180 protein-coding genes, 4 tRNA genes, 1 pseudogene and 1 riboswitch (2 of these 186 only partly in view) are annotated in these 175,553 nt (G+C 47.3%); of the genes and pseudogenes, 112 read left to right on the top strand and 73 right to left on the bottom strand.

Annotation, left to right across the window (positions count from 1 at the left end; genetic code table 11):
* The 5 genes from ACH32G_RS04835 to thiC form a co-directional block, all read left to right on the top strand.
* Window positions 1-11 (top strand) — tRNA-Cys (locus ACH32G_RS04835); it begins 60 nt to the left of the window's first position.
* Between the two features lie 7 nt (window positions 12-18).
* Window positions 19-107: transfer RNA gene (locus tag ACH32G_RS04830), tRNA-Leu, on the top strand.
* Between the two features lie 245 nt (window positions 108-352).
* A tRNA-Leu gene (locus ACH32G_RS04825) sits at window positions 353-434 on the top strand.
* Window positions 435-581: 147 nt separating this feature from the next.
* The gene (locus ACH32G_RS04820) at window positions 582-1,280 is read left to right on the top strand and encodes a Type 1 glutamine amidotransferase-like domain-containing protein (protein WP_448814052.1); all 699 of its coding nucleotides are present in this window, start codon (window positions 582-584) and stop codon (window positions 1,278-1,280) included.
* Window positions 1,281-1,329: 49 nt separating this feature from the next.
* Window positions 1,330-1,440: riboswitch (TPP riboswitch) on the top strand.
* A gap of 122 nt (window positions 1,441-1,562) precedes the next feature.
* Window positions 1,563-3,335 (top strand): phosphomethylpyrimidine synthase ThiC, encoded by a 1,773-nt coding sequence (gene thiC, locus ACH32G_RS04815; protein ID WP_448814051.1) that lies wholly within the window; start codon window positions 1,563-1,565, stop codon window positions 3,333-3,335.
* 43 nt (window positions 3,336-3,378) lie between these two features.
* Here the strand turns inward: thiC and ACH32G_RS04810 are convergent, their stop codons facing one another.
* Window positions 3,379-4,734: an FAD-binding oxidoreductase gene (locus ACH32G_RS04810; RefSeq protein WP_049628147.1), complete on the bottom strand. Its 1,356-nt coding sequence runs from the start codon at window positions 4,732-4,734 to the stop codon at window positions 3,379-3,381.
* Window positions 4,735-4,987: 253 nt separating this feature from the next.
* Between ACH32G_RS04810 and ACH32G_RS04805 the strand changes: the two genes are divergently transcribed.
* From ACH32G_RS04805 to ACH32G_RS04780, 6 genes are all read left to right on the top strand, one after another.
* Window positions 4,988-5,173, top strand: a complete 186-nt coding sequence (locus ACH32G_RS04805; protein ID WP_016938456.1) for an FbpB family small basic protein — start codon at window positions 4,988-4,990, stop codon at window positions 5,171-5,173.
* Window positions 5,170-6,897 (top strand): ABC transporter substrate-binding protein, encoded by a 1,728-nt coding sequence (locus ACH32G_RS04800; protein WP_448814050.1) that lies wholly within the window; start codon window positions 5,170-5,172, stop codon window positions 6,895-6,897. Before ACH32G_RS04805 ends, ACH32G_RS04800 begins: the two co-directional genes overlap by 4 nt.
* Window positions 6,898-6,961: 64 nt before the next feature.
* On the top strand, window positions 6,962-7,918 hold the full coding sequence (locus tag ACH32G_RS04795; RefSeq protein ID WP_016938454.1) for an ABC transporter permease: 957 nt from the start codon (window positions 6,962-6,964) through the stop codon (window positions 7,916-7,918).
* 12 nt (window positions 7,919-7,930) lie between these two features.
* On the top strand, window positions 7,931-8,836 hold the full coding sequence (gene opp4C, locus ACH32G_RS04790) for an oligopeptide ABC transporter permease (protein WP_016938453.1): 906 nt from the start codon (window positions 7,931-7,933) through the stop codon (window positions 8,834-8,836).
* Window positions 8,833-9,819: an ABC transporter ATP-binding protein gene (locus ACH32G_RS04785; protein ID WP_045925638.1), complete on the top strand. Its 987-nt coding sequence runs from the start codon at window positions 8,833-8,835 to the stop codon at window positions 9,817-9,819. Before opp4C ends, ACH32G_RS04785 begins: the two co-directional genes overlap by 4 nt.
* Window positions 9,812-10,777 carry an ABC transporter ATP-binding protein gene (locus ACH32G_RS04780; RefSeq protein WP_448814049.1) on the top strand — a complete coding sequence of 322 codons (966 nt, stop codon included), beginning with the start codon at window positions 9,812-9,814 and terminating at the stop codon, window positions 10,775-10,777. Before ACH32G_RS04785 ends, ACH32G_RS04780 begins: the two co-directional genes overlap by 8 nt.
* 71 nt (window positions 10,778-10,848) lie before the next feature.
* Here the strand turns inward: ACH32G_RS04780 and katA are convergent, their stop codons facing one another.
* Window positions 10,849-12,294 (bottom strand): catalase KatA, encoded by a 1,446-nt coding sequence (gene katA / locus ACH32G_RS04775; RefSeq protein ID WP_016938450.1) that lies wholly within the window; start codon window positions 12,292-12,294, stop codon window positions 10,849-10,851.
* Window positions 12,295-12,549: 255 nt separating this feature from the next.
* On the opposite strand from katA, the gene ACH32G_RS04770 reads away from it, so the two are divergent.
* The 6 genes from ACH32G_RS04770 to rpsN all read left to right on the top strand — a co-directional run bounded on the left by ACH32G_RS04770 (window position 12,550) and on the right by rpsN (window position 17,934).
* Entirely contained in the window at window positions 12,550-13,479 is a 930-nt protein-coding gene (locus tag ACH32G_RS04770) for an amidohydrolase family protein (protein ID WP_099743960.1), read from the top strand.
* 224 nt (window positions 13,480-13,703) lie between these two features.
* Window positions 13,704-14,471 carry an ABC transporter ATP-binding protein gene (locus tag ACH32G_RS04765; protein WP_448814048.1) on the top strand — a complete coding sequence of 256 codons (768 nt, stop codon included), beginning with the start codon at window positions 13,704-13,706 and terminating at the stop codon, window positions 14,469-14,471.
* 15 nt (window positions 14,472-14,486) lie between these two features.
* Window positions 14,487-15,476, top strand: coding sequence for an aliphatic sulfonate ABC transporter substrate-binding protein (locus ACH32G_RS04760; RefSeq protein WP_049628155.1), 990 nt, complete (start codon window positions 14,487-14,489; stop codon window positions 15,474-15,476).
* On the top strand, window positions 15,473-16,309 hold the full coding sequence (locus ACH32G_RS04755) for an ABC transporter permease (protein ID WP_188154195.1): 837 nt from the start codon (window positions 15,473-15,475) through the stop codon (window positions 16,307-16,309). The genes ACH32G_RS04760 and ACH32G_RS04755 overlap by 4 nt, the downstream gene beginning before the upstream one ends.
* Window positions 16,310-16,334: 25 nt before the next feature.
* Window positions 16,335-17,471: an FMNH2-dependent alkanesulfonate monooxygenase gene (gene ssuD, locus ACH32G_RS04750; RefSeq protein WP_064778289.1), complete on the top strand. Its 1,137-nt coding sequence runs from the start codon at window positions 16,335-16,337 to the stop codon at window positions 17,469-17,471.
* 193 nt (window positions 17,472-17,664) lie between these two features.
* Entirely contained in the window at window positions 17,665-17,934 is a 270-nt protein-coding gene (rpsN, locus tag ACH32G_RS04745; RefSeq protein WP_014417259.1) for a 30S ribosomal protein S14, read from the top strand.
* 20 nt (window positions 17,935-17,954) lie between these two features.
* On the opposite strand, the gene ACH32G_RS04740 is transcribed toward rpsN, so the two are convergent.
* Both ACH32G_RS04740 and ACH32G_RS04735 read right to left on the bottom strand, forming a co-directional pair.
* Entirely contained in the window at window positions 17,955-18,422 is a 468-nt protein-coding gene (locus ACH32G_RS04740; RefSeq protein WP_448814047.1) for a hypothetical protein, read from the bottom strand.
* Window positions 18,419-18,622: a helix-turn-helix transcriptional regulator gene (locus tag ACH32G_RS04735; RefSeq protein WP_003155407.1), complete on the bottom strand. Its 204-nt coding sequence runs from the start codon at window positions 18,620-18,622 to the stop codon at window positions 18,419-18,421. Before ACH32G_RS04735 ends, ACH32G_RS04740 begins: the two co-directional genes overlap by 4 nt.
* 190 nt (window positions 18,623-18,812) lie before the next feature.
* Between ACH32G_RS04735 and ACH32G_RS04730 the strand changes: the two genes are divergently transcribed.
* Window positions 18,813-18,886 (top strand) — tRNA-Gly (locus tag ACH32G_RS04730).
* 90 nt (window positions 18,887-18,976) lie between these two features.
* Here the strand turns inward: ACH32G_RS04730 and ACH32G_RS04725 are convergent.
* Window positions 18,977-19,600, bottom strand: coding sequence for a hypothetical protein (locus tag ACH32G_RS04725; RefSeq protein ID WP_016938441.1), 624 nt, complete (start codon window positions 19,598-19,600; stop codon window positions 18,977-18,979).
* Between the two features lie 84 nt (window positions 19,601-19,684).
* Here ACH32G_RS04725 and queG point away from each other — a divergent pair, with 84 nt between their 5' ends.
* From queG to ACH32G_RS04635, 18 genes are all read left to right on the top strand, one after another.
* A complete protein-coding gene (queG, locus tag ACH32G_RS04720; RefSeq protein ID WP_016938440.1) occupies window positions 19,685-20,845 on the top strand; it encodes a tRNA epoxyqueuosine(34) reductase QueG in 1,161 nt (386 codons plus the stop codon).
* 76 nt (window positions 20,846-20,921) lie between these two features.
* The gene (locus ACH32G_RS04715; RefSeq protein ID WP_448814046.1) at window positions 20,922-21,833 is read left to right on the top strand and encodes an amidase domain-containing protein; all 912 of its coding nucleotides are present in this window, start codon (window positions 20,922-20,924) and stop codon (window positions 21,831-21,833) included.
* A gap of 36 nt (window positions 21,834-21,869) precedes the next feature.
* On the top strand, window positions 21,870-22,352 hold the full coding sequence (gene trmL / locus ACH32G_RS04710; protein ID WP_101605566.1) for a tRNA (uridine(34)/cytosine(34)/5-carboxymethylaminomethyluridine(34)-2'-O)-methyltransferase TrmL: 483 nt from the start codon (window positions 21,870-21,872) through the stop codon (window positions 22,350-22,352).
* A 128-nt stretch (window positions 22,353-22,480) separates the two neighbouring features.
* Window positions 22,481-23,113 (top strand): YhbD family protein, encoded by a 633-nt coding sequence (locus tag ACH32G_RS04705; protein ID WP_064778305.1) that lies wholly within the window; start codon window positions 22,481-22,483, stop codon window positions 23,111-23,113.
* On the top strand, window positions 23,104-23,817 hold the full coding sequence (locus ACH32G_RS04700) for a polymer-forming cytoskeletal protein (protein WP_064778287.1): 714 nt from the start codon (window positions 23,104-23,106) through the stop codon (window positions 23,815-23,817). The genes ACH32G_RS04705 and ACH32G_RS04700 overlap by 10 nt, the downstream gene beginning before the upstream one ends.
* Window positions 23,818-23,828: 11 nt before the next feature.
* The gene (locus tag ACH32G_RS04695; RefSeq protein WP_448814045.1) at window positions 23,829-24,539 is read left to right on the top strand and encodes a hypothetical protein; all 711 of its coding nucleotides are present in this window, start codon (window positions 23,829-23,831) and stop codon (window positions 24,537-24,539) included.
* A gap of 359 nt (window positions 24,540-24,898) precedes the next feature.
* A complete protein-coding gene (gene prkA / locus ACH32G_RS04690; protein ID WP_016938434.1) occupies window positions 24,899-26,794 on the top strand; it encodes a serine/threonine protein kinase PrkA in 1,896 nt (631 codons plus the stop codon).
* Between the two features lie 188 nt (window positions 26,795-26,982).
* On the top strand, window positions 26,983-28,155 hold the full coding sequence (gene yhbH / locus ACH32G_RS04685) for a sporulation protein YhbH (protein WP_016938433.1): 1,173 nt from the start codon (window positions 26,983-26,985) through the stop codon (window positions 28,153-28,155).
* Between the two features lie 193 nt (window positions 28,156-28,348).
* Window positions 28,349-28,813 (top strand): MarR family transcriptional regulator, encoded by a 465-nt coding sequence (locus ACH32G_RS04680; protein ID WP_016938432.1) that lies wholly within the window; start codon window positions 28,349-28,351, stop codon window positions 28,811-28,813.
* Window positions 28,814-28,849: 36 nt separating this feature from the next.
* Window positions 28,850-29,515: an HlyD family secretion protein gene (locus ACH32G_RS04675; RefSeq protein WP_007610259.1), complete on the top strand. Its 666-nt coding sequence runs from the start codon at window positions 28,850-28,852 to the stop codon at window positions 29,513-29,515.
* A 40-nt stretch (window positions 29,516-29,555) separates the two neighbouring features.
* Entirely contained in the window at window positions 29,556-31,151 is a 1,596-nt protein-coding gene (locus ACH32G_RS04670) for an MFS transporter (protein WP_016938431.1), read from the top strand.
* A gap of 24 nt (window positions 31,152-31,175) precedes the next feature.
* Window positions 31,176-31,709, top strand: coding sequence for an NAD(P)H-dependent oxidoreductase (locus ACH32G_RS04665; RefSeq protein ID WP_016938430.1), 534 nt, complete (start codon window positions 31,176-31,178; stop codon window positions 31,707-31,709).
* A gap of 12 nt (window positions 31,710-31,721) precedes the next feature.
* Window positions 31,722-32,093 (top strand): hypothetical protein, encoded by a 372-nt coding sequence (locus ACH32G_RS04660; RefSeq protein WP_016938429.1) that lies wholly within the window; start codon window positions 31,722-31,724, stop codon window positions 32,091-32,093.
* A 119-nt stretch (window positions 32,094-32,212) separates the two neighbouring features.
* Window positions 32,213-32,980 (top strand): hypothetical protein, encoded by a 768-nt coding sequence (locus tag ACH32G_RS04655; protein ID WP_095241024.1) that lies wholly within the window; start codon window positions 32,213-32,215, stop codon window positions 32,978-32,980.
* 2 nt (window positions 32,981-32,982) lie between these two features.
* Window positions 32,983-33,360: a GntR family transcriptional regulator gene (locus tag ACH32G_RS04650; protein WP_049628808.1), complete on the top strand. Its 378-nt coding sequence runs from the start codon at window positions 32,983-32,985 to the stop codon at window positions 33,358-33,360.
* The gene (locus ACH32G_RS04645) at window positions 33,350-34,066 is read left to right on the top strand and encodes an ABC transporter ATP-binding protein (RefSeq protein ID WP_064778281.1); all 717 of its coding nucleotides are present in this window, start codon (window positions 33,350-33,352) and stop codon (window positions 34,064-34,066) included. Before ACH32G_RS04650 ends, ACH32G_RS04645 begins: the two co-directional genes overlap by 11 nt.
* Complete coding sequence (locus ACH32G_RS04640) at window positions 34,067-34,984, top strand: ABC transporter ATP-binding protein (RefSeq protein ID WP_327813782.1); 918 nt, start codon at window positions 34,067-34,069, stop codon at window positions 34,982-34,984.
* Window positions 34,977-35,924 (top strand): ABC transporter permease, encoded by a 948-nt coding sequence (locus tag ACH32G_RS04635; protein ID WP_264819899.1) that lies wholly within the window; start codon window positions 34,977-34,979, stop codon window positions 35,922-35,924. Before ACH32G_RS04640 ends, ACH32G_RS04635 begins: the two co-directional genes overlap by 8 nt.
* A gap of 86 nt (window positions 35,925-36,010) precedes the next feature.
* Here the strand turns inward: ACH32G_RS04635 and cspB are convergent, their stop codons facing one another.
* Window positions 36,011-36,211, bottom strand: a complete 201-nt coding sequence (cspB, locus tag ACH32G_RS04630) for a cold shock-like protein CspB (RefSeq protein ID WP_003155376.1) — start codon at window positions 36,209-36,211, stop codon at window positions 36,011-36,013.
* Between the two features lie 973 nt (window positions 36,212-37,184).
* Window positions 37,185-38,264: a GGDEF domain-containing protein gene (locus ACH32G_RS04625; RefSeq protein ID WP_045927058.1), complete on the bottom strand. Its 1,080-nt coding sequence runs from the start codon at window positions 38,262-38,264 to the stop codon at window positions 37,185-37,187.
* Window positions 38,265-38,415: 151 nt separating this feature from the next.
* On the opposite strand from ACH32G_RS04625, the gene ACH32G_RS04620 reads away from it, so the two are divergent.
* A complete protein-coding gene (locus ACH32G_RS04620; protein WP_016938422.1) occupies window positions 38,416-39,807 on the top strand; it encodes an L-cystine transporter in 1,392 nt (463 codons plus the stop codon).
* Between the two features lie 208 nt (window positions 39,808-40,015).
* Here the strand turns inward: ACH32G_RS04620 and ACH32G_RS04615 are convergent, their stop codons facing one another.
* A complete protein-coding gene (locus ACH32G_RS04615) occupies window positions 40,016-40,615 on the bottom strand; it encodes a hypothetical protein (protein WP_366969632.1) in 600 nt (199 codons plus the stop codon).
* Window positions 40,616-40,759: 144 nt separating this feature from the next.
* Between ACH32G_RS04615 and ACH32G_RS04610 the strand changes: the two genes are divergently transcribed.
* Window positions 40,760-41,302 carry a YhcN/YlaJ family sporulation lipoprotein gene (locus ACH32G_RS04610; protein WP_016938420.1) on the top strand — a complete coding sequence of 181 codons (543 nt, stop codon included), beginning with the start codon at window positions 40,760-40,762 and terminating at the stop codon, window positions 41,300-41,302.
* A 124-nt stretch (window positions 41,303-41,426) separates the two neighbouring features.
* Window positions 41,427-42,329 (top strand): hypothetical protein, encoded by a 903-nt coding sequence (locus ACH32G_RS04605; protein ID WP_029575337.1) that lies wholly within the window; start codon window positions 41,427-41,429, stop codon window positions 42,327-42,329.
* Here ACH32G_RS04605 and ACH32G_RS04600 read toward each other — a convergent pair whose 3' ends face one another.
* Entirely contained in the window at window positions 42,330-42,992 is a 663-nt protein-coding gene (locus tag ACH32G_RS04600) for a spore coat protein (RefSeq protein WP_448814044.1), read from the bottom strand.
* A gap of 194 nt (window positions 42,993-43,186) precedes the next feature.
* Here ACH32G_RS04600 and ACH32G_RS04595 point away from each other — a divergent pair, with 194 nt between their 5' ends.
* Both ACH32G_RS04595 and ACH32G_RS04590 read left to right on the top strand, forming a co-directional pair.
* Window positions 43,187-45,220 carry a 5'-nucleotidase C-terminal domain-containing protein gene (locus ACH32G_RS04595; RefSeq protein WP_448814043.1) on the top strand — a complete coding sequence of 678 codons (2,034 nt, stop codon included), beginning with the start codon at window positions 43,187-43,189 and terminating at the stop codon, window positions 45,218-45,220.
* Window positions 45,217-45,813 (top strand): class D sortase, encoded by a 597-nt coding sequence (locus tag ACH32G_RS04590; RefSeq protein WP_448814042.1) that lies wholly within the window; start codon window positions 45,217-45,219, stop codon window positions 45,811-45,813. Before ACH32G_RS04595 ends, ACH32G_RS04590 begins: the two co-directional genes overlap by 4 nt.
* Here the strand turns inward: ACH32G_RS04590 and ACH32G_RS04585 are convergent.
* On the bottom strand, window positions 45,810-46,718 hold the full coding sequence (locus ACH32G_RS04585) for an RluA family pseudouridine synthase (RefSeq protein ID WP_448814041.1): 909 nt from the start codon (window positions 46,716-46,718) through the stop codon (window positions 45,810-45,812). The genes ACH32G_RS04590 and ACH32G_RS04585 overlap by 4 nt on opposite strands.
* A 110-nt stretch (window positions 46,719-46,828) precedes the next feature.
* Here ACH32G_RS04585 and ACH32G_RS04580 point away from each other — a divergent pair, with 110 nt between their 5' ends.
* The 13 genes from ACH32G_RS04580 (at window position 46,829) to ACH32G_RS04520 (ending at window position 60,952) form a co-directional block, all read left to right on the top strand.
* Window positions 46,829-47,224 carry a DUF5365 family protein gene (locus tag ACH32G_RS04580; RefSeq protein ID WP_016938415.1) on the top strand — a complete coding sequence of 132 codons (396 nt, stop codon included), beginning with the start codon at window positions 46,829-46,831 and terminating at the stop codon, window positions 47,222-47,224.
* A gap of 130 nt (window positions 47,225-47,354) precedes the next feature.
* Window positions 47,355-47,777 (top strand): CBS domain-containing protein, encoded by a 423-nt coding sequence (locus ACH32G_RS04575; RefSeq protein WP_016938414.1) that lies wholly within the window; start codon window positions 47,355-47,357, stop codon window positions 47,775-47,777.
* A gap of 128 nt (window positions 47,778-47,905) precedes the next feature.
* The gene (locus ACH32G_RS04570; RefSeq protein WP_016938413.1) at window positions 47,906-48,595 is read left to right on the top strand and encodes an HAD family hydrolase; all 690 of its coding nucleotides are present in this window, start codon (window positions 47,906-47,908) and stop codon (window positions 48,593-48,595) included.
* Window positions 48,588-50,126, top strand: a complete 1,539-nt coding sequence (locus ACH32G_RS04565; protein ID WP_016938412.1) for a bifunctional GNAT family N-acetyltransferase/carbon-nitrogen hydrolase family protein — start codon at window positions 48,588-48,590, stop codon at window positions 50,124-50,126. The genes ACH32G_RS04570 and ACH32G_RS04565 overlap by 8 nt, the downstream gene beginning before the upstream one ends.
* A 243-nt stretch (window positions 50,127-50,369) precedes the next feature.
* Window positions 50,370-51,722: an aminotransferase gene (locus tag ACH32G_RS04560; RefSeq protein ID WP_448814040.1), complete on the top strand. Its 1,353-nt coding sequence runs from the start codon at window positions 50,370-50,372 to the stop codon at window positions 51,720-51,722.
* A gap of 16 nt (window positions 51,723-51,738) precedes the next feature.
* Complete coding sequence (locus ACH32G_RS04555; RefSeq protein WP_016938410.1) at window positions 51,739-52,314, top strand: glycerol-3-phosphate responsive antiterminator; 576 nt, start codon at window positions 51,739-51,741, stop codon at window positions 52,312-52,314.
* A 172-nt stretch (window positions 52,315-52,486) separates the two neighbouring features.
* Window positions 52,487-53,314, top strand: a complete 828-nt coding sequence (locus tag ACH32G_RS04550) for an MIP/aquaporin family protein (protein WP_016938409.1) — start codon at window positions 52,487-52,489, stop codon at window positions 53,312-53,314.
* 16 nt (window positions 53,315-53,330) lie between these two features.
* Window positions 53,331-54,821 (top strand): glycerol kinase GlpK, encoded by a 1,491-nt coding sequence (gene glpK / locus ACH32G_RS04545; protein WP_016938408.1) that lies wholly within the window; start codon window positions 53,331-53,333, stop codon window positions 54,819-54,821.
* Between the two features lie 138 nt (window positions 54,822-54,959).
* Entirely contained in the window at window positions 54,960-56,627 is a 1,668-nt protein-coding gene (gene glpD, locus ACH32G_RS04540; protein WP_448814039.1) for a glycerol-3-phosphate dehydrogenase, read from the top strand.
* A gap of 132 nt (window positions 56,628-56,759) precedes the next feature.
* Entirely contained in the window at window positions 56,760-58,502 is a 1,743-nt protein-coding gene (locus ACH32G_RS04535; protein ID WP_448814038.1) for a phospho-sugar mutase, read from the top strand.
* 142 nt (window positions 58,503-58,644) lie between these two features.
* Window positions 58,645-59,802, top strand: coding sequence for a GAF domain-containing sensor histidine kinase (locus ACH32G_RS04530; RefSeq protein WP_448814037.1), 1,158 nt, complete (start codon window positions 58,645-58,647; stop codon window positions 59,800-59,802).
* Complete coding sequence (locus ACH32G_RS04525; RefSeq protein ID WP_049628180.1) at window positions 59,783-60,427, top strand: response regulator; 645 nt, start codon at window positions 59,783-59,785, stop codon at window positions 60,425-60,427. Before ACH32G_RS04530 ends, ACH32G_RS04525 begins: the two co-directional genes overlap by 20 nt.
* Window positions 60,428-60,952, top strand: coding sequence for an NADPH-dependent FMN reductase (locus ACH32G_RS04520; protein WP_045927071.1), 525 nt, complete (start codon window positions 60,428-60,430; stop codon window positions 60,950-60,952). It abuts the gene before it with no gap.
* 13 nt (window positions 60,953-60,965) lie between these two features.
* Here the strand turns inward: ACH32G_RS04520 and ACH32G_RS04515 are convergent, their stop codons facing one another.
* Window positions 60,966-61,208, bottom strand: coding sequence for a YhdB family protein (locus tag ACH32G_RS04515; RefSeq protein WP_016938402.1), 243 nt, complete (start codon window positions 61,206-61,208; stop codon window positions 60,966-60,968).
* Window positions 61,209-61,398: 190 nt separating this feature from the next.
* On the opposite strand from ACH32G_RS04515, the gene ACH32G_RS04510 reads away from it, so the two are divergent.
* The gene (locus ACH32G_RS04510; RefSeq protein ID WP_045927072.1) at window positions 61,399-61,722 is read left to right on the top strand and encodes a DUF3889 domain-containing protein; all 324 of its coding nucleotides are present in this window, start codon (window positions 61,399-61,401) and stop codon (window positions 61,720-61,722) included.
* Between the two features lie 41 nt (window positions 61,723-61,763).
* Here ACH32G_RS04510 and ACH32G_RS04505 read toward each other — a convergent pair whose 3' ends face one another.
* The 3 genes from ACH32G_RS04505 to ACH32G_RS04495 form a co-directional block, all read right to left on the bottom strand.
* Window positions 61,764-63,227 carry a C40 family peptidase gene (locus ACH32G_RS04505; protein WP_366969622.1) on the bottom strand — a complete coding sequence of 488 codons (1,464 nt, stop codon included), beginning with the start codon at window positions 63,225-63,227 and terminating at the stop codon, window positions 61,764-61,766.
* Window positions 63,228-63,405: 178 nt separating this feature from the next.
* A complete protein-coding gene (nsrR, locus tag ACH32G_RS04500; RefSeq protein WP_016938399.1) occupies window positions 63,406-63,840 on the bottom strand; it encodes a nitric oxide-sensing transcriptional repressor NsrR in 435 nt (144 codons plus the stop codon).
* A gap of 135 nt (window positions 63,841-63,975) precedes the next feature.
* Window positions 63,976-65,490, bottom strand: coding sequence for a mechanosensitive ion channel (locus ACH32G_RS04495; protein ID WP_064778267.1), 1,515 nt, complete (start codon window positions 65,488-65,490; stop codon window positions 63,976-63,978).
* A 173-nt stretch (window positions 65,491-65,663) separates the two neighbouring features.
* Between ACH32G_RS04495 and ACH32G_RS04490 the strand changes: the two genes are divergently transcribed.
* Window positions 65,664-67,070: a SpoVR family protein gene (locus ACH32G_RS04490; protein WP_016938397.1), complete on the top strand. Its 1,407-nt coding sequence runs from the start codon at window positions 65,664-65,666 to the stop codon at window positions 67,068-67,070.
* Window positions 67,071-67,105: 35 nt separating this feature from the next.
* On the opposite strand, the gene ACH32G_RS04485 is transcribed toward ACH32G_RS04490, so the two are convergent.
* Window positions 67,106-68,485 (bottom strand): alkaline phosphatase, encoded by a 1,380-nt coding sequence (locus ACH32G_RS04485; protein WP_342007523.1) that lies wholly within the window; start codon window positions 68,483-68,485, stop codon window positions 67,106-67,108.
* A gap of 460 nt (window positions 68,486-68,945) precedes the next feature.
* On the opposite strand from ACH32G_RS04485, the gene ACH32G_RS04480 reads away from it, so the two are divergent.
* The gene (locus tag ACH32G_RS04480; RefSeq protein ID WP_269775464.1) at window positions 68,946-69,770 is read left to right on the top strand and encodes a C40 family peptidase; all 825 of its coding nucleotides are present in this window, start codon (window positions 68,946-68,948) and stop codon (window positions 69,768-69,770) included.
* 68 nt (window positions 69,771-69,838) lie between these two features.
* On the opposite strand, the gene ACH32G_RS04475 is transcribed toward ACH32G_RS04480, so the two are convergent.
* Window positions 69,839-70,714, bottom strand: a complete 876-nt coding sequence (locus ACH32G_RS04475; RefSeq protein ID WP_448814036.1) for a LysR family transcriptional regulator — start codon at window positions 70,712-70,714, stop codon at window positions 69,839-69,841.
* Between the two features lie 109 nt (window positions 70,715-70,823).
* Here ACH32G_RS04475 and ACH32G_RS04470 point away from each other — a divergent pair, with 109 nt between their 5' ends.
* The 4 genes from ACH32G_RS04470 to ACH32G_RS04455 all read left to right on the top strand — a co-directional run bounded on the left by ACH32G_RS04470 (window position 70,824) and on the right by ACH32G_RS04455 (window position 76,102).
* On the top strand, window positions 70,824-71,927 hold the full coding sequence (locus ACH32G_RS04470) for a citrate synthase/methylcitrate synthase (RefSeq protein WP_448814035.1): 1,104 nt from the start codon (window positions 70,824-70,826) through the stop codon (window positions 71,925-71,927).
* A gap of 79 nt (window positions 71,928-72,006) precedes the next feature.
* The gene (locus ACH32G_RS04465) at window positions 72,007-72,876 is read left to right on the top strand and encodes an SDR family oxidoreductase (RefSeq protein WP_448814034.1); all 870 of its coding nucleotides are present in this window, start codon (window positions 72,007-72,009) and stop codon (window positions 72,874-72,876) included.
* A gap of 348 nt (window positions 72,877-73,224) precedes the next feature.
* Window positions 73,225-74,622: an amino acid permease gene (locus ACH32G_RS04460; RefSeq protein WP_448814033.1), complete on the top strand. Its 1,398-nt coding sequence runs from the start codon at window positions 73,225-73,227 to the stop codon at window positions 74,620-74,622.
* A 124-nt stretch (window positions 74,623-74,746) separates the two neighbouring features.
* Window positions 74,747-76,102, top strand: a complete 1,356-nt coding sequence (locus ACH32G_RS04455) for a sodium-dependent transporter (protein ID WP_095241034.1) — start codon at window positions 74,747-74,749, stop codon at window positions 76,100-76,102.
* A gap of 35 nt (window positions 76,103-76,137) precedes the next feature.
* Here ACH32G_RS04455 and ACH32G_RS04450 read toward each other — a convergent pair whose 3' ends face one another.
* From ACH32G_RS04450 to sigM, 3 genes are read right to left on the bottom strand one after another with little or no spacing between them, the layout of a single operon-like run.
* Window positions 76,138-76,428 (bottom strand): anti-sigma-M factor, encoded by a 291-nt coding sequence (locus ACH32G_RS04450; protein ID WP_003155315.1) that lies wholly within the window; start codon window positions 76,426-76,428, stop codon window positions 76,138-76,140.
* Window positions 76,416-77,489, bottom strand: coding sequence for an anti-sigma factor (locus tag ACH32G_RS04445; protein ID WP_016938389.1), 1,074 nt, complete (start codon window positions 77,487-77,489; stop codon window positions 76,416-76,418). Before ACH32G_RS04445 ends, ACH32G_RS04450 begins: the two co-directional genes overlap by 13 nt.
* Window positions 77,482-77,973: an RNA polymerase sigma factor SigM gene (gene sigM, locus ACH32G_RS04440; RefSeq protein ID WP_003155312.1), complete on the bottom strand. Its 492-nt coding sequence runs from the start codon at window positions 77,971-77,973 to the stop codon at window positions 77,482-77,484. Before sigM ends, ACH32G_RS04445 begins: the two co-directional genes overlap by 8 nt.
* A 238-nt stretch (window positions 77,974-78,211) precedes the next feature.
* Between sigM and ACH32G_RS04435 the strand changes: the two genes are divergently transcribed.
* Complete coding sequence (locus tag ACH32G_RS04435) at window positions 78,212-78,811, top strand: lysophospholipid acyltransferase family protein (protein ID WP_045927079.1); 600 nt, start codon at window positions 78,212-78,214, stop codon at window positions 78,809-78,811.
* Window positions 78,812-78,856: 45 nt separating this feature from the next.
* On the opposite strand, the gene ACH32G_RS04430 is transcribed toward ACH32G_RS04435, so the two are convergent.
* Both ACH32G_RS04430 and ACH32G_RS04425 read right to left on the bottom strand, forming a co-directional pair.
* Window positions 78,857-80,191: a hemolysin family protein gene (locus tag ACH32G_RS04430; protein WP_016938387.1), complete on the bottom strand. Its 1,335-nt coding sequence runs from the start codon at window positions 80,189-80,191 to the stop codon at window positions 78,857-78,859.
* Between the two features lie 61 nt (window positions 80,192-80,252).
* Complete coding sequence (locus ACH32G_RS04425) at window positions 80,253-80,678, bottom strand: MerR family transcriptional regulator (RefSeq protein WP_016938386.1); 426 nt, start codon at window positions 80,676-80,678, stop codon at window positions 80,253-80,255.
* Window positions 80,679-80,856: 178 nt separating this feature from the next.
* On the opposite strand from ACH32G_RS04425, the gene ACH32G_RS04420 reads away from it, so the two are divergent.
* The 3 genes from ACH32G_RS04420 (at window position 80,857) to ACH32G_RS04410 (ending at window position 84,938) form a co-directional block, all read left to right on the top strand.
* Entirely contained in the window at window positions 80,857-82,041 is a 1,185-nt protein-coding gene (locus tag ACH32G_RS04420) for a pyridoxal phosphate-dependent aminotransferase (protein ID WP_342007527.1), read from the top strand.
* A gap of 32 nt (window positions 82,042-82,073) precedes the next feature.
* Complete coding sequence (locus tag ACH32G_RS04415) at window positions 82,074-83,318, top strand: beta-ketoacyl synthase N-terminal-like domain-containing protein (RefSeq protein WP_448814032.1); 1,245 nt, start codon at window positions 82,074-82,076, stop codon at window positions 83,316-83,318.
* Window positions 83,319-83,549: 231 nt separating this feature from the next.
* Window positions 83,550-84,938, top strand: a complete 1,389-nt coding sequence (locus ACH32G_RS04410; RefSeq protein ID WP_366969611.1) for a hemolysin family protein — start codon at window positions 83,550-83,552, stop codon at window positions 84,936-84,938.
* 13 nt (window positions 84,939-84,951) lie between these two features.
* On the opposite strand, the gene crcB is transcribed toward ACH32G_RS04410, so the two are convergent.
* The 3 genes from crcB to ACH32G_RS04395 are packed head-to-tail and all read right to left on the bottom strand — an operon-like array spanning window position 84,952 to window position 86,415.
* Window positions 84,952-85,311, bottom strand: coding sequence for a fluoride efflux transporter CrcB (crcB, locus tag ACH32G_RS04405; protein ID WP_095241010.1), 360 nt, complete (start codon window positions 85,309-85,311; stop codon window positions 84,952-84,954).
* Window positions 85,308-85,703: a fluoride efflux transporter FluC gene (locus ACH32G_RS04400; RefSeq protein WP_047476669.1), complete on the bottom strand. Its 396-nt coding sequence runs from the start codon at window positions 85,701-85,703 to the stop codon at window positions 85,308-85,310. The genes crcB and ACH32G_RS04400 overlap by 4 nt, the downstream gene beginning before the upstream one ends.
* A gap of 1 nt (window position 85,704) precedes the next feature.
* Window positions 85,705-86,415, bottom strand: a complete 711-nt coding sequence (locus ACH32G_RS04395; RefSeq protein ID WP_095241009.1) for a glycerophosphodiester phosphodiesterase — start codon at window positions 86,413-86,415, stop codon at window positions 85,705-85,707.
* Between the two features lie 169 nt (window positions 86,416-86,584).
* Here ACH32G_RS04395 and ACH32G_RS04390 point away from each other — a divergent pair, with 169 nt between their 5' ends.
* From ACH32G_RS04390 to ACH32G_RS04380, 3 genes are all read left to right on the top strand, one after another.
* Window positions 86,585-86,689 (top strand): YhdX family protein, encoded by a 105-nt coding sequence (locus ACH32G_RS04390; protein ID WP_016938379.1) that lies wholly within the window; start codon window positions 86,585-86,587, stop codon window positions 86,687-86,689.
* A 164-nt stretch (window positions 86,690-86,853) separates the two neighbouring features.
* The gene (locus tag ACH32G_RS04385; protein ID WP_448814031.1) at window positions 86,854-87,969 is read left to right on the top strand and encodes a mechanosensitive ion channel family protein; all 1,116 of its coding nucleotides are present in this window, start codon (window positions 86,854-86,856) and stop codon (window positions 87,967-87,969) included.
* A gap of 63 nt (window positions 87,970-88,032) precedes the next feature.
* Window positions 88,033-88,764 (top strand): NAD-dependent protein deacylase, encoded by a 732-nt coding sequence (locus ACH32G_RS04380; protein ID WP_406795070.1) that lies wholly within the window; start codon window positions 88,033-88,035, stop codon window positions 88,762-88,764.
* Window positions 88,765-88,798: 34 nt separating this feature from the next.
* Here ACH32G_RS04380 and ACH32G_RS04375 read toward each other — a convergent pair whose 3' ends face one another.
* Window positions 88,799-89,647, bottom strand: a complete 849-nt coding sequence (locus ACH32G_RS04375; protein WP_016938376.1) for a polysaccharide deacetylase family protein — start codon at window positions 89,645-89,647, stop codon at window positions 88,799-88,801.
* 256 nt (window positions 89,648-89,903) lie between these two features.
* On the opposite strand from ACH32G_RS04375, the gene dat reads away from it, so the two are divergent.
* Complete coding sequence (gene dat, locus ACH32G_RS04370; protein ID WP_099745088.1) at window positions 89,904-90,755, top strand: D-amino-acid transaminase; 852 nt, start codon at window positions 89,904-89,906, stop codon at window positions 90,753-90,755.
* 41 nt (window positions 90,756-90,796) lie between these two features.
* Here dat and ACH32G_RS04365 read toward each other — a convergent pair whose 3' ends face one another.
* Window positions 90,797-91,381 carry a TetR/AcrR family transcriptional regulator gene (locus tag ACH32G_RS04365; protein ID WP_016938374.1) on the bottom strand — a complete coding sequence of 195 codons (585 nt, stop codon included), beginning with the start codon at window positions 91,379-91,381 and terminating at the stop codon, window positions 90,797-90,799.
* 108 nt (window positions 91,382-91,489) lie between these two features.
* On the opposite strand from ACH32G_RS04365, the gene ACH32G_RS04360 reads away from it, so the two are divergent.
* On the top strand, window positions 91,490-92,041 hold the full coding sequence (locus tag ACH32G_RS04360; protein ID WP_448814030.1) for a hypothetical protein: 552 nt from the start codon (window positions 91,490-91,492) through the stop codon (window positions 92,039-92,041).
* 38 nt (window positions 92,042-92,079) lie between these two features.
* On the opposite strand, the gene ACH32G_RS04355 is transcribed toward ACH32G_RS04360, so the two are convergent.
* The gene (locus ACH32G_RS04355; protein ID WP_045927089.1) at window positions 92,080-92,580 is read right to left on the bottom strand and encodes a universal stress protein; all 501 of its coding nucleotides are present in this window, start codon (window positions 92,578-92,580) and stop codon (window positions 92,080-92,082) included.
* A 420-nt stretch (window positions 92,581-93,000) separates the two neighbouring features.
* On the opposite strand from ACH32G_RS04355, the gene ACH32G_RS04350 reads away from it, so the two are divergent.
* Together ACH32G_RS04350 and ACH32G_RS04345 are read left to right on the top strand one after the other, a co-directional pair.
* Window positions 93,001-94,758 carry an ABC transporter ATP-binding protein gene (locus ACH32G_RS04350; protein WP_049628196.1) on the top strand — a complete coding sequence of 586 codons (1,758 nt, stop codon included), beginning with the start codon at window positions 93,001-93,003 and terminating at the stop codon, window positions 94,756-94,758.
* Entirely contained in the window at window positions 94,755-96,776 is a 2,022-nt protein-coding gene (locus ACH32G_RS04345) for an ABC transporter ATP-binding protein (protein ID WP_448814029.1), read from the top strand. The genes ACH32G_RS04350 and ACH32G_RS04345 overlap by 4 nt, the downstream gene beginning before the upstream one ends.
* 40 nt (window positions 96,777-96,816) lie before the next feature.
* Here the strand turns inward: ACH32G_RS04345 and ACH32G_RS04340 are convergent, their stop codons facing one another.
* The 6 genes from ACH32G_RS04340 to ACH32G_RS04315 form a co-directional block, all read right to left on the bottom strand.
* Complete coding sequence (locus ACH32G_RS04340) at window positions 96,817-97,437, bottom strand: NAD(P)-dependent oxidoreductase (protein WP_448814028.1); 621 nt, start codon at window positions 97,435-97,437, stop codon at window positions 96,817-96,819.
* 28 nt (window positions 97,438-97,465) lie between these two features.
* Window positions 97,466-97,591: a hypothetical protein gene (locus tag ACH32G_RS04335; RefSeq protein WP_016938366.1), complete on the bottom strand. Its 126-nt coding sequence runs from the start codon at window positions 97,589-97,591 to the stop codon at window positions 97,466-97,468.
* A gap of 102 nt (window positions 97,592-97,693) precedes the next feature.
* Window positions 97,694-97,900, bottom strand: a complete 207-nt coding sequence (locus tag ACH32G_RS04330; protein ID WP_016938365.1) for an alpha/beta-type small acid-soluble spore protein — start codon at window positions 97,898-97,900, stop codon at window positions 97,694-97,696.
* Between the two features lie 225 nt (window positions 97,901-98,125).
* On the bottom strand, window positions 98,126-98,341 hold the full coding sequence (locus tag ACH32G_RS04325; protein WP_012117190.1) for a YheE family protein: 216 nt from the start codon (window positions 98,339-98,341) through the stop codon (window positions 98,126-98,128).
* 83 nt (window positions 98,342-98,424) lie between these two features.
* Entirely contained in the window at window positions 98,425-99,783 is a 1,359-nt protein-coding gene (locus tag ACH32G_RS04320; protein WP_049628199.1) for a YheC/YheD family endospore coat-associated protein, read from the bottom strand.
* Entirely contained in the window at window positions 99,773-100,864 is a 1,092-nt protein-coding gene (locus tag ACH32G_RS04315) for a YheC/YheD family endospore coat-associated protein (protein ID WP_016938363.1), read from the bottom strand. Before ACH32G_RS04315 ends, ACH32G_RS04320 begins: the two co-directional genes overlap by 11 nt.
* A gap of 237 nt (window positions 100,865-101,101) precedes the next feature.
* Here ACH32G_RS04315 and ACH32G_RS04310 point away from each other — a divergent pair, with 237 nt between their 5' ends.
* Window positions 101,102-102,235, top strand: a complete 1,134-nt coding sequence (locus ACH32G_RS04310; protein WP_016938362.1) for a DUF445 domain-containing protein — start codon at window positions 101,102-101,104, stop codon at window positions 102,233-102,235.
* 85 nt (window positions 102,236-102,320) lie between these two features.
* On the top strand, window positions 102,321-102,671 hold the full coding sequence (locus tag ACH32G_RS04305; RefSeq protein WP_045927096.1) for a YlbF family regulator: 351 nt from the start codon (window positions 102,321-102,323) through the stop codon (window positions 102,669-102,671).
* A gap of 37 nt (window positions 102,672-102,708) precedes the next feature.
* Here the strand turns inward: ACH32G_RS04305 and ACH32G_RS04300 are convergent, their stop codons facing one another.
* Window positions 102,709-103,848: a DNA alkylation repair protein gene (locus tag ACH32G_RS04300; protein ID WP_080752449.1), complete on the bottom strand. Its 1,140-nt coding sequence runs from the start codon at window positions 103,846-103,848 to the stop codon at window positions 102,709-102,711.
* A 369-nt stretch (window positions 103,849-104,217) separates the two neighbouring features.
* Between ACH32G_RS04300 and ACH32G_RS04295 the strand changes: the two genes are divergently transcribed.
* The 3 genes from ACH32G_RS04295 (at window position 104,218) to ACH32G_RS04285 (ending at window position 108,090) form a co-directional block, all read left to right on the top strand.
* Complete coding sequence (locus ACH32G_RS04295) at window positions 104,218-105,084, top strand: Cof-type HAD-IIB family hydrolase (protein ID WP_016938359.1); 867 nt, start codon at window positions 104,218-104,220, stop codon at window positions 105,082-105,084.
* A gap of 112 nt (window positions 105,085-105,196) precedes the next feature.
* On the top strand, window positions 105,197-106,699 hold the full coding sequence (locus ACH32G_RS04290) for a coproporphyrinogen III oxidase (protein WP_448814027.1): 1,503 nt from the start codon (window positions 105,197-105,199) through the stop codon (window positions 106,697-106,699).
* A 101-nt stretch (window positions 106,700-106,800) separates the two neighbouring features.
* Window positions 106,801-108,090: a lysine N(6)-hydroxylase/L-ornithine N(5)-oxygenase family protein gene (locus tag ACH32G_RS04285; RefSeq protein WP_448814026.1), complete on the top strand. Its 1,290-nt coding sequence runs from the start codon at window positions 106,801-106,803 to the stop codon at window positions 108,088-108,090.
* A gap of 25 nt (window positions 108,091-108,115) precedes the next feature.
* On the opposite strand, the gene ACH32G_RS04280 is transcribed toward ACH32G_RS04285, so the two are convergent.
* Genes ACH32G_RS04280 through ACH32G_RS04270 form a run of 3 tightly spaced genes read right to left on the bottom strand, consistent with a single transcriptional unit; the run spans window position 108,116 to window position 110,216 of the window.
* On the bottom strand, window positions 108,116-109,330 hold the full coding sequence (locus ACH32G_RS04280; RefSeq protein WP_016938356.1) for a cation:proton antiporter: 1,215 nt from the start codon (window positions 109,328-109,330) through the stop codon (window positions 108,116-108,118).
* 7 nt (window positions 109,331-109,337) lie between these two features.
* Complete coding sequence (locus ACH32G_RS04275; RefSeq protein ID WP_014469990.1) at window positions 109,338-109,835, bottom strand: cation:proton antiporter regulatory subunit; 498 nt, start codon at window positions 109,833-109,835, stop codon at window positions 109,338-109,340.
* A 27-nt stretch (window positions 109,836-109,862) separates the two neighbouring features.
* Window positions 109,863-110,216 (bottom strand): hypothetical protein, encoded by a 354-nt coding sequence (locus ACH32G_RS04270; protein WP_016938355.1) that lies wholly within the window; start codon window positions 110,214-110,216, stop codon window positions 109,863-109,865.
* 185 nt (window positions 110,217-110,401) lie between these two features.
* Here ACH32G_RS04270 and ACH32G_RS04265 point away from each other — a divergent pair, with 185 nt between their 5' ends.
* Window positions 110,402-111,169, top strand: a complete 768-nt coding sequence (locus tag ACH32G_RS04265; RefSeq protein WP_188153862.1) for an enoyl-CoA hydratase — start codon at window positions 110,402-110,404, stop codon at window positions 111,167-111,169.
* A gap of 24 nt (window positions 111,170-111,193) precedes the next feature.
* Here ACH32G_RS04265 and ACH32G_RS04260 read toward each other — a convergent pair whose 3' ends face one another.
* Window positions 111,194-111,379, bottom strand: coding sequence for a YhzD family protein (locus tag ACH32G_RS04260; RefSeq protein WP_047476685.1), 186 nt, complete (start codon window positions 111,377-111,379; stop codon window positions 111,194-111,196).
* Window positions 111,380-111,484: 105 nt separating this feature from the next.
* Here ACH32G_RS04260 and ACH32G_RS04255 point away from each other — a divergent pair, with 105 nt between their 5' ends.
* The 6 genes from ACH32G_RS04255 to ACH32G_RS04230 all read left to right on the top strand — a co-directional run bounded on the left by ACH32G_RS04255 (window position 111,485) and on the right by ACH32G_RS04230 (window position 119,204).
* Window positions 111,485-112,381: an ABC transporter ATP-binding protein gene (locus ACH32G_RS04255; protein WP_016938352.1), complete on the top strand. Its 897-nt coding sequence runs from the start codon at window positions 111,485-111,487 to the stop codon at window positions 112,379-112,381.
* Window positions 112,374-113,633 (top strand): ABC transporter permease, encoded by a 1,260-nt coding sequence (locus ACH32G_RS04250; protein WP_016938351.1) that lies wholly within the window; start codon window positions 112,374-112,376, stop codon window positions 113,631-113,633. Before ACH32G_RS04255 ends, ACH32G_RS04250 begins: the two co-directional genes overlap by 8 nt.
* Window positions 113,634-113,743: 110 nt before the next feature.
* Window positions 113,744-114,967, top strand: coding sequence for a metallophosphoesterase family protein (locus tag ACH32G_RS04245; RefSeq protein WP_448814025.1), 1,224 nt, complete (start codon window positions 113,744-113,746; stop codon window positions 114,965-114,967).
* Entirely contained in the window at window positions 114,964-117,846 is a 2,883-nt protein-coding gene (locus tag ACH32G_RS04240; RefSeq protein ID WP_448814024.1) for an AAA family ATPase, read from the top strand. Before ACH32G_RS04245 ends, ACH32G_RS04240 begins: the two co-directional genes overlap by 4 nt.
* A 73-nt stretch (window positions 117,847-117,919) precedes the next feature.
* Window positions 117,920-118,864, top strand: coding sequence for a 3'-5' exoribonuclease YhaM (gene yhaM / locus ACH32G_RS04235; protein WP_016938348.1), 945 nt, complete (start codon window positions 117,920-117,922; stop codon window positions 118,862-118,864).
* 112 nt (window positions 118,865-118,976) lie between these two features.
* Window positions 118,977-119,204: a sporulation YhaL family protein gene (locus ACH32G_RS04230; RefSeq protein WP_013351703.1), complete on the top strand. Its 228-nt coding sequence runs from the start codon at window positions 118,977-118,979 to the stop codon at window positions 119,202-119,204.
* Between the two features lie 38 nt (window positions 119,205-119,242).
* Here the strand turns inward: ACH32G_RS04230 and ACH32G_RS04225 are convergent, their stop codons facing one another.
* Complete coding sequence (locus ACH32G_RS04225) at window positions 119,243-120,100, bottom strand: peptidylprolyl isomerase (RefSeq protein ID WP_016938347.1); 858 nt, start codon at window positions 120,098-120,100, stop codon at window positions 119,243-119,245.
* 158 nt (window positions 120,101-120,258) lie between these two features.
* Between ACH32G_RS04225 and ACH32G_RS04220 the strand changes: the two genes are divergently transcribed.
* Both ACH32G_RS04220 and yhzE2 read left to right on the top strand, forming a co-directional pair.
* Entirely contained in the window at window positions 120,259-120,345 is an 87-nt protein-coding gene (locus ACH32G_RS04220) for a YjcZ family sporulation protein (RefSeq protein ID WP_016938346.1), read from the top strand.
* 124 nt (window positions 120,346-120,469) lie between these two features.
* Window positions 120,470-120,556 (top strand): sporulation protein YhzE2, encoded by an 87-nt coding sequence (gene yhzE2 / locus ACH32G_RS04215; RefSeq protein WP_013351705.1) that lies wholly within the window; start codon window positions 120,470-120,472, stop codon window positions 120,554-120,556.
* A 52-nt stretch (window positions 120,557-120,608) separates the two neighbouring features.
* Here yhzE2 and ACH32G_RS04210 read toward each other — a convergent pair whose 3' ends face one another.
* Window positions 120,609-120,827: a hypothetical protein gene (locus tag ACH32G_RS04210; RefSeq protein WP_003155245.1), complete on the bottom strand. Its 219-nt coding sequence runs from the start codon at window positions 120,825-120,827 to the stop codon at window positions 120,609-120,611.
* Window positions 120,828-120,887: 60 nt separating this feature from the next.
* Window positions 120,888-121,418, bottom strand: coding sequence for a DUF3267 domain-containing protein (locus ACH32G_RS04205; RefSeq protein ID WP_415272606.1), 531 nt, complete (start codon window positions 121,416-121,418; stop codon window positions 120,888-120,890).
* Window positions 121,419-121,628: 210 nt separating this feature from the next.
* Here ACH32G_RS04205 and ACH32G_RS04200 point away from each other — a divergent pair, with 210 nt between their 5' ends.
* Window positions 121,629-121,970, top strand: a complete 342-nt coding sequence (locus tag ACH32G_RS04200; RefSeq protein WP_003155243.1) for a YhaI family protein — start codon at window positions 121,629-121,631, stop codon at window positions 121,968-121,970.
* Here ACH32G_RS04200 and ACH32G_RS04195 read toward each other — a convergent pair.
* Both ACH32G_RS04195 and ACH32G_RS04190 read right to left on the bottom strand, forming a co-directional pair.
* Window positions 121,967-122,578 carry an HTH-type transcriptional regulator Hpr gene (locus ACH32G_RS04195; RefSeq protein WP_016938344.1) on the bottom strand — a complete coding sequence of 204 codons (612 nt, stop codon included), beginning with the start codon at window positions 122,576-122,578 and terminating at the stop codon, window positions 121,967-121,969. The two genes, ACH32G_RS04200 and ACH32G_RS04195, sit on opposite strands and share 4 nt — an antisense overlap.
* A 179-nt stretch (window positions 122,579-122,757) precedes the next feature.
* Window positions 122,758-123,114 carry a YtxH domain-containing protein gene (locus ACH32G_RS04190; protein ID WP_007409224.1) on the bottom strand — a complete coding sequence of 119 codons (357 nt, stop codon included), beginning with the start codon at window positions 123,112-123,114 and terminating at the stop codon, window positions 122,758-122,760.
* Between the two features lie 118 nt (window positions 123,115-123,232).
* On the opposite strand from ACH32G_RS04190, the gene ACH32G_RS04185 reads away from it, so the two are divergent.
* Complete coding sequence (locus ACH32G_RS04185) at window positions 123,233-123,424, top strand: hypothetical protein (protein ID WP_007409223.1); 192 nt, start codon at window positions 123,233-123,235, stop codon at window positions 123,422-123,424.
* Window positions 123,425-123,481: 57 nt separating this feature from the next.
* On the opposite strand, the gene ACH32G_RS04180 is transcribed toward ACH32G_RS04185, so the two are convergent.
* The 3 genes from ACH32G_RS04180 to ACH32G_RS04170 form a co-directional block, all read right to left on the bottom strand.
* Window positions 123,482-124,000 (bottom strand): tryptophan transporter, encoded by a 519-nt coding sequence (locus ACH32G_RS04180; protein WP_016938343.1) that lies wholly within the window; start codon window positions 123,998-124,000, stop codon window positions 123,482-123,484.
* Window positions 124,001-124,120: 120 nt separating this feature from the next.
* Window positions 124,121-125,200, bottom strand: a complete 1,080-nt coding sequence (gene serC / locus ACH32G_RS04175) for a 3-phosphoserine/phosphohydroxythreonine transaminase (RefSeq protein ID WP_045925268.1) — start codon at window positions 125,198-125,200, stop codon at window positions 124,121-124,123.
* Between the two features lie 135 nt (window positions 125,201-125,335).
* On the bottom strand, window positions 125,336-125,773 hold the full coding sequence (locus ACH32G_RS04170; RefSeq protein ID WP_007409220.1) for an HIT family protein: 438 nt from the start codon (window positions 125,771-125,773) through the stop codon (window positions 125,336-125,338).
* A 490-nt stretch (window positions 125,774-126,263) separates the two neighbouring features.
* Here ACH32G_RS04170 and ecsA point away from each other — a divergent pair, with 490 nt between their 5' ends.
* From ecsA to ACH32G_RS04155, 3 genes are read left to right on the top strand one after another with little or no spacing between them, the layout of a single operon-like run.
* On the top strand, window positions 126,264-127,007 hold the full coding sequence (gene ecsA, locus ACH32G_RS04165) for an ABC transporter ATP-binding protein EcsA (RefSeq protein ID WP_016938341.1): 744 nt from the start codon (window positions 126,264-126,266) through the stop codon (window positions 127,005-127,007).
* Entirely contained in the window at window positions 127,000-128,226 is a 1,227-nt protein-coding gene (locus ACH32G_RS04160; RefSeq protein ID WP_064778246.1) for an ABC transporter permease, read from the top strand. Before ecsA ends, ACH32G_RS04160 begins: the two co-directional genes overlap by 8 nt.
* A gap of 42 nt (window positions 128,227-128,268) precedes the next feature.
* Window positions 128,269-128,973: an EcsC family protein gene (locus ACH32G_RS04155; protein WP_448814023.1), complete on the top strand. Its 705-nt coding sequence runs from the start codon at window positions 128,269-128,271 to the stop codon at window positions 128,971-128,973.
* 22 nt (window positions 128,974-128,995) lie between these two features.
* Here the strand turns inward: ACH32G_RS04155 and ACH32G_RS04150 are convergent, their stop codons facing one another.
* The 3 genes from ACH32G_RS04150 to hmoB all read right to left on the bottom strand — a co-directional run bounded on the left by ACH32G_RS04150 (window position 128,996) and on the right by hmoB (window position 132,252).
* Complete coding sequence (locus tag ACH32G_RS04150) at window positions 128,996-130,183, bottom strand: M20 family metallopeptidase (protein ID WP_448814022.1); 1,188 nt, start codon at window positions 130,181-130,183, stop codon at window positions 128,996-128,998.
* Between the two features lie 68 nt (window positions 130,184-130,251).
* Window positions 130,252-131,637, bottom strand: coding sequence for a hypothetical protein (locus tag ACH32G_RS04145; RefSeq protein ID WP_448814021.1), 1,386 nt, complete (start codon window positions 131,635-131,637; stop codon window positions 130,252-130,254).
* A 114-nt stretch (window positions 131,638-131,751) separates the two neighbouring features.
* Window positions 131,752-132,252 (bottom strand): heme-degrading oxygenase HmoB, encoded by a 501-nt coding sequence (gene hmoB / locus ACH32G_RS04140; RefSeq protein WP_448814020.1) that lies wholly within the window; start codon window positions 132,250-132,252, stop codon window positions 131,752-131,754.
* A gap of 122 nt (window positions 132,253-132,374) precedes the next feature.
* On the opposite strand from hmoB, the gene ACH32G_RS04135 reads away from it, so the two are divergent.
* From ACH32G_RS04135 to ACH32G_RS04110, 6 genes are all read left to right on the top strand, one after another.
* A complete protein-coding gene (locus tag ACH32G_RS04135) occupies window positions 132,375-134,516 on the top strand; it encodes a transglycosylase domain-containing protein (RefSeq protein WP_016938335.1) in 2,142 nt (713 codons plus the stop codon).
* Between the two features lie 123 nt (window positions 134,517-134,639).
* Window positions 134,640-135,701, top strand: a complete 1,062-nt coding sequence (gene hemE, locus ACH32G_RS04130; protein WP_448814019.1) for a uroporphyrinogen decarboxylase — start codon at window positions 134,640-134,642, stop codon at window positions 135,699-135,701.
* A gap of 75 nt (window positions 135,702-135,776) precedes the next feature.
* Window positions 135,777-136,712 carry a ferrochelatase gene (gene hemH / locus ACH32G_RS04125; protein ID WP_016938333.1) on the top strand — a complete coding sequence of 312 codons (936 nt, stop codon included), beginning with the start codon at window positions 135,777-135,779 and terminating at the stop codon, window positions 136,710-136,712.
* Window positions 136,713-136,739: 27 nt separating this feature from the next.
* The gene (gene hemY, locus ACH32G_RS04120; protein WP_269775495.1) at window positions 136,740-138,173 is read left to right on the top strand and encodes a protoporphyrinogen oxidase; all 1,434 of its coding nucleotides are present in this window, start codon (window positions 136,740-136,742) and stop codon (window positions 138,171-138,173) included.
* Window positions 138,174-138,321: 148 nt separating this feature from the next.
* Window positions 138,322-138,894: a TetR/AcrR family transcriptional regulator gene (locus ACH32G_RS04115; RefSeq protein WP_016938331.1), complete on the top strand. Its 573-nt coding sequence runs from the start codon at window positions 138,322-138,324 to the stop codon at window positions 138,892-138,894.
* A gap of 71 nt (window positions 138,895-138,965) precedes the next feature.
* Window positions 138,966-141,299: a YhgE/Pip family protein gene (locus ACH32G_RS04110; RefSeq protein ID WP_448814018.1), complete on the top strand. Its 2,334-nt coding sequence runs from the start codon at window positions 138,966-138,968 to the stop codon at window positions 141,297-141,299.
* A 61-nt stretch (window positions 141,300-141,360) separates the two neighbouring features.
* Here ACH32G_RS04110 and fabHB read toward each other — a convergent pair whose 3' ends face one another.
* The gene (gene fabHB / locus ACH32G_RS04105) at window positions 141,361-142,338 is read right to left on the bottom strand and encodes a beta-ketoacyl-ACP synthase III FabHB (protein WP_060963148.1); all 978 of its coding nucleotides are present in this window, start codon (window positions 142,336-142,338) and stop codon (window positions 141,361-141,363) included.
* Between the two features lie 135 nt (window positions 142,339-142,473).
* Window positions 142,474-142,695 carry a hypothetical protein gene (locus tag ACH32G_RS04100; protein ID WP_016938328.1) on the bottom strand — a complete coding sequence of 74 codons (222 nt, stop codon included), beginning with the start codon at window positions 142,693-142,695 and terminating at the stop codon, window positions 142,474-142,476.
* 131 nt (window positions 142,696-142,826) lie between these two features.
* On the opposite strand from ACH32G_RS04100, the gene ACH32G_RS04095 reads away from it, so the two are divergent.
* The gene (locus tag ACH32G_RS04095; RefSeq protein ID WP_448814279.1) at window positions 142,827-143,858 is read left to right on the top strand and encodes a M42 family metallopeptidase; all 1,032 of its coding nucleotides are present in this window, start codon (window positions 142,827-142,829) and stop codon (window positions 143,856-143,858) included.
* Between the two features lie 39 nt (window positions 143,859-143,897).
* Here ACH32G_RS04095 and ACH32G_RS04090 read toward each other — a convergent pair whose 3' ends face one another.
* Together ACH32G_RS04090 and yhfH are read right to left on the bottom strand one after the other, a co-directional pair.
* On the bottom strand, window positions 143,898-145,187 hold the full coding sequence (locus ACH32G_RS04090) for a cation:dicarboxylate symporter family transporter (protein WP_016938326.1): 1,290 nt from the start codon (window positions 145,185-145,187) through the stop codon (window positions 143,898-143,900).
* A 233-nt stretch (window positions 145,188-145,420) separates the two neighbouring features.
* Window positions 145,421-145,555, bottom strand: coding sequence for a protein YhfH (gene yhfH, locus ACH32G_RS04085; RefSeq protein WP_016938325.1), 135 nt, complete (start codon window positions 145,553-145,555; stop codon window positions 145,421-145,423).
* 157 nt (window positions 145,556-145,712) lie between these two features.
* Here yhfH and ACH32G_RS04080 point away from each other — a divergent pair, with 157 nt between their 5' ends.
* The 4 genes from ACH32G_RS04080 to ACH32G_RS04065 all read left to right on the top strand — a co-directional run bounded on the left by ACH32G_RS04080 (window position 145,713) and on the right by ACH32G_RS04065 (window position 149,854).
* Complete coding sequence (locus tag ACH32G_RS04080) at window positions 145,713-146,447, top strand: MBL fold metallo-hydrolase (RefSeq protein ID WP_448814017.1); 735 nt, start codon at window positions 145,713-145,715, stop codon at window positions 146,445-146,447.
* A gap of 12 nt (window positions 146,448-146,459) precedes the next feature.
* Complete coding sequence (lplJ, locus tag ACH32G_RS04075) at window positions 146,460-147,455, top strand: lipoate--protein ligase LplJ (RefSeq protein ID WP_049628217.1); 996 nt, start codon at window positions 146,460-146,462, stop codon at window positions 147,453-147,455.
* 81 nt (window positions 147,456-147,536) lie between these two features.
* Window positions 147,537-148,181 (top strand): SDR family oxidoreductase, encoded by a 645-nt coding sequence (locus ACH32G_RS04070; protein WP_099745111.1) that lies wholly within the window; start codon window positions 147,537-147,539, stop codon window positions 148,179-148,181.
* A 131-nt stretch (window positions 148,182-148,312) separates the two neighbouring features.
* A complete protein-coding gene (locus tag ACH32G_RS04065) occupies window positions 148,313-149,854 on the top strand; it encodes a fatty acid--CoA ligase family protein (protein ID WP_448814016.1) in 1,542 nt (513 codons plus the stop codon).
* A gap of 50 nt (window positions 149,855-149,904) precedes the next feature.
* Here the strand turns inward: ACH32G_RS04065 and ACH32G_RS04060 are convergent, their stop codons facing one another.
* Entirely contained in the window at window positions 149,905-150,300 is a 396-nt protein-coding gene (locus ACH32G_RS04060) for a hypothetical protein (protein WP_047476712.1), read from the bottom strand.
* A 154-nt stretch (window positions 150,301-150,454) separates the two neighbouring features.
* On the opposite strand from ACH32G_RS04060, the gene ACH32G_RS04055 reads away from it, so the two are divergent.
* The gene (locus ACH32G_RS04055; protein WP_326351019.1) at window positions 150,455-151,705 is read left to right on the top strand and encodes a M48 family metallopeptidase; all 1,251 of its coding nucleotides are present in this window, start codon (window positions 150,455-150,457) and stop codon (window positions 151,703-151,705) included.
* Window positions 151,706-151,748: 43 nt separating this feature from the next.
* On the opposite strand, the gene ACH32G_RS04050 is transcribed toward ACH32G_RS04055, so the two are convergent.
* Window positions 151,749-152,897, bottom strand: coding sequence for a S8 family peptidase (locus ACH32G_RS04050; protein WP_016938318.1), 1,149 nt, complete (start codon window positions 152,895-152,897; stop codon window positions 151,749-151,751).
* Window positions 152,898-153,384: 487 nt separating this feature from the next.
* Between ACH32G_RS04050 and ACH32G_RS04045 the strand changes: the two genes are divergently transcribed.
* A complete protein-coding gene (locus ACH32G_RS04045) occupies window positions 153,385-154,248 on the top strand; it encodes an ABC transporter substrate-binding protein (protein WP_448814015.1) in 864 nt (287 codons plus the stop codon).
* A 15-nt stretch (window positions 154,249-154,263) separates the two neighbouring features.
* Here the strand turns inward: ACH32G_RS04045 and ACH32G_RS04040 are convergent, their stop codons facing one another.
* The 7 genes and pseudogenes from ACH32G_RS04040 to ACH32G_RS04010 form a co-directional block, all read right to left on the bottom strand.
* Entirely contained in the window at window positions 154,264-154,839 is a 576-nt protein-coding gene (locus ACH32G_RS04040; RefSeq protein WP_198698643.1) for a histidine phosphatase family protein, read from the bottom strand.
* Window positions 154,840-154,889: 50 nt separating this feature from the next.
* Window positions 154,890-155,981, bottom strand: coding sequence for an acetyl-CoA C-acyltransferase (locus tag ACH32G_RS04035; protein ID WP_064778233.1), 1,092 nt, complete (start codon window positions 155,979-155,981; stop codon window positions 154,890-154,892).
* Window positions 155,969-157,405 carry an acyl-CoA synthetase gene (locus tag ACH32G_RS04030; protein WP_448814014.1) on the bottom strand — a complete coding sequence of 479 codons (1,437 nt, stop codon included), beginning with the start codon at window positions 157,403-157,405 and terminating at the stop codon, window positions 155,969-155,971. The genes ACH32G_RS04035 and ACH32G_RS04030 overlap by 13 nt, the downstream gene beginning before the upstream one ends.
* Window positions 157,406-157,416: 11 nt before the next feature.
* Complete coding sequence (locus ACH32G_RS04025) at window positions 157,417-157,974, bottom strand: biotin transporter BioY (RefSeq protein WP_045925283.1); 558 nt, start codon at window positions 157,972-157,974, stop codon at window positions 157,417-157,419.
* Window positions 157,975-158,104: 130 nt separating this feature from the next.
* Window positions 158,105-158,902: a methyl-accepting chemotaxis protein gene (locus tag ACH32G_RS04020; protein ID WP_411810535.1), complete on the bottom strand. Its 798-nt coding sequence runs from the start codon at window positions 158,900-158,902 to the stop codon at window positions 158,105-158,107.
* Window positions 158,903-158,911: 9 nt separating this feature from the next.
* A pseudogene (locus ACH32G_RS04015) lies at window positions 158,912-159,286 on the bottom strand (protoglobin domain-containing protein); the annotation flags it as partial.
* Between the two features lie 231 nt (window positions 159,287-159,517).
* Entirely contained in the window at window positions 159,518-161,041 is a 1,524-nt protein-coding gene (locus ACH32G_RS04010; protein ID WP_099745117.1) for an FAD-dependent oxidoreductase, read from the bottom strand.
* Window positions 161,042-161,164: 123 nt separating this feature from the next.
* On the opposite strand from ACH32G_RS04010, the gene ACH32G_RS04005 reads away from it, so the two are divergent.
* Complete coding sequence (locus ACH32G_RS04005; RefSeq protein WP_007610477.1) at window positions 161,165-162,022, top strand: SDR family oxidoreductase; 858 nt, start codon at window positions 161,165-161,167, stop codon at window positions 162,020-162,022.
* Window positions 162,023-162,051: 29 nt separating this feature from the next.
* Here the strand turns inward: ACH32G_RS04005 and ACH32G_RS04000 are convergent, their stop codons facing one another.
* Window positions 162,052-162,285: an IDEAL domain-containing protein gene (locus ACH32G_RS04000; protein WP_016938310.1), complete on the bottom strand. Its 234-nt coding sequence runs from the start codon at window positions 162,283-162,285 to the stop codon at window positions 162,052-162,054.
* 316 nt (window positions 162,286-162,601) lie between these two features.
* Here ACH32G_RS04000 and ACH32G_RS03995 point away from each other — a divergent pair, with 316 nt between their 5' ends.
* Together ACH32G_RS03995 and ACH32G_RS03990 are read left to right on the top strand one after the other, a co-directional pair.
* Window positions 162,602-163,180, top strand: a complete 579-nt coding sequence (locus ACH32G_RS03995; RefSeq protein WP_188153879.1) for a competence protein ComK — start codon at window positions 162,602-162,604, stop codon at window positions 163,178-163,180.
* Window positions 163,181-163,325: 145 nt separating this feature from the next.
* Complete coding sequence (locus ACH32G_RS03990) at window positions 163,326-163,697, top strand: iron chaperone (RefSeq protein ID WP_047476728.1); 372 nt, start codon at window positions 163,326-163,328, stop codon at window positions 163,695-163,697.
* A gap of 214 nt (window positions 163,698-163,911) precedes the next feature.
* Here ACH32G_RS03990 and ACH32G_RS03985 read toward each other — a convergent pair whose 3' ends face one another.
* Entirely contained in the window at window positions 163,912-164,622 is a 711-nt protein-coding gene (locus ACH32G_RS03985; RefSeq protein ID WP_016938306.1) for a YrpD family protein, read from the bottom strand.
* Window positions 164,623-164,817: 195 nt separating this feature from the next.
* Here ACH32G_RS03985 and ACH32G_RS03980 point away from each other — a divergent pair, with 195 nt between their 5' ends.
* Window positions 164,818-165,087 (top strand): excalibur calcium-binding domain-containing protein, encoded by a 270-nt coding sequence (locus ACH32G_RS03980; protein WP_016938305.1) that lies wholly within the window; start codon window positions 164,818-164,820, stop codon window positions 165,085-165,087.
* Between the two features lie 32 nt (window positions 165,088-165,119).
* On the opposite strand, the gene ACH32G_RS03975 is transcribed toward ACH32G_RS03980, so the two are convergent.
* The 4 genes from ACH32G_RS03975 to ACH32G_RS03960 all read right to left on the bottom strand — a co-directional run bounded on the left by ACH32G_RS03975 (window position 165,120) and on the right by ACH32G_RS03960 (window position 167,623).
* Window positions 165,120-165,437: a YbjQ family protein gene (locus tag ACH32G_RS03975; RefSeq protein WP_016938304.1), complete on the bottom strand. Its 318-nt coding sequence runs from the start codon at window positions 165,435-165,437 to the stop codon at window positions 165,120-165,122.
* A 39-nt stretch (window positions 165,438-165,476) separates the two neighbouring features.
* On the bottom strand, window positions 165,477-166,946 hold the full coding sequence (locus ACH32G_RS03970) for a sodium:solute symporter family protein (RefSeq protein ID WP_049628227.1): 1,470 nt from the start codon (window positions 166,944-166,946) through the stop codon (window positions 165,477-165,479).
* On the bottom strand, window positions 166,943-167,143 hold the full coding sequence (locus tag ACH32G_RS03965) for a DUF3311 domain-containing protein (RefSeq protein WP_003155162.1): 201 nt from the start codon (window positions 167,141-167,143) through the stop codon (window positions 166,943-166,945). The genes ACH32G_RS03970 and ACH32G_RS03965 overlap by 4 nt, the downstream gene beginning before the upstream one ends.
* 120 nt (window positions 167,144-167,263) lie before the next feature.
* Window positions 167,264-167,623, bottom strand: coding sequence for a hypothetical protein (locus ACH32G_RS03960; protein WP_016938302.1), 360 nt, complete (start codon window positions 167,621-167,623; stop codon window positions 167,264-167,266).
* Window positions 167,624-167,773: 150 nt separating this feature from the next.
* Between ACH32G_RS03960 and ACH32G_RS03955 the strand changes: the two genes are divergently transcribed.
* From ACH32G_RS03955 to ACH32G_RS03940, 4 genes are all read left to right on the top strand, one after another.
* Entirely contained in the window at window positions 167,774-168,400 is a 627-nt protein-coding gene (locus ACH32G_RS03955) for a TVP38/TMEM64 family protein (protein ID WP_016938301.1), read from the top strand.
* Window positions 168,397-168,912 (top strand): signal peptidase I, encoded by a 516-nt coding sequence (gene lepB, locus ACH32G_RS03950; RefSeq protein ID WP_016938300.1) that lies wholly within the window; start codon window positions 168,397-168,399, stop codon window positions 168,910-168,912. The genes ACH32G_RS03955 and lepB overlap by 4 nt, the downstream gene beginning before the upstream one ends.
* Before the next feature lie 145 nt (window positions 168,913-169,057).
* Complete coding sequence (locus ACH32G_RS03945; protein ID WP_016938298.1) at window positions 169,058-170,536, top strand: monooxygenase; 1,479 nt, start codon at window positions 169,058-169,060, stop codon at window positions 170,534-170,536.
* A gap of 88 nt (window positions 170,537-170,624) precedes the next feature.
* Complete coding sequence (locus ACH32G_RS03940; protein WP_448814013.1) at window positions 170,625-171,146, top strand: MarR family transcriptional regulator; 522 nt, start codon at window positions 170,625-170,627, stop codon at window positions 171,144-171,146.
* A 37-nt stretch (window positions 171,147-171,183) separates the two neighbouring features.
* Here ACH32G_RS03940 and ACH32G_RS03935 read toward each other — a convergent pair whose 3' ends face one another.
* The 5 genes from ACH32G_RS03935 to ACH32G_RS03915 form a co-directional block, all read right to left on the bottom strand.
* Window positions 171,184-172,341, bottom strand: a complete 1,158-nt coding sequence (locus ACH32G_RS03935) for an AbrB family transcriptional regulator (protein WP_016938296.1) — start codon at window positions 172,339-172,341, stop codon at window positions 171,184-171,186.
* Window positions 172,342-172,506: 165 nt separating this feature from the next.
* Window positions 172,507-173,703 (bottom strand): MFS transporter, encoded by a 1,197-nt coding sequence (locus tag ACH32G_RS03930; protein ID WP_016938295.1) that lies wholly within the window; start codon window positions 173,701-173,703, stop codon window positions 172,507-172,509.
* Window positions 173,704-173,718: 15 nt separating this feature from the next.
* Window positions 173,719-174,342: a TetR/AcrR family transcriptional regulator gene (locus ACH32G_RS03925; protein ID WP_029575330.1), complete on the bottom strand. Its 624-nt coding sequence runs from the start codon at window positions 174,340-174,342 to the stop codon at window positions 173,719-173,721.
* A gap of 208 nt (window positions 174,343-174,550) precedes the next feature.
* Window positions 174,551-175,060 (bottom strand): ferritin-like domain-containing protein, encoded by a 510-nt coding sequence (locus ACH32G_RS03920; RefSeq protein ID WP_016938293.1) that lies wholly within the window; start codon window positions 175,058-175,060, stop codon window positions 174,551-174,553.
* Between the two features lie 68 nt (window positions 175,061-175,128).
* Window positions 175,129-175,553, bottom strand: the 3' portion of a protein-coding gene (locus ACH32G_RS03915; RefSeq protein WP_016938292.1) for a DUF421 domain-containing protein. 289 nt of this gene lie beyond the right edge of the window; the window shows 425 of its 714 coding nt (coding positions 290-714); its start codon lies beyond the right edge, outside the window; its stop codon occupies window positions 175,129-175,131.

Here is a 175,553-nt window from a genome sequence, read left to right as displayed (position 1 = left end):
GGGTGTCGCCTTTCTTTTGCCGGGGTGGTGGAATTGGCAGACACACAGGACTTAAAATCCTGCGGTAGGTGACTACCGTGCCGGTTCAAGTCCGGCCCTCGGCACCAATTTAACTTTGGACGAAACATGTTAAATTGGTCATCAATTTTTACATTACAAAACATATATGAGAGTGATTTGCATATTGCAGATCACTTTTTTTATATAATAAAAGCGTCAAGACTATGAATATAAGTTTCTTGCTTGTATCGTGTATACTGCATTACCATTAAAAAAACTTTACTAAAACCGTTGACACTTTATAAAATGCATGTTATATTTATATACGTCGGTTGAACACGACGTATTACATGCCGGTGTGGCGGAATTGGCAGACGCGCACGACTCAAAATCGTGTTCCTTCTGGAGTGCCGGTTCGACCCCGGCCACCGGTATAAGAAAGCTTCTACATATGTAGAAGCTTTTTTTGTTGTATGAAAATACCCTCTAAGGCTTGTGAAAAATATTAAAAAGGCGGTATCCAAAACGGAATACCGTCTTTTTAATGAGCTGTTATACTTGAGAAAAAAGAGGTGATGACGTTGAAGCAGATTATTGCAATGGGCGGCGGGGGGTTTTCCATGGAGCCGGATCATCTTGTGCTGGATCAATATATTTTAGAGCAATCGGTGCGGTCAAAGCCGAAAGTTTGTTTTTTGCCGACAGCAAGCGGAGATTCGGAGAATTACATCGGCAGGTTTTATCAGGCCTTTCAAAAGCTGGAGTGTCAGCCGGATCACTTGTCGCTGTTTAAACCGCCGTGTTCTGATCTCAGGTCCTTTCTCATGAAGAAAGATATCATATATGTCGGCGGCGGCAATACGCGCAATATGCTTGTCTTATGGAAAGAATGGGGGCTCGGCCTTATTCTGCGTGAGGCTTGGGAGAACGGTGTAATCTTGGCTGGTCTCAGCGCCGGGGCGATTTGCTGGTTTGAAGAAGGAGTGACAGATTCGTCAGGAGATTTGAGAGAGTTGCAAGCTTTAGGGTTTTTGCCTGGAAGCTTTTGTCCTCACTATGACGGAGAAGCGGAGCGCCGGCCGGTGTATCACCGTCTGATTTCAGAAAATAAACTTCAGGAGGGCTATGCCGCTGATGACGGCGCTGCGCTTCATTATAAAAACGATCAGCTGTTCCGGTCTGTCTCTTCCCGGGAAACGGCAAAGGGTTACAGGGTTTTTGATACTGAAGAAGGCGTAAGGGAAACAGAGCTTCCAGTCATTCCGTTATCTGAATTTTGATAATATACTTTTTTTTGTATGCAAATTATGTTACGATGAAACCGAAATGAATAGTTACTGGGGGTGCCCGTCTAAGCGGGCTGAGAGAGAAGCGGCGGCTTCTTAACCCTTTGGACCTGATCTGGTTCGTACCAGCGTGGGGAAGTAAAGGTTTTATTATTGTTGTGGAAAACAATAATAGTTTCTTTCTGACTGCAAAACCGGGTTCTCCAATGAATCCGGTTTTTTTGTGCTGGTGCTGAGCTTGGTTCTGTTATTCAAATGGATAAGGGAGAGATTTGTATGCAAAATCAATCAGTACAGCAAGCGAACATTTCTATTATGTCGAGTTTTTCAGGCAGTAAAAAGGTTTATGTAAAGGGTTCTTCGCCTGACATACGAGTGCCGATGCGGGAAATCAGCCTCAGTCCGACAACGGGGGCGTTCGGGGAAGAGGAGAATCCGCCGGTCCGTGTTTATGATACGAGCGGACCGTATACAGACCCGGATGTACAAATTCAAATTCATGAAGGTCTGAAGCCGCTCCGCACAAAGTGGATTACAAAGCGCGGCGATGTGGAGAAATATAACGGACGGGCCGTGAAACCTGAGGACAACGGCTATAAAAAAGAAGGCCGTGCCGCCGAATATCCCGGTTTACAGCGGAAACCGCTGCGGGCCAAGGCAGGGAAAAACGTTACACAATTGCATTATGCGAGAAAAGGCATCATTACACCGGAAATGGAGTTTATCGCAATTCGCGAGCATGTGTCTCCCGAATTTGTCAGAGACGAGGTAGCCAGCGGCCGGGCGATCATTCCTTCAAATATTAATCATCCTGAAAGTGAACCGATGATTATCGGCCGGAATTTTCATGTGAAGATCAATGCAAATATCGGCAACTCGGCTGTTACATCTTCTATTGAAGAAGAAGTCGAAAAAATGACGTGGGCGATTCGCTGGGGCGCCGATACGATGATGGACTTATCCACCGGGAAAGATATTCATACGACACGTGAATGGATCATCCGCAATTGCCCAGTACCTGTGGGGACGGTGCCGATTTATCAGGCGCTTGAAAAAGTAAACGGCATCGCCGAGGATTTAACGTGGGACATTTATCGAGACACATTGATTGAGCAGGCGGAGCAGGGCGTGGATTATTTCACCATCCATGCCGGCGTATTGCTTCGTTACGTCCCGTTAACGGCCAAACGCACGACGGGAATCGTATCCCGCGGCGGGGCGATTATGGCGCAATGGTGCCTGGCTCACCATCAGGAAAGCTTTCTGTACACGCACTTTGAAGAAATTTGTGAAATTATGAAGACGTATGATATTGCATTTTCTCTTGGAGATGGGTTGCGTCCCGGCTCGATTGCGGATGCTAATGATGAAGCGCAGTTTGCGGAATTGGAGACTCTCGGGGAATTGACGGAAATCGCGTGGAAGCACGATGTGCAAGTGATGATTGAAGGACCGGGTCATGTGCCGATGCATAAAATTAAAGAGAACATGGACAAACAGCTGGAAATTTGTAAAGAGGCGCCTTTTTATACACTGGGCCCATTAACGACTGATATCGCTCCGGGCTATGACCATATTACTTCGGCGATCGGCGCGGCGATGATCGGCTGGTACGGGACAGCGATGCTTTGTTATGTCACGCCGAAGGAGCATTTGGGCCTGCCGAATCGTGATGATGTAAGAGAGGGAGTCATTACGTATAAAATCGCGGCCCATGCGGCAGACCTTGCCAAAGGGCATCCGGGTGCTCAGATCCGTGATGATGCTCTGTCTAAGGCGCGGTTTGAATTCCGGTGGCGCGATCAATTTCATTTGTCGCTTGATCCTGAAAGAGCAATGGAATATCATGATGAAACGCTGCCGACTGAAGGCGCAAAAACGGCTCACTTCTGTTCGATGTGCGGCCCGAAGTTTTGCAGCATGAGAATTTCTCAGGATATTCGCGATTATGCGAAAGAAAACGGTCTGACTGAAGACGAGGCCCTCAATGAAGGATTAAAAGAAAAAGCAAAAGAGTTTGTCGAGAAGGGAAGCCATTTATATCAATAAAAAAGAAAAGATGAGGATGGAGTGTGTCCATCTTCATCTTTTTTTAGAAAAACGGTGACCGGCGAAACGGTGGAATGCTCTGCTCAAAGCGGAATACGTTTTCCGGGTCATACTTCGTTTTGACTTGACGGAGGCGGTCGACATTTCCTCCGTAATATGTTCGCAGCCAGTTTCTAATGTCTATATCAGGCCAATTTACGTAATCCCCCATCGTTTCTCTTGAAAGAGACGTTCTCAGCTCTTCGATCCAGCGGACGTTTTGTCTTTCCTCTTCAGGAGATGTCCAGTTTGTTATATATTCCTGGGCAATGATTGCGTCGCGATAGTAGAATGCCGTTTGATCCGGAGCGATCCGTCCGGCCGCCCCGCCGAGAGATTGCTGCCAGACACTGGCGTTTTTATTCGGAGCGTGCTCCAAGTAGTATTTTAAAGCAGAAATTGCGCGTGTTGACAATGGTTTTTCAATAAAGGATCCTGACCGTTTCATCTTTTGCGGCTCATTGCCTCCCGGGCTGTTAAAAAAGGCTGCCGCTCTAATAAACGGAACTGTCTTGACCATGCCGCTTGTCGGGTTTCCCGCTTTCATTAACGGAGCCAGCAGTTCTTTCAGCTCATTTTTTGTTCCGATAAATTGGCCGAGCGCTTCTATGCGGTTGACTTCTTTAGGCCAAAACTGAATGGATGAAGTAAGACGGTTATCTGTAAATGGAGCCCAGTTCTGCCACGTATTAAATACCTCCTCGAAATCATCCCAGCCCCAAGTGACAGAAAAAATAGTTACGTACGAGATCGGCACGGCTTTAAACACCATAGATGTGACAATGCCGAAGTTGCCGCCGCCTCCGCCCTGAGACGCCCAAAATAAATCAGGATGCTTTGAGCGGTTGACTGTTATCAATTCAGCACCCGCTTTTTCGTCTGCTGTGATCATTTCGAGTTGGAGGAGACGATCGCAAGTCAGGCCGGCAGCCCTTGTTAAATATCCGATTCCTCCTCCGAGCGCCAGCCCCGTGATTCCCACATTTGCAATGGTTCCCGCGGGAAGAGTCAAGCCGTACCGCCAGAGTGTCCGGTACACTTCTCCCAAATCGGCACCCGCTTCAATCGAGACCAGCCGCTTATCTTTATTCACTCTTATTTTCTTCATTTCACTAAGATCAATGACAAGCCCGTCATTTAACAGGGAAAAATTCTCGTAGCTGTGTCTTCCGCCTCTGATGCGGAAAGGCACGTTATTCTCACGCGCCCATCTCAGTGCATTGACGGCATCATGTTTGTTTTGGCAAAACACAATGATGTCCGGATATCTTTGCAGGCTTAAGTTGATATTGGTTCTTGCTTCATTATAGTCCGGGTCATCTTTTCTGACGATGCGCCCGGTCAATGTTGTCTTTTCCACACTATCACTCTCTTTCATCGGGATCTGTTATTTCTTCTAACATATGCGGAAAAATAAGAGAGTGTATGAGGAAAACCCCCGGAATGAAACGATATTTTAAATTATAGTTGACAGGTAGGGATTGTATGAATTAACATAGTCAGTACATATTTCCAAACGTTGGCTGATCGGATCACCGAAGGCTCTTATCTTGTAAACAGATAAGGGCCTTTTTTGCGTGAAAGCCATTGGATGAAAAGCGGAGGGATGAAAAGTGGCGTTAAAAAAGGCATCACATGTGCGCAAAAAAAGTAAAAAGCGAAAAAAGTACAGAAAACACACATTGAATTTCGAACTGCTTGTGGAGAAAAACAAATGGGAGATTATGAGAAGTGAGGAACAGATGGAGCAGATTTATATAAAGATAGATGAAAAGCATGCGGGGGTTCGATCAAAATGAAGGGGAACACTTTGAGGATGAAAACAACGGGCATCATACTCGCGCTGTCGGTATCATTCATGCTATCAGGGTGCGCGTTAGGGAGTGCCGGAGAAGAACCGTCTTCTGCGGCGGATAAAAAACAGGAAACACGTATCGCTCAAGTCAAAACAAAGAAATTTAAAGCTTCTCATCCGGAGGCGCTTCCCGTTAAATCGAAGGCCAGAACGGACACTTTTGTTGCGGGGATTTCCGCGCCGGGGGGAGTGTTTCTGCCGTACTTTTATGAAAACGGCTGGGATGGAAATGCGACAGATCCTATTTTTGAACCGTTAGTCAAGCTGGATAAAACGGGTAAGCCCGCACCGGCTCTTGCTGAAAGCTGGACTGTTTCCAAAGATCAGCTTACCTACACGTTCCGCTTAAGAAAAAATCTCGTTTTCAGTGACGGTTCGCCGCTCACCGCAAAGGATGCCGCATTCACTTTAACACTGCTGCATGATCCCGCTTACGCAGGCTATGAAGATATCACCACGGCCTATATTAAAGGCGGCAAGGCTTATAAAGAAGGAAAAGCAAAGACGATAGAGGGCATTCGCGTCCTTGATGACAGAACCATTAAAATCACGACTGAGAAAGTCAGTGCGAAGTCGCTGCTTCTTTTAGGCGGGCAGGTGCTGTCGGAAGCTTACTACGGAAAGAATTATCGATTCGGCAAACTGGATTATTTAAAAGAGCTTTATGCCAAACCGCTCGGAGCAGGGCCTTATCAATTTACAGAATACCTCCCGGGACAGGAAATACGCTATCAGGCTAATAAACACTATTATTCCGGAAAACCGAAAACAGAAAAGCTGATCTATAAAATTATTGATCCGTCAACTTCTCTTCAGCTGTTTGAAACGGGTGATCTTGATTACGCTTCATTTTCTCCTGATGATGATACGGTTGAGCATTTAAAAAGCCTCGGTTTTGCGAATATAAGCGTCTCGGTCGTGAATGATTACGGGCTTGTGTACGTGAATCATAAGCGTCCGCCTTTTCAAGATAAGAAAGTGTCCCAAGCGCTTATTTACGGGCTGGACCGGCAGAAAATCGTCGATGTCCGCTTTAAACACTACGGAGAAGTCGCAAATGTGCCGGTGTCTCCGGTTTCGTGGGCTTATGATGACAAAGGAGTCAATCCGTACACGTTTAATCCGGAAAAAGCCAAGAAGCTTCTTGATGAAGCAGGCTGGAAAACGGGGAAAGACGGCGTGCGTGAAAAAAACGGCAAAAAGCTTGAAATCAGCTATTACACTTCTAAAGCGGATGATGATTTCATCCCGATCGCGAAAGAAAATTACGCGGACATCGGAATCTCATTAAAACCGGAAGTGATGGATTTTAATACAGAGGTAGCGAAAATAAATGATAAACAGTACGATCTTGCCGCCGTTTCCACCTCGCAGATTCTTGATCCGAATGACACGGTGGAAAAGCTGGCTTCAGGCCATCCCAATAATGTGACGGGGTATTCCAATCCGAAAGCGGACCGGCTGATCGAGAAAGGAGCCGGCACGCTTGATATCAGCAAAAGAAAAGAGATTTATCACCAGCTGTACCGGGAGCTCGGGGAAAACCCGCCTTACATTCTGATTCATTACCGTCAGAGCGCAAGGGCGGTCAGCGGAAAAATAAAAGGGCTTGAGCCTGACAATTATTCGGGAATCAGTTCGAGTCTCTCAAACGTGTCAATTCAGTAGAACAATGGCGCAAAATACCCGGTGTCCAGGGTATTTTGCCCTCAGCGGAAGGGAGAGGCTTTTTGTGAAACGGTATGCCGCAGAACGGTTCATTCAAATGCTTGTGATCTTATTCGGTACGTCCTTTATTATTTTTTTCTTATTCGCGATACTGCCGGGCGATTATATTGATTCCAATGTCAACCTGACCCCGGAAAGGGCGAAGGAGCTAAAAGCGCTTTACGGCCTGGATCAGCCGATTTGGCAGCGTTATGTGACGTGGCTCGGCAATGTGCTCAGCGGAGATTTGGGATTCTCTTTGAAGTATCAGGAAAACGTCCTGTCACTGCTTCAGAAATATGTCTGGAATTCGTTTTTTGTCGCGTTTTTGGCTTTGCTTGTCACATGGTCTGCCGCGATGATAACGGGTGTCATATCCGCTGTCAGGAAATACTCGTGGTTTGACGGGATCGTAACATTTTTTGTGTTTGCTTCCATGGCGTTCCCGTCTTTTTTTATCAGCCTGCTGTTTATTAAATGGTTTGGAGTGGATTTAAAAATATTGCCCGTCGGAGGGATGGTTGATACCGGAAGCACGAGTTCTGGTTTTTCGTACGTGCTTGAAGCCGCCAGACATATGATTCTTCCGGTTGTGATTTTATCTATGCTCGGCATCGGCTCACTGACAAGATATTTCCGCTCCGGGATGCTTGATGTGATCAGGCAGGATTATATCAGAACGGCGAGAGCGAAGGGGTTGAAAGAGCGCACTGTCATTTGGAAACATGCGCTGAAAAATGCGCTCCTTCCGGCGATCACCCTGCTTGCTTTTGAACTGCCGGGTCTGTTTTCCGGGGCTATTATTATTGAACAGATTTTCGGATGGCCGGGTGTCGGCCGTATTCAGCTGGAATCTGTGCATTATCGGGACTATCCGGTTTTGATGGCGTTTACCTTGTTTTTGTCTTGTTTAACGATTGTGGGGAATTTCTTGGCGGATATCGCTTATGCCGCGGTTGATCCGCGAGTCAGGCTGAAATAGGGAGTGTTTTGGGTGAAAAAACAAAAAGGGGCGCCGCCTTCTCTTTGGAAGCAGACGTACCGCCGCCTGCTGCATCATAAGCTGACGGTCATCAGTCTTCTATTCTTATGTTTTATGTTTGTATTGTGTTTTATCGGGCCGTCTTTTTCTCCGTACATAACGGATCGGACGGATATTTCAAATGCCAATCAGCATCCGGGGGTTCATCATTGGCTTGGCACCGACCAGTACGGGAGAGATGTGCTGACGAGGCTGATGCTGGCGGGGCAGATTTCTCTGACTGTGGGGCTTGCTTCGATGGTGCTGTCACTTGTCATCGGTTCACTGCTTGGGGCTGCAGCGGGATTTTATCGGGGCGCCGCTGATATGATCATTATGCGCATCGCTGATATGCTCATGTCCATCCCAGGCCTGCCGCTGCTTTTGATTTTGGCTGCGGTGATGTCGGAGTGGAAAGTGCCTTCTGAATACAGGATGTACCTGATTATGATGATGTTAAGCCTGATCGGATGGCCCGGTTTGGCGCGGCTTGTACGCGGACAGATTTTGTCGCTGAAGGAGCAGCCGTTTATGATGGCTGCGGAAGTTTTGGGGCTCAGTGATAAACGGAAAATCCTCTATCATTTGCTTCCCAATACATTGCCGTTACTCATGGTAGCGGCGACTTTGCATGTGGCGGGGGCGATGCTGAGTGAATCGGCGCTGAGTTTTCTCGGACTCGGGGTTGCTCCGCCGACTCCTTCTTGGGGAAACATGATGGAAGCGGCGAATCATTATATGGATTTTACACTCCGTCCGTGGCTGTGGATACCGCCGGGTACGGCCATTTTTCTGACCGTTGTGGCGATTCATCTGCTTGGAGACGGTTTAAGAGACGCTTTTGATCCTAAGGTAAAACGGCAGGTGAAAGTGAAATGAAAAAACCGCTTTTAGAAGTGAGGCATTTGGAAACGGTTTTTTATACGGAGGAAGGTGCGGTAAAGGCCGTGGACGATGTCAGCTTTACAATTCATGAGGAGGAAACGGTTTGCATTGTAGGGGAATCCGGCTGCGGGAAAAGCATGGCGTCATTGTCCATTATGCAGCTCATTCCCGAGGCGGGAAGAATCGAACGGGGAGCGGTGCATTTTTCAGGAAGGAACCTGTTGAAACTGAAACAAAAAGAAATGCAGAAAATCCGCGGCTGCGAAATCGGGATGATTTTTCAGGAGCCGATGACCTCTTTGAATCCGGTGTTTACAATCGGTGAGCAGCTGACGGAACCGATTCGCGAGCATTTATTGCTGAGTAAGAAAGAGGCATGGAGGAAGGCGGTTGACCTTCTCACGTTAGTGGAGATCCCCCATGCCGGGCAGATGATGCACCGATATCCTCATGAGCTGAGCGGCGGCATGCTGCAGCGCGTTATGACGGCTGTCGCGCTCAGCTGCGATCCGAAACTGATCATTGCCGATGAGCCGACGACGGCACTTGACGTAACGATTCAGGCGCAGATATTGGATTTATTGCGGGATGTGAAAAAGCAATTTCACACGTCTATTTTATTCATTACCCATGACCTTGGCGTGGTTGCCGAAATGGCTGATTATGTGATTGTCATGTATGCGGGAAAAATTGTGGAGGAAGGACCGGTTGCGGAGCTGTTTTCCGATCCGAAGCATCCGTATACGAAAGGGCTGCTCGCGGCAAAACCGGTTATCGGTCAAAGGAGAGAGACGCTGTATACCATCCCGGGGCAGGTTCCCGCGCTTGCAGATCTGTCCGGATCGTCTTGTTATTTTGCGGAGCGGTGTGAACACAGCACGGAGATATGCCGGAGATCGAGCCCGCATTTTACTGAATTCGGGAAAGGGCATCAGGCGGCGTGCTGGCTTTACGGAGAGGAGAAAGCAGATGAGTGATGTGTTGCTGGAGGTCAAAGGGCTGAAAAAATATTATGAGGGGCAGGGGGGGATGAGAAAGGCCCGCAACAATCCCGTAAAAGCGGTGGATGGCGTCAGTTTTACGATAGGAAAGGGAGAAGTGTTCGGTTTAGCGGGTGAATCGGGCAGCGGCAAGTCATCAATCGGAAAAACCATTTTAAGACTTCATGAAAAAACAGAGGGAGAGGTATTTTTTCAGGGGCGAGATGTGTTCCGGATGAACCGGCGTGAGCTAAAAACATTCAGATCGGAAGCGCAGCTTATCTTTCAAGATCCGTTCAGCTCTTTAAATCCCAGACGACGGATCGGAGAAGCCATCGGTGAAGCGATGACCGAGCACCAATTGGCGGTGAAGCGGAACGCGCGTGATAAAGCGGCGGAGGTCCTTGAAGCCTGCGGTCTTTCCGCAAACTTTATCGACCGTTATCCGCATGAATTTTCCGGAGGGCAGCGGCAGCGGATCGTGATTGCAAGAGCGATGGCGCTTAAGCCGCAATTTATCATTATGGATGAACCCGTGGCGGCATTGGATGTCTCCATTCAGGCGCAGATGATCAATTTGTTCAGCAGCCTTCAGCAACGGCACGGGCTGTCATATTTGTTCATTTCTCATGATTTAAGCGTGGTGGAGCACTTATGTACAAAGGTCGCGATTATGTATTTAGGGACGATTGTCGAATACGCGTCAAAGGAGGAGCTTTTTTCACGGCCGCTTCACCCTTATACAAAAGCGCTGTTATCAGCCGTGCCTGTTCCTGATCCCCGAGCGAAAAGGGAGCGGGTGATGTTAAAGGGTGATATTCCAAGTCCCTCTGATCCGCCCTCAGGCTGTAAATTCCGAACGAGATGTCCGGCAGCCGAGAAGATATGTGCTGAGAAAAGTCCGCCGCTGTCGGAGAAGGGGTCTCAGCATTTTGCAGCATGCCATTTTGTATAATTGAGAAAAAGCATTTTTTATTGATAATACACAGGAAAAACCTGCCGGACAGACCGGCAGGTTTTTTGATGTTATTTTGGTAACGGCAATCCGAGTCCTTCGGCAACGCGTCTGCCGTATTCAGGGTCAGCTTTGTAGAAGTGGCCGATCTGGCGCAGCTTAATTTCTTCTTTTTCCACAGGTTTCATCGCACCGACGATATTGGCGACAAGGCGTGCGCGCTCTTCCTCGCTCATCAGGCGGTACAGATCGCCGGCTTGTGTGTAATGATCATGATGATTATAGCTTACACTGTCAGCGAAACCTGATACAGGATATGCCGCCTGTTTATCTTCAGGTGACTCTTTCGGGCCTCCGAAGCTGTTAGGCTCGTAATAGACGGAGCGGCCTCCGTTATCATCAAAACGCATTTGTCCGTCACGCTGATAGTTTTTCACTTCATTGCGGGAACGGTTGATCGGCAGCGCCTGATGGTTCGCGCCGACACGGTAGCGATGGGCGTCATGGTATGCGAACAACCGGCCTTGAAGCATTTTGTCAGGTGAGACGTCGACGCCAGGGACTAATGTTCCGGGAGAGAACGTCGCCTGTTCTACTTCCGCAAAGTAATTTTCAGGATTGCGGTCCAGAACCATGCGGCCGACTTCAATGAGCGGATAGTCTTTTTGTGACCATACTTTTGTGACGTCAAACGGATCAAAGCGGTATGTGTTTGCGTCTTCTAACGGCATGATTTGAACATATAATTTCCATGCGGGGAAATCGCCGTTTTCAATCGCGTTGAATAAATCTTCCGTATGGTAATCAGGATTTTCGCCCGCGAGTTTTGCGGCTGTATTGACATCAAGGTTTTTTACGCCTTGTTCTGTTTTAAAGTGATATTTAATCCAGACACCTTCGCCTTTATCATTTGTCCATTTAAATGTATGGCTTCCGAATCCGTGCATATGGCGAAGTGTTGCCGGAATGCCCCGGTCTGACATCAGTATGGTTACCTGGTGCAGTGATTCCGGTGAAAGAGACCAGAAATCCCAAACGGCCGTCGGGTTTTTCAGATGTGTTCTCGGATCTCTTTTTTGTGTATGGATAAAGTCAGGGAACTTAATGGCATCGCGGATGAAAAACACGGGTGTATTGTTTCCGACGATGTCGTAGTTTCCGTCTTCTGTATAAAACTTAACGGCAAATCCGCGCGGGTCGCGCACTGTGTCACTAGAGCCCAGTTCGCCTGCAACGGTTGAGAAACGGACAAAGAGCGGTGTGCGTTTACCGACTTCTGACAGAAATGCGGCTTTCGTATATTTTGTAACGTCATTTGTGACTTCAAAATAACCGTGTGCGCCCGCGCCTTTTGCGTGAACGACACGCTCGGGAACGCGTTCTCTGTTAAAGTGCGCCAATTTCTCAAGCAGATGGACGTCTTGTATTAAAGCAGGGCCGCGATCTCCGGCCGTCATTGAGTTTTGGTTATCTCCGACAGGAGCGCCCCAGCTGGTTGTCAATTTATTTGAACTCATGTGATCACCTCTTTAGATTTATAAAAACATAATATCACCTATCAGTAAAAAGTCAATATTATTTTATAATGATTATAAAATAATTATTTTTATTATCGGAAAGAGAAGTCGGGTTTGAAAGCTTACTTGACTGACGGGAATAATGGGTTTAAGATGAGAAAAAATAGAAACCGCTGACTTGAACACAAGAGGCTCTTATTCTTCATGGGATAAGGGCCTTTTTTCATTGTCGGCGGTAAGGGAGGCGGCGATTGTATGCTTTTCCGGCAGCATTTTAAACCTGTTGATATTCACGGTCATCTGCCGTACAGCCTTTATTTCGGCAAACATGATAAGACATTTTCCGATTATAATCGGGAGCGGTCAGAAAGAATGAATCTGACTTGGGATTTTCCTGATCCGCATGAGGGTGATGACGGGGAAATCCCTTTGATGACAAAATGGGAGAATGAGTTAGATAAATACGGCATCGGCGTACTGAATTTTTTAACAGCGGAGAGCAATGACCGGATGGCGGCGTTTATTCAAGCCAATCCCGCGAGGTTTACCGGATTTGCATATCATCCTTTGGAGCGGGAGGATGCATATGAAGAGCTGAAAAGAGCCGTAGAAGAGCTCGGTCTGAAAGGGTATAAACTGTTCGGGCCGCTGACAGACATCGAGTTTCATGATCCGTCGCTGAAAAAGCTTTGGACGTATTTAGCTGACAAAAGGCTCCCTGTATTAATCCACTTCGGGCTTTTAGGGAGAGCGGGGGGCATTGTCAGCCACCGCAATATCAATCCCCTCTCCATCTATCGCGTGGCGAGAGAGTATGCTGATATACCATTCATCATCCCGCATTTCGGCGCCGGATATTATCAGGAACTGCTGCAGCTGTGCTGGAGCTGCCCGAATGTGTATATTGACACGTCCGGATCAAACCAGTGGATGAGGTGGATGCCGTACCCGCTTGATTTGGAAATTCTGTTTCGGAAGACATCCGAATTAATCGGTGCTGAACGAATCATCTTTGGGACGGATTCAAACGGATTTCCGAGAGGATACGTATACCGATATCTTCAGGAGCAGGTCCGGACCTGCCGGGAAATCAACATGCGGGAAGAAGACATAGAGAAGATTTTCGGAAACAATGCGCGGACATTGCTGAAAATCGACCAGCCGCAAAAGGAAATAAATACGTGATACAGCTGATGCGCTCTTTGGCAGGTTTATGCCGGAGGGCGCATTTTTAATTCTTACAAAAAACAGTTGACAAGTCGGAATAATTTGAATTAACATGATATTCAAATTTAAAAACAAACGGGCAGCTGATCGGACCGCCGAAGGCTCTCATCTCTACAAGCAACGGAGATGGGGGCCTTTTTGTTTTTCGATCGCATGCGGCAGGAAGAGAGGGGAAAAGACAGATGGCTGTAACCATCAGCATACAAGAAAAAGCGTTTGAGCATGAAGGACGGAAAACACCGGTGCTGAATGATATTGAACTGTCAATTGCATCAGGAGAATTTTTGACTGTCATCGGGCCGAGCGGCTGCGGAAAAAGCACGCTTTTAAAATCGATTGCCGGGCTTGATACCGATTATAAAGGCTCTGTCGCAATAAACGGCCGCCATGTGTCGGGACCGGGCATCCGGCAGGGATTTATCTTTCAGGAGCACCGGCTGTTTCCCTGGCTGACGGTGAAACAAAACATCGCTGCCGATCTCAATATAAACGACCCGGCCGTTCGTCAAAAAGTGGATGATCTGATTGAGGTTGTCAGGCTGCAGGGAGCAGAGGACGCTTATCCGCGCGAATTATCCGGCGGCATGTCGCAGCGGGTCGCCATCGCCAGAGCCCTGTTGCGTGAGCCCGAGGTGCTGCTTTTGGATGAACCGTTCGGAGCGCTTGACGCTTTTACGAGAAAACACTTGCAGGATGTGCTGCTTGATATATGGCGCGAGAAAAAAACGACGATGATTCTGGTTACGCATGATATTGACGAATCTGTCTATTTAGGCGATAAGCTGGCAATTCTCAGGGCAAAGCCCGGCCGGCTGCACAGTCTGGTGCCGATTCAGCTTCCGCATCCGCGCAATCGGACGTCAGCTGATTTTCAGGCCGTCCGGCAGAAGGTGCTTGCTGAATTTGAGAAAACGGAAGATCTCCGGTTTGCGGATGGATCAGGGATATAGAAAGGACGAAGCAAAGTGAAAAAAACCATCATTCTTTTAGCCGCAGCAGTCATGATGTTAGCCGGATGCAGTGCCGACGGAGCAGGCGGGAGCGGGAAAACGGTGAAAGAAATCCGGATCGGCATCCAGCAGAGTTTAAGCCCGCTTCTCATTGCCAAGGAAAAAGGCTGGTTTGAAGAAGCCTTCAAAAAAGACGGAATAAAGGTAAAATGGGTCGAATTCCAAAGCGGTCCCCCGCAGTTCGAAGGTCTTGCCGCCGATAAGCTTGATTTTTCCCAGGTCGGCAATTCACCGGTCATTTCCGGCCAGGCGGCAGGAATTGATTTTAAAGAGATCGGGCTGTCCCAAGACGGGTTAAAGGCAAACGGCATTCTCGTAAACAAGGGCAGCGGAATTAAGAGCCTGAAAGAGTTGAAAGGGAAAAAAATCGCTGTAGCCAAAGGCAGCAGCGGCTTTGATTTTCTTTATAAAGCTTTGGATAAAGCCGGACTTTCCGCCGATGACGTCACCATCATTCAGCTTCAGCCTGATGAGGCGGTTTCCGCTTTTGAAAACAAATCAGTTGATGCATGGTCGATTTGGGAGCCGTATTTGTCGATTGAAACGCTGCAGCACGGGGCGGAAATATTAGCGAACGGAGAGAGCACGGATTTATATTCTCCGGGTTTTACGTTAGTCAGGACTGGATTTTCCAAGGAGCACCCGGATGAGGTTGTCCGTTTTCTGAAAGTGTTCAATAAAGCAGTCACATGGCAAAAGGAACACAAAGAGGAAGCTGTCTCTTTATATGCGAAAATCAAAAATCTTGATCCCTCAGTCGTCAGAAACGTGCTCAACAATACAGAGCCTCTTAATCAACCGATTAATGATGATATTGTCAAAGCCCAGCAGAAAACCGCTGATTTTCAATATCAAACAAAAGCGATTCATAAGAAAATCAATGTAAAAGACGTTGTCGACAATTCATTTATCAAAAAGGCGCTTGAAACGGAGGGCGGCAAATAATGAAAGCAGAAGCATCAACGGCTCCCGGCACATTGAGCCAATCAGAAAAGAAAGATGCGGCAAAGTCCCGGCAGTATTCATACCAATGGATGAAAGGGGTTGTACTCCCGGCTGCGGTTATCGCGGTATGGCAGTTTATCGCAAGTCTGGGCATCGTCTCGGCAACGGTGCTCCCGTCACCCGTCGTCATTTTACAGACTTTTCAGGAACTTCTACTGTCAGGCGAGCTTTGGGGCCATTTAGAGATCAGCTTATATCGGGCGGCTGCCGGATTTCTGCTTGGCGCGGGCCTCGGGCTTGTTTTCGGGCTGCTGGTCGGGTTCTCAAAACGGACGGAAGCGTATATCGATCCGTCTCTGCAAATGCTCAGGACGGTTCCGCACTTGGCGGTGACCCCGCTGTTTATTTTGTGGTTCGGATTTGATGAGACATCAAAAATTCTGCTGATCGCATTGGGGGCTTTTTTCCCTGTATACATTAATACGTTTCTCGGAATCCGCAGCGTGGACGCAAAGCTGTTTGATGTCGCCCGGGTGCTGGAATTTAACTGGTATCAGCAGATGGCGAAATTGATTCTTCCGGCGTCTCTGCCGAATATCCTGCTCGGCATCCGGCTCTCTCTCGGTATTGCGTGGCTCGGCCTTGTGGTGGCGGAACTGATGGGATCGAGCGCGGGCGTCGGCTATATGATTATGGATGCGAGACAATTTTCACAGACAAATAAGGTGTTTGTCGGCATTATCATTTTTGCGGCTGTCGGCAAGCTGACAGATGCATTGGTCAGAATGCTCGAACGGAAACTATTAAAATGGCGGAACAGTTATGAAGGGTAGCCTATTTAAAAAAGGAGAGATTCATATGGAGATTCTTTGGTTTATTCCGACGCATGGAGACGGACGGTATTTAGGGACGCAAACGGGAGGAAGAACCGCCGATCATCTTTATTTTAAGCAAGTGGCACAGGCGGCAGACAGACTCGGGTATACGGGGGTTCTGCTGCCGACGGGGAGATCATGTGAAGACCCATGGCTGACGGCTGCGGCTTTAGCGGGTGAAACGAAAGATTTAAAATTTTTAGTGGCGGTCCGTCCGGGACTGATGCAGCCATCTGTCGCCGCGAGAATGGCATCGACAATGGATCGGCTGTCAGACGGCCGTCTGCTCGTAAATGTCGTAGCGGGCGGAGATCCTTATGAGCTGGCGGGAGACGGGATGTTTATCAGCCACGATGAGCGCTATAAGGCGACTGAAGAATTTTTGACCGTATGGCGCGGACTCATGCGGGGAGAAACGGTGACATATGAAGGGGACCATATCAAAGTGGAAAACAGCAATTTGCTGTTTCCGCCAAAACAGGCTCCGCATCCGCCATTATATTTCGGCGGTTCATCACAGGCGGGAATTGAGGCTGCGGCGAAACATACAGATGTGTATTTAACATGGGGGGAGCCGCCGGAGCAGGTAAAAGAAAAGATTGAAACCGTCAAAAAACAGGCTGCCCAAGAAGGAAGGACAATGCGCTTCGGCATCAGGCTTCACGTGATTGTCCGGGAGACTGAGGAAGAGGCATGGAAAGCGGCAGAACAATTAATCAGCCATTTAGACGAAGAGACGATTGCGAAAGCGCAGGCTGCACTCCGGCGCGCTGATTCTTCAGGACAAAAACGGATGGCCGATCTTCATAACGGCGACCGGACGAAGCTTGAGATCAGCCCGAATCTCTGGGCCGGCATCGGGCTGGTCAGAGGCGGAGCGGGCACGGCGCTTGTCGGTGATCCCCAGACTGTCGCCGATCGAATTTTAGAGTACCGGGCGCTCGGCATTGAGTCGTTTATCTTTTCAGGCTACCCGCATCTTGAAGAAGCATATTATCTGGCTGAACTCGTGTTTCCGCTTTTGCCGTTTCAAAACGAGCGGACGAAAAAGCTTGAGCGCAGACTGGGCGAAGCAATGGGCAACGACCATTTTGCAAGAGGGAACAAAGCGACAGTCTGATGACATCATAAGGCGGATAATTGCCGGCGGGCGCTTTCTGCTGATTCATTTCCGGGGAAATGCCGCTGTCTGATGTGAAACTGGCAAAAAGGAGGCGGGTAAATACCCGCCTTTAATGCGCCTAGCTTGCACGATGATCATATGAATGATACGATATAAAACGTAATTATTACGATTTAAAAGGAGTGCTGGAATGGCTAAAAAATCAAAAGTGATCAAAGAGCTCAAGCGGCAGAAGCTTGTTGAACAATATGCGGACATCAGAAGAGAATTAAAGGCAAAAGGAGACTGGGAAGCGCTGAGCAAACTGCCGCGTGATTCTGCTCCGGCCAGACTTCATAACCGCTGTACAGTGACGGGACGGCCCCGCGGATATATGAGAAAATTTAAACTGTCCAGAATCGCGTTCAGGGAGCTGGCCCATAAAGGCCGGGTTCCCGGAGTGAAAAAAGCGAGCTGGTAACATAAAAAACTCCGGATCTGTCATGAACCGGAGTTTTTGCCGTGCTTATGAAATGTGAAAACATAAGCCAAATGCTGAATCATCATCAGAATGAAAATCAAAAGAATCGGAAAAAAGGGAAGATACGGCTGAATCAGCGGATAAAACAAAAGCAGTACGGCTGCGGCCGGCAATGAGAAGTAAACGGCAATATACGAGGAACGGCAGGCTTTAGCGGTCATCATCCGTTCTCTTTCATCCTGTTCCTCAAATTCATCAGGCACAAGCCTGTGCTTTTTGCCGTTCCGTTTTTTCTTTTCAGTATAGATATATAATACGGCACAAACGGTAAACAGCAGAAACGGCGTGATGTTCAGCTCAAATGAACCGCTCCCCTCCGTCTGGAAAAACTGAGCGATACGCGGCACTGCTTCCATAATGGAAATAAGCGTCCAGCAGGCCAATCCGTAGAGTGCAAGGTGAAAACACGCTTTTCTTTTTAAACTCATTTTTTCTCCTCCTCCAGCCAGAATACTTCCTCCATCGGCAGGGAGAAAGCCCGGCAGATATTAAGCGCCAATAAGAGTGATGGCACATAATCTCCTTTTTCAATCGCCGCAATCGTCTGTCTGGTGGCTCCGGCTTCTTTTCCGAGCGTTTCCTGAGAATAGCCGAATCTGGCTCTCAGCTCTTTTACTTTATTTTTCATCATCAGGCGTACCTCAAGTTTTCTTCTTTTTTATATTGTATGGTATTCTTAACAAAATGTAAACCTAACTTAACATGTGGACAAAAAAAGAATTTTTTTCGACAAATTTTTTAACATTCCCTTGACGAAAAAAAAATATGCATGTAATATTAGAAACATCAAATCGGTGCTGACAAAAAAGCATTTTGATGCGGGTGTAGTTTAGTGGTAAAACCTCAGCCTTCCAAGCTGATGTCGTGAGTTCGATTCTCATCACCCGCTCCATACATACGTTATTAACGCAGTGTTTCGTTTCTCTGATAAACGAAGTATTGCGTTTTTTTATGTGAAAAAAGACACGGAAGGCGTGTCTTTTTATGAAAGCCAAGAGACGGTATGTGTGCCTCCGTGAATTTGTTCAAACATTTTGGTTAAGGATGTTAACAGCTCATCTGCCGCGTCGGCATGAATTGAAGGCGGAAAAAAGATCAGCTGCAGCATGTTCTTTGTGCCGGTTGTTACAGGGCGGGTGTTGATTTGTCCGGTAAGGCCGCCGAAAATGCCGCCAGAGTCGGAGAAAGCCAGTACGTGTTCTTTTTCTCCGATTGTGATTGAAATCGGTTCATCCATCTGTGCGGCGTCATACGCCATGATGGGCAATGAATATTTCAAGGAGAAAAAAAGTATGGTATCATGGGCTGAATTCACACTTTCGATGAATCGTTCCCGGGAAATATCGCCGAGCATAAGCTCCATCGGCGTTTTTTGTCCTGAAAAGGCGGGACTGAGCTGTTCCATCATACGTGCCCATTCTTTCACAAAAGGCTGTTCATCTATGCCGCCGTCAGCATAATCAAAGTAAAGCGATTCTTGAAATAAACGGAGGCGGCCTTTCAGCATTTGCGGGGCAGGCCCGACTTCAATCTGTTCATATAATACGGCTGCCGCTTTGATCCCCGGCACCCGTTCAGCAATAAGAGGATCTAAACTGATGTTCAATTGTGTTCACTCCATTTCGGGATGGTAAAACTCTATTATACCCGTGCGGGAGCCTGATCACAAAGAAAGGAGGCTGTGCAAAAAATGAATATTCATAAACTGAAAGAGGAATTAATCGAATACGCCAAAAGCATCGGAGTCGACAAAATCGGGTTTACGACGGCTGATACGTTCGACAGTCTGCGGGACCGGCTGATTCTTCAGGAATCACTCGGCTATTTATCCGGGTTTGAAGAGCCGGATATTGAAAAACGGGTCACTCCGTCTTTGCTTCTGCCGAAAGCCAAATCGATCGTCGCCATCGCCCTTGCCTATCCTTCCAAAATGAAAGATGCGCCGAGGAGCACGAGGGACGGCCGGCGCGGCATTTTTTGCAGAGCTTCCTGGGGGAAGGATTATCATGACGTGCTGCGCGAAAAGCTTGATCTGCTGGAGAATTTTCTCCAAAGCAAACATGAGGATATCCGCACGAAGTCAATGGTGGATACGGGAGAATTGTCCGACAGGGCCGTGGCGGAACGGGCGGGAATCGGTTTCAGCGCCAAAAACTGCATGATCACCACACCTGAATACGGTTCTTACGTCTATCTCGCTGAAATGATCACCAATCTGCCCTTTGAACCGGATGTGCCGATTGAAGATATGTGCGGATCGTGCACAAAATGTTTAGACGCGTGCCCGACCGGCGCGCTCGTTAATCCCGGGCAGCTTAATGCACAGCGCTGTATTTCATTCCTGACCCAGACAAAGGGGTTTTTGCCGGATGAATTCCGTACGAAAATCGGAAACCGCCTGTACGGCTGCGACACGTGCCAGACGGTCTGCCCGATTAATAAGGGGAAAGATTTTCATCTTCATCCGCAGATGGAGCCCGATCCGGAAATCGCCAAGCCGCTGTTAAAGCCGCTTCTGACCATAAGCAACCGGGAATTCAAAGAAAAATTCGGACATGTATCCGGTTCATGGCGCGGCAAGAAGCCGATTCAGCGAAATGCCATTTTAGCATTGGCTCATTTCAAAGATGCTTCTTCTCTTCCCGAATTGACCGCTTTGATGCACCAAGACCCGCGCCCCGTCATCAGGGGGACGGCCGCCTGGGCCATCGGAAAAATCGGTGATCCGGAATATGCGAAGGAATTAGAAAAAGCGCTTCACAAAGAGCAGGATGAGGAAGCCATACAGGAAATAGAAAAGGGGCTGGAGCTGCTTTCGGTTTCTGATAAGACTAAAACCGGCCGGTCCTGACATATGTATAGAGAAAAAGCACTTGGCGTGAGTTCAAGTGTTTTTTCTTTATAAAACAGTATGGTGGGTGGAGCGCTTGAAGCATATTATTGAAGACTTAGCGGAGGCCCGGCTTCATTATTTAGTCAACGGAACCGAGATGAGGCACAATGGGCAGGCCGGCGATCTTGAGGTCCTGACGAGAAAAAAAGAGCTGTTTGAAAAACGGAAAGTTGACATCGTTAAAGCGAAAGCGAAAGCCGTCATTGTCAAAAGCAGTCTTGAGGATGACGGCACGTTATGCGTCATGTACATCATTCATTTCGAATATTTGTGCAAGGAGCAGGACGGGCATCTTTATTTAGAAGAGCAGGTTGAGGAACGGAATGCTTTTCTCTATGACCAGCTGCTGATTAAAGATCGGGAAATAAAGAAAAAACCGGCCGGATTTTCTGACGGAAACAGCGTAATCGAATATGAGCGGAGTGAACGGGAAGATTTCGGGCGGGCATTTCAATACGACCGTCTGGCTGCCGTTCAGTACGCGGAAAAGTTTTGGAATAAACGAAATCCTGCTTATAAAAATTTCGGCGACAACTGCACAAATTTTATTTCCCAATGTTTACATGCCGGAAAAGCGCCGATGCGGGGGCATCCGAACAGAGGCTCAGGCTGGTGGATGAAGGAAAGCTCATGGAGCTACAGCTGGACGGTCGCGCATTCCATGAAGATGTATCTGGCCCAATCCAAGGCCGGGCTTCGCGCGGTGCAGGTGTCAAGCGCCGAGGAGCTTATGCCCGGAGATGTGATTTGCTATGATTTTGAAGGTGACGGCCGTTTTAACCATACGACGATCGTGGTCGCAAAAGATAAAAGCAATATGCCGCTCGTCAATGCCCAAACATATGACAGCAGAATGAGATATTGGTCATATGAGGATTCAACGGCATATACTCCTTCCATCAGATATGCGTTTTTTCATATTACGGATGATACGACAAAAGAGTAATTAATGATATAATGGTGGGCGGAATAAAAAACAGAGGTGAACATCGTGGCATTACATGTCGTTTTATATCAACCCGAAATCCCGGCCAATACGGGAAATATCGCACGTACTTGTGCGGCAACAGACACAACGCTTCATTTGATCCGCCCGCTCGGATTCTCAACCGATGATAAAATGCTGAAGCGCGCCGGACTCGATTATTGGGAGTTCGTCAACGTCGTTTATCATGATTCATTGGATGAATTATTTGAGGCATATGAGAACGGAAAGTTTTTCTTCATTACAAAATTCGGGCAAAAGCCGCACACATCGTTTGACTACTCAAATACGGAGGAAGACTTTTTCTTCGTATTCGGCAGAGAAACGAGCGGACTTCCGAAAGAATTGATCGAAAACAATATGGACCGCTGCCTGCGTCTTCCGATGACCGAGCATGTGAGATCATTAAACCTGTCCAACACTGCCGCGATTCTTGTATATGAAGCGCTGCGCCAGCAAAATTACAGAGATTTGACATGAGAAAAAACCGCCCGGATTCGGGCGGTTTTTTTATTGAATGCAGCCGGGGTTCATACAATGTTATATTTATAGGCTTAACAAACGTAACAGTGTTATGTTACAATGTGTTCATCGAAGGAGCTGGATTTATGGAGGAACAACTGATTTCTAAAAAAGAATTGCTTGAAGAAACATCAATCTCATACGGACAGCTGTACCGCTGGAAGCGGAAAAATTTAATTCCTGAGGAATGGTTTATCCGAAAATCAACGTTTACAGGCCAGGAAACATTTTTTCCGAGAGCGGAAATCTTAAAACGCATCTCAAAAATACAGAAAATGAAAGAAAATCTGTCTCTGGATGAAATGAGGGAAATGCTGTCTCCGCAAATGGCTGATGTCGATATATCGTCTGCGGAGCTGCTTCAAAAAGGATTGATTTCAAAGGCCGCGCTGCAAGTTTACGGAGAAGAAGGCGGGACATTCACGTCCCGGGCGCTGCTGTCTTTATATGTGCTTGAAAGGCTTTTGCAATCGGGAAATATCAGTCTTGAAGAAGGAAAAATGGCGGCAGAGGTGCTGAAAACGTATGAGGCTTCTGAGCTGAAGGCAAATACAGAGCTCGTCGTGCTCCGGAAACTCGGCGTAACGACGTGCTTCATCGCAGATGCGGAACATATTCTGTTTGAACCGTCTGTCAAAGTGGCTGAACGGGTGGCGCTTGCTGCGGCATCAGAAGAATTAAAAACAAAATGGATGCAGGAGGACCATCAATGGATGTAACAGATAAATTAGTCATTAACGGTTCAGGAAGTTCAAAAGGAGGCCGTTTTCATACGGTGGAGATCAACGGAAGCGGCACGGTGTCAGGTGACGTAGAGTGCACGAGCCTTTTGTTTAACGGCAGCGGTAAAACAGACGGAAATGTCAAAACGCAAACGCTGACGATCAGCGGTTCGGGGAAAATTTCCGGCAGTGCCGAAGCCGAATCCATCCGAATCAACGGAACAGGTGTCATTAAAGGTGATATCAAAACGGAGCGGCTGAACGTCGCGGGATTTTCATCTTTCGGCGGCGGTGTGAAAGCTGATGATATTTTCATATCCGGGAAAGTTGGGATTGAAGAGGATTGCGAGACAGAAACGTTCCGTTCGGAAGGCAAATGCAAGATCGGCGGCCTGCTGAACGCCGATGACGTCAATATGAAGCTGGCGGCGGGCGAGAGCCATGTGAAAGAAATCGGCTGCCGTCAGTTAAAGGTGATGAGCAGAAAAAGCGTGCTCGCGCGGTTTAAGCTGATGCCGGCTCCGGTGCTGACCGCAGAGCTGATTGAAGGTGACATCATTGAATTGGCGGACACGCACGCGAAGACAGTCCGCGGAAATTCTGTGCAGATCGGCGCAGGCTGTATCATTGAGACGGTGGAATACAGCGGAGATTTTACATGTGATCCTTCAGCTTTAGTAAACAAAGCCGTAAAAATATAGGAGGAGCTTCAGTGGAAACAACAAAAAAATTGAGTCATTTAAAAATGTACGGAGCCGGACACGCCGCCGGGGGCTCCTACCAGAATGTAAGCATTAAAGGAGAAGGCATTGTCGGCGAAGGACTTCAAAGCGAGCGCTGCCGGATATTCGGTACGGGGCATTTTCTCGGAGATGCCGAGATCAATCGGCTGAAAATTTTCGGGGAACATGAAACTGATGGAGATTTATCGGCGCGTTCCGCAAATGTGCTCGGCACGCTGAAAATCGGCGGCTCCATGCGTTTCACCACGCTGAGGCTGAAAGGACTTGCCGACATTTCCGGCGGGGCCGCGGGAGAGCAGTGTCATATTAAAGGAAGCCTCACCGTCGGCGGCGATTGCGAGACAGAGCAGCTTCATGTAACAGGCTGTATCAATGTGGCGGGATTGTTAAACGCGGGAGACGTCAATATCCATTTGCGTTATGACCGAAGCAACGTGAAGGAAATCGGCGGTACATCGATCACAGTCAGGCGGAAACCCGGTTTTCTGAAACGGAAAGCCGGCATGCTTTCGGCTGAATTGATCGAGGGAGATACGATTTACCTCGAATACACGGAAGCGGACATCGTCAGAGGAAAGCGTGTGGAAATCGGCCCGGGCTGCAAAATCGGAAAAATCGAGTATCAAACAAGCTGCAAAGCCCATGAAAAATCAACTGTCCAAGAACACCTTCAAATATGAAACATTGTTATGTTGTACAGGAAAGGGTGCTCTTCATAAGGAGCACCCTTTTTGCCGTTATTCGTTTTCAGGTTTGCTGTCGTAACCCGCCGTAAAAATGGATACTAAAAAAGTGAGAATGACCCCCAGTAAGATGATCGTTTTCATCATTTCTCCTCCTCTTTGCTTTTCCATTTGATGTCCGAGTCTGGATGAAACTGTATTTCTTTCATTATGAACGGTGCACCAGACCCTTGTCAATGACCGCCCTTGAGCCGCCTTTATTTTTAGAAACGAAAAGCATGTATTATCACGTCACCGCATAGATTGTAACAAAGTACCTTATTTCTAGTGCATTAACCATGATAGAGGAGGTTCTTATGGATATATTAAAGAAAATTGAAAAGTACAGAGAGGAAGAGCAGCGTCTCAAATGGGAAGGGACGTTCGCTGATTATTTGGAGATCATAAAAGAAAATCCATTGGTCGCGCAGTCTGCTCATTCTCGCGTTTTTAATATGATAAAAGACAGCGGAATCGAGGAGGACGACGGGAAAAAGACGTACAGTTTTTTCTCGCGGGAACTATTCGGCCTTGAAGAATCTCTGGAACGGCTCGTGGAGGAATACTTTCACCCGGCTGCCAAGCGGCTCGATGTAAGAAAACGGATCTTACTATTAATGGGGCCCGTCAGCGGCGGGAAATCGACCCTTGTCACCATGCTGAAAAAAGGGCTTGAAGCCTACTCGTTGACAGACAACGGGGCCGTTTACGCTATCAAAGGCTGCCCGATGCATGAAGATCCTCTCCATCTTATTCCCCATCATCTGCGCGAAGACTTCTACAGAGAATACGGGATCAGAATTGAGGGAAGCCTGTCTCCGCTTAATGTCATGCGGCTTGAAGAAGAATACGGCGGCAGAATTGAGGATGTAAAGGTTGAACGCATTTTCTTCTCGGAGGATAAGCGTACCGGAATCGGAACCTTCAGCCCGTCTGATCCGAAATCACAGGATATCGCCGATTTGACGGGGAGCATTGATTTTTCAACGATTGCCGAATACGGCTCGGAATCAGATCCGCGCGCTTATCGGTTTGACGGTGAATTAAATAAAGCGAACCGCGGAATGATGGAGTTTCAGGAAATGCTGAAATGCGATGAAAAATTTCTCTGGCACCTTCTGTCACTCACGCAGGAAGGGAATTTTAAAGCCGGACGGTTTGCGCTCATCTCAGCCGACGAATTGATTGTTGCGCATACGAACGAAACGGAGTACCGCTCGTTTATTGCCAATAAAAAAAATGAAGCCCTTCACTCCAGAATCATCGTGATGCCTGTTCCTTATAATTTAAAGGTGTCCGAGGAAGAACGGATTTATGAAAAAATGATTTCGGAAAGTGATGTTTCTGACGTACACATCGCCCCCCATACATTAAAAGTGGCCGCGATGTTTTCTATTTTGACCCGGCTGAAGGAACCGAACCGCTCTGATATTGATCTCGTTAAAAAAATGAGGCTCTATGACGGAGAAAGCGTTGAAGGTTACAATTCCGTTGATCTGGAGGATATGAAGAAGGAATTCCATGATGAAGGAATGAGCGGAATTGACCCGCGTTATGTCATCAACCGTATTTCCTCAACGATTATCAGAAAAAATATGGAATCCATCAATTCGCTTGACGTGCTGCGTTCCTTAAAGGAAGGACTCGATCAGCATCCGTCCATTTCCGCTGAGGACAAAGAGCGGTATATGAATTTTATTTCCGCCGCCAGGAAAGAGTACGATGACATCGCCAAAAAAGAGGTGCAGAAGGCGTTTGTTTATTCATATGAAGAATCCGCGAAAACACTCATGGATAATTATTTAGATAATGTGGAAGCGTACTGCAACAAAAATAAGCTCCGCGATCCGCTGACGGGAGAAGAAATGAACCCTGACGAAAAGCTGATGAGATCCATTGAAGAGCAGATCGGCATTTCGGAAAACGCCAAAAAAGCATTCCGTGAAGAAATTTTAATTCGCATATCCGCTTATGCAAGAAAAGGAAAACGCTTCGACTATAACTCACACGAAAGACTCCGCGAAGCGATTCAGAAAAAGCTTTTTGCAGACTTAAAAGATGTAGTGAAAATTACGACCTCAACCAAAACGCCGGATGAGCAGCAGCTTAAAAAGGTTAATGAGGTAGTGGCGCGGTTAATAGATGAACACGGCTATAATTCGACAAGCGCAAATGAACTGCTGAAGTATGTCGGAAGCCTGCTCAACCGCTGATGCTTGATTCATGATAGGCCCGTCCGTACAAGGACGGGTTCTTTTGTCTATATTTCAAAATTGTTTGTCAATTGAAAAGTCCGTCCGGCATAAGATAAGAATAAATCTTTTCGCCGGACTTGTTTCATAAACAGGACCAAGCCGGAATACACATATAAAACGACCATAACGGTTAAGGAGGGGAATTCATGTCCCGTAATGACAGCGGAAATTTTTTGATTTCAGAGGAAGACTGGTCCCTCCATCGCAAAGGCTTTGACGACCAGCAGCGCCACCAAAAGAAAGTACAGGAAGCGATAAAAAACAACCTTCCGGACCTTGTCACTGAGGAAAGCATTATTATGTCCAACGGAAAAGATGTCGTGAAAATCCCGATTCGTTCGCTTGATGAATATAAAATCCGTTATAACTATGATAAAAACAAACATGTCGGCCAAGGTGACGGCGACAGCGAAATCGGCGATGTCGTCGCCAGAGACGGCGCAGATAAAAAGCAGGGGGCCGGAAAAGGCCAGGGAGCCGGCGATCAGGCAGGCGAGGATTATTATGAAGCCGAGGTCTCATTGATGGACCTGGAAGAAGCGCTGTTTCAAGAATTAGAACTGCCGAATCTGCAGCAAAAGGAAAGGGACAATATCGTTCATACCGATATTGAATTCAATGATATCCGGAAAACCGGGCTGACAGGGAATATTGATAAGAAAAGAACGATGCTGTCTGCCTATAAACGAAACGCCATGTCAGGCAAGCCGTCGTTTTATCCGATTTATCCGGAAGATCTGAAATACAAAACATGGAATGATGTGACGAAGCCGGAATCGAAAGCTGTCGTTTTAGCCATGATGGATACAAGCGGTTCGATGGGCGTATGGGAAAAGTATATGGCGAGGAGCTTCTTTTTTTGGATGACACGTTTTTTACGGACAAAGTATGAAACGGTAGATATCGAATTTATCGCCCACCACACGGAAGCGAAGGTGGTGTCGGAAGAAGATTTCTTCTCGAAAGGCGAGAGCGGGGGAACCATCTGCTCCTCCGTCTACCGGAAGTCTCTTGAATTAATTGATGAAAAATATGACCCCGCCCGCTACAACATCTATCCGTTCCATTTCTCAGACGGGGATAATTTAACATCGGATAACGCCCGATGCGTAAAGCTCGTCAATGACATCATGAAAAAATCAAATCTGTTCTGCTACGGTGAGGTCAATCAATATAACAGGCATTCCACCCTCATGTCCGCCTATAAAAACGTCAAAGATGATAAATTTAAATATTACATCTTAAAGCAGAAATCAGACGTATTTCAAGCGCTGAAAAACTTCTTCAAAAAAGAGGAAGCGGGGGTAAGCAAAGCATAAGTATTAAACATAAAGCCGAGTGAAGAATCGTGCGGCCGCGGTTCTTCACTCGGCTTTTTTTAATTAAAAATAAAGAGAAAAAAAGGCATAAAAAAAATCCTTAAAAAATAAAACTTTTCTCTTTACAAATCTTCTTTCATTTATTAATATTTTATCTTGTGAACTATTATTAAGGGAATGAGGTGAAAATACGGTGATTGAATCAGAGCTTGCTTTGCTCAGTTTTGAACAGCTGTTTGATACTTCCAGATCAATTTACAAAAAGCAGAAAATGATCTTGGAGACAGTTCTTGAACCTTTTGATATTACAGTCCTGCAGTATCTGCTGATGTTCAAAATACATAAGAGCAAAAGCACGCAGCTTTCAAGGCTGGCTTTGTCGCTTGATCTGAAACCGGCGTCTGTCACGAGAATGACCGATATTCTGTATAAGCGCCGATTAATGGTTCGGAGCGACTATCACGACGACCGGCGTGTTGTTATGATTCAGTTAACCGAAGAGGGGGAAGAACTTCTAAAGACAGCTGCTGTTCAATACGCCGAAAAAGCGGCGGTCTTATACCGGCAGCTCAATACCGCTGAACTGCAGTACCTGCGCAAGCTGGCGGAAAGTTTAACGAAGCTTGCAAACGGCTGTGCAGTGAAAAACGGAAAATAAAAAAATCCCCACATATTTTTATCATCATTCCACAAAATGATAGAGGAAGAAACGAAAGGAGAAAACAAAATGAACAGAGGACGTTTAATTCTGACCAACATTATCGGTTTGATTGTTGTTCTTGCAATTATAGGCGGAGGTGCTTACTACTATTATCAAAGCACGCACTATGTAAAAACCGATGAAGCAAAAGTTGCCGGCGACATGGCTGCTATCACAGCTCCTGCTGCGGGTAAAGTAACTGACTGGAACCTTGATGAGGGGAAAGAAGTAAGTAAAAACGACGTTGTTGCAAAAATCAAAGGACAGCAAAATGCTGACGTTAAAGCCATCATGGATGGAACAATCGTGAAAAACGAAGTGAAAAACGGCCAAATGGTGCAAGCCGGTACGACAATTGCCCAAGAAATTGACATGAAACACCTTTACATCACTGCAAACATTAAAGAAACTGACATCAGAGACATTGAAGTAGGAAACAAAGTAGACGTCATTGTTGACGGTGACCCTAATACAACATTTGACGGAACTGTAGAAGAAATCGGCTATGCGACAAATTCAACTTTTGATATGCTGCCTTCTTCAAACTCAAGCGGCAACTACACAAAAGTAACGCAAAAAGTTCCTGTTAAAATTTCACTCAGCAACCCATCTGACAAGGTGCTTCCTGGTATGAACGCATCTGTAAAAATCTCTGAATAATACAGATCAGTCATCAAACCATGAAGGGAGGTTGTCTTAGGTGGCTAAATCAGATAATCAAGTAAAAAGTCCTAAAACATTGCTTATTGTGCTTATGGCCGGGTTATTCCTGGCGATCTTGAACCAAACGCTTCTTAACGTGGCGATGCCGCACTTAATGACCGAGTTCGGTGTGAGTGCGACGACGATTCAGTGGCTGACGACCGGATACATGCTGGTCAACGGTGTTTTGATTCCGTTATCGGCCTTCTTAATTACCCGGTTCGGGCAAAGAAGCCTCTTTCTCGTAGCCATGTTCTGTTTTACAGCGGGAACGTTAGTCTGCGGAATCGCGCCTAACTTCTCAACCATGCTGATCGGCCGGTTAATTCAGGCGGTCGGCGGCGGTATCTTGCAGCCGCTGGTCATGACAACCATTCTGCTTATCTTCCCGCCTGAAAGCAGGGGGAAAGGAATGGGGATTTTCGGTCTTGCGATGATGTTTGCTCCGGCGGTCGGACCGACTCTTTCCGGCTGGATCATCGAGCATTACACATGGCGCATTATGTTCTACGGCCTTGTTCCGATCGGGGCGATCGTTATTGTCATAGCGTTTTTCCTCTTTAAGAACTTGGTGGAACCGCAAAAAATCAAACTCGACAGCTTGGGTGCGATTCTGTCCATTGTCGGATTCGCCTCATTGCTTTACGGAGTCAGTGAAGCGGGAAGCGACGGCTGGGGAGACCCGATCGTTCTGTCTACCGTTATTGTCGGTATCATCGCGATTGCCGCGTTTGTCATTCAGCAATTGCGCTCTGAAAAACCGATGCTTGACTTCCGGGTATTTAAATATGATATTTTCTCACTTTCCAGTGTGATTAACATCATTATTACCGTTGCGCTTTACACAGGAATGTTCCTGCTTCCGATTTACCTGCAGAACTTAGTCGGCTTTACGGCGCTGCAATCAGGCCTCTTGCTATTGCCGGGAGCGATTGTCATGCTGATCATGTCGCCGATTTCCGGTATTCTGTTTGACAAAATCGGTCCGAGACCGCTTGCGATCGTCGGGCTGGTCATTACGGTCGCAACGACATTCCAGTATACAAAATTGACAATTGACACACCTTATACGCATATCATGCTTGTCTATGCCATCCGCGCATTCGGTATGTCACTGTTAATGATGCCTGTAATGACAGCCGGAATGAACCAGCTTCCGGCACGGTTGAACAGCCATGGCACGGCGATGAGCAACACGCTCCGCCAGATCAGCGGTTCAATCGGAACAAGTTTGATCACAACGATCTATACGAACCGCACGACGATGCATTATTCGCAGATTGCGGATAAAACAAGCACGGCAGATCCAAGCTTCATGCAGTCGTTCCAAAGCGCGGTTTCGAATTTAATGGTCAACATGAACATGTCGCTTGATGCGGCGAAACAAACCGTTTATGCCTATCTATACAAAACGGCTTCACTTAATTCCAACGTTATGGGAATTAATGACGCGTTTATGTGGGCGACGATCTTTGCGGTTATCGGTGTAGTCTTGAGCCTGTTCTTGCGTGACGTACGGAAAGACAAACAGCGGGCGAAGAAAAAAGAGGAGCTGTCATTGCTTCCCGCCCCTAAAGAAGTGAAGGAATCTTAATCATCTGAATGGGAGGTTTCCTGAATGAAAATTTACGTAGTATACGATAGTGAAGGCGAACACACAAAATACCTTGCCGAAGCCATTGCGGAAGGAGCAAGTGAAAACGCTGATGCTGAAGTCTTGATTGACCATGTCGATCAAGCTGACATCCGCAAGCTGAAAGACATGGATGCGATTATCTGGGGATGCCCTGGACACTTTGGCACCATCAGTTCAGGCTTAAAAGCGTGGATCGACAGACTCGGCTATTTGTGGGCTGAGGGCGAACTGATTGATAAAGTCGGCGCCGTATTCTGTACGACTGCGACAACCCATGGCGGATTAGAAATGACAATGCACAATCTGATCACTCCTATGTTTCACCAAGGCATGATTGTTGTCGGTCTTCCCGGCAACGTTCCTGAAAATGCGCTGTACGGTTCTTACTACGGCGCGGGCGTCACATGCCCGGTTGACAGCGATGTGCTGATGACGGAAGAAGGCCTTCAATTAGGCCGTGCGCTTGGCAGACGTGTCAGCCAGGTCACAGGTAATCTAACTGCCGGACGACAGTAAGGAGAGGGTTATATGGCCATTATTATAGCGGTTATTGCTGCTGTCATTGTGATTGCACTTCTTATCACATTCAATGTCCGCAGCACTTCTGCAGGACAGGATGTCAAAGAAGAAAAGAGAGAAGCGATCGGCACTACAGCCGAACAGCCGGAAAAGCATGATCCGGCCGAGGAACGCTCAGCCGAGCATGTTCCCGTCGTTGTAAAATCTGAATCTCCCCGCGAGAAAAAGAATACAATGGGCGATGATGTGTACCGTCAGGCGCTTCAGAAGTTCAAGACTTCTGAGACGGATCAGGAAACAACAGATCCCGAAAGCGGCGGCAAAATGCAGGATAGCAGCTATCGTGATGCGCTGCTCTCCTTAAAAAACAAAAAGAAGTAACGGAAAAGGCAAATCTGCATAAGGGCGGATTTGTCTTTTTTTTATTGAAGATATTGTAATTTGTGATGATCTAGTGTACTATGTGACTCATACACTGGTCCCGAATGGAGAGAGAAAGAATGACATCGTTTTTAGGTCTGCTGAAAAAAGATGCGAAGGTTTCATGGGTCTGGCTGGCGGTTTGGGTTTGCGGCATGATCTTCTGGGCGGCGGCAGCCCACGTTATTGCTGTCCGTCAGAAAGAACCGCTCGTCATTTTCGGCTTTTTTGCGGCAATGGGGTTTTTTCAATTTCTTGCGGCGCCGCTTTTTATGTACTATCACCTCCACAAAGAAGGGAAAAATCAGCTGTGGCTTTACAATCCGAATGGCGGGTTTTATCTGCTGGCTTCCAAGCTGACGGCCTCACTGCTGTATCAGTTTATCGGGCAGCTGGCGCTGACCGGCTACGGTATTTGGATGTACCGGATGCTTGCTGCAAAAGGAGCGCTGGAACACACCATTCCCCTGGCCGGCACATTAACAGGACTGAATGCTTACCTGCTGATCAGCTCAGCGTACTTATCTGTGATCGTGGCCGTATTTTGGACTGTTTTTCACTCGTTAAAACATTTCCCCGTTCTCCGCTGGGTGATCTGCATCGTGCTTGCGTTTGTCTGGGCCTATATTGACGATAAACTCATTACGCCTTTCACTTCATCTCAACATGATTTATGGCCGGTAAAAGTGTATGCGAATTTTGAAATCCATTATACAAAATTGGCCGGCTGGACGATGGAGCTGAAGGCCGTCCACATCTCGCTTTTCAGCTTCCTGGCTGTGATTGTGCTTGCGGCGCTCTGTCTCGCGCTGGCCTCAATGCTGCTGAATCGCAAGGTTGAGGTGTAATGATGAAGCGTGAATTTCAATCATCAAAGCCGATTTATCTGCAAATTGCCGACCGTGTATATTACCGGCTGATACGAAACGAGCTTTCGCCGGGTGACAAACTGCCGTCCGTAAGAGAGATGGCCGTGCAGATGAAAGTGAATCCGAATACGATACAAAGAACGTACAGTGAAATGGAAAGGCTGGGGATCGTGGAAACGAGAAGAGGACAGGGAACCTTTATAGCTGAAAGACCCGATCTGAAAGAAGAGCTGAAAGACAGGCTGACAAAAGACGTATTCAAACGCTTTATTCAGGAAATGGCGGAGCTTGGGTTATCTCCTGAAGAAATGCTCGACGGGATCAAACAATATGCGGAGGAAGCAGACGATGAATCTTGATTTTGAACACGTTACAAAAAAATACGGCCGCAGGCTCGCGGTCAGCGATGTATCATTTTCATTGTCTCCGGGTAAGATCTACGGAATATTAGGACCGAACGGAAGCGGTAAATCAACAACGCTGAAAATGCTTGCCGGGCTTGCATTTCCCACCTCGGGTGCTGTTCGGATCGGCGGACGTGCCGTAAGCCGGAAGATGCTTTTTCGTACGGCTTATTTAACCGAACATGATACGTTTTTCGCCCGGACGACTGTCGGTGATATGCTCACATTTTATCATTCACAATTCCCGGATTTTCAGCTGGAAAAAGCACGGAATCTATTATCGGAAATGAATCTCTCAGCGGAGCAGAAAATAAAAGAGCTGTCTAAAGGCAGCAGGGGCAGGCTGAAAATCGTCCTGACCCTGTCGAGAAAAGCATCCGTCATTTTGCTGGACGAGCCGTTTTCCGGTCTGGATCCGGCGGTCCGGGAGTCAATCGTCAACAGTCTCGTATCGTATATTGATTTTGACAGTCAGATCGTAGTCATCGCCACACATGAGATCGATGAGATTGAGACGCTTTTGGACGAAGTGATGGTGTTCAGAAAAGGGAAAATCGCTGAACGGCGTGAAGTCGAAGAGCTCAGGGAGCAGGAAGGAATGTCCGTACTGCAATGGTATAAAAGCATTATGCAGGCGTACGAAAAAGAAGGGGGATTCTAATTGGAAACAGTATTGGAATTGCAACAGGTAAAGAAAACGATTAAAGGACGAACGATTATTCATGATCTGAGCTTCTCCGTCCGGGCAGGCGAAGTGTTTGGATTTTTAGGGCCGAACGGAGCGGGGAAAACGACTACGATCAGAATGATGGTCGGATTAATGAAACTGTCTCATGGAGACATCGTAATCTGCGGAGAATCCATTACGAAGAACTATGCAAAAGCGGTCAGGCATATCGGAGCCATCGTGGAAAACCCGGAGCTGTACAAATTCCTGAGCGGCTATAAAAATTTACAGCAGTACGCAAGAATGGTAAAAGGCGTTACGAAAGAAAAGATAGATGAGGTCATCGAGCTCGTCGGATTACAGGACAGAATTCATGACAAAGTAAAGACCTATTCTCTCGGGATGAGACAGCGCCTCGGCCTTGCTCAGAGTCTGCTGCATAACCCGAAGGTGCTGATTCTGGATGAACCGACAAACGGCCTTGATCCCGCCGGTATCAGGGAAATCAGAGACCATCTGAAAAAGCTGACACGGGAAAAAGGAATGGCGGTTATCGTCTCGAGCCATCTGCTGTCCGAAATGGAATTGATGTGCGATCGAATCGGAATTTTGCAAAAAGGAGAGCTTGTTGATATTCAAAAGGTAAGAGATGAAGGAACAGAAGAAAAAGATACATACTTTTTCCATATTGAACAAAGGGAAGAGGCGCTTGCCGTCCTGAGTCAGTTTGACTGTGTGAAGCAAACAAACGGCTTTGAGATCAAGCTGTCAAAACAGGAAGTGCCTGATGTGATTTCACTTCTCGTCCGTGAAAATATCCGCTTATATGAAGTGAAAATCATAACAAAATCTTTAGAAGACCGTTTCCTGGAAATTACCGGCGGGACGAAAGAGGAGGCTCAATATGCTTAAACTGATCTATAATGAATGGATTAAAATCTTCAGCCGTGTCGGCACGTGGGCTATGATTGTGATTTTAGGCCTTGCGATGACCGGCTTTGCACTTCTGTCAAACCATTTCACCTCGAGCGACGCCAATCCGAATTGGAAGCAGGAGCTCCAGGGTGCAAACAAAGAAATGAAACAGCAGATAAAGGAAACCGGAAATCAGACTGTCATTGATAGTCTGAAACAGAATATCGCGATAAATGAATACCGTATGGATCATAATATCCCCGAGGATACAGGGTACACAGTGTGGTCATACGTAGCTGATTCTTCGATGATGACGGTTTTGACCGGCCTGTTCACGATTATCATCGCAGCAGGCATCGTGGCGAATGAATTCAACTGGGGAACCATCAAACTGCTGGCCATCCGTCCGCTCAGCCGTTTTCAAATTTTGCTTTCTAAATATATGACGGTGCTGCTGTTCGGACTGCTGATGCTTGTGATTTTATTTGCGGGTTCCGCTCTGTTGGGATTGCTCTTTTTCGGTACTGGCGGAGATACTGCGGCCAATGTCCAACTCGTATACAAAGACGGCCGTGTTTTTGAACAAAATATCATCGCCTTTCTCGCTAAAACATATATCTATGAATCTGTCTCCGCTTTTATGCTTGCGACGATGGCGTTTATGCTGTCTGCGGTATTCCGGAACAGCTCGTTAGCGGTCGGATTTTCTATTTTTCTATTGGTTATGGGAAACACGGCGACTATATTTCTTGCCACGAAATTTGAATGGACGAAATATATTTTATTTGCGAACACGGATTTGTCGCAATATATGAACGGGACTCCTTTAGAAGAGGGGATGACGATGACATTTTCGGTTGTGATGCTTGTGATTTACTTCATTATTTTTATGGCGCTCGCATTCGGCGTCTTCTTAAAACGGGATATTGCGACCTGATGTAAAAAAGCTGTTTTGCCTAGGCAAAACAGCTTTTAGGTATAAAAAAAACCGCCGGCTTGCACCGGCAGGTTTTTTTAAGACATTTATGCTTTTGTTACGTTAGCAGCTTGTGGTCCGCGGTTTCCTTCAACGATTTCGAAAGAAACAGATTGGCCTTCTTCTAAAGTTTTGAAGCCTTCGCCTTGAATAGCAGAGAAGTGAACGAATACATCGTCTTGACCTTCTACTTCGATGAATCCGAATCCTTTTTCAGAGTTGAACCATTTTACTTTACCTTCTAACATGAAATTTCCTCCTAAAGCGACATAACGCTTAAATTCACTATTCTTGCTCTAAAACAAACTTCCAAGACGAAAACTCTTGCAAAACTTTCTTCTTAAAGATAGTTCGAACAAAAATAATTACCTTTACTCTACCAGTAATCCGGAGAAAAAACAACTGCTAAATGTAACTTTTTTTGAAATAACATTTTTTAAGTCGAAATCGCGCGGATACGGAAGGCTGATCTGAGATTGAACAGCACATTTTGCAGCTCATAAAAGCCGCTCTCTACAACCTTAACTTAATCATGAGCCCGAATGCATGGTGCAGTGCTGCACTGCAAATAAAAATAGGGAGGGAGTAGGTCATCTTGAAGCTGCGGATTATAAAATAGTCTGCTTCTCTTCATTTTGACCATGCCGCTTACTTCATGCCATGCTCCCGCTTGAAATCGAGCCATTACTATCAGAATCAATGTATGTCATCCATTTATCTGGGGATTTGTTGCAAAAAAGTCGGAGAGGAAGGATTGAAACTTTCATTGGTAACATTTCGGATTATGCCCAGGCTGATTTGGCACATTGTCGGCGGGGATTTTGATGCCAATACATTTCAAACCGTTGCTTATTTTAAAAGTTTGCCGACTATTGGAAAAAAGAAGCTGCCCCTTTAGGAACGACGTATGCGGCGTGTATTCGGCATTTATTCCAAGCAGTATAAACGGCTGAAGGATATACCGGACGGAGCGGTGATGATCGTGTCTGATGAAACGGCGGGCTGATTACGTAGAAAAGGCGTGAAGCAGCAGTTTTCACCAAAAAAAGCAGGATTTCATGCGGAAAAGGACGCGCTGATCTGGCCGGCGCAGAAGATAAAGTTGATAAGCGGATGCAAAAACTCCTGTCTTTGTATCGAATATCAGGGCAGCCTGATTCCCGTTTTCCAGGCGGGCGCCGTTGTCACTGAAAAGAAAGAATGATTCCCCCTCTGCGGCGATCATTCTTTTTTTTCAGTGCTGCACACTTGATTGCGTCCTGAGGTTTTCGCTTTGTACAGCATCCGGTCTGCGATCAGAGGCAGGGTCTGCGGATCCGCCGTATTTGTCGGATAGTGCGCGATGCCGATAGAAACGGTCACGAAAATTGTATCTCCGCTCGTCAGCAGAATCGGGTTCCCGTCCATCGTCTGCCTGATTTCTTCTGCGAGGTGAAGCCCTTTTGTATACGTGCAATTCGGTATAAGCACCGCAAATTCTTCGCCGCCGATACGGGCTGACGGATCAGAACTGCTGATTAAGAATCTCAGCCGCGTCCCTAGTTCTTTCAGCACTTGATCACCTTCATAATGGCCGTATTGATCATTGATCTGTTTAAAGTGATCAATATCTAAATAAATAAGCGCAAGCTGAGATGAGGCTGATCGAGATGCCCGGTCGTACAGGAGGCGCGAGATCTCCTCGAACTTTCTCTTATTAAAAATCCCAGTCAGAAAATCATAATTCGCTTGAAACTTGTATTTCTTGAATAAAAGGCGGGCATCGGCTTCGTGTTTGATGATATACAGTGACAGCATTCCGCCCAAAGTGGAAATGAGCCAATAATAAACGAGGGTCCCGGCAGGCTGTTCAGGCACAAGCAACAGCAGCGTCAGGGTGAAAATAACGTTTGAGAAAAGCAGCATAACGAACGCCTTTTTGCGATCCGGCTTTTTTCCTCTGAGGACGGCCACAGAAAGTATGGCAATAATCCCGACTGCTGCAATGGAAAAAATGGCGCTGGCATTGAAATTGATCAGGATACGGCCTGCCACGATAATCGCAAAGGCAACTGCCGTAGACACCCAGCCTCCGTAAAGAGCGGCGATGATAATCGGGATATTTCTGAGGTCAATGATAGAATCAGAGTAAGAAAAGCCGAAAGCAATCAGAAAAACCCCTAAAAGCCCGCAAGCCGCCCCCTTCAGTAATTGAAACATCGGACGGTCTTCTTTATACGACAGCGACTCTTTAAAAAGAAGGGTGAAGAGATAATTAAATGTGATTAAAATCGTCAAATTAAGAAACAGTTCCTTCAGCATAACAATCACCCTTATATAAGTTACTAAAGAAAGGGTGGAAAGAAAAGAGAAAAGTCTATAAAAATACATATATTGTAAAATCATACTTGACCGATCGGAATTCATATAATATAGTGTTTAAGGATAATGAGCAAGGGAGTGTTTACCTGTTTTGGAGAATTTATTTGTAGTCTTACATGTTTTCATTATGCTTTTGCTTATAGCAGGTCTGTTTGTGATGCAAAAAAAACACGTTTCCTTTTCTAAACGTGTCTTTACCGCGCTCGGATTAGGCATTGTATTCGGTTTTGCACTGCAATTGATTTACGGGCCGGCTTCACATATCGTGACACAAACAGCTGATTGGTTTAATATCGCCGGCGGCGGTTATGTCAAGTTGCTTCAGATGATCGTCATGCCGCTTGTCTTTATTTCCATTCTGGGCGCATTTACGAAGCTGAAACTGACCCATAACATCGGAAAAATCAGCGGCCTGATCATCGGAATTTTGATCGCCACGACAGCAATTGCTGCGGCAGTCGGAATTGTTTCGGCGCTTTCCTTTGATCTGAAGGCCGTTCATATCGACCAGGGAAGCACTGAGCTATCAAGAGGCCAGGAGCTTCAGCAAAAATCGGAGGATATGACGGCTAAAACGCTTCCTCAGCAAATCGTTGAGCTTCTGCCGGGAAATCCGTTTCTTGATTTCACCGGGGCCAGACCGACTTCCACCATCGGAGTCGTTATTTTCGCCGCTTTTCTCGGCATCGCTTTCCTTGGCGTGAAACGGAAGCAGCCGGAGCACGCTGCGACATTCAGCGGAATTGTCGATGCGGTTTACGCGATTATTATGCGCGTCGTGACATTAATTTTAAGACTGACGCCTTACGGGGTGTTGGCGATTATGACGAAAACGATCGCGACAAGCGACATCGACAGCATTGTGAAACTGGGGATGTTTGTGATCGCATCATACGCCGCGCTCATCGTCATGTTTATCATTCACTTGCTGCTGATTACGTTCAGCGGTTTAAATCCGATCACATACGTGAAAAAAGCATTTCCGGTCATGGTGTTTGCGTTTACGTCCCGTTCAAGCGCAGGGGCTTTGCCGCTCAATATTAAAACACAAAAAAGCATGGGCGTACCGGAAGGAATTGCGAACTTCGCCGGTTCATTCGGCTTATCGATCGGTCAAAACGGCTGTGCCGGCATTTATCCGGCAATGCTCGCGATGATGATTGCGCCGACAGTGGGGCAAAATCCGTTTGAACCCGGATTTATTATTTCGGTCATCGCGATAGTGGCAATCAGTTCGTTCGGTGTAGCAGGCGTTGGAGGCGGCGCGACTTTTGCAGCTCTTCTCGTCTTATCCGCTTTAAACATGCCTGTTGCGCTTGCCGGGCTGCTCATCTCAATTGAGCCGTTAATTGACATGGGGCGCACTGCCTTAAATGTCAGCGGCAGCATGACCGCGGGACTGTTAACAAGTAAAATGACGAAGGAAACCGATACCTCGGTTTACAATGATTCCTCAATCGTCATTGAAGCTGAAGAAGCTTAATAAAAAGAGGATCATCAGCAAAAACCAGCCATGGCGCATCACTTTGCTGTGAGCCGCACTGCATGGTTAGCAAGTTCTTTCCTCAATCTAAAAAGCCTTAACTTCACCTGAAGTTAAGGCTTTTTTAGCGGGAAGCAACATTATCCGCTCCCCGGCATTGTGATTAAGGGAACTTCTTCAAATCGTTAAAAAACGAATTCGCGTATTTTTAATGATTTCCGGGTTCCAGATCTTCCAGCATATTCATTACGGTGCTGTCATTTAAAACATTTACCGCGCTTTCTTCAAAGTGAATCGGCTCCGTATAGTGAGGCTTTGCCGGAGTCTCTTTTCTGCGGTCTGCCTGTCCGTCCGTATGGCTCCGGCTGTGTTCATGAGACGATGAAGATGAGCCGGAGTGTTGGCGGGAAGTCTGCTCATGCCGCTGTCCGCCGGATTCTCCGCCGAAAGCCTGCTTAATCATCTCGGCAGGCTGCATGGAGCCGTCTTGTGAGTGCCGGGCTTTGTCAGTGTGCCGCTGTCCGCCGGATTCCCCGCCGAAAGCCTGTTTGATCATCTCGGCGGGCTGCATGGACCCGCTTTGTGAATGCCGTGCTTTGTCCGTGTGCTGCTGTCCGCCGGATTCTCCGCCGAAAGCCTGCTTAATCATTTCGGCGGGCTGCATGGAGTGTGCGTCATCTTTATGCTGCGTTCGGCCTGAAACCATTCCGGTGATTTTGCGGCGGATTTCCGGTGATAAAGCTGCAATCAAAAGTGATGAGCCGATCAGCAGCGCTGTCGGGCTGATGCCTCTTTTTTGTCTGAACAAGTTAAATCCCTCCTCATTCTATTGATTACATTTATCTTTTCCTTTCCTTCTGATATTTATCCAAACCGCTCAGAATGCAAACGGCGTGCATAAATCCAGCCGAATAGAAAAACCTATACGTAAAGTGAGAAAGGAGGAATTCACATGATAAAAAAACAAGCAGTTATCTCTGCCCTTCTTCTGCCGATGCTGATTACCGCAGGGTGCAGTATGGGAAACCAGGGAGAAGGAAAACGAAATGACAACCGCACCCAAAATGTAAATTACCGCAACACGCCTAACGACGGTGCGACAAATATGAATACAGGGAACCGTCATAACCAAAACACCGCAGATCACAATAACAACCGTAACCTGAGGGTTGCTGATAAAGCCGCAGACAAGGTGACTGATCTGAAAGAAGTTAAAAATGCAACTGTAATCGTTGCCGGAAACAGCGCTTATGTTGCCGTTGTTTTGACAAACGGGCAAAAAGGCGCCATTGCCAACCATTTGAAAAATAAGATAACCGATAAGGTGAAATCAGCCGATAAACATGTCCGGACAGTATATGTATCAGCGAATCCGGATTTCGTGGAACGTATGCAAGGCTACGGAAAACGAATCAAAAACGGTCACCCGGTATCCGGTCTGTTTGATGAATTCGGCCAAATGGTGCAGCGTGTATTCCCAAACCCCAATAAATAAATGAATGAATGGAAAAGCCGCATTTGCTGCGGCTTTTTTATTTTATCTGCCGTCACGGCCAAACCTTCCGGCGCATAAAGTAAAGAATAAGATGAAAAATTGAAGGATCGGGGAGGGAGCTTGTTTGCGTGACGGCATGGGGAAACGGGCGGCATTCACTCTGATCCTGTGCGGAGTCCTTGTCATATTGGCTGTCAGTTCAGCCGTTTCAGTCAGTTTGATGTACGTCCTGTCAGGCCAAAACAGCCGCTCTGTTCCGACGAAGGAACAAGTGACTGAACACATGAATAAAGAAATTTACAAACATACAGCGATTTACTATACGGCGGATGAAAAACCGCTCTTGGATCTGACCAAGCTTACGTTAGATTACGCAAAGCGTATCAATCAAATCATTGTCGGCTATAAAGGAACAGCGCCTCTTGAACTTATTTTCTTTGCGGATGAAGCTGAAATTGAGCAATATTCCGGCTTGAAAAACGTAGTCGGTTTTTATTCAGAGCAGGAGCAGATGATGGGGCTTTTGCCTGAAGAGAAAAAACAGCTTCTGAAAAAAGATGAGCTGGCCGTTTTTATGTATAAACAATTGATTATACATGAATATACGCACTATGCGTTTCATCAAAAAACGCGGCAAATGGGGACATCTACGTCTGAATTTCCGCTTTGGTTTCATGAGGGGCTGAGCGAATGGGTTGCGCATTATGATGTAGTCATTGATCCGATTGCATTTTCCGTCGTGCCGTTTGATCAATTAACGACCGACCGAAAATGGCAGAAATCGCGGATGGAATATGAGACGGATGTATATTTGCAAAGCTTCTATATGATAAAGGATTTAACCGATACATTCGGAGAAGGCATTATTTTAACCATTATCAACAAAACCGCCGAAACACAGGATTTTGAAAAAGGCTTTGAAGCGGCCACGAAAGAAACCCTGAGACAGTTTGAACGTGATTTCACAAAAACATATGAAAAAAAGAAAACGGCATTGGAGAGTCGGGTATCCAACGCCGTTTCTTAATCAATGCAGGTTTTGCGGCTGTCCCATTTGTCCTTTAATCGGAGGCATTTGCGGCTGTCCCTGAGCCGGGGCAAATGAATTCAGCATCGTCTGCATATCTTGTGCATTAAGCTGAGGAACCTGATAATAACCGTGTTTGTTTTGGTACAAGAAGATTTCAAATGCCATTTCAACATATTGCTGAATTTGGGCGGAGAGCACTCTTCTTGTCACGGGATTGGTCATTTCAAGCGAGCTCATCGTCAAAAGAGAAGCTTGAGCTTTAATCAGGCCGAGCATATGACCGCTTATCCCGAGATCTTTGACATCATTTAATGATTGATTCGGTTTTTTCGGCTGTGTCGGTTTTATGCCGTACACGGCTTGGTTCTGTTCCTTCATCATATATGTCGAAGTTTCCTGAGAAGGCTTTTGGCCGGTCTTAAAGCATTCTGCCGTCAGATTATAAAGTCCGAGAATGAATTGGTATTGGCGGTCAAGAATATCCGCCAGCTGCTGATCCTGTATAAATTGTCTGAGCATCATAAATTGATCCAGGACGCCGACTGTTCCGGCCAGGACTTCATGCATATCGAAAAGCTCATGTCCTCCATGATTCACTTGCGGTGAACCCGGCATCCCCTGATTTACTGGCGGCTGCTGCTGATTCTGCTGCTGTTCCACTGATTGTTTTCCTCCTTCATGTCAAATCATCATTAAGATGTGAAAAAAGCTGATCCGTTATACATACAGACCTATTTCGTTACATGGGGACTATTTACTATTTTGCGCCTGTGAAGACAATCTTTACAAAAAAAGTGGTGTGATTTTTAAGAAAATAAGCTAACGTATTTCTTAGAAGACAAGGGGGGAAATGAATGAAGAAAAAAAGGGGGATGCGTCTTTCGTGCTGTGTGCTGATGGTTTGTTTTATGGTCTCCGGCGTGAAAGATGCGGCAGCAATCGGACAAGCCGGACTGCTGAATGAGAGTGGAACGGATAAGGCGTATGAAGAACAGCAGACTGAAGACACCGGCCGTGTCCCGCTCAGAATCATCAGCATGAATGATCTGCACGGAAAAATTGATCAGCAATATGAGCTTGATCTTAACGGAGATGGTAAACCGGATGGCACGTTCGGCCGAATGGATTACGCTGCGGCGTACATTAAAAAAGCAAAAGCCGAAAAAGAACACGCCTTCGTGGTGCATGCGGGCGATATGATCGGGGGCAGTTCTCCCGTGTCAGCCCTTTTTCAAGATGAACCGACAGTAGAACTGATGGAAGACATCGGGTTTGACGCCGGGACTGTCGGCAATCATGAATTCGATGAAGGAACAAATGAGCTTAAACGGATCATCAATGGAGGAGATCATCCGGACGGAAAGGGGACAAGCGGTTATGACGGCCAAAATTTCCCGCTCGTCTGCGCCAACTGTAAACTGAAATCAGGTGAGTCCTTTCTTCCGCCGTATGAAATCAAATACGTTTCCGGAATTCCGGTTGCATTTATCGGAGTTGTAACCAGATCGGCAGCAGGAATGGTCATTCCGGACGGTATTAAAAACATCACGTTTACGGATGAGGTAAAAGCCGTCAATGACGCCGCCGCTGACCTGAAGAAAAAAGGAATTAAAGCCATCGCCGTGCTCGCCCATATGTCTGCTGAACAAAACGGCAGTGCGATCACGGGAGAAGCCGCAAAGCTTGCCGGCGGGACAGACTCAGAGATTGACGTAATTTTCGCTGCGCACAATCATAAAGTCGTAAACGGAGAAGTCAACGGCAAGCTGATCGTGCAGGCATTTGAATACGGAAAAGCAATCGGAATCGCCGATCTTGAACTTGATAAAGAGTCGAAGGATATCGTGAAAAAATCAGCGGAAATCCAATATATCGACCAAAGTAAAATCAAGCCGGACCCGGATGCGGCAGGCATATTAAGCAAATATGAAGAGAAAGTGAAACCGATTATCAGCGAAACGGTCGGGGAAGCGGCCCATGATATAACGGGCGGCTATTCAAATGACGGCGACACGGCGCTTGGAAATCTGATTGCCGACGGTATGAAAGCGAAGATGAAATCCGATTTTGCGCTAATGAATGGCGGCGGCATCCGGGACGGCATAAAAAAAGGGCCGATTACATGGGGAGACCTTTATAATGTTCAGCCGTTCGGCAATGTGCTGACGAAGCTTGAAATCAAAGGAAAGGATTTGCGGGAGATCATCAATGCGCAAATTTCTCCGGTTTACGGACCGGATTACAGCATCAGCGGATTTTCCTATACATGGAACCCGGAAACCGGAAAAGCGATTGATATGAAAATGGCAGACGGGACAGACATACAGCCCGAGAAAGGATATACATTAACAGTCAATCAATTTATGGCAACGGCAGCGGGGGCAAAATACGGCCCGATCGGGAAACTCGGCAAGAATCCGGTGACGGGGCCTGAGGATTTGGAAGCGACAGTAGACTATGTCAAAAGCTTTTCCGCTCCGATTTCTTATCAAACCGACGGCCGCATCCGCACGGCATCAGCAGCCGAAACACCTGATGACACCGACAGTCAGCCGGGAAAAGGGGAAACACCGGGCGACACCGGACCCGATAAAACAGAAAAACCCCAAGCGGAAAAACCCGCTAAAAACCCGGATGCTGCAAAACAGCCTGACCAAGCCAAAAAGCCAGAGCGTCCCGTTATAAAAGAAACAGCTTCCGAAACCCGTCCGTCATCGGCTGCAAATCCGGAAAAAAGCACAAAACAGACTGAAAGCGGCTCACAAAAAGGCCGCCCGTTGCCTGATACTTCAGCGGGCAGCTATCAGACGGCACTGGCCGGACTGGTGATCACAGGCGCCGGCGTATACTGGCTTTTCAGAAGGAAAAGGAGCAACCGCACACCATGAATAAACTGAAACATATTCCGCTTCTTGTCATCATCATCGGTGTCATCGTCACATGCTATGGAAGCTGGAAGATCGTCGATTCACACATGAAGACAAACCAATCGCTTGAAGAAGCAAAAAAAGCGACCGAACCCGTTTTGGCAAAGAAAGAAACGAATAGAGCCGCTTTGGCGCAGCGCAAAAAAGAATTTCATCCTAAAACAGGTGAAGCAAGCGGTATTTTAGAAATCCCTAAAATCGATGCTGAGCTCCCGATCGTGGAAGGGACTGACGCAGACGATTTAGCAAAAGGCGTCGGCCATTACAAAGACAGCTTTTATCCGGATGAACACGGCCAAATCGTATTATCCGGCCACAGGGACACGGTGTTCCGACGGACCGGCGAACTGAAAAAAGGAGACAGGCTGAACGTGATGCTGTCTTACGGCGCGTTTTCTTATAAAATCAGCCATACAAAAATCGTCAGCCGGGATGATACGTCCGTCATCACCCTTCAGCATGAGCGGGAGGAACTGATTCTGACCACTTGCTATCCGTTTTCTTACATCGGAAATGCACCGAAACGATATATTATATATGCTTACCCGGTTTAAGAAAAGTAGGTGTCGGTAAAGTGTGCCAGATCAGCGGGCATCGGCGCTTCGGCGATGATTTCTTCTCCGGAGACCGGATGGACGACGCTGACCTTTTTGGCGTGAAGCGCCTGTCTGTGAAACAGCGCCCGGCTTCCGCCGTACAGGTCATCTCCCGCTAACGGATGGCCGATGCTTGCCATATGCACTCTGATTTGATGTGTTCTTCCGGTTTCCAATTCAAGTTCGATCAGAGAAAGCCGCGCGCCGGAATGATAGCCTTGTACCTTGTAATGGGTAACGGCGGCTTGTCCGCCGGGTGAGACGCGCCGTCTGACGGAATGTGATCTGTCGCGGCCGATCGGCGAATCAACCGTGCCTTTTTTCGGCGTCACTTTTCCTTCCGCTGCGGCGATATAGGTGCGTTTTAATGTTTTGGTTTCAAGCTGCCGGTCGAGGATGGCATGAGCCAGGCGGTGCTTGGCAAAAACGACCGCACCTGACGTGTCCCGGTCAAGCCGGTGAACGTGGCGGACTTTCGCTTGTTCGCCGTTGATTTGAAAATGGTAAGCGATCAGATTGCTGAGGGTTCCGGTCTGACCCTCTTCATTCGGATGAGTCGGCATTCCCGCCGGCTTATTTGCAATCAGCATATGATTGTCCTCAAATAAGATTTCCGCTTCCCCGTATTCCGGGATCACCGATGACTCCGTTTTTTCCTGAAGATCAATGAACAGGCGGTCTCCGGCTTTCAGGATGATATTGTTTTTGGGAGATGTTCGATTGACCTGAATGCTTTCTTGGTTCATCCATTCGGTTATCACGGGTTTTGATGCCTGAAATTCTGATTTCAGGACTGAAAACAGCCATTGTCCGGCGTGCTTTTCCGTTATCAGAAGTTCCAGCCCGCGGTCATTTTGTTTCATATCATAAAGCTCCTTTTTCAAGCGGAAAGCGGCTGTTTCAATAGGAAACACTTACCTTAGCTTTCGCGTTTTTTTCTGTGCTATTCTTGATAAAGATTAAGGATATTCACATGGCAAGAAAGGTGATTGATGTGAGAATTGTCAACGCAGCGACTGACGGACAAGAGAGCGCGATACAAGAGCTTTCCTCTGAATTGTTCCAAAATGTCTTTCCTCTTTATTTCTCCGAACTGGAAATTCAGCGCTTTAAAAAAAGGGGCGTATTGTCTTTACAAAACCAACTTTACCAAGGAACGTTAAAAGAAGCATTTCAAATTATGGCTTGTCTGCAAACGGTACATATCATGCTGTCAAAGCCGCACGCGGTATATGATGCTAAAGAGCGGGCGCTGTTTGATAAAAATTGCGCTTTGCTGAATGATTGCGGAATGAATTTTCCGTTTACCTATGATGATTTCGAGACAGGAGCCGAATCAGAAGCCTGCGGTCACAGAAGGCTGATCTGATGGATGTAAAGAGCCTTTTTACAGGCTCTTTTTTGCTTCTTTGACATGATACCACAATTTCTTTCCTCTAACTCCCTTTATAATGAGACAAATCCCCGAGCATAATAAATGGCGAAAGGGGTGCTTTACAATGAGTTCAATCAAACAATCAATGACTACCCACGTGGCTACCGTTTCTCCCAATCAAACGATTCAGGAAGCGGCCGCGCTGATGCATCAGCATAATGTCGGAGCGATTCCCGTCGTTGACGGAGGGGAATTAAAAGGAATGCTGACAGACCGTGATATCGCATTGAGAACAACGGCTCAAGGCCGCGACGGCCAAACACCTGTTTCGCACGTGATGTCTTCTAAAGTAGTATCCGGAAACCCGGAGATGAGTCTTGAAGAGGCGTCACACCTGATGGCCCAACACCAAATCCGCCGCCTTCCCATTGTTGATCAAAATCATTTGGTCGGGATCGTTGCGCTTGGAGACTTAGCGGTCGATCAGCGTTCAAACGAGTCTGCGGGAGCAGCTCTTTCTAATATTTCCAGCCAAAACTCACAGTAACGGATCAAGAGAGCTTGCATTCATGCAGGCTCTTCTTTCCGTCCGAATGTTACATTTTGAACGCGGAAGAAATTCACGGTATAGTGTATACATAGGTCACAGTACGTTAACTAAAGGAGCTGTAAGCAGTGATAAAAGCATTAATCTTTGATTTTGACGGGTTAATTTTAGATACAGAAACCCATGAATATGAAGTGCTGCAAGAAATGTTTGAAGAACACGGATCGACATTGCCTTTATCTGTCTGGGGAAAGGTGATCGGAACGGCCGCGGGGTTTAAGCCGTTCGCGTATTTAGAGGAGCAGCTGGGAAGAAAGCTCGATCATGACGAACTGACGGCGATCAGGCGCGCGCGCTTCCAACAGCGGATGAAAACGGAAACGGCGCGTCCCGGAGTGGAGGCTTATTTAGCCGCAGCGAAAGAATTAGGATTGAAGGTGGGGCTTGCTTCAAGCTCAGATTTCAAATGGGTATCGGGCCATCTGAAGGAGTTAGGCCTGTTTGATGAATTTGAAGTGATTCAGACGGCGGATGACGTAGAAGAAGTGAAGCCGAATCCGGAACTCTATTTGAAAGCGGCGGAACATTTAGGCGTCGAACCTTCCGAATGTCTTGCCTTTGAGGATTCCGTCAATGGCTCAATCGCAGCCAAACGTGCCGGCATGAAATGTGTGATCGTACCGAATAAGGTAACAAGCACCCTGTTGTTTGAAGAATACGATCACAGACTCGAATCGATGGCGGAAATGGAACTTGAATTACTTTTACAGCGCTTGAACAATCAAAACGAATCGGCAGGAGGAAGCGGCATTGTCTGAGAAACTTGATCTGACCCGTTTTGAAAAGAAAATGGTCATACGGAACATGGAAGAGAAAGATATCAATAAAATTATTGAGCTGCAAAAGGATTGTTTCCCGGGGATGGAGCCTTGGGAGCCTGAGCATTTAATCAGCCATCTCGCGCATTTTCCGGAAGGTCAGTTTTGCGCCGAGTATGAAGGGGAAATTATCGGATCATGCTCCAGTCTGATCATCAATTTCGATGAATACGATGACCGCCACACATGGCAGGACATTACAGACGACGGTTACATCACGAACCACAATCCGGACGGAATGAACCTGTACGGAATTGAAGTGATGGTGCATCCGGCATACAGACGGATGAAGATCGGACACCGGCTGTATGAAGCGAGAAAAGACCTGGCGAGACGATTAAACCTGAAAAGCATCATTATCGGCGGACGGATTCCGAATTACCATAAATATGCGGAAGAAATGACGGCGAGAGCCTATGTCGAACAGGTGACGCGCCATCAGATTTATGATCCGGTGCTTTCCTTCCAGCTGATGAACGGATTTACGCTCATGCGGATCAATCCGAATTATCTCCCGGATGACACCGCGTCCATAAAATATGCGACATTAATGGAGTGGAACAATGTCGATTACCTGCCGCAGTCGAAGCGCTATTACAAATCGGCATTTCCGGTGCGTATTTGCGTCATTCAGTATGAAATGAAAAAGATTTATTCCTTCGAGGAATTTGCCAATCAGGTTGAATATTATGTGGATGTGGCTTCCGATGCAAGATCTGATTTCGCGGTATTTCCGGAGATTTTCACGACGCAGCTCATGTCCTTCCTCGAGGAGCGTTCTCCGAGCCTTGCCATTCAGAGGATTACCGAATATACAGAGGACTATATCAGCCTCTTTACAGATCTCGCGGTGAAATATAATGTCAACATCATCGGCGGCTCCCATTTCGTTGAAGAAGAAGGGAAAATTTATAACATCGCTTACTTATTCAGACGTGACGGCACGATTGAAAAACAATATAAGCTTCACATTACGCCGAATGAGCGGAAATGGTGGGGCATCAGCGCCGGAGACAGAGTGCGCGTATTTGATACGGACTGCGGAAAGATCGCCATTCAGATCTGCTACGATATTGAATTTCCGGAGCTTGCGAGAATTGCCGCGGATCAAGGGGCGAAAATTATCTTTACACCGTTCTGCACTGAAGACCGCCAAGGCTACTTGCGCGTAAGATACTGCTCTCAGGCGAGAGCGGTTGAAAACCAAATTTACACTGTCATCTCAGGTACGGTCGGGAACCTGCCGCAAACAGAAAATATGGACATTCAATACGCACAGTCAGCCATTTTTGCTCCGTCTGATTTTGAATTTGCCAGAGACGGAATCGTCGGTGAAACGAACCCGAATATCGAAATGGTTGTGATCGGGGACGTTGACCTTGAAATTTTAAGAAGACAGCGTGAAAACGGAACCGTGCGCCAGCTGAAAGACCGGCGTAAAGACATCTACCGGATTACGCATCTTAAATGAAGAAAGCCCGCTCCGGTTTAAGGAGCGGGTTTTTTTATAAAAATACTTGCACCGTCCCCGGTTTCGGGATATGCTCTTGTAGCCCTTTCGCTTTCTTGGAGAAAGCGTTTTTTTAATTGCCGCCGCTTTATTGACTCGCCCATGCCGCGCCTTTATATTCTTATTAAGAGGAAAACTTCACCAAGAGAATCGGCGTCAGAAGCCGGGCAGCTTTCGATACAGTGCAATGATATTGAAAGGGAGATGAGCGGTGTGGAACATGTACAAAAAAATCAGTCACTCAAACAAAAGGATAAAGAGCTGATTTGGCACGCGATGAAAGGGGCGGAGCCGGATGACAGCATAATCGTCCAAAAAGGGGAAGGCGCCTGGGTTACGGACATTGACGGCAGGCGGTATTTGGACGGCATGTCGGGACTGTGGTGCGTCAATATCGGATACGGGAGAAAGGAGCTTGCCGATGCGGCTTACAGCCAATTGAAGGAGCTTCCTTATTATCCGCTGACCCAAAGCCATCAACCTGCGATTGAGCTTGCGGAAAAACTGAATGAATGGCTCGGCGGCGATTATGTAATCTTCTTTTCCAACAGCGGATCGGAAGCAAATGAAACCGCGTTCAAAATTGCCCGCCAATACCACATTGAAAACGGCGATCACAGCCGCTTCAAATTCATCTCCCGGTACAGGGGCTATCACGGCAATACGATGGGGGCGCTCGCCGCTACCGGCCAGGCGCAGAGAAAATACAAATACGAACCGCTCTCCCAAGGATTTTTGCATGCGGCGCCGCCTGATCTCTATCGGAATCCCGCCGATGCTGACACATTGGAAAGCGCACATGAAATCGACCGGATCATGACGTGGGAATTAAGCGAAACGATTGCCGGCGTAATTATGGAACCGATTATTACAGGCGGAGGTATACTGATGCCCCCGGACGGGTATATGGCAAAGGTAGAGGGCATTTGCCGCCGCCACGGCGCGCTGCTTATCAGTGATGAAGTCATCTGCGGTTTCGGCCGCACGGGAGAGCCGTTCGGATTTCAGCATTACGGCGTTTCACCGGACATCGTCACAATGGCAAAAGGCATCACGAGCGCTTACCTGCCGCTGTCGGCGACGGCAGTGAAACGGGAGATTTTTGAAGCGTATTCGGACGGTGAGCCGTACGGCCGTTTCCGGCACGTGAATACATTCGGAGGCAATCCGGCAGCCTGCGCCCTTGCTTTGAAGAACCTGCAATTGATGGAGGACGAAAATCTGATCGCCCGTTCCCGGGAGCTTGGTGAAAGGCTGCTCCGGGAGCTTCAGCCGCTCAGAGAACATCCCGCGGTCGGGGATGTACGGGGAAAGGGCCTTCTTGCCGGCATCGAGCTCGTAAAGGACAAAATCACGAAAGAACCCGCTGATGCCGCCGCTGTCCAGCACGTCATCACCGCCTGTAAGAAAAAAGGCCTGCTCGTCGGGAAAAATGGCGATACCGCAGCGGGATATAATAATGTCATTCAGCTTTCACCGCCTTTCTGCCTTTCTGACGAGGAGCTTTCTTTCATCATTTCGACGGTCAAAGAAAGCGTGCTGAGCATTGATTTTTAATGTAAAGGAGTAAAACATGAGTTTTCACAACCAGCAGATTTTACCGGCTATCCGGAACATGAAGCAATTCGATGCATTTTTAGAAAGTCCGTTCTTATACGGCGTTATTTTAGATATTCACCTCGGTCAATTAAAAGGTGTCGTGAATGAAGCGAAAAAACACGGAAAACACCTGATGGTTCACGTCGATTTAATTCACGGCATTAAGCATGATGAATACGGTGCGGAATTCATTTGTCAGGACATCCGGCCCGCCGGCATCATTTCAACGAGATCGGCCGTCATCGTCAAAGCGAAACAAAAGAAAATATATGCGATCCAGCGTCTGTTTCTCTTGGATACGAGCGCGATGGAAAAGAGCATGGAATTCGTCGGGAAGCATAAGCCTGACTTTATCGAGGTCCTCCCGGGCATCGTTCCGACTTTAATCCGGGAAATTAAAGAGATGACGGGCATTCCGATTTTTGCCGGCGGCTTTATCCGCACGGAGCAGGATGTTGAAAACGCTTTGCAGGCGGGGGCCACGGCGGTGACGACTTCAGACACCGAGCTGTGGGCTAAATATGAACATTCTATGACAAAAAAAGATTGACACCGCTTACACCCGTTGTTACAATAGACCTAGGTTAATACTATGTGATGGAGACCCGGAGACCCACAACAGCTCTTTACGGAAGCAATAAAGCGTAAAGCGGTCTGTTGTGGGTTTTTTATTCTCTATAACTCTGTCAAACCTGCTATTATGTCATTTGGGAGGAATGATGATGACAGCATTTTGGGGAGAAGTAATCGGTACAATGCTGCTTATTATTTTCGGGGGCGGCGTTTGTGCGGGAGTCAATTTAAAGAAATCGCTTTCATACCAATCCGGATGGATTGTTGTTGTATTCGGCTGGGGGCTTGGAGTAGCCATGGCGGCATATGCTGTCGGCGGAATCAGCGGCGCTCACTTGAATCCGGCTTTAACGATAGGCCTTGCGCTTGAAGGCAGTTTTCCTTGGAAAGAAGTCCCTGTCTATATTGCTGGACAGATGATCGGAGCAATGATCGGTGCGGTTATTGTGTATCTTCATTATCTGCCGCATTGGAAGGCGACGGATGATCCGGCGGCTAAGCTGGGCGTTTTCTCGACCGGCCCGAGTATTCCTCATACATTTGGGAATATGATAAGTGAAGTCATTGGGACGTTTGTGCTTGTGCTCGGCATTTTGGCGATCGGAGCGAATGAATTTACAAAAGGGCTGAACCCGCTGATTGTCGGATTCCTCATCGTGGCTATCGGAATTTCTCTCGGAGGAACAACCGGGTATGCGATCAACCCTGCGCGGGATTTGGGGCCGAGAATCGCACACGCCTTTCTGCCGATTCCGAAAAAAGGGCCGTCAAATTGGAAATATGCTTGGATTCCCGTTATCGGTCCGATCATGGGCGGTGCGTTCGGCGGCGTATTTTACAATGCCGCGTTTAAAGGAAATGTGACATCTAGCTTTTGGTTTGTAAGCGTTATAATGGTTGTATTGCTTTTTATACTCTATGTTTATACCAAGAAATCTCAATCACGAAAAACATTATCAAATTCTGAATATATTTAAAAAGGAGAGCGGCATCATGGAGACCTATATTTTATCAATTGACCAAGGCACAACAAGTTCAAGAGCGATTCTTTTTAATAAAGAAGGAAAAATCGTGCATTCCGCTCAAAAGGAATTCACACAGCACTTCCCTCAGCCGGGCTGGGTGGAGCATAATGCGAACGAAATCTGGGGATCGGTGCTCGCCGTTATCGCGACTGTGATCTCTGAGTCCGGAATCAGCGCGGACCAAATTTCCGGCATCGGCATCACGAACCAAAGGGAAACGACGGTCGTATGGGATAAAGATACCGGAAAGCCGGTATACAATGCGATTGTGTGGCAATCGAGACAAACATCCGGCATTTGCGAAGAGCTTCGTGAAAAAGGATATAATGATACATTCAGAGAAAAAACGGGACTTCTGATCGACCCGTATTTCTCAGGAACGAAAGTCAAATGGATTCTTGACAATGTAGAAGGCGCGCGGGAAAAAGCGGAAAACGGAAATCTGCTTTTCGGAACGATTGATTCATGGCTCATCTGGAAAATGTCCGGAGGCGCGGCGCACGTAACGGATTATTCCAACGCTTCAAGAACGCTGATGTTTAATATCCATGAATTAAAATGGGATGACGAGCTGCTGGACATTTTAGGCGTGCCGAAATCAATGCTGCCGGAAGTGAAACCGTCTTCTCATGTGTACGCGAAAACGGTTGATTATCATTTCTTCGGCAAAAATATTCCGATTGCGGGTGCGGCCGGAGACCAGCAGTCAGCGCTGTTCGGTCAGGCGTGCTTTGAAGAAGGCATGGGGAAAAACACATACGGCACAGGCTGCTTTATGCTCATGAATACCGGAGAAAAAGCCATTACTTCAGAGCACGGCCTTCTGACGACGATCGCCTGGGGATTAGACGGAAAAGTCGAGTATGCGCTGGAAGGAAGCATCTTTGTCGCAGGTTCTGCCATCCAATGGCTGAGAGACGGCATGCGGATGTTCCATGATTCGAAAGAAAGCGAGACATACGCAGAGCGTGTGGATTCCGCTGACGGTGTTTATGTCGTGCCCGCTTTCGTCGGACTGGGCACACCGTACTGGGACAGTGACGTGCGCGGCTCAGTTTTCGGCCTGACACGCGGAACGACGAAGGAGCATTTTATCCGGGCCACGCTTGAATCTCTCGCTTATCAGGCGAAAGATGTGCTTGATGCCATGGAAGCTGATTCAGGCATCTCTTTAAAAACTTTGCGTGTAGACGGCGGAGCGGTTAAAAATAATTTCCTTATGCAGTTCCAAAGCGACTTGCTTGATGTGCCGGTCGAACGTCCGGAAATTAATGAAACGACGGCGCTCGGTGCCGCGTATTTGGCCGGAATCGCTGTCGGCTACTGGAAAGACAGCACTGAAATCGCCGATCAGTGGAATCTGGATAAGCAATTCAAACCGGAAATGGAAGATGAAAAACGCGATGAATTGTACGGCGGATGGAAAAAAGCAGTAAATGCAGCTATGGCTTTTAAATAAGATAAAATTATGATATACTGAAAACAAGTTAATAGGAACGGTCCTGAGATGAGGAGAGACCACAGCACCAAAGTGATAACATGCGCTTTGGCTGTTGTGGTCTCTTTTTCTATACAGTGACAACAAGGAGGAAACGTAATGATGAATCACCAATTTTCGAGTTTGGAACGGGATCATATGCTGGAAGACATGACTAAAAAAACATACGATCTGTTTATTATAGGCGGAGGCATTACGGGTGCCGGTACGGCGCTTGACGCTGCTTCAAGGGGAATGAAAGTCGCTTTGAGCGAAATGCAGGACTTCGCGGCCGGCACATCAAGCCGATCCACAAAGCTTGTCCACGGCGGTTTGCGTTATCTGAAACAATTCGAAGTCAAAATGGTGGCTGAAGTCGGTAAAGAACGTGCCATTGTATACGAAAACGGCCCGCACGTCACGACGCCGGAATGGATGCTGCTTCCGTTCCATAAAGGAGGCACATTCGGTTCATTCTCTACTTCCATCGGTCTGCGTGTATATGACTATTTAGCAGGGGTAAAAAAATCAGAGCGCAGAAGCATGCTGTCTGCAAAAGAAACGCTGCAAAAAGAACCGCTCGTCAAAAAAGACGGCTTAAAAGGCGGAGGCTACTATGTAGAGTACCGGACGGACGACGCGAGACTGACGATTGAAGTCATGAAAGAAGCCGTTAAATTCGGTGCGGAGCCTGTCAACTATTCTAAAGTGAAAGAGCTGCTTTATGAAAAAGGAAAAGTCGTCGGCGTTTTAATTGAAGATCTGCTGTCAGGCAAGGAATACAAAGTGTACGCCAAAAAAATCGTCAATGCGACAGGTCCTTGGGTCGACGAGCTGAGAGAAAAAGACCACAGCAAAAGCGGAAAGCATCTCCAGCATACAAAAGGGGTCCATCTCGTATTCGACCAATCCGTATTCCCGCTTAAACAGGCTGTGTACTTTGACACGCCGGACGGACGTATGGTGTTCGCCATTCCGCGTGAAGGAAAAACATACGTGGGCACGACAGACACGGTTTATAAACAAAAGCTTGAGCATCCGCGCATGACGGTGCAGGATCGTGATTATGTCGTCAGCTCCATCAATTATATGTTCCCGGAACTGAATATTACGGCGGACGATATTGAATCAAGCTGGGCCGGCCTCAGACCGCTCATTCACGAAGAAGGAAAAGATCCGTCTGAGATCTCCCGTAAAGATGAAATCTGGACATCTCAATCTGGCTTGATCACAATCGCCGGAGGAAAACTGACGGGCTACCGTAAAATGGCTGAGCACATTGTCGATCTTGTCCGCGACCGCTTAAAAGAAGAGGGCGGCCAGGACTTCGGCGGCTGTAAGACGAAGACGATGCCGATTTCCGGCGGACATGTCGGCGGCTCTAAAAACTTCGAGTCATTTGTGGAAGCAAAGACAAAAGACGGATTGAAAATCGGTTTATCACAGGAAACAGCTAAACAGTTAGCCATCAGATACGGCTCTAACGTCGAAAATGTATTCAGCCGGATTGAAGGCCTGAAAGACGAAGCGGCAAAACGCCAGATTCCGGTTCACATTCTGGCGGAAGCGGCTTACAGCATTGAAGAAGAGATGGCTGCGACACCTGCTGATTTCTTCGTCCGCAGAACGGGCAGACTGTTCTTCGACATCAATTGGGTGCAGACGTATAAAACGGCTGTGATTGATTACATGAGCGACCGGTTCCAATGGGATGACGAAACGAAAGCGAAACATACCGAGTGGTTAAACACGCTGCTGCACGATGCGGTTGTTCCGCTCGAACAATAATAACCGGAGGGCTGTGCCGAAAAGGCATGAGCCCTTCTTTTTACATAAAGCACTGTGTTAAGTTATCAAGTGACACGGACAGCCGCTTCATATTAAAATATGGTCATAAGCTGAAATTATAGGAGGACGAACATGAGTTGGAGTAAGAGTTACGAACGCTGGAATCAGGCCGAACAATTAGATTCAGAATTGAAAAAATTATTGGCGGACGCAGAAGGAAACGAGCAGCTGCTGGAAGACTTTTTCTACAAAAATCTTGAGTTCGGAACAGGAGGCATGAGAGGAGAAATCGGGCCGGGCACAAACAGAATGAACATTTACACGGTCCGCAAAGCATCCGCCGGGCTTGCTGCGTATATCGCAAAACAAGGAGAAGAAGCGAAAAAAAGAGGCGTTGCGATCGCGTACGACTCCCGTCATAAATCTCCTGAGTTTGCGATGGAAGCAGCCAAAACCCTTGCTTCCCAAGGCATTCAAACATACGTATTTGATGAGCTCCGCCCGACGCCTGAGCTGTCTTTTGCGGTGAGAGAACTGAACGCTTATGCGGGTATCGTCGTGACGGCCAGCCATAACCCGCCTGAATATAACGGATATAAAGTGTACGGCGATGACGGGGCACAGCTGCCGCCGAAAGAAGCGGACATCGTCATTGCAGAAGTGAATGCGATTGAAAATGAATTAACAATTCAAGTTGAAGATGAACAGGCGCTGAAGGAAAAAGGTTTAATTAAGATCATCGGCGAAGAAATTGATACACCCTATACTGAAAAACTGACTTCCATCTCCGTCCATCCCGAGCTTTCGGAAGAAGTCGACGTGAGCGTGGTGTTCACTCCGCTGCACGGCACGGCGAATAAACCGGTACGCCGCGGCTTCGACGCGCTCGGTTACAAAAACGTCACTGTCGTAAAGGAACAGGAGCTTCCGGATCCGGATTTTTCAACGGTCAAATCGCCAAACCCTGAAGAGCACGCGGCATTCGAATATGCCATTAAGCTGGGAGAAGAACAAAACGCCGATATTCTCGTCGCTACGGACCCGGATGCCGACCGTCTCGGCATTGCCGCAAAAAACAGTGAAGGCAAGTATACGGTGCTGACGGGGAACCAGACAGGCGCGCTTTTATTGCACTACCTGCTTTCTGAAAAGAAAAAACAAGGCGTCCTTCCTGAGAACGGCGTCGTCATGAAAACGATTGTTACGAGTGAATTGGGCCGCGCCGTCGCTTCATCATTCGGTTTAGACACGGTTGATACGCTGACGGGCTTCAAATTTATCGGTGAAAAGATCAAAGAATATGAAAAAACCGGACAATACACGTTCCAGTTCGGATATGAAGAAAGCTACGGCTACTTAATCGGCGATTTTGCGCGTGACAAAGATGCAATCCAGGCTGCGCTGTTAGCCGTCGAAGTATGCGCCTTTTATAAAAAGCAGGGCATGTCGCTTTATGACGCGCTGCTGTCCATTTTTAAAGAATATGGATATTACCGTGAAGGCTTGAAGTCATTGACGTTAAAAGGAAAACAGGGAGCAGAGCAGATTTCCGCTATCCTGACTTCATTCCGAAACGATCCGCCGAAGCAGATGGCCGGAAAACAAATCACGCAGGCTGAAGACTATTCAACGGGAAAACGGACTGTATTTGCCGATCATCGTGAAGAAGATATTGATCTGCCGAAGTCAAATGTCCTGAAATATTTCCTTGAAGACGGCTCTTGGTTCTGCCTCCGCCCATCCGGAACGGAGCCGAAAGTCAAGTTCTATTTCGCAGTGAAGGGAACTTCTTTACAAGACAGTGAACAGCGTCTTGCCGCATTATCTGAAGCCGTCATGAAAACGGTGGATGCCATAGTGGAAAAAACGAAATAAACAAAAAACCGCCGGAAGCGATATCCGGCGGTTTTTTTACGCCTCATCCGAAAGTATGAGAGAAAATCATGCTGAAGCAAAGGCAAATACAGATTAGAATTGATATAATATGGATAATTCTGAATGGCCGGAGTGAGGGAGTTTGACGAAAACGACGGTAGAAACCTTAAAAACCTTAAAAGCGATTGCGGAAACCTTAAACCAAAGCCACGATATGAAGGAAGCGCTTGATAAAGTCCTGCGCGAGCTGCTCAGCCTGACCGGGCTGCAGACAGGGTGGATTTTTCTGATTGATCCGGACGGGTCCTATACGCTTGCCGCATCCGCTTATTTACCGCCGGCTCTCGGTCAGCGGGAAAACGCATTAATGTGCAGCGGGGACTGCTATTGTCTGACCAAATTCAGCAATGGCGGATTGACCAAGGCTGTAAACATCATGAATTGTAAACGGATTGAATTTGCGGAACAGACGACGGGCTGCAGCGACACCGAAGGCATTACGCATCATGCGACCGTTCCGCTTGAAGACGGCGGCCGGAAATTCGGTTTATTAAACGTCGCTGCAGGCGAAAAGACGTTTTTCAGCGAAGAAGAACTGCATCTTCTTGAAGGGGTTGCCTTTCAAATCGGAACGGCGATCCAGCGGATGAAACTGGCCGAATTTGCGCAGCAGAACGCCCTGCTGATGGAACGGAGCAGGCTGGCGCAAGAGCTGCATGATTCCGTCAATCAGATGCTGTTTTCCGTCAGCTTAACGGCAAAAGCCGCTAAAAGCTTTACAGATGATGAACGGCTCCGGCAGATGATTACGTTCATCCAAGAGCTGTCGCAGGATGCGTTGACAGAAATGAGGACGCTTATTTGGCAGCTGAGACCGGAAAGTTTAACGAAAGGGCTGTATGCGTCGATCAAAAGCTATGCCGCTCTCATCGGTCTGGAAGCCATCTGTGACATGGAAGATGAACTGAAGCTTACGGATGAACAGGAACACGCGCTTTGGCGGATCGCTCAAGAAGCCTTGAATAACTGCAAAAAGCATGCGGGAACAGACCGGGTTATCATTTCTGCCGTTAAAAAGCCGGATCATGCTGAGCTTCGCATTATCGACCATGGAGCGGGCTTCAGCGCTGATGCGCATGCGGGGCTGCCGTCGCTTGGCATTGCGGGTATGAAAGCGCGCGCCGAAGCAATCGGAGGCCGGTTTGCATTGCAATCTGAGCTTGGCGCCGGTACGATTGTCTCCGTTCGGCTTCCATTTTACGGGATAGGAGGTATGATTGATGAAAATTGTGATCGCTGATGATCATCACGTTGTCCGCAAAGGATTGCGCTTTTTCTTCGCCACTCAGGAAGATATTGAAGTAGTCGGTGAGGCGTCTACCGGTGCTGAAGCGCTTCAGCAAGCTGAACTAACGAAGCCTGATATCGTGTTAATGGATTTATCAATGCCTGATATGGACGGCATTGAAGCGGCAAAAATCGCGGCTGAACGGTTTCCGGACATCAGTATCGTCGTTTTGACGAGCTATTCCGACCCGCAGCATGTCATTCCCGCTCTTAAAGCCGGAGCCAAAGCGTATCAGCTGAAAGACGCCCAGCCAGATGATTTAGTGAAAACACTCCGGGAAGTGTATTCCGGACGGTACCGGCTCTCAGCGGATATTGTGCCTCACGTGCTGACACATATGGTTCAGGAGGATCAGGATAAGGAAAAATATTATCAGCTGACTCCCCGTGAAAAAGATGTTCTTCAAGAAATAGCCAAAGGAAAAAGCAATAAGGAAATTGCCGCAGCACTGTTTATTTCTGAAAAAACAGTGAAGACCCATGTGTCCAATCTGCTGTCAAAGCTGAATCTTTCAGACAGGACACAAGCGGCATTGTATGCCGTAAAATACAATGTTTCCGGAAAGGCGGTAAACTAAATGAGCATATTAGTGATCAGCGGCACGCCGAGAAAAAACGGGCGGACAAGAATTGCCGCTTCGTATATCAGAGATCGGTTTCAAACCGATTTTATAGATTTAAGCAAAAGTGAACTGCCGCTTTATAACGGTGAAGAAGAACAGAACGATCTGCCCTCAGTGCAAGAGTTAAGGCGGCAGGTGAAAAAGTCGTCTGCCGTCGTCTTATTATCTCCCGAGTATCACAGCGGCATGAGCGGCGCTTTAAAAAACGCCATTGATTTTTTAAGCAGTGATTGCTGGAGATACAAACCGGTAGCCATCATTGCAGCGGCGGGCGGAGGAAAAGGCGGCATGAACGCGCTGGCGAATATGCGGACTGTGATGAGGGGCGTCTATGCAAATGTCATCCCGAAACAGCTGGTCTTAGACCCGATTCACATCGACATGGAGCGCCGGACCGTATCTGAGGATATGGCGGTCAGCCTGAAAGACATGATGGAAGAGCTGAATATGTTTACAAACACGGGAAATCCCGGCGCCTGACGCCGGGATTGTTTTATGTCAGCATGGCTAATTGATCTTCATACGCGAGCTCTGCCGCATGATCAATATACCTGAGAAGGGAATACAGCTCTTTTTCAAGCACCGCATAATCAAGTTCAAAATGATATGCATGGAGAAAATGTTCAATACGCTTTGATAACAAATCATCTTTCGTACGCACCATCAAAATTAATAAATTGTCCCATTGAGACCTGTGTGTGTAATATAAGGCTTTATCATAATCGGCATGGTCCATCTTACGCTTCCCCTTTCAATGAGAAGTTCTCCGTTAGTTTATGCCGCCGAAGCCCGGATGCAACGGGGGAAAAGTTGGTGTCCGTATAAATTGGGCATAGCAATATGAGGGAGACATAAAATAAAAACGCATATCCGTCTCTTCTTTGGACACGCTAAGATTGACAAAAACGACTCAGGAGAACATAAAGATGAAATTCCTTCCATTTGCGCTCGCCCTCTTGTTTTGCGGCATTCTCATTGCCTCAATCGCTGAAAAAGGGCATACAGAACACCTCGATCCATCAGTCGGAAAATGGGAGCAGCTCGCATGGAACCAGCTGGAACGTGAATACAAGGGTGCTGCGCTTACCGATTATTCGTACATGGGCCGTACGAAAGTAAACCGGGAACAGACGAAAGACGTGTTTCGCGTAACGGTGCAAACAAAAAAAGAGACGTTTTCCTCCCGTGCTGAAGTGTATTTTCACCCCGTGACTAAACATGTGATCAGCATTAATATTTTCAGGCTGTAAAAAAAGCTGCACAGCCTTTTCGGCTGTGCAGCTTGTCTGTATCAGAAGAATCGTTTCGCTCCGAGGTAGCGCTGTTTCCAATAGGAATTGTTCATGCTGGAGATGACGACACCCGAATCGTTGGCATTAATAAACTGTCCGTTTCCGAGATAAATGCCGACGTGAGAAGGTCCGGCTTTATAAGTTGAGAAAAAGACAAAGTCACCGACCGCCGGCTGGCTGACTGATGTCATCGTATTCCAGTAGCCTGCGGCTGAAAGTCTGGATACGGAAGTGACCTTATTAAGAACGTAATAAATAAAACCGCTGCAGTCAAAGCCTCTCGGCGTTGTCCCGCCCCATACATACGGTACACCCAGCTGAGCTTTTGCGGCATCGATCATTACATTAATCTTCGCGCTTGTTGAACCTGTGCCGCCTGTGCTGCCGGACTGATTCGGTGTCGTGTTTGACTGCTGTCCTGTAATCGTCAGCTTCTGTCCGATTTGAAGCACATCTGTTTTCAGATTGTTTTTCTCGCGGATCTGCTGGGCGGTTACATTGAATTTTTGGGCGATCCCCCATAAAGAATCCCCGCTTTTGACGGTATATGTAGTGGTTTTCCCTGTATCTCCGGACTGGTTCGGAGATGACGGTGAAGACGAAGAGCCGGAAGATGACGTTTTTGTCAGCTTCAGCACTTGTCCGACCCGCAGCATGTCTGACGTCAGTTTATTGATGCTTCTGATTTGCTGAACCGTCATATTGTATGCGTTTGCGATCTTCCAAAGCGAGTCTCCGCTTTTTACTGTATAAGATGATGTTTGCGTCTGGTTTTGATTTTTGTTTGAATTGTCTTTTGACGGCTTGTTTCCCGAAGGAGACGTTCCTTTTATTTTCAGAACCTGGTTTACGTAGATCGTATCCGTTTTTAAGTTATTTAATACTTTAAGTTCCGCAATGGACATATGAACGCTGTTTGCGATCTTCCAGAGCGAATCGCCGAGTTTGACTTTATATGTCCCGGAAGATGAAGATGAAGATGACTGCTTTTTACTGCTGTTTGAGCTGCTGCCCGGCACGGTTTTTGTCTTGTCGGTGCTTGAGGAAACTTTCCCCTTCACTTGCAGCTTCTGTCCTGCGCGGATTAAGTCGCTTGTCAGACCGTTCAGTTTTTTCAGTTCCTGTACGGACATTTTAAAATCAGACGCGATCAGCCACAGCGAGTCTCCGCTTTTCACCGTATACACACTTGTCGTCTTGCCGCTGTTCTTTGAAGATGGCTTTTTGCTGCCGGAATCTGATTTGCCGTTAGGGATGGTGAGCGTCTGCCCGATGGAAATAACGGTGGATTTTAGATGATTGGCTGATGTAATGGCATCCACGCTTGTATTGTAGTTTTGGGCAAGCTTCCATAATGAATCTCCGCTTTTAACCTTAATCGTTTGTGCTTCTGCCGGTGTTACAGCTAACGCAGACCCGACGATCGCAGATGCAGTCAAACCGACCGCTACCTTTTTTTTCATAGTGAATCTCCCTTTTCCTGCGATGATTTTACTATCCCCATTCGTTGCAGCCGCAAGGTGAGGATAACAGTAATGATAATCTTTATATCGGCACTTGTCTGCAATCATTTATCATATTAATAGAAATAGTTCTTTTTTCTTATGCAGGCATAAAAAAAGAAGGAATGCGGGCATTCCTTCAGCTTCTGAGCAGTCTCATAATCTCCTCTTTATTTTTGACCAGGTCCCTTAACGTATATTTGTCTAAAACAGCCAGGTAAGCTTGCAGGGCTTCATTCAGCAAATTCTTTAAGTTGCAGGCGGGAGATATGATACAGAGATTTTTTTGGGAGTCAAAGCATTCTACGATGTTGAAGTCGTCTTCTGTATTTCGAACGACTTCTCCAATGTTAATGTCTTCCGGTTTCATTCCTAATCGGATTCCGCCTCCGCGGCCCCGGATCGTTTCCACATACCCGAGCTGTCCGAGACGGTAAATGACTTTCATGAGGTGGTTTTTAGAGATGGAATATGTGTCGGCGATTTCTTTTATGTTGGAAAGTTCTTCGGAATGTCTGGAAGCCAAAAAAATCAAAACGCGTAAAGAATAATCGGTATAGTTCGTTAATTTCATAGAATGACCTCGAAAAAAGAGATTTTGCTTCTGTTACAGTTTATCATATAGGATTTCAAAATGAAAAAAAAGGAATTTGCCCATCAATCTCAAAAAAAAAAACGTGCGCTCCTTCTGAGCACACGTTTTTTTCGTTTAAGACATCGGCGGTTTACGGTCATCAGCCGATTGATGTTTTTCAATTTTGCGGTCCAACTTCGACAGATAACGGGAAGCAAATTCTTTTCCGCCAAGACCGAATGAAAGTCCGAAGGCAAGCGCGAAACCGCCAAGAATCAGAATAAATGCGGCATTTACGATCGTGTCGGCGACACCGAGCTGATCCAGCGCCATAAAGATTGAGAGCGTGATAATCGTATATTTCGCAAGAGGTGCCAGGAATCTGAATTCTTTTCCGCTCAGCATGCTGACAAGCAGTCTGCTGACAAGCTGTCCGGCCAAAAGCCCGATTCCGAGAATAAATACAGCGGCCAGAACATTAGGCAGGTAAGCGATAATCCCGGTCGCAATGACGACGAGAAATTCGAGATGAACCAGCTGCAGCGCTTCTGCCGTAAAGAGCAGGACGATGATGATCTGCGCAATCATGCCGACAGTTTGAGAAAGCGTAAGCTTCGGACGGTCCGCCTGTTCAAAGCCCATTTTTCCGAGAAGAGAGTCAAAGCCGGCCCGGTGCAGCAGCCCTGATACAATACTGTTTACCCATTTTCCGATCCAGATGCCGGCGATGATCAGCACAATACCGATAATGATATTAGGAAGCATTGTGAAGACCGTGTTCAGCATGGCTGAGGCCGGTTCAGAAATGCCCGCAATATCAAGCCGGTCAAGCGCAGAAATGACCACCGGAATAAAAATCAGCACGTAGACAATCGTTCCGATGATTGCCGACAGGCTTGTATCCTTCAGGTAAATAGAAAGCCCCATACGTGCGGCAAGTCTTTCCGTGCCGATACTCGCCAGAAAGTTTGTGACGATATCACGGACGAGACGGGCAACAAGCCAGCCGATTAAGACAATCAGCGCCGCGGCGAATAATTTCGGTATAAAGGATAACACGCTTTGGATCATATGTGTAAACGGTCCTGATACTCCGCTGATTTGAAGAGCGGACAAGACGCCCGGCAGGAACAGGAGCAAGACGAAATAAAAAACGATTCGTGAAGCGGCCGTAACGGACTTGCTCATCTCCGCCTCTTCAGAAACCATGGTCCATTTTCTGATCCAGCCGTTTGCAGCCAGTTTCATGCCCGCTTTTTTGACGAGATAGCTGAAAAGCGAAGCAGCCGCCCATCCCAAGAGCAGAATCAAACCGGCTTTTAAAATGCTTGGCACAGCCGCCGTTATCGCCGACAGCATGCTGACAAAAGGCGAAGCCACGGTTGTCAGATGCAGAATGTTAAAGAATAGAATAAAAACGATAATTAATGCGATAAAATAAATGACTTTACTGATGACTTTTTCCGAGGAATAGCGCGCCGGCTTTTTTTCGGCGAACAGCCTGTCGTCGATTTTTGTTTTTTGCAGGCCTTTGTATACGGCTTTTTCAATGATTTTCGCAATGCCCCAGCCGATAAGCAGGACGAGCAATGCAATGATCAGATTCGGCAGTTTGCTGAGATACGTGGTAAGCATGTCTGCTGTGTTCAAGTAGAATCGCTCCTTTTTCTTTTTTTATGGGGTATGGTGTGTGTTTACCCACTTACATATAAAGCAAACGGGACGGATGTGCCGAAAGTTTTCAGACGGAAACCCGCCTGTTATTTCATCTTTTGAGAGGAGGGGTCATACATTATAAATAAGTCCAAGTAGGGGGGATTCGGTTGAACGCGGAGGAGACAAAAGGTTTACAGCGGGCAATTGAGGAAATAACCGACATTGCGAAGGGATTCGGCCTTGATTTCTACCCGATGAGATACGAAATTTGCCCGGCTGAAATTATTTATACATTCGGCGCGTACGGCATGCCGACGAGATTCAGCCACTGGAGTTTCGGTAAACAATTTCACAAGATGAAACTCCATTATGATCTCGGTTTGAGCAAAATTTATGAACTTGTCATTAATTCCAACCCTTGCTACGCTTTTTTGCTGGACAGCAATTCGCTGATCCAAAATAAATTAATTGTAGCCCATGTACTGGCCCATTGTGATTTTTTCAAACATAACTGCCGCTTTCAAAATACGAACCGGGACATGGTCGAGAGTATGGCGGCTGCGGCGGAGCGGATTAAGCATTATGAAAGAATTCACGGAATTAAAGAGGTGGAGTCCTTTTTAGATGCCATTCTAGCGATTCAGGAGCATATCGATCCGTCGCTCGTCAGGCCGAAGCTGCAATGGAGCGTTGATGACGAAGATGAGGACGAAGAGGAAACTGCGCCATCGCCTTACGATGATTTATGGGGAATGGATAAGCCGAAGCCGGTGAAAAAGAAAAAAGGGAAAAAAGCGTTTCCGCCCCGGCCGGAAAAAGACATTCTGCTGTTTATCGAGGAGCATTCGCGGGAGCTCGAACCGTGGCAGCGAGATATTTTAACCATGATGAGAGAAGAAATGCTGTATTTCTGGCCTCAGCTGGAAACAAAAATCATGAACGAAGGCTGGGCATCCTATTGGCATCAGCGGATTATCCGCGAGCTTGATTTAACTTCAGATGAAGCCATCGAATTTGCGAAACTGAACGCAGGCGTCGTTCAGCCGTCAAAAACGGGAATCAATCCGTATTATTTAGGGCTGAAAATTTTTGAAGACATCGAAGAGCGCTACGACAACCCGACAGAAGAAATGAAAAAAACAGGGGTAAAGCCCGGTTCCGGCCGTGAAAAAATGTTTGAGGTCAGGGAAATTGAATCAGATATTTCTTTTATCCGCAATTATTTGACGAAAGATCTCGTGCTGCGAGAGGATCTGTATTTATTCCAAAAGCAGGGCAGGGACTATAAAGTGATCGACAAGGAATGGAAGGCCGTGCGCGATCAGCTCGTGAACATGCGGGTAAACGGCGGGTTTCCTTATCTGACCGTCAATGATGGGGATTATCTGAAGAATAATGAGCTTTATATTAAGCATTGGTATGAGGGAATTGAGCTTGATCTGAAATATTTGGAGAAGGTGCTGCCGTACTTGTACCAGCTGTGGGGCAGGAGCGTGCATATCGAATCAGTTCTGGAAGATAAGGAAGTGATGTTCTCGTATGACGGCAAAGGAGTGCACCGGAGATATCTGTAAAGAAAAAGGATGCAGGGAAACCCCGCATCCTTTTTTTATTTGCCGTTTTTCAGAATGTGAAAGATCTTTTTAGCCTGATCCGTGTTGTTTAATAGGCCTGTAAAAGATTCTTTTCCCGGGCCGTATGCGTAAACCGGAACTTCTTCGCCCGTATGATCGCCGGTTGTCCAGCCGCTGTTGGTTTTCGCATTAAAGAGCTTAATGATCGCTTTGTAGGCGCCCTTGTCCTTATCCTGCTTTGCCGTAGTTTCGATCTGGTTGATTTCGGATTTTGAGCATTTCAGGCCGGTATAACGCGCAAGCACGGAAGATACGGATTTGCCCGCTTTGATTTGATCAGCCATAAATGCCGGTGTTTTTTTCGCGGCAAGAATCGGTTCAACATGCCAGTTTTTATCGTTATTCGCGCCGATCGTCAATCCGCCGGTCGTATGATCAGCAGTGGCAATGACAAGCGTATGTTTGTCCTTTTTGGCAAATGCGATCGCTGCTTTATACGCTTTTTCAAAATCCTTCATTTCGCTCATTGCGCCGACGATATCATTGTCATGTCCCGCCCAGTCAATTTGGCTGCCTTCGACCATTAAGAAAAAACCTTTTTTATTCTTATTCAGTCTGTCGATCGCCGCTGTTGTCATGTCTTCTAATGAAGGCACGTCGTTTGAGCGGTCGATTGCTTTGGCGAGTCCGCCATCGGCAAACAGGCCGAGAACGTTTTTATTGCGGTCCTTTTTAAGTTCCTGTTTTGATGTCACGTAGCTGTATCCCGCTTTTTTGAAATCCTTCGTTATATTGCGGTCTTTACGGATAAAGTTTGATTTGCCGCCGCCGAGGAGTACATCCACTTTCTGCTTTCCGTTGATGCGGTCATCAAAGTAGCTGCTTGCGATTTCATCCATATTTTTTCTTGATTTGTTATGCGCGCCGAAAGCCGCAGGAGTGGCGTGGGCAATCTCTGAAGTTGCGACAAGTCCGGTGGATTTGCCTTTTTGTTTCGCTTCTTCGAGGACAGATTTTACCCGCTTTCCTTTTTTATCGACTCCGATCGCCGCGTTATACGTTTTCACGCCGGTGGCCATTGCCGTGCCGGCCGCCGCGGAATCGGTGATAGTGGAATCAGGATCATTAGGATAAGTCATCATCATGCCGGTGAGATTGGGGTCAAACGCCGTCAGTTTCATGCCGTCTGAAGGCTTTCCTTTGTTAATGACCGAACGGTAGGCGTTCATGTATGGCGCACCCATTCCGTCTCCGACCATGAAGATGACGTTTCTGATCTCATTTTTGTCAGGCTGTTTTTTTGCCGCAGCCTGTTCGGAGTGCTGAAATCCCGCACCCGCAATCAAACCGGCTGTCAGCACGGATACGGCTGCCGCCGGCAGAAGTTTTGACCGAACCTGTTTAAATAGACTCATTCCCAAATCGTCCTCCTTTAATCGTGGTCTGCATGTCTAATGGTAGGGGATGTTTGTAAAGAACGCCTGTCCCTCCTGTAAATTTCAGGTGAAACATTGTTAGAAATGTAAATTCTCAAGTAAGGTTATGTTTTCAAGAAAAAGTAAAAATCATTCACTATTTCAAAAAAGATGAGGGTTTTTTTAACAAGGGGTAATGTGGAAAATAAATATCTTTATTTTCCAAAACACGAGGATCACAGGAAAAAAACATGACAAAAAGACTCTTTTTTCGTCACGTTTGAAATCAAATTGAAATATTTAATACCCTTAAAAACTTTTTTTAAAAACGAATTAGTAAGAAATTTGTCACGGGAAGTCAAGTCTATTTCTAGTGGAAATTGAACCTTATAATAGGAAACAGATAAAAACTTTAAAAAAGAGACTTATAAAATAGATAGAATTATTCAGGGAGGAAAAAATGAAAAAGCAACTTGTTACAGCAACGACGGCAGTGGTTTTAGGGACGACTTTGTTTGCGGGTGCGGCATCTGCGCAAACAATTAAGGTAAAAAAAGGCGATACATTATGGGGACTTTCAAATCGGTACGGAACGTCAATTAATTCCATTAAATCTGAGAATAAATTAAAATCGGATATCATTTACATCGGCCAGAAGCTTTCGATCAATGGTAAATCATCTTCAGGTTCAAATTCGGGCAGCAAGTCATCGTCGTCTACATATAAAGTCGTAAAAGGCGACAGCCTTTGGAAAATTGCGAATAAATATAAAATGACTGTAAACCAATTGAAAAGTTTAAACGGTTTAAAAACGGACCTCATCCGCATCGGACAAGTTCTTAAAGTAAAAGGATCAACTTCCGGTTCAGTGTCTTCCGGTTCTTCGTCATCAAAACAGCCTTCATCCAGCCATCATGCTGCACAGACGAGCCTGAATGTAAACAAGCTGATTTCTGATGCGCAATCTTTAATCGGCACGCCGTACGTATGGGGCGGAACAACGACTTCCGGCTTTGACTGCAGCGGATTTATCTGGTACCTATTAAACAAACAGACGAGTGTCGGAAGAACAAGCACTGCGGGTTACTGGAGCTCAATGAAGAGCGTGTCCAGCCCGTCTAAAGGCGACTTCGTCTTCTTTACAACCTATCAGGCCGGCCCTTCACACATGGGTGTGTACATCGGAAACAACAAGTTCATCCATGCCGGTTCTGACGGCGTCGCAACAAGTGATCTGAATAACAGCTACTGGAAGCCGCGCTACCTGGGCGCGAAAAGATTCTAGCAGCCAGAAAAACCCGTTCATCAGAACGGGTTTTTTATTTAGACGGAACAGCGCTCCATTTGTTTCACCTAAAAATGAAAATGTGATAAAAAATCTAAAAAGGTTTTCTTTTTTTCATTTTCATGGAGGGCGATGGCGTAGGCGCCCGCGCTCGGCATCTGGGCGAAATCGCACGGGATTTCTATCATGCTGCCTTCGGCGAGTTCGGCCCGTACCGCTGACAGCGGCAGAAATGAGACGCCCAGCCCCTCTTTAATAAATCGTTTCGTAATATGCGTCTGTGTCACCTTCATCGTTCTGACAAAGGGGAACTGTATTCTGACCTGACGGAGCAAATCATCCCAATAGTCAGGATGGTTATGGGTCAAAAGCAGGTATCGTCCGAGCAGGTCTTTCACTTCATCCGCTTTCCCTGATCCTGGTTTTCGGCCGGGGGGCGCGACGAGCACAACAGGGTCATTGTACAGGGGGCGGCATGTGAGGGAAGATGATTGCCCCTTTAAGCAGCTCAGTCCGATATCGGCTGAGCCGTTTCTGATTTGAGTGGCGATTTCTTCCGATTCGTAAATGGTAACCGTCATCTCGGTCTCTTTATTGTCCTCTGTGTAACGCTTCATGACAGACGGAAGAACGGTGTCGGCGATAAGCGGCGAAACAGCAAGCGTCAGCGTGTGGAAGTAGCCTTGACGCACCCTGTGCAGCTCCGCCATGCTGTTTTCATAGTCTTCCAAAAGCCTCATGGCAAACGGAACGTATGCTTTTCCTTCCTCCGTCAATTGTATTTTCCGGCCGCTTCGCTGAAACAGCTTACAGCTGATTTCTTTCTCTAACAATTTTATATGAACGGTGACGGTCGGCTGGGATAAAAAAAGCGTTTCCGCCGTTTTTCTGAAATTCTCATATTTTGCTGCGGTGACGAAGGTGTGAAGCCATTTAAAATCCATAGATGCACTCCTCTGATTAAAAGTTTTAATTAATTCCCTTAAAAATATTCATTATTTTTTAAATATTATATTTACTATAATAACAGAAAGAGGATAAGGGGGAATGAAATTGATTTATCATGGATTAAAAGGAATTACTTGTGCAGAAACGGCGATCAGCCACATTGACGGAGAAAAGGGGCATTTGATATATCGCGGATATGACGCGAAGGATATCGCGCTCCAATCCAGTTTTGAAGAAGCGGCGTATCTCATCTTAAACGGAACGCTTCCTGATGAGCAGCAATTGCTTGCGTTTCAGGAAAAACTTGCAGCCGAGCGCGGGCTGCCGAAACATCTCATCGACCTGACGGAAACGCTTCCGGACGATATGGACGATATGGCGGTGCTGAGAACAGCTGTTTCAGGTTTGGGGACAGATTCATTTACATATCCGCCTAAGCCGGAAGAAGCGATTAAACTGATTGCCGTCACACCGACGATTATTGCGTACAGATACCGCCGTAAACAAGGGCAGGAAGCACTGCCGCCTGAGGCGCGATACGGGCACGTTGAAAACTATTTGTACATGCTGACCGGCAGGCAGCCGTCCGAAGCTCAAAAGAAAGCGCTTGAAACGTATATGATTCTGGCGATGGAGCACGGGATGAATGCATCGACTTTTTCAGCGAGAGTCACCGTTTCCACTGAATCCGACTTAGTGTCTGCCGTCACTTCCGCACTGGGCACGATGAAAGGGCCGCTGCACGGAGGCGCGCCTTCCGGTGTAACGAAAATGCTTGAAGACATTGGACAAAAAGAAAACGCAGAAGCATATTTGACAGCGAAGCTTATGAGGGGAGAGCGCCTGATGGGCTTCGGGCACAGAGTATACAAAACAAAAGATCCGCGGGCGGAAGCATTGCGCATAAAGGCTGAAGAGGTGGCTGGAAATGATCCGTCGCTTGATTTGGCGCTTTATGTGGAAAAGGAAGCCATCCGTTTATTAGAGCAATATAAGCCGGGACGGAAGCTGTATACAAATGTAGAATTTTACGCGGCGGCTGTCATGCAGGCTATTGATGTGGATAATGCTTTGTTTACGCCGACTTTTTCGGCAAGCCGAATGGCGGGCTGGTGCGCACACGTGCTTGAACAGTCAGCTGACAACATGATTTTCAGGCCGTCTGCGCAATACACCGGAGCCTTTCCCGAAACGGCTCAGCAGCTTTAAGCACCGGCATATTTGTCCGTTTAGTGATCCGCACTCCGTGGTATCGTCTCAGTAATACCAAATGCAGGAGTGTGAGAACATGAATCCGATGGACAGACAGACAGAAGGTCAAAAACCGCAGGTGCAAAACCGCCAGCCCGGCACTGAGTCAGAAATGGAGCCGAAACCGCTCTTGGAGGACCCGGATGTAAAAGGATCGGGCAGACTAAAAGGAAAAGTCGCCGTCATCACGGGCGGAGACAGCGGCATCGGCGCAGCGGCTGCGATTGCTTACGCGAAGGAGGGAGCGGATCTTGCCATCCTGTACCTTGACGAACATGCCGATGCCGAGAGAACGAAAAAGCGTGCGGAAGAATGCCAGACTGATTGCCTGTTAATTCCGGGAGACGTCGGGGATGAGGCCCATTGTCAGAAGGCGGTCCGGCAAGTCTTAGATCACTACGGAAAAATTGATATTCTTGTGAATAATGCCGCTGAGCAGCATCCGCAAAATGGGATTCTTGATATTACGGCTGAACAGCTGGAGAAGACCTTCCGTACAAACATGTTTTCCATGTTTCATATGACAAAGGCTGTGCTGCCTCATCTGAAAAGAGGGAGCGCCATTATTAACACAACATCTATTACCGCTTATCAGGGCGATACATCATTGATTGACTATTCGTGCACGAAAGGCGGCATCGTTTCCTTTACACGTTCGATGGCGATGTCATTGGCCGATCAGGGGATCAGGGTAAATGCAGTGGCCCCGGGCCCGATCTGGACCGCTTTGATCCCTGCGACGTTTACTGAAGAAAAGGTGGAAAAGCACGGTCTGGATACCCCGATGGGAAGACCGGGACAGCCTGCTGAACACGCCGGAGCTTACGTGCTTTTGGCTTCAGACGAATCTTCCTATATGACAGGGCAGACCATTCACGTAAATGGAGGCAGATTTATTTCAACATAATCCTTAAGTCTTATCCCGCACTTTTAAAAGTGCGGGATTTTTATTTCTATATAATGTTAAAAAAACCTGTCGTCAGGTCAATCGTGAATTCAAAGATGATAATAGGCGTTAACCCGCTGTAATAACGGGACGTTTTCCCATTCATGTTCTGTTTTGTAAATACAATAAATTTAATATAGGGAATTTTCAAAAAGTTATTTTCATTTTTTTATTTTTCGTTATAATATGATGTAGGAGAAAGGAATGATGTACTGAAACATTTCATGCGAAAAATAAGAATTTAGTCATTATCGTTATAGTTATCTGAATATTCTAACACGGGAGATTGATATACAAGGAGTGAAGCAGATGAAGGGGAGCATATTCAGAAAGAAAAGCATTCAGGACCTGCTTGCCGCAACGGGCGGCGAAAAGTCGCTGAAAAGGGAGTTGGGGGCCTTTGATCTGACCCTTCTCGGGATAGGAGCCATCATCGGAACGGGTATTTTTGTTTTAACCGGAACAGGCGCAGTTACGGCGGGACCCGGGCTGACCGTTTCATTTGTCATAGCCGCTTTAGCATGTTTATTTGCGGCTTTGTCATATGCTGAATTTGCTTCAAGCGTCCCGGTTTCAGGTTCCGTCTACACATTTACTTATGCGACATTGGGTGAACTTCTCGCGTTTATCATCGGATGGGATTTAATCTTGGAATATATGCTCGCCGTCAGCGCGGTTTCGGTCGGCTGGTCCGGTTATTTTCAATCATTTTTGGCGGGATTCGGCATCCATCTTCCGACCGCATTGACGGCCGCTCCGGGTTCTGTTAAAGGGACGGTCACATTCTTTAATCTTCCGGCATTTGTTATTGTACTTGCGATTACATTCCTTCTCTACTTAGGCATTAAGGAATCGAAGCGGGTCAATAATATTATGGTAATTCTGAAAATTCTGGTTGTTTTATTATTTATCGCCGTTGCGGCCGTATATGTCAAACCGCATAACTGGCAGCCGTTTATGCCGATGGGGTTCGGCGGTGTTTTCAGTGCCGCGGCGCTCGTTTTCTTCTCCTTTATCGGTTTTGACGCCGTCTCTTCCGCCGCAGAGGAAACGAAAAATCCGGCGAAGGATCTGCCGAAAGGAATTATTTTTTCATTAATCGTCTGCACCGTGCTGTATGTGACCGTATCGGCGATTATGACGGGCGTCGTACCGTTTGCCGGTTTTGAAGGCGTTGACCATCCCGTTTCTCTCGTCCTGCAGATGGCCGGTCAGAATTGGGTGGCCGGGATTATTGATATCGGCGCAGTGTTGGGAATGACGACGGTGATGCTCGTCATGCTGTACGGCCAGACGAGGGTGATGTTTGCCATGTCCCGTGACGGTTTAGTGCCGGGGGCGCTTTCAAAAGTCCATCCGAAGCATAAAACGCCGCACGTGGTGACGTGGGTGTTCGGTATTCTGTCGGCATTGCTGGGAGCGCTCGTCCCGCTTGATGAACTGGCGAAGCTCGTAAACGTCGGCACGCTTGCCGCATTTGTCATGATTTCCGTGGCGGTTATCGTGCTGAGAAAGAAACAGCCTGATCTGCCGAGGGCTTTTAAATGTCCGGGAGTTCCCTTTATTCCGATATTGTCCATTCTGTTCTGCGTGTTTTTGATTATTAACCTTGGCGCCGCCACTATCATCCGTTTCTTTATCTGGCTGATCATAGGTCTGGTGATTTATTTCTTATATTCGAGAAAGCATTCGAAATTAAACGGATAATTGGCAAAAGGAGCGGTATCTGCCGCTCCTTTTGTGTTTTTCAGAATAGTGAAACATATTGAAATGGGCTTAAGTTATCGCGGCGAATAAGGGATAATATAGGGCGGAAGGGAAGTGGAAAGTGGTGTCTGACCAAAAAAGGGTTCAATGGGCCTCAAAAATAGGATTTATTATGGCCGCCGCCGGTTCGGCGATCGGCCTGGGAGCCATTTGGAAGTTCCCTTACGTAGCGGGTACGAACGGGGGAGGCGCTTTTTTTCTTGTATTCGTCCTCTTTACCGTGCTTTTAGGCTATCCGCTTTTGCTCGGTGAATTTATTTTCGGAAGGCGGAGCCAGACAAACGCGATTGATGCCTACAAACAAGCCGCGCCGAAGTCGGTATGGCACCTTACGGGTTATGTGGGTGTGGCGGCCTGTTTTTTAGTTTTGTCTTTTTACAGTGTTGTCGGCGGGTGGATTTTGCTCTATGTACTGAAAGCCGTTACCGGTTCTTTATCCGGGCTCACTCAGGAGCAGTACGGCACGGTATTCGGGACGGTCATTGAAAATCCGCTCCAGACTCTCGCCGCGCAGCTGGTATTTATGATCATGACGGTGGCGGTCGTCGCAAAAGGCGTGCAGAAAGGGATTGAACGTGTCAGTGCGGTGCTGATGCCGATTTTATTCGTGCTGTTTCTGCTGCTTGTGCTGCGTTCTGTCACGCTTGACCATGCCGTTGAGGGAATTAAATTTTTATTGGTTCCGCACTTTGAAGATTTGACGCCGGAATCCATCCTTTATGCTTTAGGACAGGCGTTTTTTACATTAACGCTGGGCGTATCGGTCATGGTGACGTACAGTTCGTATCTGCCGAAAACCCAAAACCTTCCGGGATCGGCGGGTTCCATTGTTATCATGAATGTGCTCGTCACGCTGTTTGCGGGACTGGCCATTTTTCCGGCGGTTTTTTCGTTCGGCTTTAAACCGGATGAAGGGCCTACACTGCTGTTTACCGTACTGCCGGCTGTGTTTGACCGGCTGCCGTTCGGCTCGCTGTTTTTTATCAGCTTTCTGGCGGTCTTTTTCTTTGCCGCACTGACTTCGGCCTTTTCGATGGTGGAAATTATCGTGGCGACTGTAGGGAAAGGTGATGAAACGAAAAGGAAGAAGCTGTCGTGGACAAGCGGTCTGCTCATTTTCTTAGTCGGAATTCCGTCGTGTTTATCATACGGTGTTCTCAGTGATGTTCATTTGTTCGGAAAAACGTTTTTTGATCTGGCGGATTTCACAGTGAGCAATGTGCTGATTCCGCTCGGCGCTTTATTAATATCAATCTTCATCCCGCTGAAAATACCGAAGCGGGAGCTGTTCGCCGAGATGAAAAGCGGTTCCGACATCGGCTATCGTTTCTTTCAGCTGTGGTATTTCCTTCTGAAATATCTCGTGCCGCTGGCTATCATCGTCGTATTGCTGCATTTAATCGGCGTTCTTTCATTTTAAAAAAACAGGCCCCGTAAAAGGGCCTGTTTTTATATTTAAAAACCGAATTGCAGATTCGTATCAACGGCAACGATCGTATATACACAGACAATGACGAAAAGGTTGAGGATGACGCCGAGCAGCCCCGGGCCCGTCCGGCCTTTTTTAATAAACAGCTCAATGATGCCGAACGGCACGGCGGCCATTGCAAACGGCAGCATCTGATAAGAATAGAAAGTTACATTGCTGATGATTGCCACGTTCAACAGCAGCAGCGACAAAATCGCGGTACCGACTGATATCCAGCCGAAAACATTATGCTCTTTAAAAATTCTTACCAATTCCATAATTCCACCTCACCGATGTTTGCTGCTTTTACTGTTTTGTTTTTCAGCAGACGTTCGATTTCTTTTGTCGGCCCCGTCACGACAGAGCCGTATACATTCATTCCGTGATGTTCGACATAGTCTATTCTGCTGCTCAGGTTCATGTCTTTGCGTTTCGATATCGCATGCGCCCATTTTTTATGGCGGGACATAAATTCAAGAGCGCTGGTGAATTGTTCTCGGTCTGTCTGTCCCTGCGCTTCAAAAGAGGAAGCCATCTTAGAATCTTTCCCGGGAAATCCTAACGGCTCGGCATAAGGACTGTCTTTCAGATTTTTCTCCGTTTCGACCGCGTTCCATAAAAACTTCACATCGTATTTTTTAAAGGCTGAATATACTTGGGAAGAAGGGTAGGCGCGGTCATAAGAAAGATAGACCTCAGCCACGCTGCCTTCAGGCAATTTTTTTAACGTCTGTCCGGCTTTGTCGACCGTACGCTTCTTTAAGCCGGAAGGATGGGCGAAATAATGCTTTGCCTGTGCCGCGTCTAAATCATAGTAGTTAACGGCAGGCGATTTGACCGTATCTAAAAACATTTCAATCCGTTCTCCGCCGACGGATTTCGTTTTTGTGCCGATCTGCTTTTGCAGCGGAAATTCCGTATTCATTCCAAACAGCTTCACCTGGCTTTTCAGCCCGGAGGTATCGACGAGGACGTTCGGCATTGTGGTCGCCACCGTCACGGCAGCGGTCTCCATTAATTGATTACCGGTGCTTTCTTTTCCTCCCAAACCGTAATAGAGGTAGCTTCCTAAAGTGCAAAGCGGCAAAATCATTAAAGTGGAGATGACGGCGAGAACCGAAATCCGCAAATACGATTTGCGTTTTCCGTATGATAAAATGGCCTTCTGTTTTTCCGGGCTGATGCCGACGTCCCATTCCCGGTCGTCCTGCATTTCGCTTTCAATCAGCTCCTGATAGACTTCCAGCTTTTCCAGTTCTTCTTCAAAGGCGGCCATTTCCCGGTCGCTCATTTCTCCATTTTTGTATTGGTAAAAACGCTTTTTAAATTCTTCATTCATCATTAACACCTCTATTATAAAGTGCTTTCAGCCGCTGTCTGGCACGAAATAAAACACTTTTAAAATTAGCCTCTGAAATATTCATAATATGGGATGCTTCTTTGTAATTCAGTTCTTTTAAATAATACAGTGTTAAGGCCTCCCGATAATTGTCGGGAAGTTCGGACATATACCCTGTCAGCACTTCCTTGATTTCAATCTGATGAGCCGGGCTTTGCACAGCCGTCTGAAAAAGGCTCCCAATTAAGTCATCGGAAATGGTCACTTCCTTCTTATGTTTTCTGACATAATCTATAAACGCATTTCTCGCCACTTGAAAAAGCCATGGCTTTACTTTGCTGTGGTCGTAGGAGTGAATGTGTATGTATGCCCTCATAAAGGTTTCCTGCAGCAAATCTTCAGCGAGATGCTTGTCTTTAGTCATGGAGAGCAGGAACCGGTAAACATCATTCATATACATTTGGTAAATTTCATCGATCGTCACTGCCTTTTCTCCCCTCTATGTTATACACGCATAAGAAAGGTTTAAAGTTGCACGTTCCATGCAAACGGCTTAATTTCATTTTCACCTCATCAAACACCATTTCTCTATAGTACCCAAAATCCGTCATAAAAGATAGAGATCGGCGGAGGAAAAATATATTTATTAGTACCAGGTAATAAAAAATATTGTTATAATAGAGAGAGAACACTTTTGATCATTACAACAAAGGAAGTGCGTTATGTATAAGTTTTGTGCAAATGCCATCAAATTCATTCTTTCTCTGCGCGGAGGAGTCAAAGTATACAATAAAGAGAATCTTCCGTCTGATAAAGGATTCGTTATCGCGTGCACGCATGCGGGCTGGGTGGACGTCCTTACGCTCGGAGTCGGAATATTGCCTCATCAGATTCATTATATGGCGAAAAAAGAGCTGTTTCAGAAAAAGTGGATCGGAAGTTTTTTGAAGAAGATTCACGCGTTTCCGGTTGATCGTGAAAATCCGGGTCCGAGCAGCATTAAAACGCCGATTAAGCTTCTGAAGGAAGGGAAGATTGTCGGGATTTTTCCAAGCGGCACGAGAACTTCTGAAGACGTCCCGCTGAAAAGAGGAGCCGTGACTATCGCCCAAATGGGGAAAGCTCCGCTCGTTCCGGCCGCATACAGCGGACCGTCTGCGGGAAAAGAACTGTTTAAAAAGGGAAAAATGCGGCTTATCATCGGCAAGCCGATTTTTTTGGAGGACTTTGCCGACCTTGCGCCGAAGGAGAGGCTTGCGGCCATGACAGAAGAGCTGAATGCCAGAATTAAAGACCTTGAGAAAAAACTGGAACAAATGTAAACAAAAAAGCTTGCCGTCTGTATGAGACGCGCAAGCTTTTTTTGGTTATGCTTCTTTTTGTTCAGCGGTTTCCAGCAGTTCATCAAACGCCAGTTTTTTCACTTCGATATATGCGACGTGATGGCCGTCAATTTCATTAATAATAAATTCACAGCCTTCTTCGATAATCGAGTCGTATTGTTCGACGTCGTATTTCTGTGTAAGGAACCAGCCGCCGATAGTGTCGACTTCGTCATTTTCCAAATGGATGCCGAGCAGTTCGTTCACTTGATCAATCAGAACCTTACCGTCAAGCATGTAATGGCCGTCGCCGAGTTTGCGGATTTCGTTGATTTCATCTATATCAAATTCATCACGGATTTCCCCGACGATTTCTTCGATGATGTCTTCAACGGTGACAAGTCCCGCGGTTCCGCCGTATTCGTCCGACAGAATCGCCATATGAACCCGCTCCTTCTGCATTTTCACAAGCAGGTCGTGAATCGGTGCCGACTCAATTACATGGATGATCGGATTGACAAATTCAGTAATCGGCGAGTCGACTGATACCTCGCCGCTGATGCAGGCGGTCAGCACTTCTTTAATGTTAATCACGCCGATAATATTATCTTTGTCACCCTCTTCGACAGGGTAACGGGTATATTTTTCAATCTGAATGATGTCCATCATTTCAGAAATTTTGATATCATGCGGCAGACTGACGATTTCCGTACGCGGAATCATGATTTCTTTTGCAAGTCTGTCGTCAAATTCAAAGATTTTGTTCACGTATTTAAATTCAGACTGGTTGATTTCACCGCTTTTATAGCTTTCCGATAAAATGATGCGCAGCTCTTCTTCAGAGTGGGCAAGCTCGTTTTCTGACACCGGCTCCAGGCCGAACATCTTCGTTAAAAGACGGGCGGAGTTGTTCAGAAGCCAGATAAACGGGAACATGATGCGGTAAAACCAAATGAGCGGTTTTGAAAACAGCATCGAAACGGCTTCCGCTTTTTGGATGGCGACTGTTTTCGGCGCTAATTCTCCGACGACCACGTGTAAAAACGTAATGACCGCGTAGGCGAGAATAAATGAAATAATGTGCGATAGTGAGCTTGGTACGTTTATCTTTGTGAAAAGCGGATGAAGCAGGCGTTCAATCGTTGATTCGCCTAAGACACCAAGACCAATTGAAGTCAATGTTATGCCGAGCTGGCACGCTGATAAATACTCATCTAAATGCGTGGTCACTTTTTTGACACCGATTGCGGCTTTATTTCCTTCTGCTATAAGCTGGTCAACCCGTGAGCCTCTGATTCTGATTATCGCAAACTCAGATGCTACGAAAAATGCCGTCAGCGCGATTAAAACCGCGACTAAAATCAAATTCACAATGTCCAATTAGAACCTTCACTCCTTTTGGGAAGATGAAGGTAACACCTCCTGTTAGTAAGATAATGGTTTAACTTAACAGCAGCATAAATGATTGAAGCACTGCAAGCTTTTCAGGAGCCAGCTTTTTTTTCAGCTGTGCGCGCTCCTCTGGTTCAAGCTTTTCAAACCGATGCAAGATCCCGGAGATGTTTTGATTCATGTGATCAATTTCCGATGCCAGATTTCCAATATCGTCAGGCAAGGCTGAAGAGGGAAACTGGTTCTCCAGTCGGTCTTTTATATCAGACAGGGCCAATCGCTGCTTTTTACAAGCGACTATAAACTTTAACCGGTTGAGTGCAAGTGTATCGTAGTAACGATAGTTTGAACAAGACCTGCCAGGCTTTAAAAGCCCGAGGTTTGTGTAGTAATCCACCGTGCGTTTCGTTACACCGGCAAGCTCTGCTAATTCACTGATGCGATAAGTCTCAGCCCCATCTAAATCCCTCCCCAACCATCACGTTATAGTTATGAGAATAGTTTAATATATGAAGGGGAGTTTGCACAAGTTTATTGTTTTCCGTCTTTCTCTTGAAACCGGGCGGTATGATCCTGAAAAAGCGTTGACTGCGCTATGTAAATCTTTCATAATCATTGTAAATAGAAACGGCAGAAAAAGACAGAAGGGACAGATGACAATGGGCGGTTTATCACGGGAAGTGACAGAAAATCTGGAGAAAGGATCATGGATACGCAAACTATTTGATGAAGGCGCACGGCTGAAAAAAGAATTCGGCGCCGATAAGGTGTTTGACTTTTCTATAGGAAATCCGGTTTGTGAGCCTCCGGAAACATTTAAAAAGGCGCTTTGCGAAGCGGCTGAAACAGGACGGCACGGATATATACAAAACCAAGGGCTTCCGGAGGCGAGAGAGAAGGTTGCGGGCTTTTTGTCAGAGCGGTTCCAGACTGAAATTTCTGCCAGACATACAGTGATGACGGTCGGAGCCGGCGGAGCGCTGAATGTTGCGCTCAAGAGCATATTGAACCCGGAGGAAGAAGTCATCCTTCTGGCGCCTTATTTTGCGGAATACAAAGCGTATGTTGAAAATTACCGCGGCAGACCCGTCATCTGTCCGCTGACTGACTCATTTGAGATTGATATTGAAGCGGTGAGAGAAGCGATCACTCCCCGTACGAAAGGGCTGATCGTCAATACGCCGCATAATCCGACGGGAACGGTGCTGAGCCAGAAAAACCTTAATGAATTGGGCGCCTTACTAAAAGAAGCCGAGGAACGGAACGGACAAAGCATCTTTATTTTATTTGACGAACCATACAGCCAGCTGATCTACGGCGAAGAGCAGGCGAATCCGTTTCAGGCGTATCACCGCGTGATTTTAGTCAGTTCGTTCAGTAAAGATCTCGGCATTGCGGGGGAAAGGCTTGGGTATATCGCAGTTGACGCCCAAATGCCTGAGGGGGATCTTCTGACGGATGCGTTCGTTTTCTGCAACCGGACGCTCGGCTTTGTGAACGCTCCGGTCATGATGCAGCGCGCCGTGGCGAAAATGGATGTTCTTTCGATTGACGCTGAACCTTACCGTAAGCGCAGAGACCTTATGGTGGACATCCTCACAGAAGCCGGCTTCGAATTTGAAATGCCGAAGGGAGGCTTTTTCGTCTTTCCTAAATCACCGATTGAAGACGAGGTGGCATTCTGCATGCATGCCGCACAGAAATACAAACTATTGATCGTACCTGGCAGCGGATTTGGAAGAAGCGGCTATTTCCGCCTATCTTTCAGCGTGCCTATAGAACAGATCAGACAGTCGCGGGACATTTTCAAAGCGCTGTATCAAGATTTTTCTTCATAGCTTCCAATACATAAAGATGGGAGAACGGGCAAATGTCGAGGAGAAGTGTTGGCACGTCAGACATCAGCATTACAGGAGTCGGGGTCTTAACCGCGGTCGGACAGGGCAAAGAGGCGTTTCTTGATGCGCTTATGGAAGGGCGGCACGCTTTTGATGTGATGAAACGCCCCGGCCGGCAGAAGGGCAGTTCGTTTATCGGCGCGGAGCTTACCGAATTAACGCCGCCGGATGCGCTGTCCAAACGCTTGTACCGAAGGGCCGCATTATCAGGGAAGGCGGCGCTTATCGCTTTATATGAAGCGTGGCATGACGCTCAATTAGACGGTGCTGATCACAGCCGCACCGGTCTGATCGTCGGCGGCTCGAATACGACGCAGCGCGAACTGCTGCAGACCTTTGAGAAAAACGGCGAAACGCCGCAATTTGTAAATCCGGTGTACGGGCTTTCTTTTATGGATAGTGATCTATCAGGGCTTTGCACCGAGCAATTCGGGATAAAAGGGCCGGCCTTTACGGTCGGCGGCGCGTCGGCAAGCGGCCAGGCGGCGGTTATCCAGGCTGTCCAAGGTATCAATGGCGGCCTGTTTGACCGCTGTATCGTGATCGGGGCGCTGGCCGATCTGTCGTATATGGAGTGTCACGCTCTCCGGTCATTGGGAGCAATGGGCACTGATCAATTCGCTGAACATCCTGAAGCCGCCTGCCGCCCGTTTGACCGGCATACGGACGGTTTTATATTCGGAGAAGCATGCGGGGCGATTGTGCTGGAACGCGCTGAATCTGCCGAACAGAGGGGCGCGCGTTCGTGGGCCGGCTTAAAGGGCTGGGGGATGGCTTCTGATGCGAACCGCAACCCGAATCCTTCAGCAGAGGGCGAAATGACGGTGATCCGCCAGGCACTGGAGCGGGCCGGTCTTTCAGCAAAAGAAATTGATTACATCAATCCCCACGGCACCGGTTCGCCGATCGGAGATAAAACTGAGTGCCGGGCGCTTTCTGAAAGCGGTCTGGCCCACGCGCGGATTAATGCGACAAAATCGATTACCGGACACGGCCTGAGTGCGGCCGGAACGGTGGAAATCATTGCCGCACTATTGCAGATGCGGGAATCCAAGCTTCATCCGACCCGCAATTTAACGGAGCCGATTGACGATTCATTTCAGTGGGTGACCGACGGGCCGAGCGCCCATACCGTACACCATGCGTTGAGTTTAAGCATGGGATTCGGGGGGATTAATACAGCGCTTTGTTTAGAAAATCATTTCCGAAGCAGATAACGGCAGTCTTCTTTTTTGAAGGCTGTTTTTTATATGATAAAAAATCTGAAAATGATGAAAGAATGGAGTTATGATACAATAAAATATACAAATGACAATCATGCTTTGACTTAGGAGGTGGCAGGATGGGGCCCTCTGTGTAGTCAATCGCCCATTTCGTTCCTCTCGCTTAAGAAAAAACGATGAAATCAGGAGGTGACGTCCTTATCCTTCAATTCGGGATAAGGTGAAATGGACGATATTGACAGTTTGATTTTAATCGGTGTGCTCATTGCGTTAACGGCGTTTTTCGTGGCGAGTGAATTTGCGATCGTCAGAGTGAGGAGATCCAGAATCGATCAGCTCATCTCAGAAGGGAACAGACGGGCAGTGCTCGCAAAGCGTATCATTACGGATCTTGATGAGTATTTATCCGCTTCGCAGCTCGGCATTACACTGACTTCTATCGGGCTCGGCGTACTGGGAGAGCCTGCATTTGAGCGGATGCTTCATCCTGTGTTACAGAGTATGGGGCTGCCGGATTCTGCTGAGCATGTGATTGCGTTTGCTGCGGCGTACGGGCTGATTACGTTTTTACATGTCGTCGTCGGTGAGCTTGCGCCTAAAACGGTTGCGATTCAAAAAGCGGAAAAGCTGACGCTATGGATTGCCGGGCCGCTTCGGTTATTTTACGTGTTCATGTTCCCGTTTATTTGGGTCTTAAACGGCTCCGCGAGGATTTTAACCGGTCTGGCCGGATTAAAGCTGGCGTCTGAGCATGAAGGCTCCCATTCTGAAGAAGAGCTGCGGATCCTGCTGTCAGAAAGTTTAAAAAACGGAGAAATCAATCCGTCCGAATATACATTTGTGAATAAAATTTTTGAATTTGATAATCGGATCGCCAGGGAAATCATGATTCCGAGAAAAGAAATCGCCGCTGTTTCCACTGATATGACCGTGCCGGAAATGCTTGATATGATGCTGAAAGACAAGTATACGCGATGGCCCGTAACAGACGGGGACAAAGACAGCGTCATCGGCATGATCAATACGAAGCATCTTTTTTCAGATCTGCTGTTTATGACAGAAGATGAAAAAGCGGAAGTATCCATCACGTCTTACGTCCGCCCGGTCATTGAAGTCATTGAGACGATTCCGATACACGACCTGCTGATAAAAATGCAGAGAGAGCGGATTCATCTGGCGATATTGTCTGATGAATACGGCGGGACGTCCGGTCTTGTGACGACCGAAGACATCCTTGAAGAAATCGTCGGGGATATCAGAGACGAATTTGATGAAGATGAACAGCCGCTGATTCAAAAGCTGTCCGAACGTCATTATGTCCTGGACGGAAAGGTTCGGATCGATCAGGTGAATCATCTGCTCGGCGCAGAGATTGAAGAGGAAGTCGACACGATCGGTGGCCTTGTGCTGAAGCGGAATATTGATATCTGTGCGGGTGAGTCGATACAGATTGGGGGATACACTGCCCTTATCTTAGAAATGGACGGCCGGTTTATTAAACAGCTTGAATTAAAAGAAGAACAGGGCCGCCCGGGCGGTCAGGGGACAATAAACCGCCCGCTGCCCGTGCCTGAAACGGTCATGCTTCATAACGCAACCTTGAGCGAAAAATAAGCTCAAGGTTTTTTTAAATGGAAATGATAATGAAGCCGCACCAGAACACCAAAAGGCTTCCGGCTGCTGAAACTGCGATGTAAAGCAGGCTTTCCTTTATGCGGTTATTCATCATCAGCTGCACGGCTTCAATACTGAAGGTGGAAAAGGTCGTAAACGCACCGAAAAAGCCTGTCGCAATGATGATGCCGGCTGAAGGGTTATCCAGACCCAATCCGGTGAACATACCGAGGCCGAAGGAGCCGAGCAGGTTGACTGCAGCCATTCCAAGTGGAATCGGCAAACCCTTTGTCCTTCCTGAAACGGTTTGCCCCAGCAGAAACCGTAATACCGCTCCGATTCCCGCTGCAATAAGCATCAAGACAATCGTCATGGCGTATCATGCCCCCTTCCCGCGATGCGAAGCGCAATCCGCCGTCCCCAGAAAATGCCGGCGTATGCAAGGGCAAGACCGGCGAATAAAGTCGCGGCAGCATAACAAAAAGCTGTTGCGGGAGACGATTGCAGCAAAAAGACGGTTTCTTTTGCGAAGGTGGACATCGTCGTGAAACCTCCGCAAAAACCGGTTCCGAAAAAGGCGGTCAGGAGAGGGCGTTTAGCCCGAATGAGAAAATAACCCGTGATAAGACCGAGTAAAAGGCTTCCTGCCGCGTTTTCGAGGAAAGCAGCCGCCGGGAAAGACCGGCTGTGAATGTGTGTGCTCATTTCAAAGCGGAGCAAAGCGCCGAGCGCCCCTCCGATAAAAATTGCGATGTATTGTTTCATATCAGCCATCCTTAGAAATAAAATCCGGAAAATCAGTTACAATGCCGTCAACTTCCATCATTTGCAGCTTTTCGGCCGTCTTTTGATTTCTGACCGTCCAGGCAAATACTTTCAGGCCGTGTTTGTGAGCGGTGGAAATCAAGAACCGATTCAGACGGGTATATTTAATATTGACATAATGTGCGGCTGATTTGTAGGCGTTCAGCTGGCTTCTGGAAAACCTCCCGAAGCTGGGTCTGGCAATGATTGCAGTCGGAACGGACGGATACATATCATGAAAGGCCTGAATCGACTTCAGGCTGAAAGATTGAACGATATGATGCATGGAAAACCTGCTTAACAGCCGGCCGACTGCTTTTTCAAGACCGACTTGAGAAGCGTGCCCTTTCAGTTCAATTAAAAATCCGATTTTAGAATGGTAACGCTTCAAGACCTCTTCGAGCAGGGGAATCCGTTCCCCTTTAAACTCAGCCCCGTACCAGCTGCCGGCATCCAGGGATTGCAGCTGCTTCAGCGTAAAATCTTTTACAAAACCAGAGCCGTCCGTCGTCCGGTCGACTCTGTCATCATGTATGACGACAATGTGTCCGTCTTTTGTGAGCTGGACGTCAAGCTCAATGAAATCAGCGTTCATTTCGGCAGCGATATCAAATGCCGCAAATGTATTTTCGGGCGCATAACCGGATGCGCCGCGATGAGCGATGGTATACAAGCTTGTCAGCTCCCCTCATGGGCATTTCTGTTATTATATCAAATTCATATATGCACAGCGATTCAAACTGGTGAATGTGCGAAACAGTATTTTTTTGGAAAAAAGATAGTGCTTTTTTCGGTTTACATTCCGCAGTGATGATTTATAATGGCAAAAAGGAGGCGAGATCATGGGAAAAGGGAGATTGAAAGTGGAGGAAAGAATTAAAGCCGAAACCGATGCTGAGATCCAAAAAGCGACTCTCCTGAATCAGACACAATCGAAGAAGAAATAGTGCCTGCCCCTGTTGTATCTGGCTGAAAGATGAACGAATTTGTGAAAAACCCCGGCTGTGTTCTGCTGCCGGGGTTTTTCAGGCTTTCATAAAGACATTAAAAGAAGCTGATGTCCGAATGTTTTAGTATAATGGATTTTCGACAAGACAAAGGAGTATATGCCATGGTGACACATTTTAAGAGCTTTTTTACTCTTGACCATATTTTGCAGATCTGTATCAGCATTGGGATTTTAGCGGCTTTTCTCATTTTGAGAAAGCTGTTTGTCAAATACTTTTTCCAGCTTGTTTACAAATTGGCGAACAAACCGAGAACCGATATATTCAAACAGATTGCCGTAGCGTTTGATAAGCCGGCCAGGTGGTTTTTCGTTGCGCTGGGGCTGTTTTTAGCGATTGAGTATTCGCCGTTTTTAGACGGGCAGATGGACATTGTCAAAAAAATGTACCGCTCTCTGATCATAGCGCTGATCGCCTGGGGGCTTTGCAATCTGACATCGGCGTCTTCCTTTTTATTTCATAAAGTCAATCAGCGCTTTGAGCTTGATATGGATGACATTTTGGCGCCGTTTTTATCCAAGGTGCTTCGCTTTGTCATTCTCGCACTCAGCGTCAGCGTGATCGCACAGGAATTCAATTATGATGTAAATGGGTTTGTGGCCGGACTCGGACTTGGCGGATTGGCGTTCGCGCTTGCGGCTAAAGATACGATCAGCAATTTTTTCGGCGGCATAATCATCATTACGGAGAAGCCGTTTACGATCGGCGACTGGGTCGAGACGTCATCTGTGACGGGAGGCGTAGAAGATATCACATTCCGAAGCACAAGGTTCCGGACGGCGCAGGGGGCGCTCGTCACTGTGCCCAATTCAACGCTGTCGATGGAAGCCATCACAAACTGGACGAGAATGACGAAGCGGCAGATCACGTTTTCCGTTCGTGTCTCTTATGCGACGCCGATTGATCGTTTAGAGCGGTGCATCACGAGGCTCAGAGAAATGCTTCGTGAACATGAAGGCGTGCATGATGATACGATTATGGTTAACTTTGACGTGTTTGCGGACAGCTATTACAATCTTTTTTTCAACTTTTACACTAAGACCATCGTTTGGGCGGAAAGCCTGGACGTGCGGCAGGATATCAACCGCCGGATTATTGATATTTTTGCGGAGGAAGGCGTGGAATTCGCCTATCCGGGCCAGAATGTATTCGTAAAACAGAAAAGCCACGATGATCCGGTTCATGTGAAGGATCATTCCGGAGAAAAAGAACGGGCATAACAGGCGCCGTTCTTTTTTCATGATATGATAAAAAGAAAAGGCGGTGGAAGAGTGGAAGCGTTTATGACATTGATCAATCAGGCTGAACGTATCGTGGTGCTGACGGGAGCGGGAATGAGCACGGAATCAGGCATTCCGGATTTTCGTTCGGCGGGCGGTATATGGACCGAAGACACCTCCAGAATGGAAGCGATGAGCAGGGAATACTTTGAACGCCGTCCGCGTGACTTCTGGCCCAAATTCAAACAGCTGTTTCAGATGAAAATGAGCGGAAGCTATGAACCGAATGCCGGCCATAAGTATTTGGCAGACCTTGAAAAGCGGGGAAAGCAGGTAGACATTTTCACGCAGAATATTGACGGGCTGCATAAGAAAGCGGGAAGCAGCAGTGTCTATGAGCTTCACGGTTCAATTCAGACCGCCGCATGCCCCCGCTGCGGAGCGCGCTACGGGCTTTCTCATCTGCTGAAGGAAGAAGTTCCGGAATGTACGGCGGAAACCGGAGATCATGCGGTTTGCGGCACTGTATTAAAGACGGATGTCGTACTTTTCGGCGATCTCGTCCAGCATTTTGAAACCCTTTATGAAAAGCTTGATCAAGCTGATCTCCTTCTTGTGATCGGCACTTCGCTTGAGGTGGCGCCGGCAAGGTTTGTCCCAGAGGATGCGAGCCGGATTCCCGGTTTGAAGCAGGTGATCATTAATCTTGAGCCGACATATTGCGACCATTTATTTGATCTTGTCATCCATGAGAAGATCGGTGAATTTGCAAAGCGGATCAGCGCCGCGATATAAAAAAAGCCGGATCATATACAGATCCGGCTTTTTCTTATTCATGGACGGGAATCATCTGGTCCGTCAGAATATCAAAGGAGTAGCCCTGGGCTTTCAGTTTTTGGATCAGGCTCGGCAAAGCATGCACGGTCGCAGGCAGATCGTGCATTAAAATGACATGCGGCCTGCTCGTATGGACGCTTTCCAAATATGCGAGCTGATTCAATACTTCCGGCACGTACCGGGCATTTTTGTATTTCCAATCCTCACTGTCAATCGTCCAGTCCCAGTACACGAAGCCGCCTCTTTCGAGATGTTTGATCTGGGTGTCTGTCAATGACGGTTTGCTGCCGTAAGGCGTGCGGACAAGATCCGTTTTCACTCCCGTGATGGCCTGGAGCGTATCACGTCCCTGCTGCATTTCTTTCAGCGGCGATGTCGGTGTTTGATAAAACAGGTGATTATCGTGCGTCACGCCATGCAGGCCGAGCGCGATTCCTTCCTGATTCGCTCTTTGCACGGAATGTCTATAGGCTTTCATCCGCGGTTCAAGCATAAAAAAAGTGGCCTTTGCGCCATTTGCCTTCAATACATTCAACAGCTGTTCAGTATAAGGAGACGGCCCGTCGTCAAAGGTTAAATATACCGTTTTTTTTCCCGTGTCCCGCTCTTTCTGCAAATGTTTAAGCAGGATGTCGGGAGAATCGTTTTTCAGCCGCAGGCTTTCTGTTTCATCTCGAAGCTGCCCGTTTGCAGTCACTGTGACCTGTTTATTTTTTGCGGCGGAAGCGGAATAACCCATTATGACGATTACCAGAAGCAGTCCGCACAAAACTGCTAAACTCGTAAGTTTAAAAGCTAATGAAAACAGAGAAGGGGAAGCACCTTCTTTTGTCTTGCGCATAACAATCTCTCCAGTAGCATAAATTTCTTCATAATGCCGATAACAGCAGAGGCTTGCATAGTGCCAAAAGTTAACAGCATATGTATGTCGAATCAAGTATACAGGAACAAAACTGGAAAAGACATAGAAAATATGTCGAATAATAAGATTTTAAGAAAAAAATAAACTCCGCTGCCTGCTTGTTCAATATGATAGAATAGTTGACAATAACAGCTGAGAATCCGCATCACGGCAGATAACGATGAGGAGGGTTTACATGAAGACATTGGTAAACGGCCAGTTGATTGATCGTGAAGAAGCCGCAGTTGATATTGAGGATCGCGGATATCAATTCGGTGACGGTGTGTATGAAGTCATCAGAGTATACAACGGCGTTTTATTCGGTCTGCGTGAGCATATCGGCCGTCTTTTCAGAAGCGCCGCAGAAATCGGCATCACCCTGCCGTTCTCCGCAGAAGACATAGAATGGGATCTCCAAAAGCTCGTACAGGAAAACAAACTCATTGACGGCGGGGTCTATATTCAGACGACGAGAGGGAAGGCGCCCCGGAAGCACCAGTATGATGAAGGATTGGAGCCGCAGACGACAGCATACACCTTTTCAGTGAAAAAACCGGAAAATGAACAAAAAGCAGGGGCGCAGGCCATAACGGCCGAAGACAAGCGCTGGCTGAGGTGTGACATTAAGAGTCTGAATTTACTGTATAATGTGATGGTAAAACAAAAAGCCTATGAAGCAGGCGCTTATGAAGCGGTGCTGATAAGGGACGGAGCGGTCACGGAAGGAACCTCTTCCAATGTATACGCCGTCATAAATGGCACCGTCCGGACGCATCCTGCAAATGAGCTGATTTTAAACGGCATTACGCGGATGAAACTTTTAGGGCTGATGAAAGAAAACGGGATTGAGGTGCGGGAGAAGCCTCTTACTGAAGACGAACTCAGAAACGCGGATGAAATTTTCATCTCGTCGACAACCTCTGAACTAATCCCGATCGTAACTCTCGACGGAAAACCGGTCGGCAGCGGTGTGCCGGGTCCTGTAGCCAAAACGATTCAAGAGGCTTTTCAATTGAGCATTCAGCAGGAGATCGGCGTTCAGTCATAAACGGAAAAAGGCCGGAAACACATCCGGCCTTTTTGCTTCTGTCAGATAAAAAGAGACTCGACATGCTGAACGAGCACGCGGGAGATTTTCTCTTTTGAAAGACGCTCAGGTTCAAGCAGTGCATGCAGCGCCAATCCGTCAGCAATGGCATACAATTTCTCCGCTTCTGTCTCTTTATCAAGATTTGGTTTCAGATGCTTATTATCATCCAGCCAGTCAATCAGACCTCGTATATATGCCAAGATCCCGTCATGCTGGGGATGAAACTCTTCTCCCTTATGTCTGGCATAAGCTGTGAAAGCGAACCATACCTCCATTTCAGCCATCGTTTCTTCATCTGTCGGGATGATTTCAAGCATCAGACGCACCGCTTTTTCTTTCGGCGGCAGATCTTTCATGGCAACTTCGTTAATTCTGGCGGCCGCTTTTTCTTTTACGAGGGTCATCGCATACCCTAAAAGTTCGTCCTGAGTGGTGAAATAGTGCCTCAGCGCGCCTAAAGAAAGACCCGCTTCCCGGGCGATGTTTCTCACTGTTGCTCCTTCCATGCCCCGCTCCAAAATCGTCCGCCAAGTGGCTTCGGCTATTTGTTTTCTTCTTTTTTCATGATCGATGATTTTAGGCATGTCTCCAGTGTAACAGGAAAAAATATTTCTTGCAATTTTATAATACAATTGTATTAAATAAAAAGAGGTGTTACAATGCTTTTTAGAAAACGATAAGGGGGAACCGGATTGAACGCGATTGCTTGGTTGATTGTCATTTGTGAGGCTGCTTTTTGGGCGGCTGTTATCTTCGGATTGGCGGCGCGGTATTTATTCAGGCGGCAAAAGCTCGGAATGTTTTTTTTCGCTCTCATTCCTTTACTTGATGCCGTATTGTTTGCGGCTGCTGCAGCTGATTTATACAGAGGGGCGACAGCGACTATGGCGCATGCAGTGGCGGCCGTTTATATCGGAGTGTCTGTCGCCTTCGGAAAAAGCATGATTCAATGGGCGGATGAGCGTTTCCGCTATTATGTCGTAAAGGAAGGGGCAAAACCGGTCAAGCGGTACGGACTGGATTATGCCAAACATTATGCAAAAGGATGGGGAAGGCATGTATTAGCGTTTGTCATCGGCGGCGTTCTTTTAGCCGGAACGGTATTTGTCATTCAGGACGCTTCCCGCACCGAAGCGCTCAGCAGGCTGTTGAAGGGCTGGTCTGTCGTGCTGTGCATTGATTTTTTGATCATGGCGAGTTTTTTTGTAATGCCGAAAAAAAGAGGAAACAGCCGGGAGCTTTAAAAAAAGCAGCTTTTGATTAAGCTGCTGTACAGAAAGGATTATTTTACGATCAGCACCGGAATGTCGGATTTTGATGACAGCTTTTCACTGACGCTTCCGAATAAAAGTTTTTTCAGCCTGTTCTGGTCCCTGCTCCCCATGACGATCAGATCCGCCGATATGCGGTCGGCGTGCTCGATAATGGCATCAGCGGGATCACCTTCTAAAATGTCGATATCCCCGTCAATCTGGCTGTCGTTCATCAGCATTCTCGCTTCGGCAATGATTTCTTCCGTACGGTCTTCATAAATCATCGGGTCAGGGGGGATTCTTTCCGCTTGAAGCGGGTCGGGAACGCTTGCAATCCCGCCGCCGATATACGTGGCACCGGCTCCCGGCCTCGGGGGATCGACAATCGTCTGGGTATCTTTTGCATTGTGAGAATGCACGACTGTTAAATTCGCGTGAAATGTTTTTGCAAGGTCTATCGCTTTTTGAAGCGCTTTCTTGCTATCATCACTTCCGTCAAAAGCTGCAATCAACCGGTCCGCGTGAAACATCGGCCTCATCCTTTCAGTAAAAAAGGTTTACAAAACGATACCCGTACGGAAGAAATCTAAAACCTGTATTGACAAAAAAAGGATTCGTTTATATGATAAAGGAATAATATAGGAAAAAAGGAGGTATGGATCATGTCAGCATTAAAGCTTGTCAAATCATCTTCAGCTGAATATCGGCGTGACTGCCATACATCTTCCGTTTTCTGAACATTTGCTTAAAAACAGTGCAGTCGCGCATAACAGGCGGGTCTGTACCTTATTTATAATAATAAGAGGCATGGAGCTGACGCTTCATGTCTTTTTTTATACAAAAAATGAATGAAAGACAGGTGTGATGCATGTGGCGGTATTAGCGAAAACAATGAAAAACAATCCGGAAAAACTTGAGGGCGGCTGATTCATGAAAGGGGATGACGGTATTTGTTTACTGTATTAAAAAAGCTCGCTTGGTTTTTTAAAGCCTATTGGCTGCGCTATACGACAGCGATTGTTCTGTTATTGATTGTGAATGTCATTGAAATGTTCCCGCCGAAACTTCTCGGTAATGCAATAGACGATATGAAGGCGGGCGTGTTTACGAAAAGCGGGATGCTGTTTTACATATGTGTGTTTCTCGCTTTAACGGCAGCCGTTTATTTGCTCTCCTATTTTTGGATGTACCAGCTTTTCGGCGGGGCGAATGTCATGGAGAAAATTCTCCGATCAAAACTGATGGGAAGGCTTCTTCAAATGTCACCGCCGTTTTTTGAGAAATACAGAACGGGCGATTTAATGGCGCGGGGGACGAATGATTTGCAGGCCGTCAGTATGACGACGGGCTTCGGGGTCCTAACGCTCGTTGATTCGACGATGTATATGCTGACGATATTTTTGACAATGGGGCTTCTCATCAGCTGGAAGCTGACATTTGCCGCGATTATCCCGCTGCCGATTATGGCGGCTGCGGTCAGTCTGTACGGAAAAAAGATCCATGAGCGGTTTACGGAAGCGCAGGATGCTTTCGGATCATTAAATGACAAGGTGCTGGAGTCGGTATCCGGCGTGCGTGTCATTCGGGCTTTCGTGCAGGAAAAAAATGATGTCAGCCGTTTCGGTGATATGACGGCGGATGTATACGAGAAAAACATGAAGGTGGCGTTTATTGACTCACTCTTTGAACCGACTGTGAAACTTCTTGTCGGACTCAGCTATCTCATCGGTCTCGGCTACGGCGCCTATCTCGTTTTTCAAAACCGGCTGACGCTGGGAGAGCTGGTATCGTTTAACGTGTATCTCGGAATGATGATCTGGCCGATGTTTGCGATCGGAGAATTAATCAATATCATGCAGCGCGGCAATGCCTCCTTAGACCGTGTCAATGAGACCCTTTCCTATGAGCCTGATGTGACAGGGCCCAAGCAGCCCGCCGATATCAAGGAGCCCGGGCGTCTTGTTTTTGAACAAGTGACTTTTACGTACCCGAGCGGAGCGGGACCGGCTGTTTCCGATGTATCATTTTCCGTTGAAAAAGGGCAGACACTCGGCATTGTCGGAAAAACAGGAAGCGGAAAGACGACGATCATTAAGCAGCTGCTGCGTGAATATCCGCCCGGTGCGGGAGCAATCACATTTACAGGCGTTCCGATTCAGGAGATTCCGCTTGAGAAGCTCCGGGGATGGATCGGCTATGTGCCGCAGGATCATATTTTATTTTCAAAGACGGTGAAGGAAAATCTGCTTTACGGTCGGCAGGACGCAACCGAAGAGGAAATCGGCAGCGCGCTGAAAGATGCGCATTTTAAACAAGATATCGGCATGCTTTCAGAAGGGCTTGAGACGCTTGTCGGCGAGAAGGGGGTAGCGCTCTCCGGCGGACAAAAACAGCGCATCTCAATTGCGAGAGCGCTTTTGACAGATCCGGACATTCTCATATTAGATGATTCGCTTTCTGCCGTAGACGCGAAAACTGAAGCGGCCATCATTGACAGCATCCGTAAAAAACGGCGGCATAAAACAACGATTATTACCACTCACCGGCTCTCGGCAGTTGAACACGCAGATCTCATTCTCGTCATGGACGAAGGCCGGGTGTCTGAAAGAGGCACGCATCAGGAGCTATTGGCGAAGAATGGCTGGTATCGCGAACAATATGAGAGGCAGCAGCTGTCCTCTCTTGAAGAAGGGGGGACGGGCGCATGAAGACCGGAAGAAGATTATGGAATTACGCGCTTCAATACAAAAAGCTGCTGATATGGGCGGTCGTTCTGCTCATTATTGCGGTCGGCACTGAGCTGACCGGACCGTTTATCGGAAAAAAAATGATTGACGACCATATTCTCGGCGTTGAAAAAACATGGGTTAAAGCCTCTGGGGACGATCCGGACGCCGTCAGGTTCAGAGGGCATGATTATGTCAGGGAGGACCGGCTCAAACCGGGGGCGGAGAAAACCGGAGAGGCGCACATTTATCAAGTCGGTGCGGCCTACTATTTTGTTGAAGGTCCCGTCAGTTTTGACGGAAACCGTTCAGTGACTGACGGCCGGCTGACAATATCAAACGGTAAAGAAAGCAGGTCATATCCCGCTATTGCGTTATCCAAACAGGAAATTTTTCAATTTTACCGTCCGGAAATAAAAGGGCTGCTGACGTTGACCGCCATTTACGCGGGACTGCTCATGTTTTCCGTGTGCTTTCATTACGGCCAGCATTACCTGCTGCAGATGGGAGCGAACCGAATCATACAGCGTATGAGGCAGGATGTATTTTCACACATTCAGAAAATGCCGATCCGCTACTTTGATAATCTGCCTGCCGGAAAAGTCGTGGCCCGCATTACGAATGACACAGAAGCGGTCAGAGATTTATATGTAACGGTGCTGTCTACGTTTATCACAAGCGGCGTCTACATGCTCGGTATTTTTACGGCGCTGTTTATGCTTGATGTCAGACTGGCCGCCGTCTGCCTTTTGATTATTCCGATCTTAATGATCTGGTCGGTTGTGTACCGTAAATACGCATCCGTCTTCAATCAAAAAATCCGTTCCATTAACAGTGACATCAATGCAAAAATGAATGAGTCCATTCAAGGGATGCCGATTATTCAGGCGTTCCGCCGCGAGAAGGAAACGATGAAGGAATTTGAAGAATTGAATGAAGCTCATTTCCGCTATAAGAACAAAATGCTGTCTTTAAATTCCCTCATGTCCCACAGTCTTGTCAATGTGTTGCGCAATGTGGCGTTTGTCGGGCTGATCTGGTATTTCGGAGGCGCGAGTCTGGGTGCGGCCGGAATTGTTTCGATCGGCGTTTTATATGCGTTTGTTGATTATTTAAACCGTTTGTTCCAGCCGGTTACGGGGATTGTCAACCAATTTTCAAAGCTTGAATTGGCTCGTGTGTCCGCGGGCAGGGTATTTGAGCTTTTACAGGAGGAGGAAACGGAAGAAACAGGCGCTCCCGCAGACAGAAAGGCGGAAGGGACTGTGGAATTCCGCGATGTTTCTTTTGGGTATCGAAAGGGAGAAGAGGTGCTGAAACACATCAGCTTTACAGCTGAAAAAGGCGAGACGGTCGCCCTCGTCGGCCATACGGGTTCCGGCAAAAGCTCCATCCTGAATCTTCTGTTCCGTTTTTATGATGCCGAAAAAGGCGATATCCTGCTGGACGGCAAAAGCATATACGGCATGTCAAGACAGGAGCTGAGATCGCATATGGGGATCGTGCTTCAAGATCCGTATCTTTTCTCTGGAACGATCGGCTCCAATGTAACCCTCGATGATCAGCGTATTTCCCTGCAGCAGGCTGAAGAAGCGCTTCGGCAAGTCGGCGCCGCAGGCCTTCTGCAATCCTTGCCGAAGGGCATCATGGAGCCCGTCACGGAAAAAGGCGGAACACTGTCTTCAGGCCAGCGCCAGCTGATTTCTTTTGCAAGGGCGCTCGCGTTCGATCCTGCCATTTTAATTTTGGATGAGGCGACGGCGCACATTGACACCGAAACAGAAGCAATCATTCAAAAAGCGCTGCACGTGGTGCAAGAAGGGCGCACGACATTTATTATCGCCCACCGGCTTTCAACGATCAGACACGCAGACCAGATTCTCGTTTTGGAAAAGGGGCGCATCATTGAAAAAGGAAGCCATGACGAATTAATGGCGCAAAAGGGGCAGTACTATCAAATGTATGAATTGCAGAAAGGAACGGCGCAGTCCGCGGTGTAATCAGGAGGAGGGTGAATCAAAAGATTCGCCCTTTTTCAATTTAGTAAGCCAGTCCCACCCGTTTTCTGACAAACTGCGGGTTCATCAGTTCACGGTAAAGAAAATGCGCCGTGTCTCCGACGGTGATTTCAGTCCCGCCTTCAGGAAGCTGATCTTGTTCGAACCGGTAAACTCCGGCAGCTTCTCCGCCAGGAAGGTAGGTGGGGCAGATGATCGTCCAGTCAATATCCTCTGCCAGAAGCATCTCGTATACGCGGGCGTGTTCCTTTGCGGCTCTTGTTGATTTTCGTTTTGATTCTGACGATTCAAAACGGTATTTGTCAGGCATAAGCCGTGATTGAAGTATACCCGCGGTTCCGATCGTAATCAGACGCTGAACATGATGCTGTTTCATGCTGTTAATTATATGGATCATAGCGGCTGAAAGGGTATCGTCGCCATCCGTGCCGAGACAGCTCACGACTGTGTCCGCTTTAGAAATCAATCTGCCGATATCCTCCCGCCGTCTGGCATTCCCTGTGATGATATGTTTTTCAGGAATGGGAAGGGCCGTTCCGGCAGATCTGACAAGAGCGAATATCTCAATGTGTCCGTGTTTCTGCGCTTCTTTTATAAAAGCCTGTCCGACTCTTCCCGTTGCTCCGAGTAAAGCGATTTTCATGTAAAAAACCTCCTCGCCGCTCATTATATCATTCAAAGCAGCGGGGAAAAGAATACCTGTGAATAAAGGGGAGATGGTGGGCAACATATTCATTGACCAAAGAAACCGTTACGAACTGAAACAGCTCCCAATTGACTGAGGCAATGAATGACATGTTTTCCCTCCTTTTTTCCTAGGGTATGTGGAATAGGAAAAAGGGTGACGGCAATAAAAAGAAGACGCGGTATCCCGCGCCTTCTGTAAGCCATTTATTGAGTTATTGTACGCCTTGTCCGCCCATGTGCTGCTGCGCGAAAGATACTAAACGTTTAGTGATTTCTCCTCCGACAGAACCGTTTGCACGGGAAGTTGTTTCTCCGCCAAGGTTTACGCCGAACTCAGAAGCAATTTCGTATTTCATTTGGTCGATTGCTTGAGCAGCGCCAGGTACTAAAAGTTGGTTTGAAGAGTTGTTGTTTGCCATTTGTATGATCTCCTTTATAAAGTAGTATGGTTGGGTTTGCTGGAATTGCACCAGCTGATGGTTTCCGGAATGAAAACCATTGCCAGCTCGGCTTCACCCAATGGCTGTTTGCCGCTTTGTACTACGTATTATGGTGAATCATAAGGCATCTCATTCGGAAAACCGGGTGGTAAATAGCGGAAGGGAAAAGAAAAGCCCAGCCTTTTGCGGCTGAGCTTTTAGCTTTCAGTCATATATGTGATAAAGCATTAATTCATGCAGCTCTTTTACGAGAGCCGGCTCTTCTTTCCCTGGATGTGTGTGTCCCCATTCAATGTCTCCGGACTTGTGGTAAATTCCTTCGTAATGCGTACCCTGCCAGTAAAACGAAATCCGCCATCCGGGCAGTTTCTCTTTTTTGAATAACGGTTTCCAACTGAAGTGCGAAATCATGACGTTCACGCTCCTTATCGGGAAATGTTGATCCTGTTCATTGTAGCTCATAAGTTCTGTGCCTGTCCCGGGTCAACGAAAAAAAGGCGGCCTCACCGCCAAAGTTTTTCCGGGGCGGTAATGGACCGTTCTGATAAATATGACGCGTATTCAAAATTTCTCCGTTTTGTGAGGTAATCGACTGATCTCAGCTTCGGATGCGAGAAAATGCTCCGCCCGGGGCGGGAGTTGGCCTCAAACATCCAAACTTTCCCCGCCTCATCAACGCCGAGGTCAAAACCGATTTCGCCGATAAAGCCTTCAATATGTTCATTTAACACACGGCTGACCGCTAAGGCGGCTTTCGAAAGCTTCCGGATCATGCCGACTCTCTCTTTCGGATCGCCGTATAATTCAGCTAACGTTCTGACTTCCCCGCCGTTTGCCAGATGCGTTGTAATGCTGTTTCTGCCGGAAATTTTTGCTGCGATCGCCGTCACTGTCCATTTTCCCTCGGCATTTTTGTTCGTATGCACCCTGAAATCGACGGGACGCCCGTCAAGCCGGATCAGGTCAATGCCTTGCTGCAATAAAAAAGCGGACGGGTCATTGTTTTCTTCAAATGATTTCATGAAGGATGCCGCATCTGCATAATCTGCCGTCACCACCGTTTTTTCCTCATTCGTGTATTTGACTGAGAAGCCGGCGTCTGTTTTTTCCAGCTTGTAAATTCCCGTTCCGAGTGTGCCGTCTGCAGGCTTGATAAATACGGTGTCAAACGTGCTGCATAACGTCTCTATCGCTTCTGCATTCGGCTGCAGGATTGATTTTGGCAGGAGAGAAGCGGTGAGACTGTTTTTTTCCAGAAGCTTGTGAATGTCCCATTTATTAAAGAATTGCGGATTAAACCAGGGAATCTGATAGTCATTCATCAGCCTATATTTTGTCTGCTGTAAAAGAGGAACTTTTTCCGTTTTTCGGCTCGGGAGCCTGTCATATACAACATTCGGAAGCGGGACGTCTGCCCGTTTCCAGCTGTTTTCTTTATAAATCAGCGCCTGGACTGTGCCTTCTTCCCAGTTGATCTGATGTGCCCCGAAAACGAAACAATATCCGTTCGCCTGCTCGTGAAGGGAGAGCAGCTTGGAAAAGAAGGAGGTGCGGTCTCTGAACGGGCGCTGCGCCGATGATGTGAACCCTGCTGTAAAAACGCCGATCAGCGGTCCGATATGCACCGTCTGGCCGTGGATGAGAAAATCAGCCCGGCTTTTATGCGGTATCATCAGCTCCTCAAATAAATCTTCAGAAAGGAGCGCGCTTTTTTCAAGAGATTGAGAAAAGGCCACACGGCATTTGACAACCTTGGTCCCGAAGGCAGCGGATAAAATCCCTTCCCGTTTCATGGCGGAGGGGAGATACAGCGTATTTTTGCTTTTTTTATCGATGCCGACCATCATCCCTTTATGATTCACGCGGAAGTGCTCCTTTCCGGTTTTCCTGTGACTGAAGATCGCGGAAGCGTTTCAGCGGACTGGTGTACAAATCCTCTTTCGCCTCGGGAGCCACGCTTAAAATGGCGTTCCGTCCCGGTTTTGAATTGACATCCAAAAGCCAGATGCGCCCGTCTTTGGCATAACAAATATCGAGCCCCAGCTCAAACAGCGGTCCGAATTGTTCATCAAGAAAATAAGGGACGGACTGGGTGATGGAAAAGACATCATCCAATAAAACGGCCTGCTGCTTTTTCGGAATTTCCTCAAACCAGGTGTCAAATTTCAGCGGCTCGGATCCTCCTCGCAAATGAGATAAAAGACCGTTCTGATAACCTCTTCGGATCGCTTTTCCGACCGTTTCCCAAGCCCCTGACTCATTTTTGCGCATGAAAATACGGATGTCGCACGGGTGCTGTTCCTTATCCTGAATATTTAAGTAGGCTTGAAGCAAATAACGGTGCTGCAGCACTTTTTTGCACCAAGACTTAAAAGACACGTGGTTGGAAAACGTTTTTGTCTGCTTGTTTTTGCCGATATAGTAAGTGGCTGAAATTGATTTTTTCCCTGCTTTAAGGAGGATGATGCCTCTTCCTCCCGCGCCGAAAGCGGGCTTAAGTATACATGCTTTTTCTTTCGCTAAGTATGATTGCACCTCTTCATAACGGCTGACTTCGACCGTTTCAGGAATATAGGGACTGATCAGGTGATGCTCTTGGAGCGCATTCGTGACCGTCCATTTATCAGGAAGCCCGCGGCCGATAAATTCCGTTTTCGGATATTTTTTCAGCCATTCGACGATCGGTTTGGCTTTTTGAGCTTCAGCAGATTTTCCGTAAAAACAGCGGTCGTAAATAAATTCGGGAATATCAATTTCCGTTTCGTTCCATTTTCCGCTTTTCGGATGATACACGAGCGCTTTCACGCGTAAAGAATCCGGATAAATATCAAACGGTGTAAATCGGGCAAAGCGCACATTGTACTCTGGCGCTCTTTCAGCCAGTTCACCGGCGAAATCTTCTTCGTGCCGGCGGGATACGGACATAAAACCGAGTGTTGTCATGTTGTTACTCCCCCTTTATTCAAAAGCCGCTGATGAAACGGCCCTTCCATCCAATAGACATGTCAAGCGCAGCATAAAAGATGATCTACTGTAAAGAGTACGAAACAGCATCTTGCCTTATTCCTGAGAAACAACAATTCAGGTTCTTCATTTGCCCGCATTCACGCCAGCCTCTATAATACGAATAGATAGTTCATCTAGAAAAATAGAACATAAGATGGAGGCAGAAGAAAAGGAATGGGCATAGCAGGAACGTTTATATTTATGATTGTGATCGGAGCCGCGATCGGCGCGGTGACGAATCACCTTGCCATTCAGATGTTATTTCGTCCGTACCGTCCGTATTACCTGTTCGGAAAACGGATTCCGTTTACCCCGGGGCTGATCCCGAAAAGACGGGACGAATTGGCAAAACAGATGGGGCTCATGGTGACGAACCATCTGTTAACTCCGGAAGGCATAAAAAAGCGGCTTTTGTCAGATACCGTTAAAAACCAGGCGCTTGTGTTCGCCGAACAATTCACGCAAAAAATGGCCGCTTCCGATATGACGGTGCAGGAAGCTCTGGCCGCCGCAGGCATCCGGAATCCGCAGGAAAAGACGGATGCCTGGATTGACCGTTTTACAGATGAAAAGCTTTCGGAACTGTACCGGAAATATGAACACCGCGCCATAAAGGACTGGCTTCCTGATGAGCTGCAGAAACAGCTGGATGAAAAAGTTCCGATGGCCGCCGATTATATCCTGAAGCGGAGCATTGATTATTTTGAAAGTGAAGAAGGCAAAGACAGACTCGGCAATATGATCGACGACTTTTTGAATGCACGGGGGATGCTCGGCAGCATGGTGCAGATGTTCCTCGGCAATTCAAGTCTGGCAGACCGTGTGCTGCCTGAGCTGTTAAAGTTTTTGCACAACGATGAAACAAAAAAGCTTCTGACTGATCTGCTTTCTCAAGAATGGGGCAAGCTCAAATCTTATACACTTTATGAGGCCGACGAAAAGTGGAATGCGAAAGATCTGCTGTTCAGCCTGAAAAAACGGGCTTTGGCCGCGCTTCAAACCGCACCCTTTTTTGAGGGCCGGCTCGGTGACATCATCTCCCGCTATGAAGGGGAGATTACGGGAACGTATGCGCCGAAGCTGCTTGATGCAGCGCTCGGCAGTATTGCCGCTCATTTGGAAGATGTGCTTAAACGCCTTCGTCTTGAGGAAGTGGTCAAAGAGCAGGTTGATCAGTTTCCGGTTGAGCGGCTCGAGGAAATGGTGCTGTCGATTTCCAAGAGAGAATTTAAGATGATTACGTATTTAGGCGGTCTGCTCGGCGGGATCATCGGAGCAATCCAAGCTTTGTTTGTCATTCTTTTCTAAGGAAAACATCGGCCAAGGATGAAAGTCACTCCGCAGTCTGTTATAGTGGAGTGGTATGTCTGAAAGGAAGAAAGGAGCGGTTACAATGGCAGTTCATTTTTATGATGCAGCATATGATCTTGAAAAAGCTTTGCGTAACAGTGATGAATACAGCCGTTTAAGAGGGCTTTATGATCAAGTAAACGCAGATGAATCCGCAAAACGCATGTTTGATAATTTCCGCAATGTACAGCTGCAGCTGCAGCAGAAACAGATGTCAGGTGAAGAAATCACTCAGGAAGAGGTAGAGCAGGCGCAAAAAACGGTTGCTCTTGTCCAGCAGCATGAATTGATTTCTCAGCTGATGGAGGCGGAACAGCGCATGAGCATGCTGATCGGCGAGTTAAACAAAATTATCATGAAACCTCTTGAAGAGCTTTACGGAAACCCGCAATAAGCTCCACCCCCTCCATCTATGAAATGGAGGGGGTTTTTTATTCAACAGAAAAATCAAGCGAACCTTTTACCGTTCCGTTAATGATGACAGACAGAGTGTGAATTCCCCGATAATGCTTGCGGGTGGTTAAATCTTTAAGGGAATGATGTTTGCTGAAGGCTTTTACGTCTCCGTTATCCATGGCGGACTCCGACATCTTAAACACCTTGCGGCTGCGGTGCCCCCTTTTCTTTACAAAATCAATCGCGTATTCAACCCTGACTTTTTGCCGGGCGGATGAGCGGATCTGAAAAGAAAAATGTATGCTTGTTCCGATGGCGGCCGTTTCCGAATTCAGTGTAAAACGTTCCAATGAAATCCGGGAGGCGTCTTCAAACCCGAAAATCGCAAGCGCCTGTTTGTCTCCTCTTTTTAACAGTGTCCTGCAGGCGTGCTTCAAAATCCAATCCGTGTGCGGACAGCTTCCGAACCGATCGGCTGCGATCTGTGCCAAAAGATCCGGATGTGTTTTGGAGATGTCATTCAGGTTATTTGCCACGCTTTTTCTGACATATAACGAGTCATCCTGCATCAAGCGGTCCAGAACAGGGAGAATCGGAGAAGGGTCGTCAAGAAGAGCCGGAATGGAGATTCCCCACGGCAGGCGCGGTCTTGAGCCTTCGCTGGCAAGCCTTCTGACATGTTCGTCCGGATGCTCCGTCCAGGAAAGGAACTCTTTGAACATCCGCTCCCGGTCAAGCTTGATATACGGGCGGACCGCAAATTCGGAAGTGGAAAAACGAGTGAAAAACTGAAGCGCCTTCATTGATTCTTCCCAGTGATCCGTTCCGTACTGTTGGACATAATCGGGAAAAATAATCCCGGCGAGCCCTGTGAAATGGGGAGCTGTCTCATATAAGACGTCAAGCGCCCGTATGTAATCCTTCGGCAGTGTTTCATATAAAGAGTCTGTGATCCGGCGCATCCGCTGTTTTAATGCCAGTTCGGGCCAATCTTCCTGAAACATCAGCGCCCGGCACATGTCCCGCTCAAAAGCCGGATGCGCCGATTTGATTCTGTTCAGAAGTGCTTCTGCAAATTCTTCGTTATAAATATCTTTTAATAGAGACATAACAGTCACCGCTTTTTTTCTTTTATTATATGCGAATATATGTTCTCTTTCAACTTTATCATACATTCAGCATAGATGGCCCTCTGATTTTTTTAGTTAAAAAAACCCTTGTCTTTTAACAGTAAACGTGTGATAATAACCCTGAAAGCGCCTACACTTACAGAAGGTCCAAGGATACGGTCGCCTATACTGCCTGTTATGTTAAGGGGTAGCAACAGAGAGTAAGTGAAACGAGCGCATCAACGGTCAAATAAGGGGTTCCTGATATAGAAATACACATTGGGGAGAAGGCAGCAAATCGATCGTATCCCACAAATGACAGTTCAAAGTCTGCTTGAGGCAGGCTTTTTTGCTGCTGAGAAAAGGTTGTTCTAAACAAAGAGACAGGGTCATATCCTAATGACAAGTACAGTCATCAAGGAGGGGGACTTCTCTGTGTCAAAACAAATGCTGGCGTTAAATATAGACGGAGCGCTTCTTCGCTCCAACGGCAAACTGCATCAGACGACAAAGGATGCCATCGAATACGTCAAGAAAAAAGGGATTTACGTCACACTGGTCACAAACCGACATTTTCGCTCCGCTCAAAAAGTAGCGAAAATATTAAAACTGAATGCAAAATTGGTTACCCACAGCGGCGCATACATTTCCGAAAAAATAGATGAGCCGTTTTTCGAAAAGAAAATATCGGAAGATCACACATTTAATATTGTCCAGGTGCTGGAAAGCTATCAATGCAATATCCGGCTTCTGCACGAAAAATATTCGATCGGAAACAAGAAGAAAGTGAACTCCAATCTGGTCGGGAAAACGATGATTCATCCGTCTGACCCGATTTTTTACCCGGTTCAGTTTGTCGAATCATTAAGTGATTTGCTCCTTGATGAACCGGTTTCCGCGCCCGTCATTGAGGTGTATGCTGAAAACGGATTGCAGGCTGACATAACAGATACGATCGTGAAAGCATTCCCGGCCGTGGACGTGATCCGCGTTAACGAAGAAAAGCTGAACATCGTGCCTAAAGGGGTTTCAAAAGAAAGCGGACTTTCGATGGTCGCAGCTGAACTCGGGCTTTCAATGGAAGAGGTCGTGGCTATCGGCCATCAGGAAGATGATCTGCCGATGATCGAGCTGGCAGGCCTCGGTGTCGCGATGGGGAATTCCTCTAATGAATTAAAAAGAAAAGCGGATTGGGTGACAAGGTCAAATGATGAACAGGGCGTCGCCTATATGATTAAGGAATACTTCCGCATGCAGCACCGCAAAGGCTTTCTCGATAAGTTCCACATGAAACGGCCGTAATAAAGAGCCGCAGACGCGAAACACCAGTCTGCGGCTTTTTCGCGGATTGATTTTAGCCTGTTCTTTCTGTACACTAAAGAAAGTTTTGAATCTGAAAAATAAGGTGATCACATTGCAAATCAAAATAGACGGCATAACGGATGACAGGCTGCATCGTCCGCTGCAAAACATCGCGAATTTATTTTTTGAGGAGTGTGTTCTTGCATACGCCGAAACGGAGGAACCCTCTGATCTCGTCATCTCACTTGCCATTTCTCAAGATGCAGACAGCGTGTCAGTATCGGGAGAAATCAAAGAAACCGGCGAAAAGGAGCATCACACGAAACCGATTCTTGCCGGATGGAGCGACAAAGAAGTATTTAAACAGGTGAAAAACACGCTGTCATACGTCTACTTAAATCTTCTTCAATCGCATACGGGCATGACGCAAAAATGGGGAATCCTGACCGGAATCAGGCCTACTAAACTTCTTCATAAAAAGCTGCAAAGCGGCCTGACAAAAGAAGAGGCGCATGCCGATCTGAAAAAAGATTATCTGATCCATGATGAAAAAATCAATCTGATGCAGGAGATTGTCGACCGCCAGCTCGCCGCGGTTCCCGATCTGTACCGGGTCAAAGATGAAGTCAGCATTTATATCGGCATTCCGTTCTGCCCGACGAAGTGCGCCTACTGCACGTTTCCGGCTTATGCCATCCAAGGACAGGCAGGCAGAGTCGGCTCCTTTTTATGGGGGCTTCACTATGAAATGCAAAAAATCGGTGAATGGCTGAAACAGCATGATATCAAAGTGACGACCATTTATTTCGGAGGCGGTACGCCGACAAGCATTACCGCTGAAGAAATGGACCTTTTATATGAAGAAATGGTCCGTTCTTTCCCGGATGTCGCAAATATCAGAGAGATTACCGTTGAAGCGGGCCGTCCCGACACGATTACGGAGGAAAAGCTTGCCGTTTTAAATAAGTATAAGATTGACAGAATCAGCATCAACCCGCAGTCTTATGAAAACGAAACGCTTAAGGCCATCGGCAGACATCATACAGTCGAAGAAACCATTGAAAAGTACCGCCTTTCCCGCAAACACGGCATGAATAACATCAACATGGACCTGATCATCGGCCTGCCGGGAGAAGGGACGGGTGAGTTCAGGCACAGTCTTGATGAAACGGAAAAGCTGATGCCTGAATCTTTGACCGTTCACACGCTTTCTTTCAAACGGGCGTCAGAAATGACGAGAAACAAGCATAAGTATAAAGTTGCCGACAGGCAGGAAGTATCCCGCATGATGGATGACGCCGTCCGCTGGACAAAAGAGCACGGCTATAAACCGTACTACCTGTACCGGCAGAAAAACATTCTCGGAAACCTTGAAAATGTCGGCTACTCCTTCCCGGGTCAGGAGAGCATCTACAACATTATGATTATGGAAGAAGTGCAGACGATTATCGGTATCGGCTGCGGCGCGGCAAGCAAATTCATTCATCCGGAAACCGGAAAAATCACGCACTTCGCCAATCCAAAAGACCCGAAATCATATAATGACCGATTCGAGCATTATACAGAAGAGAAAATCAAATACTTAGATGAGATGTTCGTCAAATCCGCTTTGTAATATGAAAAACGGCACGGAATCAGCGTGCCGTTTTTTTATGTTTATCTGTATGTGAAAACGGGAAAAAGATCATCAGACTGTAATTCGTAAGAGGTGTAATTATGTATGATGTCATAGGAGCGGGAATCGGGCCGTTTAATTTAGGGCTTGCCGCTTTGTTAGAGGATATACCCGAAACAGACGCTCTTTTTTTCGATAAAAAGACAGAATTTGCGTGGCATCCGGGCCTGTTAATTAAAGGAACGGATTTACAGGTGGCGTTTCTGGCTGATCTCGTCACGCTTGCCAATCCGAAAAGCCGCTACACATTTTTGAACTTTCTCCATGAACATGACCGGCTGTACCGGTTTTATACGTTTAATGAATTTGATATTCCAAGGCGGGAGTTTAACGACTATTTGAGCTGGGCGGCTTCAGAAATCAAATCATGCCGTTTCGGCTCAGAGGTAATCGGCGTGAAAAATGCCGGCGGCCATTATGAAGTCAGCGTCAAGAACATTGAGGACGGAAGCATCAGCGTGTATCAAACGAAGCATTTCGTCATGGGAACGGGTTCTGAGCCGCTTATTCCAGCTGAGATTGATGACGGGGCGCGTCAGGACACGATGGTCAGCACGGAATATTTGTTCCGGAAAGATGAACTCGCCGGCGCCGAATCAATTACAGTAGTCGGCTCCGGACAGAGCGCAGCGGAGATCTTTTCTGATTTATTGCATGATGAACAATACCGCCGCTGCCGGCTGCAATGGGTGACACGCTCCGCCGGATTTCGAGAATTGGAAACCGCCAAGCTCGGACAGGAAATGTTTACACCCGATTATGTGGAATATTTTAACCGCCTGCCTTTTCAGGAACGGCTGAATACACTGCCTGAGCTGGAAGGACTGCGCCACGGCATTGATTCTGACACACTTGCTGACATTTACGATGCCCTGTACCACAGGTCGATCAGCGGAGGCTCGCCTGATTTCTATATTCAGCCGATGGCGGAACTTAAAAAAATTGAAAAGAAAAACGGCCGCTGCGCACTGAGGTTTCATCAATGGCAGATGGATGAAACCTTTACGGCCGATTCAGAAAAAGTGATATTGGCGACCGGCTTCAAACCGCATATTCCGGATTGGTTTGCGGCCATTTCTCCCGATATCGAATGGGAGGATGAGAAACGGTTTAAAGTGACGGCCGATTCCCGCCTCGTCTTTAAGGACGATAGGCGCCATCATTTCTTCACATTAACGAATCTTGACCACGCCCACGGAACAGGCGCTACGAATTTGAAGCTGTCTGTTTACAGAAACCAAAAAATCATTAATACCATTCTGGGAAAAGAGCATTTCTCCATTAACAAAAAAACGGCTTTTCAGCAATTTCTTCCCGCGCGAAAAAACTGACCCCTTTAGTAAGGGGTCAGTTTTTTTATGATTTCTGCGGCGTCTTTTCAGGCTTTTTCCATTTGAAAACGCTGTTCAACAGGAGATATATCCGCTTCGATTCTTTCGTGAGCAAAGGGCCGAAGATGGCCAGTATCAAAACATACAAGGCGGCGAAGGGTTTTAGTGAGGCGGACAGACCGCCGGCGATGCCGAGATTTGCAACGATGATGGAGAATTCACCGCGGGAGACGATGGTCAGCCCGATGTTAGACGATGCTTTATGAGAAAGCCCCGCCCGGCGCCCGGCAATCATGCCGGCGATAAAGTTTCCGGCAATCGTCAGCAAAACGGCGCCGAGGGCAAGCCAGACCGCATCTCCGAGTGAAAACGGATCAATGCTCAGCCCGAAGCTGAAGAAAAACATGGCCCCGAAAAAGTCACGGAACGGCACGACAAGATGCTCAATCCTGTCAGAATGGGCCGTCTCCGAAAAGACGAGTCCGAGTAAAAGCGCACCGATCGCTTCGGCGACATGAATCGTTTCGGAAAAGCCGGCAATGAAAAAGAGCGCTGCAAAAATGACAATGACAAACACCTCATTTGAACGGATATCAAGCAGCTTGTTCAGAAGAGGCGGCAATTTTCGAGCGGCAATGAAAAACAGCAGCATGTATCCGAAAGCGATCACGATCGACATCAGCGCGCCTCCGACAGACGTCGCGTCTCCCAATACAAGCCCGGAAACGACGGACAAGTAAACCGCCAGAAAGATATCCTCAAACATAATGATGCCGAGAATCAGCTCCGTTTCCGGATTGGCCGTGCGCTTTAAGTCGACAAGCACTTTTGCGACAATGGCGCTTGATGATATCGTGATGACACCGGCCAATACAAGCACTTCCAAAAAGGAAAAGCCCGTGATAAAGCCGTATATCAGTCCTAAGCTGAAATTAATCAGAATATAAATCGTTCCGCCGGCGGCAATGGAACGTCCGGATTTCACTAATTTTCCGACCGAGAATTCAAGCCCGAGGTAAAAGAGGAGGAACAGGACGCCCATCCGTCCGAAAAATTCAATCACTTCCCGGCTTTCGATAAATGTCAGGTCAATGATGCCCGCTTGGGGCGCGTGCGGCCCGACAAGCATTCCTAAAATAATCAGGAAGGGAATAATCGAGAATTTAATTTTATTGGCGATGACACTTGCAATGGCCACGAGAACTAGCGCCGTACCGACTTCAAATACGAGATGATCCATAAACAGATCACACTCCGTCTCTGGAGAGAAAGTCTTGGATCAGTTTCTTCAAATGCTTTCTTTCGCCTGAAAGGACGAGTGTATCGTTTGCTTCAAGGAGCGAATCAGCGCCCGGGTTTAAAAACTTTTTCTGGTTATGCTTAATGATGGCGATGACCGTCACGTCGTAGTTTTGGCGCACATCCAGTTCGCCGAGCGTCCGGCCTGCCGCTTTTGCCCCTTTTTCAACTTTAAACCATTCGATAATCAGATCGCTGAACGCCATTTCAATCGATTCAAGCGCCTGCGGTTTGTACACCATCCCGCCGATAATCGCGGCGATCTGTCTTGCTTCCGCATCATCAAGAGAAATGCTTGCCAGAAGCTCATCAGGGTCGCGGTCATCAAATCTGTAAATTTCCCGCCTGCCGTCGTCATGAATGATGATCGTCATTTTTTCATGGTTTCTCGTTTCGATTTCGAATTTTTTCCCGATGCCGGGCAGATCGTTTTCCTTAATATTCATAAAAAATCCCTCCGGAATAGACTGTTTTTACACCGTAAATACAGATTGGCAATGAGAAAGGCTCTGATGCCGGAGGTAATTTGACTGGTATTGTATCGGAATGGCGCATGTCCTTTCCAGTGTGGAATCAATGAATTGATCAAGAGGTTTGACAGATAACAGGGTGACCATTCGGGATAACGCATCGTACCCTTTTGACAGGCCGTGCGGAGCGGTTTTGGCAGGGGCCGGCGTCTTTGCCGAGTCCGTTTCCTGCGGGTAAACCGAAATTTGAACGTGGCTGTCTGTTTCTGTCACCAATTGGGAAGGAAGGGCGACATCCGAAGGGGGGAACAGCACCATAAAAAAGCTCAATAAAAAACTCAGTATCACATATTTCATGATCGGCGTTCCTCCCCCCTTTTTGTTTTGTATGTCAATTTCACTATATAAAAATGTATGTTCAGTTTCAAATGATATGCATTTTTCGGTATCTGTTGACCTTGAAAAATAAAGGGGTTTCGCTTCGGCGGAAAGAATATATCATTTGAACAAAAAATGTAAGCGGATACGAGGAGGGTGTAAACATGCAGTATATTCGATATGAAGAAAAGGGAAAGATTGCAGAGATTGTGCTGAACCGGCCTGACAGTTACAACGCGCTCAATGAACAAATGCTCCGGGAATTGGAGAATGCATGCGTCATGGCAGCTGACAGTGAGGCGCTTATCGTCCTTTTGCGGGGGGAAGGCAGGGGATTTTCCGCGGGCGGTGATATTCAGATGATGACATCGGATCATGATTCAGGAGAATATGAACGGCTCATGAAAATGATCGAATCCATTACACTGACGCTCTATGATATGAAAAAAATTGTGATAGCCGCCATCCACGGAGCCGCGGCGGGGCTCGGACTGAGTTTCGCGCTGTGTGCCGACGTGGTTCTCGCTGAAGAAAATGCCCGCCTCGCGATGAATTTCATCGGCATCGGACTGGTTCCCGACGGAGGAGGCCATTATTTATTAATGAAACGCGTCGGTGAGATTGAAGCGAAAAAACTGATTTGGAGCGGCGAAAAATTGCCGGCTGAAAAAGCGGTGGAGCTCAAGCTTGCCGACGGGCTGTTCAGCGGCAACCCTGCGGCAGGGGCAAAACCGTATATCGACCGGTTGTTACATGCGCCGCTGGCAGCAATGATTGAAACGAAGGCTATTTATCAAAGCCTCCATATCAGCCGGTTAAAAGACGTTTTGTCTCTTGAACGAAAGGCCCAGGAAAATATGAGAAAAACGGATGATCATAAAGAGGGCATCCGCGCCTTTTTAGAAAAACGGACGCCGCAATTTAACCGGTAAAATACAGAAGCCGGAAAGCTTCTGTTATCTGTGGAATAAAATCAGCTTTCCGGCTTCATTTACTAAGCGATGAGTAGTGTTCGCGAGCTTTTTTTCCTTTAACAAAGCCTCTCCGGCAGCCTTTGCTTCCGCCACGTTACCTGCTTCGATCCGTTCATCCAGCAGTTTTTCTCCCGACGCATGGAATGCGGTCAATACATATTGTCCCATCACGTCACCTCCTTTATAGAATGATATTCTCATAAAGAATTTAAAATCCTCCATTAATTTTTACCCATTATTAGTATATAATGGATCGGGAAAGGAGTTGGATTCGTGCTTACAATTGAAAACGTAACGAAAACATTCGGCAGCTTTACCGCCGTTGACAATTTGAACCTGCAAATACCTGAAAGGGAAATGTTCGGGCTCCTCGGCGCAAACGGCGCGGGAAAAACGACGACCTTTCGGATGATTTTGGGGCTTTTAAGCCTGACTGATGGGCAGATCAGCTGGAAAGGGAAGCCGGTCAATTATTCTATCAGCGAAAAAATCGGCTATCTCCCGGAAGAGCGGGGGCTGTATCCGAAAGTGAAGGTGAGTGACCAGCTTGTCTATCTTGCGAGATTAAAAGGAATGAGCAAAAAAGAGGCGGAAAAAGAGCTCATGACATGGCTCGAGCGGTTCGGCATTACAGATTACAAGAATAAGAAAGTCGAAGAGCTGTCAAAAGGAAACCAGCAAAAAATCCAGTTCATTTCCGCCGTCCTGCATAAGCCTGAACTGCTGATTCTCGATGAGCCTTTCAGCGGTCTTGATCCGGTGAATGTCGAGCTGCTGAAAGAAGCGGTTATTTCTTTGAAAAACAGCGGCGTTTCCATCGTTTTTTCAAGCCACCGAATGGAGCATGTAGAAGAGCTTTGCGAGAATTTGTGCATTCTCCAGAAGGGAAAACCAGTCGTTCAAGGCAATCTGAAAGACATTAAGCGGTCTTTCGGCAAAAAAAATGTCACCGTTCATTCAGATGATGATCTCAGCTTTTTAAAAACGCATGAAGGTGTCGTGAAATGGAAGGAAACAAATGACGGGATCAGATTGCAGGTCGCGAATGAACCGGTTTCCCAGGATATTTTCCGGGCGCTGCAAGGGAAAGGTTTTATACGGAAGTTTGAATTGGAAGAGCCGTCACTGCATGATATTTTTATAGAAAAGGTGGGGGCCGTTTATGAATAAATTCTGGATTATGCTGTTTCATACATATAAAAACAAAATCTCGACAAAGTCATTCATTATTTCGACCGCCATTACCGTTTTATTAGTATTAGCGGTGACCAATCTGCAATCAATCATTTCCGTGTTTCAATCGGATGACGGCAAGCAGCAGATTGCGGTGATTGATGAAACGGGCGGGCTTTACCCGGCGTTTGCAAAACAGCTTAAAGCGGCTGATACAGACAATGATCTGCAGGCGATGGAGACGAAGGAGTCCGAAAAAGAAGCCGTAAAGCGTGTCAAAGACGGTGAATGGGACGGGCTTTTTATCATCAGACAAGATCAAAAAGGAACGATAACAGGAGCCTACAAGGCGCTGACCATTTCTGATGAATCAGCGTATAAACTTCTCAAGCAGGCTTTAACCCAGACAAAAACCGCTGTTGAAACCGCCAAGCTCGGCATTTCGGCAGAAAAAGTCAGCAGTCTCTACACTCCGCCTGAAGTCAGCAAAGACGCGTTGGAAAAAGGGGCGAAATCTGAGGAAGAGCTCGGTCAGGTGATGGGGCTTGTATACATCATGCTGTTTGTCATCTACTTCTCGGTTATCATGTACGCAAGTATGATTGCGATGGAAGTGGCGACGGAAAAATCGTCACGGGTCATGGAAATTTTAATTTCAAGCATGCCGCCGATTCAGCAGATGTTTGCCAAACTGTTCGGTATCGCGCTTGTCGGGATCACACAGTTTGCGGTGCTGCTTGCGGCGGGTTTTCTCTCACTGAAGCTGAACCCTCAAAATGATGAGTCGTCGCCGATCAGTGCATTTCTCAATTTTTCGGATGTTCCCGTCTCGACGATTGTCTATGCCGTCATTTTCTATCTGCTCGGCTATTTTCTTTACGCGACGCTTGCCGCGTTTCTCGGCAGTGTTGTCAGCCGGATAGAGGACGTGCAGCAGACGATTCAGCCGATGGTTTTTTTAATCGTGGCAGGTTTTATGATCGCCATGTTCGGACTTGGCAATCCTGATGCGGGTTTTATTACCGTTACATCTTACATTCCGTTTTTCACGCCGATGATTATGTTTTTACGCGTAGGAATGCTCGATATCCCGTTTTGGCAGGCGGCGGCCGGAATCGCCCTGACACTGGTCGCTATCGTGATCTTTGCAGCGGTCGGCGCGAAAATTTACAAAGGCGGCGTTTTGATTTACGGAAACGCCGGCGGATTCAAAGCGATCAAACAAGCGCTGCGCATCTCCAAAAAATAAGTGAAACAGCCCGGGACAGCCGGGCTGTTTTTTTATCGTGCAGAACGTGCATTCGTATGAAAACGATGCTAGAATAAGGGTAATTCAACCTACAGAAAGGGGAGGGCGAGATGGCTGATCTGACGTTTATTCATGCCGCTGACCTGCATCTGGACAGCCCGTTTTACGGCATTTCGCATCTGCCTGAACCGGTATATGCGCGTATTAAAGAAAGCACATTTCACAGCGTCCGCCGTCTTACCGACGGGGCGCTCCGGGAGCAGGCAGATTTCATGCTGCTTTCGGGAGATCTGTTTGATGAAGCGAACAGAAGTTTAAAAGCCCAGCTGTTTTTGAGAAAGCAGTTTACCAGATTACAGGAAGCGGATATCCAAGTGTTCGTCATATTCGGCAACCATGATCATTTAGGCGGTGAGTGGACACCGATTGAATGGCCGGAAAATGTACATATATTCACTTCGGATACACCGGAGGAAAAATCCTTCTTTAAAAACGGAGAGCTCGCGGCAAGCATATACGGATGCAGCTATCAGGAAAGAAGCGTAACGGCCAATCAGGCATCCCGTTACCGGAAAATGACCGGCGCGCCTTATCATATCGGCATGCTCCACGGCATGTTATCAGGAGCGGATGGGCATGACCCGTACTGTCCGTTTACGAAAGAAGACCTTGAAAAAAGCGGCATGGATTATTGGGCGCTTGGACACATTCATAAGCGGCAGGTTCTGTCCGCCAAGCATCCCGCCGCCATTTATCCCGGAAATATTCAGGCCCGCCATTTAAAAGAAACCGGGCCTAAGGGATATTATCTCGTCCGGGCGGCAGACGGTGAGATGTCTTGGGAATTCAAAGAAGCGCACGATGTCTTATGGGAGGAAATTGATCTTGATATTTCCGAAGCCGAGCATATGACCTCCCTGATGAAAATGGCATCGGATATGTTCACCCGCTTGCGTGCCGCGGGCCGCCCGGCATGTGTCAGACTGGTGCTCCGCGGCGAGGCGCCCCGCTTTTGGACGGAGGCGCCCGCAGGCATTGCGGAGGAGCTTCTTTCCGCTTTACAGGAGGAAGAGGCTGAAGAGGAATGTTTCATCTGGCCGCTTGCGATTGAGGATCGGACGGATCAAACAGGCACCGTGCCGCCGGATCCGTTTTTTAAAGGGCTTCTTCAGGACATAGAACAATGCGCGGACATGAGCGGTGTATTTGAAGCGCTCGAGCGTCATCCCGTATACCGGCGGCAGATGACTTTATTTACGGATGAAGAGATACTGGACATTAAACGGCAGGCTCAAGCCGTTTTAAAGCGCCAGCTGAAGGAGCTTCAGCGATGAAAATAACGACGATGCTGATTTACCAGTACGGGAAATTTTCCAACCGAAGCTTCCAGCTGTCAGATTCGCCCGTCCAAGTGATTTACGGCTTAAACGAAGCGGGCAAAACGACATTGATGTCCTTTATCAAAAGCGTACTGTTCGGTTTTCCGAAATCAAAAAAATACGAACCGAAAAACGGCGGGGTGTACGGCGGCGTTGTGGAACTGAAGCATGGCGATTACGGCGCTGTTAAAATTGAACGCACAAAAGGCGCTGCCGAAAAAGTCAGAGTGTATTTGCCTTCAGGTGAAATCAAGGACGGAGAATGGCTCAAACAGCTGCTTTCCGGTACGGATCGGGCGCTGTACGAAGCAATTTATTCGTTTGATGTATTCGGACTGCAGGAGATTCAAGCCTTTAACCGGGACAAAATCGGCGAGTTTCTCCTGTTTTCCAGCTTATTCGGATCTGAAGCGGCGGCAAAGCTTGACGGCAGACTGGCGAAAGAGCTCGACAGAATGTATAAGCCGAACGGACGGAACCCCCGTTTAAATCAGGAATTGGATACGTTAAAGCGGCTCAGCGCCCAGCTGAAACAGGCGGAAGCTGCGGAAGCGGGCTATCACAGCCTTCTGGAAGAGAAAAAAAGCGCCGGCGGCCGTCTGCAGGATGCCGAAGCACAATTGAAAGATGTAACTGAAGAAATCAAAACAGTAAAAGCGGCGATAGAAGCAAAGCCGCTCGCAGACAAAAAAACAGCGTTGGAAAGCGAACTTTCTTCTTATCCGGAAGCATTGGAGCAATTCCCGAAGGACGGAATGCATCAGCTCGAAAAATACGAATCGCATCTCCATCCAAAAGCGGCCCGGCTTGAAGGGCTTCGGGCAAAAATGGCTGAAATCAGGCGGCAGGCTGAGCTGCTCGCGCCAAATGAGGACCTGCTGCAAAAAGAACGGCAGCTGCAGGAGCTTTCCGGCGAGCAGCATATGTACGAATCACGCGGCGAACAGCTTGCCGCCATCCAATCACAAATCAGGCAGATATCGGCCCGTGTTTCTTCAGGGTTACAGCAGCTCGGCGGCAGACATGAGGAAGACGGCATACTTTCGCTGAACACTGATTATGAATATGAATGGCGGCTGCAAGAAGCCGTGCAGAGCGCAGGACAGGCAAGAGAAAGAAAAAAACAGCTTGATGCGATTTTCGAACAAGCGCGTTTGGAGCTGGAAGACGCCGAACGAAAGCATGCCGTAACGGCGGAAAACATCTTGGCTCCCGCCGTCAGGCAAGAAAAAGAAGCCGCTTTACAATCATATAAGCAAATGGCTGATACTGAAGGAAACGAATGGCAGGCGCATGTTCAGCAGCTGGAAAAACAGCGCGCCAAACAAAAAAAGCTCTTTCTCGGTGCGGGCATTGTGTTCATTGCGATTTTCGCTGTGTTAAAGGAATGGCTGCCCGCCGCCCTTTTTACCGGCGCTTTGATGCTTTATATGCTGTCTGGCATACAGAAGCCGCTGCCGTCAGAAAGAAGAGGGGCCATTCACAAAAAGCCGCCGCCGATCTCAAAAGAAGAGGCTGACATTCTGCAGGAAGAGCTTTGGCGTGACGGCCGGCACCGCCAGCAGCTGATTGCGGACCAAGCCGTGCTTGAACAGAAAGAAGCGGCATATGAAAGAGTCATCCGCCAATATGAAGAATGGGAGGCCGAAATGGCGCCGTCTGAAAAACAGGCGGAACATTTTATGAAGGAACTGGGGTTTTCGGGCAGCCCGTCCCATCTTCTTGACGCATATCATGTGATGAAAGATGTCAAAAAAGAAATTCTGAACAAGCATGAACTGACCATTGAAGCGGGCCGGCTCCAAAAGCTGCAAAGATCATTTGAGGAACGGGTCAAAAAGCTGAGTCCTTCAGACGGCTTGGGGCTGTCCGTAAAAGAAAGATTGCGTGCTTTGCTGGCGCAGGCGGAACGGGCCCGTGAGGACGCAAAACGAAAGCAGGCTCTCGAAACGGATCTGCTGCATACCCAAGAGCAAATGCGCGAATTAAACGAAGAAGTTCATTACTACGAACAGCAGGTGAAACAGCTTTTTATGGCGGCAGACGCAAAAAAACGCGGACACTTCTGTGAGCTCGCCAGGCTGAATGAAAGCCGCCGGGAAACAGAGAGGCAGCTGCGCGAAATCGATACGCACTTGTCCGGCATAGGCCAAAAACAGCTGGCGCCGTACATGAGCCGTACAGTGCCCGAACTTGAACATACACTCGCTCAGCAGGAAAAAGAGAAAGAAACACTCGAGGAAAAAAGCGCGCATCTCCGTGAGCAGATTGCTTTATTAACGGTGAAGCAAGAGCAGCTGGAGTCCTCGGGGCTTGTGTCCGATTTAAAACAGCAGACAGAAATGCAGAAGGAACGCGTTAAAAAAACAGCTAAAGAGTGGGCCGCATTGCAGACGGTCAGACATGTGATCAGAGAAAAAATGGAGCGGCATAAAAAGGTGACGCTTCCCCGTCTGTTAGAAACCGCCGGCGCATTGTACGGACCGCTTACGGACGGACGCTATCACAAATTGTATTTCTCAGAGGCCGATGATTCCATTATGGTCATGCAAAAAGACGGTACGGTTTTTTCTGCAAGCGAGCTGTCACAGGCGGCATGCGAGCAGCTTTACGCGGCGATCCGTTTTGCCCTTGCGTCAGAACGGGAATCTGCGGTATCACTGCCGTTTTTACTCGATGACAGTTTTGTTCATTTTGACAGGCAGCGGCTGGAGCGGCTGTTTGATGTGCTGAATCAGCTTACAGAAGGCGGAAGGCAGATACTTTATTTCACCTGCCATGAGCATGTGAGCCGGTCATTTCACAACGGACAAGTCATGCGGCTCCTGTCATAAAAGAGTTTATTTTCAAAAAAGAGGTATGTGCTATACTGGTATTATGTAAGATATGGAGGGAGCTTTTAATAGAATGGCAAAAGGTATTATGCTGCACGAGGTCGGCGAGCAGGTCGATCAATACTTTCTGATTAAATCTTCGACTAAAGGAATCGCAAGCAACGGAAAACCATTTCTGACGTTAATGCTGCAGGACCAATCGGGGGATATCGAAGCGAAGCTGTGGGATGCCAAGCCGACTGATGAAACAACATACGCGGCGCAGACGATCGTGAAGGTAATCGGAGATGTACATCACTATCGCGGACGAAACCAGCTTAAGCTCAGAAACATCCGGCCGGCCGGCGAAAATGAAAATGTCAGCATTGATGATTTTCTGGAAACGGCGCCGATTCCGAAAGATGAAATGATGGAGACCGTCACTCAATACATTTTTGAAATGAAAAATCCAAACATCCAGCGGATCACGAGACATCTGGTCAAAAAATATGCCGCTGATTTTATGGATTACCCGGCGGCTGCTAAAAACCACCATGAGTTCGTCTCAGGGCTTGCGTATCATGTTGTGTCGATGCTGAACCTGGCAAAAGCGATTGCCGATCTGTATCCGTCTCTTGACCGGGATTTACTGTATGCGGGAGTCATCCTGCATGATCTCGGCAAAGTAAAAGAGCTTTCAGGCCCTGTTTCCACAACATACACCGTGGAAGGGAATCTGCTGGGACACATTTCAATTATGGTGACAGAGCTTTCAAAAGCAGCCGAAGAGCTTCAGATTGACGCTGAAGAAGTGCTGATTCTGAAGCATTTGATTTTGAGCCATCACGGAAAAGCGGAATGGGGAAGCCCGAAACCGCCGATGGTGAAAGAAGCGGAAATTCTGCACTACATTGACAATCTGGATGCAAAAATGATCATGATGGACAGAGCGCTTGAACGGGTGAAGCCGGGCGAATACACTGAGCGTGTATTTGCGCTTGAAAACCGTTCTTTCTACAAACCGACTTTCCATCAATAAGAAAAAAAGGCCGATCCTTTACGATCGGTCTTTTTTACGTTCAGCTCTCATAACTTGTCTTTATCAGGCATAGCTTAAAATAAAGACTTTGGGTAAAAAGGGAGGAAACAACGTGCTATTTTTTCCTTGGTGGGTATACCTTTGCATTATCGGGATTATTTTCAGCGCTTATAAGCTTTTTACGACAGCTAAAGAAGAGGAAAAGCTTGACCAGTCGTTTATTGAAAAAGAAGGAAGAGTGTATATTGAACGGATGGAGCAGGAACGCGAGCGCCGTATGGCGGCGCCCGAAAATGAAAACGGAGATGCAGAAGAAAATTCCAATCATTCGATCGCATAAAAAAACTGTGCGGCTCGCCTAGAGCCCGCACAGTTTTTTTATTTAGATTGAGAAGATGCTGATGATGAAGTGTTAAACGTGTCTTTTAAGTCCTTGTCTTCAACTTTTACGTCAGCTTTTTTCATGACTTTTTGAATCGCCGCCTGTACAGCTGAGTTGTCGTTTAATTTCTGCTTAAGAACTTCTTCTTTCAGTTCTTTTTTCATGTCATCATATTTGCCGCGTTCTTCTGTCTTTTTGATGATATGATAACCGAACTTTGTTTTGACCGGATCGCTGACTTGTCCGACTTTCAGGCCGAATGCTGCTTTGCTGAATGTTTCATCCATTGATTTTTTGTCGAACCAGCCAAGGTCGCCGCCGTTGTCTTTTGAGTTGTCGGTTGAGTATTCTTTCGCAAGCGTTTCAAATTTCTCGCCTTTTTTCAGCTTTTTCTCCACTTCGTCAGCTGTCTTTTTGTCAGCGACAAGGATGTGGCTCGCGCGGATTTTACCTTTTAAGCCGTCGTAATATTCTTTCGTATCGGAGTCAGTCACTTTGATGTTGTCTTTTGCCGCTTTTTGTGCAAGCAGTTCGTATTTCACCTGATCTTTCAGGTAATCTTCGCCGTACTGCTGTTTAAGGGCGCTGTACTGATCGCCGAGCTGCGTTTTGTACTCTTTCAGCTTGGTATCGATTTCTTTATCCGATACTTTGTATTTTTTGGCTAATACTTTTTCTTGTACGAGCTGTGTCAGCACACTTGCGCCCGCGGTTTTTTTCATGTTCGTGTAGAGCTCGCCTTTTGTTACATTGCCGGCATCCGTCTTGGCAATCACGTCGTTGTCGCCGCTGCTGCAAGCGCTGAGAGCCAGGACGCTCGTTGCCGTAATAGCTGCTATCGCGATTTTCTTCATTCCTTTAAACACTCCTAATCATCCAAATTAAATTGCATATGCGTATCATAACATATTGTGGCTTTCTGTAAAAAGATTTTAAATAAAGGGCATTCGTCTAGTCAAACTTTTTCCTGATACATACAAATATATTGATCATGAAAAGGAGGTAATGAACCATGGGCGGAGGATATTCAAACGGTTTTGCACTGCTCGTCGTATTGTTCATTTTGCTTGTCATTGTAGGTGCAGCTTACATTTGCTAAGCGAAACGGATCGCTTTTTCCAAAAGCGGTCCATTTTCTTACCCAGGCGCCTAATCGTTTCTGAAGTGAATTGCATATGATGTAATTGGAAAAATAAAACGTTTTGTAGGAGGTGCTTCTGGAGATGGGTGAAGTATTTGCAGGCGGTTTTGCATTGTTGGTTGTTCTGTTCATCTTATTGATCATCATCGGCGCTTCTTGGATTTACTAAAAAAAGATGGCTGTCCGCGTTAATCCGCCGGCAGCCATCTTTTTTTGCCTGTTTACACAGTAAAGGAGATCTCGACGAACGAAGAGATCAGTAAAATTAAAATAGATACATTAATAAAGCGGAATACCTTATCCTGCCGGTCTTCAGGAATCTCTCTGACAAGGCATAATGTATTTGTGAGCCTGTTTATAAAATAAAGAATAAACAGGGCAGCCACGATAAAATAGAATAAAATGATGGGAGATTCCCCCTCTCTCTGAACTGCTCCCATATTACATTACCAAATATTTATTAAAAAAGATAGAATGTAAGCTGAAAAATCAGCGGGACATCAGGACTCCGGCACTTTTTTTACTAAAATATCATAGCCGTCGGATTCCTGGTCAATCAGACATGATTTCGGCGCTTTGACCAGATGCAGCGCAAACAGAAGATCAGGCAGGCAATAGCCCGCATGGATGCTCGAAATCATATAAAAGTAATGGGCGTGTCTCGGGAATGCCAAGCCTGCATAAAATAACACCGGCGTAATGAATAAAAACGGGCTGATCGTTGAAATCAGCATCGTTGTTTTCGGTATGCCTTTCCATGTCGGCATCCGTAAAAAGTACATTTTCATTTCCTTTTTTCTTTTTTTGCAGATCATTGGCAGGACATGTATGACTTTATGTACAAATAAAGTAACGACGAGCAGAACGCAAAAATCTAATACATGCCCGTCACTTAAACTGATATTCGGACGAAGCAGCCCGAATGCCAAGAAGTTGCATATAAAAAACAGGATCATAAAACCTACAGCAGTCAATAATAAACGAACCGCACCATAATCTTTAATCAGATTAATGGTTTTCCAGCAATTCATCAGAGTCATCCTTCCGTACAAAGATGGAATACAATCTCAAAATAATTTACTCTCTTCAGGAGAAAAAATCAATCCTTTTTTAAAGAAAAAAATAAACCCGGAAAGAGAAGAACAGAAGAGAGCGGTGAAACATGGAAATGTACGGTTTAACCTTTCTTCTCCATTCATTATCAGCTAAAATAAGATTAAAGATAGAAAGAAGTGAAACGGATGGATTCAATGGATCAGCGTATCGGGCGGTTAGAATATTACATACAATTGCTGGTGAAAACGGTGGATATGGATAAGTACCCTTTTTATGCGATGATGATTGAAAAAGGGCTGACCGAAGAGGAAGGTGAAGAGGTCGGGCGGATCTGCCGCGAATTGGAGGACGAGCTGGAGTCGCAAAAAGCGCAAGGCTTTGTGACGTTCGACAAGCTCCTTGCGCTTTTTGCGGGACAGCTGAACGAAAAATTAGATGTTCATGAAACGATTTTTGCTTTGTACGAGCAGGGGCTTTATACAGCGCTGATGGAAGAATTCATCGAGATTATGAAGCACTTTGATTAATTGCTGACCGGTTCCAGCTCTTCAGCCGTTTCATGGGCAGCCGATTCGCCCGCTTTTTTCTTCAGGCTTCCGTCTTCACTTTCAAAATCATTGTTTATGTTTGTCAATGATTTCTCGAATATCTCCATAAAATCTTCTCCGTAAATGTGGCGGATGACACAGGTCAATTCTTCCATCTCCGGGAACTTCCCGAATAAGTGGTAGAGCGGCTGTGAGCCTTTAAACACCGCGTTTCTCGACGGGTCAAACTCCTCTAGCAGACTTTCAAATACTTTTTCCCCTTCTTCTGTTAACTGAATGTACGTGTTCCGCTTGTCATTCAGCCGCTTGGAAAAATTCAGATACCCGCGTTCTTCAAGTTTTTTTGAAAAATTAAATGCAGTTGATACGTGCATAACGCCGAATTTGGCGATTTCCGAAATAGAAGCTCCTTTAAGCTGGTAAGCAATCCATAATATATGATGTTCATTAATATTAAGATCGTACGGCTTCAGCCAATTCTGCCAGTCTTTCTCGATAGATTTCCACAGCGCTTTGGACAGCTGCGCCATTTTTTGGGTATAGATTAAAGCTTCTTTTAAATCGTAAGGCGGTTCAACACGATTCAATACAGATCACCTGCTTCACATTTTCTTTTCCTCTATTATGCCAATAAAATAAAGATTAATAAAGATGAAAATTTAAGAATTTTATAATAAATTCTAAATCCGTTGCTGTGAAAGGCTTTAAACCGCAAAAAAAAGTGCGGAACGCAATATGTCCGCACTTTTTTTGGTTGTATAGGATATTAGTTTTGTAAGGTTTTCTCCAGCTGTCTGATTTTCTCTTCAATATCAGCGATTTCCTTTTGGAGATCCTGCTGGTGCGGCTTGATTTCCTCCTGCCACCTTTTAATGCTTGTCTGAAGCTCTCCGCCTACGTCTTTAATGACTTCGGCGCTTTCTTTCGCCGTTTGGACAAGCTGGTCTTTCAGCGCCATTCCGTCTTTTTTTAACCGTTTGATTGTGTCCTCAATTGAATTGCAATTCGCTTTAATTTTGCCCCGCAGCTCTTTTCCGGATGAAGGAGCCGAAAGCAAAACCGCTGCGCCTCCGATCAATCCGCCTACGAAAAGGCCTGTTAAAAGGGAACGTCCGTCAGCCATTTGAAATCACCCCGTTTTTTTTCTCATAAGCTTTTACCATTTTTGTTCAGAAGAATAAACTTCTATACATAGCTTGCTTTATTTTAGCATATTTTTTAAGGGAAAAGGAGGGAGAAGGTTGTCTGTCTTCATGATTGTTTTATCTTGTATGGCTCTTGTCTTTGCGGCGGGCGCCGTTTATTACCTGAAACTGCTCGGCCAGGCCGCTTCTTATCCGCCGAAGCGGGTCGTCCGCCAAAAGGCCATTGTCTGCTCAGCAGGAACCGCCCTCGCATTGTTCCTTATCTTTTTCACAAAACTTCTCGTATGAAACATGCTGAAACACATTAAAAAACCTCTTCCGGCCGGAAGAGGTTTCAGTATGCGGCTATTTTGCCGTTTCAATCATATTGGACCGTTTTAAGATCGTCTGCACAATCGGATACATGATGATAATGGCGATCGCGTTCAGCGCAGCCGCCGGAAGGACGACCGCGAGCACCAATGCCGTGAATCCGCCCGGCAGGCCGACAATCAGAAGGGCCAGCGCCAGAAAGATCACACCGGAGATGAAAGTGCCGGCTATCGTAATGACGGCAGCCGCCGCTGTTTTCACGCTTTTTTTCACCAAAAGCGCCAGTGCGAGAAACAGAAACGCCGTTACCGGTTTTTCAATGATATTCGGAAGCTGTCCCCCCGGAAAAGATGTCGTGAGTGCGGAAATGATTCCCGTTACAATCCCGATCATCAGCACGTTCTGCACACGGGGGAATAACAGAATTCCCATGAACATCATCACAAGCATCATGTCGGGTTTCATTCCGAATAATACCGGCGGCATAATGGAATGAAGCACCGCTCCGATTGCCGCAAACAGGGCCATAATGACTAATTCTTTTGTTTTCATACTAAGCTCTCCTCTGCTAAGCTTTTTCGCCATCCAATAATATGCTCGTCATTTATTGCGATGGCCGGAAAAATTGATATGCCAACAGTATATCAAAGGAACTGTCGGGTTAGAAGAAATTTATTCGTTTTCCTGCTGGAACTTTCTCATAAACTGAGCCAGTTTTTCACAATCAGCCAGGCTGACGGCGTTGTAAACAGATGCCCTGCAGCCTCCGACTGAGCGGTGGCCGGCGAGTCCGGTCATTTTTGCCGCTTTCGCTTCTTCAACGAATTTTTTCGTCAGACTGCTGTCGCGGAGGGTGAAGGTAATATTCATGTGAGAACGGCTGTCTTTTTCGGCATGCCCCGCGTAAAATCCGCCGCTTGCATCGATTGTGCCGTACAGGACATCCGCCTTTTCCCGGTTGCGCCGTTCAGCCGCTTCGACACCGCCGTTTTCAGCCAGCCATTCAAGGACGAGGCTCAGCATATAAATCGCAAATGTAGGCGGCGTATTATACAGTGAATCGGCTTTTGTGTGGGTGGAATATTTCAAAATTTTAGGAACGTTGGCGTTTTCGTTTTCAAGCCATGATTTTTTCATGATGACGACCGTAACGCCGGACGGCCCGAGGTTTTTCTGGGCTCCGCCGTAGATGACATCAAACTTTTTGACATCAAATTTTCTGCTCAGGATGTCGCTTGACATGTCGGCTGCGAGCGGAATCGGTGAATTCGGGAACTCTTTCCACTGCGTTCCGAAAATCGTGTTGTTGGACGTAATATGCAAGTAGGCGCCATCTTTTATCTGTGAGAGGTCCGCTTTCGGTATATGGTTGTGGTTTGAATCTGCGCTTGTTGCCGTGACGGATGTGTTTCCGAACAGTTTCGCCTCAGCGAGGGCCTTTTCAGACCATGCGCCCGTCACGATGAAGTGCGCCGTCTTCTCCGGCGTTAAAAAGTTCATCGGCAGCATTGAGAATTGAAGGCTTGCTCCGCCTTGGAGAAATAAAATATCATAATCGTCGGGGATATCCATCAGTTCTTTCAGAAGGGTTTTCGCTTTTTGATGCACCGCGTCATATTCTGTGCTCCGGTGGGACAGCTCCATGACAGACATGCCGGTATCATTGAAGTTGATAAATTCTTTCTGTGCTTTTTGCAGCACATCCAGTGGAAGGGCTGCGGGTCCTGCATTGAAATTCGTTGTACGTTCCATTTTTACGATCTCTCCCTGTTTTCCGCTTTAGTGTAAGAAATAATACAATTATCCTATCACAATTTTTAGATTTTTTTGATATGAAAAAATATTATTTTATGTATTTTATGTTTCGGGCGCAAAAAAACCTCATCCTTAAGATGAGGCAAGGCGTTTTCTGACGGTTGACGCGATCTCCTGAAGATCGTCAGGCGTATAGTCTTCGGCATGTGTCTTCCAGACGGCTCCGAATCCGTCGCCTTTTCCGTAACGCGGAATGATATGCATGTGAAAATGGAACACGGATTGGCCCGCTTTTTCACCGTTGTTATTGAGGATATTCAGCCCGATCGGCTCGAATTCATCCCGGATGGCGCGCGCGATTTTCGGCACCGCTTCAAAATATTCTTTAGAAAGCTCAGGCGTAAACTCGTACACGTTTTCGATATGTGTTTTCGGAATGACGAGCGTGTGGCCTTTTGTGACCTGGCTGATATCGAGAAACGCAACGACGTGTTCGTTTTCATATACTTTTGAAGACGGAATGTCGCCGGCAATGATTTTGCAGAAAATACAATCGTCCGCTTTGTGCATAGATGGGTTTCCTCCCTGAAAAGAAATATATGTATATTCTCATCGTACCACAAAACCCGCCGAAATAAAAAACAGGATGAACGGCTGGCGTTCATCCTGATGCAGAAGTACGAGCTTTATCACAGAAAATTGAATATGCCTTTTGTAAGCACCTCATTTGTTTTTAAAATGAAGACTTATGGGTCTGCTTGATCATTCCTGGGACAAACACCTCATTTGATTATTTCATCATGACTGAAGAACATCATCAAAGCAGTGTGTGAAGAAATTGTAAGCATAAGACATGTTGATTTTCATCCAACTGTTCTAAGACGTCTTTTATAAACACCTCATTTTCAGTTGATTAAAGCTGTTTCCTTCTACACACATTATGATGTCCGCTGTCACGATAACTATGCAGGCTTTTTTACGTGAGAAAAAAAGGGAATCGTTTCAAATCAGCCTTTATTTTTGGTACTATGAAGAAAAACGAATCAGAAGGGGAGAAATTATGTCTCTGCTATCGGTAAAAGACTTAACCGGCGGTTATACGAGAAACCCGGTTTTAAAAAATGTTTCATTCACCCTTGAGCCGAACCAGATTGTCGGACTCATCGGATTAAACGGCGCGGGCAAGAGCACGACGATCCGGCATATTATCGGTTTAATGGACCCGCATAAAGGCTCGATCGAGCTGAACGGCAAGACGTTTTCAGAGGATAAAGAGGGCTATCGTTCGCAATTTACGTATATCCCCGAAACGCCGGTGCTGTATGAAGAACTGACGCTCAAAGAGCATTTGGAGCTGACGGCCATGGCGTACGGCCTTTCGAAAGAAACGCTTGAAAAAAGGCTTCCGCCGCTTCTGAAAGAATTCAGAATGGAAAAAAGGCTGAAATGGTTTCCCGCTCACTTTTCCAAAGGGATGAAGCAGAAGGTCATGATCATGTGCGCGTTTCTCGCGGAGCCTTCGCTTTATATTATTGACGAGCCGTTTCTCGGGCTTGACCCGCTTGCGATCAATGCATTGCTGGAGCGGATGGACGCCGCGAAAAAAGCCGGATCAAGCGTGCTGATGTCAACGCATATACTGGCGACGGCAGAGCGCTACTGTGACGCTTTCATCATTTTACATAACGGCGAAGTACGCGCAAGCGGAACGCTGGAAGAATTGAGAGAGCAGTTCGGCATGAGAGACGCCGCTCTTGATGATTTATATATTGAACTGACGAAGGAAGACGCCGGCCATGAATAATATGTCTACTATTTGGCAGTCCCGGCTTGAGGAGCATATAAAGGAAACCAGAATGTATATGAAATATATGCTCAATGATCATCTCGTCATTGTCCTGATCTTTTTTATTGCCGGCGCTGCGAGCTGGTACAGCAAATGGGTCAAAGACATTCCCGTTCATTTCCCGTCCTTTTGGGTGATGGCGGTGCTCTTTTCTATCGTGCTGACGGGTTCATACGTCCGGACGCTGTTAAAGGAAGCAGATCTCGTGTTCCTGCTGCCGCTTGAACCGAAAATGGGGACTTACTTTAAGCATGCATTCAAGTACAGCTATCTGTCACAGCTGTTTCCGCTTTTCGCTCTGTCGCTTGTATGCATGCCTCTGTTTTTCGCTGTAAGTCCGGGGGCGTCGCTTGCGTCGTATGCCGCCGTTTTTATTCAGATGCTGGCGGTGAAAGCGTGGAATCAGGCCATGGAGTGGCGGATGACATTTATGAATGACAGAAGTATGAAAATGATGGATGCGGTCATACGCTTTATCTGCAACATGCTGCTTTTATACTTCGTCTTACAATCGTTTTATCTGTACGCTGCCGCCGTCTACATTGTAATGGCCGGCCTTTATGTCTATTTCACATCAGCTGCGAAACATAAATCGTTAAAATGGGAAGCTCATATTGAATATGAATTAAGAAGGAAGCAGCGGTTTTACAGAATTGCCAATCTGTTTACCGATGTGCCTCACTTGAAGAAACAGGCAAAACGCCGGGCGTATCTCGACTTTTTGCTCAGAATGATTCCGTTCGAGCAACGGAAAACGTTCTCCTATATGTATGCGCGGGCCTTTCTTCGTTCAAATGATTATCTGGGCATTCAGGTCAGACTCACGATTATTTTTATCCTGATTATTATGCTCGTTTCCGCCAATCCGTTGATAACGGCGGCGTTAACCGTATTTACCGTCTTTATTACGGGGATACAGCTTTTGCCGCTGTTCGGGCATTTTCAACATCTGTCGTTACAGGAGCTTTACCCGGTCAATCAGAAAGTGAAGCTGAAAAGTTTCTTTTCACTTATGAAATCGGCGTTAACCGTGCAGGCCCTGCTGTTTTCGGCAGCGTCGGCCTATGCCGCGGGAGTCAGCGGGGCGCTTTATGCCGCTATCGCTTCAGCCGTCCTGATCTTTGTGATTATGCCTTCGTATATGGGCGGCAGATTGAAAAAGTACGGCAGGCTGTAATCAAACGGGTTTTTGAAACCTATACGAAAGAAGGAGACGCGGATGACCGGCGATCAGCAGCTGATACAGGAAGCCCTGCAATGGAAAGCGCGTTTTTTGCGTAAGGATTCCATGTTTGAACGTTTTTCTAAAGGCATGCAGGCGAAAATAAATGAGCGGATTCCCGGAAAAATTCATGCCGTCATCACAGAAAGCATTAAAAAAATGACCGAAGCAACAATGGCGGGGTCAAACCTCGTAAAAAGCAAGCGGGATACAAGCGGCATGTCGCTTACAGAAAAAGATTCCCTCGCCAGACAAACTATCGCATCCTATCAAAAGGTCGCGGCAGCCGAGGGCATCGGTACGGGGGCCGGCGGAATTTTTTTGGGGATGGCTGACTTTCCATTGCTGTTGTCCATTAAAATGAAATGTCTGTTCGATCTTGCCTCCGTTTACGGCTATGATGTGAAAGATAGAGATGAACGATTGTTTTTGCTGTTTATTTTTCAGCTTGCTTTCTCAAGCGGTGAACAGCGGAAACGCATATATTCAATCATTGAACATTGGGATTCAAAAAAGCATGAAGTTGATTGGAGAGTTTTTCAGCAGGAATACCGCGACTATCTGGACGTGGTGAAATTGTTTCAGCTTTTGCCGGTCGTCGGAGCCGCCGTGGGCGGAGCGGCCAATTATAAACTGCTGTCACAGCTCGGCGAGACGGCAAGGCACGTTTTTCATTTAAGAATCACAGCAGCCGGTACGTAATGTACCGACTGTTTTTTATGCCCTATCGGGGGTAGCTCACCGCGGCGCCGATCAGCACCTTGGCGGCGGTCAGCATCGCTTTTTCATTAAAATCAAATTTCGGATGATGGTGAGGGTAAATAGATTCCGCATCGTCTAAAGCGGCGCCCGTAAAGAAAAAAGCGCCTTTTGTATGCTGCAGATAATAGGAAAAATCCTCTCCCGCCATCTGCGGCTCTCCTTCAACAACTTTCGTGACGCCGTCTGTTTCCGCGGCGGCTGCCGCAGCGTGCGCCGCTTCCTCCGGATGATTGACGACGGCGGGATAGCCGCGTTTGAAACGATACTCATAGGAAGCGGAGTGCATGGAACAGATCCCTTTTACGACGGCTTCTATTTCTGCTTCGAGCAGGCTGCGCACCTCTTCATCAAACGAGCGTACGGTGCCTGTGATGACTGCCTGATCAGCAATGGCGTTAAACGGATTTTCAGCGATGAATGAGCCCGCTGAGATGACAGCCGGCTGCATCGGGTTTACACGCCGGCTCACGATATGCTGAAGGGCCGTGACGATTTGTGAGCCGATTAAAATGGCGTCTTTCGTATCGTGAGGGATCGCGCCGTGGCCGCCTTTGCCGATGACTTTAATCGTAAAGCCGTCAGCGGCGGCCATCACTGGGCCCGGGCGGCATAAGACCGTTCCGACGGGTTCAGTCGCCCATAGGTGTGTGCCGAAAATGGCATCGACATGTTCAAGGCAGCCGTCCTCAATTATTGATGTTGCTCCGCCGGGAGATAATTCCTCGGCGTGCTGGTGGATCATCACAAATGATCCTTTCAGTTTTTTCCGGTTGTGATAAAGCACTTTTCCGGCAGCAAGCAGAGCCGCCGTATGGCCGTCGTGGCCGCAGGCGTGCATGACGCCGGGAATTTGTGAAGCATAGGGCACATCTTTTTCATCCTGTATCGGCAAAGCGTCAAAATCAGCCCTGAGCGCGACACAAGGTCCCGGTTCTCCGCCTTCAATATAGGCTGTGACGCCGTTTCCCCCCACGTTCGTCCGGATGGGAACGCCGAGCTTTTCATAAAACGAAGCGATGAATGCCGGTGTTTTTTTTTCTTTAAAGGAAAGCTCGGGATTCCTGTGAAGGTGACGTCTGATTTCAACCATTTCCTCATACAGCCCGTCAAGCTGAGCGTACAAGCTTTTTTGAAGTGTCGTTAATGTCAAAAGCGGTGCCCCCTCGTCTGCTTTTCCCATGATTGTATAGAAAATGTCAGAAGATTTCAATCTTTTTGCTACGGAAGAATGATGATGGCGGCAATCGTCGTGACGATAAGCCCGGCCGTCACCGGGATAAAGTTTTTTCTGGCAAGCTCAAACGGGTCAACTTTACAAATAGCCGCAGCGGGAATAAGTGCCCAAGGGACCAATGTTCCGCCCCCGACCCAGATCGCTGAAATCTGGCCCAGCGCCGTTAAAACGGCCGGATTCGTATGAAGCGCGGCGGAAAACAGCTTTGCCATCGATCCTGCAAGAGAAATACCGGAAAAGCCTGAACCGTCAAGCCCGGTAATCGCACCGACTGCGGTCAGGGCGATGCCGGCGAATTCCCCGGACATCGGAAAGGAATGGGACAGCGCCAGGCCAAGGTCATTGACGATACCCGCAGACCCTTTCGGCAGGGGGGTGTTCAACATACTTTTAAACCCCGCGTCACCAAGATAAAAGAACGCCGCGATCGGAATGACGGGGCCGAATACTTTAAAGCCGAATTGAAAACCGCCGATAAAATATTCAGTGATCTTTTCTAAATGCCGCTGCTTATGCACGATGAAATGAATGATCAGGAGAATGCCGATCGCCGTTCCCCCGACGAGTGCCGTCGCATCATTTCCCTGCAGGCGGTAGACGATCATGCAGATAATATCGGCGAGGAAAACAAGCGGAATGAGAACAGCCAGAGTCACCCTGAGTTTTTTCGGGAGATACATGCTTATGTCCAAAGAACCGGAGCTGTCAAAGGAGAGGGGGACCTGCGTTTTTTTTCGCTCCCGCATGATGAGAAAAAAAGCGGTGATTGTCGTCGTTAACCCCATGATTAAAACGAGCGGAATACTAGCCTGCATGACATCGCCCACAGGAACGCCCGCGGCATCGGCTGTCAATTTCGGCGCCGCCTGAATGACGTAATCACCTGATAAAGCGAATCCGTGGCCGAACAGGTTCATCGCCATTGCCGCGGCGATCGGAGAAAGGCCCGCCCGGATCGCCGCGGGAAGCAGCACAGCGCCGATCAGCGCCACACCGGGTGACGGCCAGAAAAAAAGAGAGATGGCAAACATCAGGCAGCCGATGATCCAATACGCGGCAGCCGGCCCCTTCATCAGCTTCGCAAACGGAGAAATCATCGCTTCATTAATACCTGTTTTGGTCAAAATGCCGCTCATCGCCATGATAAAACAAATAATAAAAATCGTCGGCAGCAATTCCCCGGCGGCATACGTGAAGCTGTGAAACAGGCTGCTGACCGAAGCGGAGAATGAATGCGTCGTCCATAGCGCAATCACAAAAATACCGGCAAGTGAAATAAAGGTTGTATCTTTTCTGAGAAGCATAAAAACGATAATGGCCGCGATAAAAGCAACATAAAGCAGATGTACCGAGTAGATGCCGATCCCCAATTGAACCACTCCGTTTATAAATAGGATTGCTACAGGTTATTCATAGGCGGGCGGAAGGTGCAAAGGGGAGGCGGAAAATCGGGACTAAAAAAAGCCGGAGAATCTCCGGCGGTTTTAATCTATAGCGTAATAAGCGGTTACATAAGACGGACGGGAGAAAATGGACGTCGTGTCGATGCCGGCTGATGTTCCGCGTTTTTTATGGGCTTCCTGATAAGAGTTTGACTGCTGCCAGCCCTGAAAGGCTTTTTCCTCTTCCCACAGGGTCAGGATGACATACGTATCGCCTTCAAGCGGCCTTAATACGCGGATGGCTTCAAAGCCGGCTTCATTTTCCACTTTGCCGGCGCGGTTTTTAAACCGGTTTTCAAACAGCGGACGGCCTTCCTGGGTAACGGCGATGTTATTGAGGACGGCGTAGCCCGGATGTTTGATTTCCCCGACACTGTCGATGCTTTCATAGGAATGGGGCGCCTGAAAAACGGTTTCTCCATTTGTCTCATGGATTAAAATCGCATTTTCCTCTCCTTGCATCAGCACCATATTCTCATTTGGGTGTTTCTTTGCAATCGTTTTTAAAAAATCGGCTGTCCCATATGTAATATAAACCTTCATATCAGCCACCTCCTGCTTGCTAGTATAACAAAAGAGTGGTATAAGTTTCTATTGGCGACTCATTCTGACATAATTCGAAACAATATTTCCCATACTACAAGTTAAGAAAGGCGAGGTGACTTATGCTGAAAAAGAAAAAAAGATTCTTTATTCCGGCTGTAATTGCGGCGGTAACCGCTTTTCTCGCGTTAATCGGATACATTATCATTATATTTCTCGGCCATTATGTCATCGATGAAAAGAAATTAATCCTGCACGCATCTTCAAAAATCGTCGATCAAAACGGTGATGAAATCGCGAGTCTTTATACGGAAAACCGCGAACCGGTATCCATTCAGGAGGTTCCTGAAGATGTGAGAGATGCTTTTATCGCCGTTGAAGATAAACGATTTTACGAACATCACGGCATTGATGTGAAATCTGTCGGACGGGCGATGTTCCGGGATATTTTAGCGGGCGGCAAGGTGGAGGGCGGAAGCACGATCACCCAGCAGCTGGCGAAAAACATTTTTCTGACTCATGATAAAACATTTTTGCGCAAAACGAAGGAAGTCATTATCGCCATCAATCTTGAGCGTGATTACAGCAAGGATAAGCTGCTTGAAATGTACCTGAACCAGCTCTATTTCGGCCATGGCGTTTACGGCATTCAAGCCGCGTCTCACTACTATTTTAATAAAGAAGTAAAAGATTTAACCGTTGCAGAAGGCGCCGTTCTGGCGGCTATACCGAAGGCGCCTTCCCTTTATTCGCCGATTCAGCATCCCGGCAAAAATAAAGAGCGGCGCGATACGATTCTTTCCATGATGAACGATCAAGGCTATATCAGCGCAAAAGAAGCCGTCAGAGCCCAGGGCCGGACATTGGGGCTTCATATCAAGAAAACATCTGAAACGCCTTGGTTTGACAGTTATATCGATCTTGTCATCAAGGAGGCGGAATCCCGTTATTCGATGTCAGGCGAACAGCTTCTTCAAGGCGGCTATACGATTCGGACATCGCTTGATTCCAAACTGCAGAAAACGGCATATACGCTCATGAGGGAAAGCGGCTATTTTCCGGGAACGGATCAGGCGGCGGAGGGAAGCGCCGTCTTTATTGATAATAAAACCGGAGGCGTCCGCGCGGCGGTCGGCGGTCGCGACTATGTGACAAAAGGATACAACAGGGTAACGGCGCCGCGGCAGCCGGGCTCAACGTTTAAGCCGCTTGCCGTGTACGGGCCCGCCATGCAGGAGGACAAGTTCAAACCATACTCGCTTCTTCAAGACAAACTGCAGTCTTACAACGGGTATGAACCGAAAAATTATGACGGACAGTACAAGGGGCAAGTGACGATGCAGGACGCGATCACATACAGCATAAATGCGCCCGCTGTCTGGACATTGAAGCAGATCGGCGTGGATACGGGAAAATCGTATCTTAATAAAAACGGCATAAACATATCTGACAACGGACTCGCGATTGCGCTGGGCGGTCTGTCAGAAGGCGTCACCCCGCTTCAGCTGGCCGGAGCTTATCATACATTTGCGGCAAACGGAATGTATACGAAGCCATTTTTTATAGAGAACATCACGGACGAAGACGGAGAAACGATATCCGGGCCTAAAAACGGCAAAACGCGCGTCTTCAGCGGACAGACGGCATGGAATATGACGAGGATGCTTCAGCAGGTCGTAAAAGAAGGAACCGCTTCACAAGGCAGCTATCAGGGCGGCCTGGCGGGGAAAACCGGCACGACGTCATTTACCGGCGTCCCCGGCGCCACGAAGGACGCCTGGTTTGCGGGATACACTCCCGGACTGACGGGAGCCATCTGGATGGGGTATGACAAAACAGATAAAACCCATTACCTGAAAGGCGGAAGCCAGTATCCTGTCAGACTCTTTAAAGATATCGTCACAAAAGCGGGGGAAAACGGCAAAGCATTCAAAAAGCCTGAAAATGTGAAAGAACTGGGAAGCCCGATTGAGCTGAAAGCGGTGAAGTCCCTGTCGGCCGGTTATACATTTAAGGCGATGGGACTGATTACGGTTCAATTAAAATGGGATGCTCAAAAGGATGATCGGGTTGTTTACCGAATATATGAAAAGAAAGACGGAAAAGACAAGCTTCTGGATTCGGTGAAAGGAAAAGGCAGCTTTGACATACCATACGCCAACCTGTTTTCAGGGGCTTCATACAAGGTCGTTCCATATAATTCACAGACGAATCAAGAAGGAGAGGGAACGGAATACGTTCAGCCGAAGCTTTTCTCTTCTTAATGATGAATTCGGCGATTTTTTGAACATTAGGCCTCAATTCTATACCATTTTGAAAAAACAAGGTATAGTGTAATGGGCGAAGAACACGAACGTATGGTTGCAGGAGGAAAGGTGGAAATTCAGATGAGTAAACGAGAAGCGTTTAATGATACGTTTTTAAAAGCGGCACGGGGAGAAAAAACAAATCACGTCCCTGTCTGGTACATGAGACAGGCGGGGAGGTCACAGCCGGAATACCGCAAGCTGAAGGAAAAGTACGGCTTAGTCGAAATTACGCATCAGCCCGAGCTGTGCGCGTATGTGACGAGACTTCCGGTCGAGCAGTACGGAGTGGACGCTGCCATTTTATATAAAGATATTATGACGCCTCTTCCTTATATCGGAGTGGATGTTGAAATTAAAAACGGAATCGGCCCGGTGATCGATCAGCCGGTGCGCTCTGCTGCGGATATTGAAAAGCTCGGCGAACTGAATCCCGAACAGGATGTTCCTTACGTGCTGGAAACGATCAAATTACTCGTAAACGAACAGCTGAATGTCCCGCTCATCGGTTTTTCGGGAGCGCCTTTTACGCTGGCCAGTTATATGATTGAAGGCGGGCCTTCTAAAAATTACAACAAAACAAAAGCGTTCATGCACAGTATGCCGCAAGCGTGGCAGATGCTGATGGACAAGCTCGCGGATATGATTATCGTTTATGCAAAAGCGCAGATTAACGCCGGCGCAAAAGCCATTCAGATTTTTGATTCCTGGGTCGGCGCGCTGAACCGCGAAGATTACCGGCAATTTATAAAACCGGTGATGGACAGAATTTTCCGGGAGCTTTCAGCAGAACAAGTTCCGCTGATCATGTTCGGCGTAGGCGCAAGCCACCTGGCCGGAGACTGGCATGACCTTCCTCTTGACGTTGTCGGTCTTGATTGGAGACTCAGCATAGATGAAGCCAGAAAACAAGGCATCACAAAAACGGTTCAGGGCAATCTTGATCCGTCGCTTCTTCTTGCGCCTTGGGAGGTCATCGAGAAAAAAGCGAAAGCGATTCTTGACCAGGGTATGAAAACGGATCGGTTTATTTTCAATTTAGGACACGGCGTATTCCCTGATGTAAACCCGGAAACGCTGAAAAGGCTGACGACGTTTGTGCATGAATACTCCGCGGCTAAAATAGGGGAACAATCTTCCTGAGCAGATCGTTGGTTATAAGAAGATTTTCCTGTCAAAATCAAGATAGACAGACCATCAAAAGAGGTGTTTAACAAAATGAGCAGCAAAAAGAAAATGGGACTTCTCGTTATGGCTTACGGAACGCCTTACAAAGAAGAAGACATAGAACGTTATTATACACATATCAGACGCGGAAGAAAGCCGGAGCCGCACATGCTTCAAGACTTAAAAGACAGATATGAAGCGATCGGAGGCATTTCGCCGCTTGCAAAAATTACGAAGGAGCAGGCGGAGAAGCTCGGACAGCGTTTAAATGAAATCCAGGACGACGTCACATTCAAAGTGTACATCGGATTAAAACATATTGAACCGTTTATCGAAGACGCGGTGGCGGACATGCATAAAGACGGCATTACAGAAGCTGTCAGCCTGGTGCTCGCCCCTCATTTTTCAACATTCAGCGTCCAGTCATACAACAAACGCGCCAAAGAAGAAGCGGAGAAGCTCGGCGGCTTGACCATCAAGTCGGTTGAAAGCTGGTATGATGAACCGAAATTCGTTGATTATTGGGTCAGCCAGGTGAAGAAAACGTATGAATCAATGCCGAAAGAAGAACGGGATGACGCGATGCTGATCGTCTCAGCGCACAGCCTTCCTGAAAAAATTAAAGAATACGGCGATCCGTATCCTGACCAGCTGGAGGAATCCGCAAAACTGATTGCCGAAGGCGCCGGAATTACCGATTACGCAGTCGGCTGGCAGAGCGAAGGGAACACCCCTGATCCATGGCTCGGGCCGGATGTGCAGGATCTCACGCGCGAGCTGTATCAAAAGCATCCTTATAAAGCATTTGTATACGTGCCCGCAGGCTTCGTTGCCGATCATTTAGAGGTGCTTTACGATAATGATTACGAATGCAAAGCTGTGACCGATGAAGTCGGCGCAAGCTACTATCGTCCGGCCATGCCGAACGCACAGCCCGAATTTATCGATGCGCTTGCAGCGGTCGTGCTGAAAGAGCTGGACAAGTAGAACTAAACGGTAAAGAAGGCGATAAAAATGAGTGGCGATAAAAAACATCTGGTCATCATCGGCGGCGGCATAACGGGATTAGCCGCCGCCTTCTACATGGAAAAAGAAATCAAAGAAAAACAGCTGCCGCTTGAGGTCACCCTGATTGAAGCGGGCCCGAGAGCGGGCGGCAAAATTCAGACGGCGCATAAAGACGGCTACATCATTGAGCGGGGGCCGGATTCTTTTCTCGAAAGGAAAAAAAGCGCTCCCCAGCTCGTCAAAGATTTAGGGCTTGAGCATCTGCTCGTCAACAATGCGACCGGCCAGTCTTACGTGCTCGTCAACGAGACGCTTCATCCGATGCCGAAGGGCGCGGTGATGGGCATCCCGACAAAAATCGCTCCGTTCATCTCCACCGGCTTATTCTCTGTTCCCGGAAAGGCGCGGGCGGCACTGGATTTTGTTCTGCCTGCGAGCAAGCCGAAGGAAGATCAGTCTCTGGGTGAATTTTTCCGCAGACGCGTCGGTGACGAAGTTGTTGAGAATTTAATAGAACCGCTTTTGTCAGGGATCTATGCCGGAGATATTGATAAGCTGAGCCTCATGTCCACATTTCCGCAATTCTATCAGACTGAGCAAAAGCACAGAAGTCTGATTCTCGGCATGAAAAAATCGCGTCCGCAGCCTTCAGGACAGCAGCTGACGGCCAAAAAGCAGGGGCAGTTTTTAACGCTGACGACAGGGCTTCAAACGTTAGTGGAGGAGCTGGAAAAGCAGCTTACGCTGACAAAAGTGATGAAAGGCACGAAAGTCACCCATATCGGCCGCGAGGAGAAAGGATATTCAGTGACGCTTGATAACGGCAAAGTGCTTCATGCGGAAGGATGCATTGTAACAGCGCCGCATAAAGCCGCGGCGAAAATGCTTTCTGATCTGCCGGCGGTTTCATGTCTTAAAGACATGCATTCTACGTCCGTCGCCAACGTCGCCTTAGGTTTTCCTGAGGGAGCCGTCAAGATGGAGCATGAAGGTACGGGATTCGTTATCTCAAGAAACAGCGACTTCTCCATCACGGCCTGCACATGGACGAACAAAAAATGGCCGCATGCGGCGCCGGAGGGCAAAACACTCCTCAGGGCGTACGTCGGAAAAGCCGGAGATGAATCCATCGTAGATCTTTCAGATAACGAGATCATTAAAATCGTAATGGAAGATTTGAAAAAAGTAATGAATATCAAGGGCGAGCCGGAAATGACCTGTGTGACCCGCTGGAACGAAAGCATGCCGCAGTACCATGTCGGTCATAAAGAGCGCATCAAAGAGTTCAGAGACGCGCTGAGAGCTTCCTATCCGGGTGTATACGCGACAGGCGCGTCTTTTGAAGGGGTGGGCATCCCAGACTGTATCGACCAGGGAAAAGCCGCCGTATATGATTCACTGGCTTATTTATTTGAAACGTACCAGCCTCCGTTATCTTAAAACGGAGGTTTTTTTGCATGTTCCCGTTCTGTAAAGGGAACACCAATAAAAAGAAAAAACATTTGAATCTTCTTTGCGACTGTGATAAGTTATCTTATGTACAAAATGACTAAAACGTTCAAACGGTCAATTTAACGAGGTGGGAAATATGTCCGTCGATCGGAAAAAGCTCATTCTGGAAGCGGCAACGAAGTCTTTTACACAATTCGGCTACAAAGCAACGACAATGGATCTGGTGGCGAAGCTTGCAAATGTGGGAAAGGGAACCATCTATACGTTTTTCAAAAACAAAGAAGAACTGTTTGATGACATTTTCACCACTATTTTAAGAGAAATGAAGGAACACGCCGATGAAGCGATGAAACCGGAGCTTTCATTTCACGAAAATGTCCACCGGGCGCTTGTCGCGATTTTGGAATTCAGAAAAACACACCAGCTGACGATTAAAATTTTTCAGGAGAACGCCGAGATTGGTACAATAGCCGTTCAGGATGTCATTGCGAAAATGGAGCGGGCCATTCTGTCATATATTAAAGAAAAGATAGAATATGCCATTGAAAACGGGAGCATTAAACCGTGCGATCCGGAGCTGACCGCTTTTGTCATGCTTAAGCTTTACATCGCGCTGATATTTGACTGGGAAAAAAACCATCCGCCTCTTGAAAAAGAGACGATCGCCGAATTGCTGGAAATGTATGTTGGTCAAGGATTATCTAAATAGATGATCCTTCACTTTTTAGGTGCCGTGACCGTTTTGTCAAATGAGTCAGTTTGCGGAAGGAGGCAACAGGGTTGAATACAATAAAAAGCCAGTGGAAAGACATTGTAACGAGCAAGAAACTGTTAATCCCCATCATTGCCATATTATTCGTTCCGCTGATTTACAGCGGAGTGTTTTTGAAGGCGTACTGGGACCCGTACGGCACGGTGGATCAGCTGCCGGTAGTCGTTGTCAACCAGGATAAAGGGGCGGACTACGAAGGGAAACATCTTCAGATCGGTGACGATCTTGTGAAAGAATTAAAGAAAAATGATAATTTTGATTGGCATTTTTCAAGCGATCTTGATCAATCGTTAAAGGACTTATTAAATGCTAAATATTATTTAGTGGTCGAGATTCCTGAAGGTTTTTCGAAAAACGCCAGCACGGTAATGGATAAAAATCCGAAAAAGCTGGATCTGAAATATCATACGAACGCCGGATCCAACTATGTCGGGGCGACAATCGGCGAAAAGGCGATCGATAAACTGAAAGCCTCCGTGTCGAAAGAAGTGACAGAGCAATACGCAAAAGTCATTTTCGACAACTTTAAAGATATTGCCAAAGGACTCGGCAAAGCCAGCAGCGGCGCCAAGAAAATAGACGATGGCACGAAAAACGCGAAAGACGGCAGCGCCAAGCTGAAGGAAAATTTAGCGAAGCTTACTGAAAGTACCGCAACCATCAGCGACAAAACACAGCAGCTTACCGACGGAGCGGCTAAAGTGACAAGCGGGATTCAAACGCTTAACAGCTCTATCGCAAAACTGCAGAGCGCAAGCGCCGACATTCAAGACAAATCGGGACAGATTGCTTCAGGAGGAGGCGAGGTGGCCAGCGGGCTTAAAACGAGCCTTGACGCGCATAAGCAGCTCCAGCAAAAGCTTCCGGATTTAACGAATGGATTAAGCGCATTAAACAGTAAGGCGCAGGAAGTATCGCAAAAAGCGGCGGCATTTGAAGATGCGATCAATTCAGTCAACCTCTCAGATATTGAAAAAGCGGTTGGGGAGCTTGAGCAGACTGAAAAGGAATTGCAGCAGTTTAAGAAAAAGCTTTCCGATCTGAAAAACAGCCTGGATGCCCGGGATGATGCGGTCAAAAAGGTGATTCAGGACAGTGATTTCTTAACGGGTGAGCAAAAAACGAAACTGGTTCAGCTTCTGAATGAGAAGCTTCCGAAGGCGGACCTTCCGGATTTAGACAATATCGTCAGCCAGCTTCCGTCCGGCGGAGATGTTCAGCTTCCGGATATGTCAGTTATAAAAAGCGCGCTGGAAGATGTAAAAGCGAAGGCTGATCAGCTGAAAGCACTGCCGCAGTCCACATCGAAACTGTATAACGGCGCGGCGGCGGTACAAGACGCGATTAACCAGCTGACAGCGGGAACTGACAAATTATACAGCGGAGCGCAGACCGTCTTTGAAAGCCAAAACAAACTGACGGCCGGTATCGGCGAATACAACAGCAAGTTCGGACAGCTCAAATCAGGATCAGAAGCGTTAGTGTCAGGGAGCGGCCAGGTGTCTGGCGGCTTAACGAAACTGCTGGACGCACAAAACAAAGTCCATGACGGTTCGTCCAAAATTGAGCAGGGCCAAGCGTCACTCGGCACCGGTTTAAGCAAGCTTTTAGACGGCACCGGACAATTGTCCAGCCAGCTGAAAGATGCGGCCGATCAAACCGGAGACATTAAGACAGATAACAAAACGTACAGCATGATTGCCGATCCGGTAAAAACAGACGATAACGCGATTCATTCCGTGCCTAACTACGGTACGGGACTGACGCCTTATATCCTGTCTATGGGCTTATATGTCGGCGGATTGATGCTGACGGTCGTATTCCCTCTGACTGAAGCTTCGGGCCGTCCGAGAAACGGGTTTGAATGGTTCCTCAGTAAATTCAGCGTCATTCTGCTCGTCGGACTGATTCAATCTGTTATAGTCGCCACGGTTCTGTTAAAAGGAATCGGGCTTGATGTGGAAAGCACTTGGAGATTCTATCTCTTTACGATGATTACCAGCATCGCGTTCTTGTCCATGATTCAATTATTAGCGACCACGATGGGAAATCCGGGACGCTTTATCGCTGTCATCATTCTGGTGCTCCAGCTCGGGGCAAGCGGAGGAACCTTCCCGCTTGAACTTCTGCCTGGATTCTATCAAGTGATTCACGGGGCACTGCCGATGACGTACAGCATTAACGGATTCCGTGCCGTCATTTCAAATGGCGATTACGCCTACATGTGGCAGCAGGCATCGATTCTATTGGGCATTGCCGTTGTCATGATCGCGCTGACCATCGTGTACTTTACGGTGCAAAGCAAAAAAGAACACAAAGCGGAAGAAGAAATCACAGCATAAGAAAAAGAGGCCCTGGGCAGATGCTCGGGGCCTCTTTTTTCAGCTTTCGATCATCGTTCGATTAAAATCCCCATCTCACCAGCAATCCGGTATACGTCAATCCGCCGCCGAACCCGAATAATACCAGTGTCTGGCCTTCCGACAGTTTTTTCGCTTTCACGGCTTCATCCAAAGCGAGAATAATAGAAACCGATGAAGTGTTTCCGTAATATTCTACGCTTGTCAATGTCCGTTCAAGCGGGAAAGGAAGTTTTTCACAGATGGATTCGATCATCCGCATGTTGGCGCTGTGAGGAACGAACCAATCCAGATCGTCTTTTGAAAAGCCGGCTTTTTCTAAAAGGGCATTGCACTCCTCAGGCACGGTTCTGGCCGCCCATTTATATACTTCGCGCCCGTTTTGCACCATATTTCCTCCGCCTTTAAGCGGTTCGCCGTTTAATTCTGCGCTCAGCCCCGTGCGATACAGCACGTCCGCGCCGCTCCCGGCTGTTCCTTGCACGGCTGCCAAAAAGCCCGGCGCTGATTCGTCGCGCTCCACCAATAAGGCGCCTGCAGCGTCTCCGAAAAGGACACAGGTCGTCCGGTCAGTATAATCCGTTACTTTTGATAATGTTTCACCGGCAATCACGATCACTTTTTGATGAGAACCGGCGGTGATTAATGCGTCTGCGAGCTGAAGGCCGTATGTGAGTCCGGCGCATGTGGCGTTAATATCAAGGGCGCCGGTGTGAGGCCAGCCGAAATGAGCCTGCACGCGTGCCGCAGTGCTTGGAAACGCATAGTCCGCCGTCGTTGTAGCGACAAGGATCATATCGACATCATCAAGGGTCCCGCTGTATCGTTCTGCAAGGTTTTTCACCGCTTCGATACATAAATCCGATGTGAATTCATGTTCGCCGGCAATACGTCTTTCCTTCATGCCGGTACGCTGGACGATCCATTCATCAGATGTATCGACGATGCGCTCCAAATCCGCATTTGTTAATCGGCGTGCCGGAGCATATGTACCGATTGCTGTAATTTTAGATTTTGACATGATGAATCACTCCTTTATAATCAGATTATAACACCAGATATTAATACTTGGTACTAATTTTAATAAAAAAACCCAAGCAGCATCCGCTGGTTGGGGAGCATGAGACATCTATTTATAAAACGGGCTTGTGTGATATTACCAATGACGGCAGCAGTGGCGGCGGTGATGGCGGCATGAATGATGATGCTTTCTTTCCTTTTTCTTCTTACAAGGTTCTTCTTCTTTTTTCTTCTTGCAGGGATCTTTGTCTTTTTTACAGCACCAGAAGGAGTCTGCATCAAACCAATCATCCTCAAACCAATCCTCAAACCAATCCTTATGAAACCTTTTCCGCTTATGCGATTTACGGCTGATCATACATTTCCCTCCTATCCCCATGCTCCCTTCATCTTATGAAAAAAGAGAAGGAAAAGATTGGACGGGTTGTGGATCAAAAGAGTATATTTTAAGAAGAATCAAATTGATAGGAGGAATGACCTGTGGCAGATATGAAACATACGATGGAACTGATTAAAAAACTGGTGTCGATTCCGAGTCCGACGGGCAATACATACGAGGTTATCGCCTATACAGAAAGTCTTTTAAAAGACTGGGGCGTCTCCTCTTACAGAAACCGCAAAGGCGGTCTTTTTGTCACGATTCCCGGCCGTGATGACAAGAAACACAGATTGCTGACGGCGCATGTCGATACGCTCGGCGCGATGGTAAAGGAAATAAAGGCAGACGGCCGGCTGAAGATTGACTTGATCGGCGGCTTCCGATACAACTCGATTGAAGGGGAATATTGCGAGATCCAAACTGCTTCCGGCAAAACCTATACAGGCACCATTTTAATGCATCAGACTTCAGTGCACGTCTACAAGGACGCCGGCAAGGCAGAGCGGAATCAGGAGAATATGGAAGTCCGCCTTGATGAGCCTGTCCGGACGAAAGAAGAGACCTCCAATCTCGGCATTAGAGTCGGCGATTTCATCTCATTTGATCCGCGCGTGCAGATTACACCGAGCGGTTTTATAAAATCCCGGCATCTTGATGATAAAGCGAGTGTGGCCCTGCTCCTGAACTTAATCCGCCGCATCACAGAAGAGAAAATCGAACTTCCGTATACGACGCACTTTCTGATTTCTAATAATGAAGAAATCGGCTACGGCGGCAATTCCAACATTCCGCCTGAAACCGTCGAATACTTGGCTGTTGATATGGGAGCGATCGGCGACGGCCAGTCTACGGATGAATATACCGTCTCTATTTGCGTGAAGGATTCAAGCGGCCCGTACCATTATCAGCTCAGAAAACATCTGGCCGGGCTTGCGGAGCGCTATGGCATTGATTATCAGCTTGATATCTATCCGTATTACGGTTCTGATGCTTCAGCAGCCATCCGTTCGGGCCATGACATCGTCCACGGGCTGATCGGCCCGGGAATTGACGCATCACACGCCTTTGAACGCACGCACGAATTATCGCTTCTTAATACGGCGAAGCTTTTGTACCGGTACGTTCTATCGCCGATGGCATAAAAAAACCCTGCGCGGAAAAGTTCCGTGCAGGGTTTTCGTTTAACCTGAGATGGTTGTGTTTTGTTCTGTTTTGGCGAGGCTCATGACCTTCGCGCCTTTAGCGGGATCATACTGGCCTTCCCATTTTGACATCACAACGGATGCCAGCGCGTTTCCGGTCAGATTGACGACCGTACGGGCCATGTCCATAATCCGGTCAACACCGGCGATGAATGCAAGGCCTTCTGCAGGAATGTTGAATGCGCCTAGTGTCGCAAGCAGGACGACGAAAGAAGTCCCGGGCACGGCAGCCATTCCTTTGGAAGTGACCATCAAGACAAGCACAAGGGTAATCTGCTGCCAAATGGACAAGTCAACGTGGTATACCTGAGCGAGGAATATTGCGGCGATAGATTGGTACAGCACAGATCCGTCTAAGTTAAAGGTATATCCGATCGGCACAACAAATGAAACAATACCTTTCGGACATCCGATTTTCTCCATTTTTTCCATAACACGAGGGAGTACAGTTTCGGAGCTTGACGTACTGAACGCCAATAAAATTTCATCCTTCATATAGGCGAGGAATTTGAAAATGTTAACCCCGGCAAGCTTTCCGACGATTCCGAATACAACAATGAGAAAGAAAGCCAAAGCTACATATACTAAACCGACCAGTTTACCGAGTGAAAGCAGGGAACTGAGCCCAAATTTGGAAACGGTAACACCAATCAATGCAAAAACACCAAACGGAGCAACTTTCATGACCAGGTTCACAACGTGGAACATCGCATGAGAAACACCTTCAAAGAAGGCCAATACGGGCTTTCCTTTTTCACCGATTGCCGAGATGCCGAGTGCAAACAGCACGGTAAAGCAGATGATGGCAAGCAGATCTCCTTCGGCCAATGATTGGAAGAAGTTTGTCGGTACAATATGCAGGAATGTGTCCGCGATAGATTTATTATTTTGTTCTTTTTCTGTTTCAACATATTGACTGATATCTGTTTTTTGAGCCTCATGTATATTAACGCCTGTTCCCGGATGAAAAAGATTTGCCAAAGCCAGTCCGAGAATGATGGCGAAAGTGGTAATGATCTCAAAATACAAAATCGTTTTGAAGCCTAATTTTCCGACCTGTTTTCCGCTTCCCGCGCCGGCAACGCCGATGATTAAGCTGGAGACGACGATTGGAATCACGATCATTTTGATTAAGCGTAAAAACAAATCGCCGATAGGCTGTAAATAAGTTGGAACAGCAGGATTGCCATACCAGATGACACCGACTACAACCCCTAGTATGAGTCCGACGAAAATTTGCGTCGCTAATCCAAAACGTAATTTTTTCATAGATTACCTCCCGAAGAAAAAAGTGCAATAAGTATCTAAAAAGATAGCTATTAGAACAAATTATAATAGAAAAGAAAACAATTCGTCTATAAAAAAATATAGATTGAAAATACTGAATTGTACAAAACATACAGATAATTGCTAATAATGGTGGATAACGCCCTATTCAGAAAGTACGGCGCCAGCCGAAAAATAAAGGTGCCGCACACTTTTGACTGTGCGGCACCCTATTGTCACATATCCTTTATTTTCAAGCAATCGTCACAAACATTTCCATAGCATTCATGCTGTTCAGCTATTTCTTTGCCGCATTCCGCACACTTTTTACCGGGCAGATTTCTAAAAAATTCTGTTATTTTATCCAACATACCCATCCCTCTTTCGTTGTGTTGTCTTTACATTGTATTATAACAGTTGACGAAAATCAACGGCTGTTTTGGCACAATGTTTAAAACATGCAATTTATACGAAAAATAGGTATATTGAAGGAAAGGATCTTTTTATCTTAAACATTCGGAGGATGCTATGAAAGTTACAGTTATTGGATGCTGCGGCGGGTTTCCGGCCGCAAATGAAGCAACTTCAGGCTATCTGTTTCAGTCCGGCGGTTATTCTTTGCTCGTCGATTGCGGAAGCGCCGTATTATCAAAGCTGTTTGCCTATGTACCGGCAGAAGAGCTTGATGCCGTGATTTTGTCCCATTATCATCATGACCACATGGCTGATATCGGACCGCTTCAATTTGCCAAGCAGGTCGGCTCATTTCTTGGAAAAGGGACGGATGCGCTGCCGATTTACGGGCATGATGCTGATATAGAACAGTTTGAGCGTCTTACATACAAAACGCATACAAAGGGAGTGGCCTATCAGCCGGACCGTCCGCTTTCTGCCGGGCCGTTCACGATTACCTTCCTGAAAACGGTGCATCCGGTCACTTGTTATGCGATGCGGATTACTGACGGTTCCGCTTCCGTTGTGTATACGGCTGATTCAAGCTATCAGGACTCGTTTATTCCGTTTGCGGAAAATGCCGATCTGCTGATCTGCGAGTGCAATTTTTACGCAGACCAGGACGGCACGTCAGCCGGCCATATGAACAGCTTGGAAGCCGGACGTATCGCGAAGGAGGCGGGAGCGGGGGAGCTGATTCTCACGCACCTGCCTCACTTCGGCGAGCACCGCAAGCTGAAAGAGGAAGCGGAAACCGTCTTCGGGGGCGAAGTGAAAATCGCGGCCTCCGGATTGAAGTGGGAGAAATAGAGGAGGAGCACCATGTTATTTATTGATAACCAAAACATAACCGATCCGAGGATCAACCTCGCGATCGAAGAATATTGCGTGAAGCATCTCGACCCTGAACAGACGTACCTGCTTTTTTATGTCAATCAGCCGTCGATTATCATCGGGAAGAATCAAAATACAATAGAAGAAATCAATACGAAATACGTAGAAGATAACGGAATCATCGTCGTCCGCAGACTGTCAGGAGGCGGCGCGGTTTATCACGATCTCGGAAATTTGAATTTCAGTTTTATCACAAAGGATGACGGAGACAGCTTTCACAATTTTAAAAAATTCACCGAACCCGTCATTCAGGCGCTGCGCCAGCTCGGTGTGGAAGCTGAATTAAGCGGCCGCAACGACATTGTCGCAGATGGCAGAAAAATTTCCGGCAACGCTCAATTCTCGACGAAAGGACGGATTTTCAGCCACGGAACATTAATGCTGGATTCGGCCATTGACCATGTTGTGTCAGCGCTGAAAGTGAAAAAAGACAAAATCGAATCAAAGGGCATTAAATCAATCAGAAGCCGTGTCGCCAACATCAGCGAGTTTCTTGATGACAAAATGACGGCCGATGAATTCAAAAAGCACCTGCTTCACCATATTTTTAATACAAATGATCTTTCCAAAGTGCCGGAATATAAGCTGACGGATGAAGACTGGAAAGCGATCCGGAAGATTTCTGAAGAGCGTTATCAAAACTGGGACTGGAATTTCGGCAGGTCGCCGGCATTCAATCTTCAGCATTCCAAACGTTATCCGGTCGGATCAATTGATCTGCGCCTTGAAGTGAAAAAAGGAATCATTCAAGACTGCAAAATTTTCGGGGATTTTTTCGGTGCGAAAGATGTGAGTGAAGTCGAACAGGCGCTGATCGGAAAACAGTATGACAGAACCGCGATCAGGGAGGCGCTGGCCGGAATTGAGCTGAAACAGTATTTCGGCAAAATAGAGCTGGAAGACTTCCTCGAACTGATTTATTAGAACACTTGCCGAACCGCATGATTTGAATCAGCGCCCGTTTTTATGAAATGATAGAACCATAATAGATAGGGAGGGATCATGATGAAAGTATTTCTCATCGGAGCAAACGGACAGATCGGACAGCGGCTGACCGGGCTGTTTCAACAAGACGGCACCCATACGCTTCGGGCGATGGTCCGGAAAGAAGAGCAGAAAGAAGCGCTTCAAGCTGCGGGAACAGAAGCCGTTCTTGCGGATCTCGAAGGAAGTGCGGAAGACATCGCGAAAGCCGCCGAGGGCTGTGATGCGATGGTTTTTACCGCCGGATCAGGCGGAAGCACCGGATATGATAAGACGCTTTTGATTGATCTTGACGGAGCGGCAAAAGCGATAGAAGCGGCAAAAAAAGCCGGCATTAAGCAGTTTATTATGGTGAGCGCCCTTCAGGCTCATAACCGGGCCAACTGGAATGAATCGCTGAAGCCGTATTATGCCGCTAAACATTATGCGGACAAAATTCTTGAAGCAAGCGGTTTGACGTATACGATTATCCGTCCCGGCGGACTATTAAATGATCCCGGCACGGGAAATATCAATGCCGCCGCCGATTTAGAAAGAGGCTCCATTTCAAGGGACGATGTCGCCAAGACCGTTATCGAATCCCTTAATGAACCGAATACGTTTGAAAAGGCGTTCGATCTGACGGCGGGCAGCACGCCCATCAGAGAAGCGCTGAAACAATTATAGTTTCCGGTTTTACGGCACTCGGGGCTTTTAGCCCTTGAGTGTTTTTCTATATTTTTCTATAATGAAAGTGAACGTTTATACCGGAGAAGTGAATGACTATTCATTCATTACATTTTTAAAGGGGTGGGAAAATGAATCTGGTTTCCAAATTGGAAGAAACGGCATCACAGAAACCGGAAAAACCAGCTTGTCTGTTTCAAGATCAGTACATGACGTATGAGGAGCTGGCAGGTAAAATCGAAGCATTTGCAAACGGATTGGAAGACAGGGGACTGAAAAAAGGGGATCATCTCGCTTTGCTGCTCGGAAATACGCCTGATTTTGTCATTGCGTTTTTCGGCGCGTTAAAAGCGGGAGTTGTCGTCATACCTGTTAATCCGGCATACACACCTTCAGAGATCGCATATATGCTGAAAAACGGCGATGTCAAAGCGATTGCCGGCATCGACCTTTTAATTCCCGTATTTGAAAGCCTGCACGGCTCACTGCCGCTAGTGGAGCATATCATCATCAGTCAGACCGCAGAGAACGCTCCATCGACAGAAGACCCTCAATTGCGCTTGAAAATGACAACGTTTACAAAAATGCTCCGTCCAGCGGAGCGCACCAGAACCTATCCGACATTGTCCCAAGATGATACTGCCGTCATTTTATATACCTCAGGGACGACGGGAAAACCGAAAGGCGCCATGCTCACCCATCAGAATCTTTTTTCCAACGCAAATGATGTCGCCGGATACTTAGGAATGAATGAGAAAGATAAAATTGTAGCCGCATTGCCGATGTTTCACGTTTTTTGTTTAACCGTTTGTATGAATGCGCCTCTGATGAGCGGAGCGTGTGTATTAATCGAGCCGCAATTCAGCCCGGCCTCTGTGTTTAAACTGATTAAACGCCGGCAGGCAACTATTTTTGCAGGCGTTCCGACGATGTATAACTACCTGTATCAATATGAGCACGGCAAAGCGGAGGATTTTGCGTCTATCAGGGTCTGCATTTCAGGCGGCGCTTCAATGCCGGTCGCTCTGCTGCAGACGTTTGAACAAACTTTTAATGTCACCATTTTGGAAGGATACGGACTTTCTGAAGCGTCGCCGGTTACTTGTTTCAATCCGTTTGACCGGGGGAGAAAGCCCGGCTCAATCGGGACGAATATTTTGCATGTCGAAAATAAAGTCGTTGATACGCTCGGTCGAGAACTGCCCGCCCATCAAGTGGGGGAATTGATCGTGAAAGGGCCGAATGTGATGAAAGGCTATTACAAGATGCCGGAGGAGACGGAACACGCGCTGAAGGACGGCTGGCTGTACACGGGTGATTTGGCGAAGCGCGATGAAGACGGTTATTTTTATATCGTCGACAGAAAAAAAGATATGATTCTCGTCGGCGGATACAACGTCTATCCGCGCGAAGTAGAAGAAGTGCTCTACAGCCATGAGGGCATTAAAGAAGCCGTGGTTATCGGCGTTCCTGACGCCAAAACGGGGGAAGCGGTGCATGCTTATATAGTGCCTGCGGATGGTGAGCTGACAGAGCAGGCCGTTGTTGATTACTGTGAACAGCATTTAGCAAAATATAAGCGCCCGGCGGAAGTGGTTTTTCTTGATGAGATTCCGAAGAACGCGACCGGGAAGCTGCTGAGACGGGCGGTCCGGGACATGCTTCCGAAATGACAGACGAAAAGCGAAGCCTGAGGGCTTCGCTTTTACATGAACTGATCCGGTCAGCTCTGCGATTCTTCCTTAATGATGCTTTGCACAAGCAACGTATCATGCCGGGTCAGTTTGTAATACGTGTTTTTATACTTGTACGTCATATAATTGCCGCTTTCGAGCCACATGCTGAATGAATCAATACGGTCTTCATGGTATTTGACCGTTCCGTTGTAATCGGGAGACACGCTTTTGGTCAGTTTGACTTGTTTTCCTTGGTTCAAGATATCGAGCATATCTTTTACATTCTGCCTGTCTTTAATTTTGATTTCTTTTTTTCCGTGCTCAGACAGAATAATCAGATCTGCGTTGCTTGATGGAAACACATCGCCGGTCCGGCTGTATACATAGAAGAAAGCAATAACCAAAAGGGCGATTACTACAATAAATGCGATTATTTTTTTCATATTCATCACTCCGTCTTTTAGTCTTTCCCGCTTCCTGTTGTTCCATTCTTTTCTGTTGTGAAAAGATTAACATCCGTTTCGGAGGCTTGGTTCTATTTATTTGCATTTATGCTTACAATAGGAGTAAGTCATAAGGGTAAGGAGGGTGACTTCCATGCGCAAATGGATTGCGGCAGCGGGACTTGCCTATGTGCTGTACGGCCTTTTTTTCTATTGGTATTTCTTTATGACAGGAGACTCCGCGGTCCCGGAGGCCGTAAAGGGAACGAAAGCCGATCCGGCCTCGTTTATGGACCCGGGCCGCCTGGCAGCCGCTGAAAACTATTCAAATGTAAAGGATTTTCTGTTTTTTATCGGGGCGCCGTTAGATTGGTTTTTATTTTTTCTGCTGCTCATTACTGGGCTTGCCAAAAAAATAAAGCAATGGCTGGAAGCAGCGGTGCGCTTTCGGGTGCTGCAAATCGTAAGCTTCGTATTTGTCATTTCACTCATTGTTACGGCGGCTTCGCTTCCGCTTGAGTGGATCGGATATCGGGTTTCGCTTGCGTATCATATTTCGACCCAGACCGCAACAAGCTGGATCAGAGACCATGTCATTGATTTCTGGATCAGTTTTCCGCTGTTTGCCGCGTGTGTGCTTGTGTTTTACTGGCTGATCACAAAGCATACAAAAAAATGGTGGTTTTACGCTTGGTGTCTGACCGTGCCGTTTACCCTGTTTTTGTTTTTCCTGCAGCCGGTCGTCATTGATCCTTTATACAATGATTTTTATCCGTTGAAAGACAAGGAGCTGGAAAGCAAAATTTTGTCGCTTGCCGACAAGGCCGATATTCCCGCCAGCCATGTTTATGAAGTGAATATGTCGGAGAAAACGAACGCGCTGAATGCGTATGTGACGGGCATCGGTTCGAATAAGCGCATCGTTTTGTGGGATACGACTCTTAACAAACTGAAGGATCCGGAAATTTTGTTCATTATGGGGCATGAGATGGGGCACTATGTGATGAAGCACGTGTACATTGGACTTGCCGGGTATCTGCTGCTGTCATTGGCCGGGTTCTATATCATTGACAAGCTTTACAGGCGGCTGGCGAAATCCTTCAGCCGGATGCTTCATATAGAGGGGCCTAAAGATCTGGCCGCTCTCCCGCTGTTATTGCTGCTCATCTCCGTGCTCAGTTTTGCTTCTGATCCGATTACGAATGCCGTCTCCCGGTATCAGGAAAACGCCGCCGACCGTTACGGCATCGAGCTGACCGGAAACCGGGAAGCGGCGATTGAGACGTTTCAGGATTTGGCTGTTACGGGACTGAGCCGGGTCAATCCGCCGTTTCTCGTCAAGGTTTTCAAGGGGAGCCATCCGTCGATTATGGAGCGGATTGAACATGCGGAGGAAGAAAAATAATAAAAAACCGGCGGGGCCAAGGCCGACGCCGGTTTTTTATGTTTTACTGAGCTGCCGCCTGTACGTTGATCAGCCCTTTTCCGTAGTAGAAAGCATCACCAAGTTTTGTAGTGGTGTTTTCTAAACTGCTGCGGACTTGAGTGGTTGTCCAGTTCGGGTGCTTAGAAAGAATTAAAGCAGCCGCTCCGGCAACGTGCGGAGATGCCATTGACGTACCGTTGTATGCTCCGTATTTGTTTCCGGGAAGCGTGCTTTGGATCGATACGCCAGGTGCCATGACATCAAGCTCAGGCCCTACGCTTGAGAAAGATGCTCTTTGGTTGCTGCTGTCAACAGCGCCAACTGCAATGACAGAAGGGTATTTACCAGGATAGCCCACTGTGCTTGAGCCGCCGGAAGTGCCTTCGTTACCGGCTGCCGCAACCACTACGACGCCGGAAGCAACGGCTTTGTCAACTGCCGCTTTTAACGCTGAAGAACCAGAAGGTCCGCCGAGGCTCATATTAATAACGTCCATTTTGTTTGCGATCGCCCACTCAATTCCGTTAATGATCCAGCTGTACTGGCCGGAACCGTCAGCGCCGAGAACTTTTACCGCGTAAAGGGATGCGCTTGGCGCAACGCCTAATACACCGATTGAGTTATTAAGAGCCGCAACTGTGCCGGCAACGTGAGTACCGTGAGAGTTTCTGTCTTGGAAAGGATTTGTTTCAGAAGGAACCATGCTGGCTCCGCCTGCCACCTTTAAATCAGGATGAGAAGAATCAATACCGCTGTCGATAACCGCTACTTTAACATTTGATCCAGTGAAGCCTTGAGAGTGCAGAGCAGGGGCTTTGATTTGAGATACGCCGTAAGGCACGGATTGCGCGTACGCTTTTGCAACGTGATCTTCTTCAACGTAAGCGACGCTAGGGTCTTTTTTCAGCTCTTTTACAGCTTTTTCATTTAATGTAGCTGAAGCCGCGTCTACATATTTGAATTGCTTCTGTACTTTTCCGCCTTTTTCAGAAATGACATCTTTCTTCTTAGCGGCGCTCATCGTGCTCATTGTCTGTTTGAACCCGACAATATATTTCTTTTCCCCGTTTGATTTTCCTGCCGCCTGGGCAGAAGACGTGCTGCCGAACGCCATCGTAAAGATTAACGCTAAAGCAAACAGCAAACTGATCCATACCTTTTTGCCTCTCACTCTTTATCCTCTCCTTTTTTTCATTTGCAGAATAACCAATAGACAGACTATTCTGTGGATTAATTGTATAGTATGGAATAATATTTTAGTAGACCCAATTTTTTTCATCCCGTTTTATTTCTATTTAGGTATATCAACTCTCTTTCATTTAGTAGGAACCCGAAATATTTAAATTTTAATGGAAAAAACCGATGGAAGGACATGAGTAAATGTACACAAGCGCAATGACTCGCTTGTTTACTGGGTCGAATGTTTTGCTTCCATTTTTGGATGTTGAACCAAAAACAGGATAAATGTCACTTTTTGTTGAATGCAGAAGACTGATGGACGTGAAAACAGAATGAGAAAAAGCTCCGGCATAAATCAGTCTTTGACTTCCTTGGTGGAGAATAGCCATGAAACCATTTTATAAAAATAATGATTATGAATATCATTAATGCTTATTTTGTTCATGATATAATTGCGGAAAAACGAAAGAGGGGAGCAGATGAAACGATTCAGTATGCTGATGCCGATCTTGGCCGTCCTCGTCATATCGGCATGTTCAGGACCGGAACATGAGACTGCCATCAGACATGATCTGGGGACCTCACATGTGCCAGCGCATCCGCAGCGCGTCGCCGTGCTGAACCCGGGCTTTAATGATACCCTCCATGATCTCGGTATAAAGCCTGTGGCTGCGGCCGATAACCGATCAGCGCGAAACGCCGGCACCCGGTCACATCCCGACCTGAAAAAGATCGCTTCGCTGAAACCCGATCTCATCATTGCAGACTCAAGCCTGCACAGAGGGATATACCATAAGCTAACGGAGATCGCTCCGACAATCGCTTTAAAAAATGAAGATGCGGATTATCAGGATGCGGTTGACGCCGCCCTTACCATTGAAAAGGCGGTCGGTAAAGAGGGCATCATAGAGAAACAGTTGTCAGCTCAGGAAGAAAAGCTGAATGACATCAAAAGAAAACTGGATGCAGAAGGCACCTCGATTTTAATAATGAACGCTGTAAACGGCAGCTTTTCTGTTAAGGACGATCAGTTTTTTACGTCCCGGCTTTTAACGCTCGCAGGGTTTACCTATGCGGTCCAGACAGCTTCCGGCGGAAAATCTGATCCTATCAAAATGACGCCCGGGAAGCTTTTGCATATCGATCCTGATTACATCATGCTGTTGGGCGGAGAGAAAGAGTTCGAAAAGAATCCGATCTGGAAACAGCTTAAAGCCGTGAAAAACGGACACGTTTACTGCGCGGACAGGGCGGTTTGGACGGAACGCCGGAGTATTGACGGTGCGGACGCCATATTACATGATCTGCAGAAAAAAATGCCCGCTAAAAAGGCCCGGCACTGAATGCGGGCCTTTTTGCTATGATTCTGAAAGGTGGCTGCTTACATTGTAATCCTTGACGCGCCACTTATTTTCAATTCGTTCGATATTGCTCAGACAAGCATTGACAAGCTTTGCGTTTTGTATGTCGGTGTCACCGTCAGAAATGGCGGACAAGAGGGCGTGAATGGCTGCGCCGTGAGCGACGATCAGTACTTTTTGATCAGGGAAGCGCTCCTGAACTTTCACTAAACCGGCCAGCATTCTGTCTGTCAGCTCCTCTGCAGTCTCCATGTTCGGATAGTTTTTATCCGGATAGCGCTTCGACCGTTCCGGTAAAGACATTCCTTCCGCATCCCCATAGCTCCGTTCTCTGAAATCTTCCATGACGACGATAGGAAGATTCAGAAATCCATTAATGATGTCGGCTGTTTTTCTGGCCCGTTTCATCGGGCTTGACACGATGACATCCCATTTGAAACCTTTTAAGTATTCTCCTGTTTCTTTCGCCTGACGCTCTCCCGTCGCATTTAACGGAATATCTGATTTGCCTTGAAGCTTCTTTTGGGCGTTCCAATCAGTCTCTCCATGTCTTACTAAACAAACGGCAGTCATAAAGTCTCCACTCCGATCATTTTTTATCGATATCATCTATTATACTGCCGTTACGTTAACACTTCAAAGAGAAGCGCCAGTCCGACTCCGCCTCCGCTGCCGATCGCTGCTGCTGCAAAGCGGGCATCCGGCCGCCTTTTTGCTTCATAAAAAAGCCGGGTGACAAGCGCCGCTCCGGAAGCCCCGTACGGATGTCCGACGGCCAGAGCGCCGCCCCGGACATTTATTTTAGAATACGGCACTTGAAGCTGCTGTGAAAAGACGCATATTTTGACGGCAAACGCCTCGTTTATTTCGTATATATCAATGTCATCAGGTGACAGGTCCCGCTCCTTCAGCAGTTTTTTGACGGCATACACCGGAGCAGCTGACGGATAATGCGGATGGACGCCGCTTACCGCGCTTCCGATAAAACGCAATCTCGGCTTTAAACCGAGAGACCGCGCTTTTTGTTCTTCCATCACACAGACTGCCGCCGCCCCGTCAGAAATTCCGCAGCTGTTGGCGGCGGTGACAGAGCCTCCGGGCTGAAAGACGGGTTTGGCGCGGGCGATGAGAGGCTCCATGTTCCGCTTTTTTTGCATGTTTTCGTCAGCGGCGAATCCGCGAATGGGGAGGATCTCCCGGCGGTACAGGCCGTCTTCGTGCGCTTTGACGCTCCGTTCATAGCTGAGAAGGGCATATTCGTCCTGCATCTTTCTCGTTACCCCGTAAGCCTGTGCCGTATACTCGGCTGCTATGCCCATATCAGGATCGCCGATATGTTCTGGAGAAAAACGCGCGCGCGATGAGAAAGGGGAGCGGCTGCTGCTCTCCGCTCCTCCCGCGATATACGTACTCCCTGCGCCGGCTTTTACAAAATGACACGCGATTCTCACGGCATCAAGCCCGGAGCCGCACTGTCTGTCGATGGTCGTCCCGGACACGCTCAAAGGAAGTCCGGCCGCCAAGGCTGACAGCCGGGCGAGGTTTCCGCCGCGGCCCGTCGCATTTCCGATCAGGACTTCATCAATGTCTTCGGGTGTGTTCCGGCTCAAATGGCGGATCAGCGGAGCGGCTAAATCCTCAGGAAGACAGTCCTTTAACAGGCCGTTTTCCCGGGCGAAAATCGTCCGTTTCGCATCCGTAATTACCGCTTCCATTCCATCATGTCCTTTGCCTGTTTTCGTATGGCGGCACGGGCGATCTTTCCGCCGGCTGTTTCCGGTATTTCTGAAAACAGCCATTTTTTCGGGATTTTATATGCTGCCAGCTGTTCGCGGCACCGTTTCTTCAGTTCCTTTACATCCGCATGTCCGTCGATCACCGCAACGGCGATGCTGCCCCAATAGGCATCAGGCACACCGGTTACGGCCGCTTTTCTGACGCCCGGACAGCCGTTGAGCACACGTTCAATCTCTTCAGGAAACACGTTCAGGCCGCCGGATACGATCATCCCGTTTTCACGTCCTTCGATATATAGATAGCCGTCACGGTCGACATACCCCATGTCGTCAACCGTCATCCATCCGGAATCATCAGGCTTTGCGCCGCCGATGTATCCCGAAAATTTCATCGGGCTGTTCACAAAAATCTTCCCCGTTTCGCCCGGCATGCAGCGTTCTCCTCCGGGACGGCGGATTTCGATTTTAACATGATCAAACGGCCGGCCCGCCGCATTTGGCTTTTCTGCGCCGTCTTCAGGCGATAAGAAAGCCACGAAACTCAGCTCGGACGTTCCGTAAAAATCATATAACCGCAAATGAGGATAGCGGTCTGACAGCGCTTGTTTAGACGAAGCCGGCCAGTCTGCGCCGGAAGAAATCACCTTGAGCGGTTTATCCGGAAACGCTTCTGCCGAGAGCAGGGCGTCGGTCATTGTCGGTACGGTATACAGAACATCAGCTTGTCTCAGCCAGTCTTTCATTCCGGCCGGATTGAATTTTCTTTGAAGGATGACGGTTCCGCCGATAAACAAAGTGCTGACGGCGCCGTACAAAAAGTGTGAGGAGCGCAGCGTGCCCGGTACCAGCACTTTGTCATCAGGGGAAATGCCGAATTCACGTTTCGTACAAGAAAAGCTCTCCAGCCACGAACGGTGGGAGCGGGTGAAGGCTTTCGGCTTTCCGGTCGAACCCGAGGTGAACCCGGTATAAAAGGGCAGGCCGGCGTTTTTGATAAAGGCGCCTTCTGTTTTCTCCGCCTCGATACAAGATCTGCATTCATCCCACAGAATGACGGGTATTTTGACACCGTTCAATCTGCCGCTCAGCCGGCGGTCACAGATAACGAGATCGGTTTTGCTGATGTGCAGCTGATCCGCGAATTCCGCTGCTGTCGAGCGGGGATCTAACGGAACCGCCGTGCAGCCGGCATGCGCCGCGCCTGCGAATAGTTGTAAAAAAGGGATTTCATTCGGCAGTAATATTGCAATGTTTTTCGGCTTACCTGAAAGGCTGCCAAGCCAGTTTGCGGTCTGGTTTACTAGCCTGTTCCAAGTTTGATAGTTGATTTGATCTGTTTCTGTCTGAATGGCGATTTGTTCCGGCGCTTGTCCGGCTGTTTCTGAATATGATGATGTAATCATGATGAGTAAAATCAGCTTCCTTTCGTCGGCAAAAGCCGGCTTGCTTGAAGAGTTTTTCTGATTCTTACGGCTGCGAAAGAGGCTGCGGCCGCTTTAAGCAGATCTCCCGGCACATAAATGAGGCTGAGCTTTACGGCAGTCATGATATCAATGTGCATCATAAAAGCCTGAACGGGAATGCCGATGACATACAAAAACAGCACGCCGAACAAAAACTGTCTGATAAACAAATGGGGTGCGCTGGCTGTGCGAAGGTTTCGGATGCTGAGGCTAAGCAGGAATGCCGCAAGCGGATATGCGATGAGATACCCGGCGCTCGGCCCGAAAAAAACCCCGAACCCGCCTCTTCCGCCCGAAAGGAGAGGCGCTCCGCATGCCACAATCAGCAAAAACAGCAATTGGCTTAAAAACGCGGCTTTCGGTTTTAAGATGCTTCCTGATAAAAGCACACCGATCGTCTGGAGTGTAATCGGAACCGGCGTAAAGGATAAGAAAAGCGGGGGGAGCAGCCCTAAAAGTCCCATAATGGCGGTAAACACGGCAATATGCATCATTTCTGTCAATTTCATTATGTATTCCTCCAGCTTATCAAAATATGTTTATACAATAAATCGAGTCTTTATATATGTCAACATCATTATATTTTTAGTTTACATTAAAAAGACCGGCCCTTTATAAAAAAGGCCGGCCGGTTTGTCTTTATTCTTCTGTGAGGATAACAAGTGAATCAACGGATGATGCAACGTGGGAAACGGCGCGGCTGACTTCTTGAAGGCCGCCGAGAAAAGCCTGTAAATCAACGTCGATTTTGCCTGTCTGATCTTTGCTCGTTTTCATGCTTTGGACGATGTCATCAAACAGACGGTTGATCTGCGTCATTTTTTCTTTCGTTTCACCTACAAGTCCGTTTACATCTTTAATATGTTTGGACACGATGTTGATTTGTGTATTGGTATTGTTCACAAGCTCTGATACGGTGGAAACGGTTTTTTTCGTATCCTCTGAAAGCTTTCTTACTTCCGTTGCGACAACGGCGAAGCCTTTGCCGTGCTCCCCGGCTCTCGCAGATTCTATTGAAGCGTTTAATGACAGGAGATTCGTTTGCTCGGCGATCCCCGTCACGATGCCGAAGATTTTTTCGATTTGCTGGGCAATGTCATTCAGCTTATCCATTTCTTCTTCAATATGCAGAAGGCTGGCGTCGATTTTATTCAATTGCTTCTGCTGGCTTTCAAGTTCTTTTTTTCCGCCGATTGACTTTTCTTCTACATGTACGGAAGTGACGGTGCCGGCTTTTGACGCCTCGGAAATGTCCTCTGATTTATCGACCAGCTCCTGCACGGCTCTGCTCGTTTCTGAAAACAGATCAGCGAGTGATCCGGATGTTTCCTGAATTTTTTGATGAAGACGGGCTTTCTTTTCCTCTTGCTCGTCCCGCTGGCAGTTATATTCGGTCTGGAACGCTTCAAGGACGAGCTGCTGTTCGAGATTCAGTATTTTCGTCGTCGCTTTGATCGCTTTTAAAAGCTCATGCAAATCCGGGATGGAAGCTTCATATATGTTCATCATCGACAGAAGCAGATCCTGAAACGCCCCCATATACCATTTCGGTTCAAGGCCGATCCGCAAATGAATGGAAGCGATGCGCTGTCTTTTCTCAATGAACTCATCATCTATCGTGCCGGCGAACATTTCGTGGATGTGACGGCGTAATGTTTTTTTCAGGCGCTCGACCGTGCTGTGGTCGTTAATGATCGTCATTAATGATTTTTCGTGATCCAGGTTTCGATAAAAGGAATCGACGATGGTGGAAATATGTTCTTTGATTAACGGCTGCAGCTCTTCAAGCACATGAAGCTCTTCGTTTCCAAGCCTGACCATTTTCAGCTGCTTTTTGACATCTGCATATTGATTTGAAAGCTCGATGCGTTTTTTGCCATCGGCTTCTGAAAAATAAGCTGTTTCTTTTTTGCTGTCTTTTTTAAATAACAATATTAGTTCCCCCAGATATTCTCTTTTTCTTTTTATCGGTTTGGAAGGAACTTGAATGAAGGAATCTGGTAAAAATATTTTAATGCAAAAAAATAAAACCATTCATACAGAATGGTTCAGTTAATCTTGCGTGATGCGCTTCAGCGGCTTGATGGCGGGACCTTCGGCAACCCCGCCGTCAGGTGTGAACCGGGAGCCATGACAAGGGCAGTCCCACGTCCGTTCGCCGTCATTCCATTCAACCTCACAGCCTAAATGGGTGCATGTCGTGTCGACAAGATGCAGGCAGCCTTTTTCATCTTTATAGGCGCCGGCCCGTTTGCCGTTTACCGTTACGATTTTTCCCTCTCCGGGCTGAAGGGACTCAGGTGAAGCGTCCGGCCTTTCAAGTTTGCCCGAGATAAGGTGTTTGGCTACGTTGGCATTATAGGAAATCAATTTTTTCAGCCCCGGATCTGCGTGGAAACGTGACGGGATAAACAGGCCGGAGAACGGGTTCTTTTTGTTTTGGATATGATCGGCCAAAAGCTTCGCCGCAAGGGCTGAGCTTGTCATGCCCCATTTTTTAAAACCGGTCGCCGCCAAAATATATTCTTCATCGCCTGAGATCGGACCGATGAACGGGATTTTGTCAATGGTGACAAGGTCTTGTGCAGACCAATGATATGGGATGCTTTCGACTCCGATTGTGTCTTCTGCAAATTGTTTCAGCGCTTCGTAATGCTCGGACATTTCTTTTCCTTGGCCTGTTTTGTGGCTTTCGCCGCCGACGAGCACCAGTTTTTCACCGTTCAGCTCTGTATAGCGCAGTGATCTGGACGGCTTGTCTATGCTGAGAAACATACCGTCAGGATACGCTTGCTTCGGTTTTACCGCGAGTACGTAGGATCTGCTGGCATACATTCTGGCGGCATAAAGCCCTCCGCCGTCATAAAAAGGAAAGTGGGAGGAGCAGACAATGTAGCGGCACTTGATGCCGTGTCTGTTTTTCGTGACCACCTCAGGCTGCGGTTCTTTTTTAATGTCAATTGCCGCCGTCTGTTCAAAAATCCGCGCCCCATTTTTGACCATCTCTTTCACAAGCGCCGCGCCATATAAAAGCGGATGAAATTGCGCCTGATTCTTCATGGCAAGGCCGAGCCTGCAATTAACGGGGACGGGAAGTTCTTTCACAAGCTCATGTTCAATGCCGAGCTTGGTGTAGGCTTCCTGCTCGCTGCGGATTTTTTTGACGCCGGATTCCGTATTCGTGTAAATATACGCGTCTTGTTCAATCAGCCTGCAGTCAATCGAAAGGTCCTTGATGATCTGCTTCATATCTTCCATAGCGCGAAGATGGGCTTCGAAATACAGCCTTGCGCTGGTCAGTCCGATCTGCTGAATAAGATCGGCATAGATGAAATCATGCTGGGCGGTGATTTTTGCGGTCGTGCCCGCGGTCGTCCCGTTTAAAATCCGGTCTGCTTCAATGACAGCGACACGGAAGCCTCTTTTCGTCAGTTCGTATGCCGTTGTCAGGCCCGTAATTCCTCCGCCGATAACCGCAACGTCGCATTCCGTATCTTCAGTCAGGGCGGGAAAGGAAGGAATGTCAGCTGTTGCTTTCCAATAGGAAGCAGATTCCTCGTTTGAAAAAGCAGTCATTTCAAATTACCTCCTCTATTGTATATTCTTAATTTTTCCAATAAGTCTATATTCATACATGAAAGTCGTATAAGATGCTTAAATTACTCATAATATAGTAATTAATGTAAAGGAGTGATCAAAATGGCGAATCAGAAGAAGAAAACCTTGCCGCCGCAGCATCAAAACCGGCAGCCGGGCTTTGAATATGTAATGGACCCTCGCCCTGTGTTTGACAAACCGAAAGCGGCGAAAAAACTTGAAGGAAAAACTGCGATTATCACGGGCGGAGACAGCGGAATCGGACGCGCCGTATCCGTTTTGTTCGCGAAGGAAGGCGCAAATGTGGTCATCGTTTACTTTGATGAGCATCAGGATGCCGAAGAGACGAAGCAATATGTAGAAAAAGAGGGGGCAAAGTGTCTGCTGATCGCAGGTGATGTCGGCGACGAAGCCTTTTGCAACGATGTCATCCGTCAGGCGGGCCAAGCCTTTCCTTCCATTGACATCTTAGTCAACAATGCGGGTGAGCAGCACGTGCAGCCGGGGATTGAGAAAATCACGAGCCATCAGCTCATCAGAACGTTTCAGACGAATATTTTTTCAATGTTTTACTTAACGAAAGCCGCGCTTCCTCATTTGAAAAAAGGAAGTTCAATCATTAATACGGCCTCCATTACCGCCTACAAAGGCCACAAAACATTGATTGACTATTCAGCGACAAAAGGGGCGATCGTCACGTTTACAAGATCTCTTTCCCAGTCTCTTGTCACTCAGGGCATCAGGGTGAACGCAGTGGCGCCGGGGCCGATCTGGACGCCGCTCATTCCGGCGAGCTTCTCGGCGAAGGAAGTGGAAGTCTTCGGCTCAGACGTGCCAATGCAGCGCCCGGGAGAGCCTGTTGAGGTGGCACCGAGCTATTTGTACTTAGCAAGCGATGATTCTTCCTATGTCACGGGACAGACAATTCATGTGAACGGCGGCACCATCGTAAACGGATAATATAAAAAAGCCAATCCATTTGGATTGGCTTATTCACTCAGTTTGAGTGCAGCATATTCTTTAGAAAGCGTAAGGAACGCTTCTTTATTTTTATCATCAAGCGCTTTATCAATCTGTTTTGTCAGCGTGTGGAGCCGGCGTTTATATAAGGATTCGTCGAGCACCATTTGAATGTAAATATCGGCCATTGTCACATCGAATTCATTTGCTTTTTGCGTGTTGCGGGACTTCATGAGCTCAGTGTACGATTTTTTCTCTTTCATAAAGAATCCCCCCAATGCCTTTTTTATAGTATATGGATAACAGCCGGAAAAATCAATTAATTTTTATAATCTTTAGACAACTAATACTTGGAAATATATCGACATATCCTGCAAACTGACGAAAAATTGAAAAATAACATTGTATAAATGTTGTGAAAACGAAATTAAAAAATAATATTTAAGTAGTAAATTAAGACTAAATTATATCTTTAAAAGGTGATTTTTAGCTATATTCAAAAAAAACCTGTCGTTTTCCAATGACAGATGATAGATTATTAGTATAAATTTTCAAGAAAAGGATTGGAGGCTGCACATTATGTGCCAGAAAACACACGCACCCTTAGAAAGCTACGAAGTAAATCGTTCAACCATCGCTGTTTTGCCTGAGGAAATAGACGGTAAAATGGGGTCGAAGATCATTGAAAAAGATTGCATTCTATATGTCAGCATGAAGCCGATTCACATCATTGACAGAAGCTGCCGCTACTTTGGCTCCAGCTATGCCGGGAGAAAAGCGGGAACGTATGAAGCGATTAAAATTTCTCACAAGCCGCCGATTATGGTGGACCCTTCAAATCACATCTTTTTATTCCCTACACTTTCTTCTTCAAGGCCTCAATGCGGCTGGATATCTCATGTGCATGTTAAAGATTTTCAACCGACCGCATTCGGTGATACAGCGGTCACATTCTCAAACGGCAAAACGATGGAACTGGAAGTATCTTATCATTCTTTTGAGAATCAAGTTTACAGAACCGCCTATCTCAGAACCACTTTTCAGGACAGGATGGGCAGCCATATCCCGAAGCGGCAGGAATTCATGCTGTACCCGAAAGAAGAGCGGACTAAAATGATTTACGACTTTATTTTGCGGGAGCTGGGGGAGAGATATTAGAGAAAGCTGTGATGTGAAGGGACGGGCCCTTTCCTTTTTGGAGAGGGCTTTTTTGATTTACATGCCCGGGCAGAGTTGTATCGTCTCCGTCTGTTGGCTATGATGGTGGAAAGAGTTATGACATTATATTTTAGGAGAGATGGGCATGGATGTATTTGCAAAATATGTATCAGGAATCGACAATCCGGATCACCGGCTCAAACTAGAGGAAATCCTGTCTTGGACGGCTGACCGATTCCCGAATTTACAACCGCAGATCAAGTGGAATACGCCGATGTTTACTGATCACGGCACCTTTATTATCGGCTTTGCAGCAGCGAAGCATCATCTAAGTGTTTCCCCCGAAGAAGCGGGGATTGCGCACTTTGCCGATGACATCGCCCGCGCCGGCTACAGCGCCACTTCCCGTTTGTTCAGAATTCAATGGACTGAACCGGTGCATTATGATCTGCTTGAAAGCATGATTCAATTTAATATTCAGGAGAAGGCAGACTGTTCAGCGTTTTGGCGGAAATGAACGAAAAAATATTAAAGCACAAACCTGATCAGGAGCTTTTTTATGAAAAGTAATCCTAAGGGGTTTGCGTTTCCGGCGGAGGATCATCATGCGTTCATCGCCTGAATACCCGGGTTCGGCGAAAACGGCTTTTCCTTCAGGCGAAATCTTCGCGGTAAGTGCGGGATTGACATAACGAAACGCACGATGGCAGGAATCGTGCGTTCGGAATTCTTTATTTGACGACAGACATGCTGACGCTGCTGCCTGACACCGTCACTTTGGCAAAGTCCTGTGTATCCACCACAGGTGTGACTGCTTTATTGTCGATCGTGATGTTTGTAAAAGCTGTTGAGAAGTTTGATTTGATGTAAGGGCGCTGATCCTCTGATGTGACCGCAACAGTGGCGAGCGCTTTCCATTTTGAGACTGAACCTACATTTGTTTGGGCGAGTTCTGAAATGATGCGGCCGGTGTACCCGTCATTATTCGTGCCCCAATATGTGGCGCGGGTATTGCCGTTCAGATTTTTGTAAATGGTCAGCTGTACGGTGCTGCCGGGCCGGAAGCCTTTCGTATAGGTGAATTGGCTTTCTCCTTCCAGATACCGGACCTGGCTTTGCCCTTTTGAGCCGACTTTCATGATCGGTTTCCATACATGATACGTTTCACTGTACTGAAGCCCGATATCGGCCTCCGTGCCTCCGGTAAATCCTGAGTAAATATAGGCTGTCCCATTTGACACCTGAATCGAGCTCGGAAGCTGAATTTTCGTGACGAGAACAGAGCCCGTACTGTTCAGGTAGGCCCTTCCGCCGATTCCTTTGCTGAGCTGGGACGCCGCTTCCGCCGTATTGGGGCTGATGACCCCGGGAATATCCGCAGTACATACGCCGAATAGAACGGCTGAAGTGAGCACACCCGCAAGAAGCCCTTTTTTCACCATCATTTCTCCTCCTATCATCATAGTCAGATAGCGCTATCAATTCATATTATAAAAGATTTTGGAAGAAATTCCATAAAAGAGATCCAAACAAATGTAAATTGAAACTTTTTTCCTGTTTATCTTGTAAATGGAGATTATTTGAACTATGCTATGTTCAGCAATACCGCATCACTCAGGAGAGGGGATAGATAGAGTATGAAAAAGACGGCAGCTGTGCTTTTGTCTTTCGGTCTGGTGTTCGGATGTTCATACGGGGCGGGGCAGACGGCAGAAGCGAAAACAAAGGTGAAAACGTATCAAAACTGCAAGGCGCTGAATAAGGTGTATAAGGGCGGCGTGGCCCGGACGTCAAAAGTGAAAAACAAAGGCGGCAGAACAAAGTACAAGCCGTATGTCTCAAAAGCGCTTTACGATGCAAATAAAAGACTTGATCGTGATAAAGACTATATCGCATGTGAGAAATAAAAAAACAAGCCTCTTTAAAGAGGCTTGTTTTTTTACATTGATTCGATGGTGACGGCGGTTCCGTATCCGATTAATTCGGACGTGTTCTGTCCGGCGGTCAGTTCGAACCGCAGGCCGACGATGGCGTTCGCTCCGAGCTGCTCCGCTTCTCTGATCAGCCGTTCTTTCACCGCTTTTTTGGAGTCTTCCAGCATTTCGGTATAGCTTTTTAATTCGCCGCCGACGACAGATTTTAAGCCTGCAAGCAAGTCTTTTCCGATGTGACGGGACTGGACGATACTGCTTGTCACCAGGCCTTTTACTTCCGTAATCTGTTTTCCGGCGACGGTTTCAGTTGTTGTCATGATCATGGGCTTTCCCCCTTCATGTGTCTTACCGCTATTTTACCATTAAGCCGCCTTTTCGGCTGCGCTGATTTGTTTTTTTCTGACTGCGGCACTGACTGCAAACATGACGGCGGTGTTTAAAATCAGCGCGATGATGCCTGTATTCATGTCTTTCACGATTTGCGGAAGAAACGGAAAGAGGGTTCCGATGGTTGATTCGGTCAGCGTGATGAAGGCGACCGTCCCGACCCCGGCCGCTATGCCGGCAAAAGCGCCGTGGCTTGTGATAAAACGCCGCTTCGGCAGGCTGAATAAAAGCGCGGGGAAAAGCTGGGTGACAAGGCTGTAGCCCATTAAAAGCAAGGTGACGATGGTATTTCCGCCTTTCAGCGTAAAATATACGGAAATCAGCGCGATAACGGGTACGGCATATTTAGCGAGCCGCGAAACTTTTTTGTCAGTCGTGCCGGGCCGGATTGCTTTGTACACATTTTTGGCGAACAGCGTGCTTGAGGCCATGAGTATCATTGAACCGGGGACAAGCGCCGTCAGAATGCCAGCCGATCCGATCAGTCCGACAAACCAAGGATCAAAGGTTTTCACTGACAGCTTTAATAAGGCGAGATCCGTGTCCGCCCCTTTTAAACCGGGCACCTGCAGAATCGCCGCAAATCCGGTAAAGATGACAAACAGCAGGACAAGCTGATAAAGAGGCATGATGATCGCGTTTTTCCGAAACACCCGCGGATGCTCCGCCGAATAGGAAGCGGCAAAGGTATGGGGCCACATATAAAAGCCGAGAGCGGTCAGCAGGACGGTTGAGCTGAACCATGAAGGGCTCTGTCCGGTTTCAGAAAGTGTAAGAAATCCGGGTTTTGCGGCGTCGATTTGTTTGAACATCTCCGCAAAACCGCCGTAGTAATGAATGGGAAGATAAATGCCTAAATACAGGACGATGCCTAAAATCATGATATCTTTGACGACTGATATCCACGCTGAACCGTGGATTCCTGAAATCATCACATAAATCGTGATGGAGACAGCGCCGATCCAGACTGCGGCTGATGGCGGAATCTGGCCGTACGACGTTGCTGAAACAATTAATCCGAGCCCTTTCAGCTGCAGGACGAGATAGGGGATGAGAGATGCGATGCCGACGAGCGATACGAGAATGCCGAGGAGCGGGCTGTTGTATTTTGAAGTAAAAAAATCAGATTGCGACATCAGTTTGTGCTGTTTGGCGTATGTCCACACGGCAGGCAGAAGCCAATATGACAAAATGTAGGCAAGACAGCCGTAAGCGATAATGTAAAAGGCGGGACCCCCTTTTCCGTAAGCCCATCCGCTTCCGCCGAGGAATGTGAAGGTCGTGTAAATTTCTCCCGCCATTAATAAGAAGACAAACATCGTGCCGAAGCCGCGTCCGCCCACCGTCCATTGTTCAAGGTCCATCTTTTTTCCTTTTCGGGCGCGGATTCCGAGATATACACAAAACAGGAGCACGGCGGCCATTACGGGAAATGCGGCGTTCATTCCGTCTCACCCGCCTTGTTTTCTTTGTCCAATTTGTAAACCGCAGCCATCAGAACAGAAGTCAGCACCGCCCAGATGACGACATATGCGAGAATGAAAGGCATTCCGAAAACATAAGGCGTCACCCGGTTGGCGAATGGAATGCCGGCGAGAATTCCGAAAAAGGGCAGGGCAGCGAGAACATGAATCAGTTTCATAACATTCCTCCTTTTCATTGAAAACAGCGTGTCCCGAATTATAAAGAAAATCATGTCGAATGTATAGTGTGAATAGTCTGAATTTTATTGATTGAAAGGAAAAGCAGTCCCGGCTGCTTTTTAAATGGCTGCAAGAGACAGGTAATATTCCAATAAGGCGGTTACCTGTTCCCGTATTCTCGGGTTGAAATAACGGTGTTTTTCTTCATAGCCGTTAATGGTGCATATATAAAGTGTAAATGCTTCGTCTCTTTGGGCTTCGTATATTTTGATTTTACGCTTTCTTAACTCTTTTCGAACATCACTCAAATCCTTTTGTGCTAATTTTAAAGAGCAGCTGATAAGCTGTTTATAGGGTTGTTTTAATTTGAACGGGCACGAATCAAGCGCTTCGAGATCCCGATTCAGAATGGCGGCTGCCATGGGCAGAAACAGCCCTTTTTCGATGAGGTCGCGGGTGCCGCTCCGGATGTCAGGCATAAATACTCCTTCTTTCTTAAAAGAGAACATTTGTTCTTATTTTATACTCGCTTACACGATATTTCAAGTCGGAAAATCTCGTAAACATTTTCGTTTTTTGGAGATAATGTGTAGAATAAGGATAGACAAACTCGTTAAGGAGTATAAACGTTGGAGCAATTTTTATCATATTTCACTGAGGAACAGCTGACGGAATGGTTCCAAAGCTATAGAGCTTTCGGCCCGGCGGCTGCAGTTTTACTGCCTTTTATTGAAGCGTTTCTTCCGTTTTTGCCGCTTGTTGTATTTGTGGTGGCGAATACGAATGCATTTGGACTATGGGAAGGTTTTTTTCTGTCGTGGCTCGGATCTGCGGCAGGATCACTGCTTATGTTTTATGCCGTCCGCCGTTTCGGACAGAAAAGAGCTTTCGGTTTCATCCGCAGGCATCAGACCATAAGGCGGATGATGCTTTGGGTTGAGCGGCACGGTTTCGGTCCGCTGTTTATTTTACTTTGCTTCCCCTTTACGCCGTCCGCTGCGGTTCATATCGTTGCCGGCCTGTCACGGGTGGGGGCGCTGCAGTTTGTATCAGCCGCCGCTATGGGGAAAATGGTCATGATCTTTATGATCAGCTTTATCGGGTATGACCTTCACGCGCTTTTTACACAGCCTTTCAGGATGGCGGGCGCCTTAACGGTGATCGCGGTGCTGTGGTATGCAGGAAAGCATATCGAACGGCGTTTACAGACGAGGATCAGTCAGCATGAGAAAGACGGAGGGAGACAGGAATCTTGAAAAAACGATTTTGGTTTATAGCCGGCGTGCTTATCGTTGTTTTGGCCATACAATTAAAAAATGCCATTTTTATTGATTATAAAGTCGAAGGAATCAGCATGAATCCGACCTTTAAACAAGGAAATGAGCTGATAGTCAACAAGTTTTCCCATCGTTACAAAACGATCCGCCGTTTCGATATTGTTCTGTTTAAAGGCCCGCACCGCAAAGTGCTGATCAAACGTGTCATCGGGCTCCCGGGCGAGTCGATCGCTTACAGGGAAGACCAGCTGTATGTGAATGGAAAACGGGTTTCAGAACCGTTTTTAAAACCGTTAAAGTCATCATTGTCCGCAGGCAGCCATGTGACCGGTGATTATACATTGAAGGAAACGACCGGGCGCAAAAGCATACCGAAGGGACAATATTTCGTTATTGGCGACAATCGCATATACAGCCTCGACAGCCGCCATTTCGGACCGATTAAGGATAAAGACATCGTCGGGGTCATCAGTGAATCAGACGCCAAGTGAACGGCGTCTTTTTTTCGGAAATGATTGTCAAAAGGCAGAGGGAAGATTATAATGGAGATTGTTACGCGTGAAACAAAAATCAAGCGTTTTATTTTTGATGATTTTGTTGCGTGCGTAACAATAAATATGAAAGAAGGCTGATGAGATGGAAACACAGGCTGCCATTATCGGGGGAGGTCCGGTCGGGCTCATGCTCGCATCAGAGCTTGCGCTTGCCGGAGTGAAAACGACTGTCATTGAACGATTGAAGAAGACGGTGCCCTATTCCAAGGCGCTTATTATGCATCCGCGCACACTGGAGCTTTTTGCAATGAGAGGCATATTGGAACGCTTTTTGGATAAAGGGACGAAGGTGTCATCCGGCCATTTTTCGATGCTGGATACACGGCTGGATTTTTCCCGGCTGGATTCTAAGCAGAATTATTCGTTAATGCTGCCTCAGGCTGATACGGAGCGGCTCTTGGAAGAATATGCATCAAGTTTAGGCGCGGATATTATCCGCGGAGCGGAAGCGGTGTCTGTTACGCAGACGGATGACGGAGTGGAGACGGTGTTCCGGGATGAAAGCGGTATCCGCACCCTGCGCAGCTTATATGCCGCGGGTACGGACGGAGCGGGGAGCATTGTCCGTAAACAGGCGGGCATCGCTTTTTCGGGCACTGATGCCGACTTAATAGGAACCCTCTGTGATGCCGTTTTGAAAACTCCGCCTGAATCTGCCTTTTTTTCAACGTGCGGTCTGGCGGGATCGGTTGTCATTGTCCCTCTTACGGACGGGCTTTTCCGCGTCCTGATCGTTTCTCCGCACGCTCCGCAAAAGCGGAAAGAAGAGCCGGTCACAGAAAAAGAGCTGAAAGAAGACCTGCGGCAGATATGCGGCACTGATTTCGGATTGAGTGATCCGGTGTGGACGTCAAGGTTCGGCAATGCCGAGCGTCAGGCTGAACAATACCGCTCAGGCCGGGTTTTTGTGGCCGGTGATGCGGCGCACATTCATTTTCCCGCAGGCGGCCAAGGGCTGAACACGGGGCTTCAGGATGCCTTCAACCTCGGCTGGAAGCTGGGGGCGCAAATGAAGGGGAAAGCGGCGCCTCATCTTCTGGACAGCTATCATCAGGAAAGGCACAGCGCGGGAAAAGAAGTGTTGCACAATATAAAAACCCAGATCAAGCTCATGGATTTTACCGAGTCGGGGATGGCATTAAGAGAAACGATGACCGCTTTGCTCGATTTTCAGGAGGCCAACCGTTTATTGGCGGGAAAAGTATCCGCGCTTGATCTGCATTATGAACCGGACCCGGAGCTTGCGCCGCATTTCCTGAACGGAAAACGGCTGCCCGATATAGAGCTGATTCTTCATGACGGCCGGCCGGCCCGGCTGTATGATTTTCTTCACAAGGGCGGCTTTGTGCTGCTGGCATTAAGAGGAAGCATTCCCGCCGGTATTGATACGGACAGCGTGGCGACTGTCAGGGCGGCGCTTTTTGAAACACGTATCGGCTGGGATGACGTCCATTCTGTTTTGATCCGGCCAGACGGCCACGCGGCTTGGGCGGCCGGCGGCTCGGGACGTGAAGCGGAAGAAACCGTACTGGCCGGTTTGGAGAGATGGGGACTTATCTGATACGCTTTTTTGCGCCTGTATGATTGTTTCTTCCGTAACAAAACGTTATAGTAAAGGAAACAATCCATATGGAAGGGTGACTCAGCAGTTGGACAGAAGACAGCCAGACCATGCAAAACACATGATTCTTGAGGGGCTGACAGACATTTTCCACGAGCAGGAGAGGTGTCAGGAGGACATCAGGGCGTCATTAGCCGGACGGATGGACGAACTCCGAGAAGAAAACGGCAAAAAACTTCAGCTGACCTTGACGGAAATACACATTTTATCTTGTATCGGAGATCATGAACCGATCAATGTCACATCAATAGCAGAAAAAATGAAGACGACAAAACCGACCGTGTCGAGAAGCTGCGCGAAGTTTTTGGAAGCCGGATTTCTGCGCAGAACCCGGCTGAGCGACAATAAAAAAGAAGTCTATTTCCGGCTGACTCCTGCCGGAAAAGAGCTGCATTCCCTTCATCACGAATACCACGAAATGATAAAAAAGCGGTTCTTGGCATTTTTGGACCGCTATACAGATGAAGAACTGTTATTTGCTGAACGGCTGTTCCGTGATCTTTCAGCAAACTGGCGCTCTGTAAATGGCATCGGACAGCTGTTGAAATAAAAAAACACGCATCCTTATGCGTGTTTTTTTATCCGGCTCATGTTCCTCTTTCTGCCCGGCCTCTATCGCCGTGCGCCTTTTTCAGCTGAGAAAGGTGGTGCAGCAGGCGATAGAAGGGCGGAAGCATGGCGATGACGAGAACGATCCTGATGACCTGAACCGCGACGACGAAAGTCGAGTCCTCATGCAGGGTGATCGAAGTCGCCGCCATCTCAGCGATTCCGCCGGGAGAGAAGGCGAGAACGGATGTAATCATGGAGATGCCCGTTAATTTAGAAACGGCAACCGCACTCAGGATCATTGCGGCGATTAATCCGACGGAGGAAATAAATCCGATCGTAAGCACTCTGGACACGCCGGTGAACATGCTTTTGTACATTTTTGAACCGATTGTGGCGCCGAGAAAAATTTGTGACAGCTGGTTCGCTTCCGGCGGCCACCAGGCCAGCATGTCTTTTCCCGCTAAGGCGGACACGCCGATTTCCGCGGCAGCAACGCCGATCATGCTGCCGAGCAGCCAAGGGGCAGGAAATTTCAGCCGTTTTGCGGCCTTACTTGCAAGCCAGGCAGCCAAAATAAATCCGGCCGTTAACAAGACGGGAATAAGGCCCGGATGTGAAGCTCCTGCTGAAACGGCTCCGGCTGATGTCTGAGCCGTACCGTTTTGTTTGGTAAATAAGAAAATGACGAGAAACGGTATTGTCATGACAACCAGAAGGACGCGTGTCAGCTGAATGAGACTTACAATCGCGGTGTTTGCGCCGACTTCCTGAGCGATACCGGGCATGGCGGATAAACCGCCCGGCGCTGTGCCTACAAAGCTTGTCATCATGTCCGTCCGGCTGAACCGAAAGAGCACATATCCGGAAACAAGCGCCATCGCGATAGAGAAAATCAGCATGAAGCCTACCGGAAGCCAATGATCCCGTAAAACTGAAAGAACGGACAGGTTCAGTTTTTGGCCGAGCTCGATGCCGAGAATCATTTGTCCCGCCGCAAGCCATCTGCGGTTAATCCCTCTTCTGTCAGCCGCCATGAACAGCCAGCGGGGCCTCGTCATGGAGAGGATGCAGCCGGCGGCAAGCGTTCCGAGCATCCAGGCGATCGACATTCCTGTAAGCGAAAGAAGAAACCCCCCTGCCGCACTGATGAGAATAAACCAGATATCCGTAAGGAGATGTTTGTCTTTCTTCAATGAAAACCCTTCTTCCTGAAACATTCATATTAAATTGTTAAGCTCGTTAACCTTACTATTACTATAGTATAGATTTTGAGATAAATAAATGATGAATTATTTCTCATAATCCATTCATTTTTCTTATCATAAACAAAAAAAGCTCCGGAGAAGGGGGAGTGCACCCTACTCCGAAACCTCGCCGGCCTTTCCTTTCCACACAAGGGTCAGTCCCAGACCGAGACATAAGACCACGCCTGCGAACAGAAACGGGAAGTGAATATTCATATCAAATAAAATACCGCCCAGAGCCGGGCCGAAAATGGTTCCTAAACTCGTGTATGTTGAATTCATTCCGGCGACAAATCCCTGCTGATTTCCTGCGATTTTCGATAGGAAAGTAGTCAGTGCCGGGCGCAGTAAATCAAACGCAAGGAATATGATACAGGTGACAGCAAGCACGGGCAAAAATCCTGACATCACCGTAGAAACGAAAGCCAGCACAGCCCCGATGACCAGACAAAGCTGAATGACTTTTTTCTCCCCGAGGAAGTTGACAAGCTTGCCGAATGCGAGCACTTGGATGATGACCGCAACAATGGAGCTGAACGTAATAATAACGGCGATATCCTTCGGCGTAAAGCCGAATTTATGGTTTGTAAATAAACTGAACACCGTTTCGTAGGCGGACAGCCCGAATGCCAGCACAAAGACGATAATAAAGGCGATCAGATAGCTTGGGTGAATCGACTTTTTCAAATCTTTTAAGAAGGTTGACTCTTTGACGCTTTCCATCTGCTGGGCGCGTTCCTCTTTAGTTAATGGTTCTTTCAGCATAAAGACAGAGGAAATCACTGCGATAAATGCAATTCCCGCCGCAAAGAAAAACGGCATACGGACACCGTGATCGGCAATAAATCCTCCTATGCCGGGCCCGATGATAAACCCTGTGCTGATGGCGGCAGATACATAGCCCATCGCCTTAGATCTTTCCTGCACTGTCGTAATATCTGCGACATACGCTGTAACAGCGGGCATGATAAAAGCGGCGCTGACGCCCCCCAGCACCCTTGCAAAGTACAAAACGCAGACATGTGTACCCAACCCGAAGGTCAGCTCGGATAATGCGAACAGAAACAGCCCGGCGAGAATCATGATTTTTCTGCCGAAGCGGTCAACCCATCTTCCCGCAATGGGGGATGCGATTAATTGCGCGACGGCAAAGGCAGCGACAAGGTATCCCATTGTGCTGCCTGTCAAGTGCATCACATTCATAAACAGCGGCATAACTGGAATAATTAACCCAATCCCTAAAAACGCAATAAATATGTTGCTTAATAAGATGATGAGTACAGCTTTTTGTTCTCTAATCGGTTTTTGCATGTTGTTTCTCCTTTGTCAGCTGTCCTGATTCTGTTGATCGGCATTGATGACTCCGTGAATAAACACAGAGATGGCTTCTTTTTGTAATTCTCTTCTTTGCTGAATGGAATCGTTTTTATATAACACATCCAAACCGTAAAAGACAGACAGCAGGATTTTCACTTTTGATTCGACATGATGAATGGACCAGCTGCCGTCTTGATTTCCCTCTGTTAAGATATCTCTCATCACATCGTCATATTCAATATCAATTTTATTGAGACGTTTTACGACCTCCTCTGACGTAAACGCGCTCGCATAAAACTCTTCGCTTGCTCTCATCAGCGGGTAATTGATGCTCATCCGGCTGAGCAGCTCTGCAAAGCCCGTCAGCTTTTCGGCAGCGTCTTTCAAGTCAGCTTCCATTTCCCTCCACGTCTCAATCATCATGCGGTGATCCTCTTCCATGATATGAAGAAACAGAAACTCTTTTCCTTTAAAATGATGATAAAGATTGCCTTTGCTGATCTCGGCCGCCTCTAAGATATCCCGAATAGAGGTTTCTGAATAACCTTTTTTTGCAAATAAGTCACGCGAAGCGGATACGAGCTTTTTCTTCGTCTTTTCGCTCTTTCCGGCGCCGCCTTTTGTACTTGTCACATCACACAAATCCTTTCCGCCAAGTGAGGTTCGGTTCCTTAAAAACCGACCGGTTGGTTTATTTTATTATAAAGTGTTTTTGCTGATTATACAATGAAGAAGTTGTCCGTTTTTAGAGAGGATCACGCAGCTCGAAAAATAAACCCCATTCTCTTCTATTGAAAGAATGGGGTTTGTCTGCGGCCTGAATGCTCCCGGCGGGGGAGCGTTATTTCCCGGTATTTGCCTGGGTGTAGCTCGTGTTCGGTGCGTTTGATACCGTTCCCCCTGTATGGTGGGAAGGAGAGTGGGTCATATCGTATAAAAACCAGACGGCATGACGCTGCTCGTCAAATGCTGTTCGGGCAAATAACCGCTTCGCTTCCGGGTGTACTGCTCTATCGGATGCCTGCAAATAAAAATCATTCGTTTTCTGCTCATCATAAAACGCCGCCCTCAGTCCTTCTCTGTATGTGTGCGGACAATGTTCCGTCTGTTTCGGCGTCAACTGGTTTCCGGTAATTGAAGTATACAGTGAAGAGAAGGCGTGCAGGTGGCGCATTTCTTCCTCTCTGATATGTTCGATTCGTCTTCTGATTTCTGCGGTCGGCGCTTTTTCGGCTAATATCGAGTAGCAGATCACAGCGCTGTATTCGCCGTTAATGGATTTTATCAGATCTTTTATAAGAACAGAGTCGTCGCCGCAGACGGCTGTATAATGAAAAAAATTCTCGTGCATTGGACTCACCCCCGGATATTTATAGGGTATTATACGGCGATAGCCCGTGACATGTGCGGATGTCATGCTTATTCTTGATCAAGCGGCGATGTGATATGGTCATTATATGTATCGACAAACAGCCGGCCGTTGCTTCCGCGCACCGCGTATACGACCTCTTCGGGTGTAAGGTTTCTCTTGTCCAATTCTTCTCTGAGCCATTTTTCCGATACGTGGTTTTCTTCGAAATTCTTCGTCACCAGCTGGCCGTCCATAATGAGCTCAACGGCAAAGTTCTTTTCGTGTCCTGCAAAAATGCCGAGATCCTGTCTTGTAACGGGCGCGAATTCCGGTTTGACCTCCACTGACATGCTGCCGTTGGTTTCAATGATGGCCGTCTGAACCTGAGAAATGTCAAATACATCATTTACACGAAGCTGCTGGTTCAGATAGTCGAGGGTATAACGCATCGTTTTCATATTATGCTCAAGTATTTTTCCGTTTTGAATGATGA

The sequence above is a fragment of the Bacillus sp. CIS52 genome, assembly GCF_053545315.1.
This window is presented reverse-complemented; position numbering and strand designations above follow the sequence as displayed.

Excerpts from the sequence above, each read along its gene's own strand:
- thiC (WP_448814051.1), top strand. The coding sequence starts at position 1,563 with ATGCAAAATCAATCAGTACAGCAAGCGAACATTTCTATTATGTCGAGT.
- ACH32G_RS04800 (WP_448814050.1), top strand. The coding sequence starts at position 5,170 with ATGAAGGGGAACACTTTGAGGATGAAAACAACGGGCATCATACTCGCG.
- ACH32G_RS04785 (WP_045925638.1), top strand. The coding sequence starts at position 8,833 with ATGAAAAAACCGCTTTTAGAAGTGAGGCATTTGGAAACGGTTTTTTAT.
- ACH32G_RS04780 (WP_448814049.1), top strand. The coding sequence starts at position 9,812 with ATGAGTGATGTGTTGCTGGAGGTCAAAGGGCTGAAAAAATATTATGAG.
- katA (WP_016938450.1), bottom strand. The coding sequence starts at position 12,294 with ATGAGTTCAAATAAATTGACAACCAGCTGGGGCGCTCCTGTCGGAGAT.
- ACH32G_RS04770 (WP_099743960.1), top strand. The coding sequence starts at position 12,550 with ATGCTTTTCCGGCAGCATTTTAAACCTGTTGATATTCACGGTCATCTG.
- ACH32G_RS04765 (WP_448814048.1), top strand. The coding sequence starts at position 13,704 with ATGGCTGTAACCATCAGCATACAAGAAAAAGCGTTTGAGCATGAAGGA.
- ssuD (WP_064778289.1), top strand. The coding sequence starts at position 16,335 with ATGGAGATTCTTTGGTTTATTCCGACGCATGGAGACGGACGGTATTTA.
- rpsN (WP_014417259.1), top strand. The coding sequence starts at position 17,665 with ATGGCTAAAAAATCAAAAGTGATCAAAGAGCTCAAGCGGCAGAAGCTT.
- ACH32G_RS04740 (WP_448814047.1), bottom strand. The coding sequence starts at position 18,422 with ATGAGTTTAAAAAGAAAAGCGTGTTTTCACCTTGCACTCTACGGATTG.
- ACH32G_RS04735 (WP_003155407.1), bottom strand. The coding sequence starts at position 18,622 with ATGAAAAATAAAGTAAAAGAGCTGAGAGCCAGATTCGGCTATTCTCAG.
- queG (WP_016938440.1), top strand. The coding sequence starts at position 19,685 with ATGAATATTCATAAACTGAAAGAGGAATTAATCGAATACGCCAAAAGC.
- ACH32G_RS04705 (WP_064778305.1), top strand. The coding sequence starts at position 22,481 with ATGGAGGAACAACTGATTTCTAAAAAAGAATTGCTTGAAGAAACATCA.
- ACH32G_RS04700 (WP_064778287.1), top strand. The coding sequence starts at position 23,104 with ATGGATGTAACAGATAAATTAGTCATTAACGGTTCAGGAAGTTCAAAA.
- prkA (WP_016938434.1), top strand. The coding sequence starts at position 24,899 with ATGGATATATTAAAGAAAATTGAAAAGTACAGAGAGGAAGAGCAGCGT.
- yhbH (WP_016938433.1), top strand. The coding sequence starts at position 26,983 with ATGTCCCGTAATGACAGCGGAAATTTTTTGATTTCAGAGGAAGACTGG.
- ACH32G_RS04675 (WP_007610259.1), top strand. The coding sequence starts at position 28,850 with ATGATAGAGGAAGAAACGAAAGGAGAAAACAAAATGAACAGAGGACGT.
- ACH32G_RS04665 (WP_016938430.1), top strand. The coding sequence starts at position 31,176 with ATGAAAATTTACGTAGTATACGATAGTGAAGGCGAACACACAAAATAC.
- ACH32G_RS04660 (WP_016938429.1), top strand. The coding sequence starts at position 31,722 with ATGGCCATTATTATAGCGGTTATTGCTGCTGTCATTGTGATTGCACTT.
- ACH32G_RS04655 (WP_095241024.1), top strand. The coding sequence starts at position 32,213 with ATGACATCGTTTTTAGGTCTGCTGAAAAAAGATGCGAAGGTTTCATGG.
- ACH32G_RS04650 (WP_049628808.1), top strand. The coding sequence starts at position 32,983 with ATGAAGCGTGAATTTCAATCATCAAAGCCGATTTATCTGCAAATTGCC.
- ACH32G_RS04645 (WP_064778281.1), top strand. The coding sequence starts at position 33,350 with ATGAATCTTGATTTTGAACACGTTACAAAAAAATACGGCCGCAGGCTC.
- ACH32G_RS04635 (WP_264819899.1), top strand. The coding sequence starts at position 34,977 with ATGCTTAAACTGATCTATAATGAATGGATTAAAATCTTCAGCCGTGTC.
- cspB (WP_003155376.1), bottom strand. The coding sequence starts at position 36,211 with ATGTTAGAAGGTAAAGTAAAATGGTTCAACTCTGAAAAAGGATTCGGA.
- ACH32G_RS04625 (WP_045927058.1), bottom strand. The coding sequence starts at position 38,264 with ATGCTGAAGGAACTGTTTCTTAATTTGACGATTTTAATCACATTTAAT.
- ACH32G_RS04610 (WP_016938420.1), top strand. The coding sequence starts at position 40,760 with ATGATAAAAAAACAAGCAGTTATCTCTGCCCTTCTTCTGCCGATGCTG.
- ACH32G_RS04595 (WP_448814043.1), top strand. The coding sequence starts at position 43,187 with ATGAAGAAAAAAAGGGGGATGCGTCTTTCGTGCTGTGTGCTGATGGTT.
- ACH32G_RS04590 (WP_448814042.1), top strand. The coding sequence starts at position 45,217 with ATGAATAAACTGAAACATATTCCGCTTCTTGTCATCATCATCGGTGTC.
- ACH32G_RS04585 (WP_448814041.1), bottom strand. The coding sequence starts at position 46,718 with ATGAAACAAAATGACCGCGGGCTGGAACTTCTGATAACGGAAAAGCAC.
- ACH32G_RS04580 (WP_016938415.1), top strand. The coding sequence starts at position 46,829 with ATGGCAAGAAAGGTGATTGATGTGAGAATTGTCAACGCAGCGACTGAC.
- ACH32G_RS04575 (WP_016938414.1), top strand. The coding sequence starts at position 47,355 with ATGAGTTCAATCAAACAATCAATGACTACCCACGTGGCTACCGTTTCT.
- ACH32G_RS04560 (WP_448814040.1), top strand. The coding sequence starts at position 50,370 with ATGAGCGGTGTGGAACATGTACAAAAAAATCAGTCACTCAAACAAAAG.
- ACH32G_RS04555 (WP_016938410.1), top strand. The coding sequence starts at position 51,739 with ATGAGTTTTCACAACCAGCAGATTTTACCGGCTATCCGGAACATGAAG.
- ACH32G_RS04550 (WP_016938409.1), top strand. The coding sequence starts at position 52,487 with ATGACAGCATTTTGGGGAGAAGTAATCGGTACAATGCTGCTTATTATT.
- glpK (WP_016938408.1), top strand. The coding sequence starts at position 53,331 with ATGGAGACCTATATTTTATCAATTGACCAAGGCACAACAAGTTCAAGA.
- glpD (WP_448814039.1), top strand. The coding sequence starts at position 54,960 with ATGATGAATCACCAATTTTCGAGTTTGGAACGGGATCATATGCTGGAA.
- ACH32G_RS04535 (WP_448814038.1), top strand. The coding sequence starts at position 56,760 with ATGAGTTGGAGTAAGAGTTACGAACGCTGGAATCAGGCCGAACAATTA.
- ACH32G_RS04525 (WP_049628180.1), top strand. The coding sequence starts at position 59,783 with ATGAAAATTGTGATCGCTGATGATCATCACGTTGTCCGCAAAGGATTG.
- ACH32G_RS04520 (WP_045927071.1), top strand. The coding sequence starts at position 60,428 with ATGAGCATATTAGTGATCAGCGGCACGCCGAGAAAAAACGGGCGGACA.
- ACH32G_RS04515 (WP_016938402.1), bottom strand. The coding sequence starts at position 61,208 with ATGGACCATGCCGATTATGATAAAGCCTTATATTACACACACAGGTCT.
- ACH32G_RS04510 (WP_045927072.1), top strand. The coding sequence starts at position 61,399 with ATGAAATTCCTTCCATTTGCGCTCGCCCTCTTGTTTTGCGGCATTCTC.
- ACH32G_RS04505 (WP_366969622.1), bottom strand. The coding sequence starts at position 63,227 with ATGAAAAAAAAGGTAGCGGTCGGTTTGACTGCATCTGCGATCGTCGGG.
- nsrR (WP_016938399.1), bottom strand. The coding sequence starts at position 63,840 with ATGAAATTAACGAACTATACCGATTATTCTTTACGCGTTTTGATTTTT.
- ACH32G_RS04485 (WP_342007523.1), bottom strand. The coding sequence starts at position 68,485 with ATGAGTCTATTTAAACAGGTTCGGTCAAAACTTCTGCCGGCGGCAGCC.
- ACH32G_RS04480 (WP_269775464.1), top strand. The coding sequence starts at position 68,946 with ATGAAAAAGCAACTTGTTACAGCAACGACGGCAGTGGTTTTAGGGACG.
- ACH32G_RS04475 (WP_448814036.1), bottom strand. The coding sequence starts at position 70,714 with ATGGATTTTAAATGGCTTCACACCTTCGTCACCGCAGCAAAATATGAG.
- ACH32G_RS04465 (WP_448814034.1), top strand. The coding sequence starts at position 72,007 with ATGAATCCGATGGACAGACAGACAGAAGGTCAAAAACCGCAGGTGCAA.
- ACH32G_RS04460 (WP_448814033.1), top strand. The coding sequence starts at position 73,225 with ATGAAGGGGAGCATATTCAGAAAGAAAAGCATTCAGGACCTGCTTGCC.
- ACH32G_RS04450 (WP_003155315.1), bottom strand. The coding sequence starts at position 76,428 with ATGGAATTGGTAAGAATTTTTAAAGAGCATAATGTTTTCGGCTGGATA.
- ACH32G_RS04445 (WP_016938389.1), bottom strand. The coding sequence starts at position 77,489 with ATGAATGAAGAATTTAAAAAGCGTTTTTACCAATACAAAAATGGAGAA.
- ACH32G_RS04435 (WP_045927079.1), top strand. The coding sequence starts at position 78,212 with ATGTATAAGTTTTGTGCAAATGCCATCAAATTCATTCTTTCTCTGCGC.
- ACH32G_RS04420 (WP_342007527.1), top strand. The coding sequence starts at position 80,857 with ATGACAATGGGCGGTTTATCACGGGAAGTGACAGAAAATCTGGAGAAA.
- ACH32G_RS04415 (WP_448814032.1), top strand. The coding sequence starts at position 82,074 with ATGTCGAGGAGAAGTGTTGGCACGTCAGACATCAGCATTACAGGAGTC.
- ACH32G_RS04410 (WP_366969611.1), top strand. The coding sequence starts at position 83,550 with ATGGACGATATTGACAGTTTGATTTTAATCGGTGTGCTCATTGCGTTA.
- crcB (WP_095241010.1), bottom strand. The coding sequence starts at position 85,311 with ATGACGATTGTCTTGATGCTTATTGCAGCGGGAATCGGAGCGGTATTA.
- ACH32G_RS04400 (WP_047476669.1), bottom strand. The coding sequence starts at position 85,703 with ATGAAACAATACATCGCAATTTTTATCGGAGGGGCGCTCGGCGCTTTG.
- ACH32G_RS04390 (WP_016938379.1), top strand. The coding sequence starts at position 86,585 with ATGGGAAAAGGGAGATTGAAAGTGGAGGAAAGAATTAAAGCCGAAACC.
- ACH32G_RS04385 (WP_448814031.1), top strand. The coding sequence starts at position 86,854 with ATGGTGACACATTTTAAGAGCTTTTTTACTCTTGACCATATTTTGCAG.
- ACH32G_RS04380 (WP_406795070.1), top strand. The coding sequence starts at position 88,033 with ATGACATTGATCAATCAGGCTGAACGTATCGTGGTGCTGACGGGAGCG.
- ACH32G_RS04375 (WP_016938376.1), bottom strand. The coding sequence starts at position 89,647 with ATGCGCAAGACAAAAGAAGGTGCTTCCCCTTCTCTGTTTTCATTAGCT.
- dat (WP_099745088.1), top strand. The coding sequence starts at position 89,904 with ATGAAGACATTGGTAAACGGCCAGTTGATTGATCGTGAAGAAGCCGCA.
- ACH32G_RS04365 (WP_016938374.1), bottom strand. The coding sequence starts at position 91,381 with ATGCCTAAAATCATCGATCATGAAAAAAGAAGAAAACAAATAGCCGAA.
- ACH32G_RS04355 (WP_045927089.1), bottom strand. The coding sequence starts at position 92,580 with ATGTTTCACGCGGACCGGTTGATTGCAGCTTTTGACGGAAGTGATGAT.
- ACH32G_RS04345 (WP_448814029.1), top strand. The coding sequence starts at position 94,755 with ATGAAGACCGGAAGAAGATTATGGAATTACGCGCTTCAATACAAAAAG.
- ACH32G_RS04340 (WP_448814028.1), bottom strand. The coding sequence starts at position 97,437 with ATGAAAATCGCTTTACTCGGAGCAACGGGAAGAGTCGGACAGGCTTTT.
- ACH32G_RS04335 (WP_016938366.1), bottom strand. The coding sequence starts at position 97,591 with ATGTCATTCATTGCCTCAGTCAATTGGGAGCTGTTTCAGTTCGTAACG.
- ACH32G_RS04330 (WP_016938365.1), bottom strand. The coding sequence starts at position 97,900 with ATGGCAAACAACAACTCTTCAAACCAACTTTTAGTACCTGGCGCTGCT.
- ACH32G_RS04315 (WP_016938363.1), bottom strand. The coding sequence starts at position 100,864 with ATGACAACACTCGGTTTTATGTCCGTATCCCGCCGGCACGAAGAAGAT.
- ACH32G_RS04310 (WP_016938362.1), top strand. The coding sequence starts at position 101,102 with ATGGGCATAGCAGGAACGTTTATATTTATGATTGTGATCGGAGCCGCG.
- ACH32G_RS04305 (WP_045927096.1), top strand. The coding sequence starts at position 102,321 with ATGGCAGTTCATTTTTATGATGCAGCATATGATCTTGAAAAAGCTTTG.
- ACH32G_RS04300 (WP_080752449.1), bottom strand. The coding sequence starts at position 103,848 with ATGTATGATAAAGTTGAAAGAGAACATATATTCGCATATAATAAAAGA.
- ACH32G_RS04285 (WP_448814026.1), top strand. The coding sequence starts at position 106,801 with ATGTATGATGTCATAGGAGCGGGAATCGGGCCGTTTAATTTAGGGCTT.
- ACH32G_RS04280 (WP_016938356.1), bottom strand. The coding sequence starts at position 109,330 with ATGGATCATCTCGTATTTGAAGTCGGTACGGCGCTAGTTCTCGTGGCC.
- ACH32G_RS04275 (WP_014469990.1), bottom strand. The coding sequence starts at position 109,835 with ATGAATATTAAGGAAAACGATCTGCCCGGCATCGGGAAAAAATTCGAA.
- ACH32G_RS04270 (WP_016938355.1), bottom strand. The coding sequence starts at position 110,216 with ATGAAATATGTGATACTGAGTTTTTTATTGAGCTTTTTTATGGTGCTG.
- ACH32G_RS04265 (WP_188153862.1), top strand. The coding sequence starts at position 110,402 with ATGCAGTATATTCGATATGAAGAAAAGGGAAAGATTGCAGAGATTGTG.
- ACH32G_RS04260 (WP_047476685.1), bottom strand. The coding sequence starts at position 111,379 with ATGGGACAATATGTATTGACCGCATTCCATGCGTCGGGAGAAAAACTG.
- ACH32G_RS04250 (WP_016938351.1), top strand. The coding sequence starts at position 112,374 with ATGAATAAATTCTGGATTATGCTGTTTCATACATATAAAAACAAAATC.
- ACH32G_RS04245 (WP_448814025.1), top strand. The coding sequence starts at position 113,744 with ATGGCTGATCTGACGTTTATTCATGCCGCTGACCTGCATCTGGACAGC.
- ACH32G_RS04240 (WP_448814024.1), top strand. The coding sequence starts at position 114,964 with ATGAAAATAACGACGATGCTGATTTACCAGTACGGGAAATTTTCCAAC.
- yhaM (WP_016938348.1), top strand. The coding sequence starts at position 117,920 with ATGGCAAAAGGTATTATGCTGCACGAGGTCGGCGAGCAGGTCGATCAA.
- ACH32G_RS04225 (WP_016938347.1), bottom strand. The coding sequence starts at position 120,100 with ATGAAGAAAATCGCGATAGCAGCTATTACGGCAACGAGCGTCCTGGCT.
- ACH32G_RS04220 (WP_016938346.1), top strand. The coding sequence starts at position 120,259 with ATGGGCGGAGGATATTCAAACGGTTTTGCACTGCTCGTCGTATTGTTC.
- yhzE2 (WP_013351705.1), top strand. The coding sequence starts at position 120,470 with ATGGGTGAAGTATTTGCAGGCGGTTTTGCATTGTTGGTTGTTCTGTTC.
- ACH32G_RS04210 (WP_003155245.1), bottom strand. The coding sequence starts at position 120,827 with ATGGGAGCAGTTCAGAGAGAGGGGGAATCTCCCATCATTTTATTCTAT.
- ACH32G_RS04205 (WP_415272606.1), bottom strand. The coding sequence starts at position 121,418 with ATGAATTGCTGGAAAACCATTAATCTGATTAAAGATTATGGTGCGGTT.
- ACH32G_RS04200 (WP_003155243.1), top strand. The coding sequence starts at position 121,629 with ATGGATTCAATGGATCAGCGTATCGGGCGGTTAGAATATTACATACAA.
- ACH32G_RS04190 (WP_007409224.1), bottom strand. The coding sequence starts at position 123,114 with ATGGCTGACGGACGTTCCCTTTTAACAGGCCTTTTCGTAGGCGGATTG.
- ACH32G_RS04180 (WP_016938343.1), bottom strand. The coding sequence starts at position 124,000 with ATGAAAACAAAAGAATTAGTCATTATGGCCCTGTTTGCGGCAATCGGA.
- serC (WP_045925268.1), bottom strand. The coding sequence starts at position 125,200 with ATGGAACGTACAACGAATTTCAATGCAGGACCCGCAGCCCTTCCACTG.
- ACH32G_RS04170 (WP_007409220.1), bottom strand. The coding sequence starts at position 125,773 with ATGCACAAAGCGGACGATTGTATTTTCTGCAAAATCATTGCCGGCGAC.
- ecsA (WP_016938341.1), top strand. The coding sequence starts at position 126,264 with ATGTCTCTGCTATCGGTAAAAGACTTAACCGGCGGTTATACGAGAAAC.
- ACH32G_RS04160 (WP_064778246.1), top strand. The coding sequence starts at position 127,000 with ATGAATAATATGTCTACTATTTGGCAGTCCCGGCTTGAGGAGCATATA.
- ACH32G_RS04155 (WP_448814023.1), top strand. The coding sequence starts at position 128,269 with ATGACCGGCGATCAGCAGCTGATACAGGAAGCCCTGCAATGGAAAGCG.
- hmoB (WP_448814020.1), bottom strand. The coding sequence starts at position 132,252 with ATGAAGGTTTATATTACATATGGGACAGCCGATTTTTTAAAAACGATT.
- ACH32G_RS04135 (WP_016938335.1), top strand. The coding sequence starts at position 132,375 with ATGCTGAAAAAGAAAAAAAGATTCTTTATTCCGGCTGTAATTGCGGCG.
- hemE (WP_448814019.1), top strand. The coding sequence starts at position 134,640 with ATGAGTAAACGAGAAGCGTTTAATGATACGTTTTTAAAAGCGGCACGG.
- hemH (WP_016938333.1), top strand. The coding sequence starts at position 135,777 with ATGAGCAGCAAAAAGAAAATGGGACTTCTCGTTATGGCTTACGGAACG.
- hemY (WP_269775495.1), top strand. The coding sequence starts at position 136,740 with ATGAGTGGCGATAAAAAACATCTGGTCATCATCGGCGGCGGCATAACG.
- ACH32G_RS04115 (WP_016938331.1), top strand. The coding sequence starts at position 138,322 with ATGTCCGTCGATCGGAAAAAGCTCATTCTGGAAGCGGCAACGAAGTCT.
- fabHB (WP_060963148.1), bottom strand. The coding sequence starts at position 142,338 with ATGTCAAAATCTAAAATTACAGCAATCGGTACATATGCTCCGGCACGC.
- ACH32G_RS04100 (WP_016938328.1), bottom strand. The coding sequence starts at position 142,695 with ATGATCAGCCGTAAATCGCATAAGCGGAAAAGGTTTCATAAGGATTGG.
- ACH32G_RS04095 (WP_448814279.1), top strand. The coding sequence starts at position 142,827 with ATGAAACATACGATGGAACTGATTAAAAAACTGGTGTCGATTCCGAGT.
- ACH32G_RS04090 (WP_016938326.1), bottom strand. The coding sequence starts at position 145,187 with ATGAAAAAATTACGTTTTGGATTAGCGACGCAAATTTTCGTCGGACTC.
- yhfH (WP_016938325.1), bottom strand. The coding sequence starts at position 145,555 with ATGTTGGATAAAATAACAGAATTTTTTAGAAATCTGCCCGGTAAAAAG.
- ACH32G_RS04080 (WP_448814017.1), top strand. The coding sequence starts at position 145,713 with ATGAAAGTTACAGTTATTGGATGCTGCGGCGGGTTTCCGGCCGCAAAT.
- lplJ (WP_049628217.1), top strand. The coding sequence starts at position 146,460 with ATGTTATTTATTGATAACCAAAACATAACCGATCCGAGGATCAACCTC.
- ACH32G_RS04070 (WP_099745111.1), top strand. The coding sequence starts at position 147,537 with ATGAAAGTATTTCTCATCGGAGCAAACGGACAGATCGGACAGCGGCTG.
- ACH32G_RS04065 (WP_448814016.1), top strand. The coding sequence starts at position 148,313 with ATGAATCTGGTTTCCAAATTGGAAGAAACGGCATCACAGAAACCGGAA.
- ACH32G_RS04060 (WP_047476712.1), bottom strand. The coding sequence starts at position 150,300 with ATGAAAAAAATAATCGCATTTATTGTAGTAATCGCCCTTTTGGTTATT.
- ACH32G_RS04055 (WP_326351019.1), top strand. The coding sequence starts at position 150,455 with ATGCGCAAATGGATTGCGGCAGCGGGACTTGCCTATGTGCTGTACGGC.
- ACH32G_RS04045 (WP_448814015.1), top strand. The coding sequence starts at position 153,385 with ATGAAACGATTCAGTATGCTGATGCCGATCTTGGCCGTCCTCGTCATA.
- ACH32G_RS04040 (WP_198698643.1), bottom strand. The coding sequence starts at position 154,839 with ATGACTGCCGTTTGTTTAGTAAGACATGGAGAGACTGATTGGAACGCC.
- ACH32G_RS04035 (WP_064778233.1), bottom strand. The coding sequence starts at position 155,981 with ATGGAAGCGGTAATTACGGATGCGAAACGGACGATTTTCGCCCGGGAA.
- ACH32G_RS04030 (WP_448814014.1), bottom strand. The coding sequence starts at position 157,405 with ATGATTACATCATCATATTCAGAAACAGCCGGACAAGCGCCGGAACAA.
- ACH32G_RS04025 (WP_045925283.1), bottom strand. The coding sequence starts at position 157,974 with ATGAAATTGACAGAAATGATGCATATTGCCGTGTTTACCGCCATTATG.
- ACH32G_RS04010 (WP_099745117.1), bottom strand. The coding sequence starts at position 161,041 with ATGACTGCTTTTTCAAACGAGGAATCTGCTTCCTATTGGAAAGCAACA.
- ACH32G_RS04005 (WP_007610477.1), top strand. The coding sequence starts at position 161,165 with ATGGCGAATCAGAAGAAGAAAACCTTGCCGCCGCAGCATCAAAACCGG.
- ACH32G_RS04000 (WP_016938310.1), bottom strand. The coding sequence starts at position 162,285 with ATGAAAGAGAAAAAATCGTACACTGAGCTCATGAAGTCCCGCAACACG.
- ACH32G_RS03995 (WP_188153879.1), top strand. The coding sequence starts at position 162,602 with ATGTGCCAGAAAACACACGCACCCTTAGAAAGCTACGAAGTAAATCGT.
- ACH32G_RS03990 (WP_047476728.1), top strand. The coding sequence starts at position 163,326 with ATGGATGTATTTGCAAAATATGTATCAGGAATCGACAATCCGGATCAC.
- ACH32G_RS03985 (WP_016938306.1), bottom strand. The coding sequence starts at position 164,622 with ATGGTGAAAAAAGGGCTTCTTGCGGGTGTGCTCACTTCAGCCGTTCTA.
- ACH32G_RS03980 (WP_016938305.1), top strand. The coding sequence starts at position 164,818 with ATGAAAAAGACGGCAGCTGTGCTTTTGTCTTTCGGTCTGGTGTTCGGA.
- ACH32G_RS03975 (WP_016938304.1), bottom strand. The coding sequence starts at position 165,437 with ATGATCATGACAACAACTGAAACCGTCGCCGGAAAACAGATTACGGAA.
- ACH32G_RS03970 (WP_049628227.1), bottom strand. The coding sequence starts at position 166,946 with ATGAACGCCGCATTTCCCGTAATGGCCGCCGTGCTCCTGTTTTGTGTA.
- ACH32G_RS03965 (WP_003155162.1), bottom strand. The coding sequence starts at position 167,143 with ATGAAACTGATTCATGTTCTCGCTGCCCTGCCCTTTTTCGGAATTCTC.
- ACH32G_RS03960 (WP_016938302.1), bottom strand. The coding sequence starts at position 167,623 with ATGCCTGACATCCGGAGCGGCACCCGCGACCTCATCGAAAAAGGGCTG.
- ACH32G_RS03945 (WP_016938298.1), top strand. The coding sequence starts at position 169,058 with ATGGAAACACAGGCTGCCATTATCGGGGGAGGTCCGGTCGGGCTCATG.
- ACH32G_RS03930 (WP_016938295.1), bottom strand. The coding sequence starts at position 173,703 with ATGCAAAAACCGATTAGAGAACAAAAAGCTGTACTCATCATCTTATTA.
- ACH32G_RS03920 (WP_016938293.1), bottom strand. The coding sequence starts at position 175,060 with ATGCACGAGAATTTTTTTCATTATACAGCCGTCTGCGGCGACGACTCT.